General features: G+C 63.0%; 203 protein-coding genes, 7 tRNA genes, 2 pseudogenes and 2 riboswitches. Of the genes and pseudogenes, 133 read left to right on the top strand and 79 right to left on the bottom strand.

All coding sequences use genetic code 11. From position 1 onward, the window contains the following. Positions 1-82 precede the first annotated feature (82 nt). The 3 genes from V3C40_RS16340 (at position 83) to V3C40_RS16330 (ending at position 3,723) form a co-directional block, all read left to right on the top strand. Positions 83-2,074, top strand: a complete 1,992-nt coding sequence (locus tag V3C40_RS16340; protein ID WP_331777989.1) for a PKD domain-containing protein — start codon at positions 83-85, stop codon at positions 2,072-2,074. Between the two features lie 113 nt (positions 2,075-2,187). After that, positions 2,188-3,363 (top strand): PQQ-dependent sugar dehydrogenase, encoded by a 1,176-nt coding sequence (locus tag V3C40_RS16335; RefSeq protein WP_331777988.1) that lies wholly within the window; start codon positions 2,188-2,190, stop codon positions 3,361-3,363. A 57-nt stretch (positions 3,364-3,420) separates the two neighbouring features. Next, positions 3,421-3,723 (top strand): hypothetical protein, encoded by a 303-nt coding sequence (locus V3C40_RS16330; RefSeq protein ID WP_070302176.1) that lies wholly within the window; start codon positions 3,421-3,423, stop codon positions 3,721-3,723. A 4-nt stretch (positions 3,724-3,727) separates the two neighbouring features. Here the strand turns inward: V3C40_RS16330 and V3C40_RS16325 are convergent, their stop codons facing one another. Beyond that, a complete protein-coding gene (locus V3C40_RS16325; RefSeq protein ID WP_051991039.1) occupies positions 3,728-4,942 on the bottom strand; it encodes an MFS transporter in 1,215 nt (404 codons plus the stop codon). Positions 4,943-5,032: 90 nt separating this feature from the next. Here V3C40_RS16325 and V3C40_RS16320 point away from each other — a divergent pair, with 90 nt between their 5' ends. Then, positions 5,033-5,653, top strand: coding sequence for a TetR/AcrR family transcriptional regulator (locus V3C40_RS16320; RefSeq protein WP_072452749.1), 621 nt, complete (start codon positions 5,033-5,035; stop codon positions 5,651-5,653). Here the strand turns inward: V3C40_RS16320 and V3C40_RS16315 are convergent, their stop codons facing one another. Continuing rightward, a complete protein-coding gene (locus V3C40_RS16315) occupies positions 5,654-5,992 on the bottom strand; it encodes an MmcQ/YjbR family DNA-binding protein (protein ID WP_072452751.1) in 339 nt (112 codons plus the stop codon). Positions 5,993-6,506: 514 nt separating this feature from the next. On the opposite strand from V3C40_RS16315, the gene V3C40_RS16310 reads away from it, so the two are divergent. Continuing rightward, positions 6,507-7,163 carry a CCXG family PEP-CTERM protein gene (locus V3C40_RS16310; RefSeq protein WP_072454057.1) on the top strand — a complete coding sequence of 219 codons (657 nt, stop codon included), beginning with the start codon at positions 6,507-6,509 and terminating at the stop codon, positions 7,161-7,163. Between the two features lie 73 nt (positions 7,164-7,236). Here V3C40_RS16310 and V3C40_RS16305 read toward each other — a convergent pair whose 3' ends face one another. The 6 genes from V3C40_RS16305 to V3C40_RS16280 all read right to left on the bottom strand — a co-directional run bounded on the left by V3C40_RS16305 (position 7,237) and on the right by V3C40_RS16280 (position 14,235). After that, positions 7,237-8,217, bottom strand: a complete 981-nt coding sequence (locus tag V3C40_RS16305) for an FHA domain-containing protein (protein ID WP_331777987.1) — start codon at positions 8,215-8,217, stop codon at positions 7,237-7,239. Continuing rightward, positions 8,214-9,629, bottom strand: a complete 1,416-nt coding sequence (locus V3C40_RS16300; protein WP_331777986.1) for a S1 family peptidase — start codon at positions 9,627-9,629, stop codon at positions 8,214-8,216. The genes V3C40_RS16305 and V3C40_RS16300 overlap by 4 nt, the downstream gene beginning before the upstream one ends. A 74-nt stretch (positions 9,630-9,703) precedes the next feature. Beyond that, on the bottom strand, positions 9,704-10,357 hold the full coding sequence (ribA, locus tag V3C40_RS16295) for a GTP cyclohydrolase II (RefSeq protein WP_034749940.1): 654 nt from the start codon (positions 10,355-10,357) through the stop codon (positions 9,704-9,706). Between the two features lie 220 nt (positions 10,358-10,577). Further along, the gene (locus tag V3C40_RS16290; RefSeq protein WP_331777985.1) at positions 10,578-12,827 is read right to left on the bottom strand and encodes a PhoX family protein; all 2,250 of its coding nucleotides are present in this window, start codon (positions 12,825-12,827) and stop codon (positions 10,578-10,580) included. 157 nt (positions 12,828-12,984) lie between these two features. Further along, on the bottom strand, positions 12,985-13,371 hold the full coding sequence (locus V3C40_RS16285; protein WP_319992871.1) for a DoxX family protein: 387 nt from the start codon (positions 13,369-13,371) through the stop codon (positions 12,985-12,987). Positions 13,372-13,533: 162 nt separating this feature from the next. Further along, on the bottom strand, positions 13,534-14,235 hold the full coding sequence (locus V3C40_RS16280; protein ID WP_331777984.1) for a pirin family protein: 702 nt from the start codon (positions 14,233-14,235) through the stop codon (positions 13,534-13,536). 167 nt (positions 14,236-14,402) lie between these two features. Here V3C40_RS16280 and V3C40_RS16275 point away from each other — a divergent pair, with 167 nt between their 5' ends. Continuing rightward, positions 14,403-15,329 carry a LysR family transcriptional regulator gene (locus V3C40_RS16275; RefSeq protein ID WP_034749931.1) on the top strand — a complete coding sequence of 309 codons (927 nt, stop codon included), beginning with the start codon at positions 14,403-14,405 and terminating at the stop codon, positions 15,327-15,329. A 165-nt stretch (positions 15,330-15,494) separates the two neighbouring features. Continuing rightward, positions 15,495-17,651: a putative bifunctional diguanylate cyclase/phosphodiesterase gene (locus tag V3C40_RS16270; protein WP_070302160.1), complete on the top strand. Its 2,157-nt coding sequence runs from the start codon at positions 15,495-15,497 to the stop codon at positions 17,649-17,651. Positions 17,652-17,662: 11 nt separating this feature from the next. On the opposite strand, the gene V3C40_RS16265 is transcribed toward V3C40_RS16270, so the two are convergent. Then, the gene (locus V3C40_RS16265) at positions 17,663-18,196 is read right to left on the bottom strand and encodes a DUF4256 domain-containing protein (protein ID WP_034749927.1); all 534 of its coding nucleotides are present in this window, start codon (positions 18,194-18,196) and stop codon (positions 17,663-17,665) included. A 64-nt stretch (positions 18,197-18,260) separates the two neighbouring features. Next, positions 18,261-19,181 carry a LysR family transcriptional regulator gene (locus tag V3C40_RS16260; protein ID WP_331777983.1) on the bottom strand — a complete coding sequence of 307 codons (921 nt, stop codon included), beginning with the start codon at positions 19,179-19,181 and terminating at the stop codon, positions 18,261-18,263. 85 nt (positions 19,182-19,266) lie between these two features. Between V3C40_RS16260 and V3C40_RS16255 the strand changes: the two genes are divergently transcribed. After that, the gene (locus V3C40_RS16255) at positions 19,267-20,499 is read left to right on the top strand and encodes an MFS transporter (protein WP_331777982.1); all 1,233 of its coding nucleotides are present in this window, start codon (positions 19,267-19,269) and stop codon (positions 20,497-20,499) included. Here V3C40_RS16255 and V3C40_RS16250 read toward each other — a convergent pair. Next, positions 20,464-21,357: a LysR family transcriptional regulator gene (locus V3C40_RS16250; RefSeq protein WP_034749920.1), complete on the bottom strand. Its 894-nt coding sequence runs from the start codon at positions 21,355-21,357 to the stop codon at positions 20,464-20,466. The two genes, V3C40_RS16255 and V3C40_RS16250, sit on opposite strands and share 36 nt — an antisense overlap. A 98-nt stretch (positions 21,358-21,455) precedes the next feature. On the opposite strand from V3C40_RS16250, the gene V3C40_RS16245 reads away from it, so the two are divergent. After that, positions 21,456-22,562: an alpha/beta hydrolase gene (locus V3C40_RS16245; protein WP_331777981.1), complete on the top strand. Its 1,107-nt coding sequence runs from the start codon at positions 21,456-21,458 to the stop codon at positions 22,560-22,562. Continuing rightward, positions 22,559-23,743, top strand: coding sequence for an MFS transporter (locus V3C40_RS16240; RefSeq protein ID WP_442907273.1), 1,185 nt, complete (start codon positions 22,559-22,561; stop codon positions 23,741-23,743). Before V3C40_RS16245 ends, V3C40_RS16240 begins: the two co-directional genes overlap by 4 nt. A 19-nt stretch (positions 23,744-23,762) precedes the next feature. Here the strand turns inward: V3C40_RS16240 and V3C40_RS16235 are convergent, their stop codons facing one another. After that, the gene (locus V3C40_RS16235) at positions 23,763-24,656 is read right to left on the bottom strand and encodes an EamA family transporter (protein WP_331777980.1); all 894 of its coding nucleotides are present in this window, start codon (positions 24,654-24,656) and stop codon (positions 23,763-23,765) included. Positions 24,657-24,733: 77 nt separating this feature from the next. On the opposite strand from V3C40_RS16235, the gene V3C40_RS16230 reads away from it, so the two are divergent. Both V3C40_RS16230 and V3C40_RS16225 read left to right on the top strand, forming a co-directional pair. Beyond that, the gene (locus V3C40_RS16230) at positions 24,734-25,222 is read left to right on the top strand and encodes an Lrp/AsnC family transcriptional regulator (RefSeq protein WP_331777979.1); all 489 of its coding nucleotides are present in this window, start codon (positions 24,734-24,736) and stop codon (positions 25,220-25,222) included. Positions 25,223-25,278: 56 nt separating this feature from the next. Next, entirely contained in the window at positions 25,279-25,956 is a 678-nt protein-coding gene (locus tag V3C40_RS16225; protein ID WP_331777978.1) for a GNAT family N-acetyltransferase, read from the top strand. Here the strand turns inward: V3C40_RS16225 and V3C40_RS16220 are convergent. After that, complete coding sequence (locus V3C40_RS16220) at positions 25,953-26,468, bottom strand: hypothetical protein (RefSeq protein ID WP_331777977.1); 516 nt, start codon at positions 26,466-26,468, stop codon at positions 25,953-25,955. The two genes, V3C40_RS16225 and V3C40_RS16220, sit on opposite strands and share 4 nt — an antisense overlap. Positions 26,469-26,593: 125 nt before the next feature. Between V3C40_RS16220 and V3C40_RS16215 the strand changes: the two genes are divergently transcribed. Beyond that, positions 26,594-26,977, top strand: coding sequence for a glutaredoxin domain-containing protein (locus tag V3C40_RS16215; protein ID WP_034749913.1), 384 nt, complete (start codon positions 26,594-26,596; stop codon positions 26,975-26,977). Between the two features lie 20 nt (positions 26,978-26,997). Here the strand turns inward: V3C40_RS16215 and V3C40_RS16210 are convergent, their stop codons facing one another. Further along, positions 26,998-27,234: a DUF3820 family protein gene (locus V3C40_RS16210; protein WP_034749909.1), complete on the bottom strand. Its 237-nt coding sequence runs from the start codon at positions 27,232-27,234 to the stop codon at positions 26,998-27,000. 144 nt (positions 27,235-27,378) lie between these two features. Between V3C40_RS16210 and V3C40_RS16205 the strand changes: the two genes are divergently transcribed. The 16 genes from V3C40_RS16205 to V3C40_RS16130 all read left to right on the top strand — a co-directional run bounded on the left by V3C40_RS16205 (position 27,379) and on the right by V3C40_RS16130 (position 58,091). Beyond that, positions 27,379-28,590, top strand: coding sequence for an MFS transporter (locus V3C40_RS16205; protein WP_331777976.1), 1,212 nt, complete (start codon positions 27,379-27,381; stop codon positions 28,588-28,590). A gap of 86 nt (positions 28,591-28,676) precedes the next feature. Beyond that, a complete protein-coding gene (locus V3C40_RS16200) occupies positions 28,677-29,894 on the top strand; it encodes a YeeE/YedE family protein (protein WP_331777975.1) in 1,218 nt (405 codons plus the stop codon). 81 nt (positions 29,895-29,975) lie between these two features. Beyond that, complete coding sequence (locus tag V3C40_RS16195) at positions 29,976-31,454, top strand: sodium:solute symporter (RefSeq protein WP_331777974.1); 1,479 nt, start codon at positions 29,976-29,978, stop codon at positions 31,452-31,454. A 63-nt stretch (positions 31,455-31,517) separates the two neighbouring features. Continuing rightward, on the top strand, positions 31,518-33,392 hold the full coding sequence (gene sppA, locus V3C40_RS16190) for a signal peptide peptidase SppA (protein ID WP_331777973.1): 1,875 nt from the start codon (positions 31,518-31,520) through the stop codon (positions 33,390-33,392). Positions 33,393-33,454: 62 nt separating this feature from the next. Beyond that, positions 33,455-34,006 (top strand): GNAT family N-acetyltransferase, encoded by a 552-nt coding sequence (locus V3C40_RS16185; protein ID WP_331777972.1) that lies wholly within the window; start codon positions 33,455-33,457, stop codon positions 34,004-34,006. Positions 34,007-34,443: 437 nt separating this feature from the next. Then, complete coding sequence (locus V3C40_RS16180; protein ID WP_331777971.1) at positions 34,444-35,811, top strand: efflux RND transporter periplasmic adaptor subunit; 1,368 nt, start codon at positions 34,444-34,446, stop codon at positions 35,809-35,811. After that, on the top strand, positions 35,808-38,927 hold the full coding sequence (locus V3C40_RS16175; protein WP_331777970.1) for an efflux RND transporter permease subunit: 3,120 nt from the start codon (positions 35,808-35,810) through the stop codon (positions 38,925-38,927). Before V3C40_RS16180 ends, V3C40_RS16175 begins: the two co-directional genes overlap by 4 nt. Beyond that, the gene (locus tag V3C40_RS16170; RefSeq protein ID WP_331777969.1) at positions 38,924-42,166 is read left to right on the top strand and encodes an efflux RND transporter permease subunit; all 3,243 of its coding nucleotides are present in this window, start codon (positions 38,924-38,926) and stop codon (positions 42,164-42,166) included. Before V3C40_RS16175 ends, V3C40_RS16170 begins: the two co-directional genes overlap by 4 nt. After that, positions 42,163-43,584, top strand: coding sequence for an efflux transporter outer membrane subunit (locus tag V3C40_RS16165; protein WP_331777968.1), 1,422 nt, complete (start codon positions 42,163-42,165; stop codon positions 43,582-43,584). Before V3C40_RS16170 ends, V3C40_RS16165 begins: the two co-directional genes overlap by 4 nt. Positions 43,585-43,728: 144 nt before the next feature. Beyond that, on the top strand, positions 43,729-46,335 hold the full coding sequence (locus tag V3C40_RS16160; protein WP_070302131.1) for a chemotaxis protein CheB: 2,607 nt from the start codon (positions 43,729-43,731) through the stop codon (positions 46,333-46,335). Further along, entirely contained in the window at positions 46,332-48,452 is a 2,121-nt protein-coding gene (locus V3C40_RS16155) for a PAS domain-containing sensor histidine kinase (protein ID WP_331777967.1), read from the top strand. Before V3C40_RS16160 ends, V3C40_RS16155 begins: the two co-directional genes overlap by 4 nt. Before the next feature lie 86 nt (positions 48,453-48,538). Next, the gene (locus V3C40_RS16150; protein ID WP_442907272.1) at positions 48,539-50,686 is read left to right on the top strand and encodes a S46 family peptidase; all 2,148 of its coding nucleotides are present in this window, start codon (positions 48,539-48,541) and stop codon (positions 50,684-50,686) included. A gap of 143 nt (positions 50,687-50,829) precedes the next feature. After that, complete coding sequence (locus tag V3C40_RS16145; protein ID WP_331777965.1) at positions 50,830-53,604, top strand: type VI secretion system Vgr family protein; 2,775 nt, start codon at positions 50,830-50,832, stop codon at positions 53,602-53,604. Positions 53,605-53,629: 25 nt separating this feature from the next. After that, positions 53,630-55,684, top strand: coding sequence for a phospholipase D-like domain-containing protein (locus V3C40_RS16140; RefSeq protein ID WP_331777964.1), 2,055 nt, complete (start codon positions 53,630-53,632; stop codon positions 55,682-55,684). 2 nt (positions 55,685-55,686) lie between these two features. Beyond that, positions 55,687-57,285 (top strand): tetratricopeptide repeat protein, encoded by a 1,599-nt coding sequence (locus V3C40_RS16135; RefSeq protein WP_331777963.1) that lies wholly within the window; start codon positions 55,687-55,689, stop codon positions 57,283-57,285. A gap of 263 nt (positions 57,286-57,548) precedes the next feature. Then, positions 57,549-58,091, top strand: a complete 543-nt coding sequence (locus tag V3C40_RS16130) for a hypothetical protein (protein ID WP_331777962.1) — start codon at positions 57,549-57,551, stop codon at positions 58,089-58,091. A gap of 11 nt (positions 58,092-58,102) precedes the next feature. On the opposite strand, the gene V3C40_RS16125 is transcribed toward V3C40_RS16130, so the two are convergent. The 3 genes from V3C40_RS16125 to V3C40_RS16115 are packed head-to-tail and all read right to left on the bottom strand — an operon-like array spanning position 58,103 to position 59,971. Beyond that, positions 58,103-58,684, bottom strand: coding sequence for a hypothetical protein (locus V3C40_RS16125; RefSeq protein ID WP_331777961.1), 582 nt, complete (start codon positions 58,682-58,684; stop codon positions 58,103-58,105). After that, on the bottom strand, positions 58,681-59,295 hold the full coding sequence (locus V3C40_RS16120) for a class I SAM-dependent methyltransferase (protein ID WP_331777960.1): 615 nt from the start codon (positions 59,293-59,295) through the stop codon (positions 58,681-58,683). Before V3C40_RS16120 ends, V3C40_RS16125 begins: the two co-directional genes overlap by 4 nt. A gap of 40 nt (positions 59,296-59,335) precedes the next feature. Next, positions 59,336-59,971, bottom strand: a complete 636-nt coding sequence (locus V3C40_RS16115) for a TetR/AcrR family transcriptional regulator (protein WP_331777959.1) — start codon at positions 59,969-59,971, stop codon at positions 59,336-59,338. Positions 59,972-60,038: 67 nt separating this feature from the next. Here V3C40_RS16115 and V3C40_RS16110 point away from each other — a divergent pair, with 67 nt between their 5' ends. The 3 genes from V3C40_RS16110 (at position 60,039) to V3C40_RS16100 (ending at position 61,816) form a co-directional block, all read left to right on the top strand. Continuing rightward, on the top strand, positions 60,039-60,557 hold the full coding sequence (locus V3C40_RS16110) for a DUF2867 domain-containing protein (RefSeq protein WP_331777958.1): 519 nt from the start codon (positions 60,039-60,041) through the stop codon (positions 60,555-60,557). Between the two features lie 99 nt (positions 60,558-60,656). Then, positions 60,657-61,268, top strand: coding sequence for a nicotinamide riboside transporter PnuC (gene pnuC, locus V3C40_RS16105; protein WP_034750234.1), 612 nt, complete (start codon positions 60,657-60,659; stop codon positions 61,266-61,268). Further along, complete coding sequence (locus V3C40_RS16100; protein ID WP_331778094.1) at positions 61,268-61,816, top strand: ATP-binding protein; 549 nt, start codon at positions 61,268-61,270, stop codon at positions 61,814-61,816. The genes pnuC and V3C40_RS16100 overlap by 1 nt, the downstream gene beginning before the upstream one ends. On the opposite strand, the gene V3C40_RS16095 is transcribed toward V3C40_RS16100, so the two are convergent. Both V3C40_RS16095 and V3C40_RS16090 read right to left on the bottom strand, forming a co-directional pair. Further along, entirely contained in the window at positions 61,813-63,960 is a 2,148-nt protein-coding gene (locus V3C40_RS16095; protein WP_331777957.1) for a TonB-dependent siderophore receptor, read from the bottom strand. The genes V3C40_RS16100 and V3C40_RS16095 overlap by 4 nt on opposite strands. Positions 63,961-64,045: 85 nt before the next feature. Next, a riboswitch (TPP riboswitch) is annotated at positions 64,046-64,143 on the bottom strand. 66 nt (positions 64,144-64,209) lie between these two features. Further along, on the bottom strand, positions 64,210-65,367 hold the full coding sequence (locus tag V3C40_RS16090) for an iron-containing alcohol dehydrogenase (protein ID WP_331777956.1): 1,158 nt from the start codon (positions 65,365-65,367) through the stop codon (positions 64,210-64,212). Positions 65,368-65,509: 142 nt separating this feature from the next. Here V3C40_RS16090 and V3C40_RS16085 point away from each other — a divergent pair, with 142 nt between their 5' ends. After that, on the top strand, positions 65,510-65,815 hold the full coding sequence (locus V3C40_RS16085) for a ferritin family protein (protein ID WP_034750230.1): 306 nt from the start codon (positions 65,510-65,512) through the stop codon (positions 65,813-65,815). A 125-nt stretch (positions 65,816-65,940) separates the two neighbouring features. After that, a complete protein-coding gene (locus V3C40_RS16080; RefSeq protein WP_331777955.1) occupies positions 65,941-66,420 on the top strand; it encodes an Imm26 family immunity protein in 480 nt (159 codons plus the stop codon). 98 nt (positions 66,421-66,518) lie between these two features. Here V3C40_RS16080 and V3C40_RS16075 read toward each other — a convergent pair whose 3' ends face one another. Both V3C40_RS16075 and ompR read right to left on the bottom strand, forming a co-directional pair. After that, positions 66,519-67,877 carry a sensor histidine kinase gene (locus V3C40_RS16075; RefSeq protein WP_331777954.1) on the bottom strand — a complete coding sequence of 453 codons (1,359 nt, stop codon included), beginning with the start codon at positions 67,875-67,877 and terminating at the stop codon, positions 66,519-66,521. A 13-nt stretch (positions 67,878-67,890) separates the two neighbouring features. Continuing rightward, positions 67,891-68,592: an osmolarity response regulator transcription factor OmpR gene (gene ompR, locus V3C40_RS16070; protein WP_223278807.1), complete on the bottom strand. Its 702-nt coding sequence runs from the start codon at positions 68,590-68,592 to the stop codon at positions 67,891-67,893. Between the two features lie 263 nt (positions 68,593-68,855). On the opposite strand from ompR, the gene V3C40_RS16065 reads away from it, so the two are divergent. Beyond that, entirely contained in the window at positions 68,856-69,245 is a 390-nt protein-coding gene (locus V3C40_RS16065; protein ID WP_128142525.1) for a hypothetical protein, read from the top strand. 160 nt (positions 69,246-69,405) lie between these two features. Further along, positions 69,406-71,265: a flagellar assembly protein A gene (locus V3C40_RS16060; protein WP_331777953.1), complete on the top strand. Its 1,860-nt coding sequence runs from the start codon at positions 69,406-69,408 to the stop codon at positions 71,263-71,265. Between the two features lie 3 nt (positions 71,266-71,268). On the opposite strand, the gene arfB is transcribed toward V3C40_RS16060, so the two are convergent. Next, positions 71,269-71,667 (bottom strand): alternative ribosome rescue aminoacyl-tRNA hydrolase ArfB, encoded by a 399-nt coding sequence (gene arfB, locus V3C40_RS16055; RefSeq protein WP_034749850.1) that lies wholly within the window; start codon positions 71,665-71,667, stop codon positions 71,269-71,271. Between the two features lie 196 nt (positions 71,668-71,863). On the opposite strand from arfB, the gene V3C40_RS16050 reads away from it, so the two are divergent. Further along, positions 71,864-72,346, top strand: a complete 483-nt coding sequence (locus V3C40_RS16050; RefSeq protein WP_331777952.1) for a chemotaxis protein CheW — start codon at positions 71,864-71,866, stop codon at positions 72,344-72,346. 36 nt (positions 72,347-72,382) lie between these two features. On the opposite strand, the gene V3C40_RS16045 is transcribed toward V3C40_RS16050, so the two are convergent. The 7 genes from V3C40_RS16045 to dapC all read right to left on the bottom strand — a co-directional run bounded on the left by V3C40_RS16045 (position 72,383) and on the right by dapC (position 80,882). Further along, complete coding sequence (locus V3C40_RS16045) at positions 72,383-74,374, bottom strand: ATP-binding cassette domain-containing protein (protein WP_034749846.1); 1,992 nt, start codon at positions 74,372-74,374, stop codon at positions 72,383-72,385. A 135-nt stretch (positions 74,375-74,509) separates the two neighbouring features. Then, complete coding sequence (prmB, locus tag V3C40_RS16040; protein WP_331777951.1) at positions 74,510-75,400, bottom strand: 50S ribosomal protein L3 N(5)-glutamine methyltransferase; 891 nt, start codon at positions 75,398-75,400, stop codon at positions 74,510-74,512. A 56-nt stretch (positions 75,401-75,456) separates the two neighbouring features. Then, positions 75,457-76,593, bottom strand: a complete 1,137-nt coding sequence (gene dapE / locus V3C40_RS16035; RefSeq protein WP_331777950.1) for a succinyl-diaminopimelate desuccinylase — start codon at positions 76,591-76,593, stop codon at positions 75,457-75,459. A gap of 46 nt (positions 76,594-76,639) precedes the next feature. Continuing rightward, the gene (locus tag V3C40_RS16030; RefSeq protein ID WP_219327357.1) at positions 76,640-76,996 is read right to left on the bottom strand and encodes an ArsC family reductase; all 357 of its coding nucleotides are present in this window, start codon (positions 76,994-76,996) and stop codon (positions 76,640-76,642) included. 133 nt (positions 76,997-77,129) lie between these two features. Further along, a complete protein-coding gene (locus tag V3C40_RS16025) occupies positions 77,130-78,677 on the bottom strand; it encodes an FAD-dependent oxidoreductase (protein ID WP_331777949.1) in 1,548 nt (515 codons plus the stop codon). A gap of 121 nt (positions 78,678-78,798) precedes the next feature. After that, positions 78,799-79,626, bottom strand: coding sequence for a 2,3,4,5-tetrahydropyridine-2,6-dicarboxylate N-succinyltransferase (dapD, locus tag V3C40_RS16020; protein ID WP_035820379.1), 828 nt, complete (start codon positions 79,624-79,626; stop codon positions 78,799-78,801). A gap of 23 nt (positions 79,627-79,649) precedes the next feature. Continuing rightward, positions 79,650-80,882, bottom strand: coding sequence for a succinyldiaminopimelate transaminase (gene dapC / locus V3C40_RS16015; RefSeq protein WP_219327355.1), 1,233 nt, complete (start codon positions 80,880-80,882; stop codon positions 79,650-79,652). A gap of 186 nt (positions 80,883-81,068) precedes the next feature. Between dapC and tsaB the strand changes: the two genes are divergently transcribed. Genes tsaB through V3C40_RS15995 form a run of 4 tightly spaced genes read left to right on the top strand, consistent with a single transcriptional unit; the run spans position 81,069 to position 84,130 of the window. Next, a complete protein-coding gene (gene tsaB / locus V3C40_RS16010) occupies positions 81,069-81,794 on the top strand; it encodes a tRNA (adenosine(37)-N6)-threonylcarbamoyltransferase complex dimerization subunit type 1 TsaB (RefSeq protein WP_034749816.1) in 726 nt (241 codons plus the stop codon). Beyond that, entirely contained in the window at positions 81,791-82,288 is a 498-nt protein-coding gene (rimI, locus tag V3C40_RS16005) for a ribosomal protein S18-alanine N-acetyltransferase (RefSeq protein WP_051991022.1), read from the top strand. Before tsaB ends, rimI begins: the two co-directional genes overlap by 4 nt. After that, a complete protein-coding gene (locus V3C40_RS16000) occupies positions 82,285-83,199 on the top strand; it encodes a uracil-DNA glycosylase (protein ID WP_331777948.1) in 915 nt (304 codons plus the stop codon). The genes rimI and V3C40_RS16000 overlap by 4 nt, the downstream gene beginning before the upstream one ends. Then, positions 83,195-84,130 carry a DUF1853 family protein gene (locus V3C40_RS15995; protein ID WP_442907278.1) on the top strand — a complete coding sequence of 312 codons (936 nt, stop codon included), beginning with the start codon at positions 83,195-83,197 and terminating at the stop codon, positions 84,128-84,130. Before V3C40_RS16000 ends, V3C40_RS15995 begins: the two co-directional genes overlap by 5 nt. 75 nt (positions 84,131-84,205) lie before the next feature. Here the strand turns inward: V3C40_RS15995 and lplT are convergent, their stop codons facing one another. Continuing rightward, positions 84,206-85,468: a lysophospholipid transporter LplT gene (gene lplT, locus V3C40_RS15990; protein ID WP_034749808.1), complete on the bottom strand. Its 1,263-nt coding sequence runs from the start codon at positions 85,466-85,468 to the stop codon at positions 84,206-84,208. A 248-nt stretch (positions 85,469-85,716) separates the two neighbouring features. Here lplT and alr point away from each other — a divergent pair, with 248 nt between their 5' ends. From alr to fliD, 4 genes are all read left to right on the top strand, one after another. Further along, positions 85,717-86,808, top strand: coding sequence for an alanine racemase (gene alr / locus V3C40_RS15985; RefSeq protein ID WP_331777946.1), 1,092 nt, complete (start codon positions 85,717-85,719; stop codon positions 86,806-86,808). Positions 86,809-86,894: 86 nt separating this feature from the next. After that, on the top strand, positions 86,895-88,271 hold the full coding sequence (gene radA / locus V3C40_RS15980; RefSeq protein ID WP_034749799.1) for a DNA repair protein RadA: 1,377 nt from the start codon (positions 86,895-86,897) through the stop codon (positions 88,269-88,271). Between the two features lie 75 nt (positions 88,272-88,346). Continuing rightward, positions 88,347-88,721 (top strand): PilZ domain-containing protein, encoded by a 375-nt coding sequence (locus V3C40_RS15975; protein ID WP_307788848.1) that lies wholly within the window; start codon positions 88,347-88,349, stop codon positions 88,719-88,721. 231 nt (positions 88,722-88,952) lie between these two features. Continuing rightward, positions 88,953-90,338 (top strand): flagellar filament capping protein FliD, encoded by a 1,386-nt coding sequence (gene fliD / locus V3C40_RS15970; RefSeq protein ID WP_331777945.1) that lies wholly within the window; start codon positions 88,953-88,955, stop codon positions 90,336-90,338. Here fliD and V3C40_RS15965 read toward each other — a convergent pair. Next, positions 90,335-91,135: an AraC family transcriptional regulator gene (locus tag V3C40_RS15965; RefSeq protein WP_034749790.1), complete on the bottom strand. Its 801-nt coding sequence runs from the start codon at positions 91,133-91,135 to the stop codon at positions 90,335-90,337. The genes fliD and V3C40_RS15965 overlap by 4 nt on opposite strands. Before the next feature lie 100 nt (positions 91,136-91,235). On the opposite strand from V3C40_RS15965, the gene V3C40_RS15960 reads away from it, so the two are divergent. The 3 genes from V3C40_RS15960 to V3C40_RS15950 all read left to right on the top strand — a co-directional run bounded on the left by V3C40_RS15960 (position 91,236) and on the right by V3C40_RS15950 (position 93,776). Then, positions 91,236-92,471, top strand: a complete 1,236-nt coding sequence (locus V3C40_RS15960) for an MFS transporter (RefSeq protein WP_331777944.1) — start codon at positions 91,236-91,238, stop codon at positions 92,469-92,471. A gap of 32 nt (positions 92,472-92,503) precedes the next feature. Beyond that, entirely contained in the window at positions 92,504-92,998 is a 495-nt protein-coding gene (gene rraA, locus V3C40_RS15955; protein WP_331777943.1) for a ribonuclease E activity regulator RraA, read from the top strand. A gap of 136 nt (positions 92,999-93,134) precedes the next feature. Further along, positions 93,135-93,776 (top strand): choice-of-anchor C family PEP-CTERM protein, encoded by a 642-nt coding sequence (locus V3C40_RS15950; RefSeq protein WP_254671511.1) that lies wholly within the window; start codon positions 93,135-93,137, stop codon positions 93,774-93,776. A gap of 57 nt (positions 93,777-93,833) precedes the next feature. Here the strand turns inward: V3C40_RS15950 and V3C40_RS15945 are convergent, their stop codons facing one another. Both V3C40_RS15945 and V3C40_RS15940 read right to left on the bottom strand, forming a co-directional pair. Further along, on the bottom strand, positions 93,834-94,262 hold the full coding sequence (locus V3C40_RS15945) for a DUF4952 domain-containing protein (protein WP_072454067.1): 429 nt from the start codon (positions 94,260-94,262) through the stop codon (positions 93,834-93,836). Further along, positions 94,249-94,632 carry a MerR family transcriptional regulator gene (locus tag V3C40_RS15940; RefSeq protein WP_072452836.1) on the bottom strand — a complete coding sequence of 128 codons (384 nt, stop codon included), beginning with the start codon at positions 94,630-94,632 and terminating at the stop codon, positions 94,249-94,251. The genes V3C40_RS15945 and V3C40_RS15940 overlap by 14 nt, the downstream gene beginning before the upstream one ends. Before the next feature lie 83 nt (positions 94,633-94,715). On the opposite strand from V3C40_RS15940, the gene V3C40_RS15935 reads away from it, so the two are divergent. The 5 genes from V3C40_RS15935 (at position 94,716) to V3C40_RS15915 (ending at position 100,232) form a co-directional block, all read left to right on the top strand. Then, positions 94,716-95,159: a hypothetical protein gene (locus V3C40_RS15935; protein WP_319992834.1), complete on the top strand. Its 444-nt coding sequence runs from the start codon at positions 94,716-94,718 to the stop codon at positions 95,157-95,159. Positions 95,160-95,215: 56 nt separating this feature from the next. Continuing rightward, positions 95,216-97,060 carry a DUF4153 domain-containing protein gene (locus V3C40_RS15930; RefSeq protein ID WP_331777942.1) on the top strand — a complete coding sequence of 615 codons (1,845 nt, stop codon included), beginning with the start codon at positions 95,216-95,218 and terminating at the stop codon, positions 97,058-97,060. Between the two features lie 678 nt (positions 97,061-97,738). After that, positions 97,739-98,323: a LysE family translocator gene (locus V3C40_RS15925; protein ID WP_070302072.1), complete on the top strand. Its 585-nt coding sequence runs from the start codon at positions 97,739-97,741 to the stop codon at positions 98,321-98,323. A 9-nt stretch (positions 98,324-98,332) separates the two neighbouring features. Continuing rightward, positions 98,333-99,775 (top strand): aminotransferase-like domain-containing protein, encoded by a 1,443-nt coding sequence (locus V3C40_RS15920; RefSeq protein WP_331777941.1) that lies wholly within the window; start codon positions 98,333-98,335, stop codon positions 99,773-99,775. Positions 99,776-99,833: 58 nt separating this feature from the next. Continuing rightward, a complete protein-coding gene (locus V3C40_RS15915; protein WP_034749762.1) occupies positions 99,834-100,232 on the top strand; it encodes a VOC family protein in 399 nt (132 codons plus the stop codon). 15 nt (positions 100,233-100,247) lie between these two features. Here the strand turns inward: V3C40_RS15915 and motA are convergent, their stop codons facing one another. Together motA and V3C40_RS15905 are read right to left on the bottom strand one after the other, a co-directional pair. Then, positions 100,248-101,111 carry a flagellar motor stator protein MotA gene (motA, locus tag V3C40_RS15910; protein ID WP_034749759.1) on the bottom strand — a complete coding sequence of 288 codons (864 nt, stop codon included), beginning with the start codon at positions 101,109-101,111 and terminating at the stop codon, positions 100,248-100,250. A 48-nt stretch (positions 101,112-101,159) separates the two neighbouring features. Continuing rightward, positions 101,160-102,074, bottom strand: a complete 915-nt coding sequence (locus V3C40_RS15905) for a LysR family transcriptional regulator (protein WP_070302068.1) — start codon at positions 102,072-102,074, stop codon at positions 101,160-101,162. Between the two features lie 99 nt (positions 102,075-102,173). On the opposite strand from V3C40_RS15905, the gene V3C40_RS15900 reads away from it, so the two are divergent. Then, positions 102,174-103,343, top strand: coding sequence for a mandelate racemase/muconate lactonizing enzyme family protein (locus V3C40_RS15900; protein WP_331777940.1), 1,170 nt, complete (start codon positions 102,174-102,176; stop codon positions 103,341-103,343). 3 nt (positions 103,344-103,346) lie between these two features. Here the strand turns inward: V3C40_RS15900 and V3C40_RS15895 are convergent, their stop codons facing one another. Both V3C40_RS15895 and V3C40_RS15890 read right to left on the bottom strand, forming a co-directional pair. Beyond that, on the bottom strand, positions 103,347-103,703 hold the full coding sequence (locus V3C40_RS15895) for a glyoxalase superfamily protein (RefSeq protein WP_319992826.1): 357 nt from the start codon (positions 103,701-103,703) through the stop codon (positions 103,347-103,349). A gap of 35 nt (positions 103,704-103,738) precedes the next feature. After that, positions 103,739-104,449 (bottom strand): hypothetical protein, encoded by a 711-nt coding sequence (locus V3C40_RS15890; RefSeq protein ID WP_331777939.1) that lies wholly within the window; start codon positions 104,447-104,449, stop codon positions 103,739-103,741. A 165-nt stretch (positions 104,450-104,614) separates the two neighbouring features. Between V3C40_RS15890 and V3C40_RS15885 the strand changes: the two genes are divergently transcribed. The 8 genes from V3C40_RS15885 to V3C40_RS15850 all read left to right on the top strand — a co-directional run bounded on the left by V3C40_RS15885 (position 104,615) and on the right by V3C40_RS15850 (position 112,556). Beyond that, on the top strand, positions 104,615-105,673 hold the full coding sequence (locus tag V3C40_RS15885; RefSeq protein WP_331777938.1) for an Lnb N-terminal periplasmic domain-containing protein: 1,059 nt from the start codon (positions 104,615-104,617) through the stop codon (positions 105,671-105,673). Positions 105,674-105,753: 80 nt separating this feature from the next. Further along, complete coding sequence (locus tag V3C40_RS15880; protein ID WP_331777937.1) at positions 105,754-107,007, top strand: DEAD/DEAH box helicase; 1,254 nt, start codon at positions 105,754-105,756, stop codon at positions 107,005-107,007. An 81-nt stretch (positions 107,008-107,088) separates the two neighbouring features. Further along, on the top strand, positions 107,089-107,553 hold the full coding sequence (locus V3C40_RS15875; protein WP_331777936.1) for a hypothetical protein: 465 nt from the start codon (positions 107,089-107,091) through the stop codon (positions 107,551-107,553). A 147-nt stretch (positions 107,554-107,700) separates the two neighbouring features. Beyond that, positions 107,701-108,567: a response regulator gene (locus V3C40_RS15870; protein WP_051991018.1), complete on the top strand. Its 867-nt coding sequence runs from the start codon at positions 107,701-107,703 to the stop codon at positions 108,565-108,567. Next, the gene (locus V3C40_RS15865; RefSeq protein WP_331777935.1) at positions 108,564-108,896 is read left to right on the top strand and encodes a hypothetical protein; all 333 of its coding nucleotides are present in this window, start codon (positions 108,564-108,566) and stop codon (positions 108,894-108,896) included. Before V3C40_RS15870 ends, V3C40_RS15865 begins: the two co-directional genes overlap by 4 nt. Further along, positions 108,893-109,732 carry an HDOD domain-containing protein gene (locus V3C40_RS15860; protein ID WP_034749734.1) on the top strand — a complete coding sequence of 280 codons (840 nt, stop codon included), beginning with the start codon at positions 108,893-108,895 and terminating at the stop codon, positions 109,730-109,732. The genes V3C40_RS15865 and V3C40_RS15860 overlap by 4 nt, the downstream gene beginning before the upstream one ends. A 14-nt stretch (positions 109,733-109,746) precedes the next feature. Continuing rightward, positions 109,747-111,210 (top strand): ATP-binding protein, encoded by a 1,464-nt coding sequence (locus V3C40_RS15855; RefSeq protein WP_331777934.1) that lies wholly within the window; start codon positions 109,747-109,749, stop codon positions 111,208-111,210. A 20-nt stretch (positions 111,211-111,230) separates the two neighbouring features. After that, complete coding sequence (locus V3C40_RS15850; RefSeq protein WP_331777933.1) at positions 111,231-112,556, top strand: HD domain-containing phosphohydrolase; 1,326 nt, start codon at positions 111,231-111,233, stop codon at positions 112,554-112,556. Between the two features lie 10 nt (positions 112,557-112,566). Here the strand turns inward: V3C40_RS15850 and V3C40_RS15845 are convergent, their stop codons facing one another. From V3C40_RS15845 to V3C40_RS15825, 5 genes are all read right to left on the bottom strand, one after another. Beyond that, positions 112,567-113,895, bottom strand: coding sequence for an ATP-binding protein (locus V3C40_RS15845; RefSeq protein WP_034749732.1), 1,329 nt, complete (start codon positions 113,893-113,895; stop codon positions 112,567-112,569). Positions 113,896-113,992: 97 nt separating this feature from the next. Continuing rightward, on the bottom strand, positions 113,993-114,664 hold the full coding sequence (locus V3C40_RS15840; RefSeq protein WP_034749729.1) for a hypothetical protein: 672 nt from the start codon (positions 114,662-114,664) through the stop codon (positions 113,993-113,995). Then, a complete protein-coding gene (locus tag V3C40_RS15835; RefSeq protein ID WP_034749726.1) occupies positions 114,661-115,671 on the bottom strand; it encodes an MlaD family protein in 1,011 nt (336 codons plus the stop codon). Before V3C40_RS15835 ends, V3C40_RS15840 begins: the two co-directional genes overlap by 4 nt. Before the next feature lie 52 nt (positions 115,672-115,723). After that, the gene (locus V3C40_RS15830) at positions 115,724-116,542 is read right to left on the bottom strand and encodes an MlaE family ABC transporter permease (protein WP_128142558.1); all 819 of its coding nucleotides are present in this window, start codon (positions 116,540-116,542) and stop codon (positions 115,724-115,726) included. A 61-nt stretch (positions 116,543-116,603) separates the two neighbouring features. Then, positions 116,604-117,479 carry a LysR family transcriptional regulator gene (locus V3C40_RS15825; RefSeq protein WP_331777932.1) on the bottom strand — a complete coding sequence of 292 codons (876 nt, stop codon included), beginning with the start codon at positions 117,477-117,479 and terminating at the stop codon, positions 116,604-116,606. A gap of 115 nt (positions 117,480-117,594) precedes the next feature. On the opposite strand from V3C40_RS15825, the gene V3C40_RS15820 reads away from it, so the two are divergent. Next, complete coding sequence (locus tag V3C40_RS15820) at positions 117,595-118,947, top strand: MFS transporter (RefSeq protein ID WP_331777931.1); 1,353 nt, start codon at positions 117,595-117,597, stop codon at positions 118,945-118,947. A gap of 4 nt (positions 118,948-118,951) precedes the next feature. On the opposite strand, the gene ribB is transcribed toward V3C40_RS15820, so the two are convergent. Then, positions 118,952-119,599, bottom strand: a complete 648-nt coding sequence (ribB, locus tag V3C40_RS15815) for a 3,4-dihydroxy-2-butanone-4-phosphate synthase (RefSeq protein WP_331777930.1) — start codon at positions 119,597-119,599, stop codon at positions 118,952-118,954. 95 nt (positions 119,600-119,694) lie between these two features. Further along, a riboswitch (FMN riboswitch) is annotated at positions 119,695-119,845 on the bottom strand. 185 nt (positions 119,846-120,030) lie between these two features. Between ribB and V3C40_RS15810 the strand changes: the two genes are divergently transcribed. The 5 genes from V3C40_RS15810 to V3C40_RS15790 all read left to right on the top strand — a co-directional run bounded on the left by V3C40_RS15810 (position 120,031) and on the right by V3C40_RS15790 (position 126,908). After that, on the top strand, positions 120,031-122,865 hold the full coding sequence (locus tag V3C40_RS15810) for a M16 family metallopeptidase (RefSeq protein ID WP_331777929.1): 2,835 nt from the start codon (positions 120,031-120,033) through the stop codon (positions 122,863-122,865). 95 nt (positions 122,866-122,960) lie between these two features. Beyond that, positions 122,961-123,158 carry a hypothetical protein gene (locus tag V3C40_RS15805; protein WP_010399555.1) on the top strand — a complete coding sequence of 66 codons (198 nt, stop codon included), beginning with the start codon at positions 122,961-122,963 and terminating at the stop codon, positions 123,156-123,158. A 122-nt stretch (positions 123,159-123,280) separates the two neighbouring features. Continuing rightward, positions 123,281-124,855, top strand: a complete 1,575-nt coding sequence (locus V3C40_RS15800; RefSeq protein ID WP_331777928.1) for a methyl-accepting chemotaxis protein — start codon at positions 123,281-123,283, stop codon at positions 124,853-124,855. Between the two features lie 82 nt (positions 124,856-124,937). Continuing rightward, on the top strand, positions 124,938-125,807 hold the full coding sequence (locus V3C40_RS15795; protein ID WP_034749708.1) for a ThiF family adenylyltransferase: 870 nt from the start codon (positions 124,938-124,940) through the stop codon (positions 125,805-125,807). Then, complete coding sequence (locus V3C40_RS15790; RefSeq protein ID WP_331777927.1) at positions 125,808-126,908, top strand: nitroreductase family protein; 1,101 nt, start codon at positions 125,808-125,810, stop codon at positions 126,906-126,908. A 34-nt stretch (positions 126,909-126,942) separates the two neighbouring features. Here the strand turns inward: V3C40_RS15790 and V3C40_RS15785 are convergent, their stop codons facing one another. The 3 genes from V3C40_RS15785 to V3C40_RS15775 form a co-directional block, all read right to left on the bottom strand. Next, complete coding sequence (locus V3C40_RS15785) at positions 126,943-127,941, bottom strand: EDSAP-1 family PEP-CTERM protein (protein WP_331777926.1); 999 nt, start codon at positions 127,939-127,941, stop codon at positions 126,943-126,945. Positions 127,942-128,051: 110 nt separating this feature from the next. Further along, complete coding sequence (locus V3C40_RS15780) at positions 128,052-129,035, bottom strand: EDSAP-1 family PEP-CTERM protein (protein ID WP_034749700.1); 984 nt, start codon at positions 129,033-129,035, stop codon at positions 128,052-128,054. A 189-nt stretch (positions 129,036-129,224) separates the two neighbouring features. Next, positions 129,225-130,457: a glycosyltransferase gene (locus tag V3C40_RS15775; RefSeq protein WP_331777925.1), complete on the bottom strand. Its 1,233-nt coding sequence runs from the start codon at positions 130,455-130,457 to the stop codon at positions 129,225-129,227. A gap of 138 nt (positions 130,458-130,595) precedes the next feature. On the opposite strand from V3C40_RS15775, the gene V3C40_RS15770 reads away from it, so the two are divergent. The 4 genes from V3C40_RS15770 (at position 130,596) to V3C40_RS15755 (ending at position 132,187) form a co-directional block, all read left to right on the top strand. After that, positions 130,596-130,769: a hypothetical protein gene (locus tag V3C40_RS15770; RefSeq protein ID WP_331777924.1), complete on the top strand. Its 174-nt coding sequence runs from the start codon at positions 130,596-130,598 to the stop codon at positions 130,767-130,769. A gap of 240 nt (positions 130,770-131,009) precedes the next feature. Continuing rightward, positions 131,010-131,147 carry a hypothetical protein gene (locus V3C40_RS15765; RefSeq protein WP_162995739.1) on the top strand — a complete coding sequence of 46 codons (138 nt, stop codon included), beginning with the start codon at positions 131,010-131,012 and terminating at the stop codon, positions 131,145-131,147. A gap of 129 nt (positions 131,148-131,276) precedes the next feature. Then, positions 131,277-131,645, top strand: coding sequence for a hypothetical protein (locus V3C40_RS15760; protein ID WP_034749696.1), 369 nt, complete (start codon positions 131,277-131,279; stop codon positions 131,643-131,645). Positions 131,646-131,728: 83 nt separating this feature from the next. After that, a complete protein-coding gene (locus tag V3C40_RS15755) occupies positions 131,729-132,187 on the top strand; it encodes an acyl-CoA thioesterase (RefSeq protein ID WP_034750191.1) in 459 nt (152 codons plus the stop codon). A gap of 87 nt (positions 132,188-132,274) precedes the next feature. Here the strand turns inward: V3C40_RS15755 and V3C40_RS15750 are convergent, their stop codons facing one another. The 5 genes and pseudogenes from V3C40_RS15750 to V3C40_RS15730 form a co-directional block, all read right to left on the bottom strand. Continuing rightward, on the bottom strand, positions 132,275-133,681 hold the full coding sequence (locus V3C40_RS15750; RefSeq protein ID WP_035820280.1) for a DEAD/DEAH box helicase: 1,407 nt from the start codon (positions 133,679-133,681) through the stop codon (positions 132,275-132,277). 379 nt (positions 133,682-134,060) lie between these two features. Further along, positions 134,061-134,582 (bottom strand): helix-turn-helix transcriptional regulator, encoded by a 522-nt coding sequence (locus V3C40_RS15745; RefSeq protein WP_331777923.1) that lies wholly within the window; start codon positions 134,580-134,582, stop codon positions 134,061-134,063. Between the two features lie 5 nt (positions 134,583-134,587). Next, a pseudogene (locus V3C40_RS15740) lies at positions 134,588-134,864 on the bottom strand (hypothetical protein). Positions 134,865-134,891: 27 nt separating this feature from the next. Continuing rightward, entirely contained in the window at positions 134,892-135,680 is a 789-nt protein-coding gene (fabI, locus tag V3C40_RS15735) for an enoyl-ACP reductase FabI (protein WP_331777922.1), read from the bottom strand. Between the two features lie 102 nt (positions 135,681-135,782). Further along, entirely contained in the window at positions 135,783-137,195 is a 1,413-nt protein-coding gene (locus V3C40_RS15730) for a transglycosylase SLT domain-containing protein (protein WP_034749684.1), read from the bottom strand. 327 nt (positions 137,196-137,522) lie between these two features. Between V3C40_RS15730 and V3C40_RS15725 the strand changes: the two genes are divergently transcribed. Then, positions 137,523-138,095: a DUF1415 domain-containing protein gene (locus tag V3C40_RS15725; RefSeq protein WP_219327328.1), complete on the top strand. Its 573-nt coding sequence runs from the start codon at positions 137,523-137,525 to the stop codon at positions 138,093-138,095. Next, positions 138,095-138,289, top strand: coding sequence for a DUF1289 domain-containing protein (locus V3C40_RS15720; protein ID WP_034749680.1), 195 nt, complete (start codon positions 138,095-138,097; stop codon positions 138,287-138,289). The genes V3C40_RS15725 and V3C40_RS15720 overlap by 1 nt, the downstream gene beginning before the upstream one ends. Positions 138,290-138,393: 104 nt before the next feature. On the opposite strand, the gene V3C40_RS15715 is transcribed toward V3C40_RS15720, so the two are convergent. Next, positions 138,394-138,900 (bottom strand): DUF1993 domain-containing protein, encoded by a 507-nt coding sequence (locus V3C40_RS15715; RefSeq protein ID WP_331777921.1) that lies wholly within the window; start codon positions 138,898-138,900, stop codon positions 138,394-138,396. A gap of 262 nt (positions 138,901-139,162) precedes the next feature. Here V3C40_RS15715 and V3C40_RS15710 point away from each other — a divergent pair, with 262 nt between their 5' ends. Both V3C40_RS15710 and V3C40_RS15705 read left to right on the top strand, forming a co-directional pair. Next, the gene (locus tag V3C40_RS15710; protein WP_072452880.1) at positions 139,163-142,288 is read left to right on the top strand and encodes an EAL domain-containing protein; all 3,126 of its coding nucleotides are present in this window, start codon (positions 139,163-139,165) and stop codon (positions 142,286-142,288) included. Between the two features lie 10 nt (positions 142,289-142,298). Continuing rightward, positions 142,299-144,572 (top strand): xanthine dehydrogenase family protein molybdopterin-binding subunit, encoded by a 2,274-nt coding sequence (locus tag V3C40_RS15705; RefSeq protein ID WP_331777920.1) that lies wholly within the window; start codon positions 142,299-142,301, stop codon positions 144,570-144,572. 6 nt (positions 144,573-144,578) lie between these two features. Here V3C40_RS15705 and V3C40_RS15700 read toward each other — a convergent pair whose 3' ends face one another. Beyond that, positions 144,579-145,007, bottom strand: a complete 429-nt coding sequence (locus V3C40_RS15700; RefSeq protein ID WP_331777919.1) for a thioredoxin family protein — start codon at positions 145,005-145,007, stop codon at positions 144,579-144,581. 275 nt (positions 145,008-145,282) lie between these two features. Here V3C40_RS15700 and V3C40_RS15695 point away from each other — a divergent pair, with 275 nt between their 5' ends. After that, on the top strand, positions 145,283-146,200 hold the full coding sequence (locus V3C40_RS15695; RefSeq protein WP_034749665.1) for a 23S rRNA (adenine(2030)-N(6))-methyltransferase RlmJ: 918 nt from the start codon (positions 145,283-145,285) through the stop codon (positions 146,198-146,200). Between the two features lie 186 nt (positions 146,201-146,386). Here V3C40_RS15695 and V3C40_RS15690 read toward each other — a convergent pair whose 3' ends face one another. Next, positions 146,387-147,136 (bottom strand): SAM-dependent methyltransferase, encoded by a 750-nt coding sequence (locus tag V3C40_RS15690; protein ID WP_070302037.1) that lies wholly within the window; start codon positions 147,134-147,136, stop codon positions 146,387-146,389. A gap of 95 nt (positions 147,137-147,231) precedes the next feature. After that, on the bottom strand, positions 147,232-147,840 hold the full coding sequence (locus tag V3C40_RS15685; RefSeq protein WP_331777918.1) for a Maf-like protein: 609 nt from the start codon (positions 147,838-147,840) through the stop codon (positions 147,232-147,234). A 222-nt stretch (positions 147,841-148,062) separates the two neighbouring features. Here V3C40_RS15685 and V3C40_RS15680 point away from each other — a divergent pair, with 222 nt between their 5' ends. The 29 genes and pseudogenes from V3C40_RS15680 to V3C40_RS15545 all read left to right on the top strand — a co-directional run bounded on the left by V3C40_RS15680 (position 148,063) and on the right by V3C40_RS15545 (position 169,291). Beyond that, positions 148,063-148,560 carry a YceD family protein gene (locus V3C40_RS15680; RefSeq protein ID WP_034749656.1) on the top strand — a complete coding sequence of 166 codons (498 nt, stop codon included), beginning with the start codon at positions 148,063-148,065 and terminating at the stop codon, positions 148,558-148,560. A gap of 246 nt (positions 148,561-148,806) precedes the next feature. Further along, on the top strand, positions 148,807-148,989 hold the full coding sequence (gene rpmF, locus V3C40_RS15675; protein ID WP_034749653.1) for a 50S ribosomal protein L32: 183 nt from the start codon (positions 148,807-148,809) through the stop codon (positions 148,987-148,989). A 210-nt stretch (positions 148,990-149,199) separates the two neighbouring features. After that, positions 149,200-150,267: a phosphate acyltransferase PlsX gene (gene plsX / locus V3C40_RS15670; RefSeq protein WP_034749647.1), complete on the top strand. Its 1,068-nt coding sequence runs from the start codon at positions 149,200-149,202 to the stop codon at positions 150,265-150,267. Between the two features lie 15 nt (positions 150,268-150,282). Further along, entirely contained in the window at positions 150,283-151,281 is a 999-nt protein-coding gene (locus V3C40_RS15665; RefSeq protein WP_128142573.1) for a beta-ketoacyl-ACP synthase III, read from the top strand. 32 nt (positions 151,282-151,313) lie between these two features. Then, positions 151,314-152,255 (top strand): ACP S-malonyltransferase, encoded by a 942-nt coding sequence (gene fabD, locus V3C40_RS15660; protein ID WP_034749642.1) that lies wholly within the window; start codon positions 151,314-151,316, stop codon positions 152,253-152,255. A gap of 49 nt (positions 152,256-152,304) precedes the next feature. After that, positions 152,305-153,048: a 3-oxoacyl-ACP reductase FabG gene (gene fabG / locus V3C40_RS15655; protein ID WP_034749638.1), complete on the top strand. Its 744-nt coding sequence runs from the start codon at positions 152,305-152,307 to the stop codon at positions 153,046-153,048. 178 nt (positions 153,049-153,226) lie between these two features. Continuing rightward, a complete protein-coding gene (gene acpP, locus V3C40_RS15650) occupies positions 153,227-153,466 on the top strand; it encodes an acyl carrier protein (RefSeq protein WP_008449912.1) in 240 nt (79 codons plus the stop codon). Between the two features lie 29 nt (positions 153,467-153,495). Beyond that, entirely contained in the window at positions 153,496-154,746 is a 1,251-nt protein-coding gene (fabF, locus tag V3C40_RS15645) for a beta-ketoacyl-ACP synthase II (protein ID WP_034749634.1), read from the top strand. Between the two features lie 135 nt (positions 154,747-154,881). Further along, the gene (locus V3C40_RS15640) at positions 154,882-155,409 is read left to right on the top strand and encodes a hypothetical protein (RefSeq protein ID WP_219327321.1); all 528 of its coding nucleotides are present in this window, start codon (positions 154,882-154,884) and stop codon (positions 155,407-155,409) included. A 66-nt stretch (positions 155,410-155,475) separates the two neighbouring features. Continuing rightward, positions 155,476-156,099: an RNA polymerase sigma factor RpoE gene (rpoE, locus tag V3C40_RS15635; RefSeq protein WP_034749631.1), complete on the top strand. Its 624-nt coding sequence runs from the start codon at positions 155,476-155,478 to the stop codon at positions 156,097-156,099. 71 nt (positions 156,100-156,170) lie between these two features. Next, positions 156,171-156,506, top strand: a complete 336-nt coding sequence (locus tag V3C40_RS15630; protein ID WP_034750189.1) for a sigma-E factor negative regulatory protein — start codon at positions 156,171-156,173, stop codon at positions 156,504-156,506. Positions 156,507-156,741: 235 nt separating this feature from the next. Next, entirely contained in the window at positions 156,742-158,238 is a 1,497-nt protein-coding gene (locus V3C40_RS15625; RefSeq protein WP_331777917.1) for a DegQ family serine endoprotease, read from the top strand. A gap of 54 nt (positions 158,239-158,292) precedes the next feature. Continuing rightward, positions 158,293-158,538 carry a glutaredoxin family protein gene (locus V3C40_RS15620; RefSeq protein WP_070302033.1) on the top strand — a complete coding sequence of 82 codons (246 nt, stop codon included), beginning with the start codon at positions 158,293-158,295 and terminating at the stop codon, positions 158,536-158,538. Between the two features lie 317 nt (positions 158,539-158,855). Next, positions 158,856-160,646, top strand: a complete 1,791-nt coding sequence (lepA, locus tag V3C40_RS15615) for a translation elongation factor 4 (RefSeq protein ID WP_331777916.1) — start codon at positions 158,856-158,858, stop codon at positions 160,644-160,646. A 3-nt stretch (positions 160,647-160,649) separates the two neighbouring features. Then, the gene (gene lepB, locus V3C40_RS15610) at positions 160,650-161,567 is read left to right on the top strand and encodes a signal peptidase I (RefSeq protein ID WP_058051300.1); all 918 of its coding nucleotides are present in this window, start codon (positions 160,650-160,652) and stop codon (positions 161,565-161,567) included. Positions 161,568-161,641: 74 nt separating this feature from the next. Beyond that, positions 161,642-162,457 carry a ribonuclease III gene (gene rnc / locus V3C40_RS15605; RefSeq protein WP_034749615.1) on the top strand — a complete coding sequence of 272 codons (816 nt, stop codon included), beginning with the start codon at positions 161,642-161,644 and terminating at the stop codon, positions 162,455-162,457. A 1-nt stretch (position 162,458) separates the two neighbouring features. After that, positions 162,459-163,361 carry a GTPase Era gene (era, locus tag V3C40_RS15600; protein WP_046683972.1) on the top strand — a complete coding sequence of 301 codons (903 nt, stop codon included), beginning with the start codon at positions 162,459-162,461 and terminating at the stop codon, positions 163,359-163,361. 28 nt (positions 163,362-163,389) lie between these two features. Continuing rightward, entirely contained in the window at positions 163,390-164,232 is an 843-nt protein-coding gene (gene recO / locus V3C40_RS15595) for a DNA repair protein RecO (protein ID WP_046683973.1), read from the top strand. A 30-nt stretch (positions 164,233-164,262) separates the two neighbouring features. Beyond that, complete coding sequence (gene pdxJ, locus V3C40_RS15590) at positions 164,263-165,024, top strand: pyridoxine 5'-phosphate synthase (RefSeq protein WP_331777915.1); 762 nt, start codon at positions 164,263-164,265, stop codon at positions 165,022-165,024. Between the two features lie 20 nt (positions 165,025-165,044). Next, complete coding sequence (acpS, locus tag V3C40_RS15585) at positions 165,045-165,485, top strand: holo-ACP synthase (protein ID WP_072452892.1); 441 nt, start codon at positions 165,045-165,047, stop codon at positions 165,483-165,485. Beyond that, positions 165,482-167,362, top strand: coding sequence for an excinuclease ABC subunit UvrC (gene uvrC / locus V3C40_RS15580; protein ID WP_034749604.1), 1,881 nt, complete (start codon positions 165,482-165,484; stop codon positions 167,360-167,362). Before acpS ends, uvrC begins: the two co-directional genes overlap by 4 nt. Before the next feature lie 8 nt (positions 167,363-167,370). Beyond that, positions 167,371-167,557, top strand: a pseudogene (locus V3C40_RS28345) (helix-hairpin-helix domain-containing protein); the annotation flags it as partial. Between the two features lie 127 nt (positions 167,558-167,684). Next, complete coding sequence (pgsA, locus tag V3C40_RS15575; RefSeq protein ID WP_034749601.1) at positions 167,685-168,269, top strand: CDP-diacylglycerol--glycerol-3-phosphate 3-phosphatidyltransferase; 585 nt, start codon at positions 167,685-167,687, stop codon at positions 168,267-168,269. 225 nt (positions 168,270-168,494) lie between these two features. Then, positions 168,495-168,570, top strand: a tRNA-Gly gene (locus V3C40_RS15570). A 92-nt stretch (positions 168,571-168,662) separates the two neighbouring features. Further along, a tRNA-Gly gene (locus V3C40_RS15565) sits at positions 168,663-168,738 on the top strand. A gap of 71 nt (positions 168,739-168,809) precedes the next feature. Continuing rightward, a tRNA-Gly gene (locus V3C40_RS15560) sits at positions 168,810-168,885 on the top strand. 55 nt (positions 168,886-168,940) lie between these two features. After that, positions 168,941-169,016 (top strand) — tRNA-Gly (locus V3C40_RS15555). An 83-nt stretch (positions 169,017-169,099) separates the two neighbouring features. Further along, a tRNA-Gly gene (locus V3C40_RS15550) sits at positions 169,100-169,175 on the top strand. A gap of 42 nt (positions 169,176-169,217) precedes the next feature. Continuing rightward, positions 169,218-169,291: transfer RNA gene (locus tag V3C40_RS15545), tRNA-Cys, on the top strand. Between the two features lie 151 nt (positions 169,292-169,442). Here the strand turns inward: V3C40_RS15545 and V3C40_RS15540 are convergent. Further along, positions 169,443-169,997 (bottom strand): inclusion body family protein, encoded by a 555-nt coding sequence (locus tag V3C40_RS15540; RefSeq protein ID WP_034756648.1) that lies wholly within the window; start codon positions 169,995-169,997, stop codon positions 169,443-169,445. A gap of 501 nt (positions 169,998-170,498) precedes the next feature. Between V3C40_RS15540 and V3C40_RS15535 the strand changes: the two genes are divergently transcribed. Together V3C40_RS15535 and V3C40_RS15530 are read left to right on the top strand one after the other, a co-directional pair. Then, positions 170,499-171,986, top strand: a complete 1,488-nt coding sequence (locus tag V3C40_RS15535) for a SulP family inorganic anion transporter (protein WP_331777914.1) — start codon at positions 170,499-170,501, stop codon at positions 171,984-171,986. A 33-nt stretch (positions 171,987-172,019) separates the two neighbouring features. Beyond that, positions 172,020-172,472, top strand: a complete 453-nt coding sequence (locus V3C40_RS15530) for a hypothetical protein (protein ID WP_051991793.1) — start codon at positions 172,020-172,022, stop codon at positions 172,470-172,472. A 24-nt stretch (positions 172,473-172,496) separates the two neighbouring features. Here the strand turns inward: V3C40_RS15530 and V3C40_RS15525 are convergent, their stop codons facing one another. Further along, positions 172,497-174,197 (bottom strand): methyl-accepting chemotaxis protein, encoded by a 1,701-nt coding sequence (locus tag V3C40_RS15525; protein ID WP_331777913.1) that lies wholly within the window; start codon positions 174,195-174,197, stop codon positions 172,497-172,499. 382 nt (positions 174,198-174,579) lie between these two features. On the opposite strand from V3C40_RS15525, the gene V3C40_RS15520 reads away from it, so the two are divergent. The 9 genes from V3C40_RS15520 (at position 174,580) to V3C40_RS15480 (ending at position 187,225) form a co-directional block, all read left to right on the top strand. Continuing rightward, the gene (locus tag V3C40_RS15520) at positions 174,580-176,730 is read left to right on the top strand and encodes a TonB-dependent receptor (RefSeq protein ID WP_331777912.1); all 2,151 of its coding nucleotides are present in this window, start codon (positions 174,580-174,582) and stop codon (positions 176,728-176,730) included. A gap of 279 nt (positions 176,731-177,009) precedes the next feature. Further along, positions 177,010-180,081 carry a formate dehydrogenase-N subunit alpha gene (fdnG, locus tag V3C40_RS15515; RefSeq protein ID WP_139248207.1) on the top strand — a complete coding sequence of 1,024 codons (3,072 nt, stop codon included), beginning with the start codon at positions 177,010-177,012 and terminating at the stop codon, positions 180,079-180,081. A 13-nt stretch (positions 180,082-180,094) separates the two neighbouring features. Then, the gene (fdxH, locus tag V3C40_RS15510; RefSeq protein WP_070305145.1) at positions 180,095-181,015 is read left to right on the top strand and encodes a formate dehydrogenase subunit beta; all 921 of its coding nucleotides are present in this window, start codon (positions 180,095-180,097) and stop codon (positions 181,013-181,015) included. Further along, the gene (locus tag V3C40_RS15505; RefSeq protein WP_331777911.1) at positions 181,005-181,676 is read left to right on the top strand and encodes a formate dehydrogenase subunit gamma; all 672 of its coding nucleotides are present in this window, start codon (positions 181,005-181,007) and stop codon (positions 181,674-181,676) included. Before fdxH ends, V3C40_RS15505 begins: the two co-directional genes overlap by 11 nt. 165 nt (positions 181,677-181,841) lie before the next feature. Beyond that, a complete protein-coding gene (gene fdhE / locus V3C40_RS15500) occupies positions 181,842-182,888 on the top strand; it encodes a formate dehydrogenase accessory protein FdhE (RefSeq protein WP_034756667.1) in 1,047 nt (348 codons plus the stop codon). Further along, the gene (gene selA, locus V3C40_RS15495; RefSeq protein WP_331777910.1) at positions 182,885-184,294 is read left to right on the top strand and encodes an L-seryl-tRNA(Sec) selenium transferase; all 1,410 of its coding nucleotides are present in this window, start codon (positions 182,885-182,887) and stop codon (positions 184,292-184,294) included. The genes fdhE and selA overlap by 4 nt, the downstream gene beginning before the upstream one ends. Then, positions 184,291-186,246, top strand: a complete 1,956-nt coding sequence (selB, locus tag V3C40_RS15490) for a selenocysteine-specific translation elongation factor (RefSeq protein WP_331777909.1) — start codon at positions 184,291-184,293, stop codon at positions 186,244-186,246. Before selA ends, selB begins: the two co-directional genes overlap by 4 nt. Positions 186,247-186,258: 12 nt before the next feature. Beyond that, positions 186,259-186,354: transfer RNA gene (locus V3C40_RS15485), tRNA-Sec, on the top strand. Positions 186,355-186,511: 157 nt separating this feature from the next. Further along, positions 186,512-187,225 (top strand): substrate-binding periplasmic protein, encoded by a 714-nt coding sequence (locus tag V3C40_RS15480; RefSeq protein ID WP_331777908.1) that lies wholly within the window; start codon positions 186,512-186,514, stop codon positions 187,223-187,225. Between the two features lie 14 nt (positions 187,226-187,239). On the opposite strand, the gene V3C40_RS15475 is transcribed toward V3C40_RS15480, so the two are convergent. From V3C40_RS15475 to fur, 7 genes are all read right to left on the bottom strand, one after another. Beyond that, positions 187,240-187,980 carry a GGDEF domain-containing protein gene (locus tag V3C40_RS15475; protein WP_331777907.1) on the bottom strand — a complete coding sequence of 247 codons (741 nt, stop codon included), beginning with the start codon at positions 187,978-187,980 and terminating at the stop codon, positions 187,240-187,242. Between the two features lie 3 nt (positions 187,981-187,983). After that, positions 187,984-188,382, bottom strand: coding sequence for a DUF1987 domain-containing protein (locus tag V3C40_RS15470; RefSeq protein WP_070222304.1), 399 nt, complete (start codon positions 188,380-188,382; stop codon positions 187,984-187,986). A 22-nt stretch (positions 188,383-188,404) separates the two neighbouring features. Beyond that, positions 188,405-188,962: a SiaB family protein kinase gene (locus V3C40_RS15465; protein WP_331777906.1), complete on the bottom strand. Its 558-nt coding sequence runs from the start codon at positions 188,960-188,962 to the stop codon at positions 188,405-188,407. A gap of 65 nt (positions 188,963-189,027) precedes the next feature. Further along, positions 189,028-190,236, bottom strand: coding sequence for a SpoIIE family protein phosphatase (locus tag V3C40_RS15460; RefSeq protein WP_175560444.1), 1,209 nt, complete (start codon positions 190,234-190,236; stop codon positions 189,028-189,030). Between the two features lie 172 nt (positions 190,237-190,408). Continuing rightward, positions 190,409-190,999 carry an NAD(P)H-dependent oxidoreductase gene (locus tag V3C40_RS15455; RefSeq protein WP_331777905.1) on the bottom strand — a complete coding sequence of 197 codons (591 nt, stop codon included), beginning with the start codon at positions 190,997-190,999 and terminating at the stop codon, positions 190,409-190,411. Between the two features lie 59 nt (positions 191,000-191,058). Next, positions 191,059-191,424: a MerR family transcriptional regulator gene (locus V3C40_RS15450; RefSeq protein ID WP_034756684.1), complete on the bottom strand. Its 366-nt coding sequence runs from the start codon at positions 191,422-191,424 to the stop codon at positions 191,059-191,061. Positions 191,425-191,505: 81 nt separating this feature from the next. Continuing rightward, complete coding sequence (gene fur / locus V3C40_RS15445; RefSeq protein ID WP_034756687.1) at positions 191,506-191,946, bottom strand: ferric iron uptake transcriptional regulator; 441 nt, start codon at positions 191,944-191,946, stop codon at positions 191,506-191,508. 248 nt (positions 191,947-192,194) lie between these two features. Between fur and V3C40_RS15440 the strand changes: the two genes are divergently transcribed. Both V3C40_RS15440 and V3C40_RS15435 read left to right on the top strand, forming a co-directional pair. Continuing rightward, the gene (locus V3C40_RS15440) at positions 192,195-193,091 is read left to right on the top strand and encodes a LysR family transcriptional regulator (protein ID WP_331777904.1); all 897 of its coding nucleotides are present in this window, start codon (positions 192,195-192,197) and stop codon (positions 193,089-193,091) included. A 146-nt stretch (positions 193,092-193,237) separates the two neighbouring features. After that, positions 193,238-193,855 (top strand): OmpW/AlkL family protein, encoded by a 618-nt coding sequence (locus V3C40_RS15435; RefSeq protein WP_331777903.1) that lies wholly within the window; start codon positions 193,238-193,240, stop codon positions 193,853-193,855. An 89-nt stretch (positions 193,856-193,944) separates the two neighbouring features. On the opposite strand, the gene V3C40_RS15430 is transcribed toward V3C40_RS15435, so the two are convergent. The 4 genes from V3C40_RS15430 to V3C40_RS15415 form a co-directional block, all read right to left on the bottom strand. Next, complete coding sequence (locus V3C40_RS15430) at positions 193,945-194,772, bottom strand: MetQ/NlpA family ABC transporter substrate-binding protein (RefSeq protein WP_072452913.1); 828 nt, start codon at positions 194,770-194,772, stop codon at positions 193,945-193,947. Between the two features lie 31 nt (positions 194,773-194,803). Next, positions 194,804-195,478 carry a methionine ABC transporter permease gene (locus V3C40_RS15425; protein ID WP_035820173.1) on the bottom strand — a complete coding sequence of 225 codons (675 nt, stop codon included), beginning with the start codon at positions 195,476-195,478 and terminating at the stop codon, positions 194,804-194,806. Further along, positions 195,471-196,280, bottom strand: a complete 810-nt coding sequence (locus tag V3C40_RS15420; RefSeq protein ID WP_139089807.1) for a methionine ABC transporter ATP-binding protein — start codon at positions 196,278-196,280, stop codon at positions 195,471-195,473. Before V3C40_RS15420 ends, V3C40_RS15425 begins: the two co-directional genes overlap by 8 nt. A 324-nt stretch (positions 196,281-196,604) precedes the next feature. Beyond that, positions 196,605-197,063 (bottom strand): YbaN family protein, encoded by a 459-nt coding sequence (locus tag V3C40_RS15415; protein ID WP_331777902.1) that lies wholly within the window; start codon positions 197,061-197,063, stop codon positions 196,605-196,607. A gap of 455 nt (positions 197,064-197,518) precedes the next feature. On the opposite strand from V3C40_RS15415, the gene V3C40_RS15410 reads away from it, so the two are divergent. Beyond that, entirely contained in the window at positions 197,519-198,085 is a 567-nt protein-coding gene (locus V3C40_RS15410; protein WP_034756709.1) for a YceI family protein, read from the top strand. Positions 198,086-198,282: 197 nt separating this feature from the next. Here V3C40_RS15410 and V3C40_RS15405 read toward each other — a convergent pair whose 3' ends face one another. Together V3C40_RS15405 and V3C40_RS15400 are read right to left on the bottom strand one after the other, a co-directional pair. Then, positions 198,283-200,091 carry an NAD(P)/FAD-dependent oxidoreductase gene (locus V3C40_RS15405; protein WP_072452923.1) on the bottom strand — a complete coding sequence of 603 codons (1,809 nt, stop codon included), beginning with the start codon at positions 200,089-200,091 and terminating at the stop codon, positions 198,283-198,285. A gap of 143 nt (positions 200,092-200,234) precedes the next feature. Next, on the bottom strand, positions 200,235-201,377 hold the full coding sequence (locus V3C40_RS15400; RefSeq protein WP_072452929.1) for a sigma-54-dependent Fis family transcriptional regulator: 1,143 nt from the start codon (positions 201,375-201,377) through the stop codon (positions 200,235-200,237). Between the two features lie 225 nt (positions 201,378-201,602). Here V3C40_RS15400 and V3C40_RS15395 point away from each other — a divergent pair, with 225 nt between their 5' ends. From V3C40_RS15395 to V3C40_RS15385, 3 genes are all read left to right on the top strand, one after another. Further along, complete coding sequence (locus V3C40_RS15395; RefSeq protein WP_331777901.1) at positions 201,603-202,937, top strand: serine hydrolase domain-containing protein; 1,335 nt, start codon at positions 201,603-201,605, stop codon at positions 202,935-202,937. A gap of 124 nt (positions 202,938-203,061) precedes the next feature. Continuing rightward, positions 203,062-204,603, top strand: a complete 1,542-nt coding sequence (locus tag V3C40_RS15390; RefSeq protein WP_331777900.1) for a CHASE2 domain-containing protein — start codon at positions 203,062-203,064, stop codon at positions 204,601-204,603. 61 nt (positions 204,604-204,664) lie between these two features. Further along, entirely contained in the window at positions 204,665-205,063 is a 399-nt protein-coding gene (locus V3C40_RS15385; RefSeq protein ID WP_331777899.1) for a GFA family protein, read from the top strand. A gap of 100 nt (positions 205,064-205,163) precedes the next feature. Here V3C40_RS15385 and V3C40_RS15380 read toward each other — a convergent pair whose 3' ends face one another. From V3C40_RS15380 to V3C40_RS15370, 3 genes are read right to left on the bottom strand one after another with little or no spacing between them, the layout of a single operon-like run. After that, the gene (locus tag V3C40_RS15380; RefSeq protein WP_331777898.1) at positions 205,164-207,941 is read right to left on the bottom strand and encodes an Hsp70 family protein; all 2,778 of its coding nucleotides are present in this window, start codon (positions 207,939-207,941) and stop codon (positions 205,164-205,166) included. A gap of 2 nt (positions 207,942-207,943) precedes the next feature. After that, positions 207,944-209,812, bottom strand: coding sequence for an Hsp70 family protein (locus V3C40_RS15375; protein ID WP_331778093.1), 1,869 nt, complete (start codon positions 209,810-209,812; stop codon positions 207,944-207,946). A gap of 8 nt (positions 209,813-209,820) precedes the next feature. Then, positions 209,821-210,402, bottom strand: a complete 582-nt coding sequence (locus tag V3C40_RS15370) for a DUF2760 domain-containing protein (protein ID WP_070305115.1) — start codon at positions 210,400-210,402, stop codon at positions 209,821-209,823. A 265-nt stretch (positions 210,403-210,667) separates the two neighbouring features. On the opposite strand from V3C40_RS15370, the gene V3C40_RS15365 reads away from it, so the two are divergent. The 7 genes from V3C40_RS15365 to urtE all read left to right on the top strand — a co-directional run bounded on the left by V3C40_RS15365 (position 210,668) and on the right by urtE (position 217,844). Then, positions 210,668-211,261 (top strand): transglutaminase-like domain-containing protein, encoded by a 594-nt coding sequence (locus V3C40_RS15365; RefSeq protein ID WP_331777897.1) that lies wholly within the window; start codon positions 210,668-210,670, stop codon positions 211,259-211,261. Between the two features lie 21 nt (positions 211,262-211,282). Beyond that, positions 211,283-212,071, top strand: a complete 789-nt coding sequence (locus V3C40_RS15360; RefSeq protein ID WP_070305113.1) for a DUF4349 domain-containing protein — start codon at positions 211,283-211,285, stop codon at positions 212,069-212,071. A gap of 198 nt (positions 212,072-212,269) precedes the next feature. Continuing rightward, entirely contained in the window at positions 212,270-213,523 is a 1,254-nt protein-coding gene (urtA, locus tag V3C40_RS15355; RefSeq protein WP_070305111.1) for an urea ABC transporter substrate-binding protein, read from the top strand. An 87-nt stretch (positions 213,524-213,610) separates the two neighbouring features. Beyond that, complete coding sequence (gene urtB, locus V3C40_RS15350; RefSeq protein WP_331777896.1) at positions 213,611-215,194, top strand: urea ABC transporter permease subunit UrtB; 1,584 nt, start codon at positions 213,611-213,613, stop codon at positions 215,192-215,194. Next, positions 215,191-216,312, top strand: a complete 1,122-nt coding sequence (gene urtC / locus V3C40_RS15345; RefSeq protein ID WP_331777895.1) for an urea ABC transporter permease subunit UrtC — start codon at positions 215,191-215,193, stop codon at positions 216,310-216,312. The genes urtB and urtC overlap by 4 nt, the downstream gene beginning before the upstream one ends. Then, entirely contained in the window at positions 216,309-217,139 is an 831-nt protein-coding gene (gene urtD / locus V3C40_RS15340) for an urea ABC transporter ATP-binding protein UrtD (RefSeq protein WP_331777894.1), read from the top strand. The genes urtC and urtD overlap by 4 nt, the downstream gene beginning before the upstream one ends. 6 nt (positions 217,140-217,145) lie before the next feature. Further along, on the top strand, positions 217,146-217,844 hold the full coding sequence (urtE, locus tag V3C40_RS15335) for an urea ABC transporter ATP-binding subunit UrtE (protein ID WP_331777893.1): 699 nt from the start codon (positions 217,146-217,148) through the stop codon (positions 217,842-217,844). A 139-nt stretch (positions 217,845-217,983) separates the two neighbouring features. Here the strand turns inward: urtE and V3C40_RS15330 are convergent, their stop codons facing one another. From V3C40_RS15330 to V3C40_RS15320, 3 genes are all read right to left on the bottom strand, one after another. Further along, complete coding sequence (locus tag V3C40_RS15330) at positions 217,984-218,568, bottom strand: chromate transporter (RefSeq protein ID WP_034756756.1); 585 nt, start codon at positions 218,566-218,568, stop codon at positions 217,984-217,986. Next, on the bottom strand, positions 218,565-219,152 hold the full coding sequence (locus V3C40_RS15325) for a chromate transporter (RefSeq protein ID WP_034756758.1): 588 nt from the start codon (positions 219,150-219,152) through the stop codon (positions 218,565-218,567). The genes V3C40_RS15330 and V3C40_RS15325 overlap by 4 nt, the downstream gene beginning before the upstream one ends. Positions 219,153-219,357: 205 nt before the next feature. After that, positions 219,358-219,534, bottom strand: coding sequence for a hypothetical protein (locus tag V3C40_RS15320; protein WP_175444610.1), 177 nt, complete (start codon positions 219,532-219,534; stop codon positions 219,358-219,360). Between the two features lie 261 nt (positions 219,535-219,795). On the opposite strand from V3C40_RS15320, the gene V3C40_RS15315 reads away from it, so the two are divergent. Next, positions 219,796-220,017, top strand: a complete 222-nt coding sequence (locus V3C40_RS15315) for a hypothetical protein (protein WP_051991806.1) — start codon at positions 219,796-219,798, stop codon at positions 220,015-220,017. Between the two features lie 415 nt (positions 220,018-220,432). On the opposite strand, the gene V3C40_RS15310 is transcribed toward V3C40_RS15315, so the two are convergent. Beyond that, positions 220,433-221,032, bottom strand: coding sequence for a response regulator (locus tag V3C40_RS15310; protein WP_235194314.1), 600 nt, complete (start codon positions 221,030-221,032; stop codon positions 220,433-220,435). 362 nt (positions 221,033-221,394) lie between these two features. Then, positions 221,395-221,943, bottom strand: coding sequence for a phosphohydrolase (locus V3C40_RS15305; RefSeq protein ID WP_166448106.1), 549 nt, complete (start codon positions 221,941-221,943; stop codon positions 221,395-221,397). Positions 221,944-222,131: 188 nt separating this feature from the next. Between V3C40_RS15305 and V3C40_RS15300 the strand changes: the two genes are divergently transcribed. Beyond that, positions 222,132-225,269: an NAD(P)-binding protein gene (locus V3C40_RS15300; protein ID WP_331777892.1), complete on the top strand. Its 3,138-nt coding sequence runs from the start codon at positions 222,132-222,134 to the stop codon at positions 225,267-225,269. A 2-nt stretch (positions 225,270-225,271) separates the two neighbouring features. Then, a complete protein-coding gene (locus tag V3C40_RS15295) occupies positions 225,272-226,183 on the top strand; it encodes an alpha/beta hydrolase (RefSeq protein ID WP_331777891.1) in 912 nt (303 codons plus the stop codon). On the opposite strand, the gene V3C40_RS15290 is transcribed toward V3C40_RS15295, so the two are convergent. Then, positions 226,168-228,957, bottom strand: a complete 2,790-nt coding sequence (locus tag V3C40_RS15290) for an ATP-binding protein (protein ID WP_442907277.1) — start codon at positions 228,955-228,957, stop codon at positions 226,168-226,170. The genes V3C40_RS15295 and V3C40_RS15290 overlap by 16 nt on opposite strands. Between the last annotated feature and the right edge of the window lie 36 nt (positions 228,958-228,993).

Here is a 228,993-nt window from a genome sequence, read left to right as displayed (position 1 = left end):
GGGAATATTGAGAGAACGGAATCATATGCGCAGTCGTATGCAAGGGCCAGTCGTGCGCTGGTTGGGCGTTGGGATGCTGGCCATGGCCATGCTGGCCGGGTGTGGCGGTGGTGGCGGTGGCGGTGGCGGTGGAAACGATACTATATCGCCTCCGCCGGTCAATACGGCACCAAAAGCCGCTGTCTACTTTGCTGGCACGGTCAGCAATGGCAGCAGCGGTGCCGACGCTACCGCCACCACAGGCGCCGATGTGGTGCTTGATGCGTCTGGTAGCAGCGATGCGGAAGGCGATGTACTCAGCTATATTTGGAGCCTGGTCGCCAAACCTGCTGGCAGCGCCTACGTGCCCGTTACTCCCACCGGTGCCAAGCTCAGTATCAAGCCCGATGTACTGGGTAACTATGTATTCAATTTGCGTGTGACAGACAGCAAGGGTGCGTTCTCAGACAAGAGCGTAACTGTGATTGCCGACAATACCCCACCGAATGCGGTCACTGTGATTCGGGCTACCTTTACGGCGGTGCCAGTGAATCAGCCGCTCCTGACCGTGTCGGTCGGTTCTGGCGTGGCCCTCGACGCCTCAGGCAGTACGGATGTCGACGGCGACGTCGTCAGTACGACATGGCAATTGATAACAAAGCCGGTCGACAGCATGTCCACGCTGTATGCCACGGGACAAGGCGCCGTCTTCTCGCCCGATGTGATGGGCATGTACCAAGTGCGCGCCCACACTACCGATGGCAAGGGCGCATATGCAGACACGGTGTACCAGATCAGTGCCGCCAACAAGGCGCCGGTCGGCGTCATCCGCGGTACGGTGGCTGTTATCAGCCGCGACACGCAAACGGTGCCGATAGGCCAGCCGGTGGTCACCAGCGGCATCCTGAGCTATGACGAGGGTGGTGCTCCGCTGAGCTATGCCTGGGCGGTCGATACCCGTCCGTCCGGTTCTGTTGCCGTTGTAGGTGCAGCGACGGCGGCGATTCCTGCATTTACGCCGGACGTGGCTGGTGCTTACGTGTTGTCGCTGACAGTGAGCAACGGCCGCCAGACGGCCGTCGCTTACCTGAAGCTCAATGCGGTCACGTCGACTTCGAGCGTGGTCGCATTGCCGTTCAAGCCGGTTGAAATGCGTTATAGCCAGGCTGTTGACCGCCTGGTCGTGGTGACTGCGGAGCCGTACACAATCAAAGTCATCAATCCGGTCGATGGTGCGACCACCAGCATTGATCTGCCGACAGCGGTCAAGACCTTCAATCTGAGTCCGGACGGCAAACTGGCTGCTGTGTTGCATGATGGCGTGGTCAGTCTGGTTGATCTGGTGTCGGGGAGCCTGTTGAAATCGTCCGGCACCGGTGGCATGCAAACGGAAGTATTCGTTACCAACGCCGGCGTGGTATTTCTCTCGGGCCAATCGACTGTTTCATACGCACGGCCCGCTGTTGCTGTTATCAACGCACGTACGGGACAGGCGATGCCTTCGCTTGAGTTTGGTAATAGCGGTTTCTATGGCGCCCTGCGCGGCGTGTTTGCGGCATCGAAGAACAAGGCATTTCTCTCGCAGGGTAATTACGCGACTCTCTCGTATTTCACCATTGACCCGCAAACGCACGCCATCCTCACCAACGGCACTGTGTATAGCGACTATTACATTTCGTCACCGTTCTTCCTGTCTCCGAAGGAAGATTTGTTGTTTACCGCAAACGGTACCTACTTTAGTACCGATACGTTGCAATACATGGGGCGCTTTACCTTTGGTTCAAGCAGCAGCGGCGGCAGCAACAGCATGCAAGCGATGAGTTATTCGCCCGCCAGAGCGGAAGTGCTGCTGATGGAAAGTTCGCTTGACTACGCTTATCCAGCCAACGATACGGTATATCAGACCAGCTACAAGAAATATAGCGGTGAACTGCTGTTCCCTGCAGGCAGTGTTAGCCTGCCGGTGATTGGCGGCGAACAAAGTTACGGCATCGGCATCTTCCACACGGCCGCTGGCGACCCCGTGGCGCTGGTGCAGACGGGTGGCGCACAGAAGGGCACCGCGCGCGCCAAGTACTATCTGGTGTATCGCTGATCGCATGAGACGGCGGCGCGTCCGCCGTGTAATTTGTGCTATTTTTAAAGGCGGCGCGATGGCAAAGACCATCCCGGCCGCCTTTTTTCATTGACGACACAGGAGAATTTCCGATGCCAACCATCAAGCGCACACACCTTGCCACCGCACTGCTGCTGGGAGCTTTCGCCGCTTGCGCCATGCCCGCCCACGCCGAACTGCAAGCCACGGGCGAGCCGCCCGCCGCCAAACAGGGCTGGAAGGCCGAGACCGTCGCGCAGGGCGTGCGCCAGCCGTGGGGCATCGCCTGGCTGGGCGAGGGGCGCGCGCTCATCACCAGCAAGCAGGGGACCTTGCATCTGCTCAATGGCAAGAAATTCGAGGACGTTGCGCTGGAAGGCATGCCCAAGGTGTTTACGGGCGGGCAGGGTGGCCTGCTCGACATCGTCGTTCATCCGCAGGATGCGGCCAAGCCGAATCCGCGTGTGTACATGACGGTATCGACAGGCAACAACGACGCCAACCGCACGACCCTCGTGCGCGGCGTGTTCGACGGCAAGAAGGTGACGGGCATCCAGACCCTGTTCAAGGTGGCAACCGACAAGAGCGGCGGCCAGCATTTCGGTTCGCGCCTGCTGTGGCTGCCGGATGGCACTTTGCTGATGAGCGTGGCCGATGGTGGCAACCCACCGCTGCGCATCGGTGACCGGCTGGCGCGCGAGCAGGCGCAAAACCTGGCCACGCACCAGGGCTCCATCCTGCGCCTGACGGACGAGGGAAAACCGGCGCCCGGCAATCCGCTGGCGGCCAAGGGGGCCTTGCCGGAAATCTGGTCGTATGGCCACCGCAACGTGCAGGGCTTGGCGCTCGATCCTGTTTCCGGCCGCGTGTGGGCCACGGAACACGGGCCGTATGGCGGCGACGAGCTGAACCTGGTGACGGCAGGCGGTAATTACGGCTGGCCTTTGCAAAGCTATGGCGCCGACTACAAGACGCATGAGCCCGTTGGCAAGCACGAAGTGGCGGGCATGCTCAATCCGAGCGTGGCCTGGGTGCCGTCGCCGGCGCCGTCGGGACTGGCCGTCTACACAGGCGACAAGATTGTCGCCTGGCGCGGCAGCATCTTCAGCGGCGGCCTGGCAGCCAAGGATATCCGCCGCATCGCCGTTGACGCGAACGGCAAGGTGATGGGACAGGACCGTCTGGACATCGGCGCGCGCGTGCGCGACGTGCGCCAGGGGCCGGACGGCTATCTGTATGCGTTGACCGATGAAGACAATGGCCGCTTGCTGCGCATCGTGCCGCAGTAACACGCCAGGCGCCCACTTCGCTTAAGATGGCGCCTTTACTTCATTCAAGGTGGCGGCATGGCCCGTGATACTTATGCATACCGGCACGTTGCCGTCGAATCGCGCGCCATCGATGGCCACGTGGAAATCCGCCCCGTGCCGGGCCAGGCTTTCTCACCCGAGCTGGCCGTGCAGTGTTCGCGCCGCCTGGCCGACCTGCAGCGCTATCCGTTGGGCAGCCGTTTTTTACTGTTTGCCAAGCTGACGGACCGCTTGGGTGGCACGCCTTTCCTGTATGCATATCACGGCGACGCGGACGTCGTGATGACGCCGGCCGAAGTGACGAAATTCCTCGGCGAATTTCGCCGCGGCCGCATCTGATTTTCTACGAGGCGACGCAGGCCGCGCCAGCCTTGGCATTGGCTTGCGGCTTGCCGAAGATCGCGATCGTCAAGGCGCAGCCGAGGGCGAACAGGCCACCGACCACCATCGCGCTCGATACGCCCAGCCGGTCGACGGCCATGCCTCCCAGCAACGCTCCCGACGCCAGCGACACTTGCACGATGGCGACAAACAGCGCGCTGCTGCCTTCCATCAAATGCGGCGCCGCCTTGAACATCCAGGTCTGCACGGCGATCGGCATGGCGCCGAAACCGAAGCCCCACACGGCCACCAGCAGCATGGCGGTGAGTGCATGGCTGCCGAACGCGGCCAGGGCCAGGGTGGACAAGCCCAGCACGGCGCCCGTCACCATCAGCGCGGCCCGTTCGTAGCGGCCGGCGGCCCAGCCGCCCACGAGGTTGCCGATGAAACCGGAAGCGCCGTACACGAGCAGCATCGCGCTGACGGTGCCGGCCGCCAGGTGCGACACTTGCGTGAGGAACGGCGCGATATATGTGTAGGCGGCGAACTGGCCCGTGAAGATCAGGGCCGTGGCGATCAGGCCCAGCCTGGCTTTACGGATGCCGAAAATCATCGGCAACTGGCGCAAGCGGATGGCCTGTGTCGGCGGCAGCCTGGGCAGCAGCAATAGCTGGCCGATGAAGACCAGCACGGCAATGGCGCTGGCCGCGCCGAAAGCGACCCTCCATCCCACCAGTTCGCCTACCAGCGCGCCGGCCGGCACGCCCGCCACCGTGCCCAGCGAGACGCCGGCGAAGATGATGGACATGGCGCGCGACGCATGCTGCGGCGACACGAGGCGCGGGCCGATGGCGCTGCCGATGGCCCAGAAGCCGCCCACGCCCACACCCAGCATGGCGCGGCCCAGCAGTATCCAGCCATATGACGGCGCCAGCGCCACCAGCAGGTTCGAGGCGATCAGCAGGGCGGTGAGGGCCAGCAGCACGATGCGGCGGTCCAGGCGGCCCGAGCCGACGGTGACGAAGATGGCGGCAAACGCGGCAACGATGCCGGGCGTGGTGATCATCAGTCCCGCCTGGCCCTTGCTGATGGCCAGTTCGGCGGCCATGGCTGGCAGCAGGCCGACGGGCAGGAATTCGGAGGTGACGAGGGCGAAAGCGCCGATGCCGACCGACAGGACGGCCAGCCACGGCGCCACGGTGGTATCGTCGCCAGAAGTGTTGGAGGGTGTGTGCATAGGGGTTCCTGAAAAGCCCGGAGGTTTTTAACCGGTCGGTATATAATATCTGGAAACGAACATCGTTGTCATAATTTTTTACCGATCGGTATGAAACAAGAAAAAACAGCTGAGACAGCCAAGGCAAAAACGGGCCGCCCACGCACCTTTGACGCGGACGAGGCGCTCGATTGCGCCATGAAAGTGTTCTGGGAAAAGGGCTATGAAGGCAGTTCCCTGCCGGAATTGACGAAGGCCATGGGCATGAACCGGCCCAGCCTGTATGCCGTCTTCGGCAACAAGGAGCAGCTGTTCCACAAGGCGCTCGAGCGCTACAGCGACACGCGCATGCGGTTTTTCGATGCGGCGCTGGAACAGCCGACGGCGCGCCAGGTGGTGGAAGCCTTGCTGACGCAGTATGTCGACGCGCAAACCATGCCGGACGGCCCGCACGGCTGCATGGGCGTCAATGCGGCACTGGCCTGCAGCGACGATGCCCTGCCGATCCGCGATGAATTGTTCGCGCGCCGGCTGCGCGGTGAAATCAAATTGCGCGACCGCTTGCGGCGCGCCAAGGAAGAGGGGGATTTGCCGCCCGATTCCTGCCCGGAGCAGCAGGCGCGCTTTGTCGTGACCCTGTCGCAGGGCATGGCCATCCAGGCGGCGGCCGGCGTCTCGCGCGAGCAATTGCAGCAGATGGTGGGTTTGCTGCTGCGTAATTGGCCGATGTAACTATCCTGTCGGGGCGATGGTCTTGGCCAGGTCGCTGGGCGCCTTGCGCCGCCAGGCGGCCGTCAGGGCGGCGGCCAGCATGTCGAGCTCGGCGTCCGCCAGGCACACCGTGATGCCGGCCAGGCGTTCGCCCCACCACAGTTTCTCGCAGCCCGCTGGCGTGATGACGGTGGCGATATGCGCCGCTTCCGCATCGAGCAGCACATTGATGTGCTCGTCGTCGGGCAGGGTGGCGAAGATCTTCCCGCCCACGCGGAACGATGGACGGTCGTGGTGTTCTTCCTCTGTAGTGTCGGGAAACGACAGTGCCAGATAGCGTAGTTCTTCCAGGTCGACCATTCCTCTTTCCCCCTCATCGGACAGATAGCAGCGTGACTACATTTTGCCATGCTGTTTCGCCCCGTGGTGCAGCGGCATGCGAAAAGAAATGCGCAAGATGCGACACTGACGGACTGGTCTGTGGTGCCGCCGCGACACGCCGCGCGCCGCGCACGGTCGTTGCGACAGAGTGGAAGATGGTGCTTTTCTGCCGCTGGACAGACGCTTGCCAGAAAAATATCTTTCATGGCTAAAAGAAAAATACTTTTCTTCCTGGAAATTTAAGCTAGAATAGCTCCAACGTCTTACCTGACCCGTCAATTGTCTGGCCTTGTCCCGGGAACCCGAACCCTTTCCAGGACGCTTGCAGTGCCGCCATGGCACGCCGCAAGTCCGCGCTGTTTTGTGGAAGCCACGTCCCCGACCGCTCATTCACGCAATCCCTAGCGCTACGCCGACACGCCTCAATGCAGCGTGTATTCAGCTCCAGCGCCCCTTGCTGCGCCCACTGAATACTTACTTACTGGATACCATCATGAAAAACCTGCCTAAAATCGCCCTGTCCCTGATCGCCGTCGGTGTGTTTGCCCACGCGAACGCCAGCACCATCACCGTCTCCACCGGCTATTCGGGCGCCGGTGCGCAAAGCTCGGCCGCCGACTACCAGTCCGTCGTGAATGCCGCCGTGGCCACGCCAGGCGCCGGCTATGGCTCGACGACGATCGCCAGCTACGACAACGTCAGCAACAGCGGCCTGTTCGGCAGCGGCTCGAACATCGCCTTTAAGTCGGTGATTAACTTTGGCGTCAGCGCGGCCGATGCGGGCGCCTGGAGCTTCCGCAGCGGCGTCGACTTCGGCAAGGGCGGCGCCCTGTTCCTCGACGGCGTGGCGCTGGACTTCAAGAGCAACGACATGTGGTGGGCAGGCAACTACAACAATGGCAGCCAGTTCTTCAGCGGTTCGAGCGCCTTGTCGGCCGGTAACCACACCCTGAGCATCTACGGCCTGGAAGGCTGCTGCGATGGCGGCCAGCAAGCGCAGTTCAAGGCGGGCAACAACAATTTCGCCAGCTTCGGTGCCAATGACGGCTTGATCTCGGCCGTCCCTGAGCCAAGCACCTACGCCATGCTGCTGATCGGCCTGGGCTTGCTGGGCTTTACGGCGCGCCGCAAGCAGGAAGCGAAGTTCTAAGCAGAAGTTCCAAGCAATAATAAAAAGCCCGCCGGTCTGTCAGGACACGGCGGGCTTTTTGCATGTCGGCCTCTTAATCGCCGCTGTCTTCGTCTTCGTCGGCGCCCTTGGCCGCCTTGCCCCGTTCGGCATCGACGGCGCGCTGCAGGCCGGCCGCGTCGCGGAAGAAGGCGTCCGTCGTGTGATCCGGGCTCAGGCGCAAGGCCGACGGGTAGATCACGGACATGTAGGTCTCGTCGGCCAGGCGGCCGCTGGCCTGCAGGTTGCTCAGCAGGATCAGGCTCGAGCCGAGGATGGCCAGCACGACGGCGACGAGGCCGAAGCGGCGCGGGTGCTGCGGTTTGATCGTGCACAAATGGTAGTAGATCATGGCGCACACGATGATGATGAACATATGCCGTCCGTAGCGCGTCAGCGCTTCCAGCGACAGCGCGTACGCCGCCACGTTGCTGGCCAGCTCCCACACTTCCATGGCCAGCAGGCCGCAGCCGATGATGAACAGGTGGCGGCCGAAGCGCGCCACATGGCCGAACAATCGGTTTGCCACGGCCCAGACCGACGCCCATACGAGGCCGCCGGCCAGCGCATAGGCGACGATCATCAGATAGGAAATCGGCTCGAAGGCGTCCGCATCGCTGAGCCAGTTGCTGAAGGCGGCCGAGGCGCCGATCATGGCCAGGCCGGCGACGGCGGGGCGCAAGCCTTCCCAGTCGTGCCGGGTCGTGTCGCCCAGTTCGGGCGCCACCGGATGATCGCTGGCCCGCACGCGCAGGCGCGTGTGGCCGAGGCGCACGATGCTGTTGCCACTCAAGGCCACTTGCGGTTGCCGCTGTCCCCGGTGGATCACGCCGTTCTGGCTGCCCAGGTCGCGCAGCAGCAGGCCGCCGTCGCCGTCGTCTTCCACAATGGCGTGCTCGGCCGCCGTATGCGGGTCGTCGAGGATGAAGTCGTTGCCGTAGCCGCGGCCGATGCGGATCGGCAGGGACTCGATCCGCTGGCGCCGCTGCACTTCGCCATTCTCGGCGAGGATTTCAAGGTAATAGGGCGGCTTCATGGCTTGCGGCTGCTGGTGGTGGTGGGCGCGCGCGACAGCGCTTCGAGGAAGGTGCGCGTGACGCGCATGCCGTTGGCGTAGGACACGCCGCGCGCGTCGATGCGGCTTTGCAGGCTCATCAGTGGCTCATCGGTGCTAGCGGCCAGCAGGGCAAAGTCGTACAGTCCCGTAAACTTGCGGTAGGCGCGCACGCACAGGACGGCGCGCAGGGGCAGCGTCTTGTTCTTGACGAACTGTTCGGTGCATTGCGGGCCCGTCAGATTCACGCTCTTGTAGCTGCCGAAACTTTCATTCTTGAACGAGGCGCTGGCCAGTTCGGAAAAGCGCAGCGCGCCCAGTTCGCTGCTGCGCAAGAATTCGTGGCGCATCGACACTTGCCCCGTCTGCAGGGCGCCGGAAATGAAGATGGCCGATTCCATGGCGCAGCTGGTGTTGTCGAGCATGTAGGGCTTGTCGGACTTGACGTTGGAGCGGCCCCAGCAGCGCATCTGGTCGGACTCGCGCACGGGCACGCGGTACGGGCCCATGGCTTTCAGGCTCAAGGGCGTGTCGAGCAGGCGCGCCAGCATGACTTCCTGGTGCGCCAGCAGCTGCGCCGTCACCAGCGGCTTGAAGTCTTTCGGCGGCTTGCCTTGCTGCGCCACCTTGGCCAGCAATTGCTGGGCATAGCGGGCGGGCACGAGGAAACTGACGAGTTCGCCGTCGAGGCGTTTCGACACGTTCACGCCGGCCACGTCGCCATTCGCCGTGACGCTGGGGCCGCCGCTCATGCCGGAATTGATCGGCCCCGTAAACATCAGCTGGTCGTAGAAGCTGCGCGTGACGACGCCGTTGTACGAACCTTCCGAAATGGCGAAGCCCAGGTCCAGCGGATTGCCCATCGAATACAGGTATTGGCCTTGCGTCAGCGGCGCCAGCGTTTCCGGTATCTTGAAGAAACCCGTGCCGTGGCGGTTGACGCGCAGCACGGCCAGGTCGTGCAGCACGTCGACGGCCAGCAATTCCACATTGCCGCGCTGGCCGCTCGTGTCGACCCATTCGCCCACATAGGTATCGGGGTCGAGCGCGAACTGGGACACCACGTGATAGTTGCTCACCACCAGGTCGCCTGTGCCGATCAAGAAGCCCGAGCCGACCGACGACTGCGTGCGGCCGTTTTTCAGCAGCACGCGCACTTGCAGGATGTCGGCCCGCGCGGCCGTGTACAGTTTTTGCGCGGCGGACGAGGGCGGCGGCAGGGCCGCATGTTCGGTGGCGGCGGGCGCGGCGGTGGCCGGCGGCGGTTTGGCGGGAGGAGTCGAAGCGGCGGGGGCAGTGACTGGCGCAGCGGCTGGCGCAGGCGCCGGGGCCGCGTGTGCGCCCGCTGCAGCGCACAGGCTGGCCAGCAGGAAGGCGTAGTCAGATAATTTCATGCATCCTTTGTGCGTGAGCAGGAGCGCGGCGGGCGAGGACCGGCATGCGCCGGCCCGGCAAGCCGGGGCAGCAATTACAGGGCGCCGTCTTCCAGCGCCGGGGCCGTTTCCGGCGTCATCATGTGACCCAGCTTGCTTTGCTTGGTATTCAGGTAGTGCTGGTTGAAGGCGTTGCGGTTGACCAGCAGCGGCACCCGTTCGGCCACCGTGATGCCCAGCGCTTCCATTGCCGCGATCTTGCGCGGGTTGTTCGTCATCAGACGCAGGCTGTGGATGCCGAATTGCGCGAACATGGGCTTGCACAAGGTGTAGTTGCGCGCGTCGGCCTTGAAGCCCAGCTGTTCATTCGCCTGCACCGTGTCGGCGCCCGCTTCCTGCAGGCGGTAGGCGCGGATCTTGTTGATCAGGCCGATGCCGCGTCCTTCCTGGCGCAGGTACAGCAAGATGCCGCGGCCTTCCTCGGCGATGCGTTTCAGGGCGCCCTCGAGCTGGGCGCCACAGTCGCAGCGCTGCGAAAACAGCACGTCGCCCGTCAGGCACTCGGAATGCACGCGCGCCAGCACCGGTTCGCCGTTGCCGATATCGCCCAGCACCATGGCCAGGTGTTCCTTGCCCGTGGCGTGTTCGACAAAGGCGTGCAAGGTGAACTGGGCCCACGGCGTCGGCAGTGCGCAGGAAGTCGTGTAATCCAATTCGCCTGTCGCCAGGATGTCTGCGCCGCTTTGCATGGTTGTGCTCATATAAGTAATTATCAAAAATAAAAGGCGCGCGACACCACTCCGGTGCCGGCGCGCCTTGCCATCATACCAAAAAGCAGGGAAACGTTTTCCCTGGCTGCCATTCGGTCGTTGCAATGTCTGGTGATAAGCCTTACTTAGGGGCACTTCCTCCTTTTACAAGGTGAATTGCTGGCTTTGCCTGGCGGTAGCCGCCGCCAGGCACGGGACATCAACTGCCGATGCGTCCGCCATCGTTCTTGGTGATCACGATGGTGGCCGAGCGGGGGCGCTTGCCGGCGCCATAGCCGGCGTTGGCAGGCCACTGGCTCGTGTATTTGGACGGATCGCCGATATTCGCCAGCGAGGTGTTTTCGCCCGGATGCTGGATGTTGATGAACATGGTCTTGCCGTCAGGCGTTTCGCTGATGCCCGTGATTTCCGAGCCGACCGGTCCCACCAGGAAGCGCTTGAGCGTATCGGCCGTGGGTTTCTTGCCGATGAAGGTGTCGACCGCCAGGTTGCCGCCGGCCGCCGTCGCGTAGTTCAGGGTGGACTTGGCGCCATCGCCGACCTTGCCGGGAATGGCCGCCAGCATCATGCAGTTGGTCACATCCGTGTACGCGCCATCGTCCGTCTGGATCCAGCAGATGCCCGTGTACGGGCTGAAGGCTAGGCCGTCAGGGCTCGAGAAATCCTGGTCGGCCGTCAGGTTCGACAGGTTGATCTTGCTGGCGTCGGCGCCGCTCTCGGCGCCAAACAGGTAGACGTCCCACGTAAAGCTGGTGGCCGCGGCCGCGCCCGTGCCTTCCTTGAAGCGGATGATGTGGCCGTTCGGATTGCCGTTCTGCGCGCTGCTGCCCTTCATGTCCGTGTAGGCGCGCGGATTGGCGCTGTCCGGCGCCAGCTGCGACGAGCCGCTCGGATTGGCGGTGCGGTTCGAGTTATTGGTCAGCGTGTAGTAGATCTCGCCATTGGCCGGGTTGACCGAGCACCATTCCGGACGGTCCATCTTCGTTGCGCCCACGGCGTCGGCCGCCAGGCGGGCGTTGACCAGCACGTCGGCCAGGTCGGCGAACTTGTAGGCGCTGTAGGCCTGGATCAGCGCGTTCGACATGGCCAGCTCGATCCACTGGCCCGTGCCGTCAGCGGCCAGCTTGGCCACGTACAGCTTGCCCGAATCGAGGTATTTGTCGCCGGTGGCGATACGGTCGGCCGGATTGGCATCGGCGGCGGCCCAGACGGCCGTCGTGACGAACTTGTAGATGTATTCGTTGCGCGAATCGTCGCCCATGTAGACGGCCAGCTGCTGGCCCACGGCCGGCACGCTGAAGGCGGCGCTTTCGTGCGCGTAGCGGCCCAGCGCCGTGCGCTTGCGGATGGCCTTGGTTTTGTCGTACGGATCCATTTCGACGATGTAGCCCATGCCGTTCAGCTCATTGCGGTAGTCGTCGCTGCCGTTGGTCGACGCGCCGATCTTGCTCAGATTCCAGCGCGCGTACTTGTCGTCGCTGCCGCCCGTTTCCCAGCCGTGGCGCGAGGCGCCGCCCTGGCTGCGGCCATAGCGGTTCAGCGACACGACGGACTTGTCGCCGCGCGCCGCGTTGTCGGTGGCCGAGCGCGTGAAGTAGCCGGCCCAGTTTTCTTCGCCGGACAGGTAGCTGCCCCAAGGCGACTTGCCCGTGCCGCAATTGTTGATGGTGCCGCGCGTCTTGGTGCCGGTCGGCGAATACTTGGTGACGACGAGGGCGTTGCCGCGCACGGGGCCGGCGATCTCGATGTCCGTCAGCGGCGTGACGCGGCGGTTGAAGGCGGAATCGTTGACGGTGGCCCAGGCGCTGCCCGTCTTCTTGACTTCCACCACGCTCAGGCCGTGGACGGCCACTTCCTTGTCGACTTCGGCCGCAGGGCGGGGCAGCGAGGTGGTGCCGCCATTCACGTGCAGGAAGTGCGAGGACAGTTTTTCGTCCGTGGTCGCTTCGTGGTTCATCGCCAGCAAGCCACGTTCGGCGCCGGACGCCAGCGGCGCGCCGGCGGCGGACAGGCCGTAGTATTCCATGCCGTCGTGGTGGTCGCCGGCGCGGTTGTCGAAATCGGTATCGCTGCCGTCATTCTTGTACGCTGGCGTGGCCGCGCGCAGCGAGTCGCCCAGCGCGTACAGGGCCGTGGCCGTGTAGCCGGCCGGTACCGACACGACGTCGGCCAGGCTTTTTGGCACGGCCGTGAAGGCCAGCAGTTTTTCAGGCGTTGGCGTCGGCGTCGGCGTCGGCGTGACGGCGACCGCATCGCTGCCGCCACCGCAGGCGGACAGGCCCATCGACCCCATGACGGCGGTAGCGGCCGTGACGGCACTGCCGCGCAGCCAGTTGCGGCGGCTCAGGCGGGCGTTCAGGATGCTGTTGAAATGGTTGTCGTGGGACGCGTTGCTGTCAATGTCGTTCAGATCGGTGGCGCTGATGGCCAGATCGTTGGGCTTGTTCATGGGCTGCGATGTCCTGTGGTTGCGTGATTTAAATGGCAACCGCATGATAGTTGGCGAATGTGACAGCGCCATGTCAGCTTGATGACAAAACGGTGACAGGCTGCCGGCCGGGCGGGCCGCGTCGATGACGGGCCCGTCCGGTCAGGCAGCCTTGGCCTTACTTGGCCTGGCGAAAGCCGCGTTCCACCAGCAAGAGCATGCCGCCGAAGATGGACAGGTTCTTCAGGAAGTTCGTCAGCTGGTCCTGGAAGTGGGCCGCATCGGCGCTCCAGAAGGCGTGGAAGATCACGGTAGTCGGGATCAGGAACAGCGCCAGGGCCAGCGCCGCCCAGCGCGCCTGCCAGCCCGTGATCAAGAGCAAGCCGCCGCCCACTTCCAGCACGATCACGCCCACCAGCAAGATATTGGCGATCGGCAAGCCCTGGCTGGCCATGTAGCCGGCCACACCGGCAAAGCCGCCGATTTTCAGCAAGCCCGAGACAAAGAACAGCACGCCAAGGGCGGCACGGCCGAGGGGGAACAGCAGATCAGTGTTATTTTTCATATTAATCCAATTGTTTTTATCAAGATTTAAGGTTGACTTGCGGTGCCTGGCAAAACCGTAGCGAGCGGCAGTGATTTGTGGCTAAGAAGCGCAACCGTACTTTAGTACGGTGAGCATCGCAGGCCGCAAAGCGCGACGCGCAGTAGGTTTGGCCAGGTACCATCATTTAGGCAAATCGAAGAGCAGGAACTCCGCATCTTCCGGCTGAGTGATGATCACGCTGGCTTCCTGCGTCAGCTTCAGCGCATCGCCCGCTTTCAACGGCGTGCCGTTGACAACCAGGCTGCCGCGGATCAGGTGCACATAGGCGAGACGGCCTTCGTCCAGCGCATGTTCTGCCTGTTCGCCTTCCTGCAGGATGCTGGCGTAGATGGCCGCATTCTGGTGGATCAGCACGGAACCCTGGCGGCCGTCGGAGGAGGCGATCAAGCGCAGCTTGCCCCGTTTGCTTTCCGGGGTGAAGTGTTTCTCTTCATAGCTGGGCGGAATGCCCGTCACGTTCGGCTGGATCCAGATCTGCAGGAAGTGCAAACCCTCCGTTGCCGAGTGGTTGAACTCGCTGTGGCGCACGCCGCTGCCGGCGCTCATGCGCTGCACATCGCCGTAGTGCAGGACGGAGCCCGTGCCCATGCTGTCCTTGTGTTCCAGTGCACCGTCGAGCACATACGAAATGATTTCCATGTCGCGGTGGCCGTGCGTGCCGAAACCCTGGCCAGGCGTGACCCGGTCTTCATTGATCACCAGCAAGGGGCCAAAGCCCATGTGCAGCGGATCATGGTAGCTGCCGAAGGAAAAGCTGTGGTGGGAATTGAGCCAGCCGTGGTTGGCTGCGCCGCGTTCTTCGCTATGACGAATCTGTAACATGGTGGACTCCGTTTCTAAAGGTTAATGTGCGATAATTTCGAAGGACCGTTGCCTGGCGTTACGCCGTGGCTTCTTTTCTGCCCTTCGCTGTACGATGAACAAAGTATAGGCCCCCCAGCAGAGAAAGAAAAACGGAAAATCTTGCGACCTATGATCGAAAAAATCGAATGTTAAGACTGAGCCTGGAAGCCCTGCAAATCGTTGACGCCATCGACCGCCGCGGATCGTTCTCGTCGGCCGGCAAGGAGTTGCATAAAGTCCCGTCCACCATTTCCTATACGGTGGCCAAGCTGGAAGACGACCTGGGCGTGCAAGTGTTCCAGCGCAATGGCCCGAAAGTCATGCTGACGGCGGCTGGCCAGGAATTGCTGAAAGAGGGCCGTTATCTATTGAAGGCGGCGCAGGACCTCGAGCACCGCGTGCGCAGGGTGGCGTCCGGCTGGGAAACGGAATTGTCGATCGGCATCGATTCCATGTTTTCCGCCGTGGCCCTGGCCGACGACGTGCGCGCCTTTTACGACGTGGCGCAGCAGACGCGCCTGCGCCTGTCGCAAGACACCCTGTCGGGCACGTGGGAAGCGCTGCTGGACCGGCGCGCCGACTTGCTGGTGGGCGCGCCCGGCGACGGACCGGCGGGCGGCGGCTATATCGCGCAGCCGATCGGCATGCTCGACTTCGTCTTTACCGTGGCGCCCACGCATCCGCTGGCGCAGGTGCGGGAACCGTTGTCGCGCGGCCACCTGCAGCAGCACCGGGCCGTGGTGGTGGCCGATTCGGCGCGCCAGATGGCGCCGCGCACCGTGGGTCTGCTGCTGGGGCAAGATGCCTTGAGCGTGCCGAACATGCAGGTCAAGTTCGATTACCAGGTGCTGGGGCTGGGCTTTGGCTTCCTGCCGGGGCCGTGCGCGCGCGCCGCCATCGCCCGCGGCTTGCTGGTGGAAAAGGCCGTGGAAGAGCCGAAACCGTCGGAAACGTTTTACCTGGCCTGGCGAGTGGGCGAGGATGGCGCCGCATTGCGCTGGTGGATGGCGCGCATGCGCGAGCCGGATGTGTTTGCCCGCCTGGCGCAGCATCTGCCGGGCCATTCGGCGTAGACCTTAAAATGTTGACATACGCCAACATTTTTAAGTTACCATATTCGCAGTATTGCAATCGTATTTCTTGCCCGACCTCCATGCCCCACAGTGGGATTTTGATGATTACACACACCGCAGCGCCCCTGATACCTTCCCCTGACCTGGCCCACGAGTGGGGTTGCCATGCTTGAGGCGAAGGTCGCGCTGTGCCTGCGCCTGGCCCAGGACGCCCGTGAACAGGCGGGGCCGCAGCAGGCCGCCACGCTGGCGCGGCTGGAGGAAGAGCTGGAACGGCTGCGCGGCGCCAGCCGGCCCGTGGTGCGCGTGGCGCCCCCCGACGCCTTGCTGGAAATCGATCCCGACGGCTTTTTGATCGGCTGGAACCATGGCGCCGAACAGATGTTCGGCTATTCCGAAATCGAGGCGCTGGGCCAGCACATCCTGTTTTTGTATCCAGAAGACGACGCGGAAGCGAGCGTGCTGGAACTGCATTTCATGCAGGGCGACGTGGCCACCGATGTGCGCCGGCGCAAGAAGTCGGGCATGGTGACATGGCTGCGCATGCACCGCCACGTGATCCACGACCAGGCGGGCAAGGCATGCGGCATGGCCGTACGCCTGTCGGCCATGAGCGAGCCGCTGTCCGACGTGGACAAGGTCAGGTTGCACGCGCGCATCATCGAAGACAGCGAGCAAGCCGTGCTGATCACGGATGCGGAAGAACGCATCGTCTCGATCAACAGCTCGTTCAGCCGCATCACCGGCTATTCGCCTGCCGAAGCCATCGGCCGCACGCCGGACTTGCTGCGCTCGGGCGTGCACGACCCCGATTTCCGCGCCAAGGTGCGCGCCGCCATGCGCGGGCACGGTTCCTGGCGCGGCGAAATCATCGGCAAGCGCAAGAATGGCGAATTGTTCCCGCAAGACGTCACCATCAGCGTCGTGCGCGACGAATTCGGCGAAATCAGCCACGTGTTTTCCCTGTTTTCCGATATCTCGGTGCACAAGGATGCGGAAGCGCGCATGCAGCGCATGGCCAACTACGACAGCCTGACGGGCTTGCCCAACCGCTGCCTGCTCAATCAATTGGTCGACCAGGGCCTGGCCGAAGCGAAACGCCAGGGCACGCATGGCGCGCTGATGGTCATCGACATCAGCCGCATCGGTTCCATCAGCGACACCCTGGGCCATGAAGTGGGCGACCAGCTGGTGATCGCCATCGGCCAGCTGTTCCGTGGCGCCCTGCGCGACGCGGACATCCTGGCGCGCGTCGACAACAGCAAGTTCGTCGTGGCCCTGCTGCATATCGAAAAGCGCGAACACGCGGCAAATGTGGCGCAAAAGCTGCTCAACCTGCTCGAGGCGCCGATCAATATCGATGCGCACGCGCTGCATGTGGGCGCCAGCATCGGCATCACCGTGTATCCGGAAGATGGCCTGGAAGCGCCGGCCCTGTTCCGCTTTGCCGACGTGGCCGTGTCCAAGGCGGGGCAGACGATCGAATCGACCTTCCTGTTTTACCGCGAAGACATGAACCGCAGGGCCAAGGAGCATTTGCGCCTGGAAAGCGAAATGCGGCTGGCGCTGGGTGACAAGGAGCTGGAATTGCATTACCAGCCGAAAGTGAGCCTGGCCAGCGGACGCATCGTGGGCGCGGAAGCCTTGCTGCGCTGGAAGCATCCGATGCGCGGCATGGTCTCACCGGGCGTCTTTATCCCCGTTGCCGAGGAAACCAGTTTGATTCTGGAGCTGGGCACCTGGGTGCTGGACGAGGCCTGCCGCCAGATCCGCAGCTGGGAAGACCGGGGCCTGCACATGCCGGCCATCGCCGTCAACCTGTCGGCGCGCCAGTTCGATGAGCAGTTGCCGGCACGCATAGCGGCCGTGCTCGAGCGCTACGGCGTGCGGCCCGACCAAATCATGCTGGAAATCACGGAAAGCCTGCTGATGCGCGGCGCCGACAAGGTCATCGACATCATGAACCAGCTGGTGGCCATGGGCCTGGCGCTGGCGCTGGACGACTTCGGCACTGGCTATTCCAGCCTCGCCTACCTGAAGAAATTCCCCATCAGTACCTTGAAGATCGACCGCTCGTTCGTCATCGGTTTGCCGTTCGAGGAAAACGATTGCGCCATCGCCCGCGCCATCGTCACCATGGCGCAGCAGCTGCGCCAGGAAATCGTTGCCGAAGGGGTGGAAACGGCCGAGCAGATGCGCTTCCTGCGCGAACTCGGCTGCGACCAGCTGCAAGGCTATCTGTTCAGCCCGGCCGTGCCGGCGGCCGAGTTCGAGCTGATGCTCGATGAAGGCCGGCAATTGCGCCTGGAAGCGGCAGTCTGAAGCCTTAGCGGTCAGACGCGCAGCAAGCCACGGAAACCCCGGCTCGCATAATACGAGTCGGCGCCATTGTGATAGACGAAGACCTGCTCATAGCGGCGGTCGCAAAACAGGGCGCCGCCCAGCGCACGGATGCTGTCCGGCGTCGCGATCCAGCTCGAGGTCTTGCGGTCGAACGGTTCCAGTTCCTGCAACTGGCGGTACTGCGTTTCCGTCAGCAGTGTGACTCCCATCGTTTGCGCCATGGCCATGGCGCTGCCGGCCGGCTTGTTGGCCTTGCGCGCGGCCAGGGCATCAGCATCAAAACACAGGCTGCGCCGGCCGAGCGGGCTTTCTGCCGAACAATCGCAAAACGTGACGGCGCCCGTGCCGCCGGCGTGCCCGATGACGTCCGGTTCGCCGCCCGTGTCTTCCATTTGCTGCAAGACCGCCAGGCTGGCGGGAGCGGCATTCAGCCGCGCCAGCACCTTGTCCCACGTCCATCCCGGATGGCGGTGCATGTGCTTGCTGAAGCGGGTTTGCAAGGTATGGATCAAGTCATCATGCATGGCGCGGCTCCCTGGAAGTTCAATGGTACGGCCGATTATAAGACGCGATGTGGGCAGGCGGCGCTCACCCCAGCTGCACTTTTTCCAGCAGATAATCGAGCATCACGCGCACCCTGGCCGGCACTTGCAGGCCCGGTCCCACGAAGACGGCGTGCACGAGTTCCCTGTCGCCGGGATTGTAGTCCTGCAGCACGGGAATCAAATCGCCCCGCTCGATATCGCGCAGCACGTGATGGCGTGAAAAGCGTCCCAGTCCCATGCCGGCCAGCACCAGCTGGCGCATGCTTTCGCCATCGCTGACGCAGGTATTGCCCTGCGGCGCCACCTGCAATGTTCCGCCCGCGCCATCGAGGAAGGGCCAGGTTTCGTTCTGGCAGCGGAAGTTGAACGCCAGCAGATTGTGCGTGGATAAATCCTGCGGCGTGCGCGGCAGGCCGTGGCGCGCCGCGTAGGCGGGCGAGGCCACGACGACCATCGCGTCTTCGCCCAGTTTGCGCGCCACCAGGTTCGATTCCTTCAGCTTGCCCGTGCGGATGGCGATGTCGGTGCGGTCTTCCAGCAAGTCGACGATGGCGTCGCTGACGACGACGTCGAGCACGATGTCGGGATAGCGCTGCGCGAACTCGGGCAGGATGGGCAGCAGATGGCGTACGCCGAACGGTACGAAACAGTTGATGCGCAAGCGTCCGCGCGGCGCCGCGCCCTGCGATGCTTCGCGCTCGGCGCCGTCGATGTCGTCGAGGATGCGCTTGCACTGCACGAAGAAGGCGTCGCCCTCGGGCGTCGTGTGCAGCTGGCGCGTGCTGCGCTGGAGCAAACGGGCCCCGAGCCGCGCTTCCAGGCGGTTGACGAGCTTGCTCACGGCCGACGGCGTCAAGGCCAGGCGGCGCGCGGCGGCGGAAAAGGCGCCCGTTTCCACCACGGCGACAAACACGGCCATCTCGAACGCGCGGTTGATGTCTTGCCTGGCCATTATTGAATCCATTTCACAGGTGTTTCCATTATCGGAGTCTATATCAAAAGCGGAATGCCCGATACACTGGCTGGATTGAACTCAGCCGGAGAATGCCATGACCACCGCAAGCCCTGTTTCCCCTCAAACAAGCAAGATGCCGCCCGGCGTGCTGGCGCTGGCCGTCGGCGCCTTTGCCATCGGCGTCACCGAATTCATCGTCGTCGGCATCCTGCCAAGCATCGCGAAAGATTTGCGGATTTCCATCGAATCGGCCGGCTCGCTGGTGAGCCTGTATGCGCTGGCGCTGGCCATCGGCACGCCGCTGCTGGTGCTCTTGATGTCGCGACTGCCGCGCAAGGCGGCCCTGCTGGGGCTGATGAGTGTGTTCCTGGCAGGTAACCTGCTGGCAGCGTTTTCCCACACATTCGAACTGTTGCTGCTGGGGCGGGTCATCACTGCCGTGGCGCACGGCACCTACTTTGCCATCGGCGCCACCGTGGCCGCCAGCCTGGTGGACAAGGCGCAGGCGGGCAGGGCGATTTCCGTGATGTTCGCGGGATTGACCCTGGCCATGGTGATCGGCGTGCCGTTCGGCAGCTTCCTCGGCAACCTGATGGGCTGGCGCTTGCCCTTCTTTGCCGTGGTGGTCTTGGCCGCGCTGGGCCTGGCCGCCATGGCGCGCTGGCTGCGGGCCGGTTTGCAGCAAGGCAAGGGCGGCAAGGCCATGACGCAGCTGGCGGCCCTGGGCAGCGGTCCCATTATCACCATGATGGCCGTGACGACGTTCGGTTTCGGCAGCAGCTTTGCCGCGTTCACGTTTATCACGCCCATCCTGACGGACGTGACGGGCTTTTCCGCCACCATGGCCAGCGCCTTGCTGATTGTGTTCGGCATCGCCACTTTTGCCGGCAATCTGGCGGGCGGCTACCTGACCAGCCACCTGGGCTGGCCAAAGGCCTTGCGTGTGATGCTGCTGTTGCTGGCCGCCACGCAAGCGGGCGTGGCGCTCAGCATCAGCTCGCAGTGGATGATGACGGTGATGCTGTTCGTCTGGGGCGTGTTCGCCTTCGGCCTGTCGCCCGCCTTGCAGGCCGGCATGCTGGCCACGGCCGAGCGCTACACGCCGCACGCCGTCGATTTCGCCTCGGGCCTGAACATTTCCGCGTTTAATCTCGGCATTTCCTTCGGTTCCATGCTCGGTGCGCTGATGGTCTCGCGCCACATGATGGCGTCGTCGCCATGGGCCGGCGTGGCGGCGGCATTGCTCGCCTTGCTGCCGCTGGCCTGGCTGGCGCGCAGGAACGTGGCGAAATCAGGCGCGGTAGCGCAGCGCCTCCACGAAGGCTGAAAACGCGGGCGTGGCCTGGCGCCGGTTCGGGTAGTACAGGTGGTAGCCCTGGAAGGTGGGGCACCAGTCGGCGAGGATTTCGACCAGGCGGCCATCGGCCAGGTAGGGCGCCAGCAGGGGCTCGGGCACATACGCCAGGCCGATGCCGTCGAGCGCCGCATTGAGCACGTGCATGATGCTGTTGAACACCAGCTGGCCTTCGGCCTTGACGGCAAAGGCTTGCCCATCCTTTTCGAATTCCCAGGCGTAGATGGCGCCAGCGGGCCGGTGGCGGATATTCACGCAAGCGAATTCCGTCAGTGCATGCGGCGTCGCGGGCGCTCCATGGCGCGCGAAATACGCGGGCGACCCTACCACGGCCAGGCGCCAGTCGGGGCCGATGCGCACGGCGATCATGTCCTTGCTGATCGCTTCGCCCAGGCGGATGCCGGCGTCGAAGCGCTGCTCGACCACATTCGTAAAGCCGTAGTCGACCACCAGTTCCAGGCTGATGTCGGGATAGTCGCGCAGGAAGCCGGCCAGCATGGGGCGCAGCAGCAGTTCGATATGGTCGTCGGTGCAGGTGACGCGGATAGTGCCGCGCGGCTTGTCGCGCAGCGCGCCCAGCGCCTCGACCTCGGCGGCGATCTGCTCGAACAGGGGCGCGATGGCCAGCATGAGCTTTTCGCCCGCGTCGGTGGGCGCCACGTTGCGCGTGGTGCGCGCCAGCAGACGCACGCCCAGCCGTTCTTCCAGGGTGCGGATGGTATGGCTGAGCGCGGACGCGGTGATGCCCAGCCTGGCGGCGGCCTTGGTAAAGCTGCGTTCCCGCGCCACGGCGAGGAAGGCTTGCAGATCGTTGACCTTGGTTTGGCTCATTGCTGAATTTTTCTCATAACTACATCAAGATTGTACCCGCTAATCAAAAGAGCTTGCCTGCGTCAAGATGGTGCCCTGACTTTTAAAGGAGCATGGGCATGAAGACAACACGCATGAAAACGACAGCTGGCCGCCGCGAATTCGTCAAGGCCGCGGGCACGGGCATGGCGGCACTGGGCGTCCTGTCCGTCCTGGGCGCACCCATTTTCGCCGCCGCCGCGCCGGCCTTGCCAGCCATGCCCGATGGCGCCGACAATTTCTATAAGAGCGGCAAGGTGACGGTGCAGCCGGTGCGCTTCCGGAACCAGTACCCGATGACGGTTGCCGGCAATCTGTTCCTGCCGGCGCAGCTGGACCCCGCTCGCCGGCACGCCGCCATCATCGTTGGCCACCCGATGGGCGCCGTCAAGGAGCAAAGCGCGAACCTGTATGCGACCAAAATGGCCGAGCAGGGTTTCGTCGCCCTGTCGCTGGACCTGTCGTTCTGGGGCGAGAGCGAAGGGCAGCCGCGCAACGCCGTCTCGCCCGATATCTATGCCGAGGATTTCAGCGCGGCCGTCGATTTTCTCGGCGCACAAGCCCTGGTCGACAGCGAACGCATCGCCGCCATCGGCATTTGCGGCAGCGGCAGCTTTGTCATCAGCGCGGCCAAGATCGACCCGCGCATCAAGGCCGTCGCCACGGTGAGCATGTACGACATGGGCAGCGCCAGCCGCCATGGCTTGCGCCAGTCGCAAACGCTGGCGCAGCGCCAGGCTTATATCGCCGCGGCCGCGCGCCAGCGCCAGGTGGAGTTTGCCGGCGGCGCCACCGCGTACACGAGCGGCACCTTGCCCGAACTGAGTGCCAACCCAAGTGCTATCGAACGCGAATTCCACGACTTCTACCGCACGCCGCGCGGCGCCTACATCCCTGCCAGCCAGCTGCCCGAGCGCGCCACCCGTCCCACCTTGAGCAGCAACGTCAAGTTCATGAATTTCTATCCCTTCATCGATATCGAGACGATCTCGCCCCGTCCGCTGCTGTTCATCACGGGCGACCAGGCGCACTCGAAGGAGTTCAGCGAGGATGCCTACCGGCGCGCCGCCGAGCCGAAGGAGCTCCATTACGTTGCCGGCGCCGGCCACGTCGACCTGTATGACCGCGTGACCCTGATCCCGTGGGACAAGCTGGCGTCGTTCTTCCAGCGCGCCCTGGCGGCATGAGCGCGGTCCGCAGCGAGGCGGCAGCGCCCGCGTTCTGGGGCGGCATCTTTGCCATGACCCTGTGCGTGTTCACCCTGATCGCCTCCGAATTCATGCCGGTCAGCCTGCTCACGCCCTTGGCGGCGGACTTGCACGTCAGCGAAGGCCTGGCCGGCTATGGCATCGCCATCTCCGGCGCCTTCGCCGTGCTGGCCAGCCTGTCCATCGCTACCCTGGCGGCATCGATGAACCGCAAGACCTTGCTGCTGCTGTTGACGGGCCTGATGTGCGTGTCGGCGCTGGTGGTGGGACTGGCCACCAGCTACGCGATGTACATGGCGGGGCGCGCGCTGATTGGCGTGGTGGTGGGGGGATTCTGGTCGATGTCGGTCGCGGTGGCGATGCGCCTTGTGCCCAGCCACAGCGTGCCCAGGGCGCTGGCCATCTTCAACGGCGGCAATGCGCTGGCGACCGTGGTGGCCGCGCCGCTGGGCAGCTATCTGGGCGCCAGCATCGGCTGGCGCGGCGCCTTCCTGTGCCTGGCGCCCGTGGCGCTGCTGGCGCTGGCCTGGCAGTGGCGCAGCCTGCCATCGATGCCGGCGGCGCCGCGTTCGGCCCGTTCCGGCCAAATCTTGCGCCTGCTCGAACGCCGTCAGGTGGCCCTGGGCATGCTGGCCGTCGGCGCGTTCTTCATGGGGCAGTTCGTGCTGTTTACCTATGTGCGTCCGTTCCTGGAAAACGTCACGCGCGTCGGCGTGCCCACCTTGTCGATGCTGCTGCTGGCGATCGGCGTGGCCGGCTTCATCGGCACGGCGCTGATCGGCGTGGTGCTGCGGCGTGGCCTGTACCGCACGCTGGTCGCCATTCCCTTGCTGATGGCCGCCATCGCGCTGGCCCTGCTGGCGTTCGGCGACGAGCTGGCGCCCGTCTTCGTGCTGCTGGGGCTATGGGGATTGCTGGCGACGGCCGCGCCCACGGGCTGGTGGTCGTGGCTGGCGCAGACCTTGCCTGATGACGCCGAAGCCGGTGGCGGCCTGATGGTGGCCGTCGTCCAGCTGTGCATCGGCTTCGGTTCCACCGTGGGCGGCATCCTGCTCGACGGCTACGGCTTTCGCGCCACCTTCACGGCCAGCGCCGCGCTGCTCGTGCTGGCCGCGCTGCTGGCCTGGCGCACGGCCAGGCAGCACGAGGCATCGTCATGATCTATGCCAGCTTCACGATTTATATTCGGGCCTGAGCACCAGCCGGCGCAGCGCGTCTCTGGCGCTGCGCCATGTACGAACTGCCCATCGACGCGGCCATGATCATGGCAATCGCCAGCCATTGCCCGGCACCGAGGCGCTCGTCGAGCAGGATGTACGCGAGCATGGCGGCCACGGCCGGCTCCATGCTGCTCATGATGCCGAACGCTTGCGGCGTCAGCCGCTTCAGGGCCACCATTTCCAGCGAGATCGGTATCGCGCTGGAAATAAGGGCCACGCCCAGGCCTACGCCCAGCACGATGGGCGAGAGCAGGGCGGCGCCGCTGTGCATCACCCCGACGGGCACGACCACCAGCGCGGCCATGGCCAGGCCCAGCGAGACGGAATGGCCCGCATGCAGATGGCTGGCGCGCTTGCCGAAGACGATGTACGAGGCCCAGCAGACGGCAGCGCCCAGGGCGAACAGCACGCCTGTCGGATCGAGGTTGCTGACGTCGTGGCCGAGCGGCAGCAGCAGCGCCAGTCCCGCAACGGCCAGGGCCACCCAGACAAAGTCGAGCGGGCGGCGCGAGGCCAGCAGGGCCACGGCCAGCGGGCCGGAAAACTCGATCGCCACGGCGATGCCGAACGGGATCGTGCGCAAGGCCATGTAGAAGCACAGGTTGGTCAAGCCGAGCGCGGCGCCGTACAGGGCCACGGTGCGCAGGTCGGCACGGCTCAGCTGCCAGCGCCACGGGCGCCAGAACAGCAACAGCAGCAGCGCGGAAAAGCCCACGCGCACGGCCGTCGTGCCCTGCGCGCCCACGAGCGGAAACAGGCTGTGCTTGGCCCATGAGGTGCCCAGTCCCAGGCAGGTGACGGAACCGAGGATGGCCAGCAGGGGAATGAACGAGGAATAGCGGCGTAATGGCATGGTGATAAAAGGCTTGATATCGGAATAGTGAAAGTTTATTGTGTCTGCTCCGAGTTTTGCACTGCATTTTGACCTTCATGACGCAACTTTCGCTCACACCCTCCGTCACGCTCGACGCCTTCGACCTGGCCATCCTCGACATCTTGCAGCGCGATAACACGACATCGCAGCGTGAAATCGCCCAGGCCGTGCACTTGTCGGCACCGGCCGTGCAGCGGCGCATCCGGCGCCTGCGCGAGAGCGGCGTGATCCGCAATGAAGTGGCCGTGCTCGACGCGAGCCGCGTGGGCCGCCCCCTGATCCTGACGGTGGAAGTGCATCTGCACGACGAGCACCCGCAGCGCACGGCAGGCATGCGCGCGCGCATCATGGCCGAGCCTGCCATCCAGCAGTGCTACGGGATCACGGGCGAGGCCGATTACCTGCTGATCATTACCGCCAGCAGCATGGCCGAATACGAGGCGCTGACGGAGCGCCTGTTCGGCGGCGACGACAATATCCGGCGCTACCGCACGTCGGTGGCATTGACTTGCCTGAAGATGGGCTTGCACGTGCCGCTGGGGTAGGCGGAAGATTTTACCCTGGCATAAGCGGGACAGGGACGAATGTAGGAGCATGAAAATTGGAAGAACAAGGAAAGTCGCATCTGGCCGATCCCGGCCTGCTTGCCGCCTGGCTGGCGGCACGTTCGATGGCGCGCGGCCTGGCGCTGCCCGTGCCCGATCAGGGCGGATGGCGCGTCGATACGGGCTTGCCGGGCGAAATCCGGCGCCACGTTTTTGCGGGACCTGTTCCAGGCATCAGCGCGCTGGCAGCCGCTATCCACGGCCCGCATATCTTCATCAAGATGTGTGGCGACGGGGAGCAATTGCTGGGGCTGTTACCGCCGCGATGGCAACTTTGCCCCGGCGGCTATTTCATGACCCATCAAGGCACTCTGCAGGCGCCGGATCTGCCTGCCGGCTACCGCCTGGACGTGGCAACATCACAGGAAATCACGACGGCGCATATTCTGGCCGAAGATGGCGGTATTGCCGCCAGCGGCCATGCCGTCGAATATGCCGGTGTCTTTGTCTTTGACCGCATCGTCACCGAGGCCGGCCACCGGCGCCGGGGGCTGGGGCGGGCGCTGATGGCCGCGCTGGCGGCCAGGCAACGATCGGCCAGCGCGCGCCGGGTGCTGGTGGCAACGGACGATGGGGCGAAATTGTATGCGAGCCTGGGCTGGCATAGCGAATCACCCTATTCGACGGCAACGATTGTTCAGGCCGGCATACGGCATCCGCCATCGAGCCGCTAGGGCTGCGCGTCGCGTTCGCGGCAGCTCAATGAGGCGTAATGGCCTTGGGGCAGCCTGGCCTTGATGGCTACCTCGCTCAATGCATGTTGCATATCGACTGGGTCGGTCAGGGTGCAGTGCTGGGCGCTGGCGAACGCTTGCAGGTTTTGCGTGTTGCCGCGTACTTTCACCGTCACGCCGGCCCCGGGGCTGACGCAGCAGCCTATGTATTGCGTGATGTATTCTTCCTCGATGAGCACCAGTTCATGTCCCATGAAGCTGGCCGGTTTCTTCAGCAGGTAGTAATCGGTGTAGTCGAAGCGCTGCTCGGGGCGCTTGCCGATGTAGCCTTCGCGCATGTAGGCGGCGATGGCCTTGCCCGAGGTGCCCACCCTGTCCGTCGTGCCCTTTTTCAGGTGCAGCGCGTGGAGCAGGCCGCTTTCAAGTCCGGGATCGGCGGCGTGGGCGCTGGCGCAGCTGGCGGCCAGCAGAAGAGCGCCGAGCAGGCGGCGGGTGCGACGCCATTCAGGCATGGGGTGGATTTCTTGCATATCTTTGACGCGAAGGGGACGATAGGCGCAGTGTAGCCCACGCCAGGCTGGGTGCGTGGCACAATGCGTGGATCCGCACGCCACGTGCCACTCATCCCAGGACTTTCATGACCCGCGCCATCCTTGACCAAGCCCAGATCCATTCCGCCGCCCGCCCTTTGATCGGTAGCAAGCACAAGGACATCGTGCGCGAGGTGCAGGCTGCCATCGCCGCGCACCAGGTGGTCGTCGTCGGCATGGCGCTCAATCCGTTTCCGCGCAAGGCGCGCAAGATCCTTGACGTGCTGGGCACGCCCTACCAGTACCTGCAATACGGCAGCTATCTGAACCAGTGGCACCGCCGCAATGCCCTCAAGATGTGGACGGGCTGGCCGACGTTTCCCATGGTCTTCGTCAACGGCGTGCTCATCGGCGGCGCCAGCGAACTGCAAAAACTCGTGGAAAATGGCGAGTTCAGCGCCATGCTGGCAAAGAAGGTGCGCGAGTTCTAAGACCCGCCTGACTACTGTCCTTACTCGCCCGGCCGCCACGGCGACTTGCGCGTGCGCAGCGGGTCGAGCAAGCTCCTTAAGTCGTTGTGGTCGAGCTCGTACATCAGCGCGATTAAACTGCCCAGTTCGCCCGAGGGAAAGCCTTCGCGCGCGAACCAGCCCAGGTAGTGTCCCGGCAAGTCGGCCAGCAGCCGTCCCTGATATTTCCCATATGGCATTTCGCGCGTGACCAGCAGCGCCAGTTTTTCTGAATTCATGGTGGTGACCCCGTGTTGATGCTGCCAGTGTAGCAGAGCATGAAATTGTTGATTTGGGCGCAACTATCTTCTTCCCATGGAGGTATTTTTCGGCACAAAGAAAACCCCGATACTGCACGCCAACATCTTTTATCGGAGTTTTTCATGCCCATTGCCTTGCTCGCGCTGACCCTCAGCGCATTTGCCATCGGAACCACCGAGTTTGTCATCGTGGGGCTGTTGCCCACCATCGCCGCCGACCTGGGCGTGAACCTGCCGTCGGCCGGCTTGCTGGTCAGCCTGTATGCGCTGGGTGTCGCCGTCGGCGCACCCGTGCTGACTGCGCTGACGGGCAAGATCCCACGCAAGACCTTGCTGTTGTCGCTGATGGTCTTGTTCACCCTGGGTAACTTGCTGGCGTGGAAGTCGCCCGGTTATGAAACCCTCGTCGTTGCCCGCATCCTGACGGGGCTGGCGCATGGCCTGTTCTTCTCGATCGGTTCGACCATCGCCACGTCATTGGTGCCGAAAGACAAGGCGGCCAGCGCCATTGCCATCATGTTTACGGGTTTGACCGTGGCCCTGGTGACGGGCGTGCCGCTGGGCACCTTCATCGGCCAGCATTTCGGCTGGCGCGAAACCTTCCTTGCCGTCTCGGCCCTCGGCCTGGTGGCGTTCATCGGCAGCCTGCTGTACGTGCCGTCGAACATTGCCCATAGCAAACCGGCATCCTTGCTGCAGCAAGTGCAGGTGCTGGGCCAGCCGCGCCTGCTGCTCGTGTATGCGATGACGGCCATCGGCTATGGCGGTTCTTTCATCGCCTTTACCTATCTGGCGCCGATCCTGCAGCAAGTATCGGGTTTCAGCGCCGGCGCCGTGGGGGTGGTGATGCTTGTGTATGGCGTGTCCGTGGCGTTCGGCAATATATGGGGCGGCAAGCTGGCCGACAAGAAGGGCCCCGTCAGCGCCTTGAAACTGATCTTTTTGCTGCTGGCGTTTGTTTTGCTGCTGTTGACCTTCACGGCGCCGCATCCCGTGCTGGTCGTCATCACCGTGCTGCTGTGGGGCGCCGTGGCCTTCGGTAACGTGGCCGGGTTGCAAGTGTATGTCGTGCAGCAAGCGGAGCACTTTACGCCCCGCGCCGTCGACGTGGCGTCGGGCCTGAATATCGCCGCTTTCAACCTTGGTATCGCCGGCGGCGCCTGGGGTGGCGGCCTGATCGTCGAACACCTGGGCCTCGTGCACACGGGCTGGATCGGTGCGCTCGTCGTGCTCGGTGCGTTCGGCTTGACAGCCTTGAGCGGCCGGATGGACCGTTTGAGTCCCATACCTGTGCGTGCCGGCGGTGAAAAGTCGATCCATGCGGTGGGGCACTAGGCTAGCCTGATCTGCCAGTAAGTTTCTGGCAGAAAACACCGAAACGGGCGAGAATGACGTTTACTTTCCTCTTGCCCATATTTCCCATGTCCGATACAGCAATGTCACCGCTGCGCCTGCGCGCCGCCATCAATCCAAAACCGCTGGGCGTCGCGCTTGTGCTCATCGTGCTCGGCGCCTGGTATTTGGCGCAAACCGTCGGCGCCACATTGTCCGCGCTGTACGTGGTGGGCGCCTTGCTCGGCATCACCCTGTATCACGCGGCCTTCGGTTTTACGTCCGCCTGGCGCGTCTTTATCGCCGATGGCCGCGGCGACGGCTTGCGCGCGCAAATGCTGATGCTGGCCGTCGGCGTGGCGCTGTTCTTCCCCGCGCTGTCGGCCGGCACGCTGTTCGGCACACCCGTCGCTGGCCTCGTTTCTCCGGCCGGTACCTCGGTGATCTTTGGCGCCTTCATCTTCGGCATCGGCATGCAGCTGGGCGGCGGTTGCGCGTCCGGCACCCTGTACACGGTGGGCGGGGGCAGCACGCGCATGCTCATCACCCTGGCCGCCTTCATCGTCGGCTCCGTGATCGGCACGGCGCATATGCCATTCTGGACGTCGCTGCCACAGCTCCAGCCCATTTCCCTCGTCACGACCCTGGGCCTGGTGCCCGCGCTGGCGCTGAACTGGATCGCCTTCGCGCTGATCGCCGGCATCACGGTGCTGGTGGAAAAGCGCCGCCATGGCAAGCTCGTCGCCACGCCATTGCGGCCCGCGCAGGCCTCGCCCTGGCTGCACGGCCCGTGGCCGCTGGTGGCGGGCGCCGTTGCCCTCGTCGTGCTGAACTTCGCCACCCTGGCGCTGTCGGGCCGGCCGTGGGGCGTGACGTCCGCGTTTGCGCTGTGGGGCGCGAAAGCCGCATCCGTGGTCGGCATCGACACGGCCAGCTGGGCTTACTGGTCCACCAAGGCCAACGCGGCTGCGCTGGCCGCGCCGCTGACGCAAGACAAGACGTCCGTGATGGACATCGGCATCGTGCTCGGTGCCATGCTGGCCGCCGCGCTGGCCGGCCGCTACGCGCCCGTGTGGCGCATCCCGCGCCGTTCGGTGATCGCCGCCATCGTCGGCGGCTTGCTGCTCGGCTACGGCGCGCGCCTGGCCTACGGCTGCAATATTGGCGCTTACTTCAGCGGCATCATCTCTGGCAGCTTGCACGGCTGGCTGTGGCTGGTCTGCGCCTTTCTGGGCAACGTCATCGGCACGCGCTTGCGTCCGTGGTTCGGTCTGGAAGTGGAGCGCGTGAAACGCAGCGGCTGCTGATGCCTGATTGACCGGGGGCATTGCTGTACGCTTTGTTGTATATTGCTGCCCCTGTTCCTCTTTGCCGCCAGCGTATCGCCCATGTCCCCCCTCATCCTGTTTGCCGTTGTCCTCGCATATTTCCTGATCCTGCTGGGTGTGGCATGGCGCACGTCGCGCCATGCGACCAACGACAGTTTTTTCATCGGCAACAAGGACAGCAACTGGATGCTGGTGGCCTTCGGCATGGTGGGCACGACCTTGACGGGCGTGACCTTCATCAGCGTGCCTGGCGCCGTGGGCAGCAACGGTTTCGGCTACATCCAGCTGATGATCGGCTATGTACTCGGTTACCTGGCCATCACCTTCATCTTGCTGCCGCTGTACTACCGGCTGCAGCTGACCTCCATTTACCGCTACCTTGAACTGCGCCTGGGACGGCGCTCCTACCAGAGCGGGGCGGCGTTTTTCATCGTGTCGCGGCTGTTGGGCGCCACGGCGCGGCTGTATCTGGTGGTCAATATCCTGCAAGCGACCATCCTCGACAGCCTGGGCGTGCCGTTCTGGCTGACGTCGTGCGCCGTGCTGCTGCTGATCCTGCTATACACGTATGAGGGCGGTGTCAAGACCATCGTCTGGACCGATACCCTGCAAACGGCGTGCATGCTGGCCGGTCTCGTCATCTGCAGCGTGTTTTTATTGCGCGCAATGGACCTGTCCTTCGTCGACAGCCTCGAGCGCATGCGCGCGCAGGGCCTCACGCGCATCTTCACCACGGACCCGGACAGCCCCGCCTACGTGTGGAAGCACATCGTGGCCGGCATGTTCATCACGATTGCCATGACGGGCATGGACCAGGAGATGATGCAAAAGAATATCTCCGTGCGGACCTTGCGCGACTCGCAAAAGAATATGCTCAGCCTGACCGTGGTGCTGACGGGCGTGCTGCTGCTGTTCCTGTTCCTCGGCGGCTTGCTGCACCTGTATGCGCCGCTGGCCGGCGTGATGGCCACGGGCGACAAATTGTTCCCCGCCGTCGTGCTCGGGCATTTCCCTGTCGTGGTGCAGCTGATCTTCTTTATCGCCCTCATTTCCGCGCTGTTTCCCAGCGTGGACGGGGCGCTGACGGCGCTCACATCCACCTTCTGCATCGATATCCTCGGCGTGCAGAGGCGGGCGGACCTGAATCCGGCCGCGCAGATGCGCTGGCGCCGCCGTGTCCACCTGGGGTTTGCCGCGCTGTTCCTGATCCTGATCATGGCCTTCAAATGGTTTGACGATCCCAGCATGATAGGCGTGATCCTCAAGCTGGCCAGTTATACCTATGGTCCGCTGCTGGGCCTGTTCGCCTTCGGCTTGCTGAGCCGGCGCGGCGTGCGCGACCGCTGGGTGCCGCTGGTGGCCGTGGCGGGGCCGCTGCTGTGCGCGCTGATCGAACAGGAACAGGCGTTGCTGTTCGAGCATTACCGCATCGGCCTGGAATTGCTGATCATGAATGGCGCCCTGGTGCTGGGCGGCCTGTTCCTCATTTCGACGCCGCGAGGGCAGGCCATCAAAGGCGCGGCACACTTGTCAAAATAAGACGATTCCGCCCGTTTTCAGTTATATTGATTTCCTTTAGGTACACAACCTCACGGAGCATCAATGTCACTCAACCCCTTCCCGCCGCTGCGCCGCGGTTTTGGCGCATTCTGGCGCGCGCTCGACGCCACCCGCCGCGCGGTCATCAATCTGATTTTCTTGCTGATCGTCATCGCCATCCTGATCGCCATCTTCGGCGGCGGCGCCAAGCCCCTGGCGGAAAAGACCACCCTGGTGCTGGACTTGCAAGGCCCGCTGGTCGAGGAAACCCCGGGCGGCGTGCGCGAGGCCGTGCTGGCCAATGTCAGCGGCGAAGTCAAGAAGACGGTGCAGCTGCGCGATGTGCTGGCGGTGCTCGACACGGCTTCCAAGGACAAGGACATCGGCTCCATGGTGATCCTGCTCGACGAATTGCAGGGCGGCGGCCTCGCTTCGCTGCGCGAAGTGGCGGCCGGCGTGGAACGCTTCCGTGCCACGGGCAAGAAAGTCACGGCCTGGGGTTCGAGCTACAACCAGCGCCAGTACCTGGTGGCGGCCAAGGCCGACGAGGTATTCCTGCACCCGATGGGCGGCGTCATGCTGGAAGGCTTTGGCCGCTACCGCAATTACTACCGCGACGCGCTCGACAAGGTGGGCGTGACGGTGAACCTGCTGAAAGTGGGCACGTATAAAAGCGCGGCCGAGCCTTTCATCGCCAACGGCCCGTCCGAAGCGGCGGCCGAAGCGGACCGCTACCTGAACAACGGCCTGTGGACCACCTACACGACGGACGTGGAAAAGGCGCGCAAGCTGCCGGCCGGCGCCATCATGCAATCGATCGATGCGCTGCCCGCGCTGATGACGGCCGCCGGTGGCGACATTGCCAAGCTGTCGCTGGACGCCAAGCTGGTCGACGGCCTGAAAACGCGCGACGAACTGCGCCAGTTCATGATGGCGCGCGGCGCGAAGAACACGGAAGGCACGAACTTCCGCCAGGTGAACTACACCGATTACCTGGCGCGCCTGCGCCCCGTGCATGTCGGCGACGCCGTCGGCGTGGTCATCGCTTCGGGCGAAATCGGCGACGGCATCGCGCCACCGGGCGCCATCGGCGGCCTGTCCACCTCGCGCCTGATTCGCCAGGCACGCGAAGACAAATCGATCAAGGCCATCGTGCTGCGCGTCGATTCGCCGGGCGGCAGCGCCTTCGGCTCGGAACTGATCCGCCGCGAACTGGAACTGACGCGCGCCGCCGGCAAGCCGGTGGTCGTCTCGATGGGCAACGTGGCCGCTTCGGGCGGCTACTGGATCAGCACCTCGGCCGATGAAGTGATCGCCGACGCGGCCACCATCACCGGTTCCATCGGCGTGTTCGCGATTCTGCCGACGGCCGACAAGGTAGTGGAAAAGCTGGGCATCCACACGGCCGGTTCGCCGACCACGTGGCTGGCCGACGCGGGCAACCCATTGCGCCCGCTCGACCCGCGTTTCGCGCAAGTGATCCAGGGTTCGATCAACCATGTGTATGGCGACTTCCTGAACCTGGCCGCCAAGGCGCGCAAGACGACGCCCGAGAAAATCAATGAGGTGGCGCAGGGCCGCGTCTGGACGGGCTTGCAGGCGAAAGAGCGCAACCTGGTCGACCGCATCGGCAGCTATGGCGATGCGCTGGCCTCGGCCGCCAAGCGCGCCAAGCTGGGCACCGATTACCGCGTGACCTACCTGGAGCAGGAAACGTCGAACGTGGACCGGTTGATCGGCATGTTCGGCTCCAAGGCCATGGCTTCGCTGGGCCTGGGCGAACACGTGAAGCTGGGCCTCGCCACGACCGGCTTGCCGGCCGATGCGGCGCTGGGCATGGCGCAGGACCTCTCCTGGCTGTCGGGCATCACGCGCGAACATAAACCGTTCATGGCCCTCACGCACTGCTTGTGCGAGGTGCCGTTAGGCGGCAAGTAATCGCAGTAGTGATATGACCTCAAGCCGGCTTCGCCCGGCTTGTTTTCCTTGAGGAGCAGACTATGCCAAGCGATATGAATGCAGACACCGACAACGTGATCGCCATCCGCCCTTGCGCCAAGGGCGACGAACACGCGCTGGCGCTGGTGGGGCAGGCCACTTTTCTTGAAGCGTTCGCCGGCATCCTCGATGGCGCCGACGTCATCGCCCATTGCCAGCGCCAGCACGACGTGCAGTTGTACCGCGACTGGCTGGCGCTGCCGGCCATGCGCTTGTGGCTGGCCGAGGCCACGCCGGGCGGCGCGCCCGTCGGCTACCTGGTGCTCAGTCCCGCCGGCCTGCCGGTGGCCGACCCGCGCCCGAACGACCTGGAAATCAAGCGCATCTACCTGCTGCACCGCTTCCAGGGCCAGCGCGTGGGCCAGCGTTTGATGCAGGCGGCCGTGGAGCAGGCACGCGCCAGCGGAGCGGGGCGGGTGCTGCTGGGCGTCTACGCGGAAAACCACGATGCGCTGGCGTTCTATGCGCGCTGCGGCTTTGCGCAGCTGGGCCGGCGCACCTTCCGCGTGGGCCGCACCGACTACCAGGACGTCATCCTCGGCATGACCTTGTAAATCCACGTAAAGAATCGCCGCCGCCTGCCGCCGCCTGGACCCCCGCGCGGCGCCAGGTCAAGCCGGCTGGCCGGAGATTTGTAGCGAGTTTGTATCTGCATGCGAGTCGCCCGCGCCACGTGCTCGCGGGCGCGCGGCGCCCCGCAAGCCTGATTTTTCCACCATTCCCCCACAGTGGCGGCCCGCCTGCCAGCCCGCCGGATCCTCCCATGCCTGTCAGGCTGTGTGTAATTGTTTCAGGTAGAAATGAAACAGTTACATGACTATGCTAGAGTCGTTTCACGCTAGGGAGCGATGTTTTTTCAGCTGATTTTCAGCTCTTAACTCCCCTGGCTTTTACCGAAACAACCCCGAAAAACGGTCGTCCTGCCTGAGTGTGTTCCACCTCGGCCGGCGCCACAGACTCGCCGTGCCAGCGGCCTAGACAAGGATAAGCGATGGATTCGCAGACAACACCCAACACCCCACGGCGCAGCCGCCGTTCGAAAATCGTCGGCACGGTCATCGCGCTGGCCGTGATGGCGGCGCTGGGGGGCGGTGCCTGGTACCTGACCCATTCGGGCACCAGCGCCCAGGGCGGCCCAGGCATGGGCGCTGGCGGTCCTGGCGGGCCAGGTGGCCCGGGCGGGCGCCGCGGCGGCCCTTCGACCACCGTGGGCGTGGCCACGGCCGTCAAATCCGACCTGCCCGTGGTGCTCGATGCGCTGGGCACGGTGACGGCCGCGTCCACCGTGACGGTGCGCCCGCAAGTGTCGGGCATTTTGAAGGAATTGAAATTCAAGGAAGGCGGCATGGTCAAGGCGGGCCAGGTGGTGGCGCAGATCGACCCGGCACAATTCGAGATGGCGCTGATGCAGGCCACGGGCCAGCGCCAGCGCGATGAGGCGCAGCTGGAAAATGCACGCCTGACCCTGAAACGCTATCAGACTTTGCTGGGCCAGGATTCCATCGCGCGCCAGGACGTCGACACGCAGGCCGCCCTGGTCAAGCAGCTGGAAGGCACGGTGATGACGGACCGCGCGTCCGAAGGCACGGCCAGGCTGAACCTCGGCTATACCAAGGTGGTGTCGCCGATCAGCGGCCGCGCCGGCCTGAAGGTGGTCGACATCGGCAACCTGGTCAGTACCAGCGATACGGGCGGCGTGGTGGTGGTGACGCAGCTCTCGCCCATCGACGTCGAGTTCTCCGTGCCGCAGGATAAAGTGCAGACCATCCAGGAGCGCTTGAATGGCGGCTCGGCCCTGGCCGCGCTGGCGCTGGACCGCACGCGCACGCATACCCTGGACAAGGGCAGCTTGACGGCGCTGGACAACCAGGTCGATGTGCAGACGGGCACCGTGCGCGCCAAGGCCCGCTACACGAATGACAAGATGGCGCTGTTCCCCAGCCAGTTCGTCAACGTGCGCCTGGAACTGGGCAACATCACGGGCGCCGTGCTGGTGCCCGTGACGGCCCTGCGCCACAGTAACAACGGCGACTTCGTCTATGTGCTCAAAGCGGATAAAACCGTTACCGTGCGCATGGTCACGCGGGGCCAGGCCACCACCGACATGGTGGAAATCCGCGCCGGCCTGGAAGCGGGAGAGCAAGTCATCACGGAAGGCGCCGACCGCCTGAAGGAGGGCGCGAAAGTCACCATGGCGGGCGACAAGCCGGCCATGGGCGCCGGTGGCGCGGGGGCAGGCACCGGCGAGCGCCGCCACCGCCGCCAGCACGCTGATGGCGCGGCCAGCGCACCGGCCGCATCGGCTGCAGCATCGGCGCCGGCGACCGCTCCCACTCCCGCTAAGGGCGCAGCGCAATGAGTCCATCGACGCCATTCATCAAGCGCCCCGTCGCCACGGCGCTGCTGATGCTGGCCATCGTGCTGGCGGGGCTGGTCGGCTTCAAGTTCCTGCCGCTGGCCGCCTTGCCGCAGGTGGACTTCCCCACCATCCAGGTGCAGACCCTGTATCCGGGGGCCAGCCCCGAAGTCATGGGGCAGACCGTGACGGCGCCGCTGGAGCGCCAGTTCGGGCAGATGTCGGGCTTGCAGCGCATGAGTTCCACCAGCGCGGCCGGCGTTTCCATCATCACCTTGCAATTCACGCTGGGCCAGACCCTGGACGTGGCCGAGCAGGAAGTGCAGGCGGCCATCAATGCGGGCGGCTCCCTGCTGCCGACCGACTTGCCAGCGCCGCCCGTGTACGCGAAGATCAACCCGGCCGACGCGCCCGTGCTGACCCTGGCGATTACCTCCGACACGATGCCGCTGACGCAGGTGCAGAACATCGTCAATACGCGCCTGGCGCTCAAGATCAGCCAGGTCAACGGCGTGGGCCTCGTCTCGCTGTCGGGCGGCCAGCGTCCGGCCGTGCGCATCCAGGGCGACACCAAGTTGCTGGCGTCGTACGGCCTGGGTCTCGACAGCCTGCGCACGGCCATCGCGGCGGCCAACGTCAATAGCGCCAAGGGCAGTTTCGACGGCCCCACGCGCTCATTCACCATCAACGCCAACGACCAGCTGGTGACGGCGGAAGACTACAAGCGCCTGATCATCACCTATAAAAATGGCGCGCCCGTGCGCCTGTCCGACGTGGCCAATGTCGTCGACAGCGCGGAAAACACGCGCCTGGGCGCCTGGTCGGGCAAGCAGCCGGCCATCATCCTGAATGTGCAGCGCCAGCCCGGCGCCAACGTCATCAAGACGGTCGACGCCATCAAGGCCTTGCTGCCCGACCTGCAGGCCAGCCTGCCGGCGGCCATGAAGCTCGACGTGCTGAGCGACCGCACGACGGGCATCCGCGCCTCGGTCGAACACGTGGAAATGGAACTGTTGTTGTCCGTGCTGCTGGTGGTGCTGGTGATCTTCGCCTTTTTGCACAGCATGCGCGCCACGGTGATCGCCAGCCTGTCCGTGCCGATCTCGTTGATCGGCGCCTGCGGCGTCATGTATCTGCTCGGTTACAGCCTGAACAACTTGTCCTTGATGGCGCTGACCATCGCCACGGGCTTTGTCGTCGATGACGCCATCGTCATGATCGAAAACATCGCCCGCTACATCGAGGAGGGCGAAACGCCGATGGCCGCCGCCCTGAAGGGCGCGTCGCAGATCGGCTTTACCATCATCTCGCTGACGGTGTCATTGATCGCCGTGCTGATTCCCCTGCTGTTCATGGGTGACGTGGTGGGCCGGCTGTTCCGCGAATTTGCCATGACCCTGGCCATCACGATCCTGATTTCCGCCGTGGTCTCGCTGACCCTGGTGCCGATGATGTCGGCGCGCTGGCTGAAAAGCCACGCCGATGAAAAAATCAGCGCTACGGGCCAGCGCATCCAGGCTTTCCTCGACCGTGTGATCGTGCAGTACGACCATGCGCTCGTGTGGGTGCTGAAACGCCAGGGACTGACCCTGCTCGTCGCCCTGGCCACCCTGGTGCTGACCGTCATCCTGTATATCACCATCCCGAAAGGCCTGTTCCCCACGCAGGACACGGGGCAGCTGCAGGCGCGCATCGAAACCTCGCAAGCCGTCTCATACGAACGCATGGCCACCTTGCAGCAGGCGGCCGCCAGCGCGCTGCTGGAAGACCCCGCTGTCGATACCCTGAGTTCCCTCGTCGGCGTCGATGCGGCCAACAACACCATGCTGCACACGGGCAGCATGCTGATCAACCTGAAGCGTCCGCGCAGCGGCAGCCAGGACGAGGTCATGGAGCGCTTGCGCAACCGCGTGGCCAAGGTGGCCGGCGTGACCCTGTATCTGCAGCCGACGCAGGATCTGACCATCGATGCGGAGTCGGGGCCGACGCAGTACCGCGTCTCGCTCGAAGGGGCCGACACGGCCACCGTCACCGAGTGGGCCGGCAAGCTGGCCGCGCGCATGCGTGAAAAATCGCAGCTGCGCAACGTCGTCACGGATGCGGGCGCCACGGGCGCCGCCGTCACCGTGGCGATCGACCGCGACAGCGCCGCGCGCATGTCCGTCACCACGGCAACCGTCGACGACGCGCTGTACAACGCCTTCGGCCAGCGCATCATTTCGACGATTTTCACGGAAACCAACCAGTACCGCGTCATCCTCGAAGCGCAACCGGGCATCGTCACCACGCCGTCCGACCTGTCGGACCTCCAGGTGCGCACGGGATCCGGCAAGTCGACGCCGCTGTCCGCCTTTGCCAGCGTCAGCGAAAAACAGGCGCCGCTGCAAATCACGCACGTGGCGCAATACCCGGCCACCACCCTCGGCTTCGACACGACGCAGGGCGTGGCGCTGGGCAGCGCCGTCGACGCCATCCGCCAGGCGGCGAAAGACATCGCCTTGCCGCCATCGGTGACCCTGACCTTCCTCGGCGCGGCCGGCGCATATGAAAACTCGCTGTCGAACCAGCTGTGGCTCATTCTCGCCGCCGTCGTCTGCGTGTACATCGTGCTCGGCGTGCTGTACGAAAGCTACATCCACCCGCTGACGATTTTGTCGACCTTGCCGTCGGCCGGCGTGGGCGCCTTGCTGGCGCTGATGATCTCGGGGCAAGACCTGGGCGTGATCGGCATCATCGGCATCATCCTGCTGATCGGCATCGTCAAGAAGAACGCCATCATGATGATCGACTTCGCCATCGAGGCTGAACGCGATGAAGGAAAAAGCCCGCAGGAAGCCATCCACCAGGCGGCCCTGCTGCGCTTCCGTCCCATCCTGATGACGACCCTGGCGGCGCTGTTCGCGGCCGTGCCGCTGATGCTGGGCTGGGGCGAGGGCGCCGAGTTGCGCCGTCCGCTGGGCCTGGCCATCTTCGGCGGCCTGATCGTCAGCCAGGTGCTGACCCTGTTTACCACGCCCGTCATCTACCTGGGCTTCGACCGCCTGGGACAGCGCTTCGCCTCCAGAGCGCGGGGCGTCAACCTGGACAAGCCGGCCGATAACGCGGGGAGCGCCGCGTGAACCTGTCCGAACCGTTCGTCAAGCGTCCGATCGCCACCGTGCTGCTGACCATCGGCATCGCGCTGGCCGGTGTCGGCGCCTTCTTCGTGCTGCCCGTCTCGCCGCTGCCGCAGGTCGATTATCCGACCATTTCCGTCAGCGCCAGCCTGCCCGGCGCCAGTCCCGCGACCATGGCCACGTCGGTGGCCACGCCGCTGGAACGGCGCCTCGGTGTGATCTCGGGCGTGAACGAGATGACGTCGTCGTCGGGCACGGGCTCGGCGCGCATCAACCTGCAGTTCGACCTGAACCGCAAGATCGATTCGGCCGCGCGCGAAGTGCAGGCGGCGATTGCCGCCGCGCGCGTGGACTTGCCGGCCACCTTGCGCAGCAACCCCACCTACCGCAAGGCCAATCCGTCCGACGCGCCCGTGATCATCCTGGCGCTGACGTCGAAAACGCGCACGCCAGGCCAGATCTACGATGCTGTGTCGAATCTGGTGCAGCAGAAGGTGGCGCAAGTGAAGGGCGTGGGCGACGTGGAACTGGGCGGCGGCTCGCTGCCGGCCGTGCGCGTGGAACTGCTGCCATACCAGCTCAATCACTACAGCGTGTCGATGGAAGACGTGCGCGCGGCCATCCAGGCCAGCAACGCCAACCGGCCCAAGGGCGCCATTTCCGGCGACGAGCGCAGTCTGCAAATCTATTCGGGCGCGGCGACGGCTTCGGGCGGGCGCAGCGCGGCCGATTACCGCAGCCTGGTCGTGGCCTGGCGCGACGGCGCCGCCATCCGCCTCGACGACGTGGCCGAAGTGGTCGACGGCGTGGAGAACAACAATACCCTGGGCCTGTTCAACGGCGACCCGGCCGTCATCGTGCTGATCACGCGCCAGCCGGGTGCCAACGTCATCGCCACGGTCGACGGCGTGCGCGCGCTGCTGCCGCAACTGCAGGCGCAGCTGCCGGGTGACATCAAGCTGCAGGTGGCGTCCGACAGCACCAATTCCATCCGCTCGTCCCTGCACGAGATCGAGTTCACCCTGATCCTGTCCATCGTGCTCGTCGTGCTGGTGGTCAGCGCCTTTTTGCGCAGCGTGCGCGCCACCATCATCCCGGCTGTCGCTACCATCGTCTCGCTCTTGGGCACCTTCGGCGTGATGTACATGCTGGGCTTCAGCCTGAACAACCTGTCGCTGATGGCGCTGACGGTGGCCACGGGCTTTGTCGTCGACGACGCCATCGTGGTGCTGGAAAACACGCAGCGCCACATCGAGGCGGGCATGGACCGCTTCAAGGCGGCCCTGCTGGGCGCGCGCGAAGTGGGCTTTACCGTGCTGTCGATCAGCCTGTCCTTGGTCGCCGTCTTCATCCCGCTGCTGTTCATGGGTGGGCAGGTGGGGCGGCTGTTCCGCGAATTCGCCGTGACCCTGTCGGCCGCCGTGATGATTTCGCTGGTCATCTCGCTGACCACCACGCCGATGATGTGCGCCTGGCTGCTGAAAAGCGGCGAGCAGCACAAGCCGCCCGGCCTTGTCGCGCGCTGGTTCGAACAGGGGTTCGAGCGCATGCTGAAAGTCTACGAGCACTGCCTGGACTGGGCCTTGTCCAGCGCCGCGCTGGTGATGACCATCCTCGTGTTCGTCGTCGGCCTGAACGTGTACCTGTTCGCGGCCGCGCCCAAGGGCTTCTTCCCGCAGCAGGATACGGGCCAGATCAATGGCGGCATGCGCGCCGACCAGAGCATCTCGTTCCAGGCCATGCAAAGCAAATTGCGCCAGCTGGTCGACATCATCAAGGACGATCCGGCAGTCGCCACCGTCGTCGGGTTTACGGGCGGCGGCAGGGCAGGGGGCGGTTTCATGTTCATCGACCTGAAGCCGGCCTCGCAGCGCACGGACAAGGGGCAAGCCGTCATCGCCCGCTTGCGTCCGCAACTGGCCAAGGTGACGGGCATTTCCCTGTTCCTCAATCCTGTGCAGGATTTGCGCATGGGCGGGCGCTCCAGCAATTCGACGTACCAGTACACGCTGATCAGCGACAATCAGGCGGACCTCAAAAAATGGGCGGCGAAGCTGGCCGACCAGATGAAGCTGCAGCCGGCCCTGATCGACGTCGACACGGACCAGGCGGAAAACGGCGTGGAAACCTTTGTTTCCATCGACAAGGACCGCGCCACGCAGCTGGGCGTGCAAGTCAAGGATATCGACAATGCGCTGTACAACAGCTTCGGCCAGCGCCAGGTGGCGACCATCTACGATGAGCTGAACCAGTACCACGTGATCATGGAAGTGGCGCCGCGCTATGCGCAAAGCCCGGAAGCGCTGCGCTCCGTGTACGTGCCGGCGTCGAATGCGGCCGCCGTCGCCGCCCGCGGCACGACGGTCACCACCAGTACCACCACCAGCGCGGCGCCGTCGAACACGACGGCCGCGCGCGACCCGTCCAGCGGCTCGGCCCTGTCCACGACCCTGGCGCACATGGTGCCGCTGTCCTCGTTCAGCAGCTTTGCGGAAAGCTCGACGGCGACCTCCATCAACCACCAGGGCGGCGAACTGGCCACCACCGTGTCGTTCAACCTGGCCGACGGCTATCCGCTCAGCGACGGGCAGGCCGCCGTGGCCCAGGCGGAGTCGGAAATCGGCATGCCCGTCAATGTGCGCGGCAGCTTCCAGGGTTCGGCCAAGAGCGCGCAGGACAGCAACAAGGAACAGCCGCTGTTGATCCTGGCGGCCATCGTGGTGATCTACATCGTGCTGGGCATCCTGTACGAAAGCCTGATCCACCCCGTCACCGTGCTGTCGACCTTGCCGTCGGCGGGCGTGGGCGCCGTGCTGGCCTTGCTGCTGTTCCGCATGGAGTTTTCCATCATCGCCCTGATCGGCGTGTTCCTGTTGATCGGTATCGTCAAGAAAAATGCTATATTGATCATCGACTTCGCGCTGGAGGCCGAGCGTTCGCGCGGCTTGAGTGCGGTGGAGGCGGTGCGCGAGGCATGTTTGCTGCGTTTCCGCCCCATTCTGATGACCACCCTCGCGGCGGCGCTCGGCGCCTTGCCGCTGGCGATCGGTTTCGGCGAGGGGTCGGAGCTACGCCAGCCCTTGGGGGTCGCCATCATCGGCGGCCTGATTGCCAGCCAGTTACTCACATTGCTGACCACCCCGGTGGTCTACATCCTGCTCGACAAGCTGCGCACGCGCAGCGCCGACGAGCAGCAATTGAGCCGCATTCCTGGGCCAGATAACCCGAGCACACAATCATGAAGCAAGTAAAACCTATTCCATCCGCCGTCCCCGCACGCCATTTGCCGGCACTGGCCGCCGCTACCGCTTTCCTGTTGCTGGCCGGCTGCGCCGTCAGCCCCGCCTATGAAACGCCGACGGCCGCCGCGCCGCAAACGTTCAAGGAGGCGGCCGGCTGGCAGCCTGCCGTGCCGGCCGACACCCTGGAACGGGGTCCCTGGTGGACCCTGTTCGGCGACGCGCAGCTGAACCAGCTGGCCGACAGCATTGAAATCTCGAACCAGAACGTGGCGGCCGCCATCGCTTCCTACGAGCAGGCGCGCGCGCTGGTGCGCGAACAGCGCGCCTCGCTGTTCCCCACCGTGAACCTGACGGGCAGCGGCGCCCGCTCTGGTGGCGGGGGCGAGCAGCAGACGAACAACAACTTCAAGGCGGCCATCGGCGCGTCGTGGGAGCCGGATATCTGGGGCCGCTTGCGTGCGGGCGTGACGGGCGCGGACGCGAGCGCGGCCGCCAGCGCGGCCGACCTGGCCGCGGCGCGCCTGTCGGCGCAGGGCGAACTGGCCACCAATTATTTTTCGCTGCGCCAGAGCGATGCGCAGATCGCGCTGCTCAATGCCACCATCGACGGCTACAAGCGCGTGCTCGAGATCACCAGCAACCGCTTCAACTCGGGCATCGCCGCCAAGTCCGACCTGCTGCAGGCGCAGACGCAGCTGGCCAATGCGCAGATCGATTTGTCGAGCCAGACGCGTGCGCGCGCCCAGCTCGAACACGCGATCGCCATCCTGCTGGGCAAGGCCCCATCGGACTTCAGCCTGGCCGTGGCGCCGTGGACCCTGACCGTGCCCGAGGTGCCGCTGGGCGTGCCATCGACCCTGCTGCAGCGCCGTCCCGACATCGCGGCCGCCGAGCGCCGGGTGGCCGTGGCCAACGAGCAGATCGGCATCGCCCGCTCGGCCTACTATCCGAGCCTGAACCTGACGGGTTCCTACGGTTCCGGCGCCAGCCGTGTGGGCGACCTGTTCAATGCATCGTCGAGCCTGTGGTCCTTGGGCGTGTCGGCCGCGCAGACCCTGTTCAACGCGGGCGCCACGACGGCCAGCGTGGACGCGGCGAAGGCGGGGCATGAGGCGGCCGTAGCGCGCTACCGCCAGACGGTATTGAGTGCCTTTGGCGCCGTGGAAGACCAGTTGTCGGCCACGCGCGCGCTGGCCGAACAGCTGGCCTTGCGCCAGCAGGCGTCGTCCGCCGCCGACCAGGTCGAGCAGCAGATGCTGAACCGCTACAACGCGGGCCAGGTAGGCTATACGGACGTGGTGACGGCGCAAGTGACGGCCCTGTCGGCGCGCCGCTCACTGGTGCAGGCGCAGGCGGACCGCCAGACCACGGCCGTGGCCCTGATCCAGTCGCTGGGCGGCGGTTGGCACGTGCCATAGGTGCAGTAGAGGAAAGGGCAGGCTGGCGCAGGGTAGAAAAACCTGCGCCAAATTCGCGTTTTCATGCGCGCCTTGAGTGCTAGAATGCAAGATTATCAATTGCCGGCCATGGCAAGGTTTGCCGAGGCTGGTTTCTAGCAGACGATGATAACCCGCAAACGCAGCAAAATCAGTCTGGCCAGCCTGCCTGCCGAAGCGCCCACCATCGGTTTTCCCGTGGTGGCCATTGGCGCTTCCGCTGGCGGACTCGACCCTATTGTCGCTTTCCTGACCCATGTGCCGCCGGAAAGCGGCATCGCCTATGTGGTGATCCAGCACCTTGATCCCACGCAAAAAGCCCTGTTGCCGGAACTGTTGCAGCGGGCCACCAGCATGCCTGTCACGGAAATCACGCACCATGCGGCATTGCGGCCCAACCATATCTATGTGATTCCGTCGAATGCCGACCTGGGCCTGTCGAAGGGACGGTTCCTGCTCAGCGAACCGCTGCAGCTACGCGGACACCGCTTGCCCATCAATGCTTTCTTCGAAAGCCTGGCGGCCGAGCTGGGCGAACTGGCCGTGGGCGTGATTCTGTCCGGCATGGGCAGCGACGGGACGCGCGGCTTGCAGGCCATCAAGCAGGCGGGCGGCCTGACCCTGGCGCAGCATCCCGATACGGCCAGGTTCGACATGATGCCGCAAAGCGCCATCGCCGCCGACGCGGTGGACCTTGTCGATTTTCCCGACAAGATGCCCGAAAAGATCGTCAGTTACCTGTTTCGCAGCAGCTTTCTGGAGTTGCCGGGCAAGGCGCCGAGTGGACGCAATTCCTTGCAGGAAATTGTCGCCTTGCTGTCCGAACATACGGGCAACAGCTTCTCGGACTACAAGATCAATACGATCCTGCGCCGCATCGAGCGCCGCATGAGCTTGTACCAGATGATATCGATGGAAGAGTACATTCCCTATCTGCGCAACAATCCTGCGGAAATCGACCTGTTGTTCAAGGAGTTGCTGATCGGCGTGACGAATTTTTTCCGCGACCCCAAGGTGTGGGAATACCTGAAGATGGTGGTCTTGCCGCAAATGCTGGCGGCTAACCCTGACGGGCGCGCGTTCAAGGCCTGGATTCCTGCCTGTTCCACGGGAGAGGAAGCGTATTCGCTGGCCATGGTGTTCCAAGAGGTGGTAGCCGGCAGCAACCCGCCGTCGAAGTACAGCCTGCAGATTTTTGCCACCGACCTGTCGGCCGACGCCATCGATCGCGCGCGCCAGGGCCGGTTTCCGACAACGATCAGCAGCGATGTGTCGACCGAGCGCCTGGAACGGTTTTTCTTGCAGGACAAGAACGATTACCTGGTCAGGAAAGAGGTCCGCAACATGATCATCTTTGCCCAGCAAAACATTATTTCGGACCCGCCGTTCACCAAGCTCGATATCCTGTGTTGCCGTAACCTCTTGATTTACCTCAATGCCAAGTTGCAGCAGCGTTTAATTCCCCTGTTTCATTACGCCTTGAACCGCGATGGCGTTTTGCTGTTGGGCAGCGCCGACACGCCCGGTCATTTTTCCGAGCTGTTCGCGCCGCTGACGACATCGACCCGGCTGTACCGCCGTCTCGACAACATGGCGCGCCAGCGCTTGCTGACGTACTTTCCCACGAAAGTGTCGTCGGCCACTCCTCCTCCCCCCAGCGACACGAGAGAAGTCAGCATGCCCGGAAAAATTCAATCCCATGTCGAGCAATTATTGCTCCAAAAATATTCGCCTGCGGCCGTGCTGCTGAACCAGGATGGGGACATCCTGTATATCAACGGGCGCACGGGTTCCTTCCTGGAACCGGCGGCAGGCAAGGCCAACTGGAATATCCACGCGATGGCGCGCGATGGCTTGCGTTACGAGCTGGCGGGCCTGATCAAGCAGGCGCTGCAAAGCGACAGCCTGGTACGCCTGAATGGCCTGGTGCTCAAGGATCATGCAGGACAGGGGCATGGCGTGGATTTGACAGCGGAAGCCTTGCTTCAGCCCGAAGAGCTGCGCGGCATGGTCTTCGTCACGTTTGCCAGCGTACCGCTGGCGGCTATCCCGCGCCGGGGCCGCTCGCCGAGCCCCAAGGTGCTGGAACTGGAGCAGCAGCTGATCCAGGCACGCAATGAAATCCAGGCCGTGCGCGACGAAATGCAGACCTCGCGCGAAGAATTGAAATCGGCCAACGAGGAATTGCAGTCGACCAATGAAGAGTTGCAATCTGCGAACGAAGAGCTGACCACTTCGAAGGAAGAGATGCAGTCGCTTAATGAAGAGTTGTACACGGTCAATGCCGAGTTGCAATCGAAGGTCGACGATTTGTCGCTGGTCAACAGTGACATGAAAAACCTGCTCAATAGTACCGATATCGCCACCATCTTCCTCGACAGCGAGCTGCGCATCCGCCGCTTCACGGCGCCGGCCACGCAAATCTACAAGCTGATCCAGACGGACTTGCGCCGCCCGCTCAGCGACATCGTCAACGACCTGGCCTACCCGAACCTGGAGGCGGACGCACTGGAAGTCATCCGCAGCCTGGTGTTTTGCGAACGGCAGGTGCAGACCAAGAACGGGCGCTGGTACAACGTGCGCATCATGCCGTACCGCACGGTGGAAAATGTTATCGATGGCGTAGTGGTGACCTTTATTAACATTACCGAGTCAAAGGTATTGGAAGCCCAGTTACGCCAGATTCAGTCCGGCGCCGCGGCGGACGGGAAAGCAGGAGAGAGCGCGTCATGAGCGAACCATTCGACGACGGTAGCGGGCCGGCCAGGCTGAGAGAGCAGGCCGAGCAATTGGCGGCGCAGCAGCGCCAGTCCGTGGTGGCGCCGCAGTCGAATGAAGAGGTGATACGCCAGCTGCATGAGTTGCAGGTCAGCCAGATCGAGCTGGAAATGCAGAGCGCGGCCCTGGCAGAGCTGGAACAGCTGAAGAATGAATATGAAAGCAGCCGCGACCGTTATGCGCAGCTGTATGAACAGGCGCCCGTCAGCTATTTTTCGCTGGCGCGCGAGGGCGTCGTCACGCGTGTCAACGTGGCGGCTTGCGGCTTGCTGCAGCGCGACAAGAACCAGCTGCTGGGGCGGCGCTTCGAACAATTCGTCGCGCCCCAGGCGCAAGGCAGCTTCCGCCGCTTCCTCGACGCCGTCTTCACGAGCGGCGCCCGGCAAGTGCTCGAGGCGCAGCTGTTCGGCGGATCGGCGGGCGGCATGGTGCGCATCGAAGCCAATTTCGACGCGGCCAGCGACACGGCGCGCATGCTGGTGACGGACCTGGGTGACGAGCACGCGCGCGAATCGGCCTTGCGGCGCGCCTTCGTCATCCTCGACAGTATCCGCGAGGGCGTGCTGGTGACAGACAGCGACAACCGCATCATTTCCGTCAACCCCGCCTTCACCACCATCACCGGCTACCAGGCCGAGGAAGCCATCGGGCGCGATCCATCCTTCCTCGGCGGCGGCACGCATTTGCCGCATTTCTATGAAGCCATGTGGCGCAGCCTGCACCGGGATGGCAGCTGGTATGGCGAACTGGTGAACCGGCGCAAGAATGGCGAGCGCTTCGTGGAATCGCTGTCGATCACGCCCATGCGCATGGCGGACGGCACCATCAGCCATTTTGTCGGCGTGTTTTCCGATATCACCGAGCGCAAGCTGGCCGAGGCGGACTTGCGCGAACTGCACCGCGAGCTGGACCAGCGGGTCATCGACCGCACGGCCGAATTGCTGCACGCCAACCAGCATCTGCAGCTGGAAGTGCAGCAGCGTGAGCGGGCCCAGGAAGCCTTGCGCGATGCCGAGCGTTTCTTTCATGCCACCATCGATTCGCTGACGGACCGGGTGCTGGTGCTGGACCAGGCGGGCAGCGTCGCGCATGCCAACCAGGCGTGCCTGGATTTTGTCGGGCAGATGCAAAAACCGCTGCATTACCTGGAGTTTTGCGAGACGGACCCGCGCTGGCAGCGCAGCGCCGGACGCGAGCTGGCCGCCGGCATCCGCTCCGTCATTGCCGGCCGTGCCGACACGTTTGCGCTCGAATATGAATTTATCACGCGCTCAGGCCCCCGCTGGTCGCAGGCCAGGGTCAGCCGTTTCCTCGGCGAAGGGCCGCTGCGCGTGGTGGTGGCGCACACGGACATTACCGAACGCAAGTTGATGGATGGCGCCCTGCGCCAGTCGCACGCGCAGCTGCGCCAGCTGGCGCTGCACCTGGAAACGGCCAAGGAAGACGAGCGCAAGCGCATTTCGCGCGATATCCACGATGAACTGGGGCAAAACCTGCTGGCGCTGCGCATCGATATTTCCATGCTCAGCGCGCGCACCGAAGGTTCCCATCCGCGCCTGCACCGCCGGGTCGGTGCCGTGCTCAGCAATGTCGATACCACCATCAAGAGCGTGCGCGGCATCATCAACGAGCTGCGTCCGATGGCGCTGGACCTGGGCTTGCAGGCCGCCATCGAATGGCAGGTGGGCGACTTCCGCAAGCGCAGCGGCGTTGCTTGCCGCCTGCTGATCCGCGACGAGGCGCTGTTTGCCGCCATCGGCAGCCAGGCCGAGATCGTGCTGTTCCGCATCGTGCAGGAAGCGCTGAGCAACGTCATGCGCCATGCCGAGGCCAGCCAGGTCGAGATCGAACTCAGTTCGGATGCCTGCGCCGTGTACGTGGCCATCAGCGATAACGGCATCGGCATCACGCCGCAGCAGCAGCGCAAGAAACAGTGCTTTGGCCTGATCGGCATCGCCGAACGGGTGACGGCGCTGGGTGGCCACTTCGAGGTGGGCTTGCCGGCCTCGGGCGCCGGATGCCGCCTGGCCTTGCAGATACCCCTGCAGGGAGTGGGGCGGCCGGCCGCCTGATACAGAAATTGCAATCGGTTAATTTTTGCCGACTCAGCTCGCCTGGACAGGCTATACTTTCGCCTGCTTTTATGGAGGGGCATATCTTGTTCAAAACAATCGTTTTACCAGTCGCCTTGTTGGGCGCGTTCGCCGGCGCACACGCCGACGAAGGGCAATGGCAACCACACCAACTGCCACAGCTGAAAGCCGAACTGAAACGGGTCGGTATCGAAATTCCTGCAGAAAAACTGGCTGACCTGAGCAAGCACCCGATGAGCGCCATCGTGTCGCTCGGTGGCTGCTCGGCCGCTTTCGTTTCCGACGCCGGCCTGGTGGTGACCAACCACCACTGCGCGTATGGCGCCGTGCAGCGCAATTCCACGCCGGAACACAATTACATCACCAACGGCTTCCTGGCCAAGACGCGCGCCGCAGAGCTGCCGGGCGGTCCGAACAGCCTCGTGTATGTGACGGACAAGGTGGAGAACGTCAGCGACCGCGTGCTGAAAGGCTTGACGGCCGACATGAGCGGCCGCGCGCGCCACGAAGCCGTGGAAAAGCGCGTCAAGGACTTGATCGCCGAATGCGAAACGGACAAGATGTACCGCTGCTCCGTGCCCGCCTTCCATCGCGGCCTCGAGTACTATCGCATCCGCCAGATGATGATACGCGACGTGCGCCTGGTGTACGCGCCATCGGACAAGATCGGGAACTTCGGCGGCGACATCGACAACTACGAATGGCCGCGCCACACGGGCGACTACTCGTTCCTGCGCGCCTACGTGGGCAAGGATGGCCGCCCGGCCGACCCGTCGCCCGACAACGTGCCGTACAAATCGAAGGATTTCCTGGTGGTCTCGGCCGAAGGCTTGAAAGCCGGTGACGGCATCTTGCTGGCGGGCTACCCCGGCCGCACCAGCCGCTACAAGCTGCCGGCGGAAATCCGTTTTGCGCGCGATACGGCTTTCCCGCTGAAAGTATCGGAACTGCAGGCCGACCTGGCCGTGATGGCCGATGCGACGAATGGCGACGCGGCCGCTGCCGTGCGCTATGCCAGCGTGGTGAAAAGCATCAACAATGTGCTGAAGAAAACCCAGGGCTTGCTCGACGGTTTCGCGCGCAAGGACATCGCCGCCATCAAGGACGTGCAGGATGCCGAGTTCCGCGCCTGGTACGCGAAACAGCCGAACGTCTCGCCGACCCTGCTGGCCGAACTGGACGCGGCGATCGCCAGCGACATGGCCTTGAGCGAAGAAGAGTTCGCCTGGAGCGTGGCCACCAACAGCGATTTGCTGAAAAGCGCGCGCACCATCTACCGTTTGTCGCTGGAGCGCCAGAAAGCGGACGCCGAGCGCGAATCGGGCTTCCAGCAGCGCGACCTGGCCTTCATCAAGGCCCGTCTGGCCCGCCTGGAGCAGTCGTACGTCAACAAGGTCGACCAGGCGCGTTTTGAAGCTGGCCTGAAGCGTTACGCGCAACTGGCGGCGAAGAGCCATCCGCAAGGCCTGGACGCGCTGCTGCCGGCCCCAGGCGCCGTGGCGGCCCTGTACCAGCAGACGCAACTGGCTGACACGGCCAAGCGCCTGGCCTGGCTGGAAAAGGACCAGGCCGCCGTTGCCCAGTCCGACGACGCCTTCATGCAACTGGCCGTCAAGCTGCATCCGGTGGACGTGGCGCTGGAAGAGCGCCGCAAGGAAATCGACGGCAACCTGGAACGCGTGATTCCGCAATACATGCAAGCCGTGATCGCGTGGAAGAAGTCGCAAGGCAAACCTGTCTATCCTGACGCCAACTCGACCTTGCGCGTGACGTACGGCACCGTCTCGCCATACTCGCCGCGCGACGGCCTGAACAAGGGACCGTTCACGACCGTGGAAGGCATCGTCGAGAAAGTCACTGGCAAGGCCCCGTTCGAAGCGCCGCAAGGACTGATCGACGCCGTCAAGCAAAAGCGCTACGGCCAGTTCCGCGACCCGGTACTGGGCACGGTTCCCGTCAACTTCCTCACCAGCGCCGACACCACGGGCGGCAATTCCGGCTCGGCCGTGATGAACAAGCGCGGCGAGCTGATCGGCCTGAACTTCGATTCGACGTATGAATCGATCACCAAGGACTGGTACTTCGACACGGCCATCACGCGCGCCATCCACCTCGACATCCGCTACATGCTGTGGGTGATGAAGGAAGTGGACCACGCGGATAACCTGTTGCAGGAAATGAGCATCAAGTATCCGAAAGCCGCCAAGAAATAATCTTTCTTGGTTGAAATGAAAGCCGCATCCGCCGCAGGGCTGATGCGGCTTTTTTGCGTATGGGCAACTAGTTTGAGTTCCATCAATATGCCAGCGTTCACCATGGTTAGCATGGGTTAGGGGAACTATCCGACGGAGGAAAAATGGATGATGGCGAGCTGGCAGCCGATCTGGCGCGCCTTTTCGGAGCGAGCTGGCGAGTCCAGGACAGCCGCTTGCTGCGCATGGATTTTCCGCGCAACGATGGTCCGCCCGATACCGCGCTGCTGGTCAACAGCTTGCGGGCACACGAGGAAATGTCACGCGACTTCTGGTTCGAGGCCGAACTGCTGTCCGACAATCTCCACGTCCCCTTGACAGCGATGATGGGCCGGATGGTCACGATTTCGATGGTGCGCGATGACGGCAGCTTGCGCTATTTTAATGGTTATGTCGGCGAATTTCGCTTGTTGCGCAGCGATGGCGGTTTCGCGTTCTACCAGATGGTGCTGCAACCCTGGCTGGCGTTGTCCAGGCTGCGCATGGACAACGTCTCGTTCCACGAACGCACGGTCATCGACATCAGCGAAACGACCTTCGATCACTATTTGCAGCGCGACTGGCAAAACCGGCTGCATGAGGAAAAAGCGATACTAAGTTGCGCCAACCAGCATAATGAAACCGATTACAACCATCTGCACCGGCGCTGGGAAGACCAGGGTATCCACTATTGGTATGAACATCGCGCCGACGGTCATACGCTCTGTTTGGGCGACAATACCTGGCTGAGCGACAGCATCGACCCAGGCGACCACGATGCCAGCGAAGCCGACGAAATGATGTTTCGCGGCGACGCGGGCTCGCTGGAGCGCGACGGCATACGCGATTGGCAGGCAATACGGAAGATCGCTTCAGGCTCGCTCACGTTGGCCAGCTTCAACTACAAGCAGCCGTATGCCAGCCGCGCCAGCGGCCATGCGCTGCACCAGCAGGGCGACGTGTTTGCCCATGAACTGTATCAGGACACCGGCTATGGCTATACCGACATGGGCGACGGCGAAGCGCTGGCGCAACGCCGCCTGGAGGAGAATAACTGCCGGGTGCAATACTTCGACGCTGGCGGCAATCACCGCTGCGTCCAGGCCGGACGCAGTTTCACGTTGGGCGGACACTTCAGCGGCAAGCAATCCATGCCGGCCAGAGGTGAACCGGCGTGCCCGGACATCGGCTCGCGCGAATACCTGATCCTGTCGGTCGATCATATCGCCAGTAACAATTACCAGGCAGGCACGGGCGCGAAGTCGCATTATGAAAACCGTTTTAGCTGCATCCGCAAGAGCGTCCGCTGGTATCCGGGGCGACAGTTCAACAGCACGCCTTGCACGTTGCCCGGCGTGCAGACGGCGATTGTCACCGGGCCGGCAGGCGAAACCATCCATACCGACGGTCTGGGCCGGGTGAAGGTGCAATTTCACTGGGACCGGCTGGGCAAGTTCGACGCGGGCAGTTCGCCATGGATCAGGGTCATGACGCCATGGGCGGGCCAGGCATTCGGTCAGATCGCGTTGCCGCGCATTGGCCAGGAAGTGCTGATCCAGTTTCTCGACGGCAATATCGACCGTCCCGTCATTGTCGGCGCGGTGTACAACGGCAAGCATGCGCCGCCGTGGAATTTGCCGGGGCAACGCATGCTTGGGGGCTGGCGCAGCGCCGAGCTGATGCCTGGCGGCGGCTACGGCGTGCGCGGCAACCAGTTGGTGCTCGACGACACGCACCAGCGCATCCAGGTGCAACTGAAAAGCGATCATCAGCACAGCCAATTGTCGCTCGGCTGCATCAGCCGCATCGAAGACGCCAACGGGCGCAAGGATGCGCGTGGCGAGGGCTGGGAACTGGCGTCAGACGCCTGGGGCGTGGCGCGCGCCGGCCGCGGCATGTTGCTGACCACCGAAGCGCGCCCCGGTGCCGGCTCTCATATCAAGAGCATGGATGAAACCTTGCGCCGGTTGGCTGAGGCTGCTGAGCGGCACAAGGCGCTTGCCGCCTTGGCGCAGCATTACGGTGCGCAAGAAAGCGCCGCCCAGCAGGGCGCCGCCGCCGATGTGCTGAACGCTCAGCATGCCGGGATCAAGGGTGGTGGCGGCAATGGCGAAAACGCGTTTCCCGAATTATCTAAGCCGCATCTGGTGCTGGCCAGTCCGGCCGGTATCGAAACGACGACCGCGCAATCGACGCACATCGCCAGCGCCGAGCACACCGCGCTGACGACCGGGTGCGACCTGTCGCTGGCGGCCGGCGGCGGCCTGTTCGCCAGCATCGGCGCGGCGTTCCGCCTGTTCGTCCACAAGGCTGGCATGAAACTGATCGCCGCAGCTGGCCCGGTGCAGATCGCGGCGCAAACCGATGCGGTCGATATCGTCGCCAACAAGGTTCTGGAATTGATCAGCCAGACCGACTGGGTGGATATTCGCGGCCGCAAAGGCGTGCGCCTGCATGGTGCCAATTGCATGCTTGAAATTAGCGACAAGGTGCAGTTTTTTACCGCGTCGCCGACGCTGTTCCATGGAAACCTGGAAACGCTGGCACCCAAGAACCGGCCGCAACCGGAGCTGGAACCGCCCATCGCGCCGGTAGCGGGGCAATTGCAGCATACGATCCAGGCCCATGCGGATGGTGGTCAATACGCGCACGTGCCGTACACGCTGTACAAGGGAGACGCCGAAGTCGAACGCGGCTTGACCGACGAATTCGGCCGCATCCTGATCGCGCATCAGGACGGCACGCCGCGCTACCGTGTCGTCCTTGGCAATGGTGAAGAGTTTTCATTGCAGGCCAGCGCACGCTTCGCCCCGAACGCGGCGGTGGATGGTGAACAGAAGCTGTCGAACCGCGGTTTGCGCGCGTTCGACGACACCGCCGATGGCCGCTGGGTTCAATGATGCACGACACTGACTGGAGAGCGCCATGCCGGAATCGAGCGGCCGCATCGAAACGACCCATATCGACGAAGTCGGCCGCAGCGCGACCAGTTCGCTCCAGTGGCTGCTGGAAAACCGCAACCTGAAGGACAAGGCCACTCATCCGATTACGCACAACAACAAGTTGGCGCTGTTCATTTGCGGACAGGAAGCGTTTGCCGACATCGCCGCGGAGATCGCCAAGGCTAAACATTCGGTCGACCTGTGCTGCTGGGGCTTCGACCCGGGCATGGAACTGGTGCGCGGCAACGGCGCGACCTGGCCGCGTGGCGAAACTTTTGGCGACTTGCTGATCGCCGCCGCACGGCGTCACGTCAGGGTGCGCCTGCTGATCTGGCATGACCGGATCGGTTCGCCGATGGTGCACAATATGCCGGGCCATTCGCACGGCACCTCGCCATGGAAAACCGATGGACAGCGCGCCGACGACATCAGCGCCAAAGCCAGCCTGGCGATGTTGCAGGACGCGGTCGCCAGGAAAGCGATGTTCAGCGGCGGTTTCAGGGGCGATAGAGTCCGCCCCGAGGATATTCCGATGCTGGCGCGTGAAGAATATTGCTACAACTGGTATGTGGCGGCGTTTAAGGGCATGCTGAGTGGTATCACGATTCGTTTGCGCCACGGCGACAGCGGCGCAATCAGCAAGAGTATCTCGACCGAAATCAACCAGCCGCGCGGCTTGACGATGGGGGAAATCGAGAAGCCCGGCATGCAATACCTGGGCACGCACCACCAGAAGCCGGTCCTGATCGATTTCGACCACGAAGAGGGGGGCAAGGCCGTCGGTTACGTGATGGGCCTGAACTCTGTGACCGATTATTGGGACACGACGGCCCATCTGCTCGACGATACGCGCCGCGAACAGGGCGGCGTCAACGAGCGGCGCGAGTGTTTGCAGGGAATGGCCGCGGACGGCGGGTTCGCCACCTTGAAGCCCTATCAGGATTACGCCTGCCGCATCGACGGCGGCAAGGCGCTCATCGCGCTCTATAACAATTTCGTGAAGGCATGGGATCGCGCTATCGACGACCGCACGCGTTCGGCTTCCACCGAATGTGTTAGCCAGGAGTTGCCATGTGGCAGCCCACCGGCGCGGCTGTTGCGCGAGGCCGGGCCGGACGACTCTACCGTGCAGATCGTCCTGACGCAGCCCGAGGAGCAGGACAAAACCATCAAGGAAACCTACTTTCGCGCCGTGACCCAGGCCAGCCTGGCGGCCGGCTACCTGTATGTGGAAAACCAGTATTTCCAGTATGAAGATTGGGCCGCGCACTTGCTTGCCGAGCGCAAGAAGGTGGTTGCCGCCTGGAAGGCCGGCAGCGTGAAAGCGGGCAAGACCATGCGTGATATGCCCGTCATGCACGTATTCATCGTCATCCCGGTGCCGGAGCGGGCGCAGATGGTGCCGCGCACCCACGACACGCTGGCGGCGCTGGGGCAGCACGATGGCATGACAGGGCAAAATACCATGATCGACGACTACAACAAGCGACCGAAAACCCGGCGTGTCAGGGCAGGGTTCGGCATTTCCACCGAGGCGGAAGTCAAGTTGCCCGACGTGGTGCGGCATTCCAACGGCATCAACAAACCCGGCGTGATGACGCTTGAAAGCGAATTCGGGCTGAAGGTGTCGGTGGCCATGCTCAATGTCAGCGCGTTCGATAACGACCGCTGGCGCTACCGTGAAATCTACATCCATTCCAAACTGATGCTGGTCGACGACGTGTTCATGACCTTGGGCAGCGCCAACCTGAATCAGCGCAGCATGGCCGTCGACAGCGAAATCAATATCGCCACCGTCGATCATCGCGTGGCTCGGGACTTGCGCAAGCGGGTGTGGCGCATGCTTAGCGGCGGACTGGTCGATGGCGGGGGTGGGACGAAGGGGGAGATTGTGGATGCCTTTGAAAAGTGGGGAAACTTAATGAAAGCCAATCGAACGAAAAAGCTGGCAAAACAAGGCGGAGCAAAATTAAAAAAAATGATTGGTTTTTTGTTGCCATTAGAAGATAGCCGAAGTTCTACTATACGTCTGGGGTGAGCATGAAACAGTATCAAAATATATTCATTCGTCTGCCATGTTCCGTATTGGTAGTTCTCCTGTATATCCCTTTATTCGCCTGCAAAATGCCAAACGACAAAGAAGAAGTCTTGCCACGCAACCAAAGCCTGCCCCTCTTCAATCCGCATGTCCCTGATTTCATTTGTGAAATCGAATCGAACAAGGTGCCGCCCATCGATGCGCAAGCCGAGGACTGGTTTCTCGAAGCACGCGCCTTGGAAGATCCTGAAATTTTTGTGGAAGACCGCGATTATAAAAAAATCATCGATCTGACGCGTCAGGCGGCGCAGCGTTTGCACTGGAAGGCGATGCTCAATCTGGCCAGCCTGTATGTGGAAGGACGCGATCCTTTAAATGGTGAGGAAGAAGCGGTGCAACTGGTGGAAAAGGCGATGCGGCTGGGCATACCGGCGGCCTACGACCGGATGGGAACGTATTATGCGAACAGTACGGGTGTGACAGGCGATACCACCCGGGCTTATGCCTTCTGGCAAAAGGCGGCTGTCATGGGAAATCCTCAGGCGATGGCATTTTTAGGAGAAAAATTAAGAGCGGGAACAGACGGTGCTATTCCTGGATATTGGGCCAATATTCCTGTAGCGATAAAAATGATGGCGTGTGCGCTTTCTCAAGGATATGGGCCTGCTGCGTTTAACCTGCACTATTTGTATGCAATACCAAGAGCTGCAAATGGCGATGAGATTGGCGATCGAACTCCTGCAACCAAACAGCGTGCTCTAAATGTATTGCATGAGGGAGTCAAGTTTGGCTGCGCAGAATGTGCGAGCGCATTGGCAATTGAATTCGGTTCTCCTTTTGATCTTGCCGATATGCTGGCGCCATACGTGGACAAAGCTCGCGGCGAACGTTATGCCGTACTTAATCGTGAACTGGGATTCAATCCCAATGCGCGCTTTCCTAATCTGGACAAGGTATTGCCACTGCCCCCCGCCGACCTGCCACCCTGGAATGGCGACAGGGATACCTTGCTGCATGAAGCCAAGGGTGTGCGCCCACCGCCAGTCATCCCGAAGCCAAGCGCCGCCTCGCTGTTGCAAAAACCATATTTCCTGGCCGCCGGCTATGCCCTGCGTCCCACCGGCTTGCACAGCGACGCGCCGACCGCGCCATTTTCCGCATATTGGCAACCTGTCGCTGGGCAGGGTTTGACGGAACCGGCCTGGCTGTTCGGTGAAGGCGAAGAGTTCCGCCATTTCAGCGTGCTCGATACCGATGGCAAGAGCCGTTACGGCCCCGTGATATGGGAACAGTGTCTGACGATACGGCACAACCATGGGGCAGTGGAACCGCGCGCGGTGCACGGCTTGCTGCGCGAGGTGGCGCGGCCCGAGCCATGGTTGAGCTGCGCTTGCGACCAGGCCTGTCCGGTCAGCGGCGTCTGGCAACCGTGGGTGGCGGCCGACCATCCGCTGCAGGCGATCGTCAACCAGTACTGGCGCCAGGCGTGGCTGACCCAAGGCGCGCCGTTCCCGCGACCGCGCCGCGACTGGCTGCTCGATTTGCCAGACGACGATGTGACGTGGCATTTGATGGATGCGTCCCTTGCAGATCTCGGCTAAGGCTGAACGTTAGCGATATCTCTCATAGGCGACCCTGTCCCAGCCTAAGAAATAGTTTCTATCTGCATATCCGACCTGGCCCCGGCTCCCTAGGCGGGTGCGGTCTTTTTTTTCGCCGCGCTGACGATGAAGGGCCGCTCTGAGTCACCGGTTTGTGCTCCCGGCATCGTCCGCACTGTTCACGCACCACCGCCTGCCGCCTTGGCTGTGCCACGTATAATTCCTCGCACTATCCACCGCTATTCTTTTTCGACAGGCCCGCCATGTCCCTGACTCCCGATTCGCTGCCAGATTGGCAAACGTTTGAAACGGCCTATGACGTTGAAGCAACCTGGCTCAGGCTGGCCACTGCATCGTTGGCACTGCTCGGTGCGTCCCCATTCAAGGACCAGGCATTTTCAGCCTTTGCCTTCAACGCCGTATCGTTCCCGTCCCTTTCGCTGAGTTTTGACACCGCCCCCGATAACCGGGAGCGTGGTGATTACCCGCCGGACTGGTCGAACGAGTGCATGGAAGTCGATGTGCCGGAAATCGGCCAACTATGGGAAGAGGGGCATGCAACGATAGAAGGCGCGCTGCTCGATCTGATCGACGCTGCCGATGACGCCTTGCTCGAGTCCATCGAGGAAGGCTATCTGCACAGCTTGAGAAAAACCATGGTGCGGCTTGAGACGCGCCATGCTTTCGAGCAGATCAGGACCTGCGCGCGATTCTGGACCGTGGTCACGCAAATCGATGCCGATACGGATGAAGAGGAACGGCTGCTCGACCAGGTGCGGCTGGTGGCATTGGCCAGCCATGCATGAGGGGCTGACTGCTATATCAGGGCTTTCCAGGCCCTGACTTCTTCGTTCGTGAGCATCGGCCCCCAGCCGCCGCGCGGCGCCGCATCGTGCTGCGCATAGTGCGCCAGCTGCGGTACCGCCACATCATGCCGGACACAGATGTCAAGCACGGCTTCCAGCTGGCGCCGGCTTGCCGGAAGGTCGTCGCCATGCCAGGTACAGGCGCTCGTTTCCAGCACATGCTGAACAAGCTGCTCCAGCGCGCCGAGCAGGTGCCCGGGTATCGCCGTGCGGATGTCGTCCGGCCAGGGATCGCCCATGCCCGTCACGGCCAGGGAAGCAAAGCCGCGCTCCCAGGCCGCAAAATCTCCGGGCGCGACCTGCGTTATTTTCCATATGTGGCCGGCGAACGCGGACAGCGCCGGATGGTGAATGTCGAAGCGCAGGCAAAAGCACTGCAGGCACGTCACGGCAATGCATTGCCTGGCGATCACGGAGAGAGTGTCTATCGATATATTGTGCATAAATTGACGGCGTTTCAAAAATAATGGCTGGTCTCGGCTGAGTGCCTGCTTTGTCAGCTCCCTGGTGCATGCTGCTTCAGCTTGAATCATTTCTCAAGGACAAGCCAGGACCAGCTCACCCCCGCCTGGCGATTCTGCGGCTGGACGGATGGCGCCTGCGTGCTTAGCATGACCTTGAGCCCATGCCGCATTGCCAGGTCTGCCGTTTCACTGGCGGATACGTCAAAGATGCGGCGGCCTTTCGGGGGCGGACCATGCCTCAGGGAAATGACGAGTACTGCGCCGGGCTTGAGCAATGTGCTGATATTGCCCATCGCCTCCATCCTTTCTTCCGCCGCCAGATGCATCCAGACGGCAGCGACGACAATCAAGTCATACCTGGTGTGGCGCGCGCCTATCGTGGACAGGGCGGGCAGGCTATCGTTGATCCATTCGAGGTTGGCCAGGGCATGCGCCTGCATGCCCGCCGCGCGGAAGGCGGCAACGGGCTCAAGCGCGATCACCGTGTGTCCCAGGCTTGCCAGCCACGCCGCGTCGCCGCCGGTTCCCGCGCCGATGTCGAGCACGGCGCCTGGCCGCGTCGGCAAGAGATGGGCAACGGGGCGGTATTTATCCAGGAAGGCAACGCTTTCATATCGGGCGATGAGCCCTCCTGCATTTTCCGCATAGCCCTCGGTGCCGGGGACAGTGGATGAGTCCATGGGATCCTGCATGATCAGCGGGCGCATCTGGCGATGGTCATCATGGCTGTTCTCCCGCTTGCTGACGCGCCTGCCGCAAGGCCTCTACCGGCAACTGGAAAAAGCGCGGCACCATGGCTGGCGACAGGTCGTCGCCACCGTCCGCCATGGCCAGCCGGCCACTGAGCAGCAGCATCACGTAGCCGTGGCCCAGCGACCAGCCGGCGCTGGCGGCGGCCTTGTCCCAGCGCGGATCGAGACCCGCTTCGCGCACGGCGGCGCCGGCCGTTTGCAGCACGTACTGGAAGCACGCTTGCGCCGCTTCCAGCAGGGCGGGGAACTGGCGCACGTCCTGGTGCTCGAACATCAGCCGGTAGTGGGCCGGCGAAGCCAGGGCGAATTCGATGTATTGCTTGCCCAGCAGCTGAAAACGCTGCTCGGAGGGCAGGCTGCCCTGCGGCGGCAGTTCCGCCTCCCATTTGGCGATCAGGCTGGCGAAACCGGCCGCCGCCACCTCGGCCAGCAAGGCTTCCTTGCTGGGGAAGTGGCGGTACACGGCGGCGATCGATACGCCCACCGTGCGGGCCAGTTCGCGCAGCGAGAGGGTGGCGTCGTGCTGCTGCGCCAGTTGCGCGATGGTGGCGGCGACCAGGGTGTCGCGCAGGTTGCCGTGATGATAGGTAGTCGTTATCGTCATTCTATGTTATCGCTGTTCACATTGTCGTGTATGATGGCCATGTTATCACTGAACACATGGAGAGCACATGCAAGAGATGAGCAACGTGGTACGCGCCGTGGCCATGCCGCCCGGCGCCAGCATCGCCCCTTTGTACCAGGGCAGCAACCTGGCCGACGCGTATGCCGTCGGCCTGCCCAGCGCTGGCGTGCGGCAGATGGATATGCAGGCCCTGGCGCGCGTGGTGCTGTGCAGCCAGCCGCGCTGGGCGCAGTGGCTGCTGGCGCTGCGCGACATTATTGTCACGCCCTTCGGCATCAAGACGGCGAAACAGCTGGCGGCCAAGCCTGATGGACGCATCGGCATCTTTCGCATCTACGCTGTCAGCGATGACGAAATCATCGTGGGCGAGGACGACAGCCACCTGGACTTCCGTTTGTCCGTGCTGCGCAACCGGGATGCGGGGCTGCATGGCAGCATCACCTTTTCCACCGTCGTGCATTGCCATAACTGGATAGGGCGCAGCTACATCCTGCTGATCCGGCCATTTCACAAGCTGGTTGTGCGGCGTACGCTGGCGCGCGCCGTCAAGGGAGGCTTTGCCTGAGCCGGTTGAACAAGGCAGGGGCGGGGCTGACGCTGCGGGCAATCTTGCTTATTCATGGCCGGTATTGCATACTGCACCACCAGCCTCATCACGATTCCCATGAACGATACGCTTCTCCTGCTGGGTTTTGCCACCACGCCGCTTGAACTGATTTCCTTTGTCCTGGCACTGACAACCGTTGCGCTGAACATCCGCCAGAATCACTGGGCGTGGCTGTTCGCCATCATTTCCTCGGCCGCCTACGGTTTCGTGTTTTTCGAGTCGCGCCTGTATGGCGACATGGCTTTGCAACTGCTGTTCATCAGCGTCTCGTTCTGGGGCTGGTACCAGTGGCTGCATCCGGCCAGCGGCGGCAAGACCCTGCCCGTCACGCGCCTGAATGGCCGCGGCTGGCTGGCCTGCGCCGCGGGCTGGCTGGTCGGCTTCCTGTTGATCGCCTGGCTGCTGACGACGACGGATACGGACGTGCCCCATGCGGATGGTTTCCTCACGGCAGGCAGCCTGGTGGGCCAATTCCTGCTGTCGCGCAAAAAGCTGGAAAACTGGATCGCCTGGATCATCGTCGACGTGCTGTACGTGTGGCTGTACCTGCACAAGGGCCTGACCCTGACGGCCGTGCTGTATGCGTTCTTCGTCGTGATGGCCATCATTGGCTTGCTGGCGTGGAGGAAGTCGGCGCCGGCCGCTCCGAGCGCGATGGTCCTCAAGTGATGGATCGTTGCGTGCGCGTGGCCATCCTGGGCGCGGAATCGTCAGGCAAGTCGACCTTGGCGGCCGCCCTGGCCGAGCGCTACGGCACCGTCTGGGTGCCTGAGTATTTACGTGAATTTGTCGAGGCGCAGGGCAGGGTGCCCGTCTCGGCCGACCAGTTTGGCATTGCGCGCACGCAAGTCGAACGCGAGGCGGCAGCCGCCGCGCAAGCGCGCAACTTCCTGTTTTGCGACACGACGCCGTTGATGACGGTCGTCTACAGCCGCCATTATTTCCATGGGGCCGATGCACAGCTGGCGACGCTGGCCGATGCCACGCAGTACGATTTGACCTTGGTGACGGCGCCCGACAGCCCGTGGGTGGCCGATGGCTTGCAGCGTGAGTCGGAAGCCGTGCGCCAGCTGATCTACCGCTACCTGCTCGACGAGCTCGACGCGCGCGGCATTGTGTACCACGTGCTGCACGACAGCCTGGAGGCGCGCCTGGAACAGGCGGCGCCTTTGCTGCAGCAGGCGCTAGCTGCAGCGCCTGCCATTTCCCTCAATTAAAAGTCGAACTGCGCCGACACCTTGAACGTGCGGCTGGCGCCCGGATACAGATAGCCGTCCGATTCCGGCGTCACGTCGCGCCAGTAGAACTTGTCTGCCACGTTGTTGACGCTGGCGCGCAGCACGGTGCGCGTGCCGGCGATGCGCGTGGCCCAGGCGGCGCCCAGGTTGAACACGTTGTACGACGGCACGAAGGTCGTGTTGTTGTACTCAAACGCTTTCTTGCTAGCAAACTCCCAGCTGCCATTGACGCTCAAGCCCGCCACCTGTTGTACGGCGTAGTCCGCATGCACGGCTGCCTTGAAGGCCGGCACGTTGGGCACGCGCTTGCCATCGAGGGCGGCGTTGCCCGTGCCCGACTGCTGGCTGTTCAGGGCCGTCACGGAGGCGCCCAGGCTCAGCTTGGACGATGTCTTGCCCTGGGCCGACAATTCCAGGCCACGGTGCTGTGCCTGGCCTTCGCGCACGAAGTAGCCTGCGGCATTCTGGAATTCCAGGCCCTTGCGGATCTGGAACAGGCTGGCCGCGACCATGAAGTCCGGCGTCACATCCATCTTCGCGCCAAGCTCGATCTGCTTGGAGCGGCTGGGCGTGAGTTCTTCGTTGGCATTCATCGCCTTGCGGTCGGCCGTGCCGCCATGTTCCATGCCTTGCGAATAGGCCGCATACACGGAGACATTGTCGAGCGGGGTGTAGACGAGCGAGACGTTCGGCAGCAGGAAATCGTGCTTGGCGCGGATTTCCTTGTCGGCCTTCAGTACATACTGGTAGCCGTCGACGTCGATATGGCGCAAGCCGCCATGCAGCTTCCAGTTCGGTGCCAGGCTGACGATATCCTGCACGAAGACGGAGTTTTCCGTGTCCTTGCGCACCAGGCGTACGGGGCCTTGCACACCGGTCGACATGGCGACGATCTGCGGGTGGTAGATGTTGCTTACGCCAGCCCAGTCATACACGTACAGGCCCGCGCGGTCCTTGCGGCGGAAGGTCGAGACGCCGGCCGTGAATTCATGGCGCAGGGAGCCGGTGGCGAACTTGCCCTGGATCATGGCTTGCGCGCTCAGCGGCTTTTTCGTCTCGCCCAGGCTGCGGTAGTCATACACGTCGTAGTCGCCATTGCCGCAGAAGCCAGGGTACAGCTCCTGTCCGCTGCAGCCGTACGGGAAGGCCGTGTAGTCGTCGCGCTTGAACGAGTGCTGGTTGGCCGACAGGGTGGCGCGCCAGTCGTCATTGAACGCGTACTGGAAGCGCAGGCCGATATTGCTCGTGACGGTTTCCACAGGGCGCGTCCACGGCTGCAGGTTGAGCATGGCGTCGGCGCTGATGCCGGTCGGCAAGGTCGTGTTATTCAGCAGCTGGAAGCCGGGCGCCGTCGCCTGCGCCTTGTCCTGGTAGTCGGCATCGAGTTGCAGCAGGGCTTGCGGCGAAATCTGCCAGTCGAAGGCGCCGGAAATGAATTTGCGGTTGCCGTCCGCGCCCTTGATGTAGGAGCGCAGGCGCTCGGCCGCCACGTTGACCCGGTAGCCGAAGCGCGTGTCTTCCAGGCGGCCGCCCAGGTCGATGGCGCCGTACAGGGTGCCGCGCTCGCGCGTTTCCACGGTGACGGTGCGCAGCGGTGCGGCGGTGGGGCGCTTGACGATGAAGTCGATCACGCCGCCCGGCGCGGCCACGCCAGCCTGCAAGCCTGCCAGGCCCTTCAGTACTTCGATGCGTTCTTTGTTTTCCAGCGGAATTTGCGTGTCGCCAGGAATGGCCACGCCATCCTTGCGGTAGCTGGAATTGTTGTCGAGCTTGAAGCCGCGGATGGAAAACTGTTCCGCATAGCCGACAGCGTTGTAGGCGTCGTTGATGCTGGCGTCGAGCTTGACGGCATCGCTGAGATTGCGGATCTGCAAGTCCTGCATGTCTTTCTGCGAAATGACGGTGACGGAAGCCGGCGTCTGCAGCAGCGGCGCGTCGGAAAAACCACCGACGGAGGCGCGCTTGACGGCGGGCGCCTTGCTGGCCGTGACGACGACTTCGGCCATGCTCTGGGCCTGCGGGTCGGCGGCTTCGGCGGCGTCATTCGCGGCAAAGGCCGGTGCGGCAAACGCGTGCAGGATCGCCAGGGTCAAAACAGAAACGGATAAATTCGGTGTGGACATAGATTGCTCGTGGTTCAAGCCGTCTCTGTAAGGAGCACGGCAGGCTGCTTGTTCGGCTGGCGCCAACGCAGGAGCTATCAAAGGAGGGAGGTACTTTGCGCTTTCCTTCGCTGGCATTATCCAGATCAGGTACGAAGGGTATCTCTCACCCGGATGACTGCTCCAGGACCCCTAGCGAAACGACAGCTTAGCATGAAGCACGGCCAGCTGTCCCACCCTGCTGACCGTTTTACAACAGTGTGGTGCGATCTACAGGCTCAGTTCCAGCACCTTGCGGCTGATGGCGGGCGTGATTTCACGCTGTTCGCCCAGCGCCGTCATGCCGTGCGCTTCCAGGGCGGACACGACGGCGTCCACGCTGGCGTGGTTCAGGCCATAGTCGGCCAGGCGCGTCTTGACGCCCATGTGGCGGAAGAAGAATTCCGTGCGCGCGATGGCCGCCTCGATGCGGCCATCTTCGTCGCCGCCGTCCAGGCCCCAGACGCGAGCCGCGTACTGCAGCAGCTTGGCGCGCTTGGCTTGCTTGCGCACGCGCAGCATGCTGGGCAGGATGATGGCCAAGGTTTGCGCATGATCGAGCTCGTACAAGGCCGTCAATTCGTGGCCGATGGCGTGCGTGGACCAGTCCTGCGGCACGCCCACGCCGATCAGGCCGTTCAAGGCCAGGGTGGCGCTCCACATCACGTTGGCGCGCACGTCGTAGTCATCCGGATGCGACAGCGCCTTCGGGCCTTCCTCGATCAGGGTCAGCAGGATGCCTTCGGCAAAGCGGTCCTGCACGGAGGCGTTCACAGGGTAGGTCAGGTATTGCTCCATCACATGCGCGAACGCGTCGACGACGCCATTGCCTACCTGGCGCAGCGGCAAGGTGAACGTTTTCGACGGGTCCAGCACGGAGAATTTCGGATACACCTTGCGGCTCATGAACGAGCGCTTTTCCTGCGTGGCCTTGCGCGTGATCACGGCCGAGCCATTCATTTCGGACCCCGTGGCCGGCAAAGTCAATACGGTGCCGAAGGGCAGGGCGGCCTCGACGATCTTGCCGCCCTTGGCCAGGATGTCCCACGCCTCACCCTCATGCAGGGCAGCCGCGGCGATGAACTTGGTGCCATCGACCACAGAGCCGCCGCCGACGGCCAGCAGGAAATCGATGCGCTCGCTTTTCACGAGGGCCACGGCCTGCATCAGGGTTTCATAGCTGGGATTGGGTTCGATGCCGGCAAACTCCATCATCGTATGCCCGGCCAGCGCCGCCTTGACTTCATCATAGACGCCGTTCTGCTTGATGCTGCCGCCGCCATACGTCATGAGCACTCTGGCCTGGGGCGGGATCAGTGCCGTGATGGCGGCGATCTGGCCCTGGCCGAAGAGGATTTGCGTCGGATTGTAAAAGTCGAAATTGAACATGGGGCTCCTGCCGCTGAGGTTTAGGCTGTTGCTGAGCCATGATTATGGCCGAACGGGTGGAAACGTGTCGTGGACGCTTGAGCTTTTCGCCCGCGCGGTGGAGAATGCAGCCGATGTCACCACCACGCGAAAAGGAATGCGCATGACCACCGTCCCACTGGAAGAATCCGGCTTGCCGGCCACCGCGCTCGACATGCACCGCGCCATCGGCGCCACCATCGCCGCGCTGCAGGCGCTGGACTTGAATAGCCAGCGTTTCGAGGCGTGCACGGACCCGGAACTGCGCCGCGTGCTCGCGCATGCGGGCGACACGAGCCGCAAGGAAGCGGCCATGCTGCTCGAATGGATGCGCCGCCGCGATGCGCGCCTGGACACGGCCATGAAGGAGGCGCTGTTCAAGGCGGGGCCGATTGTTGCCCAGTATCACTATGACGAGAAAATATTGTAACTATTGGTTTGTTGTTGTGGCGTACCATGCGCCACTTTCGCATCGCTTCGCGTAGACTGTGCCCCTAATTAAATTTAACGCCGGATAGCAGCGGCTGTCCGGTGTATTCCAGGGGGCTTTTAGAAATGAAATCATTACCATACCGAGAAGGCAGCTGGTTTGCCGTGCCCCTGCCGGGCGGCGGTTATGCCGTCGGCGTGGTGGCGCGCAGGGCACCTGCCGGGCGCATCATGCTGGCGTATATGTTCGGGCCGAAGCGCGACAGCTTGCCCACGCTGGGCGAGCTGGAAGGCTTGCGGCCGGAACAGGCCGTGCGCCGCCTGCGCACGGGCGACATGGCCCTGCTCAACGAGCGCTGGCCCCTGCTGGGCGACAGTCCCCACTGGAACCGTGACGACTGGCCCATGCCGGCCTTTATCCGCCGCAACGAATCCTTGCAGCGCGCCTGGCGCGCCAGCTATGCGGATGCCGATCCTGCCAAGCTGAACCGCGAGGAATCGATTCCCTTCGATACGCCGGGCATGGAAAGCGATTCCCTGTACGGCTACGGGGCGACGGAATTGTTGATGAGTAAATTGCTGGCGCAGGAGCAGGCGTCGGCTTGATTGCTGCTGGGGGGCGCTGATGTTGGCGCAGCGTAGGTCGGATTACGCGGTTCCCGCTAATCCGACCTACCTCGCCCGCACCGCTGGCGTCATTATTTTTACGCCGCTGGCAAGCTGATCTGAAACGCCAGGCCGCCGCCTTCGCGGTTGCGCACCTGTAATTCAGCACCGTGGCGCAGCAGCACGCGGTCGACGATGGCCAGGCCCAGGCCCGCGCCATTTGCCTGCCCGCGCGCCGTGTCGAGGCGGGTGAACGGTTTCATCAGCTGCTCGATCTTTTCCGCCGGCACGCCCGTGCCGTGATCCTGCACCTCGATGATCACCTTTTTCGCGCCGTGGCTGGTGCGCACGTGGCAGGCGATGTCGATTTCCGTCATGTCGCTGCCCGGCGTCTTGCCATAGCGGCGCGCATTCTCGATCAGGTTGTTCAGCACGCGGCGCAAGTCGGTGGGGTTGCCCATCGCATGCGCGCCATCGGCGATGGTGGCGTTGATCTTCACGTCCGGCAGGCGCATCGCTTCGCGCGTCATGTCGTTGAGCAAACCGCTGAGGTCGACGTCCGTAAAGCTCGACGCTTCCGTCGGCTTGGCATAGTCGAGGAACTGGCCGATGATGGCGTCCATTTGCCCGATATCGGACTGGATGCCTTCGCGCGCCTCGTCCGACAGATTGGCCATTTCCACTTCCAGCTGCATGCGCGCCAGCGGCGTGCGCAAGTCGTGCGAAATGCCGGCCAGAATCACGGCGCGGTCCGATTCCACCTGTTTCAGATCATCGACCATCTGGTTGAAGCTGCGGTTCGCCTCGATGATTTCGATCGGGCCCTTTTCCGGCAGCGGCGCCGGCTGCTTGCCCTTGGCGATGTCGCGCGCGGCCGCCGTCAAACGCGACAGCGGCAGATTGATCAGGCTGGAAATGATGGCCGCACCCAGCAGGGACAGCAGGGACACCAGGCTGGCCCAACCCAGCCACTGGAAGCCCGTCAGGCCGCGCAGGCGCTCGCGGTCCAGCATCAGCCAGTATTCGTCGTCGTCGATCTTGAAGCTGACCCAGAAGCCGGCCACGCCATTGACACGCGCGGAAAAGCGCGTGTCCTTGCCCAGCTTGGCCTTCACCAGCGCCTCGATGTCGGGCATCAGGTAATTGTCGGGCGGCGGCTCGATGCGGTCGTCCTCTTCCAGCGAGAAGATGCGGATGCCTTCATTGCTGACGAGGTCGAACAGCAGCTCGCGCCGCAGCTCGGGAGCCGAGTGCGTCAATGCCGCATGCGTGATGGTGACGACGGAAATGATCTGGGCGGAAATCTGCTGCGCCTGCGGCTCGCGCTGGATGACGGAAATCATGCCGATCCAGGTGATCATGCTGACGGTGGTCAAGGTGCCGAGCAGCAAAAAGGTGCGCCAGAACAGGCCGCTTTTCAGCCGCGCCAGGCTGATATCGGGAACAAGCTTCATCATGCCTCGCCTGCGATCAGCGCGGCTGTCCGTCCGGGATGAAGACGTAGCCGAGGCCCCACACGGTCTGGATGAACAGCGGGCTCGACGGATCGGGTTCGATCAGTTTGCGCAGGCGCGAAATCTGCACGTCCAGGCTGCGGTCGAACACTTCATATTCGCGGCCGCGCGCCAGTTCCATCAGTTTTTCGCGCGACAGCGGTTGGCGCGCATGGCGGGCAAACACTTTCAGCACGGAAAATTCACCGGTCGTCAGCGGCACCGTTTCGCCATTCTTTTTCAGGGTGCGCGTGCCCAGGTCCAGCACGAAGTCGCCGAACTCGAAGGTTTGCGGCGTTTCCGACGGCGCGCCCGGGATTTCATCGGGACCCTTGCGGCGCAGCACGGCGCCGATGCGGGCCACCAGTTCGCGCGGATTGAATGGTTTCGGCAGGTAGTCGTCGGCACCCATTTCCAGGCCCACGATGCGGTCCACGTCCTCGCCCTTGGCCGTCAGCATGATGATCGGCGTCTGGTCGCCCGCGCCGCGCAGGCGGCGGCAGATCGACAGGCCATCTTCACCGGGCAGCATCAGGTCGAGCACCAGCAAGTCGTAGCGTTCGCGCAGCCACAGCTTGTTCATGGCCGTCGCGCTCTCTGCCGTGAATACATTGAAGCCCTGTTCGGTCAGGTAGCGCCGCAGCAGGTCGCGCAGGCGCACATCGTCATCGACCACCATGATTTTTGCCTGGTGGCCGTGGATCGATTGCGTTGTTGTATTGCTGCCGGTAGTGGAGGTTGTGGTCATTTAAGGTGTCGTGTTATCTTATATTAGTTGCTATAGTAACGCCTCGCGCGGCGTCGGCAAGGGGCTGTGGCGACCCATTACAAAGTGTTACAAACTTTACCCAATTACTCTTACTGCACCGTGTAAAGCATCATACACTGGGGCCACAGTGGAAATCAGCTTTAGTTTATACGGCATCGCGGAAGAGGAACTCAATGAATATCTTTACTAAAAAAATTCACGCCGCTCCCAGCGCAGCTATTGCCGCACGTACAGTTGTGCTGTCCGCATTTGCCGTGTGTTCCGTGTTTGCCGCCAGCCTGGCGTCGGCACAAAACCAGCCGCCACCGCGCCGTGACGACCAGCAGCAAATGCAGGCCCAGCGGTATGAACAGGTACAGCGCAGCAACAGCAATGATACGCGACTGCGCGAGCAGCGTGACGCACGCAGTTTCGACACGCGCGCCGAAGAGCAGCGCCGCGCCAACGAAGGCGCCGACGCTTCGCGCCGCACGGGCCGCATGACGCCAGACGAACGCCGCGACCTGCGCCGCCAGATCAACGAAGTGGGCCAGGACATCTATTCGAATCCGCCGCGCCGCTAGGCACCACGCACCCCATCCGACAGGGCCATCTCGCAAGACATGGCCCTGTCTGCATTTGGCCGCCAACATTATTGCTGAGCCAGGCACACGGCCCCGCCCCGTGATATTGTTCTAACGCAATGAGGTAATTCTCTGACATTGTTGCTGGGGGAGGCAAGTGGTGAGCGACGACGACACACCCGTTCCGGATGCGGCCCCCGCAGGCGGCTTGCCGCATGGTCTGGTCCAACGCGACGAGGGCGTGTTCCTGGACCTGTCGCTGGCGCCGGCGCAGCTGCGCGCCGCCGTCGACCAGCTGTTCCAGTCGGGCCAGTTGCTGGCCGGCCTCGATTACGGTTTGTTCCTGCTGACCCTGTTTCACGCCCCTGTCCCCCGCGCCGCGCCCAAGGGCGATGCCTTGCTGCGCATCGCCGTGCGCGTGGCGCCGTTCCCGCCTCCGCGCCGCGCGCTGTACCAACAGGTCAAGATTCGTGGCGACAGCGCCGAGTTTTACTTTGAAACCTTGCTTGCGGACGCGGATGGCCAGGTGGCGGCGCGCCGCGAGTTTGACGAGCTGGTGGCCGATCTGTGGTGCAAGGGCGTGCACTACGGTATCGATAGCGTGGCCGTGCGCGCCATGCTCGCCAGCGGCAAGGCCGAGCGCATCACGGTGGCGCGGGTACTGCCGCCGCAGCCGGGGCGCGACGCCCAACTGGTGGAAGTGTCGCAAGGCATCCACCGCGACGATGCGCCGCGCGAACGCTCCGATGGCCGCCTGGATTTGCTCAGCTTCAAGAACCGCTTTCCGCAGGTGAAAAAACACGCGCGCCTGCTGCGTCTGTTGCCTGGTATGCCCGGCTTGCCTGGCTACGACCTGGCCGGCAAGGCGCTGCCGCCGCCAGCGCCGCAGGAACTGGACCTGGCCACAGTGGCGGGGCCAGGCACGGCGGTCGAGCATTTCAGCGATGGCAATTTCCTCGTTGCCACCCAGGATGGCTATGTGAATGTCGATGAGCACGGCAAGATGGCGATCGAAAACAAGATCGTCAGCCGCGAAGGTGTCAGCAGCCGCACCACGGGCAATCTGAAGCTGCGCGCCGCCTACGAGGAGTACGGCGAAGTGCAGGAGCAGCGCCAGCTCGACGGCAGCGACATCACCATCCATGGCGACGTGTATGGCCATTTGCACTCGCATGGCGGGTTAATATGGTTGCACCGTAACCTGGTGGGTGGCACGGCCTTCAATGCGGATGGCGACGTGCGCGTCGAGGGCGTCGCTTCCGGTTCCGTGCTGCAGGCGCTGAGCGGCGAAGTACACGTGAAGCGTGCGGAAAGCTGCGTCATCGCCGGCACGCGCGTGGTGATCGACAGCGCCAGCAATTGCGAGATCATCGCCGACGAGGTCGTCATCGAGCTGGCCGAAGGCTGCGCGGTGGCGGCGCGCACCATCCGCATCGGCAGCGCCGGTCCCCGCAAGCAGGTGGAGATGCTGCTGTTTCCCCTCGTACCTGACCTGAGTGCGCTGGAGCAAAAGATCGCCGAAAGCCTGGCGAAGGCGGCGCAATTCCTGCAGGTGCAGCACAAGCGCCAGCAGGAAATCGATGCCATCGCGCAATTGCCCGAGGTACGCAATTACCTGACCCTGGCGGGCCAGCTGCGGCGCGGCGAATTGCAACTGCAGCCAGCGCAACAGCTGCAGTACGACAAGCTGGCCGCGCGCATCGCTCCCGTCCTGAAAGAGGTGGCGCGGCTGCGCGTGGAGGTCAAACAGTCGGAAATCCTGCACGCACAGATGCTGGCCCTGGTGGCGCAAGTGCGGCAGGAGCGGCAGGCGACGGCCGGCCAGTCGCGCTGCAGCCTGGGCCTGATCGATGGGGAGACGACGGTGCGCGCCCTGGTCGTACCGCCCGGGCCGGCCAAGGTCTACGACCGGCCGCCGAAGGAAATCAAGGCCTTGCTGCGCAGCGCCACGCCAGCCACGCAAGCCGTGTTTTCGGATAGCACGGGCAGCCTGGAATGGACGTATGCGCCGCCGCCGTAGCGTTTAATCCGTGACCTTGCCGCGCGACTGTTTGAGCACGCTGTGCGTGCTCTTGCTGTCGAGGCGGCGCCGCTGCGAGCTGCGCGTGGGCTTGGTGGCGCGGCGCACGGCGGGCAGGAAGGTCACGCTGTCGATGATTTCCTGCAAGCGCCGCAACGCTTCTTCCTTGTTCTGCTCCTGGCTGCGCGACTGCTGCGCCTTGAGCACCAGCACGCCATCCTTGCTGATGCGGCTGTCGCGCAGGGCCAGCAGCCGTTCCTTGTACGCTTCCGGCAGCGACGAGGCGGCGATCGGAAAGCGCAAATGGATGGCGCTGGACACCTTGTTGACATTCTGCCCGCCCGGGCCCTGGGCGCGGATGGCGGAAAATTCAACTTCAGCGGGATTGACGAGGTGTTGCATGGCCTGCCTGTGGGGGAATGATGTGGGTATTGTAAGGGAAGATGGCTGCGCCGGCGCAAGGGCGGGATCGCCAGCCGATGATGTCTTCCGGGAAAGTTGATGTTTCTCAACGCCGCTTGCGGCGATGCTGGTTAGCATGGGGCCAACGTTGCGCCACTGCGCATCCTGGCAGCGCTTACCGGATGAAAGGAATACCATGCAGCCCACGATCACGCCTGGCGCCGCAACCGCGCAATACCTGACGCAGTACCTGAGCTTCCGGCTGGGCGGCCTGGAATACGGCCTCGACTACCGCCGCGTGCGGGAATTGCGCCCGCTGAAGGAACTCGACCGTTTTTCCTCGGAAGGGGAAGTGCTGCACAGCGTGGCCGTCTCGCGCGGCGTGATCATCCCCATCGTCGACATGCGCGCCGCGTTCGGCAGTGCCCACGGCGCGCCCGACCCGGCCACCGACGTGATCATCCTGCAGCTGAGTAATGGCGTGATGGGCATGGTGGTCGATGGCGTCACCGATATCGTCAGCCTGGCGCCCGGCGACATCGCCGCCGTGCCCGGCCTGGGCGAGGCGGAAGCCGATTACCTGCTGGGCCTGGGCACGGTGGCGGGGCGCCGATTGATCCTCGTCGACATCGACCGCCTGATGGCGATCCGCAGCCCCAGTCCCATGCAGGCGGCATAAAAAAAGACGACCCTGGGGTCGTCTTTGTGTTTGGTGTTAGCCGAGCTTTTCCAACTGATCCTGCAGATCGAGCCATTCCGCTTCCAGCTGCGCCAGATCCTTGGTGAAGAAGGTCTGGTCGGCCAGCAGTTGCTTCAATTTCGCCTTGTTGGCCGCGTCATAGATGGTCGGTTCGCCCAGCTTGGCATCGGTTTCCGCCTTTTGCGCATTGCGCTTGGCGATCTGCTCTTCCTGGCGCTTGATCTTGTTTTCGATCGGCTTGCGCAAAGCGGCGGCTTTCTGGCGCTCTTCCGCTTCCTTGCGCTTGTCGCGCACGGGCGCGGCAGGGGCTGCTGCGGCAACGACGGGCGAGACCACGGGGAAATCGGTCTTGTTGGCCTTGCCTGCGGCCGGCAGCACGTCCGTGCCTTTGCCCAGCTTGGTCTTGAACAGCCAGTCCTTGTAGTCATCGAGGTCGCCGTCGAACGGTTGCAGCTTGCCGTCGGCAACGATGATGAATTCGTCCGTGGTGGCGCGCAGCAAATGGCGATCATGGGATACGACGACCAGCGTGCCTTCGAACTGGGCCAGCGCTTCCGTCAGTGCTTCGCGCGTTTCCAGATCCAAATGATTGGTCGGTTCATCGAGCAGCAGCAGGTTAGGACGCTGCCAGACGATCAGGGCCAGCGCCAGACGGGCTTTTTCGCCGCCCGAGAACGGCGCGATCGAGGCGGTCACCATGTTGCCGGGGAAGTTGAAGCCGCCGAGGAAGTTGCGCAGTTCCTGCTCGCGCACGGTCGGGGCGATCTTCGCCAGATGCCACAGCGGCGATTCGTCATGGCGCAGCATTTCCACCTGGTGCTGGGCGAAGTAGCCGATGTTGAGGCCCTTGCCCATGGTGGCGTCGCCCGTCAACGGCATCAGTTCGCCGGCGATGGTCTTGATCAGGGTCGATTTGCCGGCGCCGTTCTGGCCCAGCAAGCCGATACGCTGGCCGATCTGCAGCGAAAACTTGATGCCGTTGACGATGGTTTTATGCGTGATCTCGCCCGTCGCTTCGTTTTCGATCTTGTAGCCCGCATCGACGTCTTCCATCACCAGCAGCGGGTTCGGCGCGCTCAGCGGCTCGCGGAATTCGAACGAGAATTCGGCGGCGGCGCGCAGCGGCGCCAGCTCTTCCATCTTCGCCAGCGCCTTCATGCGGCTTTGCGCCTGGCGGGCTTTCGACGCTTGCGCCTTGAAGCGGTTCACGAACGATTCCAGGTGGGCGCGCTTGCGCTGCTGCTTTTCCAGCGCGCCGGCGGCCAGGATCATCTGTGCCGCGCGTTGACGCTCGAAGCTCGAATAGTTGCCCGAATAGCGTTTCAGCTTGCGTTCATCGATATGCACAACGACGTTGACCACTTCGTCGAGGAAGTCGCGGTCATGGGAAATGATCAGCAAGGTGCCGGCGTAGCGCTTGAGCCAGTCTTCCAGCCAGATGATGGCGTCCAGATCCAAGTGATTGGTCGGTTCATCGAGCAGCAGCAGGTCGGACGGGCACATCAGCGCTTGCGCCAGGTTCAAGCGCATGCGCCAGCCGCCCGAGAAACTGGCCACCGGTTGCTGCATCTGGTCCAGGGTAAAGCCCAGGCCCAGCAGCAATTGCTCGCCGCGCGACTGCACGGTATACGCGTCGGCATCGGCCAGCGCGCTGTAGATTTCGCCGATGGCGATGCCGTTTTCCGACGTGGCCGGTTCCGATTCCAGGCGCGTCAGTTCCGCTTCCAGTTTGCGCAGGGTGATGTCGCCATCGATCGCATAGTCGAGCGCGGCACGGTCCAGCGGCGGCGTTTCCTGCGCCACGTAAGCCACGCGCCATTTGGCCGGGAAATCGATCTCGCCCTGGTCAGGGTGCAATTCGCCACGCATCATGGCGAACAGGCTCGATTTGCCCGCGCCATTGGCGCCGATCAGGCCGATCTTGTCGCCCGGATTGAGGGTGACGTCGACTTGTTCGAGCAACGGTTTGATGCCGCGCATCAGGCTTACTTGTAGGAAACGTATCATTTTTTTCTTTGTAAAGGCTGGGGTTTAACCCTCGCCGTAAAATTCAGGTAGGTCGGATTAGCGTAGCGTAATCCGACAAGTGGCGCCGTGCCCGTCGGATTACGCCCTTCGGGCTAATCCGACCTACCAAGTCGATCAACCCAGCTTCAGCTGCTCGGCCGTCAGCAGGAATACCATGTCGTCGCCGGCGCTCGTCGTCAGCCAGGTCAGGCCCAGCTCGCCGAAGGCCGCTTCCGCGTATGCGCGTTCATTGCCGATTTCAATCATCAGGATGCCGTCGTCCGTCAGGCGCTCGGCCGCGCCGGCGATGATCTTGCGCACCAGGTCCATGCCGTCGCTGCCGCCGTCGAGGGCGATTTGCGGTTCGGCCAGGTATTCCTGGGGCAGGGCGCCCATCGACGCGGAATTCACGTACGGCGGGTTGCTGATGATCAAATCATATTTCTTGGCCGGCACGTTCGTGTACAGGTCCGATTCGATCAGGTTCACGCGGTCCTGCAACTTGTACGTGTCGACGTTGCGCTTGGCCACGGCCAGCGCGTCGACGGAAATATCCACGGCATCGACCGTGGCGTTCGGGAAGGCGTCGGCCATCATGATGGACAGGCAGCCCGAACCGGTGCACAGTTCCAGGATGTTTTCCACGGCTTCCGGTTCCGCCACCCATGGCGAAAAGTATTCAGGGATCAGCTCGGCGATGAAGGAACGGGGCACGATCACGCGCTCGTCGACGTAGAAATTGTAGGTGCCCAGCCAGCCTTCCTTGGTGATGTAGGCGGCCGGCACGCGGTCGATGCTGCGGCGGTCGATGACGCTCATCACGCTGGCCACTTCCGACGGCAGCAGTTTGGCGTCGAGGAAGGGTTCGAGCTTATCGAGCGGCAACTTCAAGGTGTGCAGGATCAGATAGGCCGCTTCGTCGAACGCTTCGGCGCTGCCGTGGCCGAAAAACAGCTTGGCGGTATTAAAACGGGTAACGGCGTAGCGCAGCAGGTCGCGTGGCGTGGAAAACGGGTTCGGGGTCATGGCATTCTCGAAAAGACGGTGTTCTGGCCCGCCGTGACGGGCCTCGGTATTCTGGTTCAGACGGGCAGCAAATGCTCCAGCGTGCGCCGGTAAATATTCTTCAGGGGATCGATGTGGCGCAGTTCGATGTGCTCGTCGATCTTGTGAATACTGGCATTGGGCGGCCCGAATTCTATCACTTGGGGGCAGATTTGCGCGATAAACCGGCCATCCGAGGTGCCGCCCGTGGTCGACAGCTCCGTCGCGATGCCCGTTTCTTCGAGGATGGCGGATGACAGCGCATCGCTCAAGGTGCCGCGCGGCGTGAGGAAGGGCAGGCCGCTCAGGGTCCACTGCAAATCGTATTGCAAGTCATGCTTGTCGAGGATGGCGTGCACCCGTTCCTGCAGATTTTCCGCCGTGCTGGCCGTGGAAAAGCGGAAGTTAAAGTCGATCACCATGTCGCCGGGAATCACGTTGTTGGCGCCCGTACCCGCGTTGATATTGGACATTTGCCACGAGGTCGGCAGGTAATACTCGTTGCCCGCGTCCCATTTCTCTTCGACCAGGTCGGCTAGCGCCTGCGCCGCTTCGTGGATCGGGTTTTTCGCCAGGTGCGGGTAGGCGATATGGCCTTGCACGCCCTTGATCGTCAAACGGCCTGACAGCGAACCGCGGCGGCCGTTCTTGATCATGTCGCCCAGCTGCGCGCTCGACGTCGGCTCACCCACCAGGCAATAGTCGATTTGCTCGCCCCGTTCCTTCAATTTGTTGCACACGATGACGGTGCCATCCGTGGCCGGGCCTTCCTCGTCGCTGGTGATCAGAAAGGCGATCGAACCCGTATGCCCGGGCGTGGCGGCGATGAATTCCTCGCAAGCGACCACCATGGCGGCGATCGATGTCTTCATGTCGGCCGCGCCACGGCCGTATAGCTTGCCGTCGCGGTGGGTGGGAATGAAGGGCAGCGAGCGCCATTGCTCGACGGGGCCGGTCGGCACCACGTCCGTATGGCCGGCAAAGACGAACACGGGAGAAGTCGTGCCACGGCGTGCCCACAGATTGGTGACGTCGTTCGACTGTATCGTCTCGCAGACAAAGCCCAGCGGTGTGAGGATGTCGATCAGGTGCTGCTGGCAGCCCTTGTCGTCGGGCGTGACCGAGGACAGGGCGATCAGTTTTTCGGTCAGGGCGAGGGTTTTGGAGGTGGTCATGGGTAAGGTCGTGCCGGCAACATCGTTCCGGTGGTCAACTAGAAGGTTACAGCGAGAAAATGGTCTTGTACTGCGCATCCGAAAACGCCACGCTGAACTGGCCATCCTTGTCCAGTACGGGGCGCTTGATGATGGAAGGGTTTTCCAGCATCAGCTCCAGGGCGCTGTCCGCATCGATAGTGGATGCCTTGCGCTCGTCGGACAGGGCGCGCCAGGTCGTGCCTTTCTTGTTGACCAGCACGTCCCACGGCAATTGCTGCAGCCACGCTGCGACGGTAGCGCGTTCCAGGCCCTGCTTCTTGAAGTCGTGGAAGGTGAAATCGAGTTGCTGCGCGGCCAGCCAGGTGCGGGCCTTTTTGACGGTATCGCAGTTGGGGATACCGTAGAGTGTAATGGTCGTCATGGGTAGGGCTAAGGGGAATGAATGCGGTTCGCTTGATCGCGGCGCTTGCGCCAGAGAAAAATGCGATGGTCGCCGCCATTATACAGTTGATGTGCAGTCAATGCGGCAGTGCAACACGGCCCGGTGATTTTCCCTACACAGGCCGTGGCGCCGCCTTGCCCGATTCGGCCGGACCGAAATGCAGGCCCAGCCGCAAGGCGAGCGCCCGCAGGGCTCCGCTCTCCTGCAGGTGCAGGGCCAGCGCGATATGGCCATCGGGGCGCACGAGGTAGGCCGCGTCGCGGCCCAGGCCGGCCAGCTTGGCGGCCACGTTATAGGTGTAGCAATGCACGGGCAGTTTCAGCACGCGCGCTTCGTCCAGCAGTTCGGGCGCCGGCTCGCCATAGATGTGCAATTGCCAATCCAAGCTGCGCAGAGCCGTAAAGTTGTCTTGCGTGCCGTCGGAAAACCATGGCAGGCGGTCACCGCCGCGCAAGTATTCCGCATGGCCTGCGGACAGGGCGCTGTCTTCATAGCTGATCTGGATCTGCGACACTGTTTTGAACAGCAAACGGCGCGCCCGCCCGAAGCCCGAGAGGAAGGGCAGCGCATGCGGCACCAGCCAGCGGCGCAGGAATTGTCCGGCCATGCCTTGCGCGACGATGGCCTGGAAGGCGCGGTCGGTGGTGGCGACGAGCTTGCGGGCAAACACGATGCGCTCGCTTTCATAGGTGTCGAGCAGGGCGTCGTTGCTTTGTCCGCGCAGCTTTTGCGCCAGCTTCCACGCCAGGTTGACGGCGTCGCCCAGGCCCGTGTTCATGCCTTGGCCGCCCACGGGGCTGTGCAAATGGGCCGCGTCGCCGAGGATGAAGCAGCGCCGCTCGCGAAACTGCGCCGCCACCCGGTGATGGACTTTATACGTGGAAAACCAGTTCACGTGCTCGACCTCGATGCCCAGCAAGGTTTGCACCTGTTCCCGCACGTCATCGAAGACGGGCGCCGGCGCGCCATCGGGGCGGTCGGGCAGGATGCCGATCAGGCGCTGCATGCCGCTGGTGCGCACGGGCAGCATCAGCGCAAACGAGTTCGCGCCCAGGTGGGCGTGCAAATCCGTGTTCTTGCCGGCCACTTGCGCGTCGGCCACGTAATACAGGTGGTCATAGGTGCCGCCGGAGAACTCGAAACCGGCGATCTCGCGCACTTTGCTGCGGGCGCCGTCGCAGCCGCAAATGTAGTTAAACGTGCAATATTGGCGTTCGCCGTCCTTGAGCACGATGGCTTGCACTTCGCTATCGTCCTGCGTCCACAGGTCCAGCGCGACGTTCCATTCCACGTGCACGCCGGCCGCCGCCAGCTTGCTGATCAGAAAGCGTTCATGCTCGTCCTGAGGCAAGCTCAGTACGAAAGGATAGGGGCTCAAGCCTTCGCCGATCTCGCCCAGCGCCAGTTTCACCAACTCCTCGCCGCCTTCGTGGATGTGCATGGCATTGATCTTGATACCGAGGCTGACCAGTTCATCGGCAAAGCCCAGCTGCTGGTAAAACTCCAGGGTGCGCGCATGCACGGCCATGGCCCGCGACGCCTGGCCCGGACCGCTGTTCTTGTCGATGATGCGGCAATCGACGCCATGGCGCGCCAGGCGCAAGGCCAGCATGAGACCGGTAGGACCGGCGCCGACGATCAGGACGGGAGGTGTATTCATGCCATCCAGTATAGGACAGGATGGGCGATGGCTGCGCGACGATTGAAGTTGCCAGTAGGAAATGAAAATGTCCCGCCGGGGCGGGACATTCAAGTGTTACCGATACTTCGCAGTGCGGTAATTAAATGCCGCGCAGCAGTTCGTTGATGCCCGTTTTCGCGCGGGTTTTTGCATCCACGCGCTTGACGATGACGGCGCAGTACAGCGAGTACTTGCCATCTTCCGAAGGCAGGTTGCCCGAGACCACGACGGAGCCGGCTGGCACGCGGCCGTAGGTCACTTCGCCCGTGGCGCGGTCGTAGATCTTGGTCGACTGGCCGATGTAGACGCCCATCGAGATGACCGAGTTTTCTTCGACGATCACGCCTTCGACGATTTCCGAACGGGCGCCGATGAAGCAGTTGTCTTCGATGATGGTCGGGTTCGCTTGCATAGGTTCCAGCACGCCGCCGATGCCGACGCCGCCGGACAGGTGGACGTTCTTGCCGATCTGGGCGCAGGAGCCGACGGTGGCCCAGGTGTCGACCATGGCGCCTTCATCGACGTAGGCGCCGATGTTGACGTAGGACGGCATCAGTACGACGTTCTTGGCGATGAAGCTGCCGCGGCGGGCGACGGCTGGCGGCACGACGCGGAAACCGCCTTTGACGAAGTCTTCCTTGGTGTAGTTGGCGAACTTGGTCGGAACCTTGTCGTAGAACTGCATCGTGCCATCGGACGGCAGGACGACGTTGTCTTCCAGGCGGAACGACAGCAGCACGGCTTTCTTGACCCACTGGTTGACCACCCAGTCGCCCGTGGTTTTTTCGGCCACGCGGATGCTGCCGTTGTCCAGGCCATTGATGACGTGGGAGACGGCGTCGCGCAGTTCGGCCGTGCCGTTGCCTGGATTGATCTCGGCGCGGTTTTCCCAGGCCTGGTCGATGATGGTTTGCAGTTGTTGGCTCATGATGATGTCTTGTTTATGTAGGGTTAATGCGTGGTTGATGCGGATGCGGAAAGCTGCTGGCAGAATTTTACTATGCGCAGTGCGGCTTCCAGCCCTTCGGCCGTTTCGGCCACGAGGGCCATGCGGATGCGGTTGCGGCCCGGATTGATGCCGTGCGCGTCGCGCGCCAGGTAACTGCCAGGCAATACCGTCACATTATATTCGGCGTACAGGCGTTGCGCGAATTGCGTGTCGGACAGTCCCGTGCGGCTGACGTCGGCCCACAGGTAGAAGCCGGCGTCCGGCAATTGCACGTCCATCACCGATTGCAGCAGCGGCGTGATGGCGTCGAACTTGGCGCGGTACTTGGCGCGATTTTCCTCGACATGGGTTTCGTCGTTCCAGGCCGCGACGGAGGCCGCCTGCACGGCGGGGCTCATGGCGCCGCCGTGGTAGGTTCGGTAGAGCAGGAATTTTTTCAGTACTTCCGCGTCGCCGGCGACAAAGCCCGAGCGCATGCCCGGCACGTTCGAGCGCTTCGACAGGCTGGAAAACACCACCAGGCGCGCGTATGGGCGCTCGATGGTGGACAGGCCCAGCATGTTGGCCGCCTGCAGCGCGCCCAGCGGTGGCGTGTCGCCGTGGTAAATCTCGGAATAGCACTCGTCGGCGGCGATGACGAAATCATAGCGCTCGGACAGGGCGAACAGGTGTTCCCAGTCCGTCAGGGTGAGCACGGCGCCCGTCGGGTTGCCGGGCGAGCACAGGAACAGCAGCTTGACCTTTTCCCACACGGACGCGGGCACGCTGTCGTAGTCGCAGCCGAAATTGCGCGCCGGGTCGGAATTGACGAAATATGGTTCCGCGCCGGCCAGGTAGGCCGCGCCTTCATAGATCTGGTAAAACGGGTTCGGGCTGATCACGAGCGAACCGGCCGATGGATCGATCACCGTTTGCGCCAGCGCAAACAGCGCTTCGCGTGAACCGTTCACGGGCAGGATTTGCGTGGCAGGATTGAGCTTGGGGATGCCGTAGCGGCGCTCCAGCCAGCCGGCGATGGCGGTGCGCAAGGCTTCCGAACCGATGGTGGTCGGATAGCTGGCCAGGCCATGGATATTGTCGGTCAATGCCTGCTCGATGAAGGCTGGCGTCGGGTGCTTGGGTTCGCCCATGCCCAGGCTGATGGGCGCATATTCGGGGTTGACCGTCACGCCGGCAAACAGCTGGCGCAGCTTTTCAAACGGGTATGGTTGCAGTTTAGCAAGAAGTGGATTCACGGAGCGGACCAGGGCAAGAGTGGGGTGATAGTGTCGCGTATGGATTGCCAGGCATGGCGCAATGACGCCGGTCAAGCAATCAGCTTAGCCTTTTATTATAGCCGTCCTCGCGCACGGCCTGTGCAAGTGGGCTGTTGTTGGCCGGCACGGCATGCCGTTCCCGGGCCTGGCAAGGTAAAATACGCTATGTCTACCTTACTTCCCACCTTACTTGCTATTGAAACGTCGTCCGAACTCGCCTCCTGCGCCTTGTTGCGCGGCGATGTCGTCCTGTCCCGCGCCTCGTCGGGCGTGCGTACCCATTCCCAGTCCATCCTGCCGATGGTGCAGGAATTGCTGGCCGAAGCGGGCGTGACCCTGGCGGACGTCGACGCCATCGCCTACGGTTCCGGCCCCGGCTCGTTTACGGGCGTGCGCACGGCTTGCGGCATCGCTCAAGGCCTGGCTTACGGCGCCAATCTGCCCGTCGTGCCTGTCGTCACGCTCGACGCCATGGCGCTCGCGTGCCACCAGCAGCATGGTGTGCAGCGCATCGTGACCGTGCTCGACGCCCGCATGGGCGAAGTGTACTGGGCGCAATATGATTACCAGGATGGTTTGCAGATTGTTGCGCCACCGGCCCTGAGTGCGCCTGCCGGCGTAGCGCCGCAAGGCGACGTCACCGCTTGCGGCAACGGTTTTGCGGCCTATGCCGATGCCTTGGCGACGCTGCCATGCGCCGCCAGCGCGGACGCGGCCATCATGCCGCACGCCGTGCAAGTGGCGCAGCTGGCGCGCATCGCGTTTGTGGCCGGTCAGTTCGTGACGGCGGCCGAGGCGCAGCCTCTGTACTTGCGCAACAAGATCGCTTACACAAGTGCCGAGCGTCTCGACATGCAGGCCGCCAAGGCCGCTGCGGAGTCCGCACAATGATGGAGGCGGGCAAGGACAAGGACAGCACTGCAGGCTGGGACTTGCTGCGCCTCGACTATCAACCGATGCAGGAAGCGGACCTGGTCGAAGTGCTGGCGCTGGAACAGCGCGTGTATCCGCATCCCTGGACGCATGGCAACTTCGTCGATTCCCTCAAGAGCGGCTACCCGGCCTGGGTCTTGCGCGACGTGGATGGCACCTTGCTCGGCTACTTCTTGCTGATGCTGGTCGTCGATGAAGCGCACTTGCTGAACGTGGCCGTCGAGGGCGCCATTCAGGGACAGGGACTGGGGCGTTTCCTGCTGAACCAGTCCTGCGCCTGCGCGCGCCAGCTGGGCATGGAATCGATGCTGCTGGAAGTGCGCCCGTCGAACGTGCGCGCGCTCGATATCTACCAGCGCTATGGATTTGAACAGATAGGCCGCCGCAAGGGATATTATCCTGCCGCCAATTCGCAACGTGAGGACGCCATCGTGATGCGTTATACCTTATGAGCCGCAGCGCCGTTTTCCTCGATGAAATGGGCGTCGGCCCCCTGTGGCGCTTGCGCCAGGGTGCAGCACCCGAGACCGTTGACGTCGTCGTCGAAGCGCCCGTGGAGATGGAAGCGGCCGTGGCGCCACCCGTGGCCGAAGCCTTTGACGCCGTGACCGCAGTGGTCGCCGAGGTGGTCGCCGAAATCGTCGTCGAGGTGGCTGCCGAGGCGAAGGTCGAGGTGAAAGCCGAAGTGCCCGTCGCCGTTGCCGCGACGCCAGTCCTCGCCGCCGAGCCGGACGACACGGCCTGGTTCGACGATGCACCGCCACCGCCGCCCGCCAGACAGCTGAGCGATGCAGACATTGCCGCCCTCGACTGGGATGGCTTGACGGCGGCCGTGGCCAAGTGCGCGCGCTGCGAATTGTGCAAGACGCGCAAGGGTGTCGTCATGGGCCGTGGCGACCGTCGGGGTGCTTGGCTGATGCTGGCCAGCAGCCCCTCGCGCGCAGAAGAGCGGGAAGGGCGTGCCTTGCCGGGCGAACAGGGCAAGCTGCTCGACAATATGCTCAAGGCTATCGATATCGACGCGGGCAGCGATGTGTACATCACGCACTTGCTGAAATGCCGTCCGCTCGACGAGACCGGGCAGGAACGTCTGCCGACAGAGGCCGAGTCCGCTGCCTGCCGCCCATACTTTGACCGCGAACTGGCCCTGCTGCAGCCGCGCACCATCGTCACCCTCGGTTCGATGGCCGCCGCTGGCATCAACCCTGGCGAAAAGCCCGTACGCGGCAAGGTGCGCCAGCTGGGCAATGCGTCCGTCGTGGCCACCTTCCACCCAGAGCAACTTCTGCAGGACGGGACGGGCAAGGCCAAGGCGCGCGCCTGGGCCGACCTGTGCCTGGCGAAAAGCACGCACGGTGATTGAGACGGACGTCGGCACCTTCCAGGCCCGCTTCGAGCGCCGCTGGGGCCATCTGACGCACCCCCGCGTGCGTGCGCTGGCCTGGCTGCTCGACTCGCCCGACTTGCTGGACCCGGCCAGTCCCCATTGGGGCGGGCGCATCGCCAGCCTCGCACCCGTCACGCCTGCCGTGGCGACGTGGCTGGCGGCGCTGCAGGATGACCCGTCGCCGCTCGATGCGGCGCTGGGGCCGAAATTCTATTCCCGCCTGGGCCTGTACGCTGAAAAGCTGCTGGCCTTTTATTTTGAGCAGCATGGATTGCTGGCTGCGCATGGCTTGCAAGTGCAGGTCAACCGCAACGACACGGTGGGCGAGTTCGATTTCCTGCTGCGTGACGGGAATGAGCTGTTGCACTGGGAATTCGCCACCAAGTTCTACCTGCTGGAAGGCGCGCCCGATCCCGGCGTGTTCAACCACTTGATCGGCCCCAACCTGGCCGATACTTTGGGCTTGAAGATGCGCAAGATTCTCGACAAGCAATTGGCCTTGTCCCGCCATCCTGCCGCGCAAAGCCTGCTGGCGCACCCAGTGCGCGCGGCGCAGGCGCTGGTCAAGGGATGGCTGTTCTATGCGGCAGGCGCCACGCCCGCCATGGACGGTATTTCCCCAGGGCACGGACACGGCTTCTGGTGCACGCCAATGCAATTGCCGCAGCAGCGCTATGTCATGTTGCCCCGATTGCAATGGCTGGCGCCGTTCAAGGGGCGCGACGTGGAAGTGCTCGATATCGACGTCTTGCAGGCGCGCTTGTTTGATCTGGCGCAACCGGTGCTGGTGGCCATGGTGGACAATGTCGAAGGCTGGGAAGTGGAACGCACGCGCGGTTTTGTTGTGCCCCATGACTGGACGGAGCAGGCTGCCGCGCGGCGGCTGACAGGCGCGCTACCCGCGTAAGCATGAACCACAGCCGTAACGCCGGAATCATGTAGGTCGGATTAGCGCATAGCGCGTAATCCGACACCACCCTAATTAATGCTTCTGCTCGCCGATCAAGGAAAGATTGTCATGCTCAGCCTGGTTCAGCTTGTGCTTGCGCATGATCATGTACATGGTGCCGGCGACAAACAGGCCGAACAGGGTGATGATGATGTTGAGCGGCAGGTGCAAGCGGATCATGATCGAATACACGGCCAGCATGGTCAGAATCGACAGGTTTTCATTGAAGTTCTGCACGGCGATGGAATGGCCTGCGCTCATCAGCACGTGGCCGCGATGTTGCAGCAGTGCATTCATTGGCACGACGAAGAAGCCGGACAGGGCGCCGATCAGTATCAGCAGCGGGTAGGCGATCCACACGGAGTGCACTTGCGTCATCATCATGACGATCACGCCCATGGCGATGCCGAGAGGAATGACGGTCAGCGATTTGCGCAATGGAATGAAACGGGCAGACAGCACGGCGCCGGCGGCCACGCCGATAGCGACCACGCCTACCAGGCTGGTTGCCTTGTCGAACGGCATGTTCAAGGATTGCTTGGCCCATTCCAGCACGATCAGCTGCAAGGTGGCGCCAGCGCCCCAGAACAGGGTCGTCACGGCCAGGGTGATCTGGCCCAGCTTGTCTTTCCACAGGATGGAATAGCAATTGGCAAAATCGGTAATCAGTTTGATAGGATTGCGTTCCTGGTGCGCATACACGCAGCCCGTGTCGGGAATCTTCAGGTTGGCCAGGGTCGCCAGCGCATAAATGCCCACTACCACGCACAAGGCCGCTTCTGTCTTGCTGGTGATGCCCGTATTGATCAGGGGAATGTCGATGGACAGCAGCATGTCGGACACGTGGCCGCTGACGAGCGCGCCGCCCATGACGGTGCCGAGGATGATGGAGGTGACGGTCAAGCCTTCGATCCAGCCATTCGCCGCCACGAGTTTTTCCGGCGGCAGCAGTTCCGTCAGGATGCCGTACTTGGCAGGCGAATACACGGCAGCGCCAAAACCGACGACGGCGTAGGCCAGCAGCGGATGCACGTGGAAGAAGACGAGGGCGCAGCCGAAGATCTTGACCATGTTGGCGATGAACATGACCTTGCCTTTTGGCAGTGCATCCGCGAAGGCGCCGACAAAAGCGGCCAACAGCACGTAAAACAGCACGAACGACAGTTTGAGCAGCGGCGTGATCCACGCCGGGGATTTCATGGACACCAATAAATCGACGGCGACAAAAAAGAGGGCGTTATCTGCCAGCGAGGAAAAGAACTGCGCCGCCATGATGGTATAAAAACCACGATTCATTCTGGATTGCCTGAAATCATATCTGGCTTGCTTTATACCACGAAAAAACGGCAAACCCCAAGTTTGGAAGGGGCTGCTTTGCATCCTCTTGCCTAAGCGAAGCTTAATTTTTCTGCCGTAGAAAAATACACATACATGTGAGCATTTTGTACATGGTGTCCTGCGCGCCTATCCTGTCCCCGCGAGCGGCGCGCGCCTGCGGCCCATCCGGTAAAATACGGCTTTCCCACTTGCCGTGTGTCACGCTTATGCCCAGGCCCCTCATCGCCACCATCCATCTCGATGCCATGCAACACAATCTGGCGCGCGCCCGTGCCGGCGCCCGCGGCGCCAAAGTGTGGGCCGTCGTCAAGGCAAATGCCTATGGCCACGGCCTGGAGCGGGCCATGCGGGGCTTTGCCGACGCCGATGGCCTGGCGCTGGTCGAGGTCGATTACGCCGTGCGCTTGCGCGAACTGGGCTGGACCAAGCCCATCTTGCTGCTCGAAGGTTTTTTCGACGCCAGCGATTTGCCTGCCATGGCGCAGCACAAGCTGAACGGCAGCGTGCATTGCGAGGAACAGATCGACATGCTGGCGGCGGCGTGCTTGCCGCACGCCATCGACGTGCACCTGAAAATGAATACGGGCATGAACCGCCTGGGTTTTACGCCGGGCGCCGTGGCGGGTGCGTATGCGCGCCTGCGCGCCATCCCGCACGTCGGCACGATCACCCTGATGACGCATTTCGCCAATGCCGATGAAGCGGCGCCCACGCGCTTGCCCCTGGCCCAGCAGATGCTGCGTTTCGAAGCGGGCGCGGCCAGCATAGGCGTACCCTTGCCGCGCAGCCTGTGCAATTCGGCCGGCGTGCTGCTGCACCATCTCGACAGTGACTGGGTGCGCCCCGGCATCATGCTGTATGGCGGCACGCCCAGCGGCGCTCCCGGCGGCACGTCCGCGCAGGCGTTCGGCTTGCTGCCCACCATGACCTTGCGCAGCAAGATTATCGGCATCCAGGATATCGCCGCCGGCGAAGTGGTGGGCTACGGCAGCCGCTATGAGGCGGCCGGCAATATCAAGGTCGGCGTGGTGGCCTGCGGCTATGCGGACGGCTATCCGCGCCACGCGCCCGAAGGCACGCCCGTGCTCGTCGATGGCGTGCGCACTGGCCTCATCGGCCGGGTGTCGATGGACATGCTGATGGTCGATCTGACGCAGGTGCCGGAAGTAAAAGTCGGCAGCGCCGTCACCTTGTGGGGCCAGGGCATGCCGATCGACGAGGTGGCCCTGGCCGCCGGCACCATCGGCTACGAGCTGATGTGCGCATTGGCGCCGCGCGTTCCGGTGATCGAGGCGTGACAGTGACGTCGGCCCGCCGTTTGTATATACTGTGAATTTACTGTATATATAGACAGCAGTTTCACCTTACCCGGGCAAAGTACACCATGGCAAAAGTCAAGACCACCTATACCTGCAGCGATTGCGGCGCCATCAGCAACAAATGGATGGGGCAATGTACCTCGTGCAACCAGTGGAATACCATGGTGGAAACCCTGCCCGAGACGGGCGGCAACAACCGCTATTCGAATCCGCAGCACATGTCGCTGGCGCAGACGGCGCCCGTGCTGTCGCTTGACGATATCGATGCCATCGACGTGCCCCGCTTCGGCACGGGCATCGAGGAATTCGACCGCGTGCTGGGCGGCGGCATGGTGGCCGGCGGCGTCGTGCTGATCGGCGGCGACCCCGGCATCGGCAAGTCGACCCTGCTGCTGCAGGCGCTGGCGAACATGTCGCACCACAAGCGCGTGCTGTACGTCAGCGGCGAGGAATCGGGTGCGCAGATCGCCCTGCGCGCCAAGCGCCTCGTCATCGATGCCAAGGAACTCAAATTGCAGGCCGAGATCCAGCTGGAAAAGATCCTGTCCACCTTGCACGACCTGAAGCCGGAAGTGGTGGTGATCGATTCGATCCAGACCGTGTATTCGGATGCCCTCAGCTCGGCTCCTGGTTCCGTGGCGCAAGTGCGCGAATGCGCGGCGCAATTGACGCGGGCGGCCAAGCAGACGGGCGTGACCATCATTCTGGTCGGTCACGTGACGAAAGAGGGCGCGCTGGCAGGTCCCCGCGTGCTCGAGCACATCGTCGACACGGTGCTGTATTTCGAGGGCGACGCCCATTCCAGCTTCCGCCTCGTGCGCGCCATCAAGAACCGTTTCGGCGCCGTCAACGAACTGGGCGTGTTCGCCATGACGGAAAAGGGCTTGAAAGGGGTGTCGAATCCGTCCGCCCTGTTCCTGTCGCAGCACGACAACCAGGTGCCCGGTTCCTGCGTGATGGTGACGCAGGAAGGCACGCGTCCCTTGCTGGTGGAAATCCAGGCCCTCGTCGACACGAGCCACTTGCCCAATGCGCGCCGCTTGTCTGTCGGCCTGGAGCAGAACCGCCTGGCCATGCTGCTGGCCGTGGCGCACCGCCACGCGGGCATCGCCGCGTTCGACCAGGATGTGTTCATCAATGCCGTCGGCGGCGTGAAGATCACGGAACCGGCGGCCGACCTGGCTGTCTTGCTGGCAATTAACTCGTCGATGCGCAACAAACCCCTGCCACGGGGATTGGTCGTGTTTGGCGAGGTGGGGCTGGCTGGTGAAATCCGCCCCGCGCCACGGGGCCAGGAGCGCTTGCGCGAAGCGGCCAAGCTGGGCTTTACCTTGGCCGTGGTGCCCAAGTCCAATTTGCCGAAACAGCTCATCGAAGGCCTCAAGGTCATCGGCGTCGAGCGCATCGACGAAGCGTTCAATAAACTCCGCGACTTGGAGTAAAAGTTGGTATGGCTTAAATGCCAAGCTTGAGACAAGTCAAACATAATTTCCGTTTGGAACTATAATATTTGTCCGATGAGTTCGCATGGCGAATTCGTATCGACAATGCATAGAGAGAAGCGGAATACAGTGTCAGTAGAGCAAAGGCAGGGCGCACGCAAGATTTTGCGTGCCAAGGCAATGTTGGTTATCGATGGCGCGGGTCCCGTGGCGGCGCGCACCCTTGATGTGGGGCCCGGTGGCATGGCGGCCGTCATCGCTGAGCCGGTGCCGACAGGCAAGCAGGGCAAGGTGCTGTTCGAGCTGTTTTACGATGGCGCGGCGCACATCATCGAGGCGCGGGTGTCCGTCTCGCACTGCATTTTCAGCAGTGCCGGTTTCAAGGTGGGACTCACTTTCCTGCAGCTGGACATGGCTGTCAGCAGCGCCATCTCGAAGTTCATGCGCTGAGGCGCGCACGAGATAAGCGGCAAGTGAAATGCGCTAGAATGGTGCATATGGGTTTGCAGTCAGGAAAAACTTGTTCTGTTCACTGTTTTGATATTCCGGTAATACTGCATAATTATCAACCAGAAGAGGGATGCCGCCGCGCCACGCGCGCCTGCCGTCCGTTTCTAGCGCAGCACGCGGTCAAGACCTGAACCGCGTGTCATGACCTTACACCCGACGGGAACGCCTACCATGTTTAATTCGACCATCAACAGCAGGGCTTACACCAACAACACGCAGCAGACGACGCAGGGCAATATCTCGGCCGATGTGTATGCGAAGGTGGAGCGCCAGATGCAGTCGCAGAACACGGGCGTCGTCAAGCTCAACGCCAGCCTGGCGCGCGACCAGGCCAAGTTTTCGGGCCTGGGCCAGCTGCAATCGGCGCTGGCGAAATTCCAGACCGTGGCCAAGAACATGGCCGGCAGCGGCCTGGCCACGTCGGCCACGTCGAGCGCCAAGGATGTGCTGAGCGCCACCACCACGGACAAGGCCGCCAGCGGCAGCCATGAACTGAACGTCAAGCAGCTGGCGCAGGGGCAGACCCTGCTCAGCGGCGCGCAGAAATCGTCGAGCGCGGCGATCGGCACGGGCGCGCCCGCGCTGGTCAAGATCGAAGTGGGCACGGCCGATGGCAAGCAATTTACGCCCGGCAGCGGCAAGGTCATTTCGCTGACGATAGACAGCAGCAACAATAGCCTCGATGGCATCGCCGCCGCCCTGAAACAGCAGGGCGTGGACGCCAGCGTCGTCAAGGGGCCCGATGGCTACTCGCTGGCCATCAATGGCAAGAGCGGCGCCGACAGCAGCATGCGCATCAGCGTGTCCGGCGACGCTGCCGTCAGCAATTTGCTCAGCTATGCGCCCGGCTCTGGCAAGGGCCTGCAGCAGACGGCCGCCGCGCAGGATGCGTTGCTGACCGTCGATGGCAAGGACATCAGGAGCGCCACGAATACCTTGACGACGGCTGTCGAGGGCGCCACCATCGAATTGAAGAAAAAGGGTGTGACCGACCTCGTCATCGCCAAGGACAGCAGCCAGATCGCGACCAACGTGGCCAGCTTCGTCACGGCCTACAATGAACTCAACAGCAAACTGCAAAGCCTGCAGCAGGGCGACTTGAAGTCCGACACGGCCCTGGGCCAGGTGCGTTCGCAGATGGAGCAAGTGCTGCGCACGGCCAGCACGGGCGTGCCCGCTTCCATCCTGAGCAGCGCCGGCGTGACCTTGGGCAAAAGCGGCGAGTTGGTGCTCGACGATAAAAAACTCAAGGCCGCCATCGCGGCCGATCCGGATGCCGTCAGCAAGCTGTTTACGAATAACGGCAAGGGCGTGGCCGACCAGTTCTCCAGCAAGATCGGCGAGCTGACGGGCGAAACGAGCATCATCCGCAAGGAAGTGCAGACGGTGGGCAAGGACATCACCACCCTGACCAACAAGAAAGCCGTGCTGGCCAAGGCGCTGACGGCACAGGCGCAGGCGCTGATCAAAGCCTATTCGGCCCAGGAACAGATGGGTACGAACTCGGCCTTGCCGGGTTATACCGGCAAGAATTCTTTATTCGACTTCATGGCTTAAGAGCGCTCGCCCTGGGCAAAGAAGGCTGACGGCGAACTGCCGAAAGTCTTCTTGAACATGGCGGAAAAGGCCGACTGGCTGGCATAGCCCAGTTCTTCGGCCACTTGCGACAACGGCACGCCGCGCGCGATCAGGGGCGCCGCGTGCGCCAGGCGCACTTGCTGGCGCCACTGGCCAAAACTCATGCCCAATTCCCGTTCGAACAGCCGCGCCAGGGTACGCTCCGAGGCGCCGACCAGCTGCGCCCAGTGTTCCAGGGTCTGGTTCAAGCCGGGTTTCTCGATCAGGCTGTCGCACAGGGTTTTCAGGCGCTTGTCGCTGGGCAAGGGGACGCGGATGGGGCGCGTGTCCGAGCGTTTCAATTCATCGAGGATCAGTTCGGCCAGCAGCGCTTCGCGCGCCGGTTCCTCGCCCGGGTCCAATTGCTCCAGCGCCATGATCAGCTGGCGCAGCAGGTTCGACACTTCCAGCACCTTGCAGTCGCGGCCCGCGAACGGCGCGCGCGCGGCATGGATGCACAGGGGGCGCAAGCGGGTTTTTTCCAGTATCGTGACGGCATGCTCGACATTGGGCGCGATCCAGATGGCGCGCATGGGCGGCAGCACCCAGCTGCTGTTGTTGGCGGTAATGCGCAGCACGCCTTCGAGCGCCATGGTCACCTGGCCCCATGGATGGCTGTGCGGCAAGAGAAATTCATCGGGTTGCAGGTCGCGCGCGACCATGGTCACGGGGATGGTCGCGCTGGGCGCTTCCCGTGGCGGACACATGCGCGTATGGTGGAGGATAGGTACACCCATCAGCTTGGCCTTAATTCGATAAATTATGTCGTTCTGTCGGAAAACAGACGATGGTATTTTGCATACACTTGAGCTTCACCAGTATAAGACAGGGTATGACATGATAACAACTAACTCGGCATCCGAACTTCCCACCTTGCGCAGCGATGCGCGCGTCATCGCCCTCGTGGGGCTGGCGCATGGCGTGTCGCACTTCTACCATCTGATCCTTGCGGCCCTGTTCGTCTGGCTGAAACCGGCCTTCGACCTGTCGTATGCGGAGCTGGGCCTGCTGATGACGGTGTTCTTCATCATCTCGGGCGTGGGGCAGGCGCTTGCCGGCTTTGTCGTCGACCGCTTCGGCGCCCGCGCCGTGCTGTTTTCCGGCATTTTCCTGCTGGGCGTGTCGGCGCTGGCCCTGTCCACCGCGCACAGCTATGCGGCGCTGATGCTGGGCGCCATGCTGGCCGGCATGGGCAACAGCGTGTTCCATCCGGCCGACTACACCATCCTCAACCAGCGCGTGTCGGCAGCCCGCGTGGCCTACGGCTTTTCCGTGCATGGCATCAGCGGCAACATCGGCTGGGCCCTGGCACCGCTGTTCATGACGTACGTTGCCACCCATTATGACTGGCGGGTCGCGCTGCAGTGCGCGGCCGTGCTGCCGTTCGGCGTGCTGTTGATCCTGTTCCTGAACCGCCACGCCATCCGCCCCGAGCCCGTGAAAAAGGCCGCGCCGGGCCAGCAAGCTGGCGGCGAGCGCACCTTGGACTTTCTGCGTTTGCCGGCCGTGTGGATGTGCTTTGCCTTCTTCTTCATTACCGCCATCGCCCTGGGCGGCATCCAGAGCTTTGCCAGTGTGGCCCTCGTCAAGCTGTACGGCATGAGCCTGGCGCTGGCCACCAGCGCCTACACGGCCTACATGCTGGCCTCGGCCGTGGGCATGCTGGCCGGCGGCGTGGTGGGTGCGCGCAGCAAGCAGCCGGACCGCAACGTGGCGATCGCCTTTTCCGCCGCCGCGCTGCTGGCCGTGCTGCTGTCCATGGCCGCCGTGCCTGCCTGGGGCGCGGTGTTGCTGATGGGCGCCATCGGCCTGACGTCGGGCGTGGCGGGACCGTCGCGCGACCTGATGATACGCGCGGCGGCGCCGAAGAATGCCACCGGGCGCGTGTATGGCGTCGTGTATTCGGGCCTCGACAGCGGCCTGGCCGTCGGCCCTCTGTTCTTTGGCGCGCTGATGGATGGCGACCATCCGGCCCTGCTGTTCGTGTTCATCGGCCTGTTCCAGGCGCTGGCGATTGCCACGGCCGTGGGGGTGGGCGGCAAAACACGTGCTGCGGCGTTGCAAAAGGCATAGAATCGTTGCCATCAGCCACGAAAGGAATCCCCATGACCTTTGCCACCACCGACCTGTGCGACGACTATGCGGCCATGCTCGACGACGGCACCCTGGCCGTGCTGCCGCCCGTGTACCGCGCTTTCGGCCAGCGCGTGCGTTTCAGCGGCCCCGCCGCCACCTTGCAAGTGTTCGAGGACAACGCGCTCGTGCGCAGCACCCTGGAAACGCCGGGCCAGGGCCACGTGCTGGTGATCGATGGCGGCGGCAGCCTGCGCCGCGCGCTGGTGGGCGGCCAGCTGGGCGTGCTGGCCGAAAGCAACGGCTGGGCCGGCATCGTCGTCGATGGCTGCATCCGCGACAGCGAGGAAATCAATGTCTGCCAGATCGGCGTGCGCGCCCTGGCCACGCATCCGCGCAAGAGCAACAAGACGGGCGCCGGCCAGCGCGATGTGCGCGTGCAGGTCAGCGGCGTGGCCGTGCATCCAGGCGACTGGATCTACGCCGATGCGGACGGCATCCTGGTGGCGCGGCAGGAACTCGATTGACGGCGCAGCGCACCTGAAGGCGTTGCAAATTATCTACATTAAATATATTTTTGCAAAGTTCTTTGATTTTTATCATGGCTGAGATATGATTTCACTTAAGGAAACTTTAATGCCTATAAGGCAAGGAAATCAGATCATGAAAATCGCCACCATCGCAGCAGTTGTTGCCCTGTTCGCCGCCGGCACCGCCAGCGCCAGCCCCGTCAACCTGATCACGAATGGCGATTTTGAATCGGTCGCGCCCGGCTATACCTTTTCCAGTGGCTATCATGTTGTCAATGGCGGTTCCTCGGCCATCGGCGGCTGGACGGTGGGCGCTTCCTCGGTCGACCTGATCCGCAATGCCTATAACGCTATCGACGGCTACAGCATCGACATGCTGGGCACGCCTGGTCCGGGTTTCCTGTCGCAAAGTTTCAATGTCGTTGCCGGCCAGACGTACAACCTGAGCTTTGACATGGCGCGCAATTCCGGCGGCCCTGCCGGCCAGGGCGTGGCCGTCAATTTTGGTGGCGTGGCAGGTAATTTCTACTCGACGGCTGCCGCCTCGAACACCTTGTACAGCAACACCTTGAGCTTCACGGCTGCTTCCAGCGGCCTGGCGACCCTGTCGTTTGCCAGCGCCGCCCAGGCCGGCACGCCGTTCGACAATTACTCGGGCGCCGTGATCGACAACGTGGCCGTGATGGCCGCCGTACCGGAACCGGAAACCTACGCCATGCTGCTGGCGGGCCTGGGCCTGATGGGTTTCCTGCGCCGCCGCAAGGCCGCCAAGTAAGTCTGATTTTGTCCGAGATCAAACCGCCTGCTGCCATGCACAGGCGGTTTTTTTACGTCAAGGGTCTTGTGCGTAGCCGTCCACCTGCACGACAAAGCGCTCGATCCGCGGCCAGTCTGCGCGCGTCCTGACCAGCGTTTCGCCCGTGGCCATCAGCAGCACATAGCCGTAGCCCGTGCGGCGGTCGCGCCAGGAGTGGGGCGTGCTGTCCCAGGCGCAGCAATAGCGCTTAAGCTTGGGCAAGCCGTACGCGCGCCGCAGATACGCTTCCGCCTGTTGCGCATGCTTGCCGTCCACTGCATAGCGGGCCTCGAACGGCTGGTCCTGGCGTTCCGTGTTTTGCTGGCAACCCTGGTAGACGAGATACGCGGGCTTCTTGCCCAGCTGGGACAGGAAGTCGCTGCAGGCCAGCCCGGCACCCTGCGCGCCGCCAGCGCCCAGCAGGAATAGCCACGGCAGCAGTGTAGCGAGTTTAGTGACTGGCATCGGCATCTCCCCGCAACGGACACGCTGCCGCTGCCGGCCCCATACGCAGCACCAGTTCGCCGCGCAACTGCGTCAATCCCGCGATGCGCGCATCGATTTCACCCAGCTTGCGCGCCAGCGCCGCGCGCAGCAGTTCCGCCGTGGCGGGATCGCCGGCGGCCGCCAGCAGCGGCATGTCGGCCTCGATTTCGGCCAAGGTAAAGCCCAGCTGTTGCGCCGTGCGCAGGTAGCGCAGCCAGTCGGCCGCCTCGGGCGGGTAGTCGCGGTAGCCATTCGCGCCGCGCCGTGCGCGCAGCAAGCCCCGCTTTTCATAAAAGCGCAGGGTATCGCGGCTCAAGCCCGTCGCCTGCGCCATCTCGCCGATCTGCATGGTGATTTTTCTTTCATAAAATGCTTGACCATGGAGTGTACTCCAACCCTGATCATGGGCGCTTTCCATACACAGGAGTTCCCATGTTGTCCGTTTTCGCTTTCCGCCGCGTGGTGCGCGCCAGCGCCATTTATGATGTGCTCATGACGGCCCCGTTTGCCACGCCGTGGACGTTTTTGCTGCTGCACGAGCACTTGAGCGCCATCAACGTGAGCCTGGGCGGCCTGCCGCTGCCCGTCTTTGGTCCGTTTCATCTGCTCATCAGCAGCTTGTTTGGCAGCGTGGTGATGGTCTGGTCCGTGCTGCGCATGCTGGACCCGCAGCCGCGCTTCGGCCGCTATGACGCGGCAGCGCGCTACCTGTTTTCCACGTGGATGGCGTGGGCGCTGTTCACGACGGGCCAGCCCCTGCTGTGGCTGTTCTTCGTGCCTGAACTGGCCTGGGGCCTCGCGCAAAGCTTGCCATTGCGCCGCAGCGAGGGCGCGCCGGCAGGGTGCGCGCACGAATCGTTGTTGAGATGGCGATAACGAAATGCAATAATGGCCGTGCTTTACAGCAATAAACGACTATTAAGGAAATAATTATGCAGCAGGATGCCGCTGGAAAAAACATGGCGTTGCTCGATCCGGTGGTGGCGCCGCGCATCGCGGTGACGCGCCTGGTGACGGGCCTGCTGCAAGGCGTGCTGCTGTACTGGCTGTACAGCACGGCGCAAGCTAAAGTCTGGCCCGCCACGGAAGCCTATCTGCTGGCGCCGCTGATGCTGATCAGCCTGCTGCTGCCCATTCTGCTGGTGTCCAGCCTGGGCCATATGTCGGTCAAGCGCATCGCCCTGTGGATGGCGGGCGCCGCCGTCGTGATGGCTGTGCTGGCCTGGCATGACGTGGCGCGCGGCGCCGAGCATGTGATCTGGGGCAACTACAAGCCGGGCGCACCGCTGCGCGTCATTTCCGCGCAGCTGTTCGGTTTTTGCGTCGTCGGTTTTTATATCGCCCACGCGCTGGTGCTGGCCAGCGCTCAGGATGGCCAGCGCATCGCCCGCTATCCGACCTATTTTGAAATCGCCTGGAAGCTCGGCATCCAGCTGCTGTTTTCCCTGCTGTTCGTGCTGGGCCTGTGGCTGGTGCTGTGGCTGGGCGGACAATTGTTCCTGCTCATCAAACTGAGTTTCCTGAAAAAACTGCTGGGCCAGGCCTGGTTCGTGATTCCCGTCATCTGCTTCGCGTTTTCGTTCGCCATCCACATCACGGACGTGCGCCCCTCCATCGTGCGCGGCATCCGCACCTTGCTGCTGGTGCTGCTGTCGTGGCTGATGCCTATCGCCGCCGTGCTCGTCTCCGGTTTCCTGCTGACCTTGCCTTTCATCGGCTTCGAGCGCCTGTGGGCCACGCGCCATGCGGCGTCCGTGCTGCTGGGCATGGCCGGCGTGCTGGTGGTGCTGATCAATGCCGCCTTCCAGAATGGCGAAGTCGGCCATGGCGTGGCGCGCGGCATCCGCCTGGGCACACGTCTGGCCTGTCTGCTGTTGCCGTGGGTGGTGGGCATCGCCATCTATGCGCTGACCTTGCGCGTGATGTCGCATGGCTGGACTTCCGACCGCCTGATCGCTGCCGCCTGCCTCTTGATCGCCACCTGCTACGCCGCCGGTTACGCCTGGGCGGCCAGCAAGTATGGCGACTGGCTGCACCTGATCGCCAACGTCAACGTGGCTACCGCCTTTGTTACCCTGCTGGCGCTGTTCGCGCTGTTCTCGCCGCTGGCCGACCCGGCGCGCATTTCCGTGGCCAGCCAGATGGCGCGCCTGAACAGCGGTAAGATAGACGTGGACAAGTTCGATTTCGAATACCTGCGCTTCCAGGGCGCCCGCTATGGCCAGGCGGCCTTGCAGGAACTCAAGACGCGCACGGCGGGCCCGGACGCGGCCATCGTGCGGGCCCGCGCCGACGCCATGCTCAAGCGCCAGAACCGCCTCGACGAGACGGGCGCTCTCAGCGACGTGTCGATCAACCTGACCCTGCGCCCGGCCACGGCGAAGTTGCCGGAGAGTTTCCTGCGTCAGGACTGGACGCAGGTCGGCCCGGCCTGGCGCCTGCCCGCCTGCCTGAAACGGGCAGGGCCGCAGTGCGACGCGTATCTGCTCGATTTCGACGGCGATGGCAAGCAGGACGTGCTGCTGATCAGCAATGACCCGCGCGCCTCGTCGGTGTTGCTGGCGGAAAAGGAAGACGGCAGCTGGACCGCGCGCGGGCAAATCCCCACCGATGCCCTGCGCTGCAAACCCCTGCGCGAGAAATTGCAGGCGGGCGAATTCCAGCTGGTGCCGCCGAAAGTGCGCGAACTGGAAATCGACGGCCAGCGCGTGCCGATGACCTTATATACGCCAGAGGATGAGGTCGCCTGCCCGGATGAGGCGGAGCCGACGCCGTAAATGACAGAAGAAAGGATTTGCGGCGCCGAACAAAACCGATTGCTTGCCATGACAGCAATCACTTCGTGGGCTGAGCGACTCCGTCCGTTATCGGCCCAGGCTGTGTGAAAACGCAAAAACACGAAATTTTCATGGGTAGGGTGACCATTCCCCACGCCGAAAAAATCGCGTAGCGGGCGTTTTAAGAGACCGTTTTTTTGCGGGGCCGAATTTTTCTGCGTTTTCACACAGCCTCGGGCGGAAGCGGACGGTGCCATTGGGGCAAAGCGCCACCGGTAGCTAAGTGCTGATCCATAGTGCTTGGCAGATGAGAACGCGATTGGGCGTGGCAGGGCCTATGAGGCTTGCCAGATTCCTGGTGTGCGATCTCGTTGCTGCTTGGTCCAACGACGAGATCGGGTCTGGCCTGTTTATCTCCTGCCCAACAGAGACTCTTGCCGCGCTCAAGCAAGAGCTGGTCATCCCCCGCCGTACGGGCGGAGAGGGGTGACATGCACGAACAGCTTGCAGCGGTAACAGATGAAACGACGTTTCTGTAGTTGATCCGTGCGGAGCGGCCTGTCCGCTGTAGCAGTCGTTCGACTGATACAGCATGTGCTTGTACGCGGCGCCTTGTGCCTTGTCCCCGCCGTGCCGGGCTTCTAGACTGGGGCCTTCTCCACGCTGCGACTGCCTGCCATGACCGAACTCCTGCCCCTGATGAGCTATTGCTTTGTGATGTCCGCCACGCCCGGACCGAACAACGTCATGCTGGCCACCACCGGCGCCAATTTCGGCTATCGCGGTGCGCTGCCGGTGATCCTCGGCATCCAGGCCGGCATCTTCGTGCAGACCATGCTCATGTGCGTTGGGCTGGGCAGCGTGTTCGTCGCATACCCGATGGCGCAGCAGGTGCTGCGGATCGCGGGCGCGCTGTACCTGATGTTTTTGGCCTGGAAACTTGCCGGCGCCTCGGTGGCGGGGGCCGGCGCACCGAAGGCCGTGTCGTTTGCGCAGGCGGCGCTGTTCCAGGCGCTGAACCCCAAGAGCTGGCTCAAGGCGGTCACCATGGCGTCCGTCTTCATGCCTGCGCAGGGCAATATGCTCGCCAGCGCGCTGCTCGTATCCGTGATCGGCACCGTGGTGGGCATGCCGTGCAACGCCATGTGGGCGCTGTTCGGCGTCTCGATCCGCAGCGTGCTGAAAGCGCCCCGCAACCAGCGCCTCTTCAATCTGGCGATGGGCGCCATCCTGCTGGTCCTCGCCCTGACGTTTTTACGCTAGACTGCCACCATGTTCGCCATCGACCGCTCCTCGCCCATCGCCCTGTTCAAGCAGATCGAGGCCGCATTGCGCCAGCAGATCGCGCAACGCGTCCTGCCTGGCGGGACCAGGCTGCCGTCGATCCGCCAGCTTGCCACGCAGCTCGCGGTGAGCACCAACACCGTGGTGGTGGCGTATGACAGGCTGGTGGCCGCAGGCGTCATCGATACGCATGGCACGACGGGTTTTTTCGTCTGCGCCCCCGCTGACGCCAGCCGCGCCATCCCCGACGAGGTGGCGCTGGAAGCGGGCCAGGAGCAGGAACCAGTCTGGCTGAGCCAGCAAGTGAACGACCAGCGGCCGGGCGTGCTGCTGGCCAGCAGCGGCGCCTTGCCGCCCACGTGGCTGCAGGATGCGCTGCCGGCCGCCGCCGTGCAGCGTGGCCTGGCGCGCAGCACGGCCGGCATGGCTTCGCGCTGTCCGCCGCAGGGGCTGGCCGAACTGCGCGAGCAGATCGCGCTGCTGTTGCGCGGCATCGGCATCGCCGCGGACGCCAGCCACATCCTCACCACTTTCGGCGGCACCCATGCCATCGATCTGATTTGCCGCACGTTTCTGCAGCCCGGCGATACGGTGCTGGTGGAAGACCCCGGATACTTCCTGATGTTCGGCCGGCTGCGCCAGGACGGCGTGCGCCTGGTGCCCATCAAGCGCCGCCCCGATGGCCTCGACCTGGACGAACTGGACGCCGCCTGCCGCACGCACCGTCCGCGCCTGCTGTTCATGCAGACGGCTTTGCACAATCCCACCGGCTGGAGCAGCAGCGCCGCCAACCTGCACAAGGTGCTGATCATGGCGCAGCAGTACGGCTTCCTGATCGCCGAAGACGACGTGCACGGCCATTTCCAGCAGGGCCACAGCACGCGGCTGGCATCGCTGTCCGGACTCGACGGCGTGATCTACTACTCGAGTCTGTGCAAGGCGCTGAGCCCGGCCCTGCGCATGGGCTACCTGGCCGCGGCGCCGGCGCTGCTCAAGCTGCTGATGCGTACCAAGATCCATTCCATCATGACCTTGCCTGCGCTGAACGAATACGTACTGCTGGAAGTGCTCAAGGCCGGCAACCTGCGCAAGCACCTGGAGCGGCTGCAACGCAAGATCATGGTGGCGCGCAACGCCAGCACGCGGCAGCTGAGCGCGGCCGGCGTGCTGTTCGAGCAGCCGGGAGACGCAGGCATTTTCCTGTGGGGCAGCATGCCCGAGGGGCTGGACGTGGACCTGCTGGTGCAGGACGCCTACCGCAACAAGATCCTGCTGATGCGCGGCGCCGCGTTCTCGGCCAATGACACGCCCGACCAGCATATCCGCTTCAACGTCGCCTTCAGTCAGCATCCGCGCGTGAGCGCCTACCTTGAAGAACGCCTGCGCGCGGTGGCAGGCGCGCGCTCCAGCCTTGCCCGCGCCTTCCTTTAGTTTTTATTGGTATTCTGCAGGGACGATTTTTTCGTCAACGTGTGAGCAAGGAAGCGCCATGCACAAACAGATCATTCTCAACCTGCCCGTGAAGGACCTGGATAAGTCCAAGGCCTTCTTTTCCGCCCTCGGCTTTACCTTCGATCCCCGCTTCAGCGGCGAGAACGCGGCATTCATGAATATCGTCGAAGGCAGCATCCAGGCCATGCTGACGACGGAACCGTTCTTCCAGTCGCTGATCGACAAACCGCTGGCGAATGCCAGGGAAACCAATGAAGTCGTCATTTGCCTCAGTTGCGAAAGCCGAGAAGAGGTGGACAGCCTGATCGCCAAGGCCCAGGCCGCCGGTGGCCGCATACCGCATCCGCCCGAAGACCATGGCTTCATGTATGACCAGGGCTTCGAGGATATCGATGGCCACTTGTGGAACCTGGTCTGGACGGCGCCGGAAGCCTGACGCGAACGGCTGGAATCAGTTCTTCGTGCGCACCTGGCGCACGTGGTTTTCCAGTTCGCTGAACGACGGGCGTTCCGTGGCGGAAATGACCTTGCGGCCGAATTCCACGGCCAGCGCCGGGGCGTAGCCGTTCAGGCTGGCCAGTAACGTCACTTTCACGCACTGGTACATCTTCGCCGTTTCATGATGCTTGCGGCGCAGCAAGCTGGCCAGGGGCGCGATAAAACCGTAGGCCAGCAAGATGCCGATGAAGGTGCCGACGAGCGCCTGTGCGATCAGCACGCCCAGCTCGGCCGGGGGCAAGCCGACGGAGGCCATCGTGTGCACGACGCCCATGACGGCTGCCACGATGCCGAAGGCGGGCATGGCGTCGGCCAGCTGCGAAATCGTCTGGATCGGCATTTCCGCATCTTCATGGTGCGTTTCGATCTCGTTATCCATCAGGTTTTCGATCTGGTACGCGTCCATATTGCCCGACACCATCAGGCGCAAATAATCGGTGATGAATTCCAGGATGTGCTCGTCGCCGAGCGTGTACGGGTATTTGATGAAAATGGGACTGCGGTACGGGTCGTCGATATCGTCCTCGACCGACATCAAGCCTTCCTTGCGGATCTTGCTGAGGATTTCATACATCAGCCCCATCAGTTCCATATAGCGCGCCTTCGTGTATTGCGAGCCGTGGAACAGGGTGGGCAGGGCGGCGAACGTGGCGCGGATGGCCTTGGCGTCATTGCCGACAAAGAAGGTGCCCAGCGCGGCGCCGCCGATCATCAGCAGTTCCAGCGGCTGGAACAGGGCGCCCAGGTGACCGCCCTGCATGGCGAAACCGCCGAAGACGGAAAACAGCACGACGAGAAATCCGAGTATGACTAGCAAAACCTACTCCTTCATATTATTGCCATATCGCAATATTGTAGTGTAACCCTATTTCCCCGTATTGGCCGAGTCCGGCTGCAACTGCTCGATGAGAAAATTGATAAAAGCGCGCACTTTGGCGGGCAGCTGGTGGCGGCTCGGGTAGTAGGCGTACAGGTCGGCCGGCGCCAGCGCGTAGTCTTCCAGCACCACGCGCAGGCGGCCGCTGTCGAGGTAGCGGGCCAGGTCCCATTCCGAGCGCAGCAGGATGCCGTGGCCGTCCAGGGCCCAGCCGAGCACCACGTCGCCATCGTTGCTGGCCACCGTGCCGCGCACCTTGACCGTGTGGGTGGCGCGGCCACGGCTCAAGCGCCAGATGCCGTAGGCGTCGTCGTTTTGCCGGTGGACGATGCAGCGGTGCCGCGCCAGGTCGTCCGGCGTTTGCGGCGTGCCGTGCGCCTGCAGGTAGGCGGGCGAAGCGCACAGGAAGCGCCGGTTCGACATGATGCGCCGTGCCGACAAACGCGTGTCGGGCAAGTCGCCGAAGCGGATGCCCAGGTCGTAGGCCTGCTCGACCAGGTTGATGGGGCTGTCCGTCAGCTGCAGCTGCACTTCCAGCTGCGGGTGGCGCAGGGCGAACTGCGACAGCAGGGGCGCGATCACCGTGCGGCCGAAACCCAGGGTGGCATTTACGCGCAACAAGCCTTTCGGTTCCGCGCTGCCGCTGGCCAGGGATTCCTCCATGGCGCGGATATCGTCGAGGATTTGCCGTGCCTGCTGCAGATAGCTTTCGCCATCGCCCGTCAGGCTGATGCGCCGCGTGCTGCGGTTCAGCAAACGCACGCCCAGGCGCTGTTCCATCAGCGCCAATCGCTTGCTGACGGCGGGCGGCGTGATGCCCAGCTCGCGCGCTGTGGCTGACAGGCTGCCCAGCTTGGCCAGCAGCACAAAGAAAGCCATTTCCGTCGTGGCGTCGCTTTTCATTATTAACTTCAAGTGAAGAATGGTTTAAATTACTATCGATTATACGACTGTGCATCGCGGTTAAGCTGGCGTCATTGTTTTCATCCACAGGAGACCCGCATGAAAATCGTTGAAATCCGCGAAAAGACCATTCCCATCTCTTCCCCCATCCGCAACGCCTACATCGATTTCAGCAAGATGACCCTGAGCCTGGTAGCCGTCGTCACGGACGTGATGCGCGACGGCAAGCCCGTCGTCGGCTACGGCTTCAATTCGAACGGCCGCTACGGCCAGGGCATGCTGATGCGCGAGCGCTTCATTCCCCGCATCCTCGACGCCGATCCTGCCTCGCTCGTCATGGATGACGGCAGCAACCTTGATCCGCACAAGGTGTGGGATTGCATGTATACGAATGAAAAGCCGGGCGGCCATGGCGAGCGTTCGGTGGCCATCGGCACCATCGACATGGCCATCTGGGATGCCGTGGCGAAGATCGAGAACAAGCCGCTGTTCCAGCTGCTGGCCGAGCGCCATGGCACGGGCGTGCCCGATAAAAAAGTCTTCGTGTATGCGGCGGGCGGCTATTACTACCCTGGCCAGAGCTTGAGTGCCCTGCAGGACGAGATGCGCAGCTACATCGACCGCGGCTACACGGTGGTCAAGAAGAAGATCGGCGGCGCTTCGCTGGACGAGGACTTGCGCCGCATCGACGCCATCATGGAGGTGCTGCAGGATGGGCAAAAGCTGTGCGTGGATGCGAACGGCCGCTTCGACCTCGATACGTCGATCGCCTACGCCAAGGCGCTGCGCCAGTACGATCTGTTCTGGTATGAAGAGGCGGGCGACCCGCTCGACTTCGAGCTGCAATCGACCCTTCGCAGCTATTACGACAAGCCGATGGCGACGGGCGAAAACCTGTTTTCCATGCAGGATGCGCGTAACCTGATCCGCTATGGCGGCATGCGCGCCGACCGCGACTGGCTGCAGTTCGACTGCGCCCTCAGCTACGGCCTGGTGGAATACCTGCGCACGCTGGACATGCTGCACCAGCACGGCTGGTCGCGCAGCCGCTGCATCCCGCACGGCGGCCACCAGATGTCCCTGAATATCGCGGCGGGCCTGGGCCTGGGGGGCAATGAATCGTATCCCGATCTGTTCCAGCCGTTCGGCGGTTTTCCCGATGGCGTCAAGGTCGAAAACGGCCACATCACCATGCCGGACCTGGTTGGCATCGGCTTCGAGGGCAAGGCGAACCTGTATGCGGAAATGCGTGCGCTGAGCGGGCAGTAAACGTTATTCGCTGCGCTGCCAGAAGCGCAGCCGGTTGCCGAACGGGTCGGCCACTTCCAGGATGCGGCCCCAGTCCTCGTCGCGGATGCCGGGCCGCGCATACGGATAATCCCTGTCGCGCAATTCCGCGTGCAGGGCGGCGATATCGTCGACGGGGATCAGCAGCGCCGCGCCCGGTGTGGCGTCGCCGTGGTGTTCGGACAGGTGCAGCACCAGATCGCCACGCGTCACCTGCAGGTACAGCGGCGCCGTGGGCTCGAAGCGATGTTCCCAGTCCAGGGTAAAACCGAGGAAATCGAGATAGAACTCGCGCGCTTTGGCTTCGGAAAAGCTGCGCAGGATGGGGATGGGGGCATGCATGGAGGTGCTTTCAGCAAAGTGGCAATGCCTTCATTCTAGCCGCAGGCCGGCGCCTGGCGTTTCACATGCGCGGCGGGGCTGGTCTTCTCCCAGCGGAACAGCCACATGATGGCAAGCTTGGTCGTGGCGCTGACGCTGGCCAGCAGCAGCAAGGGCCAGCCCGTCGACAGGCCCATGACGCAGGCAAAGAAGATGGTGCTGGCATCCATCGCCAGGATGAACTGGCTCATTTTCAGGGACACGGCGCCTGTCTTGCCCGAGCGCCAGATCAGGCGGATCTGGTGCGCATAGCCCTGCGCCAGCAGCACGGTGACGGCGACGATCAGGCTTTGCGAGATCACGCGCTTTTCATCGGTGAAGGTGGGGCCGAACAGCAATCCCGCCACACCCGCGCCCAGCAGCAGCGCGCAGGCCAGCAGCGCGTTGCGCGATGCCCGGCTGCGGCGGTCGCGGTCAATTTCATACAGGATGCCCAGCGCGATCAGCGAGGCGATCAAACGGGGCCAGACGATGTAGTGGTTGAGTGGCGTGATCGAATAGCCGTACACGAAGAACGCGCAATACGCGAGGAAGCTGACGGTGAATTGGTTGATGGACAGGATGTCCGTCGTCTTGCCGGCGCCGATGCCGGCATCACGCTTGCGCCGCCAGATTTTTTGCAGCTGCGACCACAAGCCAAACAGGCTGACGACAATGAAGAGGGAATTGAGGCTGCCGGCGAGGGCGTACAGTGAACTCGATTGCAAGGTGTCTCCGTGGATGGCAAGGCAGGGCGCCTTGTCTATACATTTCATTTGTGCAGAATGTTCTCATGAAGTAAATTGCCATGCAAGCAATATTGTATGCCCGGCTGACTTTGCCCATGCTTGCCTGAACTCACCTATTCCTGCGCTTGCCCCTATAATCACGGCATGACTTTATTATCACATCAAGCCCGCTCCGTGCTGGCCAGCATAGGCAAAATGGCCGTTTCCCTGATTATCCTGTTGACTGCATTGTGGGGCGCGCTGGCGCTGTGGTACCAGCTATCCGGCGGCACGGCGGCGCAAGGCATCGGCGCCTTGCTGTGGGCTGCGCTGGGCTTGGCCAGCATCGCGCTGTGGTGGATGCGCGGCGACGTGCGCGTGCTGCTGCCGTATGCGGCCGGGTTTATCCTGCTGCTCGTGTGGTGGAGTTTCATCACGCCGAAGCAGGAAAGGGTGTGGGCCGACGACGTGGCGCGCAACGTCACGGGTACGGTCAAGGGCAATCTCGTCACCCTGGACAATGTGCGCAATTTCAACTGGCGCAGCGATGACGACTACACGGTCAAGTGGGAGCAGCGCAGCTACGACCTCGACGAACTGCGCACGGTGGATACGGCGCTGTCGTACTGGACGGGACCCTACATCGCGCATACGCTGATCTCGTTCGGCTTTGCGGACGGGCGCTTTTTGACGTTCTCCATCGAGATCCGCAAGGAGAAGGGCGAGAGCTTTTCCGCCATCGGCGGCTTTTTCAAGCATTTCGAGATGAGCCTGATCGCCGCCGACGAGCGCGACATCCTGCGCGTGCGCACGAATGCGCGCGGCGAGGACATGCATCTGTACCGCGTGATGATGCCCAAAGCGGCCATGCGCTCGTTGTTCCTCGCCTACCTGGACGAAGCGCAATCGCTGAAGGCCAAGCCGCAGTTCTACAACACCCTGACGGCCAACTGCACCACCATCGTCTTCGAGATGGTGCGCCGCATCGTGCCGGGCCTGCCGCTCGATTACCGGCTGATGGCCTCGGGCTACCTGGACCGCTACCTGTTCGACGTGCAGGGCCTGGTGCCCGGCCTGAGTTTCCAGCAGCTGCGCGATGGGGGCCACGTCACGGCGCGCGCGCGGGCGGCCAACGACGATGCGGATTTTTCGCACACGATCCGCCGCGGCATGCCGGGCTACGATGAAGCGGGTTATCCGAAGCTGCAAATGCCCAAGCAATAGCTGTCTGCCTTATACTGTCGCCATATCCGACCGGCCGCCTTTCGCGGCCGGTCTCACTTTACGAATAAAGAAGGCCCGCTATGCCATTTTCCTCACTGGGTCTGATTCCCGCCCTGGTCCGCGCCGTTGACAAGGCCGGCTATGCCGCGCCGACGGCCATCCAGGCGGCCGCCATTCCCGCCATCCTGCGCGGCAGCGACGTGCTGGGCGCGGCCCAGACGGGTTCCGGCAAGACGGCCGCCTACGCGCTGCCGCTGCTGCAGGCGCTGATGGCGCCCGTTTCCGGTCCGCGCCAGGTGCGCGCGCTGATCCTCGTGCCCACGCGCGAGCTGGCGGCGCAGGTGGGGCAGACCGTGCACGCGCTGGCCAAGCCGTTGCCGGTCAAACTGAAGATTTCCGTGCTGTTCGGCGGCGTGTCTATCAATCCGCAGATGATGGACTTGCGTGGCGGCGCCGATATCGTCGTCGCCACGCCGGGCCGTTTGCTCGATCTGGTACGCCAGAACGCCGTGAAACTGGGCGGCGTGTCGCTGTGCGTGCTCGACGAGGCCGACCGTTTGCTTGACATGGGTTTCAGCGAGGAGATCAACGCCATCCTCGCGCTGCTGCCCAAGCAGCGGCAAAACCTGTTCTTCTCGGCCACCTTCCCCGACAGCGTGCAGGCGCTGGCCGACAGCCTGCTCAAGGAGCCCGTGCGCATCGAGGTGGCGTCCGAACCGCAGGACAAGCCCGACATCGTGCAGCGCGCCATCACGGTCGACGTGCCGCGCCGCACGCAGCTGCTGCGCTACCTGATCCTGCAGCAGCAGTGGGAGCGCGTGCTGGTGTTCGTCGCCACCAAGTACGCGGCTGAACACGTGGCCGACAAGCTGCAGCGCGCGGGTCTGCACGTGGGCGCTTTCCACGGTGAATTCAGCCAGGGCACGCGCAGCCAGCTGCTGGCCGACTTCAAGGCCTGCCGTTTGCAGGTGCTGGTGGCCACCGACGTGGCGGCGCGCGGCATCGACATCGCCGGCTTGCCGGCCGTCTTCAACTATGACTTGCCCCGTTCGGCCGTCGACTACACGCACCGCATCGGCCGCACGGGCCGCGCCGGCGAAAGCGGCACGGCCATCAGCTTCGTGACGGCCGATACGGAAGCGCATTTCCGCCTGATCGAAAACCGCAACGACTTGCGCATCGTGCGCGAAGTGGTGGCCGGTTTTGAGCCGACGGAATTGCCCGCGCCCGTGAATCCCGTTACGGACACGGTGAACGGCGGCGTGAAGGGCGCGCGCAAGAGCAAGAAGGACAAATTGCGCGAAGCGGCTGCCAAGGCGGCCGAGGGCAATTAAATTCCCCTTATGTGCGCTAGCCGCTTGAACGGCTGGCCGTCCCGCTTTAAGATGATGTTTCTATAAAGCAAGGGGACGGCAATGCACATGATATTCATCACGCGCGCGGGCGCTCTGGCTTGCGCGCTGGCGCTGGCCGGTTGCGCCGGCTTGGGCGGAAACAATGGCACGGCCGGCATGCAGATGCCGGGCAAGACGCCTGCCGATGCCGCCGTGGCCGCCACCTGGTACAACCCGCCCAGCGAATTTCCCGGCATTTGCCTGACCCAGTTCAAGGATGGCAGCCTGCGTTTCGATGGCGGTTTCGCCTTTTTCAACCCGGGCCGCTGGGCGTACGATGGCGCCGCGTCCGAACTGCGTTTGCAACTGGCGCCGATGCCATCGCTGGAACTGTCGCACGCGCAAATCGTCCAACATATGAACCTGTTGCGCATTGAGGCGGACAAGAGCACGCTGGTGTATGGCGTGAACGCCGATACCAAGGCCATCGGCCTGGGCGGCTTTGTGTTTTACCGCGACACGCCTTGTCCGGCGCGGCGCGGATAAGTGCCGGATTAGTGTCATACGGGAATATTTAGTCGTATAATTTCAACGCAAGCTGGCTGCCGCGCAAGACTCGCAAGACTGTCACGTGCGGCAGATTCCCCCTCCAGGCAAGCTCCGATTTCGCCATGGCGATGAGAGGATGGTCCGATGGATGTGCACGACGAGCATGGCATGCCGGGTACTGCGGCGCTGGCGGTGGATGCCGGGCAGCAGGCCGTGGCCCCGCCGCGCACCTTGCTGCTGGTCGATGACGAGCCGAATATCCTCGCTTCCCTCAAGCGGCTGCTGCGGCGCGATGGCTACCATATCCTGACGGCCAACGGCGGCCAGGAAGGGCTGGACGTATTGGCCAGCCATACGGTCGACGTCATCGTGTCGGATCAGCGCATGCCCGGCATGCTGGGCGCCGACTTCCTGCGCAAGGCCAAGCTGCTGTGTCCGCAAACCATACGCATCATGCTGTCGGGCTATACGGAATTGCAAGCCGTCACGGACGCCGTCAACGAGGGCGCCATTTTCAAATTCCTCACCAAACCCTGGGAAGACCATCAGCTGCGCGAGCATATCGCCGAAGCCTTCCGCCTGAAGGGTATCGACGACGACAATGTGCGCCTCAATGCGCAGCTGCGCGAGGCCAACCAGGCGCTGGCGGCGGCGAATGCCGCCATGCAGGCGCTGGTGCGCCAGCAGCAGCATCAGATCAGCCGCGACGAAGTCAGCCTCGGCATCGCGCGCGAATTGCTGCAATTTTTGCCGCTGCCCGTGATCGGGCTCGATGAGGACGGCATGATCGCCTTCATCAACGCGGCGGCGGCCAACCTGTTCGAACGGGGCGCGGCCCTGCTGGGCAACGAGGCGGCGATCGTCTTGCCGCAGCTGTTCGACGGGCAGGGCGCGCCCCGCCTGGCCGCCATCGATGGCCAGCCGTATGCCGTGGCCGTCCATCCGATGGGCCTGCATTCGCGCTCGCGCGGCAGCCTCGTCACCTTGAGCCGCCATGGGGAGGGCACATGAGTGAAGGCGGACGCGAGATTTCCATGGAACAGGCGCAGGAAGGCATGGTGCTGGCGCAAGCGCTGAGCGATGCCAGCGGCACCGTGCTGCTGGCCCAGGGCGCCACCCTGACGGCGGCGAACCTGACCGCCTTGCGCCGGCGCAATGTGGAGAGCTGCCGCGTCGTCATGGACGAGGTGCTTGACCCCGCCGCGCAGGCGCATGCCGAGCAGGAACGCTTGCGCCGCCTGGAACGGCTGGCCGTGCTGTTCCGCGCCACGCCGCCCGATTCCGCCGGGGCCGAACTGCTGGCACTGCTGCAGCGCTACCGGCAAGGGGGCGCCACATGACACGGCTCAGTTTTGAACATATCATCCGCCAGATTCAGGAACTGCCCTCGCTGCCCGTGGTGGTGCTGGAGCTGCTGTCGAGCATGGACCAGGACGACACGGACGTGCACGTGCTGGCACAAAAGATCGAGCTGGACCAGGGCCTGGCGGCAAAGACCCTGCGCATCGCCAACTCCTCGTTCTACGGCATGCAATCGAAGGTCACCAGCATCCCGCAAGCCGTTTCCGTGCTGGGCTTTCACAGCATCCGTACCGTCGTCACGGCTTGCGCCCTGACGGGCAGCTTCGCGCCCGTCAGCGGCGGCTTCGATTTCCAGGCGTTCTGGCGCCACTCGCTGGCCACGGCGATCGCCGCGCGCCTGCTGGCGCCGCACTTGCGCGTCAATCCCGAAACGGCGTTCACGGCCGGCTTGCTGCACGACCTGGGCACCCTGGTGCTGGTGACGCGCTTCCCGGCCGAGCATGCGCTCGTGCGCAGCTACCGCCAGGCGCACGATTGCCAGATGGCCGATGCGGAACTGGCCGTCATCGGCATCGATCACGCGCAGGTGGGCAGCGCCCTGGCCGCCTACTGGAAGTTCCCCGAGGCGATACAGCAGGCGGTGGCCGACCACCACAGCATCGACAGGCTGGAAGCGGGCGGCCTGCCGCTGGCCGTGCACCTGGCCAATGCCGTCGCCCTGGCGCTCGACCTGGCCGGCGTCGACGATGCGCTGGTGCCGCCCCTGTCGCCCGCGGGCTGGCGCAGCGTCGCGCTGGACGAGCAGGCCTGGCTGGCGCTGCTGGGGCAAACGGAACACACCTTCGATGAAATGTCGCGGATCATGCTGGCATGAACAAGAAAGAGGCCATGGAAACAGACGCAGGGCAGGCGCTGCCCGCCACGCCGGAACGCCGCCAGGGCGACACCATCGCGCTGTCGGCCTTTTTCGACGGCCATCCCGTGGCCACTTTCGCCATCGACACGGAGCACGTGGTGACGCACTGGAACAGCGCCTGCGAACAGCTGCTGGGCTTTACGGCCGCCGAGATGGTTGGCACGCGCGACCACTGGAAGGCGTTTTATCGGCAGCCGCGCGCCTGCCTGGCCGACCTGCTGGTGGCCGACGACATCGCGCTCGGTGAAAATGACCGCTACCTTGGCAAGCTGAAGCGCTCTTCCGTGATCCCAGGCGCCTTTGAGGCCGAGGATTTCTTTCCCGATATCGGCCCCGACGGCCACTGGCTGCATTTCACGGCGGCGCCCCTGCGCGACCGCCAGGGCCGGCTGGTGGGCGCCATTGAAACCCTGCGCGACGTGAGCGAGCGGCGCCTGGCGGAACTGGCGCTGCGCAAGGCGCACGACAACCTGGAACACCTGGTGGCCGAGCGCACGGCCCAGCTGGCCGAAATGAACGAACGCCTGGCCGACGATATCCGCCAGCGCCAGATCGCCGACCTGGAATTGCGCGAGCGTAACCTGGCCCTGACGGAATTGAACAGCAAGCTGTCGCTGGCCCAGCAAAAGCTGCTGCAGTCGGAAAAACTGGCCTCGATCGGCCAGCTGGCCGCCGGCGTGGCGCACGAGATCAACAATCCCATCGGCTATGTGTTTTCCAATGTCGGCACCCTGGAAGGCTATCTGGATGACCTGTTCAGCATGCTCGACGCCTATGAGGAAGCCGAGCCGGCCGTCGCCGACGCCGTGGTGGCGGCGCGCCTGCGGGCGCTGCGCGAACAGATCGACCTGGACTTCCTGCGTACCGACATTCCCATGCTGATGGGCGAGTCGAAGGAAGGCATTTCGCGCGTGCGCCGCATCGTGCAGGACCTGAAGGATTTTTCGCGCACGGATGCGCATCAGGAGTGGGTCTGGGCCGACCTGCGCCAGGGCATCGATACCACGCTCAATATCGTGAATAACGAGGTCAAGTACAAAGCCGACGTGGTGCGCGAATATGGCGACATTCCCGATATCGAATGCCAGCCTTCCGAGCTGAACCAGGTGATCATGAACCTGGTCGTCAACGCGGCCCATGCCATGAACGAGGAGCGCGGGCGCATCACCCTGCGCACGGGCAGCGACAACGCGACGGAAGTGTGGATCGAAGTCGAGGACACGGGTGGCGGCATCGCGCCCGAACACCTGTCGCGCATCTTCGATCCGTTCTTCACCACCAAGGCCGTCGGCAAGGGCACGGGGCTGGGCCTGTCGCTGGCCTACACGACGGTACAAAAGCATCACGGCCGCATCGACGTGCGCAGCATCATCGGCAGCGGCACCACCTTCCGCATCACTTTGCCCGTGCGCCAGGCGCAGGCCGCCGCACCATGACCGAACAGGACAGCATGAGCATGAGCATCAGTACCAGCGCCAGCACTGCGGCCGCGCCGCCCACCATCCTGTGCGTCGATGACGAACCGAATATCCTGTCGTCGCTGCGGCGGCTGTTCCGTCCGCACGGCTACCGCGTGCTGACGGCCGATGGCGGCGCGGCCGGCCTGGCCCTGCTCGAGAGCGAGACGGTGGACCTGGTCATCTCCGACATGCGCATGCCGCACATGGATGGCGCGCAATTCCTGGCCCAGGTGCGCCAGCGCTGGCCCGGCACCATACGCTTGCTGCTGACCGGCTATGCCGACATCCAGTCCATCCTCGACGCCATCAACCAGGGCGAGATCTACCGCTACGTGACCAAGCCCTGGGACGAGAACGATATCGTGCTGGTGGTGCGCCACGCGCTGGAACGGCGCGCGCTGGAGCAGGAAAAACTGCGCCTCGAAGCGCTGACGGCCAGCCAGAACGTGGAGCTGCAGGCGCTCAACGCCAGCCTGGAAGCGAAGGTGGCCACGCGCACGCAGCAGCTGAAACAGTCGCACGACGAGGTGCAGGCGGCCAATGAACGCCTGAAGGCGACGTTCGTGACGACCATCAAGGTGTTTTCCAACCTGATCGAAATGCGCGGCGGCAAGCTGGCCGGCCATGCGCGGCGGGTGGCCGAGCTGTCGCGCAAGCTGGCGCTGGCGCTGGGTCTGGAAGGGCAGGAGGCGCGCGACGTGTTCATCGCGGCCCTGCTCAAGGATATCGGCAAGCTCAGCTTGAGCGACGACGTGCTGGAACTGCCGGCCAGCGCCTGGACGGGCGAGCAGCTGGCCGCCTTCCGCAAGCATCCGCTGCGCGCCGAGCAATTGCTGATGGCGCTCGACGAGCTGCGCGCCGTTTCCGTGATCCTGCGCTCGCAGCTCGAGCGCTTCGACGGCGGCGGCTTCCCCGATGGCCTGGTGGGCCTGGCCATTCCGATGGGCGCGCGCATCCTGGCGCTGGCGTCGGACTACGATGGCTTGCAGATCGGCGCCATGGTGCAGCGCAGCCTGCGCGCCGAGGAAGCGCGGACCCTGATCTACGACAGCGTCGGCAAGCGCTACGACCCGGCCGTCGTGGCCGCTTTCCGCAGCATCATGGATGAAACGGAGCCGCCGGCGCGCGACCTGACCGTGCTGTCGGGCCAGCTGGAGCCGGGCATGGTGCTGTCGCGCGACCTGATCAGCCGCGATGGCCTGATGCTGCTGGCGGCCGAACACGTGCTGACGGCCCGCGTGATTTCCCAGCTGCTCGATTTCGAAGGCAAGAATGGCGGGCGTCTGAGCATCCGCGTGTACGCGCCCGTCAAGGAAGGCTAGGGCGGGAAGGCTAGGGCGCTGGCGGGGCCGCCGGCGGCGTGACGGGCAGGTGCACGGTAAAGCGCGTGCCACGGCCCACTTCCGAGGCTACCTCGATACGTCCGCCGTGCTTGTTGACGATGCCGTACGACAGCGACAGGCCCAGGCCCGTGCCGCTGCCCACGGCCTTGGTGGTGAAGAACGGTTCGAAGATGCGGTTCAGGTGCTCGGGCGCGATGCCGGCGCCCGTGTCACCGATCTCCACCCACACCCAATCGCCGGCGTGGCCCGTGCGGATGCTGATCACGCCATCGCTGCTGATGGCCTGGCCCGCGTTGACAAGCAGGTTCATGAACACCTGGTTCAGCTGCGAGGCCAGGCACAGTATCTGCGGCAGCTCGCCGTAGTGCTTCTCGATGCGCGCCTTGTATTTCAATTCGTTGGCGACGATATTCAGTGTGCTGTCCAGGCCCGCGTGCAGGCTGGCCACTTGCCAGTCTGTCTCGCCCACATGGGAAAAATCCTTCAGCGCCTGCACGATGTCGCGCACGCGTTTGAGGCCATCCATCGATTCGCGCACCAGGTCCACCATGTCGTCCTGCAGGAAGGCGAGGTCGGCCTGGTCGCGCACCTGGGCCACGCGCGCGGCCAGGGCCGGGCCATCGGGCGTTTCGCGCATCGCCTCCTCGTACTGGCCGATCACGCCGAACAGGGTGCCGACATAGCCTTGCAGCGAACTCATGTTGGAGTTGACGAAGCCGATCGGGTTATTGATTTCATGCGCGATGCCGGCCGCCAGCTGGCCGATGGACGCCATCTTTTCCGATTGCAGCAGCTGGTCGTGCGCTTCCTGCAACTTGCTGATCAGTAGTTGCTGCTCTTCGCCGCGCGCCTGCAGCATCGCTTCCATGCGCTTGCGTTCCGTGATATCGGTCAGCGAGCCGATCACCTCGAACGGCACGCCGTGTTCGTCGCGCACGAGGCGCAGGCTGTCGTGCATCCACAGGTAGCTGCCGTCGTGCACGCGGAAGCGGTATTCATAGGCGCGCGCGCCTTCGACGAAGATCTGCGCCAGGCTGGAGAAAATGCCGGGCGCATCGTCGGGGTGGATGTGGTCGAACCAGAAATTGGGGTCGGCTACCATCTCCTCGGGCTGGTAGCCCAGGACATTCAAGGCATTGTTGCTGACGAACGTCATCTTGAAGTCGCCGCTGGGCACGGTGCAATAGATGATGGAGGGTGTATTGTCGAGCAGGTATTGCAGGCGCACGGCAGTGGCGGCCGGCGTGTCGGCGTCAGGCGCCTCACCGGCATGCCGTCCGGTATCGGGAGTGGAAAGGTCGAAATCCTCGAACTGCATTGTCACACCTCGCTGCCTGCACGGCATAGCTGTCATCCTGGCTGAATTATGCCTGACTATGCCTGATTCTGCCTGCCTTGGGCCGTCATCGGTGTGCTCAAGGGGCCAGCGGCTGCTCGACGATCGCCATGCGCCGCGCGATGCGCTGCGCCGCTTGCGCATCGCCCGCCTGTTCGGCGCGCAGGCGCTGCACGCCCAGCCATGCCAGCAGCGGACGGCGCCAGCCCTGGTCCGAGGCGGTGGCCACGGCCGTGTCGAGCAACTCCGGCGTGGCGCGGCCCGAGCGCAGCAGCACGCCGGCCGCCACCAGCTGCGACAGCGGGTCCTTGATGGCGGCCACGGCGCTGGCGGCGGCCGTATCCGAGCTGGCGCTGGCGGCCGCGCGCTGCGCTTCCGGCAGCAGGGCGGCGTCGGCCGCCTGCGCCTTGCCTGCGAGGTAGGCGGCATACGCGCGGTCGGCGTCTGTCGCGTCGGCTTGCAGGGCATCAAAGCCGGCGCAGTCCTCGAAGGCCAGACTGGCCACGCGCGCGGCGCAGCGCAGCAGTTCGATGCGCGCCACGAGTTCGAGCTTGCCCGTGCCGGCGACCTGGCTGCGGGCGCGCCGGAATTCCGTCTGCTCGACCAGGGCGTTGCCATTCAAATATGCGGCTTGAAACCGTTCGACGGAACTTTGCGCATTCATTTTCCAGTCCGGCACGGGCGGGCCGCTGGAGCAGGCGGCGAGCGCGCTCAGGGCCAGTGCGGACAAGGTGGCGTTGAGTTTTCTCATGGCAGTTTGATCTCCGGATTGCGCTTGAACGGCCATTTGCGGTTGATTTCATTGACCAGCTGCTCGACCTTGCGCAGATTGCTTTCCACGTCGGCGCGCAGCGGGCCCAGGTCGGCGGTGGCCGCCTTGGCGTTGGCGCCCACGGCTTGCGCCTCGACCAGCACGGCGTCGACTTTTTTCAGGCTGTTGCGCGTGTCGGCCAGCAGGGCGTTCAGCTGCACGATGGTCGCCTGCGCATCCGTCATCACGCCCTTGTCGCCGAAGACGCGCGTATCGGCATTGGCCACCAGGCCATCCGTGCGGCGCGCCAGCTGGTCCGCCGTGATCAGCAGGGCATTGGCCCGTTCGATCAGCAGGCGCGACTGCTTGTCGTCGCCCGTCAGCAAGCCCATGGCGCCGCCCGGACCGCTGAGCTTGCCGGTGACGGCCTGCACGTTGCGCATGGTGCCGTCGAGTGCGGAATCGGTGCCCGTCAGGTTGCCCAGGTTGTTCAGCAAGTCTTTGGCGGCGGCCAGCAGACGGGGGATTTCCGCCGCCATGTCGCCCACCAGCAAGTCGCGCGTGGCGTCGTCGGGCAGCGGCGGGTCCGTCAGGATGCCGCTGTAGGCGCGCAGCTTGGCGCCGCCGACGATGCCCCGTTCCAGGGTGAAGATGGAGCTGGTGCGCAGCCAGTGCGCGTCTTTGCGCGGCACGTCGATGATGACGCGCGCGCGGCCGTCCGGCGCCAGCTCGATGCGCTGCACGCGGCCGATGGGAAAGCCGGAAAAGGTCAGGTCGGCGCCCACGCCGACGCCGTCGGAATCGTCGGCCGTCAGCACCAGGGTCTGGGTGGCTTCGAAGGCGCCGCGCGCATACATCAGGTAGACGACGGAGCCGACCACCAGCACGAACATGAAGACGAGCAGGATGGCCGCCTTCAGTTCGGCGTGGCGCACGGGCGGCGGGGCGGGCAGCACAGCGTCGGGCGCCGTGACGTCGGTCTGGTCGGGATTTTGAGGTTGGCTCATGGCTTCTGGCTCTGGTATGGGTGGTTCAAGGTTAGCTGGGCGGTGGCGGGCATCAGTAATAATTGCCCATCAGCGAAGCCACTTCGACCAGCAGGATGACGGAAAACAGGCGCAGCATTTCGGACAGCCCGTGCGCGGCCCACAGGCGGTTGCGCCGGCCGTGCGGTTCTTCCGGATAATACGACGAGGCCAGCGGGATCAGGGCGACGGCAAAGCTGAAAAAGATGACTTTGAGCATCAGGATCAGCGCCACGGCCGGATTGAAGATCTGTCCCACGACGCGCGTGTAGCCCTGCAGCGCCCACGGCGTAAAGCCGTAGATGGTGATGTAGGCGAGGATCAGCGAGGTGACGCAGCTGACGATGGCCAGCATCCACACGGCGAAGATGCCGGACATGACGCGCGGAAAGTATTCGCGGCGCAGCAGGTCGACGCCCTGGCGCTGCATTTTCTCAAGCATGCCGGACGAGCGCATTTGTGCGAACGCAATGCCGTCGGGCAGGGTCAGGCGCAGCGCGACGAACAGGGCGGCCGTCAGGGGGATCAGTTCCAGCACCAGCACGCGCACCACCATTTCCAGCGCATAGCGCGACAGGCCGTAGCTTTGCGCGCTGACGACGACGATGCGTATCAGCACCAGGCTGACGAGCGCGCAGGCGACGCTGAACCACACGAGATTGGGCGCCGTGTTCGTCACCAGGCGGTGTGCGAGGATGGGGCGGTTGTCGCGGTTATAGCTCGATGGCGACAGGGCCAGCGAAAACACGAGGATGGCGAAATGCAGCATGCGCCACCAGCTGACCAGCCAGGCCATGGTGGCCCGGTGCAGGCGGCGCAGGCTGATGATGAGGGAGACGGATAGGGTCATCATGGCATCTTAACATTGGATGCGTTCGATACAAGCGATTGTGCAGCCGTGCACGGCAGGCCCGTTATGGACCGGCCACGCTGGCGACGCTGTGGATAATCGCGTCGGCCGCCGCCCGCACGCGGGCAGAACGGTTCAGGTCCGCATGCATGACCAGCCACACGTCATACGCTTCCGCCCGCTCGGGCCAGATGCGCACGAGCTGCGGGTCGATGTCGCCCAGGTGGGTGGCCAGTTCGGCCACGCCCAGGCCCGCGCGCGTGGCTTCCTGCAGCATCGCCGCCGAGTTCACTTCCATGGCGACCCGGGCGTTGGCGACGGATTCGCCGGCGATTTTCTCGCCATGGCGCGGCGTCACGGAATGGTGGTAGATGACGATGTCGTGGCCGGCCAGTGCCGTGCCGCGCACGGGCTCGCCCCGTTCGGCCAGGTAGCTTTTCGACGCATACAGGCCCAGGCTGCGCTTGACGAGGTGGCGCGAGATCAGGTCCGGATCGGTGGGGCGCACGCCGCGTACGGCCAGGTCCGCTTCGCGCCGCGTCAGGCTGGCCAGCGCGGGCGCCACGTTGAGCACGATGCGGATGTCCGGGTGGGCCGCGTGCAGCTGCTGCATGGCGCGGATGACGAAATGGCTGGCCATGGTGTCCGTGGTGGCCACGCGCACCAGGCCGCTTAAACGGTTGTCGACGCCCTGCATCTCGCGCTGCAGCTTGTCGGCCGCCCGCTCCATCGCTTCGGCGGCCGTGAGCGCCAGCTCGCCGGCCGGCGTGGGCACGTAGCCCGACGGTGTGCGCAGGAACAGGGTGGCGCCCAGCGAGCTTTCCAGCGCGGCCAGGCGGCGCCCGCACGTGGCCTGATCGATGCGCAGCAGGGCGGCCGCGCCGCGCAGGGTGCCGGCACGGCCGATGGCGAGAAAGATGCGCGCGTTATCCCAGTCCATCCGTTTCCTTGTGATTGGTGATGCGTTTTTGCATCAAGGTGCCGATTTTATGCCTGTTTACTGCATCATGCAACGCTCGCATAATGGCTGCCCCGCTGTCTCTGCAAGGAATACCATGTCTGCCCCTACACCGCTCCTGCTGACCCTGGCCTTCGGTTTCGTCATGGCGATGATCGATGTCACGGCCGTCAACGTGGCCCTGTCCGATATCGCGCTGGACCTGGCCATTCCGCTGACGGGCCTGGTCTGGGTGGTCGACGGCTACACCCTGACGTTTGCCGCGCTGCTGCTGGCCGGCGGTGCGCTGGCCGACCGCTACGGGCCGAAAGCTGTGTACCAGGGCGGCCTCGGCATCTTCCTGCTTGGCTCGATCCTGTGCGGCGCCGCGCCCGACGGGCATTTCTTGACGGCGGCGCGCCTGCTGCAGGGCGCGGGCGCGGCCCTGTTCATGCCCAGTTCGCTCAGCCTGCTGACGCAGAGCTTTGACGACGAGCGCGAGCGCACGCGCATGCTGGGCGCGTGGTCGGCGCTGGTGGGTGTGGCCGGTGCATCCGGTCCATTGATCGGCGGTATCCTCGTGCACCAGTTCGGCTGGCGCAGCGTGTTCTGGGTGAACGTGCCGCTGGGGGTACTGGCCATCGTCATGGCGCAAATGCTGCTGGCCGCGCCAGCGCGCCAGCCACGCGATCTGTCGCTGCTCAGCCATGCGCTGGGCGTGGCGGCGCTGGCGGGCCTCAGCTTCGTGCTGATCGAAGGGCCCGTGCTGGGCTGGCTGTCGCCCGGCGTGCTGGCGGCGGTGGCATTGACGGTGCTGTCGGCCGGCCAATTGCTGCGGCGCGAGCGCAGCGGCAGCCATCCGCTGTTGCCACGCGCACTGTTTCATAGCAGCAGCTTCGGCGCGGCCAATGGCGTGGGTTTCTTGATCAATTTCTGCGTCTTCGGCCAGCTGTTCTTATTGAGCCTGTTCCTGCAGCAGTCGGGCGGCGCCGACGCCTTGCAGTCGGGCTTGCGCCTGCTGCCCATGATGGCGGCCTATACGGTAGGCAATTTCATGGCGGGAAGTATTGCGGCCCGCCATGGCACACGCTTGCCCATGCTGGCCGGCTTGCTGGTAGGCGCCGTCATGGCCTTGTTGCTGATGGGCTTGCGTCCGGGCACGCCGTTTGCGCTGCTGGCGCTGGGCACGGCCATCATGAACGTGGCCATCGGCATCGCCATTCCCGCCATGACGGCCACTGTGATGCGGGTGGCCGGCAAGCAGCATGCGAACAGCGCGGCCGCCGCCCTGAATGCCAACCGGCAAATCGGCGCGCTCGTGGGCGTGGCCCTGATCGGCAGCATCCTGCACATGGTGCAGGACTGGTCGCTGCGCTTGCCGCTGGCCTACGCGACGATTGCCGTCGCGTATGGGTTGGCGGCGGGCCTCGTCTACCGGCACGTGCATCTGCCGAAGACCGTCGCCGCCTGACAGTTTATTGCTCGCGCGTGCTGCGCCATTCCACCAGTTCTTCGATGGTGAGGATCGGCATGCCATGCAGTTCGGCGAAGCGTTCGATATCGTCGCCGCGCATCATGGTGCCGTCCGGATTCATCAGCTCGCACAGCACGGCGGCCGGGTTCAGGCCCGCCATGCGCGACAGGTCGACGGAGCCTTCCGTGTGGCCACGGCGCTCGAGCACGCCACCGGGCGCGGCGCGCAAGGGGAAGACGTGGCCGGGGCGCACCAGGTCGGCGGGCGTGGCGTTCGGCGCGATGGCGGCGCGGATGGTGGTCACGCGGTCGGCGGCCGACACGCCCGTTGTGACGCCGTCGCGCGCCTCGATGGAGACGGTAAACGGCGTACCGTAGCGGCTGCCGTTGTCGGACGACATGGGCGGCAATTCCAGCGCGCTGACAACGTCCGTCGGCAGACACAGGCAGACGATGCCGCTGCATTCGCGGATCAGCAAAGCCATGGTTTCGTGCGTGAGTTTTTCGGCAGACAGGATCAGGTCGGCTTCGTTTTCACGGTCGAAATCGTCGAGCAGGATGACGGGGATGCCGGCGCGCATGGCGGCCAGGGCGGACTGGATGCGACCTTCGAGGTCATTGGAAAGCAGGGTATAGCTGTTGACTAACATGGTGAAACGCTCCTCGCATAGGCGAAAAACGCTGCAGGGCAAGCGAATAGACGCAGCCGGCCGCATCGACAGGTCGAGCGGACATCGCGTTTACTGCACATCTTCTTTCATCCGGACTATACCGTCGGCTCTGGAGTCGCACCAGATCTGCTGACCTTATCAGGCGAAACCTGACAAGCGCTCGCGGGCTTGACCGTTGCCGGTCTTACCGCCGGTGGGGAATCGCACCCCGCCCCGAAGACGTATTGTTGTGCCGGTCCACATGACCGGCGGCAATACTTTAGCACAATTGAAAAAAAGGGGCAGGGTACTGCTGAGTTTGTTATTCGGCAAAGTTGCCTGGGGAAAGCAGTTTTTCCTAAGCTGTTTTTAATGGCGGAAACAGGATTTCAGTGTAAGGTACGCTTACTGAATCTTACCGTTGAGAATACATGAAGCTGAGTAAATTACGCCTGATCTCGGGCGCCGTCTTGCTGGCGTGCGCCTGCATGGCCCAGGCGGAAATCCGTTTGAGCGATCCCCTGCCGCTGGCACCAGAAGTTACCGTTGGAAAACTGCCGAACGGCTTGACCTATTACATCAAGAAAAATGCCCGTCCCGCGCAGAAAGTGGAATTGCGCCTGGTGGTGAAAGCCGGTTCCATCCTGGAAGATGACGACCAGCAAGGCCTGGCCCACTTCACGGAACACATGGCCTTCAATGGTTCCACGCATTTCAAGCGCAATGAACTCATTTCGTATCTGCAATCGATCGGCGTGAAGTTCGGTGCCGACTTGAACGCCTACACGAGCTTTGATGAAACCGTCTACGTGCTGCCGATTCCCACGAACAAGAAGGAAAACCTGGAAAAGGGTTTTCTCGTGCTGGAAGACTGGGCGCATGGCTTGAAATTCAACCCGGCCGACATCAACAGCGAGCGCGGCATCGTGCTGGAAGAGGCGCGCCTGGGCAAGGGCGCCAGCGACCGCATGAACAAGGTGCTGTATCCGAAGCTGCTGAACGGTTCGCGCTACGCGGAACGCATGCCGATCGGCAAGGAATCCGTGCTGAAAACGTTCAAGCCGGAAGCCATCAAGCGTTTCTATAAAGACTGGTACCGTCCCGACCTGATGGCCGTGATGGTGGTCGGTGATGTGGAGCCGAAACAGGCTGAAAAGCTGATCCGGCAGCATTTCGGCAAGCTGAAAAACCCCGCGAAGCCGCGCCCGCGCCTGTATGCGGAAGTGCCGCAGCGCTCGCAGACGGAAGCGCTGGTGATCACGGACAAGGAAGCGCCGGACGACAGTGTCTTCATCCGCTATCCGATCCGCGCCGCGCAGGAGCCCGTCACCATCGCCGACTACCGCCGCCAGATGATCGAAAACCTGTACGGGCAAATGCTCAGCGCGCGCATGCAGGAATTGACGCAGCAAGCCAATCCCCCGTTCATCCAGGGCGGCAGCAGCATGGGCAAGCTGGTGCGCGGCTATGAATCGTTCAGCGCCTATGCCTTGCTGGGCAAGGGCGGCGTGCAGCCGGCCGTCGATGCGCTGGTGCAGGAAGATGAGCGGGCGCGCCGCTTCGGTTTCAGCCAGGATGAGCTGGACCGCGCGCGCAAGGACATGCTGCGCAATTACGAGCGCGCTTACAGCGAACGCGACAAGTCCGATTCGGCCGGTTTCGTCGCCGAGTATTCGCGCAACTTCCTGGAGCAGGAAGCCATCCCCGGCATCGCCAATGAATTGCTGTACGCGCAGGAACTCTTGCCCCAGGTAACCTTGCAGGAAATCAACGAAACGGTGGCCAAGGTGATTCCCGACCAGCAAAAGAAACTGGTGGTCTTCATGGGTGCCGAGCCGAAAGCGGGTGTCAGCGTGCCGACGCAGCAGCAATTGCTCGACGCCGTGGCGAAGGCCGAGCAGCAGAAGGTCGAGCCGCGCACGGAAAAAGTCCTGGCCAGCAAGCTGATGGATGGCCCGCCGGCCGGCGGCAGCATCGTCTCGGAAAAGTTGAACAGCGCCATCGGCGTGACGGAGCTGACCCTGGGCAATGGCGTGCGCGTGCTGCTCAAACCGACGGACTTCAAGAATGATCAGGTGCTGATGGGCTCGACGCGTTTCGGCGGCCAGTCGCTGTTTGGCGACGCCGACATCTACAACGCCCGCTATGCCAGCGCCGTGGTCGGCAGCATGGGCTTGAAAGATCTGGCGCCGCTGGACTTGCAAAAAGTGTTGGCCGGCAAGACGGTCAACGTGGGCGCGTCGCTGGGCGAGCTGAGTGAAGGTTTTGGCGGCTCGGCCAGCAGCGCCGATGTGGAAGCCATGCTGCAACTGGTGTATTTGTATTTCAACGACGTGCGCAAGGATGCTGGCCTGTACCAGTCCTTCATCGGCAAGCAGCAGGACTTGGCGAAAAACAGCATGGCGCAGCCGGAAGCCGTGTTTTACGACGCCATCCAGCACGCCATGTTTGGCGACAACCCGCGCGTCGACGGCGTGCCGCGCGTGGCCGACTTCGACAAGGTGGGCCTGGACCGTTCGCTGGACATCTTCCGCCAGCGCTTTTCCAGCGCGCGCGGCATGACCTTCATCTTTGCGGGCAGCTTCGAGCTCGACAAGATCAAGCCGCTGATCGCCAGCTATCTGGGGACCTTGCCCGTGGGCGACGTGCCGCATGCCTACCGCGACGTGGGCATGCGCCCGGTGACCGGGGTCGTCAAGAAGGACATCTACATGGGCAGCGAGCCCAAGAGCACGATTTCCATCACCTTCAATGGCGACGTGGCGTATTCGGACGAGCAAAAGCTGACCTTGCAGGCGCTGGGCGAAGTGCTGAACCTGAAAGTCATCGAAGTGCTGCGCGAAAAGATGAGCATGATCTATGGCGGCGGCTTTGAAACCTCGATGGGCCAGCATCCATACGGCCATTATTCGGTGGCCTTGAACTTGCCGACGGGACCCGAAAACGTGGACAAGGTGATCGCCGCCGCCTTTGCCGAAATCAACAAGATGAAAACGGACGGGCCATCCGCGGCCGACCTGGAAAAGGTCAAGCTGAACTGGATCACGCGCCAGCAAAAGTCGCTGCGCGAAAACCGCTACTGGATGAGTCAGTTGATGGGTTCCGTGACCCAAGGGCGCGACCCTGCGCACATCCTGCGCTACGAACAGCGCGTGCGCGCCATCACACCGCAAGCCGTCAAGCTGGCGGCGCAGCGCTACCTGGACATGCACAATTATGTGCAGGTGGTGCTGTATCCGGAACGCAAAAACGTTGCAGCCAAGTAACCCTCGTGTTTGATCTGCATGGGCGGCAGCGTGGCGAAGCTGTTAAACTGCCGCTTATTGATGTGATATCGCAATTTAACAAGCAAGGAAATACGATGGCTAAGAAAGAAGAGCTCGATCCGGAAACCCTGGAGTTGATCAACTGGTGTATCGAGGTCGAAGGCTTCCTCGTGGCTGGCGGCGCCACCGTGGCGCAGGCGCAGGACCACATCGAAGAGCAGGTCGAGTGGTTTACCGACCAGTTCTACGACGGTTTGACGCCGGAAGAGGCGGCCAAGGAAGCCTTGGCCTGACCTTCAACAGTAACTTACAGCGGGCGGTGCCTGCCGGGCACAGCCCGGTAGCGCCGCCCGTTTTGCTTTTCTGAAAAGATTTCCATTGGGCAATTAATTCTTCTATTTATTTCCAGGCACCCATGACACTCCGTTCGCGCATTCTCCTCCTGTGTTTCAGCACCTTGCTGGGCATCGTCCTCATCGCTTCATTTTCCCTGTATTCCTTGCGCCAGACCATGATGGCGGAAAGGGTCGAGCAATTGACGGTGCTGGTGGAGCTGGCCAACGCGTCCGTGGAAAAGGCGTATGCGCTGGAACAGTCGGGCAAGCTCACGCGTGAGCAGGCCCAGCAGCAGGCCAAGCTGGCCATCGGCAGCTTCGCCAAGGACGAGATGTATTATTTCGTGCGCGATTTCAGCACCGACTTGCTGTACGTGCATCCAAACGCGTCGCGCATCGGCGTGCCGCAAAAGAACATGAAGCAGTCGGGTGACCGCTACCGCGTGGCCCTGGCCACCAGCCGCATCGGCCTTGTGCAGGCGGACGGCACGCGCCCCGGCGTGCCCGACCCTGTGGCGAAGATGTATGCCGTGGTGAAATTTGCGCCGTGGGACTGGCTGATCGGCACGGGTACGTATATCGATGACATCAATCACAAATTCTGGGCCCAGGCGGGCGTGCTGCTGGCCATCGGCGGGGCGCTGATGCTGGTGGTGGGCGCCCTGGCGGCCCTGATGCTGCGCCGCATCCTGGCCCAGCTCGGCGGCGAACCCGACTATGCAGCGGCCATCGTGGCGCAAATCGCCCAGGGCGACCTGACCACGCACATCGATACGCGCCCCGGTGACACGTCGAGTTTGCTGATGGCGATCAAGGCCATGCGCGACAACCTGGCCCATCTGGTGAGCCAGGTGCGGACCGATGCGGAATCCATTTCCACGGCGTCGGGCGAGATCGCCTCGGGCAACCACGACCTGTCGGCACGCACGGAGCAGCAGGCGGGATCGCTGGAAGAAACGGCGTCGACGATGGAAGAAATGACCTCGACCGTGCGCCAGAATGCGGACAATGCGCGCCAGGCCAACCAGCTGGCCATTTCCGCCTCGCAAGTGGCGAGCCAGGCGGGTGGCGTGGTGAGCCAGGTGGTCGACACCATGGGCGCCATCAATGCCTCGTCGAAAAAGATTGGCGACATCATCGCCGTCATTGACGGCATCGCCTTCCAGACGAACATCCTGGCCCTGAACGCAGCCGTGGAAGCGGCGCGCGCAGGCGAGCAGGGCCGTGGCTTCGCCGTCGTCGCCAGCGAGGTGCGCAACCTGGCGCAGCGTTCGGCCGCGGCCGCTAAGGAGATCAAGCAATTGATCGACAGTTCCGCCGAGCAAGTGGGTGCCGGTGAAAAACTGGTGGCGCTGGCGGGCGAGACGATGGAAAAAGTCGTTTCCAGCGTGCAGCACGTGACCGATATCGTGGCCGAGATTTCCTCGGCCAGCGCCGAGCAAAGCGCCGGCATCGAGCAGATCAACCAGGCCATCGTCGAGATGGATAACATGACGCAGCAAAACTCGGCCCTCGTCGAGCAGGCGTCGGCGGCGGCGCAGGCGATGAACGAGCAGGCGGCCGGGCTGGCGCAGATCGTCAGCGTGTTCAAGGTGGGTGCAGTGGCAGGGGCGCCGCGCCCGACGCAGGCGGCCCAGCGCCGGCTGGCCCGCTAAGTTTTTGTCATAGCGGGAACTTATCGCCTGACCATCTGTCAAATTCTTCTTGGTCCTTAGCGGACGCATAGTAGAGGTGAGCATGACAGATGGTTTTTCCTATCACGCGGCATTTGCCCGCAACCTGGGCTGGGTCACGCAGGCGGAGCAAAACAGCTTGCGCGGCAAGCGCGTGGCCATTGCCGGCATGGGCGGCGTCGGCGGCGTGCACTTGCTGACCCTGGCGCGGCTGGGCATCGGCGCTTTCCACATCGCCGATTTCGATACCTTCGATATCGCCAACTTCAACCGCCAGGCCGGCGCCATGGTCTCCACCCTGGGCCAGCCCAAGGTGGCCGTGCTGGCGCAGATGGCGCGCGACATCAATCCCGAACTCGACATCAAGCAGTTTCCCGACGGCATACACGACAGCAACCTGGCCGAGTTCTTTGCCGGTGTCGACCTGTATGTGGACGGCCTGGATTTCTTCGCTTTTCCCGCACGCCAGGCCACTTTCGCCACGTGCGCCCGCCTGGGCATTCCCGCCATCACGGCCGCGCCGCTGGGCATGGGTACGGCCGTGCTCAGCTTCATGCCGGGCGGCATGACGTTCGAAGAGTATTTTGGCTGGGGCGACTTGCCCGAAGAAGAAAAAGCGCTGCGCTTTCTCGTCGGGCTGGCGCCGGCCGGCTTGCACGGCCCCTACCTGGTCGACCCGTCCGCCATCAACCTGAAGGAGCGGCGCGGGCCGTCGACGATCATGGGCTGCCAGCTGTGCGCGGGCGCGGCCGCCACGGAAGCCTTGAAAATTCTGTTGAAACGAGGCAAGGTGATGGCGGCGCCGCACGGTGTGCATTTCGACGCCTACCGCAACAAGCTCGTGCATACCTGGCGTCCCGGCGGCAACCGTCATCCGCTGCAGCGCCTGACGATGGCCATCATCAAGCGGCGTCGCGCCGCGCAGGGGGCATAAATGGCGCAAGCACTGCTGAACGATCCCGTGCTGGAAAGCATCCTCGACCAGGCGCGCTGGGCGCCCAGCGGCGACAACACGCAGCCGTGGCGCTTTGAAGTCGTGGACCCGCGCCACGTGGTCGTGCATGGCTTCGATACGCGCAGCCACTGCGTGTACGACCTCGACGGCCATCCCAGCCAGCTATCGCTGGGCGCCTTGCTTGAAAGTATGGCGCTGGCGGCCAGCTGTCACGGCTTGCGCATGGAAGCGCGCCGGCGCCTGTCCATGCCCGATACCCTGCCCACCTTCGATGTGCACCTGATCGACAGCCCCGGCATGCTGCCCGATCCGCTGGCGGCCTTCCTGCCGCAGCGCAGCGTGCAGCGGCGGCGGCTCAGCACGCGCAGCCTGCGCGCCAGCGAAAAGGCGGCGCTGGCGGCCAGCTTGCCGTCCGGCTATGGCGTGCAATGGTTCGAAGGCGGGCGCGCGCGGCTGGCCTGCGCGCGGCTGATGTTCGACAATGCAAAGCTGCGCCTGACCATGCCCGAAGCGCACAAGGTGCACCGCGACGTGATCGAATGGGGCGCGCGCTTCAGCAGCGACCGCATCCCGGAGCAGGCGCTCGGCGTCGATGCGATGACGGCGCGCCTGATGCGCTGGGTCATGCACAGCTGGCGCCGCGTGGATTTTTTCAATACCTGGCTGGGCGGCACCATTGCCCCGCGGCTGCAGATGGACTTGCTGCCGGGCCTGTATTGCGCCGCGCATTTCGCGCTGCTGGCCGATGCGCCGCCGCGCCATATCGACGATTACGTGGCGGCCGGCCGTGCCATGCAGCGCTTCTGGCTGACGGCCACGCAGCTGGGACTGCAATTGCAGCCGGAACTGACGCCGCTGATCTTTGCCCGCTATGTGCGCGAGCGGCGCACCTTTTCGCGCACCGATGGCATGCAGGAAATGGCGCAGGAACTGGCCGTGCAATGCCAGGGCGTGCTGGGGGCGGCGGCGGTCGAACGGGCCGTGTTCCTCGGACGCATCGGTGCGGGGCCGGCGGCCAGTGCACGCTCCTTGCGCCGTCCGCTGCAAGACTTGCTGGTGGCGCCTACAACGGGGCAGTAGCGCGCGTGACGCCGTGCGCGCCACGGCGTCAGCATCAGCGTCGGTGCCGGCGCCGTGGCGCCAGGCACGCCAGCGCTGCCAGGCCCGCCGCCAGCAGCGGCAAGGTGCCGGGCAGCGCGACTGGTGTGACGCCTGGCACGTAGGCCAGTTCGGAACTGTTCAGCATGTTCAACACGAGGGTATAGTTGCCCGCCACCAAGTTGTCCGTGACGGCGCCATATTGCCCGCCGCACGTCTTGCCGGTGCCCGTGCCCGTGGGCGCGCCGCAGCCGCTGGGGTCGTACGTGAATACGCTGCCGCTGGTGAGCGGCGTTTGCGCGTAGCCCGTATTGAGGTTGGCGGCGTCGGCCAGTTCGGTGCCGCCCAGGATGCCGGAGCCCAGGCTGCCGTCGGGCGCCCAGTTGAAGACGATCTGGCCATTGTCATCGATGATGCTGAACGTCATCGCCATATTCGTCGTGGCCGCCGAGCCCGTGCCGGCCAGCGCGTCCAGGTACAGCTGCATGAAGGGCAGGGCCTGGAAGTCGAAGGCCAGGGTTGCGCCCGGCTGGCCGACGACGAAATTGATGGCCAGGGCCGTGCTGGAACCGTTGCGTCCCGAGGCGTCGGCGCTGCCGCCGCCCGTCAGGAAGGTTTCCGCGGCATTCACCGTATGCGTACTGGTCGAGCCCGGCGGGAACGGGGGAATTTGCGAAGTGATGATTTGCGCCTCGCCGCGCGCATACGCGGCGTTGCCCATGCCTTGCTGGGTAAAATCATTTTGCCCTTTGGTCACGGCGCCGCGTGCCGCTTGCGGCGCGTCGATCTCATTGCTGCCACCGTTGATGACGCTGCTGCCGTTGAGCGTGGCGGTGGTGCGTGACAGGTCGATATTGCTGATCAAGGTGGTGGAACCGGTGGGATTGCTGATGACCAGGCCAAAGACGCTGGTGTAGGAATAGCCGTAGGCGGCGGCGCTGGCAGTGCCGCTACCGGCCAGCAACAGCAAGGCCAGCAGGGCCGTTGAAAGTCGGGTGCATAAAAATGTAGTCATGAAAATCCTCATCTCCTGGTCGGCCGCGTTGTAAGGAAAACCGACAGGCTTGCCGCATAAAAAAAAGGCGAGGAGACTCCCTCGCCTGTGAATCCCCCCTGTTGCCTGGTTCAGGCGGCAACTTTGCGGCGGCGGGCATAGCCCAGGCCGGCCAGGCCCAGGCCCAGCAAGGCCAAGGTGCCCGGTTCGGGTGTCGCCGCCTGTTTCACCAAGTCCACGCTTTCTACCGCATTCAAGGTCAAGGTGTAGTTGCCGGCCGTCAAAGCATTGCTGACGGAGCTGAAGTTGCTACCGCACGCTGTGCCCACACCGGTGCCCGTGGGCGTGCCGCAGCCGGAAGGGTCGTAGGTGAACAAATTGCCGCGCGTGAGGAAATTGGTCGCCAGGCTGGTGTTCAGGTTGGCGCCATCGGCGTTTTCCGTGCCGCCGAAGATGCCCGAGCCGATCACGCCGTCCGGCGTCCAGTTGAATACCGTCGCGCCGGCCGCGTCCGTGATGGTGAAGGTGACGACCAGGTTGGCCGTGGCTGTGGACAGCTGCCCGACCGTGCTTTGCAGGAAGACCTGCATGAAGGGCGACGCCAGGAAGTCGAAGCTCAGGGTTGCCGTGGGCGAGCCGACGACGAAATCGACCGAGAAACCCGTGGTCGAGCCGTTGCGCCCGGACGCATCGGCCGTGCCGGCAGGCCCGTCAAGGTGGGCTTCAGCCACGTTGACGGCCTGGGTGGAGGTGGAGCCTGGCGGGAACGAAGGGAACTGCGTGCTGACGATTTGCGCATCGCCGCGTGAATAGTTGCCTGCCGGGCCTTGTTGCGTGAAGTCGTTTTCGCCCTTGATGACGGGGCCGACGTTGGCGCGTGGGGCATCGAGCGAACCGGCGCCGCCATTGATGACGCTCACGCCATTCAGGGTGGCCGTGCTGCGCGAGATCGTGGTGCTGTTGGCCACCGTGATCTGGCCCGTCGGCACAGCGATCACCAGGCCGAAGATGTTGTTGTACGAATAGCCGTAGGCGCCCGCCTGTGCGCTACCGGCGGCGCACAGCATGGCCAATGCCGCTGCGGCCGGGAGCAGTTTCAGTTTCGAGAGTTTCATTGTATTCACCTCATGGTTGAGTGAGTCTGGAAGTCTTGCCTGAGACCTGTCGGCAGGTGCTCATGGCCAGTACCTAGCGACTTCCATGCCAACGCATGAGGTTCTTTTGAAATCAACGACTTGGCGTGCTTTTGTTGACGCGGTGCAAGCTTTGCCGGATGCGCTGTAAAAAAAACCGACGCCAGCCTTTCAAGGCTGTCCGCCTTGTGGCAACGAGCCCAGCAGGGCGTGCATATGGGGCAGCAAGCGTTGCGCGGGCACATGGTCGCGCATGGCCGTGGCCAGCTGGCGCGCCGCCAGCTTGGCCCGGCCATCGTCGAGCATGCGGGTGGCGGCATGGCGCAGAGCGGTTTCCTGGAAGCGGTCGGCGCGCAGCAGCAGGCCGGCGCCAGCGCCCACGATGCCGTGCATGTTGAGAAATTGGTCGAGGTTGCCGGCGATGCCGATGACGGGCACGCCTGCCGTCAGCGCTTGCTGGCTGGTGGGGCTGCCGCCGTTGCAGATCACCAGGCTGGCGCGCCGGGCGGCCGCGTCACCTGGCAGAAAGGGCGCGACATAGGCGTTCGGCGGCACGGCATCGACGCGGATGGTGCCGGCCGTGGCCGCCAGTACGGTGACGGGCAGGGGCGCCAGCGCGCGCAGCACGCGCGGCAGCAATTGCCCCTGGCCGGAACTGCCCAGGGTGACATAGATGATGGGCCGTCCGCTGCTCAGTTCCGGGCGCTGCCACCAGTCCGGCAAGTCGAGCGGCGGCGCCCAGATGATGGGACCCAGGTAGTCGTGCGTGGATGGCATGCCGTGCGGCGGGAACAGTTGCGGAATATCCGCGTACAAGGTGCGGTCGGCATCCGTATAGATGCGCCGCAGGTCGCTGCCCAACGATGGCAAGCCATGGCGGCGGCGCACGCGGTTCAGGGGCACGGCGTGCGAAGCGAAGGCCAGCGGGCGGATCAGGCGGAACAGGGGATCGGCCAGCCAGATGGGCAGTACGCCCGTCAGGGGCAGGTTGGGCACCGTGTAGTGCTGGCGCACCCAGGGACTCCAGTAGGCGTTGCTGACGGTAATGTAGGGAATGCGCTGCAGGCGCGCGCTGACCGACAGCGACAGGCGGAAGTCGCCGATCACGAGGTCGGGCTGGACGGCATTGAGCAGGCGCAAGTCGTCTTCCACATACGCGTGCAAGGTACTTTCCGTATACACGGGCTTGCCGTGCGCCAGTGCCTGCAGAAATTGCAGCGATGAAAGACTGTCGATGCGCCAGCGGCGGAAGGGGGCTTGCTTGAAACAAAAGTCATACCCATCGGCGCAGGCAAAATGCACCTCGTATTTTGCCTCGTCCAGGCCCTGGGCCAGGCTCAGGGGACGGCCAACATGGGCCAGGGTCACTGCCTCGGCCATAAAGAGGATTTTCTTGCGCGCCATAGGGGTCGCTTGCACTCGTGCAGGAGGGGATGCCTGCGAAGTTGGAGTGGCGCCACGCCGTTTAGTTCCCCTGCAGCGGGCCAATGGCGGGCGCCAGGATTTGGCCGTATCGGCTACAGTGGAGCAAAGGAGGCCACCATGCAGCCACAATTCCGCTTTGCCCCGCTGCGTGCGCACAGCACGCCCGAACCCGATATGCCGCCACCGCCGGAAGGCGATCCCCTCAAGCCGCCGCCAGAACCGCCGCCGCACGTCGACCCCGTGCCGGTCGAGGAACCAACGCCGCCACCGCCGCCCGTGAAAATGCATTGAACGGTTCTCGGACCGTGGCGCCGCGCCATGGGTAGCGGCGGGCAGGCGCGCGCGATGTTTATTTCCAATCGGAAATGGAAGGCGCGGGCCTCGCCAGAGGCACGCCATTTAAACAACAAAAATGCGCATAAATGTTGCCGAGCGGATACAAATCAAGCTCCAACTGCTGAGTGTCATGCGGCCGTCATGATTCTGTTCTTATAATGAGACATCATAAAAATTCTTGTACAGGAGACCATCGTGGGCAATTCCTTGCATAACAAAATCTACCTGGGCCGGCGGCCTGTGATCACCAGCAAACACCTCGTGGCGCTGGCCCTGGCGGGCGCCGTGGCTGGTTGCGGCCTGGCATGGCTGCTGCTGCGCAGCTACAAATAACGGTCGTCACGCCCGTGTTTCCGTCGCCTGGCCGCATGGCGGGCGGCGGTAGATTCACGTTGCCTGTTGCCGATGCGCAGCGGGGCGCGTACCATGGGGGCCGAACACCTGGCCTTTTATGGAAAAGTAATGAAGAACGAGAAATTAACAACCGATGAATATGACGCGCTGGAGCAAGTTGCACGCGGCATCAAGACCGAGCGCCCCAGTGCTTGCGTTGCCCGCAATGCCAAGCGCCTGTCGGGTCTGAAGCTGCTCAGCTATGCGCGCGACGGCCGTCTGTCCATCACCGAGAAAGCACAACAACTGCTGTTCCTGCGCCGCTGCATCATGGGTTTGCGCGCTGTCGCCACCGATCCGCTGACCAAGCTCGATACGGACGTGGCGTATTTTCTGGGCAAGAAAGCCCACATCGTGGCGCGCGCCGAAGGCGAAGGCCACGACATTTCCGACAAGGGCCGCGAATCGCTGGCCGACATCGACACCCTGGGCCTCTAAGGCTCACAACCGGCCCCTGGGGCCGGTTTTCACATCTTCCCTCACTTTTAATTTCCCCCTTGGAGAACACTTTGGACAGCGCGATGAACTGGTCGGCCCACGAACTGACGATGACGGTCTTGATGACGCCCGATATGGCCAACTTTTCCGGCAACGTGCACGGCGGCACCATCCTGAAATACCTCGACAGCGTCGCCTACGCCTGCGCCAGCCGCTATTCGGGCAGCTATGTCGTGACCTTGTCGGTGGACCAAGTGATGTTCCTGCAGCCTATCCACGTGGGCGAGCTGGTGACGTTCCTTGCCTCGATCAATTACACGGGCACGACGTCGATGGAAGTGGGTATCCGCGTGGTGACGGAAAACATCCAGCAGCGCCTGGTGCGCCATGCCAACAGCTGCTATTTCACGATGGTGGCCGTGGACGCCAACCGCAAGCCGGTGGCCGTGCCGCCGCTGGTGCTCGAGACGCCAGAGCAGCACGCGCGCTTCGAGCAGGCAAAGCTGCGCAAGCTGTCGCGCCAGAAAGTGTCGAAGAAATAAAGGCAGCCGACATGAAAAAACGGCCACCAGAGCGATCTGGTGGCCGTTTTTTATTGCTTGCCGCCGGTTGGCGGCATGGTGCCGTGATTAACGGTCGCCGTAGCTGCGGCGTGCGCCGTCGGTGCTGCGCGGGTTGGAACCCTTGTAGCCGCCGCCGGTGCTCGGTGCGCCGTCTTTGCGTGGTGCGCCTGGCTTGCTGAACGTGCGTTGGCCTGGCTTCGCGCCGCCACGGTTGTCGCCTGGTTTCCAGCCGCCTGGACGGGCGCTCGAACGTGGTGCCGATGCCGTTTTCTTCGGTTCGAAACCTTCGATGACATTGACCGGGATCAATTGCTTGGTAAAGCGTTCGATGCGCTTGACGTTCATGCCTTCAGCGTGGTTCACCAGCGAGATGGCCAGGCCATTACGGCCAGCGCGGCCGGTACGGCCGATGCGGTGGACGTAGTCTTCAGGGAACTTCGGCAGATCGTAGTTGAACACGTGGGTGATCGTTGGCACGTCGATACCGCGGGCGGCAACGTCGGTGGCAACCAGCACTTTGACCTGGCCGCGGCGCATGCCGTCCAGGGTGCGGTTACGCGCGCCCTGATGCATGTCGCCGTGCAAGGCGGCAGCCGAGAAACCGGCGATGTTCAGACGGTCGGCGATGGTGTCGGCGTCACGCTTGGTGGCGGTGAACACAACAGCCTGGTCCAGCGATTCGTCGCGCAGCAGGTGGTCCAGCAGGCGATTCTTGTGCGACAGATCGTCGACGAAGTGGACGCGCTGGGTGATGTTTTCATGCTTGTTGCTCGAGCTTGCCACTTGGATGACCAGTGGATTCTTCGTGATGCGGCGGGCCATGTTGCCCACCACGCCGTCCAAGGTTGCCGAGAACAGCATGGTTTGACGGCCTTCTGGCGTCGCTTCCACGATTTTTTCGATGTCGTCGATGAAACCCATGTCCAGCATGCGGTCGGCTTCGTCCAGCACCAGGATTTCCAGTTGCGAGAAGTCGATCTTGCCCGAGTCCATGTGGTCGATCAGACGGCCAGGGGTGGCGACCAGAATCTCAGGATTCTTGGCCAGCAATTGCATCTGTTTAGGGTAAGGCATACCGCCCAGAATCGACACAGCCTTGATGCGGCGGATGCCGGTGCTGTACTTGTCGGTGTTGGTGGTTACTTGCAGGGCCAGTTCGCGCGTTGGCGTCAGCACCAGCATTTTTGGCTGGGCAGCCTTGAAACGTGGACGCTCGCCGCGGGCGCGCGATGCTTGCATTTCCTGGTTTGGCGTCTTGCCGGCGGCGCTTTGTTCGGCGCTGGCCAGTTTGTGCAGCGACGGCAGCATGAAAGCTGCGGTCTTGCCCGAACCGGTCTGCGACGAGACCAGCAGGTCACGGCCTTCGATCGCGGCTGGAATCGCTTGCGACTGTACCGCGGTTGGCGCGGTGTAGCCCGATTCGGTCAGAGCGGCGATGATGGACGGATGCAGGCCTAAGGATTCAAATGTCATTCTTTTCTTTCGTAAAAATCAGCGTTCTTGCAAAAAGCAGAACGCAAAATAGCAACGCCAACCAAAACGAAATGACTCAACTAGAAAGAAATTTCGGCACAAAAGCTTTGCGCCGGGACGGTGTCAGGTGCGACACACAAGGCGGGAGGGCTTTATAAGCGACATCCTGTGGATGCGCTAAGGCTTGCGAAGCTGCTAAGTTTGTAGTGCATGACTGCGGTGTTGCCATCGCTTCAAGGGAACATATTGCAGCGCACAACGACACTATACCGTATTTGACGCCGTTTTGCACGGGCTAAATGGGAAGAAACGAAAGTCCTACCACGTTTTGCGCATGTTTCCTATGTGAAATCAGTAGGAATACGTAGTTTTCGCCCGTTCAGTTGAGCATGGCCACGATGTCGGCGGGCAGCGGCGGCGCCTGTCGCGTTTCCCTGGCCAGATTGATTTGCCGGGTGACCTGCGCCAGTTCGACCAGGCTGCGTTCCAGCTGATACGTTCCCTTTGCGTGCAGCCACGCCAGTACGTCGTCCAGGTGCCAGATGGTGGCGCTGCCTTCATGCACGGGCACGGGGAAGCTGTGGCGGTATTTGCTCATCAGCTTGTGCAGGTTTTGCCGGGACAGGCCCAGCACCTGCGCCACGTCGGTCAGGCCCACGAAGTCGGGCGAAGCCTCGACCAGCACGGCATCGGGCACGATGGCCTTGACGTCGGCCAGGGCGCTGAGCAAGGCTGCGTTGGCATTGCTGGCCTCGCGCATGAATTCCAGCGCCAGGCGTCCCGCTTGCCCGATGCCGACCAGGGCGTCGTCGCAACCGCCGCTGCCCAGGCGCTCGGCCAGCGCGTCGAGGTCGTGTTCGTGGTCGGGCAGGCGGTACTTGAGAGTAAAGATGTAATCCATGATGGCTATCCTCTGGATTTGCGTTGCATGCAGTCGTGCATCAGTTTGTTGAAAGTGCAATTATCGACCACCCGGCGGATCGCCCGCGCGTGGTTGCCCGGGTTTTTCGGCGTGCTCCAGATGCAGGCGATACAGAATTCGCCACAGCGGCAGCCGTCGTCATTGTAGGGGCGAGATCTTGCCCCAGGCATGGCTGCCGCCCACTTCCACTCGCCAGCCCTGGCTTTCCGCGTGGCGCAGCGCCGCTTCGATTTCTTTCCTGGGATGCGAGGAGCGCGCCATGCGATGCCTCCAATGTAGGTCGCCGCATCACTCTACTTCGGGATTGACGGCCATCACTTGCGAAAAGCCGCCATCGACATAGGTAATCTCGCCCGTGATGCCCGAGGCCAGGTCGGACAGCAGAAAGGCGGCCGTGTTGCCGACCTCTTCGATGGTGACATTGCGGCGCAGCGGGGCGTGTTCGGCCACAAATCCCAGCAGTTTACTGAAATCCTTGATGCCCGAAGCGGCCAGGGTCTTGATGGGGCCGGCGGAAATGCCGTTGGCGCGGATGCCGCGCGGACCCAGCGATTCGGCCAGGTAGCGCACGGACGCTTCCAGCGACGCCTTGGCCAGGCCCATGGTGTTGTAGTAGGGTACGGCACGCATGGCGCCCAGGTAGGTCAGGGTCAGGAGTGACGCGCCCGGATGCAGCAGGGGCAGGGCGGCCTTGGCCATGGCGGGAAAACTGTAGGCGGAAATGTCGTGCGCGATGCGGAAGCTGTCGCGCGACAGGCCGTCGAGGAAGTCGCCGGCGATCGCCTCGCGCGGCGCGAAGCCGATGGCGTGCACCAGGCCGTCCAACTGATCCCAGTGGCGCGCCAGATCGCTGAAGACGGCGCTGATCTGTTCATCGCTGGACACGTCGCAGTCGAATACCAGTTCGCTGCCGAATTCCGCCGCAAATTCCGTGATGCGCTCCTTGAAGCGTTCGCCCACATACGTGAAGGCGAGGGCGGCGCCTTCGCGGTGGCAAGCCTTGGCGATGCCATAGGCGATGGAGCGGTTCGACAGCAAGCCCGTGATGAGGATTTTTTTGCCTTGCAAGAAAGCCATGACGACTCCTGTCTGGGTAGGTGGGCGGGTAAGCGGATGTGCAACCGGCCGCGACAGCAAAGCTGTGGCGGCCGGTGAGGTGGATCTATACGGATCAGGCGATCAGTGACGGGCCTTGGCTCGGCTGTTACCGCCGCCGCGCTGGATGCGTGGTTTCACCAGGGAAATTGGCGCCGCTTGCACCTTGCCGCCCTTGGTGACGCGGCGCACGGCCTTGGCGACCCGTTCAGGACGGTCCGCTTCCAGCAGCATGGTGGCGCTGTCGGCGATTTCCTGGGTGATGTCGCTGTTCATCGTGGCCGAGGTTTTCGGCACGAGGATGGTGGAGCCGGCGCGCAAACGCGTGCGCTGGGGAATATTGTTGGCCTGGCGCAGCACGTCGGCCGTGGTGCCGAATTTCGACGCCAGCGTTTCGATGCGTTCGCGCGCATTGGTGATCTTGTGCGTGGTCCAGCTCGACAAGGCATGGCCCCATTGCGCCAGGTTGGTGGTGAACTTGGCGGCGTTTTCCTGCGGCAGCAGAATCTTCGTCTTTTCGCCACCGATGATGACGGGGCGGTTAAATTGCGGATTCAAGGCCTTGAATTCATCCATCGACAGTTCGGCCAGCTGGGCGGCGACGGTGATGTCGATGTCGCTGGTCTTGTCGATGGCCGTGAAGTAGGGCTGGTTGTCGACCACGGGCAGGGTCAGGCCGAACTGGGCCGGATTGGCGATGATGTTTTTCACAGCTTGCAATTTCGGCACGTAGTTGCGCGTTTCGGCCGGCATCAGGTCGGCCAGGCTTTCGAAGTCGGTTGGCTTGCCCAGCGCCTGGTTTTTCTTGATGGCGCGCTGCACCGAGCCTTCGCCCCAGTTGTAGGCGGCCAGGGCCAGTTGCCAGTCGCCAAACATGTCATACAGGCGCTGCAAGTACGTGAGGGCCGCATCGGTCGAGGCCAGCACGCCGCGGCGCTCGTCCTTGAACATGTTTTGCTTGAGGTTGAAATCGCGCCCCGTGGCGGGCACGAATTGCCACATGCCGGCCGCATTGGCGCTCGAGAACGCTTGCGGGTTGAAGGCGGACTCGATGAATGGCAGCAAGGCCAGTTCCGTCGGCATGCCGCGCTTTTCCAGTTCCTGCACCACGTGGAAAATGTAGCGCGAGGCGCGCGCCGTCGTGCGGGCAATGTAGTCGGGGCGGGTGGCGTACCAGTTGACGTGATTCGCTACCAGCTGGTTGTTGATGTCGGGAATCGCATAGCCGCTGCGGATGCGGCCCCAGACGTCGGCTTCGCGCAGCGGATCGGAATTGTCGCTGAGGTTTTTCAGCAGACGATCGGTCTTTTGCAGGCGGTTGTCGAGGGTGGGGAGTTTCGCCGTGACCTGGGCGGTCATCGGGATCAGGGCGGGCGTGGTGGCGGCGACTGGCGCGTTATCGCTCTCAACACCGGCTTCGTACGCCTGGCTGAGGGCGGGCGCAAGCGCCAGGGCCAACGCCGCCAGGACGGTAGATTTAAAGGAGTTTTCGTGCATAGTGTTCCATTGTTGTCGTCGGAGAAACATCGGACAGACCCATGATTAAGCTGCGAGTGTACGTATATCCACATGCCGGAGTCAAGAATTATGTCAGCATGATGACAGCACATAGGCGTCAATAGCGATGTTTCCAGTCGCTAATAATGTAATTATTACAAATTTAATTTGCCAGATGTGCGATTCGGCCGCTGTTATAGCATATATGGCCAGGGTCATGGCGCAAGCCTGGCGGCCGTCCGGTATGAGGCTGCGCAAAAGTGCGTACAATTTGGCTTTGGCTGGCCATTCAGCCGTCGGCCGCTTTATTGATAGAGAGTCAAGTATATGAACACCCCGCCGCGCCACGACGACGACAACGCCGTCATCATCGCCAATACTGTTGCCTGGTTGGAAAAGGCCGTGATCGGCCTGAACCTGTGCCCGTTTGCCAAGGCCGTGCACGTCAAGAAGCAGATCCGATATGTGGTGTGCGAATCGAGCAATCCCGAAGATTTGCTGGCGATGCTGATGGACGAGCTGCAAACCCTGGCCGACACGGATCCCGAGCAGATCGACACGACCTTGCTGATCCACCCGTACACTCTGAACGATTTCCTCGACTACAACGAGTTTCTCGACGTGGCCGATGCGGCCGTGGAAGACATGCACCTGGCCGGCGAGCTGCAAGTGGCCAGCTTCCACCCGAACTACCAGTTTGCCGAAACGTTCGAGGATGACATCGGCAACTACACGAACCGCTCGCCATACCCGACCCTGCACCTGCTGCGCGAAGACAGCATCGAGCGCGCCGTCGAGGCGTTCCCGGAAGCGTCGGACATCTTCGACAAGAATATCGCCACCCTGGAAGCGCTGGGCACCGAAGGCTGGGAAAAGCTCGGCCTGCCGAAGGTATCCTGATGGCTGACAAGGAATTGCCGCCGCGTCCAGACACGCCCTGCGTGGCCGTGTGCTCGACGACTTTCGATGAAATCTGCCGCGGCTGCGGCCGCACCGTGGTGGAAGTGGCCCACTGGGTGTCGATGACGGATGAAGAGAAGGAAGTGGTGTGGGTGCGCATTCTGGCGCAAGGGTATCCGCGCCGGAATACCTGATTTAACCCAACTGCAACTGCTGGGGTCAGACCCGACGGGGGAATGCTTCCCAATGGGAAGCATTCCGATTCCGAAGGAACTGACCCCATTTTCACAGCTAAGGATCAATAGCTGCCGATGAAGTCTTTCTTGCCGACTTCAATACCGTTATGGCGCAGGATGTCGTACGCCGTCGTCGCGTGGAAGAAGAAGTGCGGCAGCGCGTAGTGGAACAGATAGGTCTGGCCCGTGAAGTGCTTGGTCTTTTCGCCGCTGCCGGTGGTGATGGCGCGCGTTTCGCTGCCGTCGATGTCCGCTTGCGGCAGGCTTTCCAGGAAGGCGATGGTTTTCACGATGCGCGCTTTCAGTTCAGCAAAGCTCTGTTCGCTGTCTTCATACGGTGGCACGGCCACGCCGGCCAGGCGCGCGCCGCAGCCCTTGGCGAAGTCGGTGGCGATCTGGATCTGGCGCACGAACGGCAGCATGTCCGGGAACAAGCGGAATTGCAGCAGGGCGTTCGGGTCGATTTTCTTGTCTTGCGCGTGCGTTTCCACCTTGTCCAGGATAGCGGCCAGGCTGCCCAGGATCTGTTTGAAGACGGGGATCGAAGCGGAGTAGATGGAGAAGGTCATGGTGGTTCCTCTAGGTAAAGTGGCGCGATGATAGCAAGCTAAGCGTTTTTCTGCTGGCGCCGGCAGGGCGCGCCGGTCAGCGTGTGGTTTTTCAACCCTGTTTATATGACATGAGGTTGCCGCTGGCGCGTGTTTATTGGTGACTTACCCCGCTTTTTCCATGCATAATTGCTCCTGAAAAAAGTTTCTTCCCGCCTGACCACCCGACTTCCCCTGTAAAGTTCAATGATCGCCCGCCTGATCCCTGTTGCCCTGTTGCCGCATGTTTAATTCACCTTACCAGCGCCTGCGCGCCAGCCTGCGTGTGCTGTACGGTTCGTCGATCTATGGCGCCCTGCTGCTGGTGGTATTTGGCGGCCTTGTCGTGCCCGCCATCTTCGGCAGCTATGTGCTCGTCGGCGTGCATGAACGCCAATCGGCGCGCACCAGCCTGAACGAAGCCTTGCAGCGCAATGTCGATATCCTGGCGCTGGGCATGCAGGAGTCGCTGTGGAACATGAATGCGGAATCGGCCCACTCGCTGGTCGAGTCGGTGATGCGCGACCGTTCCGTGCTGCTGGTGAAAGTGCTGGGGCAGGGCGACACGGAATTCATCAGCCTGCAGGCGCCGCAGCGGCCCGTGGGCAATCTGTACCGCGCCGAGCGCGACATCCTCGTGCGTGGCGAACGCATCGGCCACGTCGTCGTCGAGATGGACGACGCGCGCAGCCAGCAGGAACTGCGCGAAAAGCAGATGTCGTATATTTTCGTGCTGGGCGCGCAACTGGCCGTGTCGATGGCGCTGATCGTGCTGTTCCTGAACCGCCGCCTGTTGAAGCCCCTGCGCCGCCTGACGCGCTTTTCCGACCGCCTGTCGCACGGCGATTTCGACACGCCCTTGGCTTCGCACAGCAATGACGAACTGGGTCGCCTGACGGCCCAGCTCGAGCAAATGCGCGCGGCCATCGGCCAGCTGTTCGAGGATGTGGGCCAGCGCGAAGAGCGTTTCCGCACCATCGTCACGCAGGTGCCGGGCGCCGTCTTCCGCTACCGGCCCGATGGGCCCATCGATTTCGTCAGCGATGCCATCGAAGACATTTCCGGCTATTCGGCGCGTCAGTTCATGCGCGGCACCACGCATGCCTGGGCCGACCTGATCTGCCCGGAAGACCGCCGCGAGCACCGCCGCGCCGTCGGCCAGGCCGTGCTCGACGAACGGCCGTATGCGCTGGAATACCGCATTGTCGACGCTTTCGGCATCGAGCGCTGGGTGGCCGAGAATGGCCAGCCGCAGGTGGGCGAGCAGGGCGTCATCTGGATCGACGGCATCATCGCCGACATCAGCCAGCGCAAGCACCACGAGATGCGCATCGAAGCGCTGCTGACGGAGCAGAGCGCCATCCTCGACAACGTCATGTTCGGCGTGATGTTTGTGCGCCACCGCCGCATCATTTCCGTCAACCGCCGCTGCGAGGAACTGTTCGGCTACGGCCATGCCGAAATGACGGGCAGTTCCACCGCCATCGTGTTTACGAGTTCGTATGACTTCGAAGAGGCGGGCGAGCGCCAGTATCCGGCCCTGGCCGCGGGTGGCGATTTCAGCGAGGAGCGCCAGTACAAGCGCCGCGACGGCAGCCTGTTCTGGGCGCTGGTGAGCGGCTGCGCGCTCGATCCGCTGCGCCCCAACGAAGGCAGCATCTGGGTGTATGCCGATATCACGGCGCGCAAGGAAGCCGAGGAGAAACTGCGTTTATCGGCCACCGTGCTCGAACACATCGCCGACGGCGTGATGGTGGTCGACGCCGATGGCATCATCGTCACCGTCAATCCCGCGTTCACGCAGATCACCGGTTACGCCGAAGCCGAGGCGCTGGGGCAGCACGCGTCGCTGACGCGTTCCGAGCGGCACGACGCCGCGTTTTACCAGTCCTTGTGGGATGAACTGGCCGTCTCGGGCTTCTGGCGCGGCGAGATCTGGAACCGGCGCAAGAACGGCGAGGTGTACCTGGAATGGCTGACCATCAGCGCCGTGCGCGACACGCGTGCCGTCACCACCCATTACGTGGGCGTGTTCAGCGACATCACCCTGATCAAGGAATCGCAGGAAAAGCTCGATCACATGGCCCACCACGATCCGCTGACGGCGCTGCCGAACCGGCTGCTGTTCCATGACCGCCTGCAGCACGCGCTGCTGCGCGCCGCGCGCGACCAGGAGCAGCTGGCCGTGCTGTTCATCGACCTGGACCGCTTCAAGAACGTCAACGACACCCTGGGCCACCATGTGGGCGACGAATTGCTGCAAAAGGTGGCCGGCCAGCTGGCGGCCCGCCTGCGCGAAGGCGATACTCTGGCGCGCCTGGGCGGCGACGAATTCATCGTCCTGCTCGAACGCATCGACGGCGAGTATGGCGCCACGCAGGTGGCGGAAAAACTGATGACCATGTTCGACCAGCCGTTCACGGTGGCCGGCCACGAACTGTTCGTCACCTGCAGCGTGGGCATCAGCCTGTATCCGGACGATGCGTTGGATTTGAACATGTTGATCCGCAATGCCGACGTGGCCATGTACCAGGCCAAGGCGCGCGGGCGCAATGGCTACCGCTTCTATGCGCCGTCGATGACGGGCGAGGGTGTCGAGCGGCTGCGCCTGGAAACCTTTTTGCGCCGCTCGATCGAAAAGAACGAGATGTTCCTCAATTACCAGCCGCAGGTGGAAATCGACACGGGCCGCCTGGTCGGCGTCGAGGCGCTGGTGCGCTGGAACCACCCGGAACTGGGCCTGGTGCCGCCGGCGCGCTTCATCCCGCTGGCCGAGGACAGCGGTTTCATCAACCAGCTGGGCAAATGGGTGCTCGACGAAGCGTGCCGCCAGATGATGCGCTGGCAGGCGCAGGGCTTGCACGTGCCGAAGATGGCCGTCAACCTGTCCGTAAAACAGTTCGAGCGGGGCAGCATCGCCGGCATGGTGGCCGCCATATTGAAGGAAACGGGCCTCGAGCCGCAGCGCCTGCAGCTGGAAGTGACGGAATCCGTCATCATGAACACGGGCGACGCCCTCGGTTTCATCAACGACTTGCACGCTATCGGCGTGGGCCTGGCCATCGACGATTTCGGCACCGGCTATTCCTCGCTCGCGTATCTGAAACAGCTGCCCGTGCAGACCTTGAAGATCGACCGCTCCTTCATCAAGGATATTTCGACGGACGTCAACGACGAGGCGATTGCGATTGCCATCATCCAGCTGGGCAAGAGCATGCATTTGTCCGTGATTGCCGAAGGCGTGGAGACGGAAGAGCAGGCCGCTTTCCTGCTGCGCCATGGCTGCAAGCTGGCGCAAGGTTATTTTTATAGCCGTCCGGTGCTGGCACAGGATATGCTGGAGCGCTGGATCGATCACTCACTACTATAAAGGACAGCCCATGGCCGCACACTCCTCCCCGTCGCGCCGCCGTTTCCTGCTCGGCGGCCTTGGCCTCGGCGTGGCCGGCGTGGGCGCCCTGGTGCTGGGCTGGGGCGTGCTGCCGCCGCGCCAGCGCCTGCATGGCAGCGCGCCGCTGCCACTCCAGGATGGCGCCGTGGCCCTCAACGGCTGGCTGGCCATCGGCACGGATGGCACGGTGACCCTGGCCATGCCGCGCAGCGAGATGGGGCAGGGCGTGCACACGGCCTTGCCGATGCTGGTGGCCGAGGAACTCGACGTGCCGCTGGCCAGCGTCAAACTGATACAGGCGCCGAACGATAAAATCTTCGGCAATGTCGCCATGCTCAAGGACAGCCTGCCTTTCCATCCGGACGACCAGGGGCGCTTGAAGGCGCTGGCGCAGTGGACGGTCGCCAAGGCGGCGCGCGAGCTGGGCGTGATCGTCACGGGCGGTTCGTCGAGCGTGAAAGATGGCTGGGGCCCCATGCGCGAGGCGGGGGCGTCGGCGCGCGCCATGCTGGTAGGCGCCGCCGCCGCGTTGTGGCAGGTGCCGGCCGCGCAGTGCCGCACGCAGGACGGTGAAGTGCTGCATCCGGACGGCCGGCGCGCCAGCTACGCCAGCCTGGCGCAGCGCGCCGCCAGCATAGCACCCGGCACGCCCGTGCTGAAACTGCCCAAGGATTTCAAGCTGATCGGCCAGCCGGCGCCGCGCCGCGATACGCCATCGAAAGTCAATGGCAGCGCGCGTTTCGGCATCGATGCGCGTCCGCCCGGCATGCTGTACGCGGCCCTGCATCTGCCGCCGCGCCTGGGTGATAGCCTGTCCGCGTTCGACGCGGCGCCCATACTCGCCATGCCCGGTGTGAAAAAAGTGCTGGACCTGACGCCGCAGCTGGCGCAGCGCAGCGTCTCGTGCGCGGCCGTGGTGGCGGACACCTGGTGGCGCGCGAAGCAGGCGGCGGCCGCCTTGCCGACGCAGTGGAAGGCTGGCCCGCAAGCGAACTTGTCCAGCGCCGGCGTCTACGCGGAATTTGCCCGCCTGTTGGACACCGAAGCCGGTTATGCCTATCACGCCAGCGGCGAGGTGGAAAGTAAAGCCGTGCAGGGCATGCGGCAGGTCAGCGCCGAGTACCGCGCACCGTTCCTCGCGCATGCCGCCATGGAGCCCGTCAACTGCACCGCGCAGGTGAAAAATGGCAAGGTGATGCTGTGGGCCTCGACGCAGGCGCCCGGCATCGCCGTCGACGTGGCGGCGAAAGTGGCCGGCGTCGATGCGAAAGACGTCAGCATCGAGGTGCTGCTGCTCGGTGGCGGTTTCGGCCGCCGCCTGGAAGTGGATATGGTCGCGCAAGCCGTGGCCATCGCGCTGCAGTGCGATGGCGCACCCGTGCAGCTGGTGTGGACGCGCGAACAGGACACAAAGCACGATATGTACCGTCCCGCCGCGCTGGCGCGCTTTGCGGCCCGCCTCGATGAGCATGGCCGCATCGCTTCCTGGGACAATAAATCCGTCAGCGGCTCCATCACGCATCAATACCTGCAGCGCAATTTCGGCTTGCCCGGCGCGGGGCCGGACAAGACGACGGCCGAAGGCGAATTCGACATGCCGTATGAAATCGCCAACCAGCGCATCGCCCACGTGATCGCCGACAGTGCCGTGCCAGTCGGCTACTGGCGCTCGGTCGGGCATTCGCACAACGCGTTCTTCAAGGAAAGCTTTATCGACGAGCTGGCGCATGCGGCAGGGCAGGACGGCATCGCCTTCCGCCGCGCCATGCTGGTGCGGCATCCGCGCCATTTGGCCGTACTCGATGCGGCCGTCGCCAGGGCGGGCAGCCCTCCGCCCGGCCATGCGCATGGCGTGGCCTTGCACCAGTCGTTCGGCAGCATCGTCGCGCAAGTGGCGCAGGTGTCCGTGGAAAACGGAGAAATTCGCGTGCAGCGCGTCGTGTGCGCCATCGATTGCGGCATTGCCGTCAATCCGAACATCATCGCCCAGCAGATGGAGTCGGCCGTGCTGTTCGGCCTGTCGGCGGCGCTGGGCGGCGAGATCACGTTCAAGGAGGGGAGAGTCGAGCAGGGCAACTTCCATGACTACCCCGTGTTGCGCATGGGGCAGACGCCCGAGGTGGAAACCATCATCATCGCCAGCGCCGAGCATCCGGAAGGCGTGGGCGAACCGGGCACGCCGCCGATTGCGCCGGCCGTGGCCAACGCCGTGTTCAGTCTGACGGGGAAAAGGCTGCGCAGCTTGCCGCTGCGCCTGGCTTGATGTGGATCAGACCAGGGTGGCGGCCAGCATCTGGCGCAGATTGCAGTCGCGCTGCCAGTCGCGCCGTTCCTGCGTGCTGCCGGCCAGCGCGGCCAGTTCCTCGGCGCTGAGCGCCTGCTGCGCCTGCACCATGCGGTGCGCCAGGCCCCCGTCGGGCAGCACGGTGCCGAAGAAGGCCACGTTGTCTTCGCGCTGTATCAGCAGGGTGGGGAAGTTGTCGATGTCGAGGTCGCCCACCACGTCGGCCTGGTCCTCGATGTCGATCCAGACGAAGACGGTGTCCGGGTGGCGCGCGGCCAGTTCCTCGAACGTGGCGCGGTAGCTGCCGCAAGTGCCGCACCACAGCGCGCACAGGCAGGCCACCGTCCAGCGCGGGCCGGCCAGGGTTGCCGCGACGTCGGCGCGGTTATCGGTCGTGAGGGTCAGGCTGTGCATGGTCGTTTCTATTAGTAGGCGGATGGGCGCGGGCGCCCGATGCGCGTATTCTACCGCGCCCGGCGATGCCAGTCCCGGGAATGCATGGGCTTGTTTAGCCGTGTTTTTTGATGCAATCCACCTTTCTGGTGGATAATGCTGGTAATTGCGCGCTGATTACGCTGGTCCATGCTGTTTCCTGGCCCCGCAGCCTGACCCCTCCAGTCTGTTTTCATGCCCTGCCCGGTGTCAGCGCTCCCGCCTTTATTTATTTTTATTATGGAATTAGCCAGCTTATGTTGAGTTACCGCCACGCCTTTCACGCGGGTAATCACGCCGATGTGTTGAAGCATTATGTGCAGATTCAGTTGTTGCAATATCTGAATCAAAAAGATACCGCCTATAGTTATATCGATACCCACTCCGGCGCAGGCGTGTATGCGCTCGACGGCGGTTATGCCTCGAAAAATGCCGAGTACGAAACGGGCATCGCGCCCCTGTGGGACCGCACGGACCTGCCGGCCTCGCTGGCCGAATACATGAAGCTGATCAAGGAAATGAATCCGAGCGGCAAGATGCGCTACTACCCGGGTTCGCCGTACTGCGCCGACAAGGTCAGCCGCGAGCAAGACCGTCTGCGCCTGTTCGAGCTGCATCCAGCCGATGCAAAGATTCTGGCCGACAACTTCCGCAAGGTCGAGGCGCATGCGCTGGCCCAGGGCGAGCGTCCGACCGTGCGCGGCAAGCGCGTGCTCATCACCAAGGCCGACGGCTTCCAGAGCCTGAAAGCCCTGCTGCCGCCGCCATCGCGCCGCGCGCTCGTGCTGATCGACCCGCCGTATGAAGACAAGATGGATTACCGCAAGGTCAAGGATACCCTGGCCGACGCCCTCGTGCGCTTCCCGTCCGGCATGTATGCCGTCTGGTACCCGGTGCTGCAGCGCATGGAATCGCGCCAGTTCGCCGACAAACTCAAGCAACTGCCCAGCTCGGACTGGCTGCACGTGACCCTGACGGTCAACACCCCGTCGCCGGACGGCTTCGGCTTGCACAGCAGCGGCATGTTCATCCTGAACCCGCCGTACACGCTGGAGCCTATGTTGCGCGAAGTCATGCCGTACCTGGTCAAGGTGCTGGGCCGCGACGATGGCGCGAAGTTTGTATTGGAAACGGGCAAGGGCGGACAGAAGAACACGGGCACCCGTCGCGTCTGAAGACACCTGACCAAACCTACTGCGCGTCGGTATAGGCGGCCTGCGATGCTCACCGTACTAGAGTACGGTTGCGCTTCTTAGTCACCTCTCCCTTCCGCTCGCTACGGTTTTGTCAGTTGTCGTGACTATCGTAGTGAGGCAAAGCAAAGCAAACGCCACGGTAAATATTTCCGTGGCGTTTGTCGTTTACTGTCCCAGCAACAGGAACACGGTCGGTTTCTTGTGGAAGTCGGGCGCCTTGCCGGCGGCTAATTGTTTTTTCCACTGGCCGCCATTCCATGTCTGCACGCTTTCCGTGTCCAGGCTCAGGTCGGTGGCGACGCAGATCAGCGTCGATGGCGCGCATTGCGCCACGAGCGCTTCCAGCATGGCGGCGTTGCGGTACGGCGTTTCGATGAACAGCTGGGTTTGCTTTTCATTGCGCGAGCGGCTTTCCAGTTCCTTGATGCGCTTGGCGCGCAGGGCGGCGTCCGTGGGCAGATAGCCGTTGAAGGCGAAGCTCTGGCCGTTCAAGCCGCTGGCCATCACGGCCAGCAGGATCGACGACGGGCCCACCAGCGGGCGCACTTTAATGCCGTGCTGATGCGCGAGACGCACGAGGTCGGCACCCGGGTCGGCCACAGCGGGCACGCCTGCTTCCGATACGAGGCCGGCGTCGCGTCCCGCCAGCAGCGGCGCCAGCAAGCCGGCCAGCGCTTGCGCGGGGGTATTGACGTTCAGTTCGGAAATCGTGATTTCCTGCAGCGGCTTGGCCAGCGGATGCTGGTTGCCGATCAACTTCAAAAAGGCGCGCGCCGTCTTGGCGTTTTCCGCAACGAAATAATCGAGCTGCGACGTGATCTGCCGCACTTGCTCTGGAATGATGTGGCCCAGCGGGTCGCTTGCGCCGTCGGACAGGCCGAGGTGGTTGGGAATCAGGTACAGGGTGCCGGTCATATTGTTAGCTTTGTATTGGCCGGGGTCAGTCCCTTCGGGATCGGAGTGCGCTCCACTGGAACGCACTCCCCCGTCGGGTCTGACCCCCGGGGTGATTAAAATGTGAAAAACGCCACACCCGCCTTGCGCAGCATGCCGGTGAGGGCGATCAGCGGCAAGCCGGTCAGGGCGGTCGGGTCGGTGGTGGCTATGCGTTCGAGCAGGGCGATGCCCAGGCCTTCGTTCTTGGCGCTGCCGGCGCAGTCATATGGCTGCTCGATGCGCAGGTAGGCGTCCAGCTCGGCATCGGGCAAGTCGCGTACGGTGACAAGGGTCTGGACGTCTTCCACTTGCGCTACAGGCGGACTCCGGCGGCCGTCGAGCAGGCACAGTGCCGTGTGGAACACGGTCTGGCGCCCGCGCATGGTTTGCAGTTGCAGCAGGGCATTCGCATGGTTGCCGGGCTTGCCGATCTGAGCGCCATCGAGTGTGGCGACCTGGTCGGAGCCGATGACGATGCTGCCAGGATAGCGGTCGAGCACGGCTTGCGCCTTGGCCTGGGCCAGGCGCAGGGCCGTGGCGCTGGGGCTTTCGCCTGGCAGGGGACTTTCGTCGAGATCGGGCACGGCCACCTCGAAGGGCAGGCGCAGGCGTTGCAGCAATTCCTTGCGGTAGGTCGAACTCGATGCAAGAATCAAGCGCGATGGGGCGGAAGTTGGTATCATTCGGTAGTGGATGGCGGCCGGCATGGCCGCGCTGGTCGATGTCAGTGGAATTTCACGCAAATTCCAGGGCGCAGAGCCCACAACTGAGGCTCCATGCGGCATGACGGTGTTGATGAAATGTCATGTTGATGGCAATAATTGCGTCAAAAAAGATGCTTAGCCTTTGACTCCGTGCTAAAAACCCTGTTATTATCGCAGGTTTTCCGGGGAAATTTTCTACCAATGAATGCTTTTGTGATCGACACCTTTGATTTTTGTCGTATCAGCGGGAGCCGCGAGGGTGTAACTCCTGTCGCTGAAATGACCCGGTTGACCAAGGATTGTGCAGATAGTTCCGGCGAGATCGCCTGGAAAATCGTCGGCGGCACCAGCAAGCTGGGCTACCCACAACTGACCTTGTCGGTCAACGGCACCGTTCAGCTGGTTTGCCAGCGCTGCCTGACTCCGTATGCTTACGTAATTGATTCGACGACCACTCTGATGCTGGGCAAGGATGACGAGCACGCGGACGAGATCGAAGAAATCATCAACGATGAATCGATCGACGTGATCGTCGGCAGCCGCAACATGGATGCCGCGGCCCTGATCGAAGATGAAGCCTTGCTGGCGCTGCCGCAGGTACCCAAACACGACGTCTGCCCCGATACGGCGCAGCTCGATGCTCTCAAGACTGAAAAGAAGTCGCCGTTTGCGGCACTGAAAGACTTGAAGCCAGAATAAAGTAGTAAAAGAAAGCTTTAAAAAACTGTAGCGAGCGGGCAGCGCAACAGGTTTTTGATGCTTCTTGTAAAGGACGTGTCAAACGCGTGTTGTAATCGAGTATGGCAAGTGTAGTGAAATGTAATTGTAATAAACGATGTCGGTCCGGGCTATTTTCGGGTAGTCTTTGCCGCTGGGATACTCGATTCGCATGTATTTGCCAATCGATTGTGCTAAAATTTTAGAACTTATGTATTAGGAGTCATCATGGCAGTTCAACAGAACAAGAAAACCCCTTCCAAGCGCGGCATGCACCGTTCGCACGACTTCCTGGTCGCGCCGCAATTGAGCGTCGAGCCAGTTACCGGCGAAACACACATGCGTCACCATATCAGCCCTAACGGCTTCTATCGTGGCCGTAAAGTGTTGAAGACCAAAAACGACGAGTAATCGACGTTTTTGTTGGGTAAGATGAAAGCGGTGTTGCGTGGTTATTCGGCGTGGCGCCGCTTCTTCTTTTTTATCGGCTGCAATTCATCTTGCACACCCGTCATTTTGAATCACGCTGTCCAGGCCTGTGCATGACATGCTGCACCCTGCATATGCTCCAGTCCGATTCACATCTTGCCGCACGCCCGCAGCGGTATTGAATCAACACAAATGACAATCAAAATTTCTATCGACTGCATGGGCGGAGATCACGGTCCCTCAGTCACTATCCCCGCAGCAATTTCCTTCGTAAAACATGAGCCTGAAGCCGAACTGATCCTTGTTGGATTGGAAGACGTGATTCGTGCCGAACTTAAGAAACATAAAGCCGACACGCATCCGCGCCTGTCGGTATTGCATGCCTCCGAACAAGTTACCATGGACGATCCCCTGGAAGTGGCCCTGCGCCGCAAGAAGGATTCCTCCATGCGCGTGGCCATCGAACAGGTCAAGAACGGCGTGGCGCAAGCCTCCGTTTCCGCCGGTAATACGGCAGCCCTGATGGCCGTGTCGCGCTATGTATTGAAAACCATGTCCGGCGTCGACCGCCCGGCCATCTGCAGCATCTTGCCGAATCAAAAGAACGGCCCGACCTACATGCTGGACCTGGGCGCGAACGTCGATTGCGAACCGCATCACTTGCACCAGTTCGCCATTATGGGTTCCGTGCTCGTTTCCGCCATGGAAGGTATCGAGCGCCCGACGATTGGCTTGCTGAACGTGGGCACGGAAGATATCAAGGGCAATGAAGTGGTGAAACTCACCTCGAAGCTGCTGCAGGCCGACCACGAGCGTGGCGCGCTGAACTTCTACGGCAACGTGGAAGGCAATGATATCTTCAAGGGCACGACCGATATTGTCGTCTGCGACGGTTTCGTCGGCAATGTCACCTTGAAAGCCATCGAAGGCCTGGCGCGCTTCATGAAAGACGTGCTCACTTCCGAATTCAAGCGCAATCCGATTACCATGCTGGGCGCACTGATCGCCCGCGGGGCCCTGAAAGCCATCGGCAACCGCTTGAATCCTTCACGTTACAACGGCGCCAGCCTGCTGGGCTTGCGTGGCCTCGTCTTCAAGAGCCATGGCAGCGCCGATGCCTATTCCTTCGAATGGGCCTTGCGCCGCGCTTTTGATGCGGCAAAAAATGACGTGCAAGCGCACTTGGCCAGCATGATCGCCGAGCTGATGCCCCGCACGCCAGTTCCGGATGAACCTACATCAACAAGCTCTACCATTTAGTGGACGGGTACTTGCATGACTGTTTTTAGCAAAACTTACAGCAAAATTATCGGTACCGGCAGCTACTTGCCGGAGAAGCGCGTCACCAACCAGGACTTGACCGAACAGCTCGCCGCCAAGGGCATCGAGACGTCGGATGAATGGATCGTCTCGCGCAGCGGCATCTCGGCGCGCCATTACGCGGCGCCAACGCAAAATTCCTCAGACCTGGGCGTGGAAGCGGCCAAGAAGGCCCTGGAAATGGCTGGCCTGAACGGCAACGACCTCGACCTGATCATCGTCGCCAGCTCGACTCCCGATTTCTTCGGCAGCTTCCCCAGCACGGCCTGCATCGTGCAAAACAAACTGGGCATCACGAACAACTGCGCCGCCGTCGACGTGCAAGCCGTCTGCAGCGGTTTCGTGTATGCGGTGGCCACGGCCGACAGCTTCATCCAGTCGGGCATGCACAAGAACGTGCTGGTGATCGGTGCCGAAGTGTTTTCGCGCATCCTCAATTTCGACGACCGCGGCACCTGCGTGCTGTTCGGCGACGGCGCCGGCGCCATTGTCATGACGGCGTCAAAAGAGCCGGGCATCCTGGCCACCAAGCTGCACGCGGACGGCCGCCACTCGAACATCCTCAGCGTGCCGGGCAGCCTGGCTGGCGGCGCGCTCGACGGCAGCGCCTTCCTGTACATGGATGGCCCGGCCGTCTTCAAGCTGGCCGTGTCCGTACTGGAAAAAGTCGCGCACGAAGCCCTGGAACACGCCAACATGACGTCGGACCAGATCGACTGGCTGATCCCGCACCAGGCGAACATCCGCATCATGAACAGCACGGCCAAGAAACTCGGCTTGCCTCTGGAAAAGATGGTAGTCACCGTCGACCAGCATGGCAACACCTCGGCCGCTTCGATCCCGCTGGCGCTCGACATCGCCGTGCGCGATGGCCGGGTCAAGAAGGGCGACAACGTCATGATGGAAGGCGTGGGCGGCGGCTTTACCTGGGGCGCCGTGCTGGCGCGCATGTAATCCCGCAACACTATTAAAAAAACGGAGTCGACATGACACAATTTGCATTTGTTTTCCCAGGCCAAGGCTCGCAAGCGATTGCGATGCTCGACGGTTTCGCCGGCAACCCCGTGGTTGCGCAAACCGTCGCCGAAGCGTCGGATGCCCTGCAATTCGACCTGGGCAAGCTGATCGCCGAAGGTCCGAAGGAAGAACTGGACCTGACTACCAATACGCAACCGGTAATGCTGACGGCGGCCGTGGCCTTCTACCGCGCCTGGCTGGCGGCTGGCGGTCCGGTGCCGACGGTCGTGGCCGGTCATAGTCTCGGTGAATACTCGGCGCTGGTCGCCGCCGGCGTCATCTCGTTCAAGGATGCCGTGCCGCTCGTGCGTTTCCGCGCGCAAGCCATGCAGGAAGCCGTGCCGGTGGGGCAGGGCACGATGGCTGTTGTGCTGGGCCTGTCGGATGACGACGTGCGCGCCGCCTGTGCGGAAGCGGCGGCGGAAAGCCCGGCCCTGGTGGTCGAGCCCGTCAATTTCAATGCGCCAGCGCAAGTGGTCATCGCCGGCCATACGGCGGCAGTCGAGCGCGCCTGCGAACTGGCCAAGGCCAAGGGCGCCAAGCGCGCCATGAAGCTGCCCGTCTCCGCGCCGTTCCACTCGTCGCTGCTGAAACCCGCATCGGACCGCTTGCGCGAATACATGGCCGGCTTGACGTTCTCGGCGCCGCAGATCGCGCTGATCAACAACGTCGACGTGGCCATCGTCAACGATGTTGCCGGCATCAAGGATGCGCTCGTGCGCCAGGCGGCCAGCCCCGTGCGCTGGGTGGAAACCATGCAAAAAGTGGCGGCCGACGGCATCACGCAAGTGATCGAATGCGGTCCGGGCAAGGTCCTGATGGGCCTGGCCAAGCGCATCGATCCCGTGCTCGTGGGCGACGCCATCGTCGACCAGGCATCGCTGGAACGCATTTTGACCCAGCTCAAATAAACATCAGATCGCGGCAGTTTGCCTGCCGCGCTTGCTTTTAAGGATACTCATGAATTTAGCAAATCAAGTCGTGCTGGTCACGGGCGCCTCGCGCGGCATCGGCCGCGCCATCGCCACCGAACTGGGCAAACAGGGCGCCACCGTCGTCGGCACCGCCACCTCGGAAAGCGGCGCGCAAGCGATCACCGATTACCTGGCCGCCGAGGGCGTGACGGGCAAGGGCCTGGTTCTGAACGTGACCGACGCGGCGCGCTGCGCGGCCGTCGTCGATGAAGTGCAGAAAACCTACGGCAGCCTGTCGATCCTGGTCAACAATGCGGGCATCACGCAAGACCAGCTGGCCATGCGCATGAAGGATGAAGAGTGGGACAGCGTCATTTCCACCAACCTGTCGGCCGTCGGCCGCCTGTCGCGCGCCGTACTGCGTGGCATGATGAAAGCCAAAACTGGGCGTATCATTAATATCACGTCGGTGGTGGCGTCGTCGGGCAATCCGGGGCAAATGAATTACGCGGCGGCCAAGGCCGGCGTGGAAGGCATGAGCCGCGCCCTGGCGCGCGAAATCGGCAGCCGCAACATTACCGTGAATTGCATCGCGCCGGGCTTCATCGATACCGACATGACCAAGGCGCTGAGCGAAGAGCAGCACGCGGCCCTGTTGACGCAAATTCCGCTGTCCCGCCTGGGCAAACCGGAAGACGTGGCGGCGGCGGTAGCCTTTTTGGCCTCGCCGCAAGCGGCATATATCACGGGCACGACCCTGCACGTGAACGGTGGAATGTACATGAATTGATGTGAAAGCTAGACGGGGCGGGCGTTTGTGGCATGATTCAACGGTCGTTTTTGTCTATAATCGCATCTTTTAGCAGCAGCTTCGGTCGAATTAGCAGCAGACACCGAAATTAGTATTCGGACGCGCAAACCTGATAAAATGCGCGCACTTTCCGTAACACACACTTTGGAGCCATAACATGTCGGATATCGAACAACGCGTTAAGAAAATCGTCGCTGAGCAACTGGGCGTTGCAGAAGCAGACATCAAAATCGAATCCTCCTTCGTCGACGATCTCGGCGCCGATTCCCTGGACACCGTGGAACTGGTCATGGCCCTGGAAGACGAATTCGAAATGGAAATCCCTGACGAACAAGCTGAAAAAATCACCACCGTGCAACAGGCGATCGACTACGCCACCGCACACGTCAAGGCCTAAGCCTGTCTGACCGACTTCAGGAGAATCGCTTGAGCCGTTCTAAAAACCGTCGTGTTGTTGTCACCGGCCTGGGCTGCGTTTCACCTGTCGGCAATACTATTGCCGAGGCGTGGGGCGCAATCATTGAAGGTAAATCCGGCATTGCCACGATTACCAAGTTTGATGCACAGCCATTCACCACGCATTTTGCTGGTGAAGTCAAAGGCTTCAATATCGAAGAGTACATCTCCGGTAAGGAAGCCCGCCACATGGATACCTTTATCCATTACGGCATGGCTGCGGGCATCCAGGCGATGCAGGACTCCGGCCTGGAAGTGACCGAAGAAAATGCCGAGCGCATCGGCGTGATCATCGGTTCCGGTATCGGCGGCTTGCCGCTGATCGAGGAAACCAAGTCCGAGTACGAAAAGCGCGGTCCGCGCCGTATCTCGCCATTTTTCGTGCCTGCCTCGATCATTAACATGATCTCTGGCAACCTTTCGATCAAATATGGTCTGAAGGGCCCGAACCTGGCGATCGTTACAGCGTGTACCACCGGTTTGCACAGCATCGGTGCCGCAGCGCGCATGATCGAGTACGGCGATGCCGACGTCATGATCGCCGGCGGTGCTGAATCGACCGTGTCGCCACTGGGCCTGGGCGGTTTCGCTTCGGCGCGTGCCTTGTCGACCCGCAACGACGATCCGGCAACGGCATCGCGTCCGTGGGATACCGACCGCGACGGCTTCGTGCTGGGCGAGGGCGCTGGCGTCATGGTGCTGGAAGAGTACGAGCACGCGGTGGCCCGTGGTGCCAAGATCTATGCCGAAGTGCATGGTTTCGGGATGAGCGCAGATGCTTATCACATGACCTCGCCGCTGGAAGATGGTAGCGGCGGCAGCAAATCGGTGATCGCGGCCCTCAACAACGCTGGCTTGAACGCGGATCAGATTCAGTACCTGAACGCGCACGGCACGTCGACCCCGCAAGGCGACGTGGCGGAAGTGATGGGCATCAAACGCACCTTCGGCGAGCACGCCAAGAATCTGGTTGTCAACTCGACCAAGTCGATGACGGGCCATTTGCTGGGCGGCGCGGGCGGTCTGGAAGCGGTGTTTACGGTCCTGGCATTGCACCATCAGGTGTCGCCACCGACCATCAACATCTTCAACCAGGATCCGGCTTGCGATCTCGATTTCTGTGCCAACACGGCGCGGGATATGAAGATCGATTATGCAGTGAAGAATTCGTTCGGCTTCGGCGGAACGAATGGCACGCTGATTTTCGGTAAAGCGAAATAAGCAGGAACTTTTAAGCGCTCGCTACGGTCAAACTGTAGTGAGCGCTGATTCGGCGCCAACGTTCGTTGGCGCCTGAATTTGCCCGGCATGTTGCCGGCGCGCCTTTTTTTCCCATGAAGTATGTCAATCGCGGTAGTGGCTGTCATTCGCACGCCTGTCTGTTTGCGCCTGTTGCAAGCGGCGCTGGGACTGTGTGCCTTGCTGGCCGCCTGGCCCTTGAGCGGTGCGTGGCGCGTTGCGGCCGTGCCCGGCTCTGGCCCCGGCCAGTTGGTGGGCGCTTATGCGCTGGGCTGGAGCGGTGCACTGCTGAGTGCGGCTGGCGGCGTGTTGTTGCTCGCTTTGCTGCGCAGGCGCAGAAAGCCGCGGACGCTTGATATTTCGCCGGTTGGCCAGTTGCGGCTGGCGGTATATCTGGAGCATGGCGGGGTGCCAATGATGGATGCCAGCGCGGTGATGGAGTCGGCCGGCGCGGGGCCGTTGGTGCCGCCGGGGCTGCGCCTGTTACCGGGCTCGACCCTGTGGCCGTCGCTGCTGGTGCTGTGCCTGGCAGATGCTGCCGGGCGGCGTACGGATGTGCTGGTGCAGCGCGGCGGCAGCTGCGCCGCCTTCCGCCCGCTGGCCGTGGCGTGCCGGGCCATCGCGGCGCGGAATGGGGAAGAATAAAAGTGGGGCGAACACTGAACTTCTTGCAGCGGGCCAACTCTATATCCATACAGGCGCCCACGCTGCATGACTACAGGGACATTGGGCGTGAGGACAGAGCGCGAGTATGATCAGTTACTGGTCGAGCGGGTGCAGGCCGGCGACAAACGGGCATTTGATGTGCTGGTATCGAAATACCAGCGCCGCTTGATGCGCCTCGTGTCGCGCCTTGTGCATGACCCGGCGGAGGCCGAAGATGTGGTGCAGGAAACCTTTATCAAGGCATACCGGGCGCTGCGCCATTTTCGCGGTGAGGCCGCCTTTTATACCTGGCTGTACCGCATCGGCATCAATACGGCCAAGAATTATCTTGTCACACAGGGGCGCCGCGCCGCCACGTCCAGCGATACCGACGCCGAGCAGGCGGAGTCCTTCGATGATGGCAATAAATTGCGCGACAACAATACACCCGAATCGGTGCTGGCCAGCAAGCAGATTGCGGCCACCGTCAATGCGGCCATGGATGTACTGCCCATCGAATTGCGCACGGCCATCGTGCTGCGCGAGATCGAGGGCCTGAGCTATGAAGAAATATCGGAGATCATGGCGTGCCCCATCGGCACCGTGCGCAGCCGGATTTTTCGCGCGCGCGAAGTGATTGCGGAGAAATTGAAACCGTTGCTGGACATGCCAATTGACAAGCGCTGGTAATCTGGGAGTATGAGGTTGGCATGGCTGTGTCCGGTTTCCGCACCGATCCCTTTGAAATGGCAGGACCCATCATGGATACGCATACAAGATTGCACGAGACTATTTCCGCCCTGGCCGATGGCGAGCTGGCGGCGAGCGAACTCGAACTGGCTTTTGCCGCCCTTGACACGGATGAGGGGCGGCAGATCTGGGATGCCTATCGCCATATCGGTGACGTGCTGCGGTCGGAGCAGTGCGGCCATGCACTGAGCGCCCAGTTCGATGCGCGCCTGGCCAGCCGCCTGGCCGCCGAGGCGGCGCCTGAGGGGCCGGCTGCCCATGCCGAGCCGCTGCTGCCGCTGTCCGCCGCCATCGTGCCGCCGGGCACTGCCGAGCCGCTGGAGGCGGGGCCGCTGGCGCAACGCTAAGAACTGTTTGCCATCTTATGCCAGGCTTAACGTTCCTGTCGCCCTCTTGACACTGGAGTTCGGTACGATTGACACTGTGCGCAGGCAATATCTTGCTTTTGCGATATATTGTTGCTGCCATGCGCGCTGCCGGGTGTGTTTGCCCCCGGGATTCCGTCGTGACGGCCAATCATGCACGCAGGCAATAGTCTGATCCGCGGTTTGATCCGTTTCTATATTCGAGAAGATCTTTTCCATGAAAAAAAACATGTGTGCTGCCAGCAAGTCGTTTTCAGTGAAGACGCTTTCCGCTTTATTGTTCGGTACGGCTGGCGTTTTTTTTGCCCCGTCCATGCTGGGCCTGGCGCCACAGGCGCAGGCCGCCGTGCCGGCCGTGAAACTGCCTGATTTCTCGGACCTGGTCGACGCCGTCGGCCCGGCCGTCGTGAATATCCGCACCACCGAGCGCCTGAAAATGAACGGCGCCGGCGTCGGCAGCCAGGATGAACAGGAAATGCAGGAATTCCTGCGCCGCTTCTTTGGCGGCGCCATGCCGACGCCGCGCCAGCAGGCGCCACGCGGCGGCCGCCGTGCCGTGCCGCAGGAGCAGGAAGTGCAGCGTGGTGTCGGTTCCGGCTTCATCATCTCGGCCGATGGCTACGTGCTGAGCAATGCTCACGTGGTCGACGGCGCCGATGAAGTCTACGTGACCCTGACGGACAAGCGCGAATTCAAGGCCAAGGTGATCGGCGCCGATGCGCGCACCGACGTGGCCCTGCTGAAAATCGAGGGCGGGAACCTGCCGCGCCTGACCATCGGCGACTCGAACAAGATACGCGTGGGCGAGTGGGTCATCGCCATTGGCTCCCCGTTCAACCTGGAAAACTCGGTGACGGCCGGTATTATTTCCGCCAAGTCACGCGACACGGGCGACTATTTGCCCTTGATCCAGAGCGACGTGGCCGTCAATCCCGGCAACTCGGGCGGTCCGCTGATCAATATGCGCGGCGAAGTGATCGGCATCAATTCGCAGATCGCTACCTTGTCCGGCGCCTACAATGGCATTTCGTTTGCCGTGCCCATCGATGAAGCCATGCGCGTGGGCGAGCAACTGAAAAAGACGGGTAAAGTCGTGCGTGGGCGCATCGGCGTGCAGATCGGTGAAGTGAGCAAGGACGTGGCGGAATCGCTGGGCTTGCCGAATGCCAAGGGCGCGCAAGTATCGATGGTGGAGCCGGGCGGTCCGGCCGACAAGGCGGGCATCAAGCCGGGCGACATCATCCTGAAATTCAACGGCGCCGCGATCGAGCGCTCTTCCGACCTGCCGCGCCTGGTGGGTGGCGCCGCCGTCAACGGCAAGTCCACGCTCACCGTGTGGCGCAAGGGGGCGCAGCAGGACATCCCCGTCACCGTCGTCGAGCTGGAAAGCGAGAAAACGGCGAAGAAGAGCGCCAAGGAGCCGGAAGCGCAAGCCGTCAATGCCCTGGGGCTGAAGGTCAGCGACGTGCCGGCCGCGAAGAAGCAGGAACTGAAGATCGACGCGGGCGTGCAGGTCGACGAGGCCGATGGCGTGGCCGCCCTGGCCGGGCTGCAGCCTGGCGATGTGATCTTGCAACTGAATAACGTTGCCGTGAAAGACGCCAGGCAGTTCAATGCCCTGGTCGCCAAGCTCGATCCGAAGAAGACGTCGGCCGTGCTGGTGCGCCGTGGCGACGTGGCGCAATTCGTGTCGCTGCGCCCGTCGGCGAAGTAACTATGTGATCATCCCGCATTCCGGCCGCGGCCGGGATGCGGTATCCTGCCCGCCATGCACTTCACCCTCTATTCCCGCAGTTATTGCCACCTTTGCCAGGACATGCTCGACGCCTTGCTCCTGCTGCAGCCGCCCGGAAAACCGTTCACGGTGGACGTGATCGACATCGATGCGTCGCCCGACGCCTCGCTGCTGGCCCGTTTCGATGAGCTGGTGCCGGTGCTGTTTGGCGACCTGGCGCAGCCCGAGCTCTGCCATTATTTCCTTGACGAGGCGGCCGTGCGCCGCTGCCTGGCGTAGCTTGATTGTCAATATTGACACTGCATTGCACCATTCTGGTGCTGAAAACAGCCGAAAATGTCGGCTTGCCCCGGTGTCGGCCTCATAAGACGGGCTTTCTACTCTGAAATCCGGTAAAATGGGGAGGTCGAAAAAGCTACTGTCCGAGGCAGCAGCTTCTGTCGCTTCAAAAGCGCTCGCCTGGGCATGCAGATGTCCTGCTCGGAGCGCTTTTTTCATCATGAGTGGGGTGCCCGGTTTTGGCCCGGCTTGGCCCGAGCATGATCCCCATGATTCCTGTTAAAGCAGTGTCGTCAACTTCGCACTTATATTAGTTAATGAACAACATACGCAATTTCTCCATCATCGCCCATATTGACCACGGTAAATCGACCCTGGCTGACCGCATCATTCAATTGTGCGGCGGCTTGTCCGACCGCGAGATGGAGGCGCAGGTGCTCGATTCGATGGATCTGGAGCGCGAGCGCGGCATTACCATCAAGGCGCAAACGGCGGCCCTGCACTACAAGGCGCGCGATGGCCAGATCTACAACCTGAACCTGATCGATACGCCGGGCCACGTCGACTTCAGCTATGAAGTGTCGCGCTCGCTGTCGGCGTGCGAAGGCGCGCTGCTGGTCGTGGACGCGTCGCAAGGCGTGGAAGCGCAAACGGTCGCCAACTGCTACACGGCGCTGGACCTGGGCGTGGAAGTGGTACCCGTGCTGAACAAGATCGACTTGCCGAACGCGGATCCGCCGAGTGCGATTGCCGAGATCGAAGACGTGATCGGCATCGATGCGGGCGACGCCGTGCATTGCTCGGCCAAGACGGGCTTTGGCGTGCTGGACGTGCTCGAGCAACTGATCGTCAAGGTGCCGCCACCGAAGGGCGACCCGGACGCGCCGCTGCAGGCGCTGATCGTCGACTCCTGGTATGACGCCTATGTGGGCGTGGTCATGCTGGTGCGCGTCATCAACGGTACCCTGAAACCGAAAGACAAGATTCGCCTGATGGCCACCGATTCGGTGCAACTGGTGGAAGACATCGGTGTGTTTTCGCCCCGTTCGCAATCCTTGCCGCAATTATCGGCAGGCCAGGTGGGCTTCATCATCGCCGGCATCAAGGAATTGAAAGTGGCGAAAGTGGGTGACACCGTCACCCTGGCCAACCGTCCTGCCGCCGCGCCATTGCCTGGCTTCAAGGAAGTGCAGCCGCAAGTGTTCGCCGGCCTGTTCCCCGTGGAAGCGAACCAGTACGACGCGCTGCGCGACTCGCTGGAAAAGCTGAAACTGAACGACGCGGCCCTGATGTACGAGCCGGAAGTGTCGCAGGCGCTGGGCTTCGGCTTCCGCTGCGGCTTCCTGGGCTTGCTGCACATGGAAATCGTGCAGGAGCGCCTCGAGCGCGAATTCGACATGGACCTGATCACCACGGCGCCTACCGTGGTGTACGAAGTGATCCAGCGCGACGGCACCATGATCAACGTCGACAATCCGTCGAAGATGCCCGATCCGTCGCGCATCGAGGAAGTGCGCGAGCCTATCGTCACGGTCAATCTGTACATGCCGCAGGAATATGTGGGCTCCGTGATCACCTTGTGTATCGGCAAGCGCGGCATCCAGATGGACATGAGCTACCACGGCCGCCAGGTCAAGCTCGTGTATGAAATGCCGATGGCCGAGATCGTGCTGGACTTCTTCGACCGCCTGAAATCGACGTCGCGCGGCTATGCCTCGATGGATTACGAGTTCAAGGAATACCGCGCGGCCGACGTGGTCAAGGTCGACATGCTGATCAACAGCGAAAAAGTCGATGCGCTGGCCATCATCGTCCACCGTTCGAATAGCCAGTACCGTGGCCGCCAGGTGGCTGCCAAGATGCGTGAACTGATCCCGCGCCAGATGTTCGACGTGGCGATTCAAGCGACCATCGGCGCGAACATCATTTCGCGCGAGAACGTAAAAGCCTTGCGCAAGAACGTCTTGGCCAAGTGCTATGGCGGCGACATCAGCCGCAAGAAGAAATTGCTGGAAAAACAAAAAGCGGGCAAGAAACGCATGAAGCAAGTGGGTTCCGTGGAGATCCCGCAAGAAGCATTCCTGGCAATTTTACAAGTGGATGGTTAATCAATGAACCTGCAAGTGATTTTAGGAAATTTCGCTTTAATCCTGTTCGTGCTGATGGTGTTGACGGGCCTGGTCTGGTGCCTCGATGTGTTTTATCTGTCCAAGCAGCGCCGCAAGGCGGCCGACCGCGCCCTGGCTGAATTCGATGCGCGCCAGTCCAAGCTGGCCGCCGAGGGCATCAAGTCCGATGCCGGCGGCAGCCGCGCGAGCATCGAGGCGGCCCTGTTGCGCCAGCCGACCTGGGTCGAGTATTCGGGCAGCTTCTTCCCCGTCATCGCGCTCGTGTTCTGCCTGCGCTCGTTCCTGTACGAGCCGTTCAAGATCCCGTCGAGCTCGATGGTGCCGACCTTGCTGGTGGGCGATCTGATACTGGTGAACAAGTTCACCTATGGTATCCGTCTGCCCATCGTCAACAAGCGCATCATTGAAGTCAATGATCCGCAGCGCGGCGACGTGATGGTGTTCAAGTATCCGAAAGACATGTCGCAAGACTATATCAAGCGCGTGATCGGTGTGCCCGGTGATAAAATCACCTATGAAAACAAGCGCTTGACGGTCAACGGCAAGGAAGTGGCGTACACGCCGCTGGACGACTATCTGGACGATGAAAGCACGGTCTACCACAAGCAGCTGGAAGAAAACCTGACGGGCGTGAGTCATCGCATCCTCAACGACGAGCCTGCTCCAACGTTGAACTTGCGCGAAGTGAAGGATTTCCCGCACAAGGATGCGTGCGACTACAACGAAGACGGTTTTACGTGTGTAGTGCCACAAGGCAATTACTTCATGATGGGCGACAACCGCGACAATAGCGCGGACAGCCGCTACTGGGGCTTCGTGCCGAACGAGAACATCGTCGGCAAGGCTTTCCTGGTGTGGATGAACTTCAGCAATCCGAAACGAGTGGGCGGCATACACTAGGCCGTCCCTATGGCTGCCGCGCCGATTCCCCGCGCGGCGGCCAGCCGAATTACTCAGATGACACAGAAACAACAATGAATCTTCAGCTATTGCAAACCCGTTTAGGCTATACGTTCCAGGATGCTGGCCTGTTGCAGCAAGCCTTGACGCATCGTAGCCACAGCAGTTTGCATAACGAGCGGCTGGAATTCCTCGGCGACTCCATCCTCAACTGCGTGGTCGCTTCCATCCTGTACGAACGCTTCAAGTCCATCGACGAGGGCGATTTGTCGCGCCTGCGCGCCAACCTGGTGAAACAGCAGTCGCTGTATGAAATCGCGCAAAAGCTGGAATTGTCGCAATTTTTGCGCCTGGGCGAAGGCGAACTGAAATCGGGCGGCTTCCGCCGTCCATCGATCCTCGCCGACACCCTGGAAGCCTTGCTGGGCGCCATCTTCCTCGACACGGGCTTCGATGCGGCCAGCACGGTGATCCGCGCGTTCTACATCCCCATCCTCGACTCGGTCGATCCGCAAACCCTGGGCAAGGATGCCAAGACCCTGCTGCAGGAGTTTTTGCAAAGCAAGAAAATTTCGCTGCCACAGTACAACGTGGTGGCTACCCACGGCGCCGCCCACAGCCAGGAATTCGAGATCGAATGCCTGGTGCCGAAATTGAATATCCAGGTTTACGGCCGTGGCGGAAGCCGCCGCGCCGGTGAGCAAGCCGCCGCCAAACTGGCGCTGGACGTGGCCGAGCAGGCGCTGTTGAAGTCGCCTGCCGCCAGCCGCAAGCCCAAACCGCGCGCCGCCCAGCTCAAGCTGGCCGGCATTGCCACCATCCAGAGCGACGACGCGCAAGCCCCGGCTGCACCGGCGATCGCCGCTCACACTAAACAGAATCGACACTAGCATGACAGCCACCAAAATGCCCGACAACTTCCGCTGCGGCTATATCGCCATCGTGGGCCGCCCCAACGTGGGCAAATCGACCCTGATGAACGTGCTGATCGGCGCGAAGGTCAGCATCACTTCGCGCAAGGCGCAAACCACGCGCCACCGCATCACGGGCATCCAGACGGTGCCGGACGCGCAGTTCATCTACGTCGACACGCCTGGTTTCCAGACGCGCCACTCGAACGCACTGAACAAGACGCTGAACAAGACCGTCACGAACACCCTGATTTCCTCGGACGTGATTTTGTACGTGATCGAGGCGGGCACGTTTGGCCCGGCCGACCAGCAAGTGATGGACCTGCTGCCGAAGGAAGTGCCATGCATTCTCGTCATCAATAAATCGGACCGCGTGAAAGACAAGGCCGTGCTGCTGCCGTTCGCGCAAAAGGTCGCCGCCATGCGCGACTTCGCCGCCATCGTGCCTGTTTCCGCCAAGCTGCACTTCCAGCTGGAAGGCTTGCAGAACGAAATCAAACGCTTCCTGCCAGAAAACCAGCCGATCTTTGGCCCGGATGACATCACGGACCGCAGCGAGAAATTCCTCGCTTCGGAAATCGTGCGCGAAAAACTGTTCCGCTTCGTCGGCGACGAACTGCCGTACACGAGCACCGTGCTGATCGAGAAATTCGAGCAGGAAGGCGATCTGCGCCGCGTGTTCGCCGCCATCCTGGTCGAGCGCGATACGCACAAGTCCATGATCATCGGCAACAAGGGCGCGCGCCTGAAGGAAGTTTCCACCCAGGCCCGACTGGATATGGAAAAGCTGTTCGGCGGCCCCGTGTACCTGGAAATCTGGGTCAAGGTCAAGTCGGGCTGGGCCGACAACGAGGCGGGCTTGCGCGCCTACGGCTACGAGTAATCCGCAACCCGGGGGCGACGCCACACGCATGAGCACCACCACGCCAGCGCTGCACGATCCTGCGCCAGCCTCCCTCGTTGTCCCCGCGCCGGCGGCCATTGCGCCGCCGGCCGCAACTCCCGCATCCGCCGCGCCCCGGCGCAGCCGTCCGCCCGCGCGCGATGGCAAGGTCACGGGCCAGCCAGCCTTCGTGCTGCACAGCTATCCACATAAAGAAACCAGCCTCATCGTCGACGTGTTTACACGCGAATATGGCCGCATCGCGCTCGTCGCCAAGGGGGCCAAGCGGCCCCATTCGCAATTGCGCGGCGTGCTGCAGACGTTCCAGCCTCTGCAGGCGGGCTGGACGGGCAAGTCCGAACTGCGCATCCTCACGGGCGCCGAGTGGGTAGGGGGCATGTTGCCGCTGGAAAAGACCGCCTTGCTGTGCGGCTTTTATCTGAACGAATTGCTCGTGAAACTGCTGGCGCGTGACGACCCGCATCCCGTCCTGTTCGACCACTACGTTGCTACCTTGAATCAACTGGCGCACAATGAGCCGCCGCCCATCGTGCTGCGCAAGTTCGAGCGCGCCCTGCTCAAGGAAACGGGCGTGGCGGCCGACTTGACGCGCTGCACGGGCACGCGCCAGGCCGTCGATGCGGGGCAGGTGTACGTGGTCGACCCGGAACGGGGGCCGCGTCCGGCGCGCGCCGCCGACGCCTGGCCCAAGATCACAGGCAAGACCCTGCTCGACATGGAGCGCGAAGATTATCTTGACGTGGCCACGCAGGCGCAAAGCAAGCTGCTGATGCGCTTTTTGCTGGCCCATCAACTGGGTGGCGCCACCTTGAATACGCGCCAGATACTGATCGATTTAATGCAGCTGTAATAGATTTCAGCACTTTACGGACACCATCATATGAGCTTTTTGCAGCCTTCCGGCCCCGTCATCGACCTGGGCGTCAATATCGACCACGTGGCTACCTTGCGCAATGCGCGCGGCACCGCGTATCCGGACCCGATCCGCGCGGCCCTGCTGGCCGAACAGGCGGGCGCCGACGCCATCACCCTGCATTTGCGTGAAGACCGCCGCCACATCAAGGATGCGGACGTCATCGCCATCGCGCCGCAGCTGCTTACGCGCATGAATCTGGAAGCGGCCGTGACGCAGGAAATGATCGATTTCGCCTGTCGCATCCGCCCGGCGGACGTCTGCCTGGTACCGGAAAAGCGTACGGAAGTGACGACCGAAGGGGGCCTGGACGTGGTGCGCTACTTCAAGGAAGTGCAGGCGGCCGTGAAACAATTGCAGGACGAGGGCATCCGCGTGAGCCTGTTCATCGATGCGGACGAGCAGCAGATCGCCGCCGCAGCTGAATTGGGCGCACCCGTGATCGAGTTGCACACGGGCCGCTATGCGGATACGCAAGGCGCCGAGCAGCTGGCCGAGCTGGAGCGCATCAAGGCGGGCGTGCTGTTCGGCGTGGGCCGCGGCTTGAAAGTCAATGCGGGCCACGGCTTGCATTACACCAATGTGCAGGCGATTGCCGCCATTCCCGATATTGCGGAACTGAACATCGGCCACGCCATCGTCGCGCATGCCGTGTTTGTCGGCTGGGAAAACGCCGTGCGCGAAATGAAGGCCATCATGGTGGCCACGCGCATCGCCAGCAAAGCATAAGCGCGCACAAAGGAGGCAGCATGATCTACGGCATCGGTACCGATATCTGCAAGATCCCCCGCATCGAGGCGGCCTTGGCGCGCCATGGCGAGCGTTTCGCGAAAAAGATACTGGGGCCGCAGGAGCTGGAAAAGTTCCGCGCCCGCAGCGCCAAGAATGCCGTGCGCGGCGTGCGCTTCCTTGCCACGCGCTTCGCGGCCAAGGAGGCGTTTTCCAAGGCCATCGGCCTGGGCTTGCGCATGCCGATGACCTGGCCCGCAGCGCAGATGCTGAACCACCCGAGCGGCAAGCCGATGATCGTCTGCAGCGGCGTGCTGGCCGAATTCATGGAAAAACACCGGCTGAGCGCGCAAGTGACGATCAGCGATGAAGAAGAGTATGCGGTCGCGTTCGTGATCGTGGAGCAAGCAGATGCCGGGGTCAGACCCGGCGGGTCTGACCCCAAACCGAGCCAGCAATGACCGAAGCAAGCCCAGAATCTACCTTGGCGGAGACGCCGCCCGACCCACGTGCGCAGGTGCTGGCCACCGTCGCCAAGCTGCCGAACCTGCCCGGCGTGTACCGCTATTTCGACGCGGCCGACAAGGTGCTGTACGTCGGCAAGGCGCGCGATTTAAAAAAGCGCGTCTCGAGTTACTTCCAGAAAAACCTGGCCAGCCCCCGCATCGCCATGATGGTCGAGCGCATCGCGCGCCTGGAAACGACCGTCACGCACAGCGAGGCGGAAGCCCTGATCCTGGAAAACAACCTGATCAAGGCGCTGCAGCCGCGCTACAACATCCTGTTCCGCGATGATAAATCGTATCCGTATCTGAAAATCACGAATGGCGATGCGCCGCGCATGGTGTATTACCGGGGAGCGGTGGACAAGAAAAACCAGTATTTCGGGCCGTTCCCCAGTTCCTGGGCCGTCAAGGAATCGATGCAGATCCTGCAAAAGGTGTTCCTCATCCGCACCTGCGAGGACAGCGTCTACGCGAACCGCACGCGGCCCTGCCTGCTGCACCAGATCGGCCGCTGCAGCGCGCCGTGCGTGGACCTGATCAGCAAGGAAGACTACAAGAACGACGTGGAAAACGCGGCGCGCTTCCTGCGCGGGCGCCAGAGCGAAGTGCTGGCCGACCTGGAAAAGAAGATGCATGCGTTTGCCGCCGAGCTGAAATTCGAGCAGGCCGTGGTGGTGCGCAACCAGATCGCTTCGCTGTCGCGCGTGCTGCACCAGCAAAGCATGGAAACGACGGGCGACGCCGACGTCGACATCATCGCCGTGCTGGTGCAGGGCGGGCGCGCCTGCGTCAACCTGGCCATGGTGCGCGGCGGGCGCCACCTGGGCGACCGCGCCTATTTCCCCAGCCAGCTCAGCGATGCGGCGGCGATTGCCGAGGAAGCCATCGAGGTGGAAGTGCTGGCCGCCTTCCTGGCCCAGCACTACACGGAAAAATTCATTCCCGGCACCCTGATCCTGAATATCGAATTCGACCAGCCGGCCCTGATGGTGGCGCTGATGGAGCAGTGCGGCCACCGCATCAACCTGATTTTCCAGCCGCAGGGACAACGCCGTCAATGGCTGGAGATGGCGCAGAAGGGCGCCGAGATTTCGCTGGCGCGCTTGTTGTCCGAGCAGGGTTCGCAGCAGTCGCGCACGCGCGCGCTGGCCGAAGCGCTGCGCCTGGAAACGGAAGATCTCGACAGCCTGCGCGTGGAGTGTTTCGACATCAGCCACACGCAGGGCGAGGCGACGCAGGCCTCGTGCGTCGTGTTCCACCATCACGCCATGCAGAACGGCGAATACCGGCGCTACAACATCAACGACATCACGCCCGGCGACGATTACGCGGCCATGCGCCAGGTGCTGATGCGCCGTTATGAAAAGGTGGCGAACGGCGACGGCGTGATGCCGGACGTGGTCTTGATCGACGGCGGCAAGGGGCAGATCGAGATGGCGCGCCAGGTGTTTGCCGAACTGGGACTCGATATCAGCTTGATTGTCGGCGTGGCCAAGGGGGAGGGGCGCAAGGTGGGCCTGGAAACCCTGCTGTTCGTCGATGGCCGCGCGGCGCAGGAACTGGGCAAGGAATCGGCGGCCCTGATGCTGATCGCGCAAATCCGCGACGAGGCGCACCGCTTTGCCATCACCGGCATGCGCGCCAAGCGGGCCAAGACGCGCCAGACGTCGCGCCTGGAAGAGATCGAAGGCATCGGCGCCAAGCGCCGCCAGAAACTGTTGTCGCGCTTTGGCGGCTTGCGCGGCGTGGTTGATGCCAGCGTCGAGGATCTGATGTCGGTGGAGGGGATTTCGACTCAACTTGCGGAAGAGATATATAAGCAGTTGCATTAATGCTCGAACGGGCGCGCCAGACCTCGCGGCTGGAAGAGATCGAAAGGGGCACAATGCGGCGCCAAGCGCCGCCAGAAACTGCTGTCGCGCTTTGGCGGCTTGCGCGGCGTGGTCGACGCCAGCGTCGAGGACCTGATGTCGGTGGAGGGGATTTCCACGCAACTGGCGGAAGAGATCTACAAGCAATTACATTGATGGACCAATGACCTGGTCCGGTGTTGCGGCAAGCGGACTAGGCTAATACCCCTGGGCCATGTAGACTAGTGGCGCTTTCTTCATACTTTCTTCATATTCAATTTACCCGTCGGCCGATTGCTCTCTTATGCCTTTTAATATTCCCATCCTTCTGACCTGGCTGCGCGTGGCCCTGATTCCGCTTGTCGTCGGCGTTTTTTACCTGCCGCCGTCGATGCTGCTGCATGGCGACCAGAACCTGGTTGCCACCCTGGTCTTCATCGTTGCGGCCGTGACCGACTGGTTCGACGGCTTCCTCGCGCGCCGCTGGAACCAGACGTCGGCCTTCGGCGCCTTCCTCGACCCGGTCGCAGACAAGCTGATGGTGGCAGGCGCCTTGCTGGTGCTGGTGCAGCTGGACCGTGTCAATGCCGTGCTGGCCTTCATCATCATCGGCCGCGAAATCACGATTTCCGCGCTGCGCGAATGGATGGCGCAGATCGGCGCATCGAAATCGGTGGCCGTCAGCTCGATCGGCAAGATCAAGACGGCCGCGCAAATGACGGCCATTCCCTTGCTGCTGTACCACGAAGTGATCTTTGGCGCGATCGACACCCACGTGTGGGGCGAAAAGCTGCTGTGGATCGCCTGCGTGCTGACGGTGTGGTCGATGTTCTATTACTTGCGCCTGGCATGGCCGCTCATCAAGGAAAAGGCCGGCAATCTGCATTAAGGCCGCTCCGCCTAGCTACTGCGCAGCGCACTCTCGCGTCTCCGTTGCTCGCTGTACCTTCGTACAGCTCCGCTACTTAACACGATATTGCGCTTGCTCGCTACGCTATTCGGAGGACCTTAAGACGGTATTGGCTACTTTCTGCGGAATATTTTGCAAAAGACCAGATATTGCCCGTTGACAGCCCCTGTAATCCCTCTATAATGCTGGCCTGTTGCTGATGACGCGGGAGTAGCTCAGTTGGTAGAGCGCAACCTTGCCAAGGTTGAGGTCGAGAGTTCGAGACTCTTCTCCCGCTCCAGTTTTCTGGATCGTGTCATAGGTAAAAACAGCGAATGCAGTAAAAAGTAGTACTGGCGATGTAGTAGAGCTTCTGATACAATGTTGTCCACTGCGGGAGTAGCTCAGTTGGTAGAGCGCAACCTTGCCAAGGTTGAGGTCGAGAGTTCGAGACTCTTCTCCCGCTCCAGTGAACACTGGATCAGCAGTAAAGCAGCGCTGGTAAACGGTAGTAAAAAGCAGTAAAATAGCGGTTCGTATGCGGGAGTAGCTCAGTTGGTAGAGCGCAACCTTGCCAAGGTTGAGGTCGAGAGTTCGAGACTCTTCTCCCGCTCCAGCGATAGCTGAAGCAGTACAGCAAGATGGCAGTAGCAGAAAATAGAAGCTCCAATGCGGGAGTAGCTCAGTTGGTAGAGCGCAACCTTGCCAAGGTTGAGGTCGAGAGTTCGAGACTCTTCTCCCGCTCCAGAATTCTAAAGGGAAGCTAAGCTGGCTTCCTTTTTTTATCCGCCGCGGTACGCGGCGCGATTAGGCGGTAACCAAGCTCCAATGCGGGAGTAGCTCAGTTGGTAGAGCGCAACCTTGCCAAGGTTGAGGTCGAGAGTTCGAGACTCTTCTCCCGCTCCAGTTTTCAAGGTGGGCCGCGAGGCGCATCCAAGCAGTTCCTCTGGCGAGGTAGCAAAGAGGTTATGCAGCGGCCTGCAAAGCCGTTTAGACGGGTTCGATTCCCGTCCTCGCCTCCAGATAAGTGCATGTGATACATGCGCAAATAAAAAAGCCCACTTCGGTGGGCTTTTTTTCGTCTGTGGCGACGTCGCGGCGTATCTCTGCGCCGGCACCAGTCGGCGGTAATCAAATAAATGGTTTATATTTATTTGGTTTTCCGGGAAATGACTAACCGACAGTAATCTGTGGATCCCAATAAAAATAACCATACAGGCTTTGCGTCTGGCCATCGTCATTCAGGCTATATACGGCAATATAGACGTAGAAATTTTCCGTGCCCGACTTGGATACCTGCGCCGTGAAATTGGAGAAATTGCGCGATTGCTGTACGGCCGGCAAACCATTCGAGGAATCCGTATTCGGCACGGCCGCATTTCTCCGTGTAATGGTATTGGAAACAAAGGTATTGAAGACCTTGTCGCCATTCCAGTAATTGATGCCGTAGACAATGACGGCCGAATCGGCATTGTCATAGATGGAAGCGCCGGTGAACGAGACGAAGTCGCCCACATTGGCCTTGAAGCTCAGGTCGGCGGTACCTTGCCCGCTATTGATGCCGCGCAGGTCGGTGGCAATCATGTACTGGCTGGTATGCACCAGGCCGACAGGCTTGGTTTGGTCGGGACTCGTCTGACGTGGATGCTGGGCCATGATCAGATCGGTGTCTATTACAACGAGAATGTTGATTGTAATATTACTGGCATATAATTGCGCGTCGGTCATGATTCCTCCTGAGTTTCCCTACTCGTCTGGCTTTTCGGATACGCCCCGTTTTTTAATGTGGTCAACAGTCTCCACCACTGCTGAGTAGAATAGTGGAGAAAATTGAATAGATACTCTCCAATTGAAACGGCGGAGAATATTTAAAATATTCCCATTAAATTGTTTTTATTTTGAAAATAAAACTATTGGAAACATTATTTGCTTGCCAGTATCCGCTCCCGTTCCCGCTCCCGCTCCCGCTCCCGCTCCCGCTCCCGCTCCCGCTGCGCGCCGCCGCCCCCTCCATCGTGCCCGGCTGCATCTTGTATAATGTGTGCAGGCTCTGCAGCGCCGCATGGCGCTGCTGAATCTTTCTCTGTCCGCCAATCCCATGTAGTCACCGACGATTTTCCTCTGCGTGCGACCTCGGCATGGCTTCGTTTTGACGACCGCTGGCATGGCTGCGCCCGATGACTGTGCATCGTGCGCGCATTTCTCTGTTCCGACCCTGGATGTGTATCAATGATCAACGCAACTTTTCGGGACGAGTGGTTCTCGAACATACAAAAAAACGTCCTGGCGGGGCTGACCACCTCATTCGCGCTGGTGCCCGAATGCATCGCCTTTGCCCTCGTGGCGCAACTGAATCCCCTGATGGGCCTGTATGGCGCCTTCATCATTTGCGCATTCACTGCCATCTTTGGCGGGCGCCCCGGCATGATTTCGGGCGCCGCCGGTTCCATGGCCGTCGTCATCGTGGCGCTCGTGGCCCAGCATGGCGTGCAATATCTGCTGGCGACCGTGGTGCTAAGCGGCATCATCATGGCGCTGTTCGGCATCTTGCGTCTTGGAAAACTGATCCGTATGGTGCCATATCCGGTGATGCTGGGCTTCGTGAATGGCCTGGCCATCGTCATCGCCATGGCCCAGCTAGAACATTTTCGTCAGGCCACGCCGCAAGGCGAAACCTGGCTGCAAGGCACTTCCTTGTACGTGATGGGCGCGCTGGTGCTGCTCACCATGGCCATCGTCTACGTGCTGCCGCGCATCACGAAGGCCGTGCCGCCGGCGCTGGTGGCCATCCTGGGTGTGGGCGTACTCAGCCATTTCTTGCAGCTGCCCACTCGCACCCTGGGCGATCTTGCGCATATCGCCGGCGGCTTGCCGGCCTTGCATTGGCCTACGGTGCCGCTGGACATGGCTACCTTGCACATCATCTTCCCGTACGCGGCCCTGATGGCCATGGTGGGCTTGCTGGAGACCTTGCTCACTTTTAATCTTACCGATGAAATGACTGAAACGCGGGGCCAGCCGAACCGCGAATGCATCGCTCTCGGTGCGTCGAACGTCGTTTCGGGCCTGTTTGGCGGCATGGGTGGCTGCGCCATGATCGGACAGACCATGATCAACCTGAGCTCAGGCGGCCGCTCGCGCCTGTCGGGCGTGACGGCCGGCGTGATGATCCTGCTATTCATCCTGTTCCTGTCGCCGCTGATCGAGCGCATCCCGCTGGCCGCTTTGGTCGGCGTGATGTTCGTCGTGGCGCAGCAGACGTTTGCCTGGGGTTCTTTGCGTGTGCTGGGCAAGGTGCCGTTGCAGGATGCGCTGGTGATCGTCGCCGTGACGGTGATCACCGTGTTCACGGACCTGGCGCTGGCCGTGCTGTGCGGCATCGTGATTGCCGCCTTGAATTTCGCCTGGCAACATGCGCGCGACATGCGTGCCGATATCGATGACACTGGCGCGGGCGTGCGCGTGTACCTGCCGCACGGCACCCTGTTTTTCGCCTCGACCACGCATTTCCTGGAACTGTTCCAGGCGGCGACCGACCCGGCCCGCGTCATCCTCGATTGCCGGCACCTGCACATGGCCGATCACTCGGCCATCGCCGCCATCGAAGCCTTGTATGAGCGTTATGAAAAGGCGGCTAAGCACCTGCAGGTGACGCATTTGTCTCCCCGCAACCAGGCCTTGCTGCAGCGGGCTGGTGTCGATGTGAGCGTGGCGTAAAATAGGCGATTGTTGAATGTCTGTGGAGTGTGAATGCTGTCGTACGAACAAGAGCAATTATTGCAGCAAAGCCAAACGGCTTTTGATGCCTACTATGACGCGCTGGGCGCGTCGCTGGTGAACTTTGTCGAGCGCCTGGGCATCCAGCCCGCGCACGAAGTGCTGACCAACGCGGCCGAATACCTGCCGTACATCGATGCGGCCATGCGCACCATCGTCATCCGCGACGAAAGCTGGCAATGGGTGAAAACCATGCTCGGCTACTTTATCGGCGAATACTTCGTGCAAGGCCATGCGGGCTGCTGGTATGTGGAAACGCGGGCGGAATCGCCGCATTTTTGCCGCACCATGGTGGGCGGTTTCGAGCATGGTTTGCCAGCGGACGCCGCCATCGATCCGGAAGCGCTGGCGCTGGAATTCCTGGGACAATCCGTGCCGCGCGAACTGGCGGCACTGATCGCCCAAGCGCAAGCCCGCGCGGCTTGATGCCGCAGGGCTTGCTGAAGAAATTTAGAACTCTTCCCACTCGCCTTCGGCCGGTGCTGCTGCCTTGCTGCTGGTGCGTGTCACGGGCAGGCGCAGGGCAGGGGCCTTGCGGGCTGCTGTGGCCGGGGCTGCCGGCGCGCTGCGCTGGACCGCTTTCACGCTGAAACGGTCGGTCGCCGCCGCATTGGCGTCCAGGCGGAAGACGCTGACCACCTGCGCCAGTTCGCTCGCCTGTTCCTGCATCGCTTCGGCCGCTGCCGACGCTTCTTCCACCAGCGCCGCATTTTGCTGTGTCACTTGATCCATTTCGGAAATGGCCTGGTTGACTTGCTCGATGCCCGCGCTCTGCTCTTCGCTGGCGTTGCTGATCTCGCTCATGATCGACGTGACGAAGCCGATGCTTTGCACGATTTCTTCCATCGTCTTGCCGGCCTTGTCGACCAGGTCCGTGCCCACGTCGACTTTTTGCACGGAGTCGTCGATCAAGCCCTTGATTTCTTTTGCCGCAGCTGCCGAACGTTGCGCCAGGTTGCGCACCTCGGTTGCCACGACGGCAAAGCCGCGGCCCTGTTCGCCGGCGCGCGCCGCTTCCACGGCCGCGTTCAGTGCCAGGATGTTGGTCTGGAAGGCGATGCCGTCGATGACGGAAATGATGTCGACGATCTTCTTCGACGAGGTATTGATCTCGCTCATGGTGGCGACCACTTCGGCCACCACGGCGCCGCCACGGCTGGCGATGCCGGCCGCGTCGCCGGCCAGTTTATTCGCCTGGCGCGCGTTGTCCGCGTTTTGCTTGACGGTCGAGGTCAGTTCTTCCATCGATGACGCTGTTTCTTCCAGCGAACTGGCTTGCTGCTCCGTGCGCGACGACAGGTCCTGGTTGCCGGCGGCGATTTCCGCCGATGCCGTGGCGATGGTGTCGGTGCCGCTGCGCACTTGTCCCACGATGCCGACGAGGCTGTCGTTCATGGTTTTCAACGCGTGCATCAGCTGGCCCGTTTCATCGCGGCCTTGCGCTGTGATGGTGCTGGTGAGGTCGCCCGCTGCCACGGTTTCCGCCACTTTCACGGCAGCGCGGATGGGGCCGGTGATCGAGCGCGTGATCCACCACGCGAAACCGATGCCCATCAGCACGGCCAGCACGCCCATGGTGATCAGGAAGACGCGGGTGCCGCTGTAGGCTTCGATGATGCTGTTGCCGACGCCGTCGGCAGCCTTGATCTGCATGGTGGCAAAGCGCTTGACTTCGGCCAGATAGGCCACGGTGATCGGCGCGACTTCCTTGTCGAACACGACCTTGGCGCCCGCCATGTCGCCGTCGGCCTTCATCTTGAAGGCGCGCGCGCGCGTCGTCACGTAGTCGGTGCGCACCTTGCGCACGACCTTGAATTGCTCGATCACGGCCGGGTTGAGCAGGGAGGCGACGATGTCGTCCTGCAGCTTGCTGGAGCGCTCCGCATCGACTTTCAAGTCTTCCTCGATCTTGGCGCGCACGACGGGATCGGTGATCTCGAACGAGGCGACGCCGCGTACGCTGTTGAGTTCAATGATCTTCGACCATTCGGCCACCATACGCTGGTTCTTGATGCTGGTATTGATGAGACGGTAAGTCAGGTCGCTGGCCGTTTGCATGCGCACGAGGGCGGTGATGGTCAAGGCGGCAAGCAACAGCAATACGACAGCAAAGCCGACGCCAAGGCGGCTGCCGATGTTCAGGTTTTTCATGTAATTCCTAACAGTTTAATAGTCATGATCGCCGCCGCCAGCAGGGGCGGACAGGCGCCGCAAGGCGCAGGGGATCGGGGTCTTCGGGTGCCGCGTGATGGCTGTGCGGCGCGCCGCGCTGAGCGTGGCGTTGGAGGTGAAGCAAGGGGCATGTCGGTCAGGCTGACCGCTGTCCAGCAAGCCGCAAGTATAGCATTGACGCAGAGGAATAGTTTTTCAAAGCAATTTTAATTATTTTTTGATATTGATTTCCTGTTGTGTTTTTACATCAAGTACCTAGTCCATAAGTACTATCACTTACAGAAGTGCTTACTTTACGCAGGCTTGCCTGATAAAATACTAATGATAATCATTCGTATTAAAACATCGACCAGGGAATTGTATGCAGCAACGTCGCAAGCCAGGATTCAAACCGATCACCATCGCCGTACTGGGTGCCTTGACCTTCGGCGCCACGCCATTGGCGGCTTGGGCGCAGGAAAGTTTGCCCGCCGTCACCGTGACAGCATCGAAGGACAAGGATGGCTATGTCGCCGCCACCTCGGCCAGCGGCACCAAGACGGAAATGGCTCTGCGCGACGTGCCGCAGACGATCAACGTGGTGCCGGCCGCTGTCATCCGCGACCAGAACGCCATGTCGATCCAGGACATCATGAAGAACATCCCCGGCGTGGGCTTGTCCACGGGCGACGGCCAGCGCGACCAGATATTCATCCGCGGCTTCACGGCCATCGGCGACCAGTTCGTCGACGGCTTCCGCGATGACGCGCTGTATTTCCGCGACCTGTCGAATGTGGAACGCCTGGAAGTGATCAAGGGGCCGGCCGCCGTGCTGTACGGCCGCGGTTCCTCGGGTGGCCTGGTGAACCGCATTACCAAGAAGCCGGGCGTGGACATCACGGACGTGGCCCTGAGCCTGACCAACACGGCAGGGCGCCGCGGCGAAGTCGACGTGGGCCGTGTCGGCGAGACGGTGGACTGGCGCTTCACGGGCGCGCGCGAATTGTCGGACAGTTACCGCGACCAGCAATTCATCAACCGCACGGCACTGTCGCCTTCCGTCGCCATCCGCCTGTCCGGCGCCACCAAACTGCTGCTGCAGGGCGATTACCTGGAAGACCGCCGCCTGACGGACTTCGGCATCCCGTCCTATCAGGGCCGTCCCGTCGCCGTCGCTGCGCGCACCTATTTTGGCGCCGCGAATGCCCGCGATGCGGACTTCAGCCAGTCGCGCGTCGTGTCCACGGCCGCCACCCTGACGCACAAGTTCAGCGATAGCTTGTCATTGCGCAATGCCTTCCGCTACTACGATTACCACCTGGACCGCAACAACACGAATATTTCCGGCAACGTCAACGAAGTCAAGGGCACGATGAGCCTCGGTCACGCCAAGCTGAACCGTGACGAAAGCGGCTGGTTCAACCAGACGGAACTGACGCAAAAGCTGGTCACGGGCACCTTGCGCCATGAAGTGCTGTACGGCGCCGAATTCGGCAAGCAAAACAAGGATGCATCGAGCTGGGCGTCGACCGTCGTGGCGACGAATGTGTCGATCTTCCATCCCGTCCTGCCGCAGGTCAACCGCAGCAAGCTGGGCGTGCGCAGCGATACCTTTGGTACCTACGACACGGCCGCCGCCTACGTGCAGGACGCCATCAGCATCAGCGACGAGTGGAAGGCGCTGGCCGGCCTGCGCTACGACCGCTACAAGCAGCAGTCGCGCCTGGCCAATGCGCTTGGTGTGACGACGGCCAATCTGTCGCGCACGGATTCGGCTTACAGCCCCCGCGCCGGCCTCGTCTGGCAACCGGGCGCGACGCAGTCGTACTATGCGTCGTGGAGCCGCTCGTTTCAGCCGAGCGGCGAGAACTTCGCCCTGGCCGCCAACAATGCCGACCTGGCGCCGGAAACCACGCGCAACACGGAAGTGGGCGCCAAGTATGACCTGTGGGGCGGCCGCGCCAACGCCACCGTGTCCCTGTTCCGCCTGGAACGCGACAATATCAAGACCAGCGACCCGATCACCAACCGCATCGTACCGGTCGGCACGCAGCGTACGGATGGCCTGGAGCTGACCTTCAACGCTGACTTGCACGATGGCTGGAAGATGATGGCCGGCTACGCCTACCTGGACGCCACCATCACCGATTCCATCGCCGTCGACCGCAGCGTGAATGTGCCGGGCACGACGACGCCGAGCGCCGTCGCCATCAAGGGCAAGCGCGCTACTTTGACGGCGCGCAACATGGCCAACTTGTGGGTAACGAAAGACCTGGGCCACGGCTTCACGGTGGGCGGTGGCGCGAATGCCGTCGGCAGCCGCTTCGCCAATCAGGGCAACACGGTGGTGCTGCCAGGCTACGTGACGGCCGACGTCATGGCCGCGTACCGCACGGGCCGCTATGAAGTGCAGCTGAACGTCAACAATATCGGCGACACGCGCTACATCGTGTCGGGTCACGGTTCCAGCCCGAACCTGAGCTTGCCAGGCGCGCCGCGCAATGTGGCGCTGACCTTGCGCTACAGCCTGTAACTTTTTCTGCCCCCGAAAACCCGCTTGCGAGCGGGTTTTTTGCATGGGTGAGTAGCGATGTGCAAGCGCGCGGGGCAGGCTGGCATTGTTTAGAGGGAACGTTCGGTATCGCCAAATTAACGTTGACTAAAGGAAACCTTCTCCGGCGAACTGAGCCTTGATCGGGATTGAGGGGTAAAATGATGTCATACGGCACAGGCATGGTGCTTATATCTTGGTGATATGACACGACCACGACGCCGTATGACTTTTATTTACTCACATCATAGAGGCCTGAATATGGTTCAGATGTCCAGGCGCCAGTTCCTTCGGGTAACTGGCGCGACCATTGCTGGTTCCAGCCTCGCCCTGCTCGGTTTCGCACCGGGCCAGGCGATGGCGGAAGTGCGGCAATACAAGCTGTCTCGCACGACCGAGACACGCAATACCTGTCCCTACTGTTCGGTAGGATGCGGCGTCCTGCTGTATGGGCTGGGCGACGGCGCGAAAAATGCCGTCTCCAGCATCATCCACGTGGAAGGCGATGCCGATCACCCGGTGAACCGCGGCACCCTGTGCCCGAAAGGCGCCAGCCTGGTCGACTTCATCCACAGCCCGAACCGCCTGAAAGTGCCCGAATACCGCGCACCGGGCGGCACGGAATGGCAACCGATCTCCTGGGATGTGGCGCTCGACAAGATCGCGCGCCTGATGAAGGATGACCGCGACGCCAACCTGATCGAAAAGAATGCCGACGGCAAGACCGTCAACCGCTGGCTCTCCACCGGCATGCTTGCCGCGTCCGCCGGCAGCAATGAGGTCGGGTATTTGACCCACAAGACAGTGCGCAGCATGGGGATGCTGACCTTTGATAATCAGGCGCGTGTATGACACGGACCGACGGTGGCAGGTCTTGCCCCGACGTTTGGCCGTGGCGCGATGACGAATCATTGGGTCGATATCAAGAATGCCGACGTGATCCTGGTCATGGGTGGCAATGCAGCAGAAGCACATCCTTGCGGATTCAAATGGGTAACGGAAGCGAAGGCGCATAACAAGGCCAAGCTGATCGTTGTCGATCCGCGTTTTACCCGTACCGCATCCGTGGCAGATTACTACTGCGCCACGCGTACCGGCACGGACATCGTCTTCCTCGGCGCGATCATCAATTATCTGCTGACGAACGACAAGATCCAGCATGAGTACGTGCGCAACTACACGGACATGCCCTTCATCGTGCGCGAAGACTATGCGTTCGAGGACGGCCTGTTCTCGGGTTTCGACAAGGAAAAAGGCAAGTACACCGACAAGGCCACCTGGGATTACGAGATCGGCGAAGACGGCTATGCCAAGGTCGACCCGACCCTGGAACACCCGCGCTGCGTCTACCAGATGATGAAGAAGCACTACGCACGCTACACGACCGAGATGGTCGAACGTACGTGCGGCGTGTCGGCCGACAAGTTCCACAAGGTGGCGGAAGCCCTGGCTTCGACCGCCGTGCCGGGACGCGCCGGGACCATCCTGTACGCGCTGGGCTGGACGCATCACTCGACGGGTGCGCAAACCATCCGCACGGGCGCCATGGTGCAGCTGTTGCTGGGCAATATGGGCATCGCCGGCGGCGGCATGAACGCCTTGCGCGGCCACTCGAATATCCAGGGCTTGACCGATCTGGGCCTGATGTCGAACCTGTTGCCGGGTTACATGACCTTGCCGAACGAGTCCGAGCAGGATTTCGATGGTTATATCGCCGCGCGCGCCACCAAGCCGCTGCGGCCTAACCAGCTCAGCTACTGGAGCAATTACCGCAAATTCCACGTCAGCTTCATGAAGACGTGGTGGGGCGACTTTGCCACCGCGGACAATAACTACGCCTTCGACTACCTGCCAAAGCTCGACAAGCCGTATGACTTGATGCAAGCGATCGAGAACATGCATCAAGGCAAGATGACGGGCTATATCTGCCAGGGCTTCAATGTGCTGGCGTCCGCACCGAACAAGCAGAAGGTCACGGAAGCGCTGTCGAAGCTGAAGTTCCTCGTCATCATGGATCCGCTGGCCGTGGAAACGGGCGAATTCTGGAAGGCGCACGGGCAGTACCACGAAGTCGATCCCACCAAGATCATGACGGAAGTGTTCCGCCTGCCGACCAGCTGCTTCGCCGAAGAGCGCGGTTCGCTGGTGAGCTCTTCACGCGTGCTGCAATGGCACTGGCAGGCAGCCGAACCGCCGGGCCAGGCGCGCAGCGACCTCGAGATCATGTCGGGCCTGTTCCTGCGCATGCGCAGCATGTACCAGAAAGAGGGCGGCAAGTTCCCCGATCCTATTGTCAACCTGACGTGGAATTATGCGCAGCCGCATAACCCGCAACCGGAAGAAATCGCCCGCGAATTCAACGGCAAGGCGCTGGCCGACTTGTACGATCCTAAGGATCCGACCAAGCTGCTGGTGAAGAAGGGTGAGCAGCTGGCCTCGTTTGCGCAATTGCGCGACGATGGCACGACCACCAGCGGTTGCTGGATCTTCGCCGGCAGCTGGACGCAGGCGGGCAACCAGATGGGACGGCGCGACAATAGCGACCCGACCGGCATCGGCCAGACCTTGGGCTGGGCCTGGGCGTGGCCGGCGAACCGCCGCGTGCTGTACAACCGCGCCTCGTGCGACTTGAAGGGCAAGCCTTTCGACCCGACCCGTAAACTCATCGAGTGGAATGGCGCGAACTGGAGCGGGGCCGATATTCCCGACTTCAAGGTCGACGAACCGCCGGAAAATGGCATGGGTCCGTTCATCATGCTGGGCGAGGGTGTGGCGCGTTTCTTTGCGCGTGGCGCCATGGCCGAAGGTCCGTTCCCCGAGCATTACGAGCCGTTTGAAAATCCGCTGGGCTACAACCCCATGCATCCGAAAAACCCGCAAGCGACCAGTAATCCGGCCGCGCGCGTGTTTGCCGATGACCGGAAAATGTTCGGCACGCATGAGGAATATCCGCATGTGGCCACCAGCTACCGCCTGACCGAGCATTTCCATTACTGGACCAAGCATGCACGCCTGAATGCCATCATCCAGCCGCAGCAATTCGTTGAAATCGGCGAAGAGCTGGCGAAAAGCATCGGTGTCGTTGCCGGCGGTGAAGTGCGCGTCAGTTCCAAGCGGGGCCACATCATCGCCAAGGCCGTCGTCACCAAGCGCATCAAGGCTTTGATGATCGAAGGCAAGCCGGTGCATACCGTGGGCCTGCCGCTGCACTGGGGCTTTACGGGTGTGGCCAAGCCGGGGTATCTGATCAATACCCTGACGCCGGGCGTGGGGGATGCGAATTCGCAAACGCCGGAATTCAAGTCCTTCCTCGTGAAGGTGGAAAAAGCATGATGGGAGCTCAATAATGGCACTGCAATCCTTAGATATCCGGCGCCTGTCGGCTACCACGGTGACCCCGCCGCAAGCACGCAGCCCGGTGACGGGCACCGTGGCCAAGCTGATCGATGTGTCGAAATGCATCGGCTGCAAGGCTTGCCAGACGGCGTGCATGGAATGGAACGACTTGCGTGACGAAGTCGGCGAAAACCATGGCACCTATGACAATCCGACGGACCTGACGCCGCAATCGTGGACGGTGATGCGTTTTGCCGAACACGAAAACAACGACGGCAACCTCGAGTGGCTTATCCGCAAGGACGGCTGCATGCACTGCGAGGACCCGGGCTGCCTGAAGGCCTGTCCGGCGCCGGGCGCCATCGTGCAGTACACGAACGGCATCGTGGACTTCCACCAGGAAAACTGCATCGGCTGCGGCTACTGCGTGGCCGGCTGTCCTTTCGACGTGCCCCGCATTTCGAAAAAGGACGACCGCGCCTACAAGTGCACCTTGTGCTCGGACCGCGTGGCCGTGGGCCAGGAACCGGCCTGCGTGAAAACGTGTCCGACGGGCGCCATCGTGTTCGGCACCAAGGAAGACATGAAGGTGCATGCGGAAGAGCGCATCGTCGACCTGAAGTCGCGCGGTTTCGAAAACGCGGGCCTGTACGATCCGCTGGGCGTGGGCGGCACGCACGTGATGTACGTGCTGCACCATGCCGACAAGCCGAAGCTGTATTCGAACTTGCCGGAACGCCCGCGCATCAGCCCGATGGTGGGCTTCTGGAAGGGCTGGTCCAAGCCGCTGGCGGTGGCCGGTATGGCCGCCACGGCCCTGGCAGGCCTGTTCCATTACACGCGTGTCGGTCCGAACGAAGTGAGCAAGGACGAAGAGCACGAAGCGCTGGAAGAGGCCAGGCGCATCCGGGAGGAACAGCATGAAGCATAGTGAACTTCACGATGGCAAGCTGCGCGACAAGGATGGCAATCCCTTGATCGAACGCTACAACCCGAACGAGCGCACGAATCACTGGGTGACCGCCATCACCTTCGTCATGCTGGCCCTGTCCGGGCTGGCCATGTTCCATCCGTCGATGGCGTGGCTGGCGAATCTGTTCGGCGGCGGGCAATGGACGCGCATCCTGCATCCGTTTGCCGGCCTGGTGATGTTCGTCTCGTTCGCGATCCTCGTGGTGCGCTTCTGGCACCACAACAAGTTCGAGGACGGCGACAAGCAGTGGCTGAAACAGATGGACGACGTGCTCAATAACCGCGAAGAAAAGCTTCCGAAGATCGGCAAATACAATGCCGGCCAGAAGATCCTGTTCTTCGTGCTGCTGGCCAGCATGGTCGGCTTGCTGTTGTCGGGCATCGTGATCTGGCGCGCGTATTTCGCGTTCTATTTCCCGATCGACGTGGTGCGCTTTGCCGCCTTGCTGCATGCCGGTTGCGCCTTCGCCATCATCTGCGCCATCATCGTGCACATCTACGCGGCCCTGTGGGTCAAGGGCTCGACCGGCGCCATGGTGCGCGGCACCGTCACCTACGGCTGGGCGCGCAAGCACCATCCGAAGTGGTTTGAGTCGGTGATCCGCAATACGAGAAAGTAGGCAGTTAGGGTACGTTTTGCCGCAAGTGCAAAAGCTGGGGTCAGACCCGTCGGGTCTGACCCCTGTTTTACTTTGAGGCTTGCGATGACTGTATCGATTAAAATACTTTGACAGCATGGTCACACCCGCTTGCCGTGCTGTGCCTTTTTTGATGGGAAAACTCCATTGGTACAACGCATACTCCAGCCAGGCGAAATCGAAGGCCTGGACCACAACGCGATTCCGCGCCTGCTGCTGCCGCAGCCTGGCAGCCTGTTTACGGCGCGCGCCTTGCGCCTGCGCGAACTGGCGCAAGGTAACATCAAGGGCATCCCTGTCGACGCGGGCATGCAGGGCTACCTGGTGCTGATGGCCGCGCTGGCCGATGCGCAGGCGGCCGTGGTGGGAAAACTGGCGCCCGGCGCCGTGCCTGCCGCCGACCCCGACGCGCTGCGCCGCGCCATCCAGCACCGCATGCCGGTGCTGCCCGTCAGCGGCGCCCGCCCACCCGTCTGGCGCGACATTTTCGCCAGCCTGCTCGATGAACTGGCCGCCACGGCGGCAAGCCAGCCGGCATTATCCGGCGGCCTGACGCAGGTGCTGGCCCAGCTGCGCGCGCTCGATGCGCCAGCGCTGGACGCCTGCGCCGATGCCGTGCTCGATGAAAACGGCGACAACCTCAATCCCATGCATGCGCCGTTCGTCGCGGCCGCCCTGCAAATCCTGTGGTCGGTGTCGGCCAGCGAATTGCGCGCCGCGCGCGTGCCGGACCTGGAAACGGGCACCCTGTGTCCCGTCTGCGGTTCGCACCCGGTCGCCAGCGTGATCCGCATCGGCGGCCAGTCGCAGGGCTACCGCTATCTGCACTGCGGCATTTGCGAAAGCGAATGGCATATGGTGCGCGTCAAGTGCTCGACGTGCGAACAGAATGGCAAGATCGCCTACCAGGGCCTGGACGCGGCCGACGCCAAGCCGTTCGACCCCGTGACGGCCAAGGACGACAAGCTGCCCAACAAGGCGAACGATCCGAAGAAGGTGGCGCGCGCGGAAACCTGCGACGACTGCCATACCTATCGAAAAGTCTTCAACCAGGAACACGATTACAACGTCGAACCGCTGGCCGACGACCTGGCCAGCCTGATGCTCGACCTGCTGGTGGGCGAAGCGGGCTACCAGCGCGCCAGCGGCAATCCGCTGCTGTGGCTGGGTAAAAGCTCGGATCAGCCGTCATGACGACGGGGCAAACCGTGCGCCTGCCGTCGGTAGACCGCATCCTGGGCGACGCGGCTTGCCTGGACCTGATAGCACACTACGGCCGCGTGCAGACCCTGGCCTGCGCGCGCGCGGTGCTGGCCGAACTGCGCACGGCCATGCTGGCGGGCGCAGTGTGCGAAGAGGGCGCATCGATTGCCGCCATCGCCGCGCAAATGGACGAACGGCTGCTAGCGCAAGCGCGTCCGCAGCTGCGCGCCGTCTTCAACCTGACGGGCACCGTGCTGCACACGAACCTGGGCCGCGCATTGTTGCCCGATACGGCCGTGCAAGCCGTGGTGGAAGCGCTGCAGTGGCCGATGAATCTGGAATTTGACTTGGAAACGGGCAAGCGCGGCGACCGCGACGACCTGGTCGAGGAACTGCTGCGCGAACTGACGGGCGCCGAAGCGGCCACCATCGTCAACAACAACGCGGCCGCCGTGCTGCTGATGTTGAACACTCTGGCGCAGAACAAGGAGGTCGTCGTCTCGCGCGGCGAGCTGGTGGAAATCGGCGGCGCTTTCCGCATCCCCGACGTCATGACGCGCGCGGGCGCCGTGCTGCGCGAAGTGGGCAGTACCAACCGCACGCACCTGGCCGATTACGCGCATGGCGTGAACGAGAACACGGCCTTGCTGATGAAGGTCCATTGCAGCAATTACGCGATTACCGGTTTCACGAAAAGCGTGGAGCTCGACGAACTCGTGCCGCTGGCCGTAAAACACGGCGTGCCGACGGCCGTGGACTTGGGCAGCGGCACCCTGGTCGACCTGGCGCAGTATGGCTTGCCGCATGAAACGACGGTGCGCGAAACCATTGAAGCGGGCGCCGACCTGGTGACCTTCAGCGGCGACAAATTGCTGGGTGGCCCGCAGTGCGGCGTCATCGTCGGGCGGGCAGACTTGATCGCGAAGATCAAGCGCAACCCATTGAAAAGGGCACTGAGGGTCGGCAAGCTGACCCTGGCCGCACTGGCCCCTGTGCTGCAGCTGTACCGCGCGCCGGACTTGCTGGCTGAACGGCTGACCACCTTGCGTTTGCTGACGCGTCCCGCCGCCGCCATGCGCGCGCAGGCGGAAACCGTGCTGCCGCTGCTGCAAAGCGTACTCGGTGCCGACTATGTGGTCACCGCCGAAGCCATGAAAAGCCAGATCGGCAGCGGCGCCTTGCCCGTCGACCAGCTGCCCAGCTTTGGTTTGGCCATTCGCAGCGCGCCCGGCTCGCGCTTGAGCAATCCCTTGGGCGTGCTGGAACAGCGTTTGCGCGCCTTGCCGTGCCCCGTGATCGGGCGCATCGGTCAGGACACTCTGTGGCTGGACCTGCGCTGCCTGGAAGCGGCGCACGAGACGGCCTTCACCGCGCAACTCGCCGAGTTGTCCGCATGATCGTCGGCACCGCAGGCCATATCGACCATGGCAAGACCACCCTCACGCGCGCGCTGACGGGCGTGCACACGGACCGCCTGAAGGAAGAACAGGCGCGCGGCATTTCGATTGAACTGGGCTACGCCTATCTGCCCTTGGCGGACGGCACGGTGCTGGGCGTGATCGACGTGCCGGGCCACGAAAAATTCATCCGCACCATGGCTTCCGGCGTGACGGGCATCGACTTCGCCCTGCTCGTGGTGGCGGCCGACGACGGCATCATGCCGCAGACGCACGAGCACCTGGCCATCTTGCAGCTGCTCGGTGTGACGCGCGGCGCCGTGGCGCTGACCAAGATCGACCGCGCTGATGGCGCCCGCGTGGCGCAGGTGGAGGCCGACATCGAGGCGCTGCTGGCCGGCACGCCGCTGGCGGGCAGTCCGATCTTTCCCACTGCCGCCCATCGCGATGACGATGCCGGCGTGGCCGCCTTGCTCGCGCATCTGACGCAAGTGGCGTGCAGCTTGCCGCAACGCGACGAGCGGCGTTTGTTCCGCCTGGGCGTGGACCGCGTGTTCACCTTGTCGGGCCAGGGCACCATCGTCACCGGCACGGCGCTGGCGGGACGCGCGCAGGTGGGCGGCATGCTGCAGCTGGCGCCCGGTGGCGCGCAGGCCCGGGTGCGCAGCATCCATGCGCAGAACCGCGCGGCCGAAACGGGCATGGCGGGCCAGCGCCTGGCGCTGAACCTGGCCGGCATCGACCGCGAGCGCATCGAGCGGGGCAACTGGATCGTCGCGCCCGAGCTGGCGCAGTGCTCCGAGCGCCTCGACGTGGAACTGACCTTGCTGCCCGACGCGGGCGTGCAGCTGAAAGCCTGGTCGCCGCTGCATGTGCACTTGGGCGCGGCGCACCAGCTGGCGCGCGCCGTCATGCTTGATGGCGAGACCCTGTCGCCGGGACAGACGGGAAGAGTACAGCTGGTGTTCGACGCCCCCATGCACGGCGTGCCGGGCGACCGCTTCGTCGTGCGCAATGCGCAAGCGACGCAGACCATTGGCGGTGGCATGGTGCTAGATCCGTTCGGCCCCGCGCGCAAGCGCCGCAGCCCCGCCAGGCTGGCATGGCTCGATGCGCTGGCCGCCTTCATCGCGCAAGGCGACTATGCGGCCCTGCTGGCGCAAAGCCCGCTGGGGCTGCGCGAGTCGCTGCTCGTGCGCCTGTCCCTGCTGCCGGCTGACGCCCTGGCGCTGCCGTCCGACACGCGGCGCATCGTCCTGCGCGGCGGCGACGCCTTGCTGGTGGCGCCGCCGGCCTTGCTGGCGCTGCAGGAGCGGGTGCTGGAAGCTCTGGCAATCTTCCACTCGCGCGCGCCCGACGAGGCGGGGCCGGAACTGTGGCGGCTGAAACGCATCGTCGACGCGGAGATGGAAGACGCCTTGTGGAGCCATCTGGTCGAAGGCTTGCTGGCGCGCGGCGAGCTCCTGGCGCGCGGTGCCAGCCTGCACTTGCCGACGCACAGCGTGGAGCTGACGCCGCAGGAGCAATCGGTGGCCGAACCCTTGCTGGCCGCGCTGGAGCAGGGGCGAGCCGATCCGCCGTGGACGCGCGACCTGGCGCGCAGCTTCGGCCTGGCCGAGGACGAGACGCGCAGGCTGTTGCGCAAACTTGCCAAGGCAGGCCAGATCAGCCAGGTCGTGCACGACCTGTTCTATCACCAGGCGGCGCTGGCCGAGCTGGCGCAACTGGTACGCACCCTGACCGAAAAAGCGGAGCTGGACGAAGGCCTGTCGTCCGGTGCCGGCGCCGTCGGCGCGGCCGCCTTCCGCGACGCCAGCGGCCTGGGCCGCAAGCGGGCGATCCAGGTCTTGGAATTCTTTGACCGCGTCGGTTATACTCGCCGTGTTGGCAATGGGCATCTATTGCGCCCGCAAGCGCTGTGGTCCTATACGGCAGCCTTGCCCAGCAGCTAGCTCAGGCACCGCGGAAAGCACACTCATCCGGTGATGTGGCCGGGCTTCAAACCCGGTGGAGGGCGTCAGACGTTCTCCCGTAGGTTCGACTCCTACTGTTTTCCGCCAGTTACTTTCTTCCCATTCCCTCCCGCATGGCGTTCTGCTGGCGTTGGCTTGTTGCCACGCTGCCGAAAATAGTTGATTGAATTGCCCATATGCGGCGATGCCAGTGCGGGCCGATGGTAACATCGGCTTGAATCCCCTGTAGCAGAAGAAAGCAAGCATGAAACAAGCAAGCATGGCACGGCTGCTGGCAGCGGCGCTGCTGATGCCGGCGCTGGCCGCCGCGGCCGGCCTGCGCATCGTCGGCGAGCATTTGCCGCCATCGAGCATGATGGAAGGCAATGTCGTCGTGGGGCGTGAAACGCTCAAGGTGCGCGGCATCATGGCGCGCGCCGGTATCGCCTACAGCATCGAATTGCTGCCGTGGAAGCGCGCGTATGCGCAGGCGCTGCGCGAAGCCGACACCTGCATTTTTTCCACCAGCCGTACGCAGGAACGCGAAGCGCAATTTCGCTGGATCGGCCCCCTCAACGAAGCGGAATGGATACTGTATGGCCTGGCCGAGCGGCACCTCACCTTGCGCACGCTGGCCGATGCGCGCGGCCTGGTGATCGGCACGGTGCTCGGCGACGCGCGCGACGATTACCTGCGCCAGCGCGGCATGAACGTGGCGCCCGTGACGCAGGAGTGGCTCAATCCGCAAAAGCTGCTGCTGGGGCGCATCGACCTGTGGGCCGTCGGCATGGCGGTGGGCAGCAAGCCTTTCGTCGGCAAGGAGTGGGAGGGCAAGTTGGTGCCGCTGCTGACCTTCAACCGCGTGCAGACTTACCTCGCCTGTAACAAGCAATTGCCCGATGCGCAGGTGGCGGCCATGCAGCGCGCGGCGGCCGCCATGCGCCGCGACGGCAGCATGGCGCGCGAACAGCTGCGCTGATTCAGTGCACTGATTCAGCTCTCCAGCCATTGGCGCACGCAGTTGCGTCCTTCGCGCTTGGCCTGGTACAAGGCCTGGTCTGCATGGCTGTAGGCCGTCTCGAACGGCGTGCCGGCGCGGTTCCAGCTCAGACCCACGCTGACGGTGATGGCGCGCGTGATGGGCGCCGCATGGCGCTGGCGGCCGACCGTCTCGCAGATGCGCTGCGCCACTTGCGCCGCGTCGTCGCGCGAGGAGGTGGGCCAGACGACGGAAAATTCTTCGCCGCCGACCCGGCCGATGGCCGTTTCCTGTCCCAATAGCCCCTTCAGGCAGTCGACCACGGCCTGGATCACGCCGTCGCCGGCCGGGTGGCCGAAGTCGTCGTTGACCTGCTTGAACAGGTCGATATCGAGCACGATCAGCGCCATGTCGCCCTGCGCCAGGCAGCGCGACGCGTGGTCGATGACGGCGCCGCGGTTCAGGGCGCCCGTCAGCGGGTCGTGCGTGGCACGGTATTCTAGCTGGCCGGCCAGGGTTTGCAATTGACGGTTCAGCAGATGCATGTCGCGCTCGGCGCGGTCGCTGCGGCCGATCAGGCGCCGCGTCTCGCGCATCAGCCGCTCGTAGTGGACGATCAGTTCACCGAGCACGCGCCGCTGTTCCGCGCCCGAGGCATTGGCGTCGGCGTGCATGCGGCGCGCGGCAGCCAGCGCCGCCGCTTCCACGGTGAACAGGTCGGGCTCCAGGCCGGACTCGCAGAGGGCGGCACGCATGTCCTAGCTGCCCTGCACGGGATGGTCGTGGAAGTCCAGCGCCGTGAAGTCCTGCTGCAGCTCCTGGCCGAATTCCAGGATGGTGTCGTCGTCCTCGTCGTGGTACCAGTTCAGGCGTACCTGGTTGCCGTCGACGGCCGCCTGGTTCAGGGTGTCGAACAGGGTAAACAGCATCTTCGTGCTCGAGCTGTTGAAGTAGGCCAGCGAGACGTTGACGGTGATGGCCGCTTCGCGGCAGCCTTCCAGATAGGCGCGGACGGCGGCGATCAGCGGGCCATAGAAGGCGGCCGCGTTTTCCGGATACGACTCGCCCTTGATCGACAGGGTGTGCTGCTCGAAACGGAAGTCGATTTCGGGCGAACTCGGGGTCGCGGCGATGAACAGTGGTGACGGTAATTGCATATGCTTTCCTGAGTCGGCTCTTTCAAATGATGGCTTTGATGCAGAAGATGGTGTGGCCCGGCTCCTGGGCATCCTGGACGAATTCGAATTCCAGCGGCTCGCTGGCGTCGCGCGCCATGGTGAGAAAGCCCAGGCCCGCGCCCTTGCTGTCGGCCGGCGCTTCCTCGCGCAGGGCCTTCTTGTAGGCGAGGCGGATTTCCTCCATCGTCATCGTGTGCAGCGGTTCCAGGCGGGCGCGGATCTGCGCCACGTTGTCCGTCGAGACGGGATTGGCGCACAGCAGAAAAAAGCTGTCGCCGCGCGTGCCGATGCAAAACGAGCCGCGCCGCATCTGCTGGTCCAGCTGCGCATCGGGCGTCAGGCTGTCCGCGGAATAGTGCATGATGTTTTGCGACATCTCGATGAACGAGGAAAAGATGCGCCGCCGCGTGGGCCCGGCCGCGCCGGCCGTGTCGAGGCGCGCCTTGATGGTTTCGGAAATGGCGTTCACCACGTGCTGCGAGAAATAGCCCACGTAAAAAAAGATGATGTTGCGCTTGCGTGCCACATCCCAAAACTCGTTGAATTCTTCGTACAGCACGTCCGTGCTCCTGGCTAGCCGGTGACCCGGTTTCTTGTTGATAAGGTGGCTCGATGGCGCCAAAACTACAGGCGGAAACAGAAAAAGGTCAGGTCGTCGCGGCGCGGCTGCGCTCCCTGCCAGGCGGCGCTGTCCTGCAGCAGGGCCGCCGCCACGTCGCCGGCGGGAGCGTCGCGCCGCGCCAGCAACTGCTCGCGCATGCGCCGCTTGCCGTAGGCGATGTCGCGCGCGCCGCCGATCTGGTCGAGCAAGCCGTCGGTGGTGAGGAACAGCAGGCTGCCGGCGGGAATCGCCAGCGTCTCGTTGTGCCAGCAGTAGCCGGCCGGCGTGTCGACATAGCCCACGCCCATGCGCGCGCCGTCGATGGCGCGCACGCTGTCCTCGCCCGGCGCGACCACGTGCAGCGCCAGTTTCGCCCCCGCGAAACGCAGGCTGGCGCTGGCCGTGTCGTAGCACAAAAAGGCACAATCCATGCCGTCATTCGAGCCGGCGTGGTGGCCGGTGCTGGCGCCATCCTGGCCCAGCAAGGTCTTGATGGCGCGGCTGACGGCGCCGATCAGGGCGGCCGGATCGTGCGGCCCCAGTTCGCGCAGGGCCTGGCTCAGGGCCGACGAGGCGATCAAGGTCATGAAGGCGCCTGGCACGCCGTGGCCCGTGCAGTCGGCGATGGCGGCGAACCAGCCGCCCGCGTGGCGTTCGAAAAAGTAGAAGTCGCCGCCGACGACGTCGCGCGGCTGCCATTCCAGGTGCGCGTCGGGCAGGGTGGCGCGCAGTTCCGCATCGGAGGTGCGCAGCAGGGCGCGCTGGATCACGCTGGCGTAATCGATGCTGTGCATGATCTGCCGGTTCTTTTCCGCCTGCATGGTAGCGACCACGTTCATCAGCTGCAAGCCGAAGCCCACGCCGGCCAGCGCGCCATCTTCGGTGATGATGAAGCCGTCGGCCAGCGCCTTCTCGCCCGCTTCCACGGCGCGGAAGGTGAGGTCTTCGATGCTCATGGCGCCGTCGACGATCAGCGGTTCCTTGTCCATGAAGGCGATGCAGCTCTTCTTGCCGTACACCTCGTGATAAAAGGGCTTGGACATCTGCGACATGAAGATGTTACGGCTGATCAAGCCGATGGGCTTGTGCTGTTCCGTGACGGGCAGGCTCATCATGTCGCGCCGTTCCGTGAACAGTTCCAGCACGGCGAAATTGCTGGCGTCGGCCTGCACGGATTCCGTGGCGATGCACAGGTCGGACGCCACGGACGTGCGATAACGGGGAAGATGCAATCGAGAAGCGTTGAACTCCACAGCGGCTACCTTTAGATGACGGTCGGACCCTTGTTGTCGCGAGAGCAAGGCGACTGACAAACAGGCAATATCATCATGGTAGCCTTTGAATATGACGGCTTGATTACCAGCTTGTCAAAACCGTATGCAAGATGGCTGCATGGCAAGCAACTTACAGGCGCCGGGCCAGCGCCTGCGCCTGTTCCAGCCAGCGCGCGCGCTGCGGCTCGGTGGCGTTCAAAATGGGACCGAAGCTGGCCACCTTGACGGGCTTGATGCCGCAAAATTCCAGCGTCGTCTTGCGCAGCTGGTGGATGCCGGGCATGCGGTAGACCCAGCGGAAATACCAGGGCGGCGTATCCATCGTCACCAGCAGCTGGGCCGTGCGGCCCAGCAGCAGCTGCGCCGGGAATGCCTTGCCCGGGCGATATTTGAAGGCGTAGCCGGGCAGGAAGACGCGGTCGACAAAGCCCTTCAGCAGGGCCGGCGCGCCGCCCCACCAGATCGGGTAGGCGAACACTAGGTGTTCGGCCCAGCTGATGGCTTCCTGCGCCGCCAGCAAGTCCGCTTCCAGCGGCTGCACCTGGCGGTAGCCTTCGTGCAGGATGGGATCGAAGTCGAGCTGGCCCAGGCGCAGCTCGCGCACGGTGTGGCCTTCGCTGCGGGCCGTGGCGGCGTAGGCATCGGCCAGGGCGGCGCAAAAGCTGTCGCTGGACGGGTGGCCGAGGAGTATCAAAATGCGCTTGGGTGTCGTCTTGGTCATGATGCAGGCTGTCCGTTAAAGAAGAGCTTGCATGCTAAAGCCTGCCCCTAGTGGCAGAGTCAAGCGGCCTCTTGCAGACGCTGGCGTGCCAGGCAGTCGCCGATTTCCGTGTCGATGTCGGCCAATTGCGCGTCGAGCTGGCGCAGGCGGGCGATATCCTGCCGCACCTGCGCGCGCTTGGCGGCGATGTGCTGCGACAGGGCGGCCCAGTCCGTGTCGTCGCCGGCCAGGACGGGCAGCAGTTCGGCCAGGCGGAAGCCCAGGACCTGCGCCTGGCGTATCAGCTTCACTTGCGCCAGGTCTTGCTGCGTGTAGACGCGATAGGCGCCCGAGCGGCGCACGTCCCCCAGCAAGCCCAGCGCTTCATAGTGGCGCAAGGCCTTGGGCGAGGTGCCCGCCAGGCGGGCGATTTCTCCGATGTACATGCTTGTCCTTGTCCTTTTATCGAGCTGCGGCGTACGCAGTGTAGCGCAGCTGGCTTGCCAGGCGCTAGCTTGCGCGCTGCCTCAGGACGCTTTGCGCGGCGGGACTTTCTTCGCCGTGCACTCGGCGCAGGTGCCGTACAGCGACAGCGCGTGCTCGTGCAGCACGAAGCCCCGCTCGGCGGCGATTTCGTTCTGGCGCAGTTCGATGCCTTCATCGACGAATTCGTCGACCTTGCCGCAGCCGGTGCAAACGAGGTGGTCGTGGTGCTGGCCTTCGTTCAGTTCGAAGACGGCGTGGCCCGATTCGAAGTGGCGGCGAAACAGGATGCCCGCTTCGGCAAACTGCATCAGCACGCGGTAGATGGTGGCCAGGCCCACGTCGATTTTTTCGGCCAGCAAGAGTTTGTAGACATCGTCCGCACTCAGGTGCTTGATCGTGCCTTCTTGAAACAGCTGCAGAATCCGCAAGCGGGGGATGGTCACTTTCAAGCCCGATTCACGCAGTTCCCTCAATATATCCATGTCTCCCATTCCTTTTTTGTAGTCGCCTAGCGAGGTCATTCATTATATCGCAAATGATAATCATTACTATTCTCATTTGTATCGTGTGAGCTGGAATAGTATGCTGCGCGGGCAGGCGGCAATCCAGTGATATCGGCGCAAGTGGCGATTGCGTGGCGGGCAACTTGTGCCGGCAGTTATCATGAAGAATCGAAAAATACCCGTTGAATCGCTACACTGTGCACCAGGGAATAACAATGGAGCACGGCATGGACCGATTTGATGCGATGCGGATATTTACGCGCATCGTCGAGTTACGCAGTTTCACGCAGGCGGCGCATGACCTCGGCTACCCGAAAGCGACGGTCACGCATGCGATCAAGCAGCTCGAAGCGCGGCTGCGCGTGCGCCTGCTGCAGCGAACCACGCGGCAAGTCACGCCCACGCCCGATGGCGAAGCGTATTACCAGCGCTGCGTGCGCTTGCTGGCGGACCTGGAAGAAACGGAAGCCGTGTTTTCCTCGGCGGCGCAGCAGCCGGCCGGCAAGCTGCGCATCGACTTGCACGCGACCCTGGCCATGCATTTCGTCATGCCCGTGCTGGACCAGTTCTGCGCCCGCTATCCCTTGATCGAACTGGAAATCGGCATGGGCGACCGCCTCGTCGACCTGGTGCGCGAAGGCGTCGATTGCGTGCTGCGCGTGGGCGAACTGGGCGACTCGTCGATGGTGGCGCGCAGGGTGGCGTTGCTCGAACAGCTTACCTGCGCCAGTCCCGCCTACCTGGCCGCACACGGCACGCCGGAAAATTTGGCGCAACTGGCGGGCCACCGCGCCGTCAATTTCTTTTCCGCCCAAACGGGCAAGGTCTGGCCCTTCGATTTCAAGGTGGATGGGCAGCGGCACAGCGTGGCCTTGCCGGGCACGGTGTCCGTCAACAATGCGGACGCGTACCACGCCTGCTGCCGCGCGGGCATGGGCCTGATTCAGGCGCCCCGGTATCACCTTGAATCGGCGCTAGCTGCGGGCGAGCTGGTGGAAGTGCTGCGGGACTTGCGTCCCGACCCGCTGCCCGTGTCCGTGCTGTATCCCCATCACCGGCAATTGTCGCGACGCGTACGCGTGTTTGCCGACTGGGTCGCCAGCGTGTTTGCCGAGGCGAATTGACGCGCTGCGGCATTTTCTTGACCTGGGTAAAGGAAAAAATCCCTCTAGTGATGCCATCTAGCACTATTTGATGTGGATCAAAGTTTTTGTTGCACTGCAATCTTAGACTTCGCAGCGTTACTTAACGACAAAAAGAGGGAACTAGAATGAAAAAGTCCGCAACTGCAGCAGCAATCGTCCTGACCGCCATCGGCGCATTCGCCAGCAACGCAATGGCACAGGAAGGCCCATGGCTGGTCCGTGCGCGCGCCGTGCACCTCGATCCGGCCGATAAATCTGCTCCTGTTGGTGGCGTCGGTGCATCCGACCGTTTGACGGTCAGCAGCAAGACGATTCCTGAAATCGATATTTCGTACTTCTTCACCCCGAATATCGCTGCCGAGCTGATCCTGACTTACCCGCAAAAGCATGACGTCAAGCTCGATGGTAACAATATCGGTACCTTCAAGCATTTGCCACCGACCCTGTCGCTGCAATACCACTTCATGCCTGAAAAACAGTTCAGCCCTTACGTGGGTGCCGGCATCAACTACACGAATATCTCCGACGTGAAATTGCTGAACGGCGCCGGCCGCCTGGAGCACGACAGCTGGGGTTACTCGCTGCAAGCCGGTGTCGACTACAAACTGGATAAAAACTGGTCCCTGAACTTCGACATCAAGAAAGTGCAGATCCGCAGCGACGTCTTCATCGGTGGCGCCAAGGCCAGCGAAGTCAAGGTCGATCCTCTCCTGATCGGTGTCGGTGTCGGCTACCGCTTCTAAGCAGTGACCGGCTGCGCCCATGCGGCGCGGACAATAAAAAAGACGGCCAGGTGTGAACCTGGCCGTCTTTTTGCATGGCATGTGCCGCTTTATTTTTTCAGCGTTTTTTCCAGCGCCAGCTGGTAGTCCGTCTTTTCGTAGCCGGCCAAATACTTGTTCGTCGCGTCGAGGAAGGCGCGCGAGCGGTAGGCCGCTTCCAGGTCCTTGACCCATGGCTTGGCCTTGTCGGCCGTGCGGATGGCAACCAGGTTGATGTAGCTGTCCGAGATCTTTTCCACGGCGAGGGCCGACGTCAGCTTCATGCCGGCGGCCAGGGCGAAGTTACCGTTGACGAAAGCGTAGTCGGCGTCCGCCAGCGAGCGTGGCAGCTGCGCCGCTTCCAGCGGCACCAGTTTCAGCTTCTTCGGATTTTCCAGCACGTCGCGTTCGGACGCGCGCAGCGGGTCGACGTTCGGTTTCAGTTTGATCCAGCCCATCTTGGCCAGCATCACCAGCGCGCGCGCCTGGTTGGTCGGGTCGTTCGGCATGGTGATGGTGGCGCCGTTCTTCACGTCGGCCAGGGACTTCTGCTTGCCGCCGTACAGGCCGATCGGCATGGTCGGCACGGTGATCAAGGGGCTCAATGGCAGCTTGTTATCGGTGGCGAACTTGGTCAGATACACGATGTGCTGGAACACGTTGGCGTCCAGCGAGCCTTCGGCCAGCGCGTAGTTCGGCTGCACGTAGTCGTTGAATTCCACGATCTTGACCTTGTAGCCCTGTTTTTCCAGGATAGGCTTGATGCCCAGTTTCAGCTGGTCCGAGTAGGGGCCGGAACTGGTGCCGATGACGAGTTCTTTCGGGTCCTTGGCGTGTGCGGCGGTGGCGAAGGCCAGGCTGGTGGCGGCGACGAGCAGGGTGCGGCGAATGTGGTTCATGCTTTTCCTTGTACTGAAATACTGAAATGAATTAACGTTTGTCGAGGCGCTTGGCGATGCGCGTGCCGGCGAACTGGATGGTTTGCACCAGCACGATCAGGATGGCCACGGTGGCGACCATGATGTCCGTCTCGAAGCGGTAGTAGCCGTAGCGGATGGCCAGGTCGCCGATGCCGCCGCCGCCCACCACGCCGGCCACGGCCGAATACGACAGGAAGCTGATCGACAGCACGGTCAGCGCCAGCACGAGGCCGGAACGCGCTTCGACCAGCAGTACGCGGAAGATGATCTGCATTTCCGACGCGCCCATGGCGTGCGCCGCTTCGATCACGCCGCGCGGCACTTCGCGCAGGTTCTGTTCCACCAGGCGCGCCAGGTAGGGGATGGCGGCAAACGACAGCGGCACGGCAGCTGCCAGTGGGCCGATCGAGGTGCCCGCGATGATGCGCGTAAACGGCGTCAGGGCGACCAGCAGAATGATGAAGGGGAAGCTGCGCACGGTATTCACCAGCCAGCCGAGGATCATCGACAGCGGGCGGTTTTCCAGCGACTGGCCTTCCGACACGAGGAACAGCAGGATGCCCAGCGGGCCGCCGATCAGGATGGCGGCCGTGAGACCAATGCCCAGCATGGTCATGGTCTGGCCCAGCGCCACCCAGATTTCCGGCAGCAGGTTGATGACGTTATTGATCGATTCTTCAAACATGTGTTGCATCCTTCCATGCGGTGGCTTCAAACGCCTCGGTGCCGTAATAAGCGAGCTCGCGTCCCAGCGCCGTCTTGCGCGGGGTGGCCGTGTCGCTCAGATCGAATTGTTCGGCGATGGCGCCTTTTTCCACGACGGCGACGCGGTTGCAGATGGCGCCCAGCACCGACAGCTCATGGCTGACGATGACGATGGTCACGCCCAGGCGCGCATTGATGTCGCGCAGGGTGTCGAGCAGGGCGCGCGTCGTTTCCGCGTCCAGCGCGGACGTCGGCTCGTCGCACAGCAGCACGTCGGGGTGGCTGGCCAGGGCGCGGGCAATCGCTACGCGCTGCTTCTGCCCGCCGGACAATTGCGCCGGATAGCTGTGCAGCTTGTCGGACAGGCCGACGAGCGCCAGGCATTCCTCGACCCTGGCGGCGATCTGCTCGCCCTTGGTCGTGCCATGGATTTTCAGGGGGAAGGCGACGTTGTCGAAGACGCTGGCGTTTTGCAGCAGATTGAACTGCTGGAAAATCATGCCGATATTCTGGCGCGCGTCGCGCAATTCGCTCTTGCCCAGGCGTGTCAGTTCGCGCCCGGCCACGGTAATGGTGCCGCTGTCAGGGCGCTCAAGCAGGTTAATCAGGCGCAGCAGGGTCGATTTGCCGGCGCCGCTCTTGCCGATCAGGCCGAAAATATCACCGGGATAGACTTCCAGCGTGACCGATTTGACCGCGTGGAATTGTTCGCCTTTGGGCAGCGCGAAGGTCTTGTTCGCGCCATCGATGCGAATCACCGGCGTACGGTGTGGTGTGGTCATGCAGTGTTTCCTTTTTTATTGGACCGTGACAGGCGCGCTTGCAGGGGCCAAATCGCCCAGCCTGTTACGTCGGTTGCGTAGTATACCTCCGATCATGTTATTACTCCTACGACAGAATCTTGCTTTGAATATGCAAATAATGTCTATGCGCGTGTTTGTTGGTTGAAAAAGCGGGAAAGCGGCGTTCTTGCCGAATTTAATCACGTGGAGGGGCGCGAAGACACCGGATCTTGGTGAAAAGTTCGCCGCGCCCTGCGGATGCATCGCAGTGCTTTTATGTGCAGTTCGGCTCACTTGCCGTTTTTTGGAGGCGGGCAGGGCGGTTTACTGCCCGCTATTACCCTCTTCGCGGGCAGATTCTGCCCCGCTGGCGGCAGGGCCTTCGGGACGCCGCAGCAGGTAGACGAGGACGGCGATTTCCATGGCGCCCACCATGGCGATGACCCACCACGGCGGGTGGCCCAGGCACATGGCGACAAAGCCGATGGCCATGCCCAGGCAAGCCATGGCCTTGCCGCGCCGCGAAACGGCACGGTGTTCGCGCCACTGGCGCAGCGGCGGACCGAAGCGGGGATGGTGCAGCAGCCAGTGCTCGAGGCGCGGCGAAGCGCGGCTGAAGCAGGCCAGGGCGAGGATCAGGAAAATCGTCGTCGGCATGACGGGCAGCATGGCGCCGATGATCCCCAGCAGCACCATCAGGGCGCCGGCGGCGGTCCAGGCCCAGCGGCGCAGGCGCACGCCGTGCGCTTCGCGCAATGGCGGCTGGGCGTGCGGCTCCCGCATCAGGCGAGGGCGCCGGCGGTCAGGCCCTGGCTGCGGGGCGTGGAGGCGGTGGGAAGTGCGTTCAAGGTGCGCGTATCTTGGCGGGTGGCCGTCATGTTTTTTCTGTGCTGTGTTCTGCTCTATTATGGATGAATCAAGGCGCCGTTGCATACGCGCCAGGGCCGTGATGATAACCATTGCACAGAATAATAACAAGAATCATTCTCATCTATGAATTTGATAACGCTGGATATTTTTGGCAATGCAGACAATAATCGGCAGCAGAAGACGCTGTCATGGACATCATTGTTCTTATTATCGATTTTTTCGATGCTAACTAGGTATATTTTCCGTTTTACATCGATCTTCATGCCATGCATAATCTGTTGCAACTGAAGCCAGACAATCAGCCGCAGCGTTTCCCGCCTGCAGCTGCTTGCGGTTTTGACATCCTCCACTCCTATCAGGAATCCATTATGAAAAAACTGCTCGCTTTTATCGCCGCCGCCGGCTTCTCGCTGTCCGCTTTTGCCGCTCCAGAAGTCTATGTCATCGATGGCAGCCACACTTTCCCCCGTTTCGAGTACACCCACATGGGCTTCTCGACGCAGCAAAGCCGTTTCAATAACACCACCGGCAAGGTCACGCTGGACCGCGCAGCCAAGACAGGCGCCGTCGAAGTGCTGATCGACACCAAGTCCGTCGACACGGGCTCGACCCTGTTCAACTCGCACATCCAGGGCGAAGACTTCCTCGACACGGCCAAGTATCCTGTCGCCACCTACAAATCGACCAAGTTCAATTTCGACGGCGACAAGCTGGCCTCCGTTGAAGGCAACCTGACCCTGAAAGGCGTGACCAAGCCAGTCACCCTGACCGTCACTTCGTTCGCCTGCGCACCGCACCCGATGCTGAAGAAAGACGCTTGCGGCGCCAACGCCACCGCCAAGATCAAGCGCTCGGAATTCAACGCCGGCAAATATGCGCCAGCCGTCAGCGATGACGTGACGTTGACATTCGCCATCGAAGCCATCAAACAGTAATCGTTGGCTGCATGACGTAAAAATGGCGGCGGACTTCGGTCCGCCGCCATTTTTTTCGTGTGTAATCCGGCATGCGCCAACCTTGTGTCGGATTACGCGCTTGCGCGCTAATCCGACCTACGTAGTTTTGCAGGTGCCGCAAGAAGCGGCGGGCCAAAATCCACCGCTAATCCGACGTGCGCCGGCATGCAAGACGATCATGCCAGGTGATGCACCTCCTGCTGCCCATACACGGGCGTGTTCAACCCTTCCATGCGCGCCTTCAGCTGCAGCGACAGGTACTGGGAATAGTGGCGCGACTGGTGCAGGTTACCGCCGTGGAACCACAGCGCCTGCTGCTGCGTGGGTTTCCACATATTACGTTGTTCGCCCTCCCACGGGCCAGGGTCCTTCGTCGTGGCCGAACCGAGGCCCCATACCTTGCCCACCTTGTTCGCCACCTCGGGCGAGATCAGGTCCGCCGCCCAGCCATTCATGGAGCCGTAGCCGGTGGCGTACACCACCAGGTCGGCCGGCAGTTCCGTGCCGTCCGACAGCACGATGGAATGGGCTTTCAGCTCCTGCACGCCGACGCCGCTTTTCAGCTTGATCTTGCCGTCGGCGACCAGCTCCGAGGCGCCCACGTCGATGTAGTAGCCGGAACCGCGGCGCAGGTATTTCATGAACAGGCCGGAATCGTCATCGCCAAAGTCCAGCATGAAGCCCCGTTCTTCCAGGCGCTGGTAAAAATCCGCGTCGCGTTCGCGGATGGCCTTGAAGACGGGCTTCTGGAAGTCGGCCAGGATCTTGTACGGAATCGAGGCGAACGTCAGGTCGGCCTTGGCCGTCGTCATGCCGGCGGCCAGCGCCCGTTCCGAGTACAGGTCGCCCAGCGCCAGGTCCATCAGGGAATCGGACTTGACGATGTGCGTCGACGAGCGCTGCACCATCGTCACGTCCACGCCCGCTTCCCACAGGGCGGCGCAGATATCGTGCGCGGAATTGTTCGCGCCGATGACGACCACTTTCTTGCCCACATAGGCGTCCGGCCCTGGATGCTGCGACGAGTGTTGCTGCTCGCCCTGGAATACGTCCATGCCCTTGAACTTCGGCATGTTGGCCTTGCCCGACATGCCGGTGGCCAGCACCAGCTGCTTCGGTTTCAGGGTAACGGGCTGGCCGTCGCGCAGTACCTGCACTGTCCATTCGCCCGTGGCTTCGTCAAAGCTGGCCGATTCGCAGGAAGTCGAACCCCAGTAATTGAGTTCCATCACCTTGGTGTACATTTCCAGCCAGTCGCCGACCTTGTCCTTCGGCGTGAAGACGGGCCAGTTGTCAGGAAACGGGATGTAGGGCATGTGGTCGTACCAGACGGGATCGTGCAGGCACAAGGACTTGTAGCGCTTGCGCCAGCTGTCGCCCGGGCGCGCATTTTTCTCGATGATGATGGTGGGGACGTTCAGCTGGCGCAGCCGCGCACCGAGCGCGATGCCGCCCTGGCCTCCGCCGATGATGACGCAATAAGGCTGGCGCGCGTAGCCCAGTTCCGCCGCCTCCTGCTCGCGGTTTTCCAGCCAGCTGCTGCGGTTGGTGCGCGCGCCGTGTTCGGCGCCCATGGGCCGCCGGCCGCCCTTGGCTTCCTCAAAACCCTTCAATTCGCTCATGGTGGTGAGCAGGGTCCAGATCTTGCCGTCGCGGATGCGGATGAAGCCCACGCCGCGGGCCACGTTCGTTTCCACCGTGATCCAGCTTTGCAGCACGCCGCCGGCTTCCACCGCATGCTCGCCGTCGGCGATGCGGACGGAGACTGGCTGTACGGCGCCCAGTTGGGCGGCCAGCATGGCGGCAATCTGTTCGCGGCCCTCCAGGGTTTTCAGGTTCCAGGTAAACAGTACCAGGTCACGCCAGTAGCCGTCCTGTTCGAACAGTTGCGCGGCGCCCGTGCTGTCGCCGGCGCGCAGCGCGCCTTCGAGCTGCTCCAGGATGCCGGCCACGGCCAGGTCGTGCGGGTTGATATCGGTTTGCATCGTGTCTCCTCCAAGTCTGCTGACTTTATGATGGGATGCGGCTGTGTTGCCGCTGACGATGTTGTAACACTGGCGTTCCGGCGCCGCATTGCGCAGCGCAGCATGGCGGCGATTGAGACGGAAGTCTCAGCGCGTTTGCCGCATCATTGCCGGTGCGGCGCCACGATGTGCAGCTGCTTGAGGCGCCGGTACAGGGTGGCGCGCGAGATGCCCAGCATGGCGGCCGCCTGCAGCGGGCGCCATTTGGCGGCGTTCATGGCGTGGACGATGCGCGTGCGTTCGGCCAGTTCCGGCGCTGTGTAGGCCACCACGTCTTGCGCGACGGTGGCCTCGCGCATGGCGCGTGGACGCGCCTTGGCCGGTCGCAGCGGCGCGCGCACGCGCGCATGCAGCCAGGTGCTGCCGCTAGCCAGGCGCAGGGACAGCAGACTGCGTCCCGCGCGCGCATCGAACAGCCTCTCGGCGCGCACTTCCAGCACCTCGGCGACGTGACGCGGCAGGCTGTCGAGGCCCCCGATGACGTCGCGCGCGCAGCGGTTGGCGGCGACGATGTCGCCATGTTCGTCGATGGCGAGCAGCATTTCCGGCTGCACTTCCACAAAATGGCGGTTGCGGTGCGCCAGCAGGATGCAGCAATGGCTGTAGGACTTGAGAAAAAAGCCGTCCTCGATCAGGGTCGCGCCTTGCCGCACCAGCTGCTTGACGAGGCGCTGGCTGTCGCGCGCGTCGGGCGAACGCAGGGCCGACGCATCGAGCACGCCGATCAAGTCGCCGTGCGGCGAAAAAATCGGCGCGGCACTGCAGGTCAGGCCCGTGAACGCGGCACGAAAATGGTCGGTCTTGTGCACGGTGATGGCTTCGTGGTCGAGCAGCACGGAGGCGATGCCGCACGTGCCTTCCTCTTCTTCCGACCAGCACGAACCCGGGTACAGGCCCGCCTTCTTGAAATCTTTGCGCTGGTCCGTGTCGACCACGTAGTCGATCGTCACGCCGCGCGCATTGGCGAGGATGACGCAGTAGCCCGCTTCGCGCACCATGGCGTGCAGGCGGGGCAGGCACTGGCCCGTGGAGCGCAGAAAATCCTCCTCGGACTGCTGGATGGCGCGCAGTTCGGCGCCCGTCAGGATGCGCGGCCCCGTGGTGGATGCGGGATCGAGCCGGTAGTCGTCGAGTGAGCGCCGGTACGATGACGCCAGCCTGGCCGTATCGGCGCCTGGATTGACGATGCGGCCGGCGATCAGGTCACGCACGCGGTCGATATGGCTGGTCTGGCGGACGTAGGGCATGGCGCTCTCCAGTGTCTCGTGTCTGTTTTTTATGGTGTTTTCGTTTTTAGCACGAAGCGCGGGGCCGCGCATCCTGCGCTGCAGCATGGCGCGCGCGTGAGACGTTCGTCTCAGCGCGTGGCCCGCACAATAGGATGCCGCAGGACAAGATAAAAAGTTTCTCTGTTAGCATGCATCGGATGAAGCGAGCGCCGCCGCGGGTGCCAGCCATGACAGGAGAAATGCATGACGACACTGCCACCAATCCGCAGCTTGGCCTTGGCTCTGGCCGCAGCCTGCCTGGCGCTGGCCGCCGGCGCCCATGCGGCAGAGACGACGGCGCCGCTGTCGGCCGCCGCCAGCGATCCGCCTGCATTGCAATGGATGGTGGGCGCGCCGCCGCCGGCCGATAAAATCATCCGCTTCGACGATGGCAGCTATTTCAATTTCCCGCAGCTGCGCTGGAGCGTGTCGCACTTCCGCCAGCTGATGCCGACGGTGGCAGTGGCGCGCGGCTTGAAGGCGCCTGTGCCCTTGCCGCGCGCGCTGCGCAACGATATCGACAGCTTGCGCTTCACGCCCCTGGGCGCGAAGGACACGATGACGTGGGAGCAGTCGCTGGGCGCCAATTACACGGACGGCATCGTCGTGCTGCACCGGGGCCGCATCGTGTATGAGCGCTATTTCGGCGTATTGAAGGAGGGCGGCCAGCATGGCGCCATGTCGGTGACGAAGTCCGTGATGGGCACCATCGGCGCGGCCCTGGTGGCCGAAGGCAAGCTCGATCCGGCCAGGAAAGTGGCCGAGTACGTGCCGGAACTGGCCAAATCCGCTTTTGGCGACGCCACCGTGCGCCAGGTGCTCGACATGACCACGGGCCTGAAATTCAGCGAAGATTACGCCGACCCGAACGCGGAAGTGTGGCAGCACGCGGCGGCCGGCAACCCGCTGCCTAAGCCCAAGGATTACACGGGGCCGCGCAGCTATTTCGAGTACCTGCAAACGGTGCGGCATGAGGGAAAACATGGCGAGGGCTTCGGCTACCGCACGGTCAATTCCGACGTGCTGGGCTGGATCATCGCCAGGGTCACGGGGCGGAACGTCAACGACTACCTGTCCGAGCATGTCTGGCAAAAGCTGGGCGCCGAGCAGGATGGCTACATGTCGGTCGATTCGACGGGCACGCCGTTTGCCGGCGGCGGCTTGAGCGCGGGCTTGCGCGACCTGGCCCGATTCGGCGAGATGCTGCGCAACGATGGCCGCTACAACGGCCAGCAAATCATTCCGAAGGCGGCCGTCGACGATATCCGCCGTGGCGGCGACAAGCAGCTGTTCGCCAAGGGCGGCTACGATTTGCTCAAGGGCTGGAGCTACCGCGACATGTGGTGGGTCACGCATAACGACCATGGCGCCTACATGGCGCGCGGCGTGTACGGCCAGCGCATCTACATCGATCCGAAGGCGGAAATGGTGATCGTGCGTTTCGCCTCGACGCCGACGGCGGCCAATGCGGCCAACGATCCGACCACCACGCCGGCCTTCGAAGCGCTGGGCAAGCTGCTGCTGGCCAGGCCGAAGTAGGCTGCCGGGGTTGACCCGTGCCAGTTGTGCGGCGAAACGGACACAACTGCAATACACTATCCTTTCGTCATCATTTATTGCCTGAATGGCAATTCAGGCATCGCACGCAAGGGAGGAGCGCACCGTGGAAACCAGCCAGCCGGATCAACCGCGCCCGCCACTCTGGCGGCGCCTGCTGTGGCCGGCCGTCCAGCTGGGCTCTGCCTTCAAGCTGACGGGTACGCATCTGCTGCACCACGTGATCGGCGCCAGCCTGATCGCCGCGCTGATGCTGGCGCTGGAAGGTTTTCACGTGCTCGAATGGCTCGATGCGGCCATGCTGCGGGCCAGCGCGGCGCAGGAACAGCTGCTGGACCGTGGCAAGGACCCGGGCGCCGCCTACCGGCCCGGCATCATCGAAATCGACCAGCCTGCGTTCGAACAGGTCTTCGACGAGCGCGAACCGCTGGAGCGTTCTCGCCTGGAGCAATTGATTGCAAGCGCCGCCGCGCGCGGCAGCAAGGTGCTGGCCATCGACCTGGACCTGGCACCAGCCGTGTACGAACAGCACAAGGCGGGCGAGCGGCCGCTGGACGGCCTGCTCGACCGGCTGGCCGCCGATGGCCGGCAACTGGTGCTGATCCTGCCCGAACAATCGGACCGCAACGCCAACCTGCCGTGGATACGCGCGCGCTGCGCGGCCGGCATCCACTTTGCCAGCCCGCGCATCCGCGAACGCATGGGCGCCGTCACGCGCATCGAGCTGAAAAGCCCCGTGCTGGCGGCCGTCGCCTTCGAGCTGGCGCATGGCGCCGACGAGCAGGAGCAGAAACAGCCCATGCCGGCCGCCCTGTCCGAGCAAAAGGAAGTGGTGGCGCTGGCCGGCCGCGTGTGCCAGCTGGCGCGGCGCACGGACAGCGAAAAGGCATTGGCGCGCTGGGCGTTCGAACCCGTCATCCGCGGCGACGCCAAGGCGGCGGCCGAACAGAATGCCGTCACCGCGCCGTTTCACCCGGCCGCCGTGGCGCCGCAATTCCTCAACCCCACGCGCACGCGCGTCAAGCTGATCGATGGCCAGGCCGGTGTGGACGCCGTAGCGCCGCGCAAGGACGTCGTGTATATCGGCAGCACCTATGACGTGCGCGACCGCTATACGACGGCCGAAGGCGAGCAGGCCGGCCTGCACCTGCATGCGGCCGCCCACACGTCGCTGGGCATCGGCACGGCCGACGTCAATAAATATGCGGTGTTCGTGGCCGATATCGTCATCGGCGTGCTGCTGGGCTGCCTGTTCGGCGGCCTGTGGACCCTGTACGGCCGCGCCGAGCTGGCCATCGACCGGCGCATGGAAGACCACGATGTCAGCCGCCTGCACCGCGTGGGCACCCTGGCGGAATTCTATGGAATCCGTTTGATGCTGGCGCTCGTATGGGCCTCGCCGTTTGCCATCGGCGCGCTGGTCATCTATTTGTCGCGCGGCTTGCTCGAGCAGGGCTGGTGGGTCAATCCCGGCCCGCTGATCGCCGGCATGTTCCTGCACGCGATGTCGCTGCGCGACGAAGCCCACCATCCGCATGAGGAAGTGCCGGGCCTGTCCGTGTGGGCCCAGCTGCGCCGCACGCATCCGGGCATCGTGCTGGTGCAGGCGCCGCTGGCGGTGCTGCTGTTGATCATCGCCCTGATCTAGCGCAAACCGTGGCGCCGCAGCGGCGCTACACTGGGCGCCTTTTCAATTGCAGGAGGATGCCATGCTGAGCGGAGGATGTTTATGCGGCGACGTGCGCTACGAAGCGGGCACGGGCGCCTTCCATGAAACGGCTTGCCATTGCTCTATGTGCCGCCGCGCCTCAGGTGCGCCGTTTGTCGCCTGGTTCAGCGTGCCGAGGGCGCATTTTCGCTGGCTGCAGGGGCAGGCCACACCGTATGCGTCCAGCGAACACTGCACGCGCAGTTTTTGCCCCCGCTGCGGCACGCAGCTGACGTTCGAGGATGGGCGCGACCCGGACGAGGTCGGGCTGACCACTGGCAGTCTCGATGAGCCGGGGCGCTTGCCGCCGCACAGCCATATCTATACGGACACGCAAGTGGAATGGGTGAAACTGGCCGATGGCTTGCCACGGTATCGCGGGGAGCGTAGCGAGGGGTAGGTCGGATTAGCGGCGGCACGCCGCGTAATCCGACAGGTGCTGCCGACGATGTTGTCGGATTACGCCCTCCGGGCTAATCCGACCTACGTGATCAATGATGTCAGCCTATCAGCTTCAACCCCGGCGGCAGCGCTTCGCCCAGCATGCGCTTGGTATTCGCTTCGTCGAGCTGCGTCACTTCGCTGACCATGGCCTGCCACAGCGGTGGGGCGCCCACGGCTTTCAGGCGGGTCAGCACAGTGGCGCGCAGCTCATCGCCGATGTCGCGCGAGCGGTCGCCCGTCATGCGCGCCAGGTGGGCGGCGGCAAACGCGGCCGGTTCCGTCTTTTTCCAGTCCAGCGCCAGCAGCACGTGCAGCCATTCAGCCACGGTGGCGCTGTCGACCACTTCATGCGCGCTGCCGTGGAAGGGCTGGCGCGCGCCGACCCTGGCCAGCGCCCACAGGGTGTTCGTGTCCGCCGCTTCGCCCTTCTTGTTGGCCTTGTCCAGGCGTTTCAACAGCCACGCGCCCACTTCGGCCTTGTAGGCGCCGGGGATGCGCTCCAAGGAGGCGCCCAGGCGCAGCATGTCGTCGTCGCTGCCGTTGACGAGGATGACGGGGCGGCTGCCCCGCTGGGCCGCATCGGCTTGCAGGTTGAAGGCGAAGTCGTCGAGCAGGCGCAGCTGCTGCTCCGTGCTCAAGCCGCCGGCCACCCGGCGCCACAGGGTCCACCATTCGGCGCACACCTGGTTATCCTTGTGATGCTGGACGCCCGTGTCGAACAGGGCCCACAGCTGCTCGATGCGCCACGGGTCGAGCGTATCGCCATAGCCGGGGCGCAAACAGTAGCCAGTCAGGTTCAGCCAGACCCGCTCATGCTCGGCGGAGCGGCGCCGGCCGCGCGCGCGCAGCATCAGGGCGTCGAACAGCTGGCGCAGCAGCGGCGTATCCCAGCTTTCGCGTCCGCCCAGCCCCCGTTCCAGGTGCTGGCGCAGCTGGCGCACTTCCTTGGTGTCGACCTTTTGCGCCTTGCCGCCGAAGATGCGCTCGATCTTCTCGATGGCTTCCTTGATGCGTGGCGAAACGGCTTGAGCCTCGTCATCGCCTTGCTCTTCCTTACCAGCGCGCAGCTGGAATTCCAGCAGCCAGCGCTGGCCGGCATCGGCTTCGGCCACGCAATGCACTTCCAACGTCCCCACTTCCGTCATGACGGTTGCCAGCTGCACGGTGATGTCGCGCTTGTCGCCGCTTTCCGCTTGCAGCACGCTGGCCAGCGGTGGCAGGCGCAAGTATTCTCCGGCGTCCAGATCGACGATCTCGCCCAGTTGCGGTGGCGTGCCCGCCTCAAAGAGGGACGTGGCCAGGTGGAAGCGTACGGGCCGGCCCAGGCGCAGCGCGAACAGGCGCTCTGTCAGGCGGATTTCTTCGCCGCTGGCGCTGCCACGGGGCAGGATGCACACGGCGCGGTGGTCCTTGCCCGCGTCGCCCAGCACGAGGAAATAGCTGCGCGGCGAGCCGCCGCCGATGCGCGGTGCCTGGCCGCGCCGGGCCAGCGCGTAGGCGACGGCACCACGGGCCACGGCCACGTCGGGATTATCGTTATGCAGGATGGTCAGGGGCTGGCCCCGCCAGTGCGCCATGGTTTCTGCCAGGCGGCGCGCCAGCGCGTCGGCGCGGAACACGCCGCCGTTCAGCAGCAGCGTGTCGGGCAATGCCCCTTGATGCTGTTGCAAAAAGCTGGCCAGGTGGCGCGTGATGGCCGCGTCCTGCGCATACGGCAGGCCGAATTCGACGATGCCGGCGCGGCCCTTTTTCGCCGTCTCGGTGAGTTCCACTTTCGGGAAGAAGCCGTCGACCACCATGGCCGCCACTTCCTCGCGCGTGACGTCGGCGGAACGGCTGCCGCCGATCAAACGCGATCCGCCGCCCAGCAACGTGACGGTGGCCTTGTCCGGCGCGTCCTGCGACAGCAGCAGTTCCTTGGCAGCGCGGCAGCGTTCCATCAGCTGCGACAAGCGCGCGGCAGACAGCTTCATGCCGCCTTCGACGCCTGCGGCCATGCGCGTTTCCACGAGGTGGGCCAGCGCCAGGTCCATATTGTCGCCGCCCAGTATCAAATGGTTGCCCACGCTGCTGCGCGTGAGCTGCGGTTCGCCATCGTCATCGAAGGCCACGTCGATCAGGCTGAAATCCGTGGTGCCGCCGCCCACGTCGCAGACCAAAATGCGGCGCGTGTCGGCCAGGTCGTCGCGCAGCGTGGCGCGCCGGCGCTGCAGGTAATCATAAAAGGCCGCCTGCGGTTCTTCCACCAGCCGCAGGGTAGGCAAGCCCGCCATGCGCGCAGATGCCAATGTGAGTGCGCGCGCACCCTCGTCGAACGAGGCGGGGATGGTCAGTACCAGTTCCTGAGCTTCCAGCGGAGAATCCGGGAAGCGGTGATTCCACGCGGCGCGCACGTAGGCCAGGTAGCTGGCGCTGGCCGCCACGGGCGACACCTTGGCCACGTCGGCATCGGCGCCCCATGGCAGGATGGGCGCCTGGCGGTCCACGTTCGCGTGCGACAGCCAGCTCTTTGCACTGGAAACGAGGCGGCCCGGCACCTGGGCGCCCAGCTGGCGCGCCAGGGCGCCCAGCACGGCATGTTCCACGCCAGCGACGTCTTGCTGTGGCCAAGGCAGCTGCAAGTCGCCCGCCGCCAGTTCACCGGCAGCGGGGTGGTAGCGCAAGGACGGCAGCAGCGGGCGTGCGCCCACTTCGCCGGGAGCGACCAGCTGCTCGATGGGAAGCAGCTCGATGCCCGCCTGCGTATCGGCAGCATTGGCATAGGCGACCACCGTGTTGGTGGTGCCCAGGTCGATGCCGACCAGGAAGGCCGGCTTGCCCTCAGCGCTGCGCATGCTTATTGCTGCGGCGTGCCGCGCACGTCGAATTCCACTTTCCAGCGCTCGGCGCCGTCAGGGGAAACGGCCAGCAGTTCCAGGGTGCCCGCTTCCGTCACGCGCGCATGCAGCTTGACCTGCACCACGTCGCCAGCCTGACGGCCTTCGGCGGATAACGTCGCCTGGATTTCGCTCAGTTCCTGCAATTCATCGGGGCCCCAGAAATCGAGCAAGTCGCCGATCTGGTCGTTGCGGCGCGTGGACGAGGCGAAGAAGCGGAAGTGCACGGGTTCGCCCACGACCAGGCCGAATTGCTGGCCCGGCAGTTCCAGTTCGCTGCCTTCTTCCATGCCGAACGGCGCCACGCACAGGGCCTGGATCGGCGGTTCCATGCCGGGGATGGCCGGCATGGCCGATTCGATGGCCACGTAGAAGGAACTGGCCGTGCCGCCGCGGATGCGCACGCCATGGCCGCGCCGTACGTAGCTGTAGTAGGCCGCGCCGCGCGCGACGGCCAGGTCCAAGTCGGCTCCGGCCAGCATGCGCGCCGGTTCCGCGCCTTCCATGTACAGCCAGTCGTTGACGGTCGCCATGATGCGCTGGACCAGCAAGTCGGACTTGAAGACGCCGCCGTTGAACAGCACGGCCGTCGGGTGCAAAAAGCTGGCTTCCGCCGACTGGCGGCCCGCAAAGCCTTCCAGTTCGGCAGTCGCCGCCACTTGCCGGCCCAGGAAGGCGGCCAGGTGGCGCGTGATGGCCGCGTCCTGCGCATACGGCAAGCCCAGTTGCGTCAGGCCGGCGCGCGTGCGCACGGCCGGGCGGCTCGACGCTTCCACCTGCGGGAAGAAGCCGTCGAGGATGAAGGTGGATACTTCGGCGCGCGTCAGTTCCGTGCGGATGGAGCCGCCGATCAGTTTCGAGCCGCGGCTCGGCACGACGATCGGCGCCGTTTCCATGCCGCTGTCAGCCAGCAGGCTTTCCTTGGCGCTGCGGCAGCCATACGTGAGTGCGCGCATTTGCCAGGCATCGAGCTGGGTGCCGTTGGCGGCCAGCTTGCGGGCCACCAGGTGGGCCAGCGCCAAGTCCATATTGTCGCCACCGAGCAGGATGTGTTCACCGACTGCCACGCGGTGCGGTTCCAGCACGCCGTCGCGCTCGAGCACGGCGATCAACGAAAAGTCGCTGGTGCCGCCGCCCACGTCGACCACTAAAATGATGTCGCCCGGCTTGACTTCCTTGCGCCAGCGGCCTTCGCTCGTCTGGATCCAGCTGTACAGGGCCGCTTGCGGCTCTTCCAGCAGAGTGAGCGAGGTGTAGCCGGCCGCCTGCGCCGCTTCCATCGTCAGCTCGCGCGCGGCCGGGTCGAACGAGGCGGGAATCGTGACGGTGATTTCCTGCTCGGCGAACGGCGCTTGCGGGTGGGCGTTGTCCCAGGCCTGGCGCAAGTGCGTCAGGTAGCGCGTGGCGGCCGTGATCGGCGAGATGCGCGCCACTTCCGCCGGCGCGTCGTTCGGCAGGATGGCCGCGCGGCGGTCCACGCCCGGGTGGCACAGCCAGCTTTTCGCGCTCGACACCAGACGGATCGGCGTGGTGGCGCCGCGGCTGCGGGCCATTTCGCCGACGACGAACGGCGCTTCGGCTTCTTCGGTGACCCAGGGCAGGGCCAGGTCGCCGGCCGCCACTTCATCGGTGTGCGGCAGGTAGACGAACGATGGCAGCAGCGGCAATTCTTCGACCGTGCCCGGCGCCGACAGTTGCGGCACTTTCAGCACGCCGTGGCTCGATTGCTCGCCGTCGCTTTCGACCAGGTTCACATACGACAGGGCGCTGTGCGTGGTGCCCAGGTCGATGCCGATGGCGTAGCGCGCGGTGTTCGGGGTGGCGTTCATTGTGTCGTTCACAGTTCCACCTCGGCCGGTGCCAGGATGGCGGCGTCGTGCTGCGCGCTCAGTTTCGGCAGGCGCACGCTGGACGCGCGCCAGCCGCGGTGGCTCAATGTGCCCGTGAATGGCGCCGAGCCGACCACGTTGCCCGTCAGGCGCACCTGGGCAGAATCAAAACCTTCCTGCAGGACGATGCGGCTGCCCTCTGCTTCCTGGCGCACGGCGTCGATGGTGAAGTATTCGCGCATGACCTTGGCGCAGCCTTCATGCACGACGCGGGCGGCCGCGCCGATGTCGGCGTCCGCATGGCTGCCCAGGTTTTCCTGGGTGAAGTCGATCAGGCGCGCTTCGCGTTGCAGCAGGGCCAGCAACTGCAAGGCCGCATCCGGCGTCGCTTCTTTCAAGATAACGGGGGCGGCGGCCGGTGTCGGCACGGGGGCTGGCGCCGGGGCCGCTGGCGCGACGGGAGCAGCCTCGGGCAAGGACAGCTTTTCCACGCGGGCCGCATAGGCGGCGTCCGACAGGGTGCTGAAGAAAGCGCCGAAAGCCAGCGGGACACGGCGCCAGAACGATGGGTGGGACGATGATGTGCTCATAGGGAACTCGTTTCTCTGATCTGTAGGGTGGCGTCGGCGGCGCGCCCGGTGGCGGGGCCGCTTCGCAGGGTAGTGCTTGTGCCGGGCCTGTAGGGTCGGCTGTGTTTGCCCGCATGATACCAGCTACCGGGCCGCCGCCAAAGTCACCGTCCCCGGCGCAGCTGGCCCGGCGCGTGGATTTTCTTTGTTCCTGCGCAAAGAAACGGTGAATGTTGCGAAGCTTCGACTAAAATCGCGCATTATCTTTTCGCATTGCCTTTATGCCATGTCTACCGACTTTTCCTCCTATCTAGGCAGCAGCCTGTATATCGACAGCGACCATCCAGCCGTGCGCGCCAAGGCGGCCGCACTGGCGGCCGGCGCCGTGGGCGACGCCGCCATCACGGCCCGCTGCTTTGCCTTCGTGCGCGACGAGGTGGCCCACAGCTGGGATTACCGGCGCAATCCCGTCACTTGCCGCGCTTCCGACGTCTTGCAGCATGGCACGGGCTACTGTTATGCGAAGAGCCATCTGCTGGCCGCGCTGCTGCGCGCCAACGGCATTCCTGCCGGCCTGTGCTACCAGCGCCTGGCCGTCGGCGAAGTGGGGCCGCCGTTTTGCCTGCATGGCTTGAACGCCGTGTATCTGCAGGACTTTGGCTGGTACCGCATCGATGCGCGCGGCAACAAACCCGGCGTCGATGCCGCCTTTGTGCCGCCACGCGAGCAGCTGGCCTTTCCCGTGCTGGCGCCAGAGGAGCGCGACTTGCCGGAAATCTGGGCGGAACCGCTGCCGCAGGTGGTGGCGTCGCTGACGCAATACGCCACTGTGCAAGACGTGGCGGCGCACCTGCCCGATATCACATTGCTGCCGCTGTAAAAATAATCCAGGAAAGAAATCATGAAAAAAGTGTATGTAGGTCTGATCGGCCTGATGTTGCTGGCCGGTTGCGGCGGCAAGGGCGAGAGCGGCGGGCAGTCGAGCGCCGCGCGTCTCGATGGCAAGGAAAAGGGCAGCGAGTTTCTTGCCTATGAACATAATGTCAGCGTCGATACGCACGAGGCGCAAGTGCGGCCCCTGTATGAAAAAGTGGTTGCCGCCTGCAAAGCCGATACGGAAAACGGCTGCCTGCTGCTCGATTCCAGCCTCGACAGCGGGCGCTATGTGCATGCGCGCATCAGCATGCGCGCCAAGCCGGCCGGCATCAAGAAGCTTGTCGCGCTGGTCGCGGCCGAAGGCGACGTCACCAGCCAGGGCACCAAGGTGGAAGACCTGGGCCGCCCCGTGCTCGACAGCAAGAAACGCCTGGAGATGCTCAAGCAATACCAGGCGCAATTGCAAGACCTGGAAAAGCGCTCGGGCGCAAATGTCGATGCCCTCATCAAGGTGACCAAGGAACTGGCCACCGTGCAAGTAGAGCTGGAGCAGGCGACGGCGGCCGACGCGCTGTTGATGCAGCGCATCGATACGGACTTGCTGAACGTGGCCATCAGCGCGGAAGGCAAGCAATCGTTCTGGACGCCCGTCAAGCGCTCGCTGGGCAATTTCACGGACAACCTGTCGGAAGGCGTGGCCAACGCCATCACGGCCATGGCCTACATCCTGCCGTGGCTGATCGCTTTCGTGTTGCTGTTCCCGCTGGGACGCAAGGGCTGGCGCCGCTTGAGAGGCGTACCGCGCAAGGATTGATGCCGGGATTGTTGCGTCCGGCGCACCGTTTTACGGCAATTTGAAACCTGGCTGCACAGTCCTTGTGCAGCCAGGTTTTTTTTCGTGCGGCGAGAGCCGCGTGCACCATGGCGGACACCTGCTGGTGCTGGCATGCATTCTGCTTTAACAACATCGTATGCCCAGCTCGACCCCCACGAACCCATCACAGGAGTCCCCATGTCACGACGCATCATCCTGAAAGCGGCCGCCGCCGGCGCACTGGCCCTTGCCACCTCCACTTACATGCAGGCAGCCCTGGCCGCCGACACGATCAAGGTGGGCATTTTGCACTCGCTGTCGGGCACCATGGCCATTTCCGAAACGTCGCTGAAGGACGTGGCCTTGATGACGATCGCCGAGATCAATGCCAAGGGCGGTGTGCTGGGCAAGAAGCTGGAAGCCGTCGTCGTCGACCCGGCGTCGAACTGGCCCTTGTTCGCGGAAAAAGCGCGCCAGCTGGTGGCGCAGGACAAGGTCGCCGTCGTGTTCGGCTGCTGGACGTCCGTGTCGCGCAAGTCGGTTTTACCTGTGTTCAAGGAGCTCAACAGCCTGCTGTTTTACCCGGTGCAATACGAGGGCGAAGAACTGGAAAAGAATGTGTTTTACACGGGCGCCGCGCCGAACCAGCAAGCGATCCCCGCCGTCGAATACCTGATGAGCAAGGATGGCGGCGGCGCCAAGCGCTTCGTGCTGCTGGGCACGGATTACGTGTATCCGCGCACCACGAACAAGATCCTGCGTGCCTTCCTGAAAAGCAAGGGCGTCAAAGATAGCGATATCAGCGAGGTCTACACGCCGTTCGGCCACGCCGACTATCAAACCATCGTCGCCAATATCAAGAAGTTTTCCACGGGTGGCAAGACGGCCGTCATTTCCACCATCAATGGCGACTCGAATGTGCCGTTCTACAAGGAGCTGGGCAATGCGGGCTTGAAAGCCACGGACGTGCCTGTCGTTGCGTTTTCCGTGGGCGAGGAAGAGCTGCGCGGCATCGATACCAAGCCCTTGCTTGGCCACCTGGCGGCATGGAATTATTTTGAATCCGTCAAGAATCCCGTGAATACGGCCTTCATCAAGCAGTGGAAGGCGTATGCCGTGGCGCAAAAGCTGCCGAACGCGGGTTCGGTCGTGACGAACGACCCGATGGAAGCGACCTATGTCGGCATCCACATGTGGGCGCAAGCCGTGGAAAAAGCCAAGTCGACGGACACGGACAAGGTGATCGCCGCCATGGCCGGCCAGAGCGTCAAGGCGCCATCGGGCTTCACCCTGACCATGGACGCTACGAACCACCATCTGCACAAGCCCGTGATGATCGGCGAGATCAAGGCCGATGGGCAATTCAATGTCGTGTGGAAAACCAAGGAACCGATACGTGCGCAGCCTTGGAGCCCGTTTATCAAGGGGAATGAGGGTAAGCAGAAGTTATGAGTTAGCAGCAGAAAGGCCGGGGTCAGACCCGACGGGTCTGACCCCAGATTTCGCTTGGGCTGAAGTAACGATGAGAGGTCTTTCCGCATGCGTCTGCTACGTCGTATTTTGTTATTACTTTGCCTGTTGCCGCTGTCTGCGCAGGCAGCCATTTCCCCCAACCTGCTCAAACCGCTATCCGGCGACGACCCAGATACCAGAGTCGCCGCCGTCGCCCAGATCGCCGCCCTGGCCACGCCCGAGGCTGCCAAGGTGCTGCAAGCGTTGCAAGACGACAGCCTGTATGCAGCGCCCGACGGCAAGGTCTACATCGTCGACGGCGAGCAGGCATATGACCCGGCAAGCGGCAAGAGCGTGCCGCTGCCGGACGGTATCGACGGCGTCATGGTCAACAACCGCTTGCGCTCGGCCGTGGCTGGTGCCTTGTCGGGGCTGAAACTGCTGGCGCCAGAGCGGGCCACACGGCTGGCCGCTGCGCAGGCGCTGCAGCAATCCGTCGATCCCGCGCAGCTGCCCCTGATCCACAAGGCGCTGGCGCAAGAGAGCGATGCCGAGATCCAGCAGATATTGCAAGTGCTGATCGCCAGCGCCAATCTGCATGCGCCAGACGCCGCCACGCGCAAGCAGGCTGTACAGGACCTGGCGGGCAGCAGCGATGCGCGGCTGCTGCCCGTGCTGCAAGCCATGCTGGACAAGGGCGGCGAGCCGGACGAAGCCGTGCAGCTGGCCGCCATCGACACCATGGGCCAGATCAAGGGACGAGTGGCGCGCATGGAATTCGCGGGCAATGTGTTCTACGGCATCTCGCTGGGCAGCGTGCTGCTGTTAGCCGCCTTGGGGCTGGCCATCACCTTCGGCTTGATGGGCATCATCAATATGGCGCATGGCGAATTGCTGATGATAGGCGCTTACACGACGTATCTGTGCCAGCTGTTCTTCCGCACCTATCTGCCTGGCCTGCAGGATGCATATCTGCTGGCCGCCTTGCCGGCGGCCTTTCTCGTCGCGGGACTGGTGGGCGTGACGCTCGAGCGCACGGTGATCCGCTGGCTGTATGGGCGGCCGCTGGAAACCCTGCTGGCCACCTGGGGCATCAGCCTGATCCTCATGCAGATGGTGCGCACGATCTTCGGCGCGCAAAACGTGGAAGTGGCCAATCCCGCCTGGATGTCGGGTGGCGTGACGGTGCTGGGCGGCCTCGTGCTGCCGTACAACCGGCTGGCCATCATCGTCTTCGCCGTCCTTGTCGTGGTGGCAGTGTGGCTGATCCTCAACAAGACACGGCTGGGCCTATTCGTGCGGGCCGTGACGCAAAACCGCCGGATGGCCGATTGCGTGGGCGTGGCCACGGGCAAGGTCGACATGCTGACCTTCGGCCTCGGTTCCGGCATCGCCGGGCTTGGTGGCGTGGCCCTGTCGCAACTGGGCAATGTGGGGCCGGACCTGGGCCAAAGCTACATCGTCGATTCCTTCATGGTGGTGGTACTCGGCGGCGTGGGCCAGCTGGCCGGCACCGTGATCGCCGCGCTGGGGCTGGGCGAAGTGAACAAATTCCTCGAACCGGTGGCGGGTGCCGTGCTGGCGAAGATTGCCATTCTCGTGTTCATCATCATTTTCATCCAGCGCCGGCCTCAGGGCCTGTTTGCCATGAAGGGACGCAGCGTCGAATGATTACCTCCTATCAATCCAAGCAGGGCCTGTTCACGCGGCCCGTCTGGCTGGCGATTGCCGCATGCGCGCTGCTGGCGGCGCTGTTGCCGATTTTTAACCTGGTGTTTGCCGAAGGCCACGCGCTGCATGTGTCCGCCTATACGGTGGCGCTGGTGGGCAAGTTCATGTGCTACGCGCTGGCCGCGCTGGCGCTGGACCTCGTCTGGGGCTACACGGGCATCTTGTCGCTGGGCCACGGCGTATTCTTTGCCTTGGGCGCGTATGCGCACGGCATGTATCTGATGCGCGCTATCGGCGACCAGGGCCAGTACCACAGCAGCTTGCCCGATTTCATGGTCTTTCTCGACTGGAAAACCTACCCGTGGTACTGGGCCTTCACGGAACATTTCTGGTACTGCATGGCCCTCGTCGTGCTGGTGCCGGGCGTGCTGGCGTTTGTCTTCGGTTATTTTGCATTTCGCTCGCGCATCAAGGGCGTGTATTTTTCCATCATCACGCAGGCGATGACGTATGCCTTCATGCTCTTGTTCTTCCGCAATGACACCGGCTTTGGCGGCAACAACGGTTTCACGGATTTCAAGACCATCCTTGGCCATGACATCACGGCGCCCGCCACCCGTGCCGTGCTGTTCCTGCTGACCCTGGCCTTCCTGCTGGCCGCACTGGTGGGCGCGCGCGCCATCGTCCGCTCGAAACTGGGCAGGGTGCTGCAGGGCGTGCGCGACAGCGAGGCGCGCTTGATGTTCCTTGGCTACAACCCGCTGTGGTTCAAGCTGTTCGTCTGGACCTTGTCGGCCGTGCTGTGCGGCATCGCTGGCGCCCTGTACGTGCCGCAGGTGGGCATCATCAACCCGTCCGAAATGTCGCCGGCGAACTCCATCGAGATGGTCGTGTGGGTGGCCGTCGGTGGGCGCGGTACTTTGATCGGCCCCATCCTGGGCGCCTTCACCGTCAACGGCTTGAAAAGCTGGTTCACGGCCGCCTTGCCGGAACTGTGGCTGTTCGCGCTGGGCTTGCTGTTCATCGTCGTCACCCTGTTCATGCAGCAAGGCATGCTCGGTGTGTTGAACAAGCTCAAACGCAAGAAAACGGCCGTCGTGGCAGAGGAGGCCGCATGAGTATCCGCATGTTGCCCGGCATGGCCGGCACAGAGACGGGCGCCAGCTATTCGCGCGTAAAAGGCGAGGGCGTCGATACGACGCATGGTGCCATTTTGTATCTGGAGGACATCAGCGTGTCGTTCGACGGCTTCAAGGCCATCAACAAGCTCAGTCTCGACATTTCCGTGGGCGAATTGCGCTGCATCATCGGCCCTAACGGCGCGGGCAAGACGACGATGATGGATGTAATCACCGGCAAGACGCGGCCCACGTCCGGCACGGCGTGGTTTGGCCAGACCATGAATCTGGCGACGATGACGGAAGCGCAGATTGCCCACGCGGGTATCGGCCGCAAGTTCCAACGCCCCACCGTGTTCGAGCAGCACACGGTGTTCGACAACCTGGAACTGGCGATGAAGATGGACAAGCGCGTGGCGCCCACCCTGTTTGCGCGTTTAAGCTCGGAGCAGGCAGGCAAGATCGAAGCGATATTGCGCTTGATCCGCCTCAACGGCCACGAGGCGCGGCCGGCCGGCTTGCTGTCGCACGGGCAAAAACAGTGGCTGGAAATCGGCATGCTGCTGATGCAGGAGCCGCAGCTGATTCTATTGGATGAACCGGTGGCCGGCATGTCCGATGCGGAAACGGCGCGCACGGCGGAATTGCTCAATGAATTGCGCGGCAAGCATTCGATCATGGTGGTCGAGCACGACATGGGTTTTGTGACGGAAATTGCCCAGCAAGGCATCGTTACGGTGCTGCATGAGGGTGCCGTGCTGGCGCAGGGCCGCATGGACGAAGTGCAGGCCGACGAGCGCGTCATCGAAGTCTATCTGGGAAGGTGAACACATATGCTGGAAGTTGAGCAATTGAATCAATACTATGGCTCCTCGCACACCTTGCGCGGCATCAATCTGTCGGCGCGCAAGGGCGAATGCCTGGCCTTGCTGGGGCGCAATGGCGTGGGCAAGACGACCTTGCTCAAATGCCTGATGGGCGTGCTGCCCGTGGCGCAGGGCAAGGTGGTCTTCCAGGGGCGCGACATCACGAAACTGACGCCGCATGCGCGGGCCAAGCTGGGCATTGCCTACGTGCCGCAGGGGCGCGACATCTTTGCGCGCCTGACGGTCGAGGAAAACTTGCTGATGGGCATGGCGGTGAAGCGGGGCAAACAAGCGTCGCGCATCGATCCCCACGTGTATGAGCTGTTTCCAGTGCTCAAAGAGATGCTGCAGCGGCGCGGCGGAGATTTGTCCGGCGGGCAACAGCAGCAACTGGCCATCGCCCGCGCCCTGCTGGCCGAGCCGCAGCTGATCATCTTTGACGAGCCGACGGAAGGCATACAGCCCTCCGTCATCAAGGATATCGGCAGGGTCATTTCCTTGCTGAAACAACGTGGCGACATGGCCATCGTGCTGTGCGAACAGTATTTCGATTTTGCCCGCGAGCTGGCCAATGAATTCATCGTCCTGTCGCGCGGCAGTGTCGTCGCCAGCGGACTGGCTGCGCAGATGGATGGCGACGACGTGAAGCGCCATTTGGCCGTGTAGGCTTAATAACTGGCTTAACAACGCCTAACAAAACCGTAGCGAGCGGAAGGAAGTTGTGGTCGAGAAGCGCAACTGTACGAATGTACAGTGAGCATCGCAGGCCGCAAATTACGACGCGCAGTAGGTTTTGATAGGCGTACTAAACCAGCTGGAACCAGCCTAGCACGGCGCCGGCCGCCAGCAGCCACAGCAAATGGATCTTCGTGCGCCAGATGATGAGGCCGGTCACGATGGACAGGCTCCACAGGGGCCAGTCCGTGCGGATGTCATGGTTGGCGCCGCCCAAAATCATGCCCGTGGAAATCAGCAGGGCGACGACGATGGGTGCCATGCCTTGCTTGAACGCGCGCACGGGGCGCAGGTCGCGGTTGCGGTAGCCCCATTGGGCCGCCACGTAGGTGAGGGTCGTGCTGGGCAGCATGATGCCCACCATGGTGATGAACACGCCCAGGTAGGCGGCCGTGTAGCTGCCCGCGTTCATGCCCACGTTCCAGCCCATCAGGGCGACGAACAGCACGTTTGGCCCGGGCGCGGCCTGGGCGATGGCGATCGACTCGTTGAATTGCGCCTGGGTCAGCCAGCCATGCTGTTCGACGAGGAAGCGGTGCATTTCGGAGGTGGTCGAAATGGCGCCGCCGATCGACATCAGCGACAGCATCAGGTAGTGGCCGAACAGGTTCAGCCAGTCGCCCGCGCTCAATACCAGTTGCAAGGGCGGATTCATGGGGACAGCTTTCGATAGGTGAGCAGGCAGCCGATGCCGCCCAGGCCCAGCAGGATGTACAGCAGGGGCCAGCGCAAGATCGCCACCATCAGCACACCGAGCACGGTGATGGACAAGGTCAGCCACAGGGGCAGCGGATGCTTGGTCAGCGCGGTCGCCAGTTTCACGCCCGTGGCGGCGATCATGCCGGCCGAGACGGCCGCCATGCCGCGCAAGGCGCCCGCCATCTGCGGATTGTCGCCAAAGCGCGTGTACAGCACGCCCAGCACGAGCACGATGACGAGGGGCGCGGCCAGCATGCCGGCCAGCGCCGTCAGCGCGCCTTTCAAGCCGAAATAGCGCCCGCCCACCATCAGGGACAGGTTGACGACATTCGGCCCGGGCATGATTTGCGCCACGGCCCAGTCTTCGAGGAATTCCTCCTGCGTCAGCCAGCGCTTGCGCTCGACCATCTCGCGCTGGATCACGGCCAGCACGCCGCCAAAGCCTTGCAGGGCCAGCCAGGTGAACGAGAAGAACAGGTCGGCAAGCGAAGCTGGTTGCGGACGGGGCAGGTCGGGCGGAAGCGTGGAAGGTGCGGGCATGGCTGATTATCGCCGTGCCTGCTTCGCCTTGTCCATGCTTATGTCCATACATAGTTGCTGGCGTGGCTTATAACACCTAACAAAACCGTAGCGAGCGGAAGTAAGTTGCGGTTGAGAAGCGCAACTGTACGAAGTACGGGGCCGCCGAGGCAGTGAGCATCGCAGACCGCAAATTACGACGCGCAGTAGGTTTTGATAGGTGTTCTCAGCCCCCGCCTATGCCGGCGATGACCACGCCCGTGCCGCCGCACATGGGGCAGGGCTGGCCATCGGCCCTGGCGCCCCGGCCCTGGCAATGCGTGCAGACGTTTTCACCGGTGCCGGGGGTGCCGGGAGGGGCGATGTCGCCGGGATTTTTGGCCGGTTCGGGTGTTGTATTCATGTCGTGTCTCCTCGTCCATGCAGCGCGAACGCCGCGTGATGGCAGCCATTCCATACTAGGCCGGCGACAGGCGCTGCGTTTGATCTGCCTTAGACGTGCGGCCTTGTGTATCAGAAAAAAACTGCATGGGAATAACTGGCTGGCATTGACATCGCGCGTTTTTCGGCAATACTTTCGCTGTCACTCTTCCTCGCTGCCATCCCGGCGCCGTTCTCCGCCGCCATGTCCCGCCATGTCTACCTTCCGCAGGAGTCATTCATCATGCTGAGTTCCCAAGAAACCTTGCACATGCCCGTCAAACCCGTGGCGCTGCATGCCCGCGTCGACCAGAAGATGTGCGATATCGTCAACCTGGGCATCGCCGTGCAGGCAGCCTTCAGCACCTTGTGCGCGCTGGAATACCTGAAGTCATACAATATCGCCCCCGAGCTGATCGAGCGCGTGCTGCTGCATCCGGAGCAGCGCCGCCAGACTGTGCATTGAGTATCCGCATGGCAACTGTGTTGCCGGCAGCGTTAGCCCGGTGTTGTCGGATTGATCATTACGGCTCAGTTATGCACAAATGATGGGTTAACGAAATTGCTGAAATAATTTTCCCGTGATTATGTGTGAGTTTCCAAGTGCTTGATTTTAATGGATTTTATTTTTGCTGTTTGATTGAGCAGTTTATTGAAAGCCGCACGGGCTGTGGCTTTGAGGGCTGTCAATAGGCCCTTATCCACAAAGATATCCACAGTCCGTGTGGATATCTGAAAAAGCGCTTAACAATCCGCCACTTAGGAAATGGGGGCCGCCCGGCACATGCGATGGGCCGGCAGGATGGGCCAAAATGGGGCATGCCACAAGCCTGTATGCCTATCCAGTGCTCTGGTTTTATGACTGAAAGTAGCGGCCGTGTTCAGGGCGTGCCGCCGGCCGGCGCCGCTGGCGTGTTGCCGCACTGGGCCAGGGCTGCGGCCAGCTCGGCGACTTGTTGCTCCGCTTCGCGCAAGGTGGCGTAGGTGCGCAGCGAGGCGATCACGGTGGTGAACAACTTGCGCGTGGTCAGGTCCGTCTTGCACCAGAAATCGTTGATGTCGTAGTCGATGATGATGCGGTGTTCGAGCGCCTGGCCGGGCTGGCCCGTGCGCAGGATGATGCGCACGGCGCTGTTGTGCAGATCTTCGCGGATCTGGCGCGCCACTTGCAGCCCGGCATCCTGGGTTTCCATGATCACATCGAGCAGCACCACGGCGATATCGGATGTGCTGCGCAGCAAGGCCAGCGCCTCGGCGCCCGAATACGCGTGCAAAAAGCTCAGCCTGCGTCCCTGGAAGCTGGCCTGGCTGAGGGCGAACTTGGTCACCACGTGCACGTCGACATCGTCATCGACGATCAGCACGCGCCATGGCGCCGCAGTGGCAGGCTCTGCCGCCGCGTCTGCCCGTTCCAGCGGTTCGTCGACCAGCCAGTCCGGTTCGTCCGCCCCCTTGGCGGCGCTATCGCTATCCATGTTCATGCGTTTATCCACCGTTGATCGTGCTCGCTACTCCACACTATGCCAGTCTACGGGGTTTGTCAAAACAATGCTGTTCAAGCAAGACGGCCTGGCGCCAGGATTGCTTATGCACAGCAAAATATATTTTCATGGTGATGAAGTAAGTTTGCTTTAGCGCAAATTCGTGATTGCAAGTCATTGATTTCATTGGGGTAAAAAAATGCCTGTGAAATCAGCAAATTGTTGAAACCCGCATCAATACTGGTGTTGCGGCTTGTCAAGAGGGGCTTATCAACAACTTTATCCACAGTTGCTGTGGATATCTAAAAAAGCCGTGCAAAAACCGGGGCTTAGCGCCCGTTCATGAGGCAAGGCCGTAGCATTCATGCGGCAAGTCCAAGCCCGCTCAGCTGGGCAAAGGCATGGAGGAAGCGCTGCTTCGCTTCGGCCGGACCCATGGCTTCGATTATACCGGGCAAGGGGGCGATGCCGTCAAGGTAAGCCCAGCGTTCGGCCGAGTGCGGCATCAGGTCGCGCTTCTCCGTGGCCAGCGCGATCAGGTCGGCTCGCTTGATGGGCGCGTAATCGGAAAAATCCAGCCCATACGTGGCGGCGATGATGGCGCTGACCTTGTCTTCCAGCACGGCAAATTCCGGCAGCAACACTTTCAAGGGTTTCACCATGTCGCCCAGATAGGCTTCGGCCGCGTCGTGCAGCAGGGCGGCCAGGCGCAAATGGGGCGGCACCAGTTCGGCGACGATCAGGCTGTGCTGGGCAACCGAGTAAAACACTTGCGTCTGGCCATTGAAGCGGCACTGGTAAGCGAGGCCGTGGGCGATGTCCTCGATGGCGACCTTGTCGATATGCGGGCGCAAAGGATAAAAACGGTTGCCGGAATAAGTGGAAACGTAGTCGGTGGTAATCATTGCCATGGCATGGTGCTCGGAACGCTCAAGAGGCTTTATCGTACACCCGATGGCATGGGCTTGCCCCGGCTGCCGTGCGCAACCCCAAGCTATGCATCTTGGCAAATCCTTTAATTTATTTCATGTCATTTCTTGCTGTTTCTAAAATACACTGTAGCAATCTTGTTTTTCTGAAACTTCACAGGGGCAGGGCAATGACGGCGCAACCTTCGGCAAGACCTTCGTATATCTATCAGGGCGGTTCGGTGATGATGCACTCGCCGCTGCAATTGAAACAGTCGGAAATGTATGGCTATTTCGTCAAGGGCGACCTGGCCAAGCTGCAGGCCACCGTGAATACCACCTTGAACCAGGTGGCGGGCAGCAAGATGACCCTGAAAGCCCTGTCGCCGTATGTGATGCTGACGTTTACGCGCGTCAACCATGCGGATTCCGCCAACCCCGTCGACCAGGCCAAGGGCTGGATCACGGAAGTCGACATCGTCACCTGGATCATGGTCGGCCAGATGGATGACGCGGGCAAGCTCGCGCATATCTATTGGTACCCGTGCCATATTTTCGTCGATGACGCGATGGCCCTGATCAACGGGCGCGAGCTGTTCGGCTATCCAAAATATCTGTGCGACTACGAGATTCCCGCCGCCGACAGCGAGCCGCTGCGCTGTTCCGTCGCCGCCAAGGGCTTTCAGCATTTCTCGCCGGAAACGAAACTGGCGCTGCACCCGTTGCTGGAAGTCAACGCCACCGTGCAGACGGGGCCGCACAAGCCCATCAACAGTTTCCTGGAACTCATCGAGCAGGCGTTCCAGATTTTCCTCTCCATCCCCGATTTCTTTGACATGGACCAGGCCGGCTGGGCCGATATTCTGTCCTTGCTGCGCAACCCGCGCATCGACCAGATTTTCCTCAAGCAGTTTCCCGACAGCGCGGGCGTGAAAGCCGTGTACCAGGCCCTCGTGGCCGCGCCGGCCGAAATCAACCGCCTGCACAGCGCGCGCCTGCTCGGTTATGAATACGAATGCACGGTGCACGCTTTCGACAGCTTCCCGCTGGACCAGACCCTGGGCTTGAAGCTGGGACCGCAAACGGCGATTTTGCCCTTCAATGTGAACTTCGATTTCACGGCCATGCCGGGCGAGGAGCTGGTCGACAATTCCCGCATCGCGCCGGAAAAGATCGCCATCCTCGGCGGCGGCGTGGCGGCCATGACCACCGCGTATTACTTGACGAACCAGCCGGGCTGGCAGAACCGGCACGCCATCACTGTCTACCAGCTGGGCTGGCGCCTGGGCGGCAAGGGCGCCAGCGGGCGAAATGCGCAAGCGGGCCAGCGCATCGAGGAACACGGCCTGCACATCTGGTTCGGCTTTTATGCGAACGCTTTCAAGATGATCAAGGAAGCGTATGCGAGCCTGGAGCGTCCGCCCGGCGCGCCGCTGGCCACCTGGCGCGACGCCTTTAAACAGCACGATTACGTGGCCCTGTCGGAAGACGTCAAGGGGCAGTGGCGCAACTGGTCCATCGTCTTTCCCACCTTGCCGGGCGAGCCGGGCGAGGGGGGCGAAGACATCACGCTGTGGCAGATGGCCATCGCCATGGTGGGCTGGATCGAGCAGTGGATACGCCAGATCCGGCAAGTGGCCGATGCCGATGCGCGCATCGTGCGCGCCAGTGCGTCGCAAGGCGAAGGCGTGTGGCCGGGCTGGCTGCGCCGCCTGGCCGATGAAGTGGTGGGGCAGGCTGATGAACTGGGCCTCGACGTGGGCTTGTCCGTCGGCGCGCTGGTGGCGCTGGTGGCCGACTTGGCGCCCGATTCCACACGCCACGACCAGGCCCGCCACCAGCTGCTGGCCAGCACTCTGAACGGCATCCGCGCGTGGCTGCGTTTGCGCTACCGCGCCCTGATCGATGGCGACGATGAATTGCGCCGGTTGTTCACTTGCCTGGACCTGGGCATCACGGTCATGAAAGGCATGTTCGAGGATGGCGTGTTCAAGAACGGCTTTGACGTCATCAACGACATCGATTTCCGTGCCTGGCTGCGCAAGCATGGCGGCGACGAGCAGTTCAGCGTCAACTCGGCGCCCGTGCGCGGCTTTTACGATCTGGTGTTTGCCTACGAGGGCGGCGACTTTTCCAAGCCGAACATCGAGGCGGGGACGCTCTTGCGCTCGATGGCGCGCATCGGCCTGGCCTACAAGGGCGGCATCATGTTCAAGATGCAGGCCGGCATGGGCGACACCATCTTTACGCCGATGTACGAAGTGCTGAAGAAAAGGGGCGTGGAATTCAAATTCTTCCAGCGCGTGGAAGAACTGGTGCCGGGCGCGGGCGACATCGACAGCATCCGCATCACGCAGCAGGTGCAATTGAAGGACCCGGCCGCCGGCTACGCGCCGCTGGTGGACGTCAAGGGCCTCGCCTGCTGGCCCAGCGCGCCCGATTACGCGCAGATCGAACCGGCCCAGGCGGCGCTGCTGCAGGCGCAGGAAGTCAACCTGGAATCGTACTGGAGCGCCTGGCCGCAGCAGTACCAGCAGGCGTTCGGCCGCGCGCTGCCCGCCACGGTATTGAAGAAGGGCGTCGATTTCGACAAGGTGGTGTTCGGCATTTCCATCGGTTCGCTGCAAGCGCTGTGCCCGCAACTGCTGGCGCAAAGCCCGGCCTTGCAGCTGGCGGCCGACAAGGTGAAAACCGTCGCCACGCAGGCTTACCAGGTGTGGCTCAACAAGAACCTGGCGCAGATGGGCTGGACCACGCAGCCGAAAGGCCAGCAGCCGGTGCTGTCGGCTTTTACTGAGCCATACGACACGTGGGCGCCGATGGACCAGCTCCTGGCGCATGAGGATTGGCCGGTCGGGCTGGAGCCGAAAAACGTCTCGTATTTTTGCAGTGCCTTGCCCGTCGACAGCTACCCGCCCGTCACCGATACGGATTTCCCCGCCCGCTGCGCGGCCAAGGCGAAGCAGGGCGCGCTGCACCAGCTCGAGCGCGAGATCGGCGCGCTGTGGTCCGAGGCGGGCGCGCTGGGCGCGTTTCCGTGGCAATGGCTGGTCGACGCGAAGGAGAGCGCGGGACCGGCGCGCTTCGACAGCCAGTACTGGCGCGCCAACGTCGACCCGTCCGAACGCTACGTGATGTCGGTGGTGGGCAGCACGCAGTACCGGCTGGCCACCGACCAGTCAGGGTTCAGCAACCTGTTCCTCACGGGCGACTGGATCAGGACGGGCCTGAACGCGGGCTGCGTGGAGGCGGCCGTGATGGCGGGCATGCAGACCTCGCGCGCCATGACGGGCTATCCGACCGTGATTCAGGGCGAGAAGGATTTCTAGGCATGCGGCGCCTGATGCTGTCGTGTCTAGTCCTGCTCCACCTGCACGCGGGCGCCGCGCCGCCCGGTGCCATTGTGCTGTGGCCGGGCGAGCCGCCCGGTGGTGCGGCACCGGGTCCGCAGCGCGACAGCGCCAAGGGCTCTATCACGCAGGTCGAGCAACCGTATCTGATCGCGCACCGCCCGGCGCAGCCGAACGGTATCGCCATTCTGCTGGTCAGCGGCGGCGGTTATGCGCATATCGAGGCGGGCAAGGAGAGCGGCCCCACCGCCAACTGGCTGCAAACGCAGGGTGTCACGGCGTTTGAACTCGTGTACCGCCTGCCGCAGGAAGGCGGCGGGGTAGCCGCGCCATTCCAGGATGGCCAGCGCGCCATGCGCGTGATCCGTGCGCGCGCGGCCGAATGGGGCATCGACCCGGTGCGCATCGGCATGCTGGGTTTTTCCGCCGGCGCGCACCTGGCCGGCATGACGGCCGTGCAGCCCGATGCCGTCCGCTATGCGCCTGTCGATGCGGTGGATGGCGTCTCCGCGCGGCCAGACTTTGCCGTGCTGCTGTATCCCGTGCTGACCATGCAGCGGCCATTTGACACGACGCATGCGAAGAAACAGCTGCTGGGCGCCCATCCCACGCGGGCGGCGCGCGACGCGCTATCGGTGGAATTGCACGTCGATGCGCGCACGCCGCCCACCTTCATCGCGCAGGCGCTCGACGACCGCGTGTCGCCGCCCGAAAACAGTATATTGATGGCCGCCGCCCTGCGCCGCGCGGGCGTGCCCGTCGAACTGCATCAGTTCCAGAGCGGAGGACATGGCTGGGGATTGGGCAAGCCGGGCAGCGAACCGGCCGCGTGGCCGCAGCTGTTGCTGGCGTGGCTGCGGGCGCATGGCTGGATGCCTCAAGCGCCCGGCTGATTTTCCAGGTCCCGCCGCGCCACGTCCAGCGCCGTCTGCAGCTGCGGCAGGAACTGTTCCACGTTATCGAGCTGGCCGTTCGAGGCCAGGGTTTCCATCTGGTGGCACAGGCCGTGCAGGGTGGGGCGGCTCAGGTAGCCGGCGCTGCCTTTCAGGGCGTGGAAGGCGGCAGCGGCCGCGCTGGCGTTACCATCGCGCACGGCGTGGCAAGCGAGGTCCAGGCGCCGTGGCGCTTCCGTCAGGAACGCTTGCGCGATGCGCTGCAAGTGCTGCTGCGACAGGCCTGCCAGCGGCAGGATATGCACGGGTGTCGTCATGGGATCGGCCGGCGCGGGCGGCTCGTCGTCGGCGCCGTCCAGGCCGAACTGGCGCGCCAGGGTATCGTCTTCGGTGGGTACAGCAGGCGGCAGCGCGTGGCCGCGCGCCAGCAGCAGGTCGATGATGGCGTCGATTTTCTCGAACAGCAGCGCTTCGTCGACGGGTTTGCTGAGGAAGTCGTCCATGCCGGACGCCAGGTAGCGCTGCCGGTCATGTTCGCTGGCGTTGGCCGTCAGCGCCAGGATGGGAATCTGCGCGTCGGCAATGGGGAATTGCGCGTTGCCGCCGGCGCGGATCAGGCGCGCGGCCTGTTCGCCATCCATCTCCGGCATGCGGCCATCCATCAGCACGCAATCGTAGGTGCCGGATCCCAGCGCGCGCAGCGCCTGCTCGCCGTTTTCCACGATGGTCACCTCATGCCCCATGCTTTCGAGCAGGGTGCCGATGATGATCTGGTTGGTGCGCACGTCTTCGGCGCACAGGATGCGCAGACGGCAGGCGTGGCGCGCGTGGCGTGCGGTCCGGCGCGCGTCGGCCGCTGGCGCGCTGCCGTCTTCCAGCGGCAAGGTGAAATGGAAGCGCGAACCGATGCCGACCCGGCTTTCCACGCCGATCGTGCCTTTCATCAGTTCGACCAGTTCCTTGCAGATGGCCAGGCCCAGGCCCGTGCCGCCGTAGCGGCGCGTGGTGGAATGGTCGGCCTGCTCGAATTTCTGGAACAAACGCGGCAAGGTGTCCGCGTCGATGCCGGGACCCGTATCGCTGATGATGAATTCAATGGCGTTGCGGCCGTCCTGGCGTGGCGGCGTACGGGCGCGCCGCACTTCCAGCAGCACTTCGCCATTGGCCGTGAATTTCAGCGCGTTCCCCAGCAGGTTGATGAGGATTTGCCGCAGCCGCGTGGGGTCGGCGCGCACGTAGCGCGGCAGGTCCAGCGCCAGTTCGCGGCGCAGCAGCAGGCTTTTGGCGTCGGCCTGGCCCTGCACGATGCCGGCCGCGTCGCCGATCAGCGCCAGCAGGTCGAAGTCCACGGTTTCCAGGGTCAGCTTGCCCGCGTCGATCTTCGAGAAATCGAGGATGTCATTGAGGATGGTCAATAGCGACACGCCGTTGTGTAAGCCGATGCGCAGGTATTCCTGCGTGCGCCCGCGCACGGACTGGTCGCGCAGCGCGAATTTCAGCATGCCGATCACGCCGGCCAGCGGCGTGCGGATGTCGTGGCTCATGGCCGACAGAAAATCGATGCGGTGGCGGCTGACCACTTCCGCGTGCTCCTTGGCCTTCAGCAGGGCGTCGTTGCTGAGGGTGAGCGCCAGGGTGCGTTCCTGCACGCGCTGTTCCAGGTTATTGCGCAGCAATCGGATCTGGTCGGCCAGGGCAAAGGCCAGCAGCAAACCGTCGAGGGTGCCGCCGAGCAGGGTCACCAGCTGGGCGTTGGCCACCATGGCCGGCATCAGGCCCAGGTTGGCCGGCAGGATCAGAAAGCCGGGCAGCATCAGGGCGACGAAGGCCAGCACGAAGAAGCGCGCCGGCTGGTAGCCGCGCCGCCAGACGACGATGCCGCAGATGAGCGCCAGCAGCATCCAGATGCTGATGGCGATGGTGGCCAGGGTATGCGCATACGACAGGGCGAAGAAGCAGCTCGGCAGCAGCAGCAAGGGCAGCACCAGGTTGATCTTGCTGATGCTGTGCAGCCGGGGCGAGTAGTCGCGCAGGCGCAGGAAATGCATGTAGAACAGCGTGCTGAAGACGGGCAGCAGGAAAAACGGCACGTAATGGAGCTGCAACTGATGCCAGTCGAACAGGTCGGCAAACACGTGGAAAGTCATGGCCCAGGCCAGGCCGTACGTCAGCACGTACAGCGTGTAATAGGCCGAGGCTTTTTCCAGGGTGATGGAAAAAATGAAGAAATTGAACAGGCCCAGCGCCAGCAGGGCGCCGATGGATGCCACCATCAGGAAGTTTTCCTTGCCCACCAGCTTGCGGTAATCGCGCTGCGTCTTCACGCCGAACATGGGCGCGCGCGCGTAATACGGGCTGGAAAAGCGGATCAGGATGTCATACGTGGCACCCGGCGCCAGCTGCACGTTCCCGCCGTAGTGCAATAAATACTCGTGCGGCCGCTGGTAGCCCGTCAGCAAGGTCTGCGGCGCCATGTGCTGCCCGGGGCCATACACGTGCACGTCCACCAGGTCGATCAGGGTGTCGTTCGGGTCGATGACCCAGGCGGTTTCAGCGCTGTCGTTGCGCACCTGCGCATGCAGCCAGTAGGCGCCGCCGAACAGGTCGACCTGGCCGGCCGGACGCTGGCGCGCCAGCCAGGCGGGCAGGGCGGCCGCATCGGCCGGTGCGGCTTCGTTGTCGGCGAGAAATAGTTGCCCACCTATGCCCAAATGGTGGATGCCTTGCTTGCCCAGGGGAATGGGAGTCGCCTGCGCCGCGCCCGCCATGCCCAGCAGGCTGAACAGCAGGCTGAGCAGGAGCGGCCAGCC

The sequence above is a fragment of the Janthinobacterium sp. LS2A genome (assembly GCF_036543145.1).
Lineage (GTDB): Bacteria > Pseudomonadota > Gammaproteobacteria > Burkholderiales > Burkholderiaceae_D > Janthinobacterium > Janthinobacterium aestuarii.
The sequence above is the reverse complement of the archived record's forward strand: the minus strand, read 5'-3'. Positions and strand labels throughout refer to the sequence as shown.

Bases quoted from the DNA above. Each gene is read 5' to 3' on its own strand.
- V3C40_RS16340 (WP_331777989.1), top strand. From the start codon at position 83: ATGGCCATGCTGGCCGGGTGTGGCGGTGGTGGCGGTGGCGGTGGCGGT.
- V3C40_RS16335 (WP_331777988.1), top strand. From the start codon at position 2,188: ATGCCAACCATCAAGCGCACACACCTTGCCACCGCACTGCTGCTGGGA.
- V3C40_RS16330 (WP_070302176.1), top strand. From the start codon at position 3,421: ATGGCCCGTGATACTTATGCATACCGGCACGTTGCCGTCGAATCGCGC.
- V3C40_RS16325 (WP_051991039.1), bottom strand. From the start codon at position 4,942: ATGCACACACCCTCCAACACTTCTGGCGACGATACCACCGTGGCGCCG.
- V3C40_RS16320 (WP_072452749.1), top strand. From the start codon at position 5,033: ATGAAACAAGAAAAAACAGCTGAGACAGCCAAGGCAAAAACGGGCCGC.
- V3C40_RS16315 (WP_072452751.1), bottom strand. From the start codon at position 5,992: ATGGTCGACCTGGAAGAACTACGCTATCTGGCACTGTCGTTTCCCGAC.
- V3C40_RS16310 (WP_072454057.1), top strand. From the start codon at position 6,507: ATGAAAAACCTGCCTAAAATCGCCCTGTCCCTGATCGCCGTCGGTGTG.
- V3C40_RS16305 (WP_331777987.1), bottom strand. From the start codon at position 8,217: ATGAAGCCGCCCTATTACCTTGAAATCCTCGCCGAGAATGGCGAAGTG.
- V3C40_RS16300 (WP_331777986.1), bottom strand. From the start codon at position 9,629: ATGAAATTATCTGACTACGCCTTCCTGCTGGCCAGCCTGTGCGCTGCA.
- ribA (WP_034749940.1), bottom strand. From the start codon at position 10,357: ATGCAAAGCGGCGCAGACATCCTGGCGACAGGCGAATTGGATTACACG.
- V3C40_RS16290 (WP_331777985.1), bottom strand. From the start codon at position 12,827: ATGAACAAGCCCAACGATCTGGCCATCAGCGCCACCGATCTGAACGAC.
- V3C40_RS16285 (WP_319992871.1), bottom strand. From the start codon at position 13,371: ATGAAAAATAACACTGATCTGCTGTTCCCCCTCGGCCGTGCCGCCCTT.
- V3C40_RS16280 (WP_331777984.1), bottom strand. From the start codon at position 14,235: ATGTTACAGATTCGTCATAGCGAAGAACGCGGCGCAGCCAACCACGGC.
- V3C40_RS16275 (WP_034749931.1), top strand. From the start codon at position 14,403: ATGTTAAGACTGAGCCTGGAAGCCCTGCAAATCGTTGACGCCATCGAC.
- V3C40_RS16270 (WP_070302160.1), top strand. From the start codon at position 15,495: ATGCTTGAGGCGAAGGTCGCGCTGTGCCTGCGCCTGGCCCAGGACGCC.
- V3C40_RS16265 (WP_034749927.1), bottom strand. From the start codon at position 18,196: ATGCATGATGACTTGATCCATACCTTGCAAACCCGCTTCAGCAAGCAC.
- V3C40_RS16260 (WP_331777983.1), bottom strand. From the start codon at position 19,181: ATGGATTCAATAATGGCCAGGCAAGACATCAACCGCGCGTTCGAGATG.
- V3C40_RS16255 (WP_331777982.1), top strand. From the start codon at position 19,267: ATGACCACCGCAAGCCCTGTTTCCCCTCAAACAAGCAAGATGCCGCCC.
- V3C40_RS16250 (WP_034749920.1), bottom strand. From the start codon at position 21,357: ATGAGCCAAACCAAGGTCAACGATCTGCAAGCCTTCCTCGCCGTGGCG.
- V3C40_RS16245 (WP_331777981.1), top strand. From the start codon at position 21,456: ATGAAGACAACACGCATGAAAACGACAGCTGGCCGCCGCGAATTCGTC.
- V3C40_RS16240 (WP_442907273.1), top strand. From the start codon at position 22,559: ATGAGCGCGGTCCGCAGCGAGGCGGCAGCGCCCGCGTTCTGGGGCGGC.
- V3C40_RS16235 (WP_331777980.1), bottom strand. From the start codon at position 24,656: ATGCCATTACGCCGCTATTCCTCGTTCATTCCCCTGCTGGCCATCCTC.
- V3C40_RS16230 (WP_331777979.1), top strand. From the start codon at position 24,734: ATGACGCAACTTTCGCTCACACCCTCCGTCACGCTCGACGCCTTCGAC.
- V3C40_RS16220 (WP_331777977.1), bottom strand. From the start codon at position 26,468: ATGCCTGAATGGCGTCGCACCCGCCGCCTGCTCGGCGCTCTTCTGCTG.
- V3C40_RS16215 (WP_034749913.1), top strand. From the start codon at position 26,594: ATGACCCGCGCCATCCTTGACCAAGCCCAGATCCATTCCGCCGCCCGC.
- V3C40_RS16210 (WP_034749909.1), bottom strand. From the start codon at position 27,234: ATGAATTCAGAAAAACTGGCGCTGCTGGTCACGCGCGAAATGCCATAT.
- V3C40_RS16205 (WP_331777976.1), top strand. From the start codon at position 27,379: ATGCCCATTGCCTTGCTCGCGCTGACCCTCAGCGCATTTGCCATCGGA.
- V3C40_RS16200 (WP_331777975.1), top strand. From the start codon at position 28,677: ATGTCCGATACAGCAATGTCACCGCTGCGCCTGCGCGCCGCCATCAAT.
- V3C40_RS16195 (WP_331777974.1), top strand. From the start codon at position 29,976: ATGTCCCCCCTCATCCTGTTTGCCGTTGTCCTCGCATATTTCCTGATC.
- sppA (WP_331777973.1), top strand. From the start codon at position 31,518: ATGTCACTCAACCCCTTCCCGCCGCTGCGCCGCGGTTTTGGCGCATTC.
- V3C40_RS16185 (WP_331777972.1), top strand. From the start codon at position 33,455: ATGCCAAGCGATATGAATGCAGACACCGACAACGTGATCGCCATCCGC.
- V3C40_RS16180 (WP_331777971.1), top strand. From the start codon at position 34,444: ATGGATTCGCAGACAACACCCAACACCCCACGGCGCAGCCGCCGTTCG.
- V3C40_RS16175 (WP_331777970.1), top strand. From the start codon at position 35,808: ATGAGTCCATCGACGCCATTCATCAAGCGCCCCGTCGCCACGGCGCTG.
- V3C40_RS16165 (WP_331777968.1), top strand. From the start codon at position 42,163: ATGAAGCAAGTAAAACCTATTCCATCCGCCGTCCCCGCACGCCATTTG.
- V3C40_RS16160 (WP_070302131.1), top strand. From the start codon at position 43,729: ATGATAACCCGCAAACGCAGCAAAATCAGTCTGGCCAGCCTGCCTGCC.
- V3C40_RS16155 (WP_331777967.1), top strand. From the start codon at position 46,332: ATGAGCGAACCATTCGACGACGGTAGCGGGCCGGCCAGGCTGAGAGAG.
- V3C40_RS16145 (WP_331777965.1), top strand. From the start codon at position 50,830: ATGGATGATGGCGAGCTGGCAGCCGATCTGGCGCGCCTTTTCGGAGCG.
- V3C40_RS16140 (WP_331777964.1), top strand. From the start codon at position 53,630: ATGCCGGAATCGAGCGGCCGCATCGAAACGACCCATATCGACGAAGTC.
- V3C40_RS16135 (WP_331777963.1), top strand. From the start codon at position 55,687: ATGAAACAGTATCAAAATATATTCATTCGTCTGCCATGTTCCGTATTG.
- V3C40_RS16130 (WP_331777962.1), top strand. From the start codon at position 57,549: ATGTCCCTGACTCCCGATTCGCTGCCAGATTGGCAAACGTTTGAAACG.
- V3C40_RS16125 (WP_331777961.1), bottom strand. From the start codon at position 58,684: ATGATTCAAGCTGAAGCAGCATGCACCAGGGAGCTGACAAAGCAGGCA.
- V3C40_RS16120 (WP_331777960.1), bottom strand. From the start codon at position 59,295: ATGGACTCATCCACTGTCCCCGGCACCGAGGGCTATGCGGAAAATGCA.
- V3C40_RS16115 (WP_331777959.1), bottom strand. From the start codon at position 59,971: ATGACGATAACGACTACCTATCATCACGGCAACCTGCGCGACACCCTG.
- V3C40_RS16110 (WP_331777958.1), top strand. From the start codon at position 60,039: ATGCAAGAGATGAGCAACGTGGTACGCGCCGTGGCCATGCCGCCCGGC.
- pnuC (WP_034750234.1), top strand. From the start codon at position 60,657: ATGAACGATACGCTTCTCCTGCTGGGTTTTGCCACCACGCCGCTTGAA.
- V3C40_RS16100 (WP_331778094.1), top strand. From the start codon at position 61,268: ATGGATCGTTGCGTGCGCGTGGCCATCCTGGGCGCGGAATCGTCAGGC.
- V3C40_RS16095 (WP_331777957.1), bottom strand. From the start codon at position 63,960: ATGTCCACACCGAATTTATCCGTTTCTGTTTTGACCCTGGCGATCCTG.
- V3C40_RS16090 (WP_331777956.1), bottom strand. From the start codon at position 65,367: ATGTTCAATTTCGACTTTTACAATCCGACGCAAATCCTCTTCGGCCAG.
- V3C40_RS16085 (WP_034750230.1), top strand. From the start codon at position 65,510: ATGACCACCGTCCCACTGGAAGAATCCGGCTTGCCGGCCACCGCGCTC.
- V3C40_RS16080 (WP_331777955.1), top strand. From the start codon at position 65,941: ATGAAATCATTACCATACCGAGAAGGCAGCTGGTTTGCCGTGCCCCTG.
- V3C40_RS16075 (WP_331777954.1), bottom strand. From the start codon at position 67,877: ATGATGAAGCTTGTTCCCGATATCAGCCTGGCGCGGCTGAAAAGCGGC.
- ompR (WP_223278807.1), bottom strand. From the start codon at position 68,592: ATGGTGGTCGATGACGATGTGCGCCTGCGCGACCTGCTGCGGCGCTAC.
- V3C40_RS16065 (WP_128142525.1), top strand. From the start codon at position 68,856: ATGAATATCTTTACTAAAAAAATTCACGCCGCTCCCAGCGCAGCTATT.
- arfB (WP_034749850.1), bottom strand. From the start codon at position 71,667: ATGCAACACCTCGTCAATCCCGCTGAAGTTGAATTTTCCGCCATCCGC.
- V3C40_RS16050 (WP_331777952.1), top strand. From the start codon at position 71,864: ATGCAGCCCACGATCACGCCTGGCGCCGCAACCGCGCAATACCTGACG.
- V3C40_RS16045 (WP_034749846.1), bottom strand. From the start codon at position 74,374: ATGATACGTTTCCTACAAGTAAGCCTGATGCGCGGCATCAAACCGTTG.
- prmB (WP_331777951.1), bottom strand. From the start codon at position 75,400: ATGACCCCGAACCCGTTTTCCACGCCACGCGACCTGCTGCGCTACGCC.
- dapE (WP_331777950.1), bottom strand. From the start codon at position 76,593: ATGACCACCTCCAAAACCCTCGCCCTGACCGAAAAACTGATCGCCCTG.
- V3C40_RS16030 (WP_219327357.1), bottom strand. From the start codon at position 76,996: ATGACGACCATTACACTCTACGGTATCCCCAACTGCGATACCGTCAAA.
- V3C40_RS16025 (WP_331777949.1), bottom strand. From the start codon at position 78,677: ATGAATACACCTCCCGTCCTGATCGTCGGCGCCGGTCCTACCGGTCTC.
- dapD (WP_035820379.1), bottom strand. From the start codon at position 79,626: ATGAGCCAACAACTGCAAACCATCATCGACCAGGCCTGGGAAAACCGC.
- tsaB (WP_034749816.1), top strand. From the start codon at position 81,069: ATGTCTACCTTACTTCCCACCTTACTTGCTATTGAAACGTCGTCCGAA.
- rimI (WP_051991022.1), top strand. From the start codon at position 81,791: ATGATGGAGGCGGGCAAGGACAAGGACAGCACTGCAGGCTGGGACTTG.
- V3C40_RS16000 (WP_331777948.1), top strand. From the start codon at position 82,285: ATGAGCCGCAGCGCCGTTTTCCTCGATGAAATGGGCGTCGGCCCCCTG.
- lplT (WP_034749808.1), bottom strand. From the start codon at position 85,468: ATGAATCGTGGTTTTTATACCATCATGGCGGCGCAGTTCTTTTCCTCG.
- alr (WP_331777946.1), top strand. From the start codon at position 85,717: ATGCCCAGGCCCCTCATCGCCACCATCCATCTCGATGCCATGCAACAC.
- radA (WP_034749799.1), top strand. From the start codon at position 86,895: ATGGCAAAAGTCAAGACCACCTATACCTGCAGCGATTGCGGCGCCATC.
- V3C40_RS15975 (WP_307788848.1), top strand. From the start codon at position 88,347: ATGAGTTCGCATGGCGAATTCGTATCGACAATGCATAGAGAGAAGCGG.
- fliD (WP_331777945.1), top strand. From the start codon at position 88,953: ATGTTTAATTCGACCATCAACAGCAGGGCTTACACCAACAACACGCAG.
- V3C40_RS15965 (WP_034749790.1), bottom strand. From the start codon at position 91,135: ATGGGTGTACCTATCCTCCACCATACGCGCATGTGTCCGCCACGGGAA.
- V3C40_RS15960 (WP_331777944.1), top strand. From the start codon at position 91,236: ATGATAACAACTAACTCGGCATCCGAACTTCCCACCTTGCGCAGCGAT.
- rraA (WP_331777943.1), top strand. From the start codon at position 92,504: ATGACCTTTGCCACCACCGACCTGTGCGACGACTATGCGGCCATGCTC.
- V3C40_RS15950 (WP_254671511.1), top strand. From the start codon at position 93,135: ATGAAAATCGCCACCATCGCAGCAGTTGTTGCCCTGTTCGCCGCCGGC.
- V3C40_RS15945 (WP_072454067.1), bottom strand. From the start codon at position 94,262: ATGCCAGTCACTAAACTCGCTACACTGCTGCCGTGGCTATTCCTGCTG.
- V3C40_RS15940 (WP_072452836.1), bottom strand. From the start codon at position 94,632: ATGCAGATCGGCGAGATGGCGCAGGCGACGGGCTTGAGCCGCGATACC.
- V3C40_RS15935 (WP_319992834.1), top strand. From the start codon at position 94,716: ATGTTGTCCGTTTTCGCTTTCCGCCGCGTGGTGCGCGCCAGCGCCATT.
- V3C40_RS15930 (WP_331777942.1), top strand. From the start codon at position 95,216: ATGCAGCAGGATGCCGCTGGAAAAAACATGGCGTTGCTCGATCCGGTG.
- V3C40_RS15925 (WP_070302072.1), top strand. From the start codon at position 97,739: ATGACCGAACTCCTGCCCCTGATGAGCTATTGCTTTGTGATGTCCGCC.
- V3C40_RS15920 (WP_331777941.1), top strand. From the start codon at position 98,333: ATGTTCGCCATCGACCGCTCCTCGCCCATCGCCCTGTTCAAGCAGATC.
- V3C40_RS15915 (WP_034749762.1), top strand. From the start codon at position 99,834: ATGCACAAACAGATCATTCTCAACCTGCCCGTGAAGGACCTGGATAAG.
- V3C40_RS15905 (WP_070302068.1), bottom strand. From the start codon at position 102,074: ATGAAAAGCGACGCCACGACGGAAATGGCTTTCTTTGTGCTGCTGGCC.
- V3C40_RS15900 (WP_331777940.1), top strand. From the start codon at position 102,174: ATGAAAATCGTTGAAATCCGCGAAAAGACCATTCCCATCTCTTCCCCC.
- V3C40_RS15895 (WP_319992826.1), bottom strand. From the start codon at position 103,703: ATGCATGCCCCCATCCCCATCCTGCGCAGCTTTTCCGAAGCCAAAGCG.
- V3C40_RS15885 (WP_331777938.1), top strand. From the start codon at position 104,615: ATGACTTTATTATCACATCAAGCCCGCTCCGTGCTGGCCAGCATAGGC.
- V3C40_RS15880 (WP_331777937.1), top strand. From the start codon at position 105,754: ATGCCATTTTCCTCACTGGGTCTGATTCCCGCCCTGGTCCGCGCCGTT.
- V3C40_RS15875 (WP_331777936.1), top strand. From the start codon at position 107,089: ATGCACATGATATTCATCACGCGCGCGGGCGCTCTGGCTTGCGCGCTG.
- V3C40_RS15870 (WP_051991018.1), top strand. From the start codon at position 107,701: ATGGATGTGCACGACGAGCATGGCATGCCGGGTACTGCGGCGCTGGCG.
- V3C40_RS15865 (WP_331777935.1), top strand. From the start codon at position 108,564: ATGAGTGAAGGCGGACGCGAGATTTCCATGGAACAGGCGCAGGAAGGC.
- V3C40_RS15860 (WP_034749734.1), top strand. From the start codon at position 108,893: ATGACACGGCTCAGTTTTGAACATATCATCCGCCAGATTCAGGAACTG.
- V3C40_RS15855 (WP_331777934.1), top strand. From the start codon at position 109,747: ATGGAAACAGACGCAGGGCAGGCGCTGCCCGCCACGCCGGAACGCCGC.
- V3C40_RS15850 (WP_331777933.1), top strand. From the start codon at position 111,231: ATGAGCATCAGTACCAGCGCCAGCACTGCGGCCGCGCCGCCCACCATC.
- V3C40_RS15845 (WP_034749732.1), bottom strand. From the start codon at position 113,895: ATGCAGTTCGAGGATTTCGACCTTTCCACTCCCGATACCGGACGGCAT.
- V3C40_RS15840 (WP_034749729.1), bottom strand. From the start codon at position 114,664: ATGAGAAAACTCAACGCCACCTTGTCCGCACTGGCCCTGAGCGCGCTC.
- V3C40_RS15835 (WP_034749726.1), bottom strand. From the start codon at position 115,671: ATGAGCCAACCTCAAAATCCCGACCAGACCGACGTCACGGCGCCCGAC.
- V3C40_RS15830 (WP_128142558.1), bottom strand. From the start codon at position 116,542: ATGATGACCCTATCCGTCTCCCTCATCATCAGCCTGCGCCGCCTGCAC.
- V3C40_RS15825 (WP_331777932.1), bottom strand. From the start codon at position 117,479: ATGGACTGGGATAACGCGCGCATCTTTCTCGCCATCGGCCGTGCCGGC.
- V3C40_RS15820 (WP_331777931.1), top strand. From the start codon at position 117,595: ATGTCTGCCCCTACACCGCTCCTGCTGACCCTGGCCTTCGGTTTCGTC.
- ribB (WP_331777930.1), bottom strand. From the start codon at position 119,599: ATGTTAGTCAACAGCTATACCCTGCTTTCCAATGACCTCGAAGGTCGC.
- V3C40_RS15810 (WP_331777929.1), top strand. From the start codon at position 120,031: ATGAAGCTGAGTAAATTACGCCTGATCTCGGGCGCCGTCTTGCTGGCG.
- V3C40_RS15805 (WP_010399555.1), top strand. From the start codon at position 122,961: ATGGCTAAGAAAGAAGAGCTCGATCCGGAAACCCTGGAGTTGATCAAC.
- V3C40_RS15800 (WP_331777928.1), top strand. From the start codon at position 123,281: ATGACACTCCGTTCGCGCATTCTCCTCCTGTGTTTCAGCACCTTGCTG.
- V3C40_RS15795 (WP_034749708.1), top strand. From the start codon at position 124,938: ATGACAGATGGTTTTTCCTATCACGCGGCATTTGCCCGCAACCTGGGC.
- V3C40_RS15790 (WP_331777927.1), top strand. From the start codon at position 125,808: ATGGCGCAAGCACTGCTGAACGATCCCGTGCTGGAAAGCATCCTCGAC.
- V3C40_RS15785 (WP_331777926.1), bottom strand. From the start codon at position 127,941: ATGACTACATTTTTATGCACCCGACTTTCAACGGCCCTGCTGGCCTTG.
- V3C40_RS15780 (WP_034749700.1), bottom strand. From the start codon at position 129,035: ATGAAACTCTCGAAACTGAAACTGCTCCCGGCCGCAGCGGCATTGGCC.
- V3C40_RS15775 (WP_331777925.1), bottom strand. From the start codon at position 130,457: ATGGCGCGCAAGAAAATCCTCTTTATGGCCGAGGCAGTGACCCTGGCC.
- V3C40_RS15770 (WP_331777924.1), top strand. From the start codon at position 130,596: ATGCAGCCACAATTCCGCTTTGCCCCGCTGCGTGCGCACAGCACGCCC.
- V3C40_RS15760 (WP_034749696.1), top strand. From the start codon at position 131,277: ATGAAGAACGAGAAATTAACAACCGATGAATATGACGCGCTGGAGCAA.
- V3C40_RS15755 (WP_034750191.1), top strand. From the start codon at position 131,729: ATGAACTGGTCGGCCCACGAACTGACGATGACGGTCTTGATGACGCCC.
- V3C40_RS15750 (WP_035820280.1), bottom strand. From the start codon at position 133,681: ATGACATTTGAATCCTTAGGCCTGCATCCGTCCATCATCGCCGCTCTG.
- V3C40_RS15745 (WP_331777923.1), bottom strand. From the start codon at position 134,582: ATGGATTACATCTTTACTCTCAAGTACCGCCTGCCCGACCACGAACAC.
- fabI (WP_331777922.1), bottom strand. From the start codon at position 135,680: ATGGCTTTCTTGCAAGGCAAAAAAATCCTCATCACGGGCTTGCTGTCG.
- V3C40_RS15730 (WP_034749684.1), bottom strand. From the start codon at position 137,195: ATGCACGAAAACTCCTTTAAATCTACCGTCCTGGCGGCGTTGGCCCTG.
- V3C40_RS15725 (WP_219327328.1), top strand. From the start codon at position 137,523: ATGAACACCCCGCCGCGCCACGACGACGACAACGCCGTCATCATCGCC.
- V3C40_RS15720 (WP_034749680.1), top strand. From the start codon at position 138,095: ATGGCTGACAAGGAATTGCCGCCGCGTCCAGACACGCCCTGCGTGGCC.
- V3C40_RS15715 (WP_331777921.1), bottom strand. From the start codon at position 138,900: ATGACCTTCTCCATCTACTCCGCTTCGATCCCCGTCTTCAAACAGATC.
- V3C40_RS15710 (WP_072452880.1), top strand. From the start codon at position 139,163: ATGTTTAATTCACCTTACCAGCGCCTGCGCGCCAGCCTGCGTGTGCTG.
- V3C40_RS15705 (WP_331777920.1), top strand. From the start codon at position 142,299: ATGGCCGCACACTCCTCCCCGTCGCGCCGCCGTTTCCTGCTCGGCGGC.
- V3C40_RS15700 (WP_331777919.1), bottom strand. From the start codon at position 145,007: ATGCACAGCCTGACCCTCACGACCGATAACCGCGCCGACGTCGCGGCA.
- V3C40_RS15695 (WP_034749665.1), top strand. From the start codon at position 145,283: ATGTTGAGTTACCGCCACGCCTTTCACGCGGGTAATCACGCCGATGTG.
- V3C40_RS15690 (WP_070302037.1), bottom strand. From the start codon at position 147,136: ATGACCGGCACCCTGTACCTGATTCCCAACCACCTCGGCCTGTCCGAC.
- V3C40_RS15685 (WP_331777918.1), bottom strand. From the start codon at position 147,840: ATGATACCAACTTCCGCCCCATCGCGCTTGATTCTTGCATCGAGTTCG.
- V3C40_RS15680 (WP_034749656.1), top strand. From the start codon at position 148,063: ATGAATGCTTTTGTGATCGACACCTTTGATTTTTGTCGTATCAGCGGG.
- rpmF (WP_034749653.1), top strand. From the start codon at position 148,807: ATGGCAGTTCAACAGAACAAGAAAACCCCTTCCAAGCGCGGCATGCAC.
- plsX (WP_034749647.1), top strand. From the start codon at position 149,200: ATGACAATCAAAATTTCTATCGACTGCATGGGCGGAGATCACGGTCCC.
- V3C40_RS15665 (WP_128142573.1), top strand. From the start codon at position 150,283: ATGACTGTTTTTAGCAAAACTTACAGCAAAATTATCGGTACCGGCAGC.
- fabD (WP_034749642.1), top strand. From the start codon at position 151,314: ATGACACAATTTGCATTTGTTTTCCCAGGCCAAGGCTCGCAAGCGATT.
- fabG (WP_034749638.1), top strand. From the start codon at position 152,305: ATGAATTTAGCAAATCAAGTCGTGCTGGTCACGGGCGCCTCGCGCGGC.
- acpP (WP_008449912.1), top strand. From the start codon at position 153,227: ATGTCGGATATCGAACAACGCGTTAAGAAAATCGTCGCTGAGCAACTG.
- rpoE (WP_034749631.1), top strand. From the start codon at position 155,476: ATGACTACAGGGACATTGGGCGTGAGGACAGAGCGCGAGTATGATCAG.
- V3C40_RS15630 (WP_034750189.1), top strand. From the start codon at position 156,171: ATGGATACGCATACAAGATTGCACGAGACTATTTCCGCCCTGGCCGAT.
- V3C40_RS15625 (WP_331777917.1), top strand. From the start codon at position 156,742: ATGAAAAAAAACATGTGTGCTGCCAGCAAGTCGTTTTCAGTGAAGACG.
- V3C40_RS15620 (WP_070302033.1), top strand. From the start codon at position 158,293: ATGCACTTCACCCTCTATTCCCGCAGTTATTGCCACCTTTGCCAGGAC.
- lepA (WP_331777916.1), top strand. From the start codon at position 158,856: ATGAACAACATACGCAATTTCTCCATCATCGCCCATATTGACCACGGT.
- lepB (WP_058051300.1), top strand. From the start codon at position 160,650: ATGAACCTGCAAGTGATTTTAGGAAATTTCGCTTTAATCCTGTTCGTG.
- rnc (WP_034749615.1), top strand. From the start codon at position 161,642: ATGAATCTTCAGCTATTGCAAACCCGTTTAGGCTATACGTTCCAGGAT.
- era (WP_046683972.1), top strand. From the start codon at position 162,459: ATGACAGCCACCAAAATGCCCGACAACTTCCGCTGCGGCTATATCGCC.
- recO (WP_046683973.1), top strand. From the start codon at position 163,390: ATGAGCACCACCACGCCAGCGCTGCACGATCCTGCGCCAGCCTCCCTC.
- pdxJ (WP_331777915.1), top strand. From the start codon at position 164,263: ATGAGCTTTTTGCAGCCTTCCGGCCCCGTCATCGACCTGGGCGTCAAT.
- acpS (WP_072452892.1), top strand. From the start codon at position 165,045: ATGATCTACGGCATCGGTACCGATATCTGCAAGATCCCCCGCATCGAG.
- uvrC (WP_034749604.1), top strand. From the start codon at position 165,482: ATGACCGAAGCAAGCCCAGAATCTACCTTGGCGGAGACGCCGCCCGAC.
- pgsA (WP_034749601.1), top strand. From the start codon at position 167,685: ATGCCTTTTAATATTCCCATCCTTCTGACCTGGCTGCGCGTGGCCCTG.
- V3C40_RS15540 (WP_034756648.1), bottom strand. From the start codon at position 169,997: ATGACCGACGCGCAATTATATGCCAGTAATATTACAATCAACATTCTC.
- V3C40_RS15535 (WP_331777914.1), top strand. From the start codon at position 170,499: ATGATCAACGCAACTTTTCGGGACGAGTGGTTCTCGAACATACAAAAA.
- V3C40_RS15530 (WP_051991793.1), top strand. From the start codon at position 172,020: ATGCTGTCGTACGAACAAGAGCAATTATTGCAGCAAAGCCAAACGGCT.
- V3C40_RS15525 (WP_331777913.1), bottom strand. From the start codon at position 174,197: ATGAAAAACCTGAACATCGGCAGCCGCCTTGGCGTCGGCTTTGCTGTC.
- V3C40_RS15520 (WP_331777912.1), top strand. From the start codon at position 174,580: ATGCAGCAACGTCGCAAGCCAGGATTCAAACCGATCACCATCGCCGTA.
- fdxH (WP_070305145.1), top strand. From the start codon at position 180,095: ATGGCACTGCAATCCTTAGATATCCGGCGCCTGTCGGCTACCACGGTG.
- V3C40_RS15505 (WP_331777911.1), top strand. From the start codon at position 181,005: ATGAAGCATAGTGAACTTCACGATGGCAAGCTGCGCGACAAGGATGGC.
- selA (WP_331777910.1), top strand. From the start codon at position 182,885: ATGACGACGGGGCAAACCGTGCGCCTGCCGTCGGTAGACCGCATCCTG.
- selB (WP_331777909.1), top strand. From the start codon at position 184,291: ATGATCGTCGGCACCGCAGGCCATATCGACCATGGCAAGACCACCCTC.
- V3C40_RS15480 (WP_331777908.1), top strand. From the start codon at position 186,512: ATGAAACAAGCAAGCATGGCACGGCTGCTGGCAGCGGCGCTGCTGATG.
- V3C40_RS15475 (WP_331777907.1), bottom strand. From the start codon at position 187,980: ATGCGTGCCGCCCTCTGCGAGTCCGGCCTGGAGCCCGACCTGTTCACC.
- V3C40_RS15470 (WP_070222304.1), bottom strand. From the start codon at position 188,382: ATGCAATTACCGTCACCACTGTTCATCGCCGCGACCCCGAGTTCGCCC.
- V3C40_RS15455 (WP_331777905.1), bottom strand. From the start codon at position 190,999: ATGACCAAGACGACACCCAAGCGCATTTTGATACTCCTCGGCCACCCG.
- V3C40_RS15450 (WP_034756684.1), bottom strand. From the start codon at position 191,424: ATGTACATCGGAGAAATCGCCCGCCTGGCGGGCACCTCGCCCAAGGCC.
- fur (WP_034756687.1), bottom strand. From the start codon at position 191,946: ATGGATATATTGAGGGAACTGCGTGAATCGGGCTTGAAAGTGACCATC.
- V3C40_RS15440 (WP_331777904.1), top strand. From the start codon at position 192,195: ATGGACCGATTTGATGCGATGCGGATATTTACGCGCATCGTCGAGTTA.
- V3C40_RS15435 (WP_331777903.1), top strand. From the start codon at position 193,238: ATGAAAAAGTCCGCAACTGCAGCAGCAATCGTCCTGACCGCCATCGGC.
- V3C40_RS15430 (WP_072452913.1), bottom strand. From the start codon at position 194,772: ATGAACCACATTCGCCGCACCCTGCTCGTCGCCGCCACCAGCCTGGCC.
- V3C40_RS15425 (WP_035820173.1), bottom strand. From the start codon at position 195,478: ATGTTTGAAGAATCGATCAATAACGTCATCAACCTGCTGCCGGAAATC.
- V3C40_RS15420 (WP_139089807.1), bottom strand. From the start codon at position 196,280: ATGACCACACCACACCGTACGCCGGTGATTCGCATCGATGGCGCGAAC.
- V3C40_RS15415 (WP_331777902.1), bottom strand. From the start codon at position 197,063: ATGCGGGAGCCGCACGCCCAGCCGCCATTGCGCGAAGCGCACGGCGTG.
- V3C40_RS15410 (WP_034756709.1), top strand. From the start codon at position 197,519: ATGAAAAAACTGCTCGCTTTTATCGCCGCCGCCGGCTTCTCGCTGTCC.
- V3C40_RS15405 (WP_072452923.1), bottom strand. From the start codon at position 200,091: ATGCAAACCGATATCAACCCGCACGACCTGGCCGTGGCCGGCATCCTG.
- V3C40_RS15400 (WP_072452929.1), bottom strand. From the start codon at position 201,377: ATGCCCTACGTCCGCCAGACCAGCCATATCGACCGCGTGCGTGACCTG.
- V3C40_RS15395 (WP_331777901.1), top strand. From the start codon at position 201,603: ATGACGACACTGCCACCAATCCGCAGCTTGGCCTTGGCTCTGGCCGCA.
- V3C40_RS15385 (WP_331777899.1), top strand. From the start codon at position 204,665: ATGCTGAGCGGAGGATGTTTATGCGGCGACGTGCGCTACGAAGCGGGC.
- V3C40_RS15380 (WP_331777898.1), bottom strand. From the start codon at position 207,941: ATGCGCAGCGCTGAGGGCAAGCCGGCCTTCCTGGTCGGCATCGACCTG.
- V3C40_RS15375 (WP_331778093.1), bottom strand. From the start codon at position 209,812: ATGAACGCCACCCCGAACACCGCGCGCTACGCCATCGGCATCGACCTG.
- V3C40_RS15370 (WP_070305115.1), bottom strand. From the start codon at position 210,402: ATGAGCACATCATCGTCCCACCCATCGTTCTGGCGCCGTGTCCCGCTG.
- V3C40_RS15365 (WP_331777897.1), top strand. From the start codon at position 210,668: ATGTCTACCGACTTTTCCTCCTATCTAGGCAGCAGCCTGTATATCGAC.
- V3C40_RS15360 (WP_070305113.1), top strand. From the start codon at position 211,283: ATGAAAAAAGTGTATGTAGGTCTGATCGGCCTGATGTTGCTGGCCGGT.
- urtA (WP_070305111.1), top strand. From the start codon at position 212,270: ATGTCACGACGCATCATCCTGAAAGCGGCCGCCGCCGGCGCACTGGCC.
- urtB (WP_331777896.1), top strand. From the start codon at position 213,611: ATGCGTCTGCTACGTCGTATTTTGTTATTACTTTGCCTGTTGCCGCTG.
- urtC (WP_331777895.1), top strand. From the start codon at position 215,191: ATGATTACCTCCTATCAATCCAAGCAGGGCCTGTTCACGCGGCCCGTC.
- urtD (WP_331777894.1), top strand. From the start codon at position 216,309: ATGAGTATCCGCATGTTGCCCGGCATGGCCGGCACAGAGACGGGCGCC.
- urtE (WP_331777893.1), top strand. From the start codon at position 217,146: ATGCTGGAAGTTGAGCAATTGAATCAATACTATGGCTCCTCGCACACC.
- V3C40_RS15330 (WP_034756756.1), bottom strand. From the start codon at position 218,568: ATGAATCCGCCCTTGCAACTGGTATTGAGCGCGGGCGACTGGCTGAAC.
- V3C40_RS15325 (WP_034756758.1), bottom strand. From the start codon at position 219,152: ATGCCCGCACCTTCCACGCTTCCGCCCGACCTGCCCCGTCCGCAACCA.
- V3C40_RS15320 (WP_175444610.1), bottom strand. From the start codon at position 219,534: ATGAATACAACACCCGAACCGGCCAAAAATCCCGGCGACATCGCCCCT.
- V3C40_RS15315 (WP_051991806.1), top strand. From the start codon at position 219,796: ATGCTGAGTTCCCAAGAAACCTTGCACATGCCCGTCAAACCCGTGGCG.
- V3C40_RS15310 (WP_235194314.1), bottom strand. From the start codon at position 221,032: ATGAACATGGATAGCGATAGCGCCGCCAAGGGGGCGGACGAACCGGAC.
- V3C40_RS15305 (WP_166448106.1), bottom strand. From the start codon at position 221,943: ATGGCAATGATTACCACCGACTACGTTTCCACTTATTCCGGCAACCGT.
- V3C40_RS15300 (WP_331777892.1), top strand. From the start codon at position 222,132: ATGACGGCGCAACCTTCGGCAAGACCTTCGTATATCTATCAGGGCGGT.
- V3C40_RS15295 (WP_331777891.1), top strand. From the start codon at position 225,272: ATGCGGCGCCTGATGCTGTCGTGTCTAGTCCTGCTCCACCTGCACGCG.